The organism is Nitrobacter sp. CN101, assembly GCF_055390255.1.
On the sequence record NZ_AP038833.1, the window covers coordinates 2,306,116 to 2,525,552 of the forward strand.

Consider the following 219,437-nt stretch of genomic DNA (forward strand, 5'->3'; position numbering starts at 1 on the left):
CCAAGCGGCAGGCGCAGGACGGCGTCGCCGAGTCGGCGAAGCGCTCGGCGCAGTATTTCGTCAATTCGCGATGGCTGGGCGGCACGCTGACCAATTGGAAAACGATCTCCGGTTCGATCAAGCGGTTGCGCCATCTCGACGAGGTGCTCAATTCCGGCGATGCCAATGCCTACACCAAGAAGGAACGGTTGACGCTGCAGCGCGAGCGCGACAAGCTCGATCGTTCGCTCGGCGGTATCAAGGACATGGGCGGTCTCCCCGATTTGATCTTCGTGATCGATACCAACAAGGAAGACATTGCGATCCAGGAAGCCCAGCGGCTGAACATCCCGGTCGCGGCGATCGTGGACACCAACTGCGATCCGAAAGGCATCACGTATATCGTGCCCGGTAACGACGATGCGGGCCGCGCCATCAGCCTGTATTGCGACCTCATTGCCCGTGCGGCAATCGACGGCATTTCGCGGGCTCAGGGTGATTCCGGCATCGACGTCGGCGCCTCGGTTGCGCCGGTGCAGGAACAGCTTGCGGATGCCGCGCAGCCTGCGGGCTTCCAGGGGCTTGCTGGGCCGCGAGGCGTCGCCGACGATCTTAAGAAGCTCACGGGCGTCTCAGGGGCGATCGAGAAAAAATTCAACGATCTCGGCATCTTTCATTATTGGCAGCTTGCCGAGCTCGATCACGATACCGCGCACAGGATTGGCGAAGAAGTTGGCCTTCCAAGCCGGGCCGACGGCTGGGTTGCCCAGGCCAAGGCAATGACCGCCGAGGCCGAATAACGTGACGCGCGGGCGGTGTTGCGGCCGCCGCTTCACACCTGATTTTCTGACTTGATCCCTGAATAGAGGTGGCGGGGGCAGTAAGCCGTACCGCAATCTCCCGACAGGCAAAGGATATTACAGCAATGGCGACAATCACCGCGGCGATGGTCAAGGAGCTGCGCGAAACCACTGGCGTCGGCATGATGGATTGCAAGCAGGCGTTGACCGAAAACAACGGTGACATGCAGGCTGCGATTGACTGGCTGCGCAAGAAGGGACTTTCCAAGGCTGCCAAGAAGGCGGGGCGTGTGGCAGCCGAGGGCCTGATCGGCGTCGTCACCAGCGGCAACAAGGGTGTCGTCGTTGAAGTCAATTCGGAAACCGACTTCGTTGCGCGCAATGAGCAGTTTCAAGGATTGGTCAAGATGGTGGCGCAGGTCGCTCTTAGCGTCGGCGCCAATGTCGAGGTGATCAAGGCCGCCAAGGTTGGTAGCGCCACCGTGGAGACGGCGATCTCGGATGCCATCGCTACCATCGGCGAGAACATGACGTTGCGTCGCGCGGATTCGCTGGAGGTCGCCAAGGGGGTCGTCGCGAGCTATGTCCACAATGCTGTGATCGACGGTGCAGGCAAATTGGGGGTGATCGTCGCGCTTGAGTCCGCCGGCAATGCCGACGAGCTCGCAGCGCTTGGCCGCCAGATTGCGATGCATGTCGCGTCCACGAATCCGCTGGCCATCGATCCCTCGGGAGTCGACCCGGATGTCGTCAAGCGCGAGAAGGACGTCCTCGCTGACAAGTTTCGGCAACAAGGCAAGCCGGAAGCGATGATCGAGAAGATCACCGAGTCCGGCCTGAAGACCTTTTTCAAGGAACAGACGTTGCTGGAACAGCCGTTTATCTTTGACGACAAGAAGAGTGTTGGCCAGGCGCTCAAGGAAGCCGAGGGCAGGGTTGGGGCGCCCGTGAAGATTACAGGCTTTGTGCGCTATGCTCTCGGCGAGGGAATCGAGAAGGCCGATTCCGATTTTGCGGCCGAGGTTGCTGCGGCGGCCGGACAGGGCTGACGCCGAATCTGAGGCGGGACAGTCTGACTCGCGACGGAGCTAACGCATCATGGATCAGCCGGCCTACCGTCGTGTTGTCGTGAAGCTGTCGGGGGAATATCTGGCGGGTTCGCAATCTTTCGGCATCGATCAGCCCACCATCGATCGTATTGCCGGCGATCTGGCCGCGGCCCGCGCGCTGGGAGCTGAAATCGCGGTCGTTGTGGGCGGAGGAAACATATTCCGGGGCGTCGAGGTATCGTCCCGCGGCGTCTCGCGTCCGACCGGCGATACGATGGGAATGCTTGCAACCGTCATGAATTGCCTTGCGCTCGAGGCCGCCCTCGAACGCCGCGGGCAGTCGGCGCGCGCCCTCTCTTCGTTTGTAATGCCCGAAGTCTGTGAGCTCTTCACCCGCCGTGCGGCGCACAAATATCTTGCAGAGAACCGAATTGTTTTGCTCGCTGGTGGAACCGGCAATCCTTATTTCACGACCGATACGACGGCGGTGCTTCGTGCCGCCGAGATCGGCGCGCAAGCCGTGCTCAAGGCAACCAACGTGGATGGCGTGTATAGTGCCGATCCGAAGAAGGACCCGTCGGCGAAACGGTTCGAACGGTTAACTCACTCGCAGGCGCTCGAAGGCGGCTATAAGGTCATGGATGCGACGGCTTTCGCGCTTGCTCGCGAGACGTCGCTGCCTATCATTGTGTTCTCGATCGCCGAACCGGATTCGATCGGCGCTATTCTGAGGGGGACCGGCCGCGGGACGATCGTCGCAAGTTGATCCGTGGCGCCGGATCGGATGTAGTTCAGGCAAGTTCCAGATGGAGGGCACATGGCGTCGGAAAACTTCGATATCGGCGACTTGAAGCGGCGAATGCAGGGAGCGATACAGTCCCTCAAGCATGAACTGGGAGGCTTGCGGACCGGTCGGGCGTCGCCGTCAATGCTCGACCCGGTGCAAGTCGATGCCTATGGCAGCCACATGCCGTTGAATCAGGTTGCAACGATCAGTGTCCCCGAGCCGCGCCTGCTGTCGGTGCAGGTATGGGACAGATCGATGGTGAAGGCTGTCGAGAAGGCGATCGTCGATTCTAATCTCGGGCTGAGCCCGGCTACCGAGGGACAGGTATTGCGACTGCGTATCCCCGAGCTTAACGAAGAGCGGCGCAAGGAATTGGTAAAGGTCGCGCACAAGTATGCGGAGGCGGCCAAGGTGGCGGCTCGCCATGTGCGCCGCGATGGCTTGGATACGCTTAAGAAGCTCGAGAAGAATCACGAGATTTCCGAGGACGACGAGAAGCGCCTGGCGAACGATGTTCAGAAGGCAACGGACGGCGTAATCTCCGAAATCGATCAGTTGCTGGCGGGCAAGGAAAAGGAAATCCTTACCGTTTAGCAGGATTGGATTGGCCTGATGTCGAATGCTGTTGCGCCTGCAATCGAGGGATCGGACCAATCCGATACACCGTTGCACGTTGCGATCATCATGGATGGCAACGGCCGATGGGCGGCCGCTCGAGGATTGCCGCGCGCGGAGGGTCATCGCCGCGGCGTCGAGGCGTTGAGGCGCGTGGTCCGTGCTGCAGGCGAATTGAACATCCTTTATCTGACCATTTTTTCATTCAGCTCCGAGAACTGGTCGCGGCCTCCGAGCGAGATCGGCGATCTCTTCGGCTTGCTGCGAAGGTTCGTCCGTAATGATCTGGCAACGCTGCACCGCGACGGGGTGCGCGTGCGAGTTATCGGCGAGCGTGCCGGCTTGGAGCCGGATATCTGCGCGCTGCTGACAGAGGCCGAGGACCTGACGAAGAACAACAACCGGCTTAATCTTGTCGTTGCATTCAACTATGGCTCGCGACAGGAAATCGCGAAGGCCGCCCAGCGCCTTGCTCGTGAAGTCGCTGACGGCAAGCGCGACCCGGCCACGGTCGACGCCGATACGCTGGGGCGATATCTCGACGCGCCGGACATTCCCGATCCTGACTTGATCATTCGCACAAGCGGCGAGCAGCGGCTGTCGAATTTTCTGATGTGGCAAGCGGCTTACAGTGAGTTTGTATTCGTCCCGATTCACTGGCCGGATTTCGACAGAACGGCGCTCGAAGGCGCGATCGCCGAATATGCCAGACGCGAACGAAGATTCGGCGGTCTGGCTGCGAAAGCCGGATCGTGATCATAGCTTTTCGAGCGAAGTGGTTATCGGTCGCGTGAAGAAGCGCGCCAATCAAAATCATAGAGTCCGCATGATCCATCAGAAGCGGAAAGATTCTAGACTATAAGATGATAGTTTGCCTTTGATCCCGAAGTCCGTATCAAAGGTTGCTAGCTACGGACATTCGAACTTGGACCCGGGACATTAGCGTGAATCAGGATCAACTCGCGCCGGTTGCCGCAAGCGGATCGCAAAATCTCCGGATGCGTATCATTGCGGCCTTGGTGCTTGCGCCGGCCGCGATTGCGATCGCATGGGCTGGCGGATCGCTATGGATAGGTCTTGTGACCCTCGCGGCCATCGGCATGTACGTCGAATGGCTGACGATCGTCGGCACCGCGCAGGAAAGGCGGACGGTTGCCGCGGGGATCGCAGCCCTCGTTGTTTCCAGCCTGTGCCTGGCGCTCGGATACGGCGCATTTTCGCTGGTTGTTCTCCTGATCGGCGCCGCGGCGGTCGCAGCGATGTCGCAACAGTTGCGGCTCTGGTCAGTCGGTGGATTCTGTTATGCGGCGGCTGCCGCATTTGCGGCGGTTCAGGTTCGCCTCGACGGCGAATACGGATTTGTCGCGTTGATGTTTGTGCTCCTGGTGGTGTGGGTGACGGACATCGGGGGATATTTCGCCGGCCGCGGAATCGGCGGACCCAAATTGTGGCCTCGCGTCAGTCCGAAGAAGACGTGGGCGGGTGCGGCAGGCGGTTTCGTCGCGAGCCTTGCAGTTGCCGCCGGATTTTCGGCTTTTGGTTTTGGAAATCTGACGTCTTTGCTTTTCCTTGGGGCGGTTCTGTCAGTCGTGTCGCAATCGGGCGATTTGTTTGAATCTGCGGTTAAAAGGCGATTCGGGGTCAAGGATTCCAGTCAGATCATTCCCGGTCACGGCGGCTTGCTCGATCGTCTCGACGGCTTTGTCGCGGCGATCGTGTTCGCCATGTTTTTTGGATTTCTGCTCGGCGATGCCAATGGCATCGGTCAAGCTCTTATGGGTTGGTGAGGTATGAGTGCTGTTCCGTTGAAAAACGACAAGCCGGTTGAGGCTGGCGTCAGGACCGTGACGGTTCTGGGAGCGACCGGATCGATCGGCGACAGCACGATGGATTTGTTGCGCGGCGCGCCCGGCCGCTATCGGGTCGAGGCTCTAACCGCGAACTCCAATGTTGAAGGCCTTGCCAAGCTGGCGCGCGAATTCGACGCGCGGTTTGTGGCGGTCGCGGATACCGCTCGCTTTGGCGAATTAAAGGATGCGCTTGCTGGTAGCGGCATCGAGTGCGGTGTCGGCGAAAGCGCGATCATCGAGGCCGCTTCGCGTCCAGCCGACTGGCTGATGGCCGCGGTGAGCGGCGCGGCTGGACTGAAGCCCGCGCTTGCAGCCGTCGATCGAGGGACAACGATTGCGCTTGCGAACAAGGAATGCCTGGTCTGCGCCGGCGATTTCTTCATGCAGCGCGCCGCGAAGGCGGGAGCTTGCATCCTGCCAGCGGACTCCGAACACAATGCCCTGTTTCAGGCTCTGAGTTCGGGAAATCGCGATGAACTCACGCGCGTCATCATTACCGCGTCAGGAGGACCGTTTCGCACCTGGGCGGCGGCTGACATCGAGAAGGCGACGTTGGCGCAGGCGTTGAAGCACCCGAACTGGAGCATGGGACAGAAGATCACCATCGATTCAGCGTCGATGATGAACAAGGGGCTCGAAGTCATCGAGGCCGCCTGTCTGTTTGCGCTGACGCCGGACGAGATCGACGTCCTGGTTCACCCGCAATCGATCGTCCACGGCATGGTCGAGTTTTCCGACCGATCTGTTGTCGCTCAACTCGGAACCCCCGATATGCGCACGCCGATCGCGCATTGCCTCGGCTGGCCAGAACGCATTGCTGGACCGGCGGCGAAGCTCGATCTCGCAAAAATCGGACAACTGACTTTCGAGGCGCCGGATTTCGCCCGTTTCCCTGCTTTGCGGCTTGCTTATGATGCGCTGCGGACCGGAAATGGCGCAACCACGGTCTACAACGCTGCAAACGAGATTGCCGTTGCGGCGTTCATCGCGGAGAAGATCAGGTTCGGCGCCATCGCACGCCTGGTCGAAGCCACCATGAATGGTTGGGTCCGGGCAGGAAATCTCGCGCCCTTGGCATCGGCTGATGACGCCATCGCCGTTGACCATAACGCGCGAAATATGGCTGCTTCGCTATTGCCTCAAATTGCCGCAAAGGCATCTTAGGCGTGGACGGAACAGGGCCACCGGTCCTGGACGAGGGAAACGGAATGGCTGATTTTTTTCTAAATAGCTTCAATATGTTAAGCTCAGGTTTGATTGGCTACATCGTTCCGTTCCTGTTTGTCCTCACCATCGTTGTTTTCTTTCACGAACTTGGCCACTTTCTCGTTGCGCGCTGGGCGGGCGTGAAGGTACTGACGTTTTCCGTAGGCTTCGGCCCCGAGCTGGCTGGCTTCAACGACAGGCACGGAACGCGCTGGAAGCTCTCCGCGATTCCCCTGGGCGGATACGTCAGGTTCTTTGGCGATGATTCCGAAGCCAGCAATCCCTCGAACGCGACCCTTGCCTCCATGACGGCGGAGGAGCGCGAGAGCAGCTTTCATCACAAGAACGTTGGTCCGCGCGCCGCGATCGTTGCTGCCGGCCCCATCGCCAACTTTATCCTCGCGATTGTTATTTTCGCTAGCCTGTTGATGTTTCTCGGTAAGCCCAGCACGACAGCTCGCGTAGACGGGATACAGCCCGGCAGCGCTGCTGAAGCCGCCGGTTTCAAGGCCGGCGATATCGTGGCCGCGATCAATGGCGGTAAGATCGACAGCTTTTCTGACATGCAGCGGATCGTCGGCACCAGTGCCGGCGAGACGCTGACATTCGCAGTGAAGCGAGGCGATTCCATCATTGATCTCAAAGGAGTGCCGGAGCTCAAGGAGATCAAGGACCGGTTCGGAAACATTTACCGGATCGGCGTTCTCGGAATTACGCGCGCGACGTCGCCAGGGGACGTCACCAGGGAATATGTGAACCCGGCGGTGGCACTATGGTTGGGAGTTAAGGAAACCTGGTTCGTGGTCGACCGCACGATGGCTTATATCGGCGGGATTTTCACCGGGCGCGAGGCCGCCGACCAGGTTGGAGGACCGCTGCGGATTGCTCAGATTTCCGGGCAGGTAGCCACGATCGGCTTCGCTGAGTTGATCCATCTTGCCGCCGTTCTTTCCGTATCGATTGGACTGCTGAACCTGTTTCCGGTTCCGTTGCTGGATGGCGGGCACCTTTTGTTTTACGCGGCGGAAGCCGTGCGAGGTCGGCCGATATCCGAGCGTGCGCAGGAAGTGGGTTTTCGAATCGGGCTGGGTCTGGTGTTGATGTTAATGGTTTTCGCTACCTACAACGATATTCTGCATCTGGCTGGATCGTGAGTCGTTCGCTCCAGGGCGGGATGAGGAAAATTCTTCCCTGTTTTCCGCCCGCACGCCGCTCTGAAATTTCTTGGAATCGATCACGTTCGATTCTGGCTGAGGCTTAATCCAGGATCGTCGTGATTCGGGCGTGACTTATGGGCAACGTCTTGGAATTAAATTAGAATTGCACTGCGAATGGCCGTTTGCCACTGAAGGAAAATTGGCTACAAACGGCGCGAATGGGAATCTGCCGCCTGAGGGGGAACTGGGCGGCATCAGAATTGATAAGGGCGCGTTGCGCATGAATGTTGGAATGCGAGTGTTAAGGGGGACATTGCTCGCCGCCCTGATTTCCATTGGCGTGCCGGTCGCCGCTGTGATGACCGTCCCACTCGTGTCGTCTCCCGCTGTCGCCCAGACGCTGTCGTCGATTTCCGTCCAGGGGAACCGCCGCGTCGAGTTGGATACGATCCGTTCCTATTTCAAGCCGGATGCCAGCGGGCGCCTTGACCAGGCCAGCATCGATGACGCCTTGAAAGCGCTGATCGAAACCGGCCTGTTTCAGGATGTCAGTATCAACCGGGTGGGGAACGGGCTGGTGGTCTCGGTCGTCGAGAATCCGGTCATCAACCGGGTTGCCTTCGAGGGCAACAAGAAGGTGAAGGACGATCAACTGAAGTCGGAAATCCAGTCCAAGCCGCGCGGTACGTTTTCCCGGCCGATGGTTCAGTCTGACGTCCGGCGAATCGTCGAAATCTATCGCCATTCCGGCCGCTACGATGTGCACGTCACCCCAGAGTTCATTGAGCAGCCCAACAACCGCGTCGATCTCATTTTCACGATCAACGAAGGGGACAAGACCGGCATCGCCTCGATTGAGTTTATCGGCAACCATGCCTTTTCGTCCTACCGGCTGAAGGACGTCATCAAGACGCACGAATCGAATTTCCTCAGCTTCCTCGGCGGAGGGGATACGTATGATCCCGACCGCGTCGAGGCCGACCGCGACTTGCTGCGCCGCTATTATCTGAAGCACGGTTATGCCGATGTTCAGATCATCGCCGCCCTGACCGAATACGATCCCGGTCGCCACGGATTCCTCGTGACCTTCAAGATTGACGAAGGCCAGCAGTACCGCGTCGGATCGGTGGCGTTCGAGTCGTCGATTCCGACATTCGACGGAAATTCGATGCGCAGTTTTTCTCGTGTCAACGTCGGATCGCTCTACAACGCCGAAGCACTGGAGAAGTCCGTCGAAGAGATGCAAGTCGAAGCGTCGCGGCGCGGGTATGCTTTCGCCGTCGTGCGTCCGCGAGGCGATCGTAACTTCGATGCCCATACCGTCTCAATCGTATTCGCGATCGACGAGGGTCCGCGAACCTATATCGAGCGCATCAACGTCAGGGGTAACACCCGGACGCGAGACTATGTGATCCGGCGTGAGTTCGATATTTCGGAGGGCGATGCCTACAATAGGTCGCTGGTGGATCGTGCGGAGCGCCGCCTAAAAAATCTCGACTTCTTCAAGACGGTCAAGATCACGACTGAGCCCGGCTCTTCAAGTGATCGCGTGATTCTCGACGTCGAGGTCGAAGACAAATCGACCGGCGATTTCTCGGTGTCCGGCGGCTTTTCCACGACCCAAGGCGCGCTTGCGGAAGTCAGCGTCTCCGAGCGCAATCTGCTCGGCCGCGGTCTGTATGCGAAGGCCTCGGTCCAATACGGGCAGTGGGCGAGGGGATACTCGCTGTCGTTTGTCGAGCCGTTCCTGCTGGATTATCGCGTCGCGCTCGGGCTCGACCTTTACCAGCGCGAACAGCTCGCCAACCAATGGATTTCATATAACATGAAGACGCTCGGATTCAGCCCGCGGCTAGGCTTCGGCCTGCGGGAGGATCTGACGCTGCAACTGCGTTATTCGATTTTCCAGCAGGAGATCGGCCTGCCGAGCGCTCTGCGGAACTGTAACAACAACTTCGGCGATCCGAACTACAATCCCTCGCCAGCGTTCATGAATGCCAATGGAGTGTGGGATGGTTCGAGCCTCGGCTGCTACTCCGATGGCGAGGCCTCTCTGCCGATCCGCCGGGAGCTGGAGCGTGGCCGGACGCTGACCTCGATGCTCGGCTACACGCTGACCTACAACACCCTCGATAACAACAAGAACCCGACCGCTGGTCTGCTGATCGATTTCAGGCAGGATTTCGCTGGCGTCGGCGGCGACGTCAAATACCTGAAGACGGCGCTCGACGCGAAGTACTATCAACCGCTGGTCTCCGACATTGTCGGGCTGATCCATCTGCAAGGCGGTGTTCTGAACAATGTCGGCGCCTATGCCGGACAGAACGGAATTCGCATGCTGGATAACTTCCAGATGGGACCAAATCTGGTGCGAGGCTTCGCGCCGTACGGCATCGGTCCGCGCGATATCAATTTCCTGAGCACGAGGGATGCTTTGGGCGGCACCAAGTACTGGGGCGCGTCGGTCGAGTTGCAGATGCCGTTCTGGTTCATGCCGAAGGAAGTGGGCTTGAAGGGCGCCGTTTACGCGGATGCCGGCTCGCTCTGGGGCTACCAGGGACCGACGTCGTACGCACTGACCAATGAATTCAATGCGCCCGGCTGCGTGCGAAGCACGTCGAGCACCAGTCCGGGTACCTGCGCGGGTCTTCAATTTGACGACACCAATGTGATCCGAAGCTCGGTGGGCGTCGGCTTGATCTGGCAGTCTCCGTTTGGCCCGCTTCGCTTCGACTACGCCGTGCCGATCACGAAGGGCCAGTACGACCGCGTGCAGGAGTTCAGGTTTGGCGGCGGAACCACGTTCTGAGCGTGACCACTGCGCGAACCGCGACGGATGGAATGACGCAACCGGCATTCTTTAAGCGGCCGCCGCCGCTGACTTTGGCGGAGATAGCCTCATCGACGGGAGCGCAGTTGGTCGATGCGTCCCGGAGCGACCTTCGGATTGTCGGCTTGGCCTCGCTCGATCAGGCCGGCCCCATGCATCTCGCGTTTTTTGACAACCACAAGTATTCCGCGCAACTTGCGGCGACGAAGGCGGGGGCCTGTCTGGTCGGTCCGCGTTTCGAAGCCGATGTTCCGGCTCATGTGGCGGTTCTGCGCTCGAAAGCTCCGTTTCGTGCGTTCGTAAGCATCGCTCGTGATTTTCATGACGATGTGTTGCGACCGCAGTCCTGGTTTGATAACGCGGCTATCGCTGAATCCGCCGTCATACATCCGTCTGCGCATCTCGAAGACGAAGTCGTGATCGATCCGTTGGCGGTGATCGGTCCGGAAGTGCAGATCGGGACTGGTTCGGTTATCGGTTCTGGTGCTGTGATTGGCCCAGGCGTCCGGATAGGCAGAAACTGCAACGTCGGTGCAGGAACGACGATTCAGGCCGCCTTTATCGGCAACAATGTTCTCATCCATCCGGGCTGCCATATCGGGCAGGATGGTTACGGTTTCATTTTCTTTGGCTCGGAAGGTCATGTGAAAGTTCCGCAGACCGGACGCGTGCTGATCCAGAACGATGTCGAAATCGGCGCGGGTACAACCATTGACCGCGGCAGCCTGCGCGACACCGTTATCGGAGAAGGAACAAAAATCGATAACCAGGTTCAGGTCGGGCACAACGTGACGATCGGCCGGCGCTGCCTGCTAGCGGCGCAGATCGGCCTGGCGGGCAGCCTGACGATCGGCGACAACGTGGCGCTGGGCGCCAAGGTCGGAATCAACAACCACCTTCACATCGGTGACGGCGCGCAGGTCACTGCCATGAGCGGGGTCAAGGACGATATCCCCCCGAACGGTCGCTGGGGCGGATTTTTCGCGAAACCGACCAAGCAATGGTACCGCGAACTTTTTGCAGTGGAGCGCCTGGCGCGCAATAGTGCTCCTAATGCCGGATCGGCCAAAGCCGCTCCGAAGGATTGAATTACCGAATGAAGGATCGAGGTGCTGAGTAATGGAGTCGCCGGTCAGGTTCGAGCATGTGGACATTGCCACCATTCTCAAGACCCTTCCTCATCGTTATCCGTTTTTGCTGATCGACCGGGTTCTCAATATTCGGGCCGACCATAGCGGGATCGGCGTGAAGAACGTCACGGTCAATGAGCCTGCGTTCCAGGGGCATTTTCCGGAACGACCGGTTTATCCGGGAGTGCTTATGATCGAGGGGATGGCGCAGACGGCTGGCGTCATCGGCATCATGTCGGTGGAGGGCACGGAAAAGCCGCGCGCGGTTTATTTTCTGACGATCGATAAATGCAAGTTTCGCAAACCAGTCATGCCCGGCGATATTGTCGAGTATCACATGCGCAGCATCGGGCGCCGCAAGACGATGTGGTGGTTTCACGGCGATGCCAAAGTGAACGGCGTGGTCGTCGCCGAGGCGGACGTCGGCGCGATGCTGACCGACTGATGAGCAGGATCGATCCTACCGCCCGGATTGAAGCTGGCGCCGTGATCGGAGAATCGACCGAGATCGGGCCGTTCTGCATGGTTGGTCCCCATGTCGTCCTCGGTCCGAACTGCCGCCTGATCTCGCATGTGTCCATCACGGGACACACAACTATCGGGGCCAATTGCACGATCTATCCGTTCGCGGCGCTTGGTGGCGCGCCGCAGGATATGGGTTATGGGAATGAGCCGACGCGCCTTGAGATTGGCGATGGCTGCACGATCCGTGAAAGTGTGACGATGAACGTCGGCACACCCAAGGATGTCGGCGTTACACGCATCGGCGCGCGTGGGTTCTTCATGAGTTACAGCCATGTCGGCCACGACTGCCAGGTCGGCGATGACGTGATTTTTGCCAATTCGGCAACGTTGGGCGGACACTGCAAAGTCGGGGATTTCGTCTATATCGGCGGTCTTTCTGCCGTGCATCAATTCGCACGTATCGGCAGGCAGGCTATGATCGGCGGCCTCACGGGCATCCGTGGCGATGTCATTCCCTACGGCTTCGTCAATGGCCAGCATGGGCATCTTGAGGGCCTTAACGTTGTCGGCATGAGACGCCGCAAGTTTACCCGCGAGCGTCTCGTCAAGGTCAGGTCGTTCTATCAGGAACTGTTTTACGGGCCGGGTCTCTTTGCAGACCGTCTCCAGCGCGTCCAATCACATGCGTCAGACGATCCTGCTATTGCGGAGATACTGACGTTTATTGGCGAGGATAAGCATCGTCCTCTCTGTTTGCCGGAGGGCGGCGCAAGCAAATCCGCATAGCGGAGTCGGCGTGTTAGTCATGACTGATCGTGTTTCGGGCATTTCCTCGCCGATCGGCTTGATCGCCGGCGGCGGAGTGTTGCCGTTCGCGGTTGCCGATTCGCTGACCGCGCGAGGTCTCAAACCCATCTTCTTCGCGTTGAAGGGCGTATGCGACCCGGAAAAGGTGTCGCATTTCACACATCACTGGATCGCGGTCGGCCAGATCGGAAAGGTTGTGCGGCTGTTACGCGCGGAAAACTGCCGAGATCTGATTTTCATCGGGACGCTGGTTCGCCCGGCGCTGTCGGAGATTCGCCTGGACTGGGGAACCGTTCGGGTAATGGGACACGTTTTGGCGGCGTTTCGGGGTGGCGATGACCACTTGCTGTCGGGGATCGGTCGCATTCTGGAACGCGACGGGTTTCGAATGGTGGGGATCAAGGACATCGCGCCGGATCTGCTGATGCCTGCCGGATGCCTCACCCGGAAAACGCCGGATCAATCCGCGGCCAGTGACATAGCCAAGGGGCTGGACATGCTGCGCGCCCTTAGTCCCTTCGATGTCGGGCAGGCTGTCGTTGTAATCGACGGTCATGTGGTCGGCGTGGAGGGAATCGAAGGAACGGACGCGCTTTTGGCTCGTATCGCCCAACTGCGTGCCGACGGACGAATCCGTGCCAAGACCCAGCGGGGTGTGCTCGTAAAGGCACCAAAGCAGGGACAGGACTTGCGTTACGACCTGCCGACGCTAGGTCCGCAAACCATCGAAAATGCGGCCGCCGCCGGGCTAGCCGGACTGGCCGTTGTCGCCGGGAATACGCTCGTCGCAGAACCACAGGCGCTGGTCGGCGAGGCCGACGCATCGAACCTGTTCGTTGTCGGGCTGTCTGCATAATGCCGGACAAGGCGTCAGCAGATCACTCCCGAAAAATATTCCTCATTGCAACGGAAGAGTCCGGCGACCGCCTCGGGTCCAGCCTGATGAAAGCTTTGCGGCGGCGGCTCGGCGATACTGTGCGGTTCGAAGGCGTTGGCGGTCAGTCAATGGCGCGCGAAGGTCTCGTGTCGTTGTTCCCGATCGAAGATCTGTCGATCATGGGATTCGCGGCCGTGGTGAAGCAGCTTCCCATGATCCTGCGGCGGATACGCGAGACAGCGGATGCCGTTATCGCGGCTGCGCCGGACATGCTCGTCATTATCGACAGTCCCGACTTCACCCACCGCGTGGCGCGACGCGTGCGCGCCCGGCGGCGCGTCTTGCCGATCGTGGATTACGTCTCTCCCTCGGTGTGGGCCTGGCGGCCCGGCCGGGCGCGGGCCATGCGTAGCTATGTCGATCACGTATTGGCGCTGCTGCCATTCGAACCGGAAGCGTATCGCAGGCTTGAAGGCCCGCCCTGCACCTATGTCGGCCATCCGCTACTTGAGCAGGTTGGAGTGCTGCGGCCGGACACCCAGGAACGTCAGCGGCGCGATGCGGTAGCTCCGACGCTTCTGGTATTGCCCGGGAGCCGGCGTAGTGAAATCCGCCATCACCTCTCCGCCTTCGGCGAGACCATTGAGGTGTTGCGACAGAGCGCCCCCAAGATCGACGTAATTTTGCCCACGATGCCGCATCTCGTCGACGAGATCACAATAGCCGTCGCGAACTGGCCGCGTCGGCCAAGGATCGTGGTCGGCGACGATGACAAGCGCGCCGCGTTTCGCGCGGCGCGCGCGGCACTCGCCAAGTCAGGCACCGTGACGCTCGAGCTTGCCTTGGCGGGCGTGCCAATGGTTGCTGCCTACAAAGGGGGGGCGGTGGAGGCGTGGATCGCGCAGCGCGTCGTTCGCGTATCATCGGTCATCTTGGCCAATCTCGTGATCGGTGAGAATGTCATCCCGGAATTCCTCCAGGAAAATTGTACAGCCCGAAATCTTGCACCGGCGCTGCGGGAGGTTCTGACGGATTCACCGATGCGGCAGTTTCAGCTCAAGGCTTTTGCAAAGCTCGATACGATCATGTCCACAGGGCAGCGCTCGCCGAGTGAGTGCGCGGCCGATATCGTGCTCGAGGTCATGCGGGAGTCGCGCGGACGGACATAGACGAGAAAGATAAGAGAGCGTTACGCGTGATTGGGGCCGACTCAACGAGAGCCTTTTCGCTTCTGATGGAATCAGGAGAGGACCCTATGATTTTAATTTGTCGCGTTTTCCTCTTCACGCGAAGCGGTATCTTCCGCTCGAAAACGCTATAGTTCCGCGACATTACCTGCGGTTGGCCATGTCGATGTAATCGCGCCGGGTCGCGCCGGTATACAGCTGCCGTGGGCGACCGATCTTCTGCTGCGGATCCTCGATCATCTCGCTCCACTGGCTGATCCAGCCGACGGTGCGCGCGACCGCGAACAGCACCGTGAACATCGAGGTCGGAAAGCCCATCGCTTTCAGGGTGAGGCCCGAATAGAAGTCGACGTTGGGATACAGTTTGCGGTCGATAAAATATTCATCGTTCAAAGCGATCTTTTCGAGCTCCAGCGCGACCTTGAGCATGGGATCATCGCCGTGGCCGGTCTCGTTGAGCACCGCGTGACACATTTTTTGCATGATCTTCGCGCGGGGATCGTAGTTCTTGTAGACCCGATGTCCAAATCCCATCAGCCGGACATCGCTGTTCTTGTCCTTCACCCTGTCGATGAATTCCGGAATCCTGTCCACGGTTCCGATTTCAGAAAGCATGGTTAGCGCCGCCTCGTTGGCGCCGCCGTGTGCGGGTCCCCACAGGCAGGCGATGCCGGCGGCAATGCACGCGAATGGATTCGAACCTGAGGAGCCTGCGATGCGCACGGTCGATGTCGATGCGTTCTGCTCGTGGTCAGCATGCAGAATGAAGATCTTGTCGAGCGCGTTCGCCAGAACAGGGTTGATGTTGTAGTCCTCGCACGGCACGGCGAAGCACATATAGAGGAAGTTTTCGGCAAAGCTCAGGGAGTTCTTCGGATATATGAACGGCTGGCCGATCGTATATTTGTAGGCCATCGCAGCCAGCGTCGGCATTTTTGCGATCATGCGCATGGACGCGACCATGCGCTGCTTGGGATCGTTGATGTCAGTGGAGTCGTGATAAAAGGCGGCAAGCGCACCGACCGCAGCCACCATGACCGCCATGGGATGAGCATCGCGGCGGAAGCTTTGGAAGAACCGCGTCATCTGCTCATGGACCATGGTGTGGTGGATGACACGCTTGTTGAAATCGCTCTTCTGCGACGTCGTCGGCAGCTCGCCGTAGAGCAGCAGATAGCAGGTCTCGAGGAAATCACCTCTTTCCGCGAGTTGCTCGATCGGATAACCGCGATATTCGAGTACGCCTTCGTCACCGTCGATATAGGTGATCTTGGATTGGCAGCTGCCGGTCGACGTGAATCCCGGGTCGTAAGTAAACAGGCCGGCCTGCGCGTAAAGCTTGGCGATGTCGATGACATCCGGTCCGACCGTGCCGCTCAGTACGGGGAACTCATAACTTTTATTCTCGACCGTCAACGTTGCGGTTTTTGTGCTCGTTGCGTTCATCGTGAAGCCCCCCCGATGAGATCGTTGCGGATCGCCTGGTCTCTCGATGAGGAGACTAGTCGGCCGTTACAAAGCGCCGCGCAAAGGGGTATCGTATTGCTATGTGCACCGCAAGATCGCCAAAAACCGGATGGTGGGCGTTACGGTGAACTTTGATCGCCAAGCCGGGCCAAACACGTCTCTTTTCCGAGCGTAGCGAGGACGTCGAATATGCCGGGCGATGTCGTTCGACCGGTCAACGCAATTCGAAGCGGCTGCGCGATAGCGCCGAGTTTGAGATTGTTTTGTTCAGCAAAAGTCCGCATCGCGGCCTCGGTCGTTTCCGCGCTCCACGAAGTAACCGATTCAAGGACCGCGCGAAGCCTTCCGATCAGTGTGCGTATCTCCGGTGTCAGCATAGCGGCGGCTTTGGATTCCATCGTCAAAGGTCGATCTGCGAAGATAAATCGAGCGCTCTCGATCAATTCGATCAAGGTTTTGGCCCGCTCTTTGAGTCCCGGCATCGCGCGCAGGAGTTGCACTCGTGTAACCTCGTTGAGTTTCGGCTTGATGTCCGCACCGCGCGGAACGTAATCAAGCGCATTCTCGAACAGGGTCACCAGAGCACGATCGTCACAACTGCGAATATAATGGCCGTTGAGGTTTTCGAGTTTGGCAAAGTCGAAGCGTGCAGCGGAGCGTCCAATAGCAGACAGATCGAACGCGTCGATCATTTCCTGTGTGGAGAAGATCTCCTGATCGCCATGGCTCCAGCCGAGCCGAACCAGATAGTTGCGAAGTGCCACCGGTAAATATCCCATCGCGCGATAGGCATCGACTCCCAGAGCGCCGTGACGCTTGGAAAGCTTCGAGCCGTCGGGGCCATGGATAAGCGGAATGTGGGCCATCGTCGGGAGAGGCCATCCAAGGGTGTCGTATATCTGCTTCTGGCGGGCTGCATTGATGAGGTGGTCGTCGCCGCGAATGATGTGTGTCACTCCCATGTCGCGGTCATCGACAACGACGGCGAGCATGTAGGTCGGCGTGCCATCGCCGCGCAGCAGCACGAGGTCATCGAGGTTCTCGTTCTGCCAAACAATACGCCCCTGAACTTGATCCTCGATCACGGTTTCACCCGTTAGAGGCGCCTTGAGGCGAATGGTTGGCTTGACGCCTGGCGGTGCTTCGGACTCGTCGCGATCGCGCCAACGGCCGTCGTAAAGCTTGGCACGACCCTCGGCCCGCGCCTTCTCGCGCATCTCGGACAGCTCTTCCGGCGTTGCATAACATCGGTAAGCCTTGCCTTCGGCGAGCAACTGCTCAGCGATCTCACGATGGCGCGCAACGCGGGAAAACTGGTACACGACTTCGTCGTCCCACTCGATACCCAGCCACTTCAGCCCGTCAAGGATCGCATCGATGGCCGCCGGCGTGGAACGTGCGCGATCGGTATCCTCGATCCGGAGCAGCATCTTGCCACCGTGCTTGCGCGCATAGAGCCAATTAAAGAGCGCGGTCCGGCCGCCGCCGATGTGAAGAAAACCGGTCGGGGATGGCGCAAAGCGTGTAACGACGGGTGCTGTCATTTTTGGTGGATCTGACACTTCGGAAGAGGGTATCGGGATTTGCATGAACGGCTAACTGGCCTGCTTCGCGGCGTCAATGTAGTGAAGGGATATTTTGTCCGTTTCTATCTCTACGCGGAACGCCGGGACGGCGCCGTTTCCCAGTTTGCCGGTATCTCAGCCCTTGGCGGCTGCGCGTGGATTTGGCACATAGGCCCGGAGTGAAAGGCACACAATGACCGACGAATCGACTGCGGAAGCGGGCCGGGATTTCATACGCGATATCGTGGCCGCTGACCTTGCGTCCGGAAAGCACAAGAGCATAGTCACCCGGTTTCCGCCGGAGCCGAATGGCTATTTACATCTTGGGCACGCCAAATCGATCTGCCTGAATTTCGGCATTGCCGAGGATTTCGGCGGACTTTGCCATCTCCGCTTCGACGACACCAATCCGACCAAGGAGGAGCAGGAATACATCGACGCGATCCAGCGCGACGTCCGCTGGTTGGGCTTCAATTGGGGAACACACCTTTATTATACCTCGGACTATTTCGAACAGCTCTACGCCTGGGCGCAGCACCTCATTCGCGCAGGAAAGGCCTATGTCGACGATCAGACACAGGAGGAGATCCGCCAGGCTCGCGGTACGCTGACCGAACCTGGCAGACACAGCCCGTTCCGCGACCGGCCGATTGATGAGAATCTTGACCTGTTTGCGCGGATGCGGGCCGGAGAATTTCCCAATGGCGCGCGGGTACTGCGTGCGAAAATCGACATGGCGTCCGGCAACATCAACCTGCGCGATCCCGTGCTCTACCGGATTCTACACGCCCATCATCCGCGCACGGGAAACGCGTGGAACATCTATCCGAGCTACGATTTCGCCCATGGGCAGTCCGACTCGATCGAACACATCACGCATTCCGTCTGCACGCTGGAGTTCGAAGATCACCGGCCACTCTATGACTGGTTTCTCGACAATCTTCCGGTGCCGTCGCGACCGCATCAGTACGAATTCGCACGGCTCAACGTCACGTATACGCTTTTGTCGAAGCGGGTGCTGACCGAACTGGTTCGCGGCGGTCACATTGCGGGCTGGGACGATCCTCGCATGCCCACCCTTGCGGGCCTTCAGCGGCGCGGTGTGCCGGCTGAGGCGCTGCGAGAGTTCATCAAGAGGATTGGCGTTGCGAAAGCGAACAGTACCGTCGATGTCGGAATGTTCGATTTCGCCGTTCGAGAGGCTCTCAACAGGAACGCGCCGCGTCGCATGGCCGTCTTGCGTCCACTCAAGGTCGTTATCGAGAATTATCCGGAAGGCCAGAGTGAGGAGCTTGAGGCCGTGAACCATCCCGATGATCCCTCGCAGGGCACCCGATGGATGCGGTTTGGGCGCGAGATTTATATCGAGCAGGAAGACTTCATGGAAAACCCGCCGAAGAAGTTCTTTCGCTTGTCGCCGGGCAAGGAAGTGCGGCTGCGATATGCGTATTTCATCACATGCCGCGATGTGGTGAAGAACTCCGCGGGTGAAGTGCTCGAACTCCGCTGTACCTACGATCCTGCGACCAAAGGTGGCAATGCGCCTGACGGACGAAAGGTGAAGGCCACAATGCATTGGGTGAACGCGGCGGACGCCGTGCCGGCCGAGGTCAGACTTTACGGTCATCTGTTCGATACCGAGCAGCCCGACGCGGCGAACTTCGTATCCCAACTCAATCCGCAATCGCTTCAAACTCTGTCCGGCTGCATGGTTGAGCCCGCTCTCGCCCGAGAGGATGACGGAGGTTCAGTGCAGTTTGAACGACAGGGCTATTTCTGCCGAGATAAGGATTCGTCTCCCGGCAACCTTGTGTTCAACCGGACGGTCGGCCTGCGCGACACCTGGGCCAAGGTCGCGGCGACCGGCTCCTGATTTCGCCGGTATTCCGTATCCGTTCCACTGTTCGCCGTGCAGTCTCTTCCGCTAGCATCGCCGCGAGGGCGTGAAGGGGCAGCCGGATGGCGGAGCGGGGCAGGGCCCGCGATCGAAGGGGAGGGTACGCAGGAACGTGGCCGACGCGGCAAGCCGTCGCTGCTCCTTCGCAAACGCCTTCGGGCACCTTACTGGCAATGGTGGCGCGGCTGCGAGCCTGGGTTGGCGCGGAATTGGCAGCCGGCCAACTCTTGCCGTGGGTACCGGTGGCATTTGGCACAGGTATTGCGATCTATTTTTCGGCCGATCACGAGCCCGTTGTCTGGGTTGTCTCCGCGACCGCCGTAGCTCTGTTTGTGGTGGCGCTGCTCTTGCGCCGGCATCGGATGTTTGCCGCCGCTGTCATGGTTGCGGCGGTCGCTGCAGGATTTGCCGTCGCCACGATCAAGACGGCACAGGTTTCCCACGTCGTCCTGATGCGGCCGATATACGCGCCCTTGCTCCAGGGCTTCGTCGAAACCAGCGAGGTGCGGGAGCGGACCGATAGATTTGTTCTACGCGTCGTTCGGATGGACAATCGGCGGTCGCACGTCAAGCTCGATCGCGTACGGCTGTCGGTCAGGAAGGGCGCCGCGCCCGCCGTTGGGAGCTTCGTGGAGTTGAAAGCGCGGTTGCAGCCGCCGCTTACGCCTGTACGGCCAGGAAGCTACGACTTCGCCCGCGATATGTATTTTCATGGCATTGGCGCGTCCGGCTTCGTCATGGGCGCCATCAAGACCGTGAGCTCTCCGCATGGTGGTGGGCTCGCGTTGCGCTATGCCGCGCTGATGCAGGAGTTGCGCGACGCCATCGACGCCCGCATCCGTCTTGTTCTCAGCGACGACTCGCGGGCCATTGCCACCGCGCTCCTGACCGGACGGCGCGACGCCATCACGACGCCGGTTAATGAGGCGATGTTCATTTCGGGATTGGGCCATGTCCTTTCGATTTCCGGCTATCACATGGCCGTCGTCGCTGGCGTGGTCTTCTTCGCGGTGCGTGCGCTGTTGGCGCTGGTTCCAGCGTTGACGGCGACGTTCCCGATTAAGAAGTGGTCGGCGGCGGCGGCGTTCGTGGCAGCCGCTTTTTATCTTCTGCTGTCGGGCGCCGAGGTCGCGACCCAACGCTCGTTCTTTATGACGGCGGTGGTACTGATTGCGATCACGGTGGACAGGCGCGCCATCACGTTTCGCACACTCGCGGTCGCGGCGATGATCGTGCTTGCGATTGCGCCGGAGTCGTTGATTCACCCGAGCTTTCAAATGTCGTTCGCGGCGACGCTCGGGCTGGTGGCGCTGGTTCAGGTCGGCATGCCGAAGATGCTTGCAACCCCCGATCACTCGCCGACGGCGAGGGCCGCTCTGTGGGGTGGACGCGAAATCGCTATGCTGGCGCTGGCGTCACTCGTGGCCGGACTCGCGACCACGCCGTATGTCGCGTTCCATTTCCATCGGGTGACGCCATACGGCATGGTTGCGAACCTGCTGGCGATGCCGGTGATCTCGGCGCTGGTGATGCCGGCCGGGCTTCTCGGACTTGCGGCCATGCCGTTTGGCTTCGACGGCGTGTTCTGGCGGCTGATGGACTTTGGCATCGAATGGATGGTCGCTGTGGCTCAATGGGTAGCGGCGCTTCCGGGCGCCGTCGGTCATACGGCTGCATTTGGAACGGGACCGCTGCTCGCGGCGACCGCGGGCATCATTCTGCTCGGATTGTTGAGAACGCCGCTGCGCTGGAGCGGCGCAGCTGTGGTCGGGTTGGCGATCGTGTGGTCACTTGCGGTGACGCCGCCGGATATCCTGATCTCCGCCGAAGGTCGCAATGTCGCCGTGAGGGGCGGGGACGGCAGGCTGCGTCTCATCAGCACGAGTAAGGACTCTTTCACCGTCAAGGAATGGCTTGCCGCCGACGGGGATGGGCGTGGGTCTGCCGACCCTACACTGGCGGAGGGCGCCTCATGTGACGATGAGGGCTGCGTGGTCAAGGTGAGTGGAGGTGGACTTGTCGCGCTGACGCGGCGTCCGGAGGCGATACAGGATGATTGCGCTCGGGCGGAGCTCATGGTGACGCCGTGGCAGGCTCCGGAGGGGTGCCTTGCGCAGGTGATCGATCAAAACAGGCTACGGCGTGAAGGCGCTCTTGCCCTGTGGCGAACCCCAAGTGCTTCAAGATCTGGTGCTTCAAGATCTGGCTTTGCTGTTGATGCCGCACGTCCTGTCGGCGTCGATCGTCCCTGGTCATCCGCTGCCGTCGATGAACAGTCAGCACAGCTGCAATCAAAACCGGAGCCCCCGGCCGACGCCACGCCGGCGCCCGAGGATCTCCAGCCGGACGATTGAACGGCTCGTCCACGGTCGGAGCCTTTCGCTCCTGATGAAATCAGTACTTGCGGTAAATGCCGATCAGTCTGCCCTGGATCTGGACCCGGTTGGGCGGAAGTATGCGAACTTCGTAAGCCGTGTTCGCCGGCTCCAGCGCGATCGAAGCGCCGCGACGGCGGAAGCGTTTCAACGTCGCTTCCTCGTCGTCGATCAGGGCAACGACGATGTCGCCGGTATCAGCGGTCTGGTTCCGCTGGATCAACGCAAGATCGCCATCGAGAATTCCGGCATCGACCATGGAATCGCCGCGCACCTCAAGCGCGTAGTGTTCGCCGGTACCAAGCATGTCGGGCGGCACGCTGACGGTGTGGCTGCAGGTCTGCAACGCTTCGATCGGCGTGCCGGCTGCAATCCGTCCCATCACCGGAACGGCGACCGGACGTTCCGCATCGTCGACGACAGCGCCGCCGCTGCTGCGGCGGACTTTGCCCAGATTGCCTTCGATGACGCTCGGTGTGAAACCGCGACGGCCGCCGCCGCCGCTGGCGGCGAGTTCGGGCAGTTTGATGACTTCGATGGCGCGGGCGCGGTTGGGTAGACGGCGGATGAATCCTCGTTCTTCCAGCGCGGTAATCAGGCGATGGATGCCGGACTTCGAGCGCAGGTCGAGCGCGTCCTTCATTTCATCGAACGAGGGCGGCACGCCGGATTCTTTCAGCCGTTCGTTGATAAAACGCAGGAGTTCATACTGTTTGCGCGTGAGCATCCCGACCCAGTCCCTGGTTGATGGGGTTCTTGCCAACTAGGGGACATCGGGGCTGCAGCCCTTATAACCCCGCGGCACGAACCTCGAAACAAATCATGAACATACACTATATGTTCGATATGTGTTCCGCAACCCTTTAATTTAAGGTCAACAAAGCGACGTTTTATGACAGCGAAAGCTTAATGATGGCACAGGGCTCGCCTTTGCTTGCGGCCGGCGCAAATGGCGTGCGGATTACGAGAGCCTCTGCCGCAGCGAGTTTTCCCATCAGCGAGCTGTCCTGATGCCCGATCGGCGTCGCCACCGGCAAGCCGTCCGTCGAGGGCGTGAGCCGGGCGCGCAGATAATCCTGCCTGGCTTGATTGGCGCTAACATCGCTTCCGAGCAGCGCCGGTTCAATGCAGTGGTGCACATCTTCACGCCCCGATAGCGCACGAATCAGCGGCACCATGAACAGAAACGCGCAGATGTAGGACGAGACGGGATTGCCGGGGAGGCCGATCACCCGCATCGGGCCTAGACGTCCGTGCATCATCGGCTTGCCCGGCCGCAGTGCGATCCGCCAGAACGCCATCTCCACGCCTTCCGCCTCCAGCGCACGCTTGACGAAGTCATGGTCGCCGACCGACGCGCCGCCGGTCGTAACCAGAATGTCGGCGCCGCTCTCGCGGGCGCGGCGGATCGCGGCGGTTGTGGCGTCCATGGTGTCGGCGGCGATACCCAGGTCGATCGCCTCGGCGCCTTCGCCTCGGGCGAGTGCGCGAAGCGCGTAGCCGTTGGACAGGATGATCTGGCCCGGACCGGGCGTCGCGCCCGGCAAAACCAGTTCGTCGCCCGTGGCGAGCATCGCTATTGTGGGACGGCGATGCACCGGCAGGTCTGGATAGTTCATGCCGGCAGCAAGGGAAAGATGGCGATCGGTGAGATGGCTGCTGGCCCGGATCAGGACGTCGCCCTCACGAAAGTCCACGCCGGCAGGACGAATGTTCTTTCCGGGAGCAGTGGCCTCCTTGACGATAACGTGGTTGCCGTCGCGTTCGGTGTCTTCCTGGATCACGACTGTATCGGCGCTGTCCGGCACTACGCCGCCGGTGAAAATCCGTAAGGCCTCGCCGGTTTGCAGCGCGCGCTCGAGCGGTCGTCCCGCGGCGATCTCACCGATCACCTGTAGCCGCGCTGGAATTGTCGCAATGTCCGCTGCGCGCACCGCATAGCCGTCCATCGCCGACATTGCGACCGGCGGCTGAGTCCGGCGCGAGGGGAGGTCGCGCGCCAACACCCGGCGATGCGCGGCTTCGAGAGCCACGGGTTCCTCCGGGAGCGGTTCGACTCCGGCAAGAACAGCCGCAAGGGCGTCGGCGACCGTCATCAGGGGCATGACCATTCTCCTAGAGCATTTTCCGGCCGTGCGATCAGCCGTAAGAAAATCCCCTCAATCAATAACTTGCGTGTATTCCGATCGCAAAACCGGTATCCATTTGCGGAATACGCGCTAGGCGTAATGCGCCTAGCGGGCGCGTCAAACATCTACCGAACTCGCGGCTCGCATACAACGGTACCAAGAGCCAAAATGCCGCTTACCGACCCGTTCGCGCGGCGGCTATGGTTCTGAGGGGGTATCCGTCACGAGATAATGGCCGGACTTGCCGCCCTTTTTCTCGACGAGGTGAATGCCCTCGATCCGGACGCCGCGTTCCACGGCCTTGATCATGTCGTAGATCGTCAGGCAGGCGACGGAGACCGCCGTGAGGGCTTCCATCTCCACTCCGGTCGGGCCGGAGACTTTGACGCTTGCGCGGACGCGGCAGCCCGGAATTTTCTTGTCGGCCTCGATATCGAGCGTGACCTTCGACAGCGCCAGTGGATGGCAGAGTGGGATCAAATCCGAAGTGCGCTTGGCCGCCATGATGCCGGCAATGCGCGCGGTGCCAAGCACGTCGCCCTTCTTGGCATTGCCGCTTTCAATCAAGTCGAGCGTCGCCTTGGTCATGACGACCTGACCCTCGGCGACGGCGACACGCTCGGTTGCGGGCTTTGCCGAGACATCGACCATCCGCGCTTCGCCTTTGACGTCGATGTGGGTGAGGGCGGGTTTGTGTTTCCCGGCGGTCTTGTTTTTCTTGTCTGCCATATCAATCAAATCCTGAGCTGGTATCGTCCCCCTCTCACAAGGGGAGAGGCTAGACGCCTGCGTGAGTTTCGCGATGCCTAGAACGGCAATATGTAGTTCATAATCGCCGTTTGTCGCAGCAGAACTTTGCGAATGATATGGGCTGGCTTTACGCGATCAGTGAAGATGGCGGCTGTGCCGGTGGTGCCGGCGGGAAGGCTCGCTGCAAGCCTAGCGTCATCAAGCTTAACGCGCACGACGAAGGGAGCCGCTTCAATCTGCTTTGGCTGGACGGCGAGGCCCGATGTTTGTACCTGGCCGGTGGCGATCGCCTGAAGGACGCTTTCGACCCTTGCGGGGAAAATTTGGCCCGGCAGAAACTTGAACGTAACTTCGACCTCCTGTCCGGGCGCTACATATCGCGCGTCATTTTGTGCCAGTTCGACACCGACTAGAGTGTCGGATGTGTCTATGAATGCCATTACCGGAGCCAGCGGTAGATTCGCCACGCGCGCGCCTTTCCGCAGCGCAACATTGGTTACATAACCATCGGTCGGCGCGCGAATGGTCGTTTTGTCGAGATTCCACTGGGCTCCCTCTAGTTGTCCTCTCAGTTGATCAACCTCGGATTGCCGTTGCTCAACGTCGAAGTGGCGTCCCGCGGCACGCTCATACAACTGCGTCATCTGTGACAGTCGCAGTTGAGCGAATTTTAGCTGCGCCGTCAGCGCGTCAACGGTCGCGCGGTAGGGCGTCGGATCAATTTTGAAAAGTATGTCGCCAGCCTTTAGCGCCGTGTTGGCTTGAACCGGCACCTCGGACACTTCACCCGCTACATTGGAGACGATTTGAACAGAATTGCGCACGACTAGGGCCGGGCCCTGCGGTGCGCCCCATCCCATTGGGATAAAGAGCCCGACCAGGAGCAGCAACAACACGATGACAGGTGAAACTTTCCAAAAAAGATTGAAGGAAACGATCTTTAGCTTCACCAGGATGAAGAGGATGACGAGATAGACGTTGAGCAGAACAACGATCACGACACCACCTCTGTCCTGCGCGGCGCGGGGACATCGACATAGGCCCAGATCAGGGCGACCGGCCACAGGGCGAAGCCAAGGAAGAGCGTAATCCAGCCAGCCACCGTCACGGCCTGGACCCAGGGATGATTGCGACGCTTGGCGATCATGCCCGGCAGCATCGCCATGAAGATGACGACGAATGCGGTGCTGGCGACGAGGACAATGAGGACGATCCAGGCGAAATAATCGAGAGCGCTCATCGGTCGGCTACCTCGCAACTAGCCAGGCGGTGCAATTTGCTGCCCGCCCTTTTACGTGGCGAGGACGACTATACGCACGTTCTGCCTTGTCTCCAACTATGCGCGTAGCCGTCGCTAATAAGGTTTGATGTTCGTCGGCCGGACAAACGAAAATCCATACCAGCCGCAGCATTGTTTGCGAGAGGTATGGACGGCTGGCGGTTCTGAGGATTTAATGTTGTTCCGGATACTGAAGGTTCTAATTTTAGACGCCCGTTACAAAAATGCGCTGATGCCCCGTTAATGTCAGTGGGTGTGGTCCGTGCTGAATGTGAGCAATATCGCGCTTCGCAATGTGGTTCCTGACAACCGCATGATCCTAATTTCCGGCGGCACCTTCCGCATGGGATCGGACAGGCATTATCCGAAAGAGGCCGCGCACCGGGTTACCGTCGGCACTTTTTGGATGGACCGTGCTCTGGTCACCAATCAGCACTTCAGAGAGCTTGTGAGGGCGACCGGTCACAAAGGGCGGTTGGGAGGTGTCTGCTGATTATCGTTTAGTTAGCAAGATGGTGAGTGTGGAAGTAGCGCGTCAATCGATTGGTCGGCCGTATTGCCGGCTGGTTGAAAAGTTCATCCGAAGGTACTCAAGAGAGGACAAGATGAGCAAGGACCATCAGAACACGTCGAAGATTGGCACTCTGGATCGTCGCAAACTCTTGCTCGCCAGCACGTCGCTCGCAGCGGCGGCGCTCGGCGCTACTGCGTCCACGCACCTCGCTCAGGCGCAGGCGCAGCGGCATCCCGCGGCGCCGGTGGCCGGCCGCAAGCCGAACATCCTCGTGATCTTCGGCGACGACATCGGCGTTCCACAGATCAGCGCCTATACCATGGGCATGATGGGCTATCGCACACCGAACATCGACCGCATTGCGAATGAAGGCGCGATCTTTACCGATGCTTATGGACAGCAAAGCTGCACCGCAGGACGAGCCTCGTTCATTCTCGGACAGGAGCCGTTCCGCACCGGCCTTTTGACTATCGGCATGCCGGGCGACCCGCACGGCATTCAGGACTGGATGCCGACCATTGCCGACGTTATGAAGACGCAAGGTTATGCGACCGGCCAGTTCGGCAAGAACCATCTCGGCGACCGTGACGAGCACTTGCCGACCAAGCACGGATTCGACGAGTTCTTCGGAAATCTCTACCACCTCAACGCCGAAGAGGAGCCGGAGGGCTACTTCTATCCGAAGGATGCTGAATTCCGGAAAAAGTACGGTCCCCGTGGCGTCATTAAATCTTCGGCGGACGGCAAGATCGAGGACACTGGCCCGCTGAACGTCGCGCGCATGCCGACGGTGGACGAGGAGTTCCTGGGCGCTGCCAAGGATTTCATCGGCCGTCAGGCGCGCGCCAACCGGCCGTTCTTCGTGTGGTTCAATTCAACGCGCATGCACGTCTTCACCCATCTTAAAAAGGAGTCTCTGGGCAAGACCGGCAAAGGCATTCATGCCGACGGCATGGTCGAGCATGACGGGATGGTGGGAGAACTGCTCAAGCAACTCGACGACCTCGGCATCGCCGACAACACCATCGTGCTCTACACGACCGACAACGGCGCCGAAATTGCGCTGTGGCCGGATGGCGCGATGACGCCGTTCAAGAGCGAGAAAGGCACGACATGGGAAGGCGGCATGCGCATTCCGATGATGGTTCGCTGGCCTGGCGTTGTGAAGCCAGGCACGCAAATCAACGAGCCCATTTCGTTGATCGACTGGATGCCGACGCTCGCTGCAGCAGCGGGTATTCCCGATCTCAAGGAGCGTATGAAGACCGGCTTCCAATCCGGCAACAAGACCTTCAAGGTTCATCTCGACGGCTACAATTTCCTGCCGTTCCTCAAAGGAGAAACGAAGGCGCCGCCACGCGACACGATCTACTACTTCGACCAAGGCGGCAACCTGAATGCGATCCGTTGGAATGATTGGAAGCTGAGCTTCGCGACAGCGAAAGGTAACATCGCGACAGGCGTTCGCGAGACATCAGCATGGGCGTTAATCACCAACCTGCGAATGGATCCCTACGAGAGAGGGCTTGAAGAGGGAGGTGGCGCCATCGAATTCCTCGCGCGCAACATCTGGCTGCTCGTACCTATTCAGGGGAAGGTCAAGGAGTTCTTCAGCGACTTCGATCAGTATCCGTACCAGACAGGCAACTCACTCAATGCAGGTGGCATCAACTATGCGTTGCTACGCCAGCAGGACGCGATGAAGCGGCTCAAAGATCTGGAGAGTATTAAGACACGCTGAGGGCCGAAATGTCACATGCTGGCCGGGCAGTGATGCCGGCCAGCATGCACGTTACTTATCGAAGGGAACAAACCGATGGCTGATGCGAGCGTAGCGAGCCCTCCCAGCGGGGCGGCGCCCGTAAAAGTGGGCTCATCCGCTGCCCGTGACGCCATCCTCGATCTGAAGGTGCGCATCGGCAAATCCGTCCTCGGCCAAGATCACCTGATCGAGAGCATGTTGATCGGGTTACTCGGCAACGGCAATCTTTTGATAGAGAGCCTGCCGGGCCTCGCAAAGACGCGCGGGGTGAAGTCCCTGGCCAAGAATCTCGCTGCGGATCTGTCGCGTGTGCAGTTCACGCCGGACCTGCTCCCGTCCGATATCACCGGCGCGGAGATTTACGCGCAGACCGACAAGGGCGGGCAGTTCCAGTTTCAGAAGGGACCGATCTTCGCCAACCTCGTGCTGGCCGACGAGATCAACCGAGCGCCTGCCAAGGTGCAGTCGGCGCTTCTCGAAGCGATGGAGGAGCGGCAGGTCACCGTCGCCGGCAAGACCTACAAGATGCCTGAGCTGTTCATGGTACTCGCGACCGAGAACCCGATTGAGCAGGAAGGCACCTATCCGCTGCCGGAAGCGCAGCTCGACCGGTTCTTGATGCACGTCGTCATCACCTATCCCGACGAGGACGTCGAGGGCGCGATCATCAAGCTCAATCGCGAGGAAGTCGCCCAAGCGTCAAAGGAAAAAGCGGCGGAGCCTGCCGCGGTGCCGCAGCAGGCAGTCTTCGACGCGCGGCGCGAGATCGACGGTGTTTTCGTGTCGGATGCTGCGCAGCGCTACATGGTCGACATCATCTTCGCCACGCGGTTTCCGTCGCGCTACAAGGAGCCGCTCAGCAAATGGATTCAGGTCGGCGCGAGTCCGCGGGGGAGCCTTGCGCTCGACCGCTGCGCACGGGTGCGCGCGTGGCTCGACGGCCAATCGTTTGTGACTCCCGATCATATCCGAGCGGTGATGCACGACTGCCTGCGGCACCGGCTGATCCTCACCTACGAGGCTTTATCCGAAGGCGTCACCGCCGATCAGGCCATCGACAAAATCGCGTCGCTGGTGGCGCCGGTGTGAGGAGCATGCGATGCCGGAAGCGAGCGCAGCGGCGGTTCCCGGCGTCTATGTCGATCTCGGCGAGTTGATCGCGCTGGAGCAACGAGGCCGCCGGGTCTCGTTTCTTCCTCGTCAACCGGTCCACAGCCTGTTGTCGGGCCGATACGCCTCGCGAATGCGTGGGCGAGGGCTCAACTTCGAGGAGATCAGAGACTATCGTCCCGGCGACGACGTGCGCTCGATCGACTGGAAGGTGACGGCGCGTTTACAGCAGCCCCACGTTCGCGTGTTTAACGAAGAGCGCGACCGCCAAGGCTTGCTCGTGGTCGACCAGCGGCTATCAATGTTCTTCGGTAGCCGCTTCGCCATGAAGTCAGTAACGGCCGCACAGGCTGCGGCGTTGGCCGCCTGGCGAATTCTCGCGGCGGGTGACCGCATTGGCGGCATCATTTTCAATGACTCGGACATTGCCGAGGTGCGGCCGCAGCGAAGCCGCCGGAACGTACTCGAACTGCTAGGGCATATCGTTGGGCAGAACCAGGCGCTCGGCGTCGGGCGCGGCCTTTCGGGCGCACCGACAATGATCAACCGTGCGCTCGACCGAGCGCGGCGGCTCGCGATGCATGACTCGACCGTCATTGTCATCAGTGACTTCGATGGTGCCGACGACGCGACCAAGCGTTTGGTCGGCGGCATGGCGCAGCACAACAGCGTGGTCGCGTTGCTGGTCCACGATCCGCTGCAAAGCGATCTGCCCTCATCGGCGCGCATGACTGTCACCGACGGCGAATTGCAAATCATGCTGGAGGTCGGCCGTGAAAGTGTACGCAAAGGCATTCAGGAGGCGACTGATGCACGGTTACGTAACGTGTTCGCGTGGACGCGCGAGATCGGCGTGCCGGTGTTGCCTCTGAGCGCCGCAGAGAAAACCGCCCCTCAACTGCGCCGCCTGATGGGCCGTTTGCCGGGCGGCGGCGGGCGAGGCGGAAATCCACCATCTCCGGAGGCGAGCCTTGGCTAGTTCTCCACAACCCGATCCAGTCGCCGGTTTGATCGACATTCCGTTGCCGCCGGCGATCAGTCTTTTGCCTCAGACATGGCCGTTGCGGATTGCGCTGGCGGTTGCCGCGGCCGGTTTTCTCTTTGGTCTGTGGCGGTTGACCTACTGGTGGTATCGCAACCGCTATCGTCGAGCGGCGCTGACCGAACTTGCGGCTATCGAACGCAAGTGGAATCCGGAGAATCCCGCTGGCACGTCCATCGCTTTGGCGTCGCTGATCCGCCGCACTGCGCTGGCTGCTTTTCCGCGGGGACAGGTCGCATCGCTGGCTGGCCAGGCATGGCTGACGTTTCTCGACCGAACCGCTAACACGCGAGACTTTTCCGAGGGTGTGGGGCGAGTGCTGGCGCGCGAAGCCTATCAGCCGATCGCCGACGATCCCCGCGCGCTTTTCGGTATTATCCGGCACTGGATCAAGGCGCACCATGCTTGAATTTGCCTGGCCTTGGGCCTTCGCCCTTTTGCCGCTGCCGTTGTTGGTCTGGTGGCTGTTGCCGCCTTATCGGGAGCGCCGCGCATCGGTCCAGATTCCGTTTTTCGCCCGTGTCGCCGAGGCGACCGGGCAGAAGCCGCAGCCAGGCGCGGTGATCTTGCGGCGCTTACCCCTGCAGATGATCGTTGCCGTCATCATTTGGCTGTTGATGATTTCCGCACTGGCGCGCCCTCAATGGGTCGGCGATCCGATCACGCATAAAATCGCGGCGCGTGACATGATGTTGGCGATCGATATCTCCGGCTCGATGAGCCAGCCCGACTTCAAGGCGCCCGACCAGAAGATGCTGCAGCGGCTCGATGGCGTGAAGCAGGTCGTTCACGACTTTATCGCCCGCCGTAAAGGCGATCGCATTGGCTTGATCTTGTTCGGCACGCGCGCCTTTTTGCAGGCGCCATTCACGCAGGATCTGCAGACTGTCCAGATGCTGTTAGATCAGACCGCAGTCGCCATGGCGGGCGAGCAGACGGCCATCGGCGACGCCATCGGCTTGGCGATCAAGACATTCGATACGAACAAAACGAAGCAGCGCATGCTGATCCTGCTCACCGACGGCAACGATACGGCAAGCCGGGTGCCGCCTGTGCATGCCGCTGAGATCGCCCAGCAGCGCGGGCTCACGATCTACACGATCGGCGTCGGAGATACTGAAGCCTCCGGCGAAAACCGCGTCGACCTCCCGGCGCTCCGCGAAGTGGCGAGCACGACGGGCGGACAGTTTTTCCGCGCCGAGAACGGCGAGCAGCTCGAAGCGATCTATGCCGACATCGACAAGCTTGCGCCGGTAAAGGTGCAAACCGAGAGCTGGAGGCCGAAGCTGCCGCTGTTCCAGTGGCCGCTCGGTGCAGCCGTGGTGCTTGGTCTCGGACTTTGGACGATATTGCTGCTGCGCGGCCTGACTTTCGGAGCGCCTAGCGATGTTTGAGCAGGCCATCGAGGCATTTCATTTCCTTCGGCCGTGGTGGCTGCTCGCGCTCGTGCCAACCGGGCTAATCCTAGCGCTTATCTCACGGCGAGACAGTGTCGATTTGCAATGGCGAGGCGTCATTGCACCCAGCCTGCTGAAGCACATGATCGTTACGCCGCAGCGGCGGTGGCATATCAAACCCTCCTATCTTGTCGCGCTGGCGCTGGGACTAGGCGCCGTCGCGCTTGCCGGGCCGACGTGGCGGCGCGAGTTGCCGCTCTTTGTCGAGGACAAAGCGCCATTGATGATCGCGCTGGATGTCTCTGCATCGATGGGGCAGTCCGACGTAGCTCCGATGCGGCTGGAGCGTGCCAAGCAGAAGATCCTCGACATGCTTGCCGCGCGAGGCAGCGCCCGCACGGGCCTCATCGCCTACGCCGGCAGCGCGCATCTCGTCATGCCCCTGACCGATGATCGCCGCGTCATCGAGCCGTTTCTGGCGGCGCTGACGCCCGGCTTGATGCCGGTGCAGGGTAAAAACCCAGTCGCGGCTCTCGCACTTGCCGCAACGTCTCTTCAAGGCGAACCGGTCGCGGGGACTGTTCTCTTGGTGGCCGATGGCGTCGGAACCACGGATGCAAGCGAACTGCGAAAGGGCGCAGGTCGTAACGGCGTGGTGATGCTTAGCGTCAGGCCGCCGCAGGACACCGCCAGTATCCCAGTCGACAACGTTGATGTCACCGTCGACAAGTCGGACATCCAAGCTTTGGAACGCCGTATCGACACTCAATTCGAGAGCGCCCAGGCGGAAGAAAGTGGAACGCGCTGGCGTGACGAGGGATTCTGGCTGCTCTGGCCGATAGCGCTGCTCGGTGCGCTCTGGTTTCGCCGGGGCATGACGGTGCAATGGGTCTTGGTGTTGTTCCTGCTATATGGGCACCCAGCCAAGGCGCAACCCGCCGAAGCGCCGTCAGGCTTCGCGAGCCTTTGGCTGACACCGGATCAGCAAGGACGCATGGCCTTCGACCGCGGCGACTATGCGAGCGCGGCAAAACTATTCACCGATCCGATGTGGCGTGGAATCGCCGCCTATCGCGCCTATGATTTCCTGGCTGCCGCGGAGGCCTTCCGGAAGGTCGAGACGGTCGAAGGCCGTTTCGCACTCGGCAATGCCGAGGCGCAAAACCATGCTTACGAGAAGGCGATCAAAGCCTACGACGACGTATTGGCGCAGCAGCCAGACAACATCGCGGCAAAGACTAACCTCGCCATCGTCAGGAAGGCTTTTGAAGATGCCGAGGAAAAACGGCGCAAGGATGAGCAACAAGACGCCGCGCCGCCTGATCTCAAGCCCGATGAAACCAAGGTCGACGAAAAGCAGAAGGGTGGCAAACGCATAAAAGTTGCACCGAACGACATGACGACGGCTGGCGCTGCCGACGCCTGGATGCGTCAGGTGCAGACGACGCCGGCGGATTTCCTCAAGCTGAAGTTCGCCATACAGGCGAACAGCGGCTCAACGCCGGGCGGGAGTTCGCCGCAATGAGAACACTGGCCGCATTCGCGCTGTTTGCACTGTCTGTCGCGGGCGCAGATGCGCAACAAACTGTGGCTACTGAGCCGTTCGTGCGCGCCAAGCTCGATCCCGCGACGGTCGTCGTCGGCCAGAGCGCGACGCTGACCCTCGATGTTCTGGTGCCCAACTACATGACAAAGCCGCCGGTGCTGCCGGCATTCCAGATCCGCAATGTCGTCACGCATGACGGGTCGACGGTCAACATATCGGAACAGGTAGACGGTGTGAGCTTTGCCGGAGTGCGGTACGAATTCCTGCTCTATCCGCAAGAGCCGGGCGCTTACGTCATTTCGGAGCGGTCGATAACAGTTACTTACGCGGCCGGCCCGCCAGAGTCGCGCGAGGCGGTTGTGCGCATTCCGTCTTTGTCGTTCCAGGCAGTCATTCCCGATGCGGCGCAGGCGCTCGATCCATTCGTCTCCGCCCAACGGCTTGTTGTTCACCAAGAGATCAAGCCGTCGTCAGATCATCTCAAGGTCGGCGACTCCGTTGTCCGCACCGTCACGATCGAAGCCGACAGCACGCCGGCGATGCTGTTGCCGCCTCTGCCTCTTGTCCGCTCGCCGGGAGCCGAAGCTTATCCGGCACAACCAGAGTTCCAGGATAAGTACGATTCCCGAACCGGGGTGCTTGTCTCGCGCCGTATCGATCAGGTCACGCATATGCTGCAACAAGCGGGTCAATTCAGTTTGCCGGCAATCGACATTGGATGGTGGAATGTCGGCGCAGGCAAAGTGGAGACGGCGCACCTAGACGCGATGTCATACGACGTCGTTGCTAATCCGGCCACGCAAGGGACAATTTCCGACGGAGCCCGCGCGCGATGGAATTGGTCCGCCGTTCGCAACGGTATTGCCGAGCACTGGCTGCTGGCAGCGCTGATTGCAATCGCATTTGCCGTGATCGCCTGGTTCGCGCCGGTCGCGGCAAGATCGATCACGGCAGCGTATCGGCAGCGGCGGAAGATCTATCTGCAATCTGAAGCCTGGTCGTTCCGTCGCCTTCGCCGCGTAGCAGGCAGCGGCGATGCTCGTACGGTGTACTTTGCAATGCTTGACTGGCTGCAACGGTTCGAACCCGTTGCGTCAGATCGCACGATCAAGGCTTTTAAGGCCGCAGCGGCCGATCCCGTGCTCGACTCCGAAATCGGATCGATCGAACAGCAATTGTTCGCGTCGCACCGCAACGCCGGTGAATGGTCGTCATGCCGCTTGCTGTGGCGGGTTGGGGCCGCGCGCCGCAAATTACGCAGGCAAGCGGCCAGTCACGGCGCGAAACGGCAGTTACCTCAACACATCAATCCGATGGGTATTCCGGAATCGTCAACCGAGAGTTGGCGCAAGCCGGCCAGATAATAGGAGCACTCACAACCTCACAAACTCGAACGCCGAGCTTTTCTCATCCGATCACCATTCCATTTCACACGTTAGGGAGTGTCAAATGAGCGAGGAAGAAAAGAATAAGGGTCATGTTGCTGGCCCTAACACGTCAACCTTCAATCGCCGCGCCGTGCTGCTTGGCTCGTCCTCGCTGGTCGCCGCCGCGGCACTGACATCGGAAGCCATGGCGCAGGCACACAGGACGAAGCCGACGTCTCCGTCAAACGGGGCTGCCGGTGGCAAGAAACCAAACATCCTGTTCATCATGGGCGACGACATCGGCTGGTTCAATGTCAGCGCCTACAACATGGGCATTATGGGCTATCGCACGCCCAACATCGACCGGATCGGCAAGGAAGGCGCCATTTTCACCGATTGGTATGGCCAGCAGAGCTGCACCGCCGGGCGCGCTGCCTTCATTACGGGACAGACGCCGGTTCGTACCGGTCTCACCAAGGTTGGCCTGCCCGGCGCCACGCTCGGTCTCGGGCCGCTCGATCCCAGCGTCGCCGACGTTCTCAAAACATACGGTTATGCCACCGGCCAATTCGGCAAGAACCACGTCGGCGACCGCGACGAGCATCTGCCGACCGCGCACGGCTTCGATGAGTTTTTCGGCAACCTCTATCACCTCAATGCGGAGGAAGAGCCGGAGAACCCCGACTACCCCAAGAGTCCGGAGTTTCGGAAAAAATTCGCCCCGCGCGGCGTCATCAAGTCGACCGCCGATGGAAAGATCGAGAATACCGGCCCGCTCAACACCAAGCGCATGGAGACGATCGACCAGGAGTTTCTTGACGCCGCCAAGGACTTCATCAACCGGCAGCACAAGGCCGACAAACCGTGGTTCTGCTATTTCAACTCGACGCGGATGCACATCTTCACGCATCTGAAGGCGGCGTCGCAGGGCAAGACCGGCCTCGGCATCTATCCAGACGGGATGGTCGAGCACGACGGCATGGTTGGCGAATTGCTGAAGCTCGTCGACGACCTCGGCATCGCGAACGACACCATCATCGTCTACACCACCGACAATGGCGCGGAGGTCTTTACTTGGCCCGATGGCGGCACCACGCCGTTCAAAGGCGAGAAGGCGACGAACTGGGAAGGTGGCTTCCGTGTACCATGCCTGATCAAGTGGCCTGGCGTGATCCAGCCGGGCAGGGTTATCAACGACGTCTGCGCGCACGAGGATTTCATCCCGACTTTCGCGGCGGCCAACGGCGACACCGACCTGGTCGAGCGGACGAAGAAGGGCACCACGCTCAACGGCAAGCAGTTCAAGGTCCATTTCGACGGCTTCAACCTGCTGCCATTCCTCAAAGGCGAGGTGAAAGAATCGCCGCGGACCGAGTTCCTGTACTGGAGCGACGACGGAGACTTGATGGCGCTCCGAGTCAAGGAATGGAAAATCGCCTTCCTGGAGCAACACACTGAGGTGAGCCCCGAGAATCCGGTTGGCGTTTGGCAGGGTCAATTCACTAAATTGCGCGCGCCCATGCTCTACAACCTGCGTTCCGATCCGTTCGAGCGTGGACCCACCAGCATGTACTACGGCGATTGGCTGGCGCGGCATGTTTTTATTCAGGTGCCGGCGCAGGGCATCGTCGCAAGATATATCGAGAGCTTCAAGGAGTTTCCGCCACGCGCCAAAGCGGCAAGTTTCACCGTCGGCGACGTGATGGAGAAGCTGACAACAGGTAGTCCGGGCAAGAACTGATCGGCGTAACGGTTGGCGACGGACCGCGATACCGCGGTCCGCCGCGGGTATGCATGCCCCGCCTACGGCCGCGCTGATCTGTCATGCTTGAGCAGCGTGCGGGTTGCGGCGGTGACGTCGGCTTGCCGCATCAGACTTTCACCGACGAGGAAGGTTGAGATACCAACCCGTTCGAGCCGCGCGAGGTCGTCCGGCGTGAAGATACCGCTTTCTCCCACCATCAGCCGATCTTTCGGAATGTGAGGCGCCAACGCTTCGCTGGTTTCGAGCATCGTCTCAAACGTGCGCAGATTGCGATTGTTGACGCCGATCATCGGCGAACGCAGCTTGAGCGCACGATCCAACTCCTCGCGGTTATGAATTTCGAGCAGCACATCCATGCCGAGATCGATCGCGGCCGCCTCGATGTCTTTCGCTGCAGCATCGTCAAGCGCGGCCATGATGATCAGGATGCAGTCCGCTCCATGCGCTCGCGCCTCGACAACCTGATAGGTGTCGAACATGAAATCCTTGCGCAGCACCGGCAGCGACGTTGCGGCGCGGGCGGCGACCATGAAGTCGAGATGGCCCTGAAATGATGGCGCATCGGTGAGAACGGAGAGGCAAGCGGCACCGCCGGACTCATAGGCGCGGGCGAGGGAAGGCGGATCGAAGTCGGCGCGGATCAAGCCCTTCGAGGGCGAGGCCTTCTTGACCTCGGCGATCAGGGCATATTCTCCCTTGGAGAGCTTGCTGCGGATGGCTTGGACGAAGCCGCGCGGCGGCGAAGCGGCTTTTGCGGCGGCCGTGACGTCACTGAGAGGACGTGCGCGCTTTGCGCTCGCAATCTCCTCGCGCTTGTAGGTTTCGATTCTGATCAGGATATCGGCCACGCCACCGTCCTCACCCGTTGGAAACCGCAATCAGCTGCTTCAGCTTGTTCATGGCGCCTCCGCCGTCGAGCGATTTCGTGCCGAGCGCGACGCCCTCCTTCAAGGTCTTCGCCTTGCCCGCCACGATCAGGGCCGCCGCCGCGTTGAGCAGGGCGACATCGCGGAAGGCGCCGGGCTTGCCTTCAAGCACGTTGCGCAAGGCTGCCGCGTTCGCCTCGGCGTCGCCGCCTTTCAGCGCATCGCCACCCGCGCGGGGCAATCCCGCGTCCTCCGGCGTCACCTCGAACGAGCGGATATTGCCGTTTTCGAGCGCGGCGACAAATGTCGGGCCGGTGAGGGTGATCTCATCCAAGCCGTCCGAGCCGTGAACGACCCATACCGATTCGGAACCGAGGTTCTTCAGCACCTGCGCCAGCGGTTGCACCCATTGCCGCGAGAACACGCCAACCATCTGCCGCCTGACGCCGGCGGGATTGGACAGTGGCCCCAGCAGATTGAAGATGGTGCGGGTTGCGAGTTCGACGCGTGTCGGGCCGACATTCTTCATCGCGGGATGGTGCGATGGCGCGAACATGAAGCCGATGCCGGCCTCGTTGACGCAGCGGCCCACTTGTTCAGGGGTGAGGTCGATCTTGATACCGAGCGCAGCGAGGCAGTCGGCAGCTCCGGATTTAGAGGATAGCGCGCGGTTGCCGTGCTTGGCGACGGGCACGCCCGCACCTGCGACGATGAACGATGCGCAGGTTGAGACATTTACTGAGCCTGAGCCGTCGCCACCGGTGCCGACCACATCGACCGCGTTCGCGGGCGCTTTGACGCGCAGCATCTTCGATCGCATCGCCGAGACCGCCCCGGTGATTTCGTCGACGGTTTCGCCGCGCACGCGCAGCGCCATCAAAATCCCGCCCATTTGCGAGGGCGTTGCTTCGCCGGACATCATACGGTCGAACGCGGACGCAGCTTCCTCACGCGTCAGAGTCGCGCCGGTAGCGACTTTTCCAATGAGAGCCTTGAGATCGTCCATCGGATGCTTTCGGAATACGGGAGCGCGTCGGTCCCCGTCAGAAGTTGCTGGCGCCGATGATTTGCGCCACTGCTGCCTGGTTGATCGTGGTGCCGATCTCGCCTTCGAGCTTGACGATGTACTGGCCCACATACTCATCCGATAGGCTGCGCTGGATGCCCTCACGCAGCTTCTTCATCTCATCGGAGGCAAGATCGAGCGGTGGCACTGTCACGTCGGTAACGCGGAAAACGATCCATTCCTCGTGACCCGCGCCCGGAGCCTGGCCGGCTCCGCCTTTGACGACGCGGAATGCTGCGGCGACCACGGCGGCGGGCAATTCGGCCGTTGTGGCGTCCCGTTTGATAGCACTCGCGCTTTCGACCTTGAGACCGAGGCCGGCTGCCTCGTCCGCGAGCTTGCCGCCCTGGCCGAGCTTGCTGACCATGTCCGTGGCCTTGGTCAGCAGACGGCCGCTGATCTGTTCGGCGCGCCACCCCGCCTCGACCTTGTCCCGGACCTCGTCGAGGGTGCGGTCGCGTGAGGGTGTGACGCCGAGAACGTCAAACCAGACGAAGCCGTTATTACCGAGTTGCAGCGTTTCGTTGTCGACGCCGACATCGCTGGCGAAGGCTTGCGCGATCAGGTCGGCTCCCTGCGGAAGTCCTGTAACGGGTTTGCCGTCCGGTGCGCGTCCGGAGCGGTCGACGGCCTCGATGGTGACCGCGGTCAGCCCAAGCTTCTTGGCGGCCTCGATGACGGTCGCGCCGCCGCCGCGCTCGTCCTCCATCTTATTGTGGAGGTTGTTGATCTCGGAGCGCCCGCGTTCAACCGCGACATCGTGCTTCAGTTTTTCGGCAACGCTTTCGTACGTCGGCTGATTTCCTGGCTCGATGCGGCCGACCTTGATCAGTGCGACGCCGAATTTGCCCTGGATCGGCTGACTGATCTCGTCGGTCTTCATCGCAAACCCTGCGTTGGCGATGGCGGGATCAACGACCTCGGATCTCGGGATCGTACCAAGATCGATGTCGGACGCTGCAAGGCCGCGCGCTTTGGCGATATCGTCGAATGACGCGCCGCTGGTGATCTTCTCCCGTGCGGCCTGAGCGTCTGTAATGTTGGGGAACATGATCTGCCGGAGTTGCCGCCGTTCGGGCGTGGACAGCTTGTTCTTGCGCTCCTCATAAACCTTTCTGGCGTCGTCGTCGGACACCGCCGTCCATTTGGCGACCTCCTCGGGCGTCAACGTCACCAACGCGATCTTGCGATATTCCGGCGCGCGGAACTGCACCTTGTGGGCGTTGAAATAACCGGACAATTGGTCCGCCGTGGGAGGATCGATGCTTCCAGCCTGCGCCGCGCCGAGCTTGACGTAATCGATGGTCCGTTGCTCGTTCTGGAAGCGGTTCAGCGCCTCCAGCAACTTCGTTGAAGGTTCGACTCCCGCCGTCACCGTTCCGGCGATCTGGCGGCGCAGCGTCGTATGCCGCTGCTCGGCGACATAGCGTTGCTCGGTGTACCCCAGCTGTCGGATCAGGCCGGCGAAGCGCGCCGGATCGAAGGCGTCATGAGCCCCCTTGAAGTTGGGATCGGTCATGATCTGGCGGCTGATTTCCTTATCCGAAACTGCGAGGCCCTTGCGCCGGGCGTCCTCATCGAGCGCAGCTTCCGCGATCACTTGCTGCAAAATCTGACGGTCGAGGCCGAGGGCCCTGACCTGATCGGGAGGCAGCGCGCGGCCGAACTGGCGTGCGATCTGTTGCAGACGGTCGGTGTAGATTTGCCGAAACTGCTCGGTCGAAATCTCGGTGTTGCCGACCGTAGCCAGCGACGACTGGCCGAAGCCGTGAAAGATATCCGCGATGCCCCAGATGCCGAAGGCGACGATCAACAAGCCCATCACGATCGTCATGATGGCCTTGCCGAGCCAGTTTGATGAGGCGTTGCGTATTCCTCGAAGCATGAGTCCGTCTTTTGTAGGAGGGAAGCGGGTCGCACCTGAGCGGAAGCCGCGCGAGGGCGTCACCGAGTTGATAACGCATCATAAAGTGGCAAGCGCGCCGTCGCAACCTCAGTGGAACGCCTCGACCATAAGCCGCACCGGGTACCGGAGACTGGCCCCGGCCGATAACCTCTGCTAGCAAGGTCCGCCAACTTCGGCGTCGGATCGCCGGTATACCGAGGTGGCGCAACGTCAAAATCATCCATGAGAGATCCATGACCGGGCTGCGACCGCTGATTGCTGGAAACTGGAAGATGAACGGCCTCAAGGCTTCGGCCAGCGAGCTCGGCCAGATGATCGCAGGCGCGGACGGCCCCGCGCAAAAAGCCGATCTGCTGATCTGTCCGCCGGCGACGCTGGTATTGGCGTTTGTGGGTGCGGTCCAGGGCTCACCGGTGCGGATCGGCGGGCAGGATTGTCATCCCAAACCCTCCGGTGCTCATACGGGCGATATTTCCGCCGAGATGCTGGCGGATGCGGGTGCCACCGCCGTCATCGTCGGCCATTCCGAGCGTCGCGCCGATCATGCAGAGACCGACGCTCTCGTGAGGCAAAAAACCGAAGCCGCCTGGCGGGCGGGGCTGATCGCCATCGTCTGCGTCGGCGAAACCCAGGACCAACGTGATGCCGGTCAGACCCTTGAGGTGGTCGGACAACAGCTTGCGGGTTCGCTGCCGGACGGCGCGACTGCCGCCAATCTCGTCGTGGCCTACGAGCCGGTATGGGCGATCGGCACCGGACGCACGCCGACATCGGAAGATGTTCAAGAGGTCCATAGATTTATCCGCGAACAGCTCGCGGAACGGTTTAGCGTGGAGGGGGCGAAAGCTCGTATCCTCTATGGCGGATCGGTGAAGCCGTCGAACGCTGCGGAGTTGTTGGCGGTTCCGAATGTAAACGGGGCCTTGATCGGCGGCGCCAGCCTCAAGGCGGCAGATTTCCTTGGGATCGCCCAAGCCGTTGCCTGACCGTTCATCTCGCGGGGCCCAGTGACCCTGCGGGGGTGACAACGTCGCGCCTGATCGTGTAGATACCGCCGAGTGTGGCGGTTCAGAAGTTCGCTTTGAGTGTCAGCGAGTCCGTCAGGCGAACTTCTCAAGCCCCGCAAGCAAGCCCCGCAAGATCGTGACTCCGGCTGGCGGGTGCGCGCTGTGATGGAAGGCCAAGATGCAGACCGTAGTTATCGTAATCCACCTGATCATCGTTTCGGTACTGACCATCATCGTGCTGCTGCAAAAGTCCGAAGGCGGCGGCCTCGGCATGGGCGGCGGCGCCGGATTTATGTCAAGCCGGGGCACCGCGAATCTGCTGACGCGCACTACGGCCTTCCTTGCGGCTGGCTTTTTCGTGACCAGCCTGTTCCTGTCATGGCTTGCGGGCGTCCATCAAAATCCGGGTTCGATCCTGGATGGAGCCCCAGCGTCGCAGTCCCAGCCGGCAGGAGGCGCGACCCCGGTAACTCCGCCCTCCGGCGGCGGTCTCCTCGATTCGCTGAAACAATCGGACCAGCCGGCCCCGCCGGCACCCGCCGGTCCGCAAGCGCCGCGTTCGCAATAAAGCGGGGTATTGATGCAGAACCGGGATTGCCGCTCTGCATCAAAAGCCTTAGCCAAGAGACTGCAATCATTTGAGTTTTTAAGTCATCCATAGCCGATCCGATTTCGGCTGACGGCTGGGATTGGTTTTGGCGAATCGTCTCGGGAGCCTTAAAGGTTGAGACCCATGGCGCGGTATATTTTCATCACCGGCGGCGTGGTTTCCTCGCTCGGAAAAGGTCTGGCTTCGGCAGCGCTCGGCGCGCTGTTGCAGGCGCGTGGCTACAAGGTTCGCCTTCGCAAACTCGACCCCTACCTCAACCTCGATCCGGGAACGATGTCGCCCTACCAGCACGGCGAAGTGTTCGTGACTGATGACGGTGCTGAGACCGATCTCGATCTCGGTCATTACGAGCGCTTTACCGGGCGCCCCGCGACCAAGCAGGACAACATCACCACCGGCCGCATCTATCAGGACATCCTGACCAAGGAGCGCCGCGGCGACTATCTTGGGGCTACGATCCAAGTGGTTCCCCACGTCACCAACGCCATCAAGCATTTCATCCTCGACGGCAATGATGGCTATGACTTCGTGCTGTGTGAGATTGGCGGCACGGTGGGTGACATTGAGGGGCTACCGTTCTTCGAGGCGATCCGGCAGATCAAGAACGATCTCCCGCGCGGTGCTGCGATTTACGTTCACCTGACGCTGTTGCCGTTCATCCCGAGCGCCGGCGAGTTGAAGACCAAGCCTACGCAGCATTCGGTGAAGGAATTGCGGTCTATCGGCATCCAGCCCGATATCCTGCTGTGCCGCACCGACCGGGAAATCCCCAAGGAGGAGCGCCGGAAGCTCGGATTGTTCTGCAATGTCCGGGAAAGCGCCGTGATCGAGGCGCGCGATGCAGATAACATCTATGCCGTGCCGGAAGTCTATCACGCCGCAGGCCTCGACGACGAGGTTCTGGCGGCGTTTGGAATCGAGCCGGCCGCGCCTCCGGCGCTGCAAGGCTGGCATGAGATCAACGAGCGCATCCGCAATCCGGAAGGAGCAGTGACGATTGCGATTGTCGGCAAGTACACTGGTATGAAGGACGCCTACAAATCGCTGATCGAGGCGCTGTCCCATGGCGGTATCGCCAACAAGGTGAAAGTCAATCTCGACTGGATCGAGAGCGAAGTGTTCGAAAACGAAGATGCCGCACCATTCCTCGGACATGTCGATGGCATTCTGGTGCCGGGCGGTTTCGGCCAGCGCGGCGCCGAGGGCAAGATCAAGGCGGCGCGGTTCGCTCGCGAAAGGCGTGTACCGTATTTCGGCATCTGCTTTGGGATGCAGATGGCCGTGATCGAGGCGGCCCGCAACCTGGTTGGAATTGCAGACGCTAACTCGACCGAATTCGGCCCGACCAGCGAGCCGCTGGTCGGGCTGATGACCGAATGGCTCCGTGGCAACGAACTGGAGAAGCGCGCGAAGGCTGGAGATCTCGGCGGCACCATGCGGCTTGGCGCCTATCCGGCGGCGCTTAGGCGCGGCAGTCGCGTTTCAGGAATCTACGGCGGGGCGCTGGAGGTTTCCGAGCGGCACCGCCATCGCTACGAAGTCAACACTGCCTACAAGGACCGCCTGGAGCACCACGGACTGCGGTTCTCGGGCCTCTCGCCTGACGGTGTGCTGCCGGAGATCGTCGAGTACGAAGATCATCCCTGGTTCATCGGTGTGCAATACCATCCCGAACTGAAATCGCGGCCGTTCGAGCCGCACCCGCTATTCGCCTCGTTCATCCAGGCAGCGGTGGTGCAGAGCCGGCTGGTGTAGCTAGAACATTTCCGCTTCCGACCAAATTAGAAGCGACGCTCTAGATTGTTGTTTTGACGCGTTTTCTTCACGCGAACCGGTGCCCACTTCGCTCGAAAACGCTATGGCTATTTCGCACACCCGGACGTTTGGTCGCCCTGACGCGCCATCGGCTTGCCGTTGATGAATACGCCATGGCCGCTAGAAGTGACCGAGCCGCCGCATCCGGTTCGGTCGCCGGTCACCGTTGCGGGTTTGCCGTTGATGAAGACGTTAGGCGATCCCTCGATCAACGCGCCGCCGGTCGTAGAGTCGCCCTGACGTGCGGCGGGTTTGCCGTTGACCATCACGTCCTGACTTCCGCCGGTCACGACGCCCGGCGATTGCGATGCCGGGCTTGGCGTCTGGCTCCGCGCCGGTCCCAGTTGAGCCGCACCGATAAAAGCATATGCAGAGGCGGTAAAAACAATAAGGGGCAGTCGCATTAGGCCTCCGGGGCAATGCCGCAAAGCTTATCAAACCGGTCCCGAGGAGGCTATGCTTCGCGCGCACGCTCGCATTCCGCGCATGCGGGTTGATCCCGCCGCTGCGGCCCGGCATGGTCCGCCGACAAAGGAATTCACCTTGAACCAGTCCGTCTCCGCAGCGCCCGTCGTCTCCGTCGGCTCCGTAACTTTCGGCCAGGACCTGCCCCTGTCGATCATCGCCGGTCCGTGCCAGATGGAAAGCCGGGCTCACGCAGTCGAGGTGGCCGGCGCGCTGAAGGAAATCGCCGCGCGGCTGAACATCGGCCTTGTCTTTAAGTCCTCGTTCGATAAGGCCAACCGCACCAGCGCTTCGGGCGCGCGCGGGATCGGGTTGAAGCAGGCGCTGCCGGTTTTCGCAGAGATTCGATCGTCGCTCGGATTGCCTGTGCTGACCGATGTCCATGAGGCAGCCCAATGCGCCGAGGTCGCGCAGGCGGTCGATGTGTTGCAGATACCCGCATTCCTGTGCCGGCAGACTGACCTTTTGCTGGCGGTGGCGGCGACCGGCAAGGTCGTCAATGTCAAGAAGGGGCAATTTCTGGCGCCATGGGATATGGGAAACGTGGTGGCCAAGATCACCGGAGGCGGCAACCGCAATGTGCTGGTGACCGAGCGCGGCGCATCGTTCGGCTACAATACGCTGGTGTCCGATATGCGCGCGCTGCCAATCCTTGCGCGCACCACCGGCGCGCCCATCATCTTCGATGCGACTCATTCCGTGCAGCAGCCGGGCGGCAAGGGCACCTCGTCCGGTGGTGAGCGCGAATTCGTGCCGGTGCTGGCGCGTGCGGCGGTCGCGGTCGGCGTCGCCGGCGTGTTCATCGAGACCCATCCAGATCCCGATCATGCGCCGTCGGATGGCCCCAACATGGTGCCGCTGCGTGAGTTCGAGGCGTTGGTGCGAAGGCTGATGGCGTTTGATGCGCTGGCGAAGGCGACCGATCCGGCCCGCCCGAAATGACATCGGTGCCCCCGGCAGCGGCCGAAAAGCACAGACTGCCGCCGCTGCTCAATATCATTGCTCTGGCCACCTTCGCGGCGAGCCTGTCGACGCGTGCGATGGATCCGGTGTTGCCGCATGTCGCCGACGATTTGTCGGTGACGGTCGCCACCGCCGCCGGCCTCTCGGCGGTCACCGCATTTTCGTTTGCAGTCGTGCAGCCGCTGATCGGCGCTGCAGCCGATATCTTCGGCAAGGGGCGGCTGATGCTGATGTGCCTGGTGCTGCTCGGCATTTCGAACGTCGCCGGCGCATTGTGCTCGTCCTACAGCGCGCTGTTCGCGACGCGCGTCTTTGCGGGGATAGCATCGGGCGGTGTTTTCCCGGTCGCGCTCGGCATGGCGAGCGACCTGGTGCCGGTGCCACAGCGCCAGGTGGCGATCGGCCGGACCATCGCGGGTACGATGGGAGGCAACCTGCTGGGCGCCTCGTTTTCCGGCGTGATTGGCGATCTCGTCGGCTGGCGCGGCGTGCTTGTCGTGCTCGGAGCGCTGGTTCTTGCGGCCTCGATTGCTGTTGGGCTTGGATTTCACCGCGGCGACGCGATCGCAACCTCGCGGCGGATGAAGTTTGCCGATCTGCGGCAGGGTTATCGGCAGATCTTCAGCAATTCCAACGCCAAGGTCTGCTACTCTGCTGTTTTCATCGAAGGCTGCTGCGTACTTGGACTGTTTCCCTACGTCGCGGCGTTTCTGTTCGAACTCGGTGAAACCCGGCTTTCGATCGCGGGCATCGTTATCGCCGGATTTGCCGTCGGCGGCCTGTTCTACACCATGACGATATCGCAGTTCCTGTCGCTGCTCGGCGTACGCGGCCTGATGATATCAGGCGCAATGATGGTGGCGGCGCAACTTGTCGCGGTGGCCTTCGGTCCGGACTGGCGTATCCAGATGCTCAGCTTCATCCTGATGGGTTGGGGCTTCTACATGCTGCACGGCTGCCTGCAGGTGTTCGCCAGCGAATTATCCGAGCAGGCGCGGGCGACGGCGTTATCGCTGCATTCGTTCTTCTTTTACATGGGGCAGACTGCCGGTCCGATCGCCTATGGCGTGAGCCTTTCCTGGACCGGAAAATTTCCCACGCTTGCCGCGAACGCCGTCGTCATCGCAATTCTCGGGTTGGCTTGTGCGGGGCTACTGACCGGCAGGGTCGCCTCACGCGCGCGCTAAAGAATCTCGGTCCGCGCTCAACCTCGGCCTCGGTAGGACCGGACGGCCTGATCGGGAATCCAGACGCCCTTCGGCGCCGTGCCTGTCTGCCAGAATACGTCGATGGGAATGCCGCCGCGCGGAAACCAGTAGCCGCCGATACGCAGCCATTTCGGCCTGACCGCGCCGACGATGCGCTTGCCGATTGCCACCGTGCAGTCCTCGTGGAAGGCCCCGTGATTGCGAAAACTGGCGAGATAGAGCTTGAGCGATTTCGACTCCAGCAGCCAGGACCCCGGCACATAATCGATTACCAAATGCGCAAAATCCGGCTGACCGGTGACCGGGCACAGCGCGGTAAACTCCGGCACCGTGAACCGCGCGACATAGTTGGTGCCCTTCTGTGGATTAGGCACGCGGTCGAGTTTTGCCTTCTCCGGAGAATCAGGCCACGCCACGGCGCGGCCGAGTTGCAAAGGAGACGATTTTGGCGAAGAGAGGAGCTTTCCTGGCATGATCATCTCTGTCAAAGCGGGAGCAGCGGAAGTGGAGCCGGTTTTGCATCGATTACGCTGCAAATAGATTTATTCGCGCAAATCTTTTCGCGAATCTCTGCTGATAGCCAATCCTGACGGGCTCGTCACGAGGGCGTCACGATTCACGGCCTTTCCCGCCCCCAAGCATTGCTGTAGAAGCAGCGCAAAATCTAGTGATTCAAGAGGTTCTTATGACTGCCATCGTCGACATCATCGGCCGCGAAATTCTCGACAGCCGCGGCAATCCGACCGTTGAGGTCGATGTGGTGCTCGAAGATGGAGCGATGGGACGGGCCGCGGTGCCCTCCGGTGCCTCTACTGGCGCTTATGAGGCGGTCGAACTGCGTGACGACGACAAGAGCCGCTATCAGGGCAAGGGCGTACGGAAAGCGGTCGACGCTGTGAACGGCGAGATTTTCGATGCGATCGGGGGCATGGATGCCGAGCAGCAGGTGCAGATCGACGAGATCCTGATCGAGCTTGATGGGACCGCGAACAAGGGCCGGCTCGGCGCCAACGCGATTCTCGGCGTGTCGCTGGCGCTCGCCAGGGCAGCGGCGGACTCTTTGGACATACCTCTGTACCGCTATGTCGGCGGCGTCACGGCGCGAACGCTTCCGGTGCCGATGATGAATATCGTCAACGGCGGTGTGCATGCCGATAATCCGATCGACTTTCAGGAATTCATGATCATGCCGGTCGGCGCCAAAACGTTCTCGGACGCGCTGCGCTGCGGTGCCGAAATCTTTCACACATTGAGAGCCGAGCTGAAGAAGGCCGGTCACAACACCAACGTCGGCGACGAGGGTGGTTTTGCACCGGACCTGCCATCGGCCGGTGCTGCGCTCGATTTCATCATGGGTGCGATCGTCAAGGCTGGGTACAGGCCGGGCGATGACGTGGCGCTGGCGCTCGATCCGGCTTCGACTGAATTCTTCAAGGACGGCAAATATGTTTACGGAGGCGAGGGCAAGACCCGTTCGATCGAGGAACAGGCAAAATATCTCGCCAAGCTGGCCTCTGACTATCCAATCGTCTCAATCGAGGACGGTATGGCCGAGGACGATTTCGAGGGCTGGAAGATCATCACCGACATGATCGGCAAGACGTGCCAACTTGTCGGCGACGACCTGTTCGTTACCAACGTGACCCGGCTCGCCGACGGCATTCGAAATGGGCGTGCCAATTCCATTCTCATTAAGGTCAACCAGATAGGCACGTTGACCGAGACGCTTGCCGCTGTCGAGATGGCGTACAAGGCCGGCTACACTGCCGTGATGTCGCACCGCTCGGGGGAGACCGAAGACTCCACCATCGCTGACCTCGCGGTCGCCACCAATTGCGGACAGATCAAGACCGGATCGCTGTCGCGTTCGGATCGTGCCGCCAAGTACAATCAGCTACTTCGCATCGAGCAGCAACTTGGCTCGCAGGCGAGGTACGCGGGCCGTGCGACGCTGAAGGCGTTGGCATAGAGCGACTACCAGACGGAAGCGGCGGCGGACGCAGGATTTCCTTCAGAGCGAGGACTCGCGCAGCATCTCGCCGCTTGAAACGGCGAAGAGGCTGCTCCGTTTACTGCACTGGGGCTTCGGAGACATGATCGCGCTTGGCAGGTCGCTTGGCGCGATACGTACCCCGGCCGCCGACGGCCTGAAGCACGGCAGCGATCGCCTTGCGGTGGAGGGCTTCAGCCTTGTCGACGTCAAAATGGCTGTATTGCCCGCCTTCGTTGAGGTTAGACAGGCTGCCATGGAATTGCTTGCTTGCCTCGACCGGGCGTCCCCAGGCGGTGGGTACGTAGAAATTAATGATTCGTCGGACATTAGGTGGAACCCGGTCCGGCGCTGTCGGATCGAAGTTCACGATCAGCGCCACTGGAATTCTGCGCTCGTTGAGCTTGCGTGCCAGTGAGATCGTCGTATCCGCGCCGTAGGAATGGCCCATCAGGATGACGGGTTCACGGTTGCCGGCCCGAAAATTAGCGGTAATGCTGTCGGCAAGCGAGGACCAGGACGTGTAGGACACGGCGTCGGCCTTCACGCCCGCTCTCTGGAGCTTTGCGGCCAGGTCGTCCATGCCTAGCGAAAATACGTTGAACAGGCCCCGCATAAGATAAACATGACCTGGCCTGTGTGGCGCCACAGTCTGCGCGATGGCCGAATTCGCCATGAATCCGCCTAGCGCAAACAGGATAAGACCTCCGATCCCGGCACGCAGGCCGCGGCGAGCAGGCGGGCAATCAGTAGGCATCAATAAGTTCCATTTTGAATCGCTTGAAGACTCTATATTTCGCCTTCGCATTCTCCCGTCAATTGTGTGTTGCTAGAAATCCTGTGTGTTGTGATTGAAACGCCACAGATGGAGTGTTTCCAGGGAAGTATTCGAGGCCGAAGTTGGGTATCGTATTCGCAGCCTGAAAATTTGCGTCTCTCTGCTTGGCTTGAAAAGACAACGACTACGGAAGTGGCGGGATGATCGCACGGCGGCATGTCTTTCATATTGGCGGATACGATCCAATTTCGCCGGAGCAGCAGCATCGTCGCTGTGAGCGATCACTGTCGGTGTTTCAACGCACGTGGGGCGTGAGGGCCGAAATCGTGAGCGCGATCGAGGCGACGCCGGTTAGCGCGTCCTGGGACATCGAGGCGTCCGGACCCAACTGGAACACGCGCACGTCCTATGAAATGTTGCGATGGGACGACTTGATCCTTGAGGATCACACGCGAGGCATGTGGTCGCGCCTCGTGCAGAGCCTCGTCACGCTGGCTGACTTTATCCTAACCGGCACACTGTTTCGTTTCATGTATGCAAGCTGGAAATATGCCGGCTTCTTTCTGTTTCCGTATCTGTATGTTGCAGGGTTCGCCGCGTGCGGCGCGGGCATCGGATACGGCCTGGTTCGACTAGCGGGTGTGACCGGGTTTGCAGCAGTCCTGCTGACGGCAGCGGTGACCGTGGGCGTGACGGCAGGTTTGCTGCACCTATTAGGCTGGCGATGGCCGATCAATCATGTGTTCGACGATTGGATCTTCTCGCGAGAGTTCGTCTACGGCCGGCGGCCGCGCATGGATGCCCGGATCGATCAGTTTGCGGGGCGAATCCTCGACCGGGTCCGCAACTCCAATGTCAACGAGATCGTCATCGTCGGCCATTGCCTCGGTGCCGCGCTGGTCATGGATTCGGTCGCGCGAGCGCTCAAGCGCGATCCTGAACTTGCCCGGTGCGGTCCTTCGCTGTGCATCTTGACCGTCGGCGCCACGATTCCGAAATTCTCACTGCATTCGCACGGTGGGCGCATTCGTGAGGCCACGCAAACCGTCGCCGACGAGCGCCGAATCCGCTGGACCGAATATCATGCTCGCGATGACGCCATCAGTTTCTATCGCTTCGATCCGGTGACATTGAAGCGCGTCAGCCGCGAGCGCTCCGACGGACGTCCGAACATCCGGCGCGTGCAGTTGCACGACATGATGGACAAGGCTAGCTTCCGGCGTCACCGGTTCAACTTCATGGTGTTGCACTACAAGTTCTTGATGGGAAACAGCGTGCGCGCCCACTACGACCATTGCCTCATCGTCTGCGGTCCGCTGTCGTTCGACGAGATCACGGCGCCGCGCGGCGGTGTCGACCGTTTCGGAGAGGACGGCGCGCTTCTGATGCGCGCGTCATCCGAGGTGACCGTGGCCACGACCAGGCTGGCGGGCGCCGCCGTCGGCGCTGCGTAAGCGCGGCGGCGGCTGATGTCTTCGATCTCTCCAGGGCAGACGATATGGCTTATCGGCCTCGTCGCCTGGTTTATCATCCGCTATCCCTACGCCAGGCGGGCGCGGGGCACTGCGACGTTGCGGCGCGATGGTACTTGGCGAGAGCGCGTGCTTCTGGCGGCGTCTTTTGTCGGACTGTTTGCCATTCCGATGGTCAATCTCGCGACGGGATGGCCGCGCGCTTGCGCCTACGATCCGGGTTATGGTCTCGTTGTGCTCGGCAGCGTATTGTTTGCCTTCTCGCTCTGGCTGTTCCGCCGGTCACACAAGGATCTCGGTCGGCAATGGTCGGCCTCGCTCGAGGTGCGTGAGGGGCATCGGGTCGTTCGCACCGGTGTGTACCGGACGATCCGTCATCCGATGTATGCGTCGTTCTGGCTGTGGGCGATCGCGCAGGCCTGCTTGCTGCCGAACGTCGTCGCCGCCTTCAGCGGCATCGTCGCTGTGGCGGTGCTGTTTTTCGCGCGTGTGCGCTTCGAGGAGCGGATGATGATCGAGATGTTCGGGGAAGACTATCGCCGCTATATGCAGCAAACACACCGTATCATTCCCGGCGTGTATTGACCGGAGGTCGAAGGCCCGGCCAAGTTCCTTGATGATTAAGTCTCTCGCAAGAGACTGAGCTTTTCAGCTTCTCCGCATCGCCAGGTTGTAATCGAGCCGGTGTGAGTGCTGCACAACTATAGGATTTTCGATGGCATCCCAATCCAGCACCGCCGTCATCGTCGGCAGCCTTCGCAAAGAGTCGTTTTCGCTGAAAATAGCCAAGGCTTTGACGACGCTCGCGCCGCCTTCGCTCCAGCTTGACGTCATCACGCTGAATGGATTGTCATTCTACAATCAGGATCTGGAAGCGACGCCGCCGGCTGACTGGGTGAGCTTTCGTGATCGCGTCAGGAAAACTGACGCTGTCCTGTTCGTGACGCCCGAATACAATCGATCCGTTCCCGGCGTGTTGAAAAATGCCATCGACGTCGGATCTCGTCCCTACGGGCAGGGCGTTTTCAACGGCAAGCCGGGCGGGGTTATTAGCAATTCGCCGGGTGCCATTGGTGGTTTCGGCGCCAATCATCATCTGCGCCAGTCGCTGGTTTTTCTCAACGTTTCGGTTTTGCAGCAGCCGGAAGCCTATATTGGCGGTATCGGTGATGCGTTCGATGAGAAGGGAGATCTCGTCAAGGCATCACTGCGCGAGTTCCTCGCAGCCTATGTCAACGCTTTCGCCGCCTGGGTAGCCCAGCATAAAAAATAGCAACTTGGGCGACCCCTGGTTGTTAGCGAAGCATTAACCGGACGACCGCATCGTCGATGCCATGGTTTCACGCTCACGACTCATATCGCTGCTCACCGGCCTTGCTCTCTATGCGATGGCCGCAATGATCGTCGGCTATTTCGGCGTTAACGCCTATATCGGCAAGTACGGGCTGAATGCGCGGCAGGAGCTCGATCAGGAGATCGTTGCGCTGACGTCCGAACTGGAGCGGCTGAAGGCGGAGCGCGCAGAGGGCGAGAAGCGGGTTGCGCTTTTAAGGTCCAGCGGAATCGACCCCGACATGCTCGATGAGCGCGTCCGTTATCAGCTCGACTACGCCAATCCGCGCGATCTGATTCAGATCATCCGCCAGAAATAGGAACGCCGTTGGGAGCGCATTGCTCGCGGTATTCTATCCTTTTCGCAAAGGGCTTTTGTCTAATTTCAAAAACCGCTGATTTTCGGTCACGGAATTTCGCGACGTATTGAACATCGGCAAGATCACGCGCTTTCAAGGTTGCCTGACTTGGGCTAGAGAGGGTGATCCTTTCTCGCATCCGGAATTGCCATGGTCGCATCCAAGAAGAGCGTCACGCAGGTGGTAGGCAACGGCTCGACGAGCCAGCCGCCCCCCTCGTTCACGCGCGAGCAAGACCTTCACGCGTTACGCGAAATGCTGCTGATCCGCCGTTTCGAGGAAAAAGCCGGCCAGCTCTACGGAATGGGCGCGATCGGCGGCTTTTGTCACCTTTACATCGGCCAGGAGGCGATCGTCGTCGGAATGCAGATGTCGCTCGAGGAGGGCGATCAGGTCATAACGGGCTATCGCGATCATGGGCACATGCTGGCCTGCGGCATGGACGCCAAGGGTGTGATGGCCGAACTGACCGGGCGGCGCGGCGGCTATTCCAAGGGCAAGGGCGGCTCCATGCACATGTTCAGCAAGGAGAAGCGTTTCTACGGCGGCCACGGCATCGTCGGCGCGCAGGTGTCGCTCGGAACTGGCCTCGCCTTCGCCAACCGTTATCGCGGCAACGATCGCGTCAGTCTCACCTATTTTGGGGATGGGGCGGCCAATCAGGGCCAGGTCTACGAGAGCTTCAATATGGCGCAGCTCTGGAAACTTCCGGTGGTCTACATCATCGAAAACAACCGGTACGCAATGGGCACGTCCGTGACGCGCTCGTCGGCGCAGACAGATTTTTCCAGGCGCGGCGTGTCCTTTAACATTCCCGGCGAGCAGGTGGACGGCATGGATGTCCGCGCCGTAAAAGCGGCAGGCGACAAGGCTGTGAAATGGTGCCGCGAGGGTAACGGTCCCTACATCCTGGAAATGCAGACCTACCGTTATCGCGGTCACTCGATGTCAGATCCGGCGAAGTATCGTACGCGCGAGGAGGTCGATAAGGTTCGGCACGATCAGGATCCGATCGAACAGGTCCGCAACCGGCTGCTGGCGGCCAAGCTACCCGAGGACGATCTGAAGAAGATCGACGCGGAAGCGCGCGAGATAGTCAATACGGCCGCGGACTTCGCGCAAAACGATCCAGAGCCCGACGCGTCCGAGCTTTACACCGATATTTATCGCTGAGCGCGCAAGCCTTTTTCGGAGCGATCATGCCAATCCAAGTTCTGATGCCCGCGCTTTCTCCGACCATGGAGAAAGGCAACCTCGCCAAGTGGCTGAAGAGGGAAGGCGAGACGATCAAGTCTGGCGACGTCATCGCGGAGATCGAGACCGACAAGGCGACCATGGAAGTCGAGGCGACCGACGAGGGCACGCTTGGCAAGATACTCGTTCCCGAAGGAACCGCGGACGTGGCGGTAAACACGCCGATCGCCACCATTCTTGCCGATGGCGAGAGCGCGGCCGATCTGGGCAAGATCGAAGCGAAGGCTTCAAAAAAATCGGCCACTTCCGTCCAGAACGTTTCGAACGAAGTTGCGGAATCCCGTTCGCCGGTTGGCGAGGGCAAGCCGATGATCTCGGACCCGCAACGGACTGCCGGACCGGCGATGGAGATTCCAGAGGATCCCGACATTCCTGCCGGCACCGAGATGGTGACCATGACCATCCGCGAGGCGCTACGCGACGCCATGGCCGAGGAGATGCGCCGCGATGACAACGTCTTTTTGTTGGGGGAAGAGGTCGCCGAATATCAAGGCGCCTACAAGGTGTCGCAGGGTCTCTTGCAGGAATTCGGCGCGCGGCGGGTGATCGACGCGCCGATCACCGAGCACGGTTTTGCCGGCGTCGGCGTCGGCGCTGCGATGGCGGGATTGAGACCGATCGTCGAGTTCATGACCTTCAACTTCGCGATGCAGGCGATCGACCAGATCATCAATTCGGCTGCCAAGACGCTTTACATGTCCGGCGGACAGATGGGCTGCGGAATTGTGTTCCGTGGCCCCAACGGTGCCGCGTCGCGCGTCGCGGCCCAGCATAGTCAGGACTATTCGGCGTGGTACTCGCAAATCCCGGGCCTCAAGGTGGTCGCGCCGTATTCCGCCGCCGACTACAAAGGACTTTTGAAAGCCGCGATCCGCGATCCCAATCCGGTGATCTTCCTCGAGAACGAAATCTTATATGGACACACCGGTCCGGTGCCGAAACTCGACGACTATGTGCTGCCGATCGGCAAGGCGCGGATCGCGCGTGCCGGCCAGCACGTCACGCTGGTCTCGTGGTCGAACGGTATGACCTACGCATTGAAGGCCGCGGATGAACTCGCCAAGGAGGGCATCGAGGCCGAAGTCGTCGACTTGCGTACGCTGCGCCCGATGGACACCGAAACAATCGTGGCATCGGTGCGGAAGACCGGCCGCGCGGTGACCGTGGAGGAGGGCTGGCAGCAATCTGGCGTTGGCGCCGAGATTGTCGCGCGCATCATGGAGCACGCATTCGATTATCTCGATGCGCCGGTGACGCGCGTTTCGGGCAGGGACGTGCCAATGCCATATGCGGCCAACCTCGAAAAGCTGGCGCTGCCGTCGGTGGCTGAAGTCGTCGCGGCGGCCAAGGCCGTTTGTTATCGGTGAGCGGGGTCAGTCATGCCGATTAACATCCTGATGCCCGCGCTGTCGCCGACGATGGAAAAGGGTAATCTCGCCAAGTGGCTCAAGAAGGAGGGCGACAAGGTCAGGTCCGGTGACGTCATTGCCGAGATCGAGACCGACAAGGCGACCATGGAAGTCGAGGCGGTGGACGAGGGCACCATCGCAAAAATCCTGGTGCCGGAAGGCACGCAGGACGTGCCAGTCAACAACGTGATCGCGGTGCTCGCCAGTGACGGCGAGGACGTGAAGGCCGCCGCCAGCGGTGCGTCTTCGAAAGGTGAGCCGAAGGCCGAAGCAAAAGCAGAATCCAAAGCAGACACGAAAGCTGTTAGCGAAGGTGCGACTCGAATCGCCGACCTTTCCTCCGGTGCGCCCGCGCCTAAGCCTGCATCGTCAGGAGTGCAAGCAGCGCCTGCGTCTGCCGCGAACGGTCACGCCCGCATCTTCTCCTCGCCGTTGGCGCGGCGGCTCGCAAGCGAAGCCGGCATCGACCTGGCGCGCATCGAAGGCAGCGGCCCGCATGGACGTGTCGTCGCGCGCGACGTGGAGCAGGCGAAAGCCGGCAAGGGCCTGAAGGCGTCGGCGACCGCACCAGCAGGTGCGCCTTCAATCGCGCCTTCGATGTCGGACAAGCAAATTCTGTCGCTGTTCGAGGACGGCTCCTACGAACTCGTCCCGCATGACAACATGCGCCGCACGATCGCGCAGCGCCTGACCGCTTCGATCCAGAACGTTCCGCACTTCTATCTGACGATGGACTGCGACATCGGACGGCTGCTGTCCGCGCGCGAGGACATCAACGCGTCGGCGCCGAAGGACAAGGAGAAGAAGCCGCTCTACAAGCTCTCGGTCAACGACTTCGTCATCAAGGCGATGGCGGTGGCGCTGCAACGCGTGCCGAACGCCAATGTCAGCTGGACCGAAGGCGGTATGCTGAAACACAAGCATTCCGATGTCGGCGTCGCCGTTGCGATGCCGGGTGGGTTGATCACGCCGATCATCCGCAAGGCGGAAACAAAGTCGCTTTCTGCGATCTCGTCCGAAATGAAGGACTTCGCCGCGCGGGCGCGGGCGCGAAAGCTCAAGCCCGAGGAATATCAGGGCGGCACGACGGCGGTCTCGAACCTCGGCATGTACGGCATCAAGGATTTCACCGCCGTCATCAACCCGCCGCACGCCACCATCCTCGCGGTCGGCGCCAGCGAGGAGCGCGCAGTCGTGCGGGGCGGCAAGATCGAAGCCGCGCACATCATGAGCGTGACGCTGTCCTGCGATCACCGCGCGGTCGACGGCGCGCTCGGCGCGGAACTGATCGGTGCGTTCAGGACGCTGATCGAGAACCCCGTGATGATGATGGTGTGAGCGCGCCGGCAAACTTTCGATGACCATCGGAAAATCCCTCGCAGTTGCAGTGCTGATGGCATGTTTTTGCATCGGTGCGACGGGTTTGGTGCGCGCTGAATTGCCACCGCAGTTCACAGTGTGGCAGAACTTTGCGGCGATCGTTGCGATGCGTGATATTCCCGAGCGCCTCGGCACGGTCGATCGTATCGAGCGGATTGGCGTGGGTCGTTTCAATATTCACGGCGGCAATTGCGCGATCCTCGCCACGGTGGTGCGTGAGCCCGCGAAGAGTCCCGACGGGAGACCGATACCAGGACCATCGCGGATCGTTCGGGTCGATCTCGGCGAGAAGCAGTGCAAGTCGTAAACTTGACAGAGCGTGTGAAGGAAAAAAGATGCGGACCTTCCTGATGTCTCTTGGTGTGGTTCTGGTCGCGGCGTCCGCGCAAGCAGCGGACATCAAGGACGGCAAGGATCATCCGTTGCTGCCGCGATATGACGGCTCGGAGATCATCCGTTACAAGCAGGAGGCGTTCACCGACTACAAGCTCGCGATCGCGCCGATAAAAAGTCCCGGCGGCAAGGACAAGAACGCGAATTCCGTGACTCCGCTGGAGGGTAAGTTCACGCAGATCTCCTACAAGATGCCGGAAGGCCGCGCGGCAACGGAGGTGTTCCGCAACTACGAGCAGGCGATCAAGAAAGCCGGCTTCGAGACGCTCTTCACTTGCGAGCGCGAGGCATGCGGTGGCCGAAACTTCAGCCTCGCCATCGCCGGCGACCCGCTCTACATGCTGTTCGGGGACCAGCAGGCCGACCAGCGCTACATCGCCGCGCGGCTCAAACGGGCCGAAGGCGACGTCTACGCCTCGCTCTATGTCATCATGCACCGCTCGGGCGGTGGACCGCTCAAGGACCGTGCACTGGCGCTTCTCGAAATCACCGAAGTCAAGCCAATGGAGGAGCGGATGGTGGTGGTGGATTCGTCCGCCATGCAGCGTGATATCATCGCACAGGGACGTGTCGCGGTTCATGGCATCCTGTTCGACTTCGACAAAGACACCATGCGCTCCGATTCGAAGCCGCAGATCGAAGAGATCGCCAAGCTCTTAAATGAACAGCCCAATATGAAGGTGCTGATTGTCGGGCATACCGATTCCAAGGGAGCGCTCGACTACAACCGCGACCTGTCGTATCGCCGCGCACGATCCATTGTTGAGACTCTTAGCCGCGACTATGGCGTCGTCGCGGCGCGTCTGACCCCACTTGGAGTCGGGATGGCTGCCCCGATGGCGACCAACCGCACCGAAGAAGGTCGTGCGCTGAACCGGCGGGTCGAGCTGGTAGATGCCACGAATTGAGGACAGAAAGCAGAAGCCATGCCTGATACCTCCTTCGACATCGTCATCATTGGCTCCGGTCCGGGCGGTTACGTCACCGCGATCCGTGCCGCCCAGCTTGGATTCAAGACTGCAATTGTCGAGAAGCAACATCTCGGCGGCATCTGCCTGAACTGGGGCTGCATTCCGACCAAGGCGCTGCTGCGCTCGGCGGAAATCTATCACTACATGCAGCACGCCAAGGATTACGGCTTGTCGGCGGAGAAGGTCAGCTACGATCCGAAGGCTGTAGTGCAGCGCTCGCGCGGCGTATCCAAGCGCCTCAACGAGGGCGTCGGCTTCCTGATGAAGAAGAACAAAATCACCGTGATCTGGGGCGATGCATCCATCGATGCACCCGGAAAGATCACGGTGAAGGCCGGCAGCGCCGATGCCCCGAAGGGCGTGCTGGGTGCGGGCAGCTATCAGGCCAAGCACATCATCGTCGCGACCGGGGCGCGGCCGCGCGTGCTGCCGGGGCTGGAAGGCGACAAGAAGCTGGTCTGGACCTATTTCGAGGCGATGGTGCCCGATCGCGTGCCGAAGTCGCTGCTCGTCGTCGGCTCCGGCGCGATCGGCATCGAGTTCGCCTCATTCTTCCGCACCATGGGGGCCGAGGTCACAGTTGTGGAGGTGCTGCCGCAGATCCTCCCCGTGGAGGATGCCGAGATCGCCGGCCTTGCCCGCAAGCAGTTCGAGAAGCAGGGCATCAAGATCATGACCGGCGCCAAGGTGACCAAGCTCGACAGGAAGGCGGACAGCGTCGTCGCCACCATTGACGCAGGCGATGGCAAGCCGGTTACCGCCGAGTTCGAGCGGGTGATTTCGGCGGTCGGCGTGGTCGGCAATATCGAAAATCTCGGATTGGAAAAGCTCGGCGTGAAAACTGATCGTGGCTGCATCGTGATCGACGGCTATGGCAGGACCAACGTACCTGGCATTTATGCGATCGGCGATGTCGCGGGACCGCCGATGCTGGCGCACAAGGCCGAGCACGAGGGGGTTATCTGCATCGAAACCATTAAGGGGCTGAAAACGCACCCAATGGATAAGCTGCTAATCCCGGGTTGCACATATTGTCACCCGCAAATCGCGTCCGTCGGCCTGACCGAAGCCAAGGCCAAGGAGGCGGGCAAGGATATCCGTGTCGGCCGCTTCCCGTTCGCAGGCAACGGCAAGGCCATCGCGCTGGGCGAGGATCAGGGGCTGGTGAAGGTCATTTTCGACAAGACGACTGGGCAATTGCTCGGCGCGCACATGGTCGGCGCGGAAGTCACCGAACTGATCCAGGGTTACGTGGTTGCGATGAACCTGGAGACGACCGAGCAGGAATTGATGCACACCATCTTCCCGCATCCGACGCTCTCGGAAATGATGAAGGAAGCGGTCCTCGACGCCTACGGGCGCGTGCTGAACATGTAAGAGCAATAGCGGGGTTTGGACCCCGCGCATGCTCGACTTAGCCTGCCCGGACTACCGGAAAACTGGATATTGCTCGGTCAGAATCCACGCGTGAGGGCACATGCCGCGGAGCAGCAGAGCCATGTTGCCCCGCGATAAGCGTTGTTGCCAGGTCGCAACACCAGCCGGTCATTTAACCCTACAAACAGGTGGCTCTTGCAGACGCCGCTATTTAGCCACACCCCTTGGTGAAGAATTTACTCGTCGGCTAAAGGCTGGCGCTTTTGGTGCTTTCCCGGAAGCGTCTTCAGAAAAAAGGCCGCTGGGAGGAATGGGTTCGCGATGGATGTCGAGGCGGGCATCAAGGGCAGGCTGTCGGACCGTCACGTCACGGAAGGTCATACGCGCGCGCTCGGCCGTTCGGGTTCGTATGGCGCGCGATGGATCGATTCGCTTAACTCTGCCGGGCTCGCGATCGTTGTTGGCCACGCCCGAATCTTAACGACGGTCGGCCAGCCTTCTGACGTAAATTTGATTTATGCCCGATGCTCTGACCGCAAGACCGAATGGCGGATCGGCGCGACTAATCCTACATCCGGCGAGCGCACAAAATCCGCTCGGCAGTTTGGACAAACGTTTAGCGATGCCCTGACCTGTTCGGGTGGGATGTTCGAGAAGTTGCGTTATGCGGATGGCTAGGAGTACAGCTTTAGCGTTGGCGTGGAGCGTGGCGTGCGTGAGCGCGTCGGCCTTTGCCTTCGATGGAACCGTGGCCGGACAGCAGGATGCCGCCGCGGCGCTTCCCGTGGCCGCTGCGCCGCTCGCTGCTGGTGAGACGCTGAAAAAGGCGGTGGCCCCAAGCACGTCGTTGACAGCCCTGCAGTATGCGGCCGAGGGTGGGCACCCGATTGCCCAGTGGCGGCTGGGGCGTATGTACGCCAATGGCGACGGCGTCACCCAGGACGATCTACGCGCTTTCCAGTACTTCAGCCGTATTGCCAATGCGCATGCCGAGGACAGCCCCTCGGCGCCGCAGGCCCCCGTTGTGGCCAATGCGTTTGTTGCGCTTGGACGCTATTACCTACAGGGGATTCCTAACTCGACCATCAAACGCGACGCCGAGCGCGCGCGCGAGATGTTTTCCTATGCGGCCTCCTACTTCGGCAATGCCGATGCGCAATACGATCTAGCGCGGCTTTATCTGAAAGGGGTCGGAGCTCCTCACGATGTCAAGTACGGCGCCCGTTGGCTAGGCCTTGCGGCGCAAAAGGGCCAGCATCAGGCGCAGGCGATGCTCGGCAAGATGCTGTTTGTCGGCGATCAGTTACCCCGGCAGGCTGCGCGCGGGCTGATGTGGCTGACGCTGGCACGCGATGCCGCTCAGCCGGACGAGACCTGGATCACCGAGAGTTACAATAAGGCGATTGCGAAGGCTTCGGAAGACGATCGCGCGATGGCGCTGCAGATGCTGGAGCACTGGGTGCAGGGGCGACGGGATTAGCGCGGAAGTGCGTTAGCAGTCCGCCGTACAGCTTTGAAATCTCTAAAATAAGAAGACTGCGTCGCTAAGGCTGTCCGGCGGGGTCCAGCTCCAGATCGATCCACACCGGAACATGGTCGGACGCCTTCTCCCAGCCGCGGACATGACGATCAATTCCTACTCCGCTGAGCCGGTCGCTGGCCTGCGGCGACAGCAGCAGGTGATCAATCCGCAATCCGTTGTTCTTCTGCCAGGCGCCGGCCTGATAATCCCAGAAGGTATATTCCCCCGCGGCGTCCGACACCGCTCGTAACGCGTCGGTTAGGCCCAGCCCCAGCAACGTCTGAAACGCCTGCCGTGTTTGCGGGCGAAACAAGGCATCATCGACCCATGCGGATGGATTGTACACGTCGCCCGCTGTAGGGATGACGTTGAAATCGCCAGCAAGTACGAAGGATTCTTCGCTTTTCAGCCGCTCTTTTGAATACTCAATAAGCCGCGATATCCATCTGAGTTTGTAAGGATATTTCTCGGTGTTCGGCGGATTTCCATTGGGTAAATAGAGACAGGCAATCCGGACGACCCCTTGCTTGAGTGAGACAACGCCTTCAAGGAATCGCGACTGCAGGTCGTCGTCATCGCCAGCCAGCCGAGGGCGGGTTTCATCGAACGGGAATTTCGATAGCAGCGCCACGCCATTAAAGGTCTTCTGACCGTGCGTCACCACATTGTAGCCGAGCGCCTCAATGGCTTCGCGCGGGAATTGTTCATCTACGCATTTGATTTCCTGGAGACAGACGACATCGGGCGCGGTCTCCCGCAGCCAAGCGAGAAGGTGATCCAAGCGCTGCCGGACCGAATTGACGTTCCAGGTGGCTATGCGCATGAGACGGTCCCGCGTGCGATGACCGACCTGATCGGGCAATCCCGCGCAAAGGTCTTCTTTCGGCGGAGGAGCGGGTCAAACCCGCGCATGACATGAAGGCCTAGATCGAAAAGCTGGTGCCGCAGCCGCAGGAGGCGGTAGCGTTCGGATTAACGACCCGGAACGACGCTCCGATAAGATCGTCAACGAAATCGACTTCGGACCCGCTCAGGAACGGGACGGAGGCTGGATCGACGAGCACCACTGCGGAATCTCGCGCGATCACCAGATCATCGTCGGCCTTGGCCCGTTCGATGTCGAATTTGTATTGAAAGCCCGAGCAACCGCCGCCTTCGACGCTGATGCGCAACATGGCGCCGTCACCCTCGGATTTCAGGATTTCCCCGATCCGCCGCGCCGCGCGCTCGCTGACGGTGATGTTGGTTTCTGTCATCCTGCGACTCCGTATGAGATGGCGGACATTGTCCAATATTTTGAATTACCCGCAAGCCATAGTTAAGTGCCCGGGCGACAGAATCAAACGATCGGAAGGGGGCAAGTGCCGTGGCAGTCGGAATGGCAGCTCCCCGCGCGCCTTTTGCCAGCGAGCCCGACCGCAGCCGCGGTCGGTTGTGTGACGAGTCGCCGAGCCTGACCCGCAGCGCGTTTCGGCGCGATTGCGACCGGGTGATCCATTCGACGGCGTTCCGGCGGCTGAAACACAAGACCCAGGTGTTCGTCTATCATGAGGGCGATCACTTCCGGACCCGGCTCACCCATACCCTCGAAGTGGCGCAGATCGCCCGTGCGCTGGCTCGGCAGCTCGGGCTCGATGAGGATCTGACGGAAGCGCTGGCGCTGGCGCATGATCTCGGCCATCCGCCGTTCGGTCACGCTGGCGAACGGGCGCTGGACCTTTGTCTCGGTCCGTATGGCGGCTTCGACCACAACGCGCAGACGCTGCGGATCGTAACCCTTTTGGAGCGCCGCTACCCGGATTTCGATGGCCTCAACCTGAGCTGGGAAACGCTAGAGGGGATCGTCAAGCACAACGGTCCACTGACCGATACCACGGGGCACGCCATTGGACGTTATCAGTGTCGCGGTGTTCCATTGGGCATCGTCGATTTTAACCGGACCTGCGATCTGGAGTTATGGAGCTTCGCCTCGCTCGAGGCGCAGGTTGCGGCCATTGCCGACGACATCGCCTATAACACCCATGACATCGACGATGGCCTGCGCGCCGGTTTGTTCGCTGTCGATGATCTCAAGGAAATGCCGTTAACTGCTGGAATAATCGCCGATATCACGCGCCGTCATCCGACGCTGGATCACGGCCGGCGCGGCGCCGAATTGGTGCGTGAGCTGATCTCCTATCTGATCATGGCCGTTCTGTCCGAGGCAAGCAGGCGGCTTGCCGCTACGCAGCCGCAATCGGTCGATGACGTGCGGCGGCACTCTGCGCCGCTGCTTGCCTTTCCGACGGAGGCAGCAGAGGCCGAGGCTCGGATCAAGGCGTTCCTTAAACACAGGATGTATCGCCATCCCCGCGTCGTGCGGGTGATGGAGCAGGCCGAGACCATCGTTCAGGACCTGTTTGTGCGCTACCGCAACGATCCGGCGGCGCTGCCTGCCGAATGGCTGCCGGAGAATGGCGACAACCGCGAATGCGATGCTGAAAAAGCGCGCAGGGTTGGCAATTTCATCGCCGGGATGACCGACCGGTTCGCTATCAACGAGCACAGGCGCCTTTTTGACTCGACTCCGGAATTGCGTTAGGCGGCGCGTATTCCAGGTCCACTCAAATCGCAGAAATCATGACCAATTCCAGTCCATCGCAGCATCTTTTCGCGGATGTGCTTGCGCGAGTGCTTAAGGCGTGCGCCGCGCTTGTGGAAGACGGCGCGCTGCCGGCCGGGCTTGATCTGTCGCGGATCGTGGTTGAGCCGCCGAAAGATGCCGCCCATGGTGATATGGCGACCAACGCTGCCATGGTGCTGGCGAAGGACGCCAAGGCCAAGCCGCGCGATCTCGCCGAACGGATCGTGACGAAACTGCGCGCCGATGACTTGATCGAAAACGCCGAGATCGCCGGTCCAGGTTTCATCAATCTGACCTTAAAGTTGCAAGTCTGGTCTAATGTACTGCGCGACCTGATTCGCGAAGGCGAGGGCTATGGCCGCAGCGCGGCCGGCGCGGGCGAAAAGGTCAACGTTGAATATGTCTCCGCCAACCCGACCGGCCCCATGCATGTCGGACATTGCCGCGGTGCAGTGTTCGGCGACGCGCTGGCGAGCCTTTTGTCGTTCGCCGGCTATGACGTTACGCGCGAATACTACATCAACGATGCGGGCGCGCAGGTAGACGTGCTCGCGCGCTCGGCATTCCTGCGCTATCGCGAGGCACTCGGCGAAAACATCGGCGAAATTCCGGAAGGGCTTTACCCCGGTGACTATCTGAAACCGGTCGGGCAGGCGCTTGCCGACGAGCACGGCGACAGGCTGCTCAACGCGCCCGAAGCCGAATGGCTGCCGGTCGCGCGCGCCAAAGCCATCGCCATGATGATGGATATGATCAAGGGAGACCTCGCCGCGCTCAATATCCAGCACGAGGTGTTCTTCTCGGAGCGCTCGCTGATCGAGGGCGGTATGGACCGCGTCGCCGCTACCATCGATTTTCTGCGACAGAAGGGCGACGTCTACGAGGGCCGATTGCCGCCGCCGAAGGGTGCTCCGGTAGAGGACTACGAGGATCGCGAGCAGACTCTGTTCCGCGCCACAGCCTACGGCGACGATGTCGATCGTCCGCTGAAAAAATCGGATGGCGGTTACACTTACTTCGCCTCCGATATCGCCTATCACAAGACGAAATTCGACCGCGGCTTCCTCAACATGGTCGATGTCTGGGGCGCCGATCACGGTGGTTACATCAAGCGCGTTCAGGCCGCGATCAAGGCGGTCACGTCGAGCCAAGCAACGCTCGATGTCAAGATCGTGCAGCTTGTGAAGCTGTTGCGCAACGGCGAGCCGGTGAAAATGTCAAAGCGCTCCGGGGATTTCGTGACGTTGCGCGAAGTGGTCGATGAAGTCGGCTCCGATGCCGTGCGCTTCATGATGCTGTTCCGCAAGAACGATGCAGTGCTGGATTTCGACCTCGCCAAGGTGATCGAGCAGTCGAAGGACAACCCGGTGTTCTACGTGCAGTACGGTCACGCCCGCGGGTTCTCGATCTTCCGCAACGCGCGGGAGGTGTTTCCGGACCTTCCCGAAGCGGATGCGGCGCGGAGGGATTTCCTCGGGACGGCGGACATGGAACGGCTGTCAGATCCGGTGGAAATCAGCCTGCTACGGAAGCTGGCGCTCTACCCGCGAACCGTCGAAGCGGCCGCCGTGGCACACGAACCGCACCGGATCGCATTCTACCTGTATGATCTTGCAAGTGAATTTCACGCGCTTTGGACGAAAGGGCGCGATTTGCCTCATTTACGCTTCATTATCAATAATGATGCACAAATAACCAGGGCACGGTTGGCGCTGGTTCAGGGTGTTGTCGCTGTTCTGGCATCCGGACTTGCCGTTCTCGGCGTTCACGCGCCGACCGAGATGCGATAGTGGTTTAGCCATCATGAAGGGGATCGTGATGGGCTTGATTGGCAGCTGTTTCGTTTAGAACGAGCGAGTTGGCGCCTTTCCGAAAGGGACGCGACATCACAATGGCTCATCGATATCAGGACAGACCTTTCCCGGAGGACGATGATTACGGGCGCGACGATCGGGGCGCGACAGCTCCCCCGGAGCCGGATCCGCTTGCGGAACTTGCGCGTCTGATTGGTCAGACCGATCCCTTCGGCGATGTCAAACGAGGAGCGCCGGTGGCTCCGGTGGATGATCCCGTGGATCACTTCGAGCCGCAGCCAGCCGTAGAGGAAGAGGTTCCAGCCGGTCCGCCTCAGTGGATTCAGAGGCGGATGACCCAACCTGATCCTTCGCCGGAGCAGTTCGAATCCCCGCCGCATCCGGTTCTGCGGCGCGCGGCGGTTTATCCTGACAACCAGCATCAGCCGCCTGAGCCAGAGTCATATTATCAGGCCGACCGTTATGACGACGTGCTGTACGGGAAGCGCCCGGACGAGCAGCCGGCGTACGCGTATGGGGATCACGTTCCGCGCGACGCGTATGAAGGCCAGTTTCCGCGTGAGACCTATACGGAAGCGCCATTCGGCTACGAGAATGGTTATGAGGAAGATGAACCGGCACCCGGGCGTCGCGGCAAAATGGCAACCGTGGTCGCGGTTTTAGTGCTCGCTGTGGTCGGTACCGGTGCGGCGTATGCTTATCGCACCTTTGTTGGAACTGCCCCGAAAGGTGAGCCTCCGGTCATAAGGGCCAACACCGAACCGAACAAGATCGTGCCTCAGCAGGCCGCTTCGGGGGATGCCGTTGGCAAGTTGCTTCAGGACCGAATGTCCTCGGAGAACGGTACCGAGCAGATGGTGTCCCGTGAGGAGCAGCCAGTTAACGTCAAAGATGCCGTCAACGCCGGTCCGCGTGTCGTATTCCCGCCGTTGAACCAGAACGGCCATCCGCCGTCCGCAGCAAGCGTGGCTCCGAACATCAAGCCTCCCGCGACGGCGGCAAACGGAACAGTTGCTGGCGATGAACCACACAGGGTCAGGACCCTGACGGTCCGTGGTGATCCGGCCGATCTAACGGCCGCGGCTGTTGCGCGGCCTGAGTCCTCCGAATCTCGGCATGCGACTCCCACGGGTCCTGCATCCGGGGCAAATGCACCTCAGTCGGTGTCGCCACAGGCTGCCGAACCGCGCACCCGAATAGCTTCGACCAATCCGACGCAGCAGGCGCCGGTCGTCGCCAGTACGGGAGGTTATTTGGTGCAGGTTTCCTCTCAGCGTAACGAAGCGGACGCGCGGGCGTCGTTCCGGCACCTGCAGGGAAAATTCCCGGTGCTGGGATCGCGCGCTCCTTTAATCAAACGCGCAGACCTTGGCGCCAAGGGTGTCTACTATCGTGCGATGGTCGGTCCGTTCGGTTCTTCCGAGGAGGCCTCGCGTTTCTGCGGAAGCCTCAAATCGGCCGGCGGACAGTGCGTCGTCCAAAGGAATTAACGGCCGATTCCTTGACCGTCGCGGCCGATGAAGGCTAATCGGCCGCCATGAGTTCGCGCGCATTCATCACGGGAGCGTCAGGCCTAAGTCTGACAACGGAGGAGCGCGAATTCCTGCGCGAACAGCGCCCGTGGGGGTTCATTCTGTTCAGAAGGAATGTGGACAATCCCCTGCAAGTCGCGCGTTTGGTTCAGGAGTTTCGAGAAGCGGTCGAGGATAGCGATGCTCCCGTCCTGATAGACCAGGAAGGTGGCCGCGTGCAGCGGTTGGGGCCGCCCCACTGGCCCATCTATCCGGCGGGCGCCACGTTCGGCGTCCTCTATGACCGCGACCGTGATATGGGGCTGAAGGCCGCACGGCTCAGCGCACAACTGATCGCGACCGATCTCGCCGATCTTGGCATCACAGTCGACTGCCTGCCGCTGGCGGATGTTCCGGTGCCGGGCGCGGATGCAGTCATCGGTGATCGCGCCTATGGCACCGATCCTCACAAGGTGGCGACGATCGCGCGGGCCGTTACTGAGGGACTAGAGCAGGGTGGTGTTCTGCCGGTTCTCAAGCACATTCCGGGTCACGGGCGGGCGACCGCTGACACCCATCACCGACTCCCGATTGTAGAAACCTTGAAGGACGATCTGGAGACCTTTGATTTCGCTGCATTTCGTCCCCTTGCGGACCTGCCGATGGCGATGACCGCACATGTTGTGTTCAGTGCAATTGATGCCACCCAACCGGCCACGACATCTGCGACAATCATCGAACAGGTGATTCGCGGCACCATCGGGTTTCAGGGATTGTTGATGAGTGATGATGTGTCCATGAACGCGTTGGCGGGATCGATCGCCCAGCGGACGAGGGCGATCGTTGCTGCTGGCTGCGACATGGTCCTGCACTGCAATGGCAGTCTGGATGAGATGCGGCAGGTCGCTAGCGAAGCTCCGGAGCTGTCGGGTTCGGCGCTAGACCGCGCCCGGCGAGCGCTGGCGGCGCGCAAACCGCCGCAACCATTCGATCGCGAAGCGGCGCGGGCGGAACTCGACGCGTTAACGGCAGCGGGGACGGCGAGCGCATGAGTGCGGAAATTCTGTCGTTTGAAACAGGCCGGCCCACCGAGCCCGTCGTCATCGACGAGGTTGCGCTCGTGGTCGATGTCGAGGGTTATGAAGGCCCGCTGGACCTTTTGCTTGCGCTTGCCCGCCAGCAAAAGGTCGACCTGGCGAAAATTTCCATTCTGGCGCTTGCCGATCAGTATCTCGTTTTCATAGAGGCGGCCCGCAAGATTCGTCTCGAACTGGCTGCCGACTATCTGGTCATGGCGGCATGGCTGGCATTTCTGAAATCGCGCTTGCTGCTGCCGGAGCCGCCGACGCCGGATGGGCCCAGCGCCGGTGAGATGGCGACGGCGCTTGCCAATCGGCTGCGGCGCCTTGAGGCCATCCGCGAGGCGTCGAACCGCCTGATGAATCGTCAGCAGTTGGGGCGTGACCTCTTTCCGCGAGGCAACCCGGAATCGATCGCTGAAATTCGCCATCCGAGATTCACCGCGACGTTGTTCGACCTGCTCTCCGCTTATGCCGTGCAGCGGCAGCAGCGTGTCTTGACGACCGTTCATATGGCCAAGCGAACGGTCTGGTCGTTGAGCGAAGCACGAGCCTCGCTTGAGCGTCTGGTCGGTCTCTCTGGCGAGGATTGGGGATGCCTCGACCAGTATCTGATGACCTTTGTTGTCGATCCGTCGCAGCGGGCTACCGTGCTCGCGTCGAGTTTTGCGTCTGCACTCGAATTGGTGCGCGAGGGCGTCATGGATCTGAATCAAAAAGAGGCATTCGCACCGCTTTATTTTCGCAAGCGTGCGCGGCAGCCGTCACCCGATCCGATGGCGGGGCCGGACACCTCGGCGCAGTAAGTGAAGAAGGAGAGCGAGCATGGCAAGCCTGGCGGAAATGCGCGTGGAGCAGCTCGAGGAGTTTGAGTCGGAACGACCCGCAGCGCGTCCCGAGGAATTGCGGTTGCTGGAGGCGTTGCTGTTCGCTTCATCCGAGCCGCTGGATCAGGCCGCGCTGGCCAAGCGGATGCCCGACGGCGTCGACATCAAAATGGCCCTTGCCCAGTTGCAGGCGGACTACGCCTCGCGGGGCGTCAACCTGGTGCGCATCGCCAATAAGTGGACATTCCGTACAGCGGGAGATCTGGCGTGGCTGATGACGCGGGAAAGCACGGAAACCCGGCGTCTGTCGCGCGCAGCGATCGAGGTGTTAGCGATCATTGCCTATCATCAGCCTGTGACCCGGGCGGAGATTGAGGAAATTCGCGGCGTCGTCACCTCCAAGGGGACGCTCGACGTGTTGCTGGAGACCGGGTGGATTAAGCCGCGCGGCCGCCGCAAGACACCGGGCCGCCCGCTCACCTTCGGAACGACGGAGACGTTCCTGTCCCAATTCAGTCTCGAAAATCTCGGCGACCTGCCGGGCCTGGAAGAACTGAAGGGAACGGGGCTGCTGGATTCTCGTCTACCGGGAGGGTTCAGTGTTCCCACACCTTCCGACGATCCGACTTTGCGGGACGATGAGGAGCCGCTTGAGGCGGGCGATCTCGAATTGGCGTTAGTCCCGCCCCTGGATCCTGAAAGCGATAGTTCGAGCAGCGGCGGCGCTGCGCAGTAGGTTCTAAGCCTTGGGCTAGAGGCTCTCCGCTTCTGACGGGATCGGTCGCGGGCTCGATGTTTTTTGTCTGACGCGTTTAGCCGCAATTTTTTGCGTGTGCTCCGCCGCCGCTTGCGTTGCCTGCTGGACCTCCCGCGCCGGCCGAACCCCCACCACCATAAGCGCCACGAAGGTCGTCAGCGCGTAGTCCAGGACCACCATTCGACCATCAGATTCTGGTTGCCGTTATAGCCTATAAGTGTCTGAAAAAACGACGGGAAAAAACCGCCTTGCGGGGCTGCCGAAGGTGGTCTTCCGAGCCTCAGTAAGCTATATGAATCCAAGTAGAAACCGACCGGAATCCTTCTTTGTCAGACACCGACGACACCAAGCCTGGGGAGCCGCCGGCGCCTTCGGGCATTCGGCCCGTTTCGATCCTCGATGAGATGAAACGCAGCTATCTCGATTACGCCATGAGCGTAATCGTGGCGCGGGCGCTGCCGGATGCGCGCGACGGTCTCAAGCCGGTTCACCGGCGAATTCTCTACGCGATGTACGAGAACGGTTTCGAGTGGAATAAGCCCTATCGCAAGTCGGCGCGCACCGTCGGCGACGTGATCGGTAAGTACCATCCCCACGGCGACCAGTCGGTCTACGACGCGCTGGTGCGCATGGCGCAGGGTTTCTCGATGCGCGTGCCGCTGATCGACGGGCAGGGCAATTTCGGCTCGGTGGACGGCGATATGGCGGCGGCCATGCGCTACACCGAATCCCGCCTTACCAAGATCGCGCAATCGCTGCTCGACGATATCGACAAGGACACCGTCGATTTCCAGCCTAACTACGATAACAGCGAGAAGGAGCCCTCGGTCCTTCCGGCGAAGTTTCCAAACCTTTTGGTCAACGGCGCCGGCGGCATTGCCGTCGGCATGGCCACAAACATTCCGCCGCACAATCTCGGCGAAGTCATCGACGCCTGCGTGGCGCTGATCGACAATCCCGCGCTGGGGATCGACGACCTCATCAACATCATTCCGGGCCCGGATTTTCCAACCGGCGGCATTATCCTCGGGCGGCAGGGCATCCGCTCGGCTTATCACCTCGGCCGCGGCTCGATCGTGATGCGCGGCAAGGTGTCGATCGATACGATCCGCAAGGACCGCGAAGCGATCGTGATTTCGGAGATCCCGTATCAGGTCAACAAGGCCAGTATGGTCGAACGTATCGCCGAGCTGGTGCGCGAGAAGAGGATCGACGGTATTTCGGATTTGCGTGACGAATCCGATCGAGAGGGTTTCCGCGTCGTCGTCGAGTTGAAGCGAGACGCCGTTCCGGAGGTCGTGCTCAACCAGCTCTACAGGTTCACGCCGCTGCAAACCAACTTCGGCGCCAACATGGTGGCGCTGGATGCAGGTCGTCCGCAGCTCATGAATCTGAAAGACCTGCTGACGCTGTTCATCGCATTCCGCGAACAGGTCGTCACCCGCCGAACCAAATTCCTGCTCAACAAGGCCCGCGACCGCGCCCATATCCTGGTTGGCTTGGCAATCGCCGTCGCCAATATCGACGAGATCATTCGTGTGATCCGGGAGTCTCCCGATCCAACCACAGCACGTGATACCCTGATGTCGCGCGACTGGCCGGCGAAGGACGTGGCGGCGATGATCACGCTGATCGACGATCCGCGCCACCGCATGTCGCCGGACGGCACCGCGCGGCTGTCGATGGAGCAGGCCAAGGCTATTCTCGATTTGCGCCTGCAACGCCTGACCGCGCTTGGCCGCGAGGAAATTTCTGACGAGCTCGACAAGCTCGCGGTCGAGATCGCCGATTATCTGGATATCCTGCGGTCGCGCGCCCGCGTACAGGCCATCATCAAGAGTGAGCTTGGCGCGGTTAAGTCCGAATTCGCCACCCCGCGCAGGACGATTATCGTCGAACAGGAAGGCGAGGTCGAGGACGAGGACCTGATCCAGCGCGAGGACATGGTCGTAACCGTCTCGCACGCGGGTTATGTCAAGCGGGTGCCGCTATCGGCCTATCGCGCTCAAAAGCGGGGCGGCAAGGGCCGCTCCGGAATGCAGACGAGGGATGAGGATTTCGTCAGCCGGTTGTTCGTGGCATCGACCCATACACCGGTGCTGTTCTTTTCATCTCGCGGACAGGTCTACAAGGAAAAGGTCTGGCGGCTGCCGATGGCGGCCCCGAATGCGCGCGGCAAGGCGATGATCAACATTCTGCCGCTCGAACAGGGCGAGCGCATCACCACCATTATGCCGCTTCCTGAAGATGAATCGTCGTGGGCCGACCTTGATGTGATGTTCGCGACCACCAGCGGAACGGTCCGCCGCAACAAGCTCTCCGATTTCGTCGATGTCCGACGCTCCGGCATCATCGCGATGAAGCTTGGTGAGGGCGAGTCGATCGTCGACGTCCAGATCTGCACCGAGCGCGATGATGTGCTGCTGACCGCCGCAGACGGTCAGTGCATTCGGTTTCCTGTCACCGACGTGCGTGTGTTCTCGGGCCGGACATCGATGGGCGTGCGCGGCATCGCGCTGGCTAAGGGCGACCGGGTTATCTCACTGTCGATACTGCATCACTTCGACGCCACGCCGGCCGAACGAGCCGCGTACCTCAAACAGTCCGGCGCGATCCGCCGCGCTGCAACCGGCGAGGATATCGAGCCCGAGGAGGCGACACCCGAGGCTGACGAGGCCGCACATACCGATCTCTCGCTGCCCGAAGGGCGCTATGTGGAGATGGGCGCCGCCGAGCAGTTTGTGCTCACTGTCACCGCGCAGGGTTATGGCAAGCGATCGTCGTCGTTTGAATTCAGGGTTTCAGGACGTGGCGGCAAGGGCATCCGCGCGACCGATCCGACCAAGCTCGGCGAGATCGGCCATCTCGTGGCTGGATTTCCGGTCGAAATGTCGGATCAGATCATGCTGGTGAGCGATGGCGGGCAGTTGATCCGAGTGCCGGTGGAAGGCATCCGCATCACCAGCCGCGCTTCCAAAGGCGTTCGCGTGTTCAATACGGCGGATGATGAGCATGTGGTGTCGGTCGAACATATCCGCGAGGATGGCGAAAACGGCAACGGCGGATAGCGGGATTCGCCCTTTACGGCCAACATAGAGGCCGCTCGCGTCATGCGGGCGGCCCCTTTTTAAGCGATCAAGGAACGGAATTAAATCCAGATCAGCGATGCTCTGGCGTGACGAGCCGAGCTTCACGAACTACCGTTTTGGAGCCGGCGGCGCGAAGGCAGGACGTTTCGAAATTCGGCCAGGCTCGCTGTGAACAGGTCGTTCCAACCGGGTGGATGTCCAGCCGATCCGCTTTGGCGAGCGGAACAGGCGTGCTGGCGGAAACCTGGGGAGCAAAACCGGGAAGAACGGTGAGGGCGGCTGCGATGAACGCCGCGACCGCGACTGCGGAAAGAGCTTTGATCATGACGGTCCCCTGTGATTTGAGCCTGTCCGTTTGTTTTGGCGGCCCGTTTTGTTGGGCGGATTGATAACCGGCCCTGGTTTCGCGGTATCTTCGCCAGCCATGAAAAGCGGTTTCATCATGCGAAGAATTGTTTCACCTGGTCTTTCGGACGAAACAGAATCCTGAAATCTGTAATGATTTCAGCTGCCCCCTGACGTACGGTAAGACGCGGATACCCCCGCAGCGGTTCGATCGGCGCCAAGAAATAAATCGACGGAAGCCTCGAATATTGTGGAACCCGGCCTGCTTGCGGCCCCTGAACAGGCGCGCTAGAGGGGGTGATGCCACGCGTCGCGCTTTATCCGGGATCGTTCGACCCCGTCACCAACGGCCATCTCGATGTCGTCAGAAGCGCCGTCGTCCTATGTGACCGGCTGATCGTGGCTGTCGGCGTTCACCCCGGCAAGACGCCGCTGTTTTCGGCAGAAGAGCGTCTTTCGATGGCGCGCTCGGTGTTCGAACCGATCGCGGTCGAAGCTGGCTGCGCCTTCGATTGCGCGACTTACGACGAGCTCACAGTCGTGGCCGCGCATAAGGCCGGTGCCACGATTCTGGTTCGGGGCCTGCGCGATGGCACCGATCTCGACTATGAAATGCAGATCGCCGGCATGAACGAGGCTATGGCCCCCGACGTGCATACGGTGTTCGTTCCGGCTTCGCCCGGCGTCCGCCCGATCACCGCCACACTGGTGCGCCAGATCGCAACGATGGGCGGCGATGTCTCAGCTTTCGTTCCGCAACTGGTCGCCTCGAAGCTCAAGACCAAATTCGCCGGTTGAATGAACCGATCTTCCTCTGATCCGGAGTTATCATGATTAGAATCCTTGGCCTCGTCGCCGCGCTGATGTTCGTGGTCCCCGCTCTTGCGCAGCCATTGCCGGCCGGTCTCGACAAGCAGAACGCCATCGTGATCGACACCACGAAGGGCCAGATTATCATCAAGCTGCGGACCGACATCGCGCCCAAACATGCCGAGCGCATCAAGCAGCTTGCTCGTGATGGATTCTACAATAACGTTCCATTCCATCGCGTTATGGACGGCTTCATGGCGCAGACCGGCGACGGCAAAAATTTCAACGGTACCGGCGGCTCGAAGTATCCGAACCTCCAGGCCGAGTTCTCTACCGTTCCGTTCAAGCGCGGCGTGGTCGGCATGGCGCGCGCGGGAAGTAATGACTCGGCAAATTCGCAGTTCTTCATCTGCTTTGACGACGCGTCCTTCCTCAACAACAAATATACCGTGGTCGGCGATGTCGTCTCCGGCATGGATGTGGTGGACAAGTTGAAGAAGGCGCCCGCCGGGTCGCGAAGTGGCACCGTCACCGATCCGGACAAGATGCTGAAGGTTCAAGTTGCCTCCGACATCAAGTGAGCGCAGCCCGTGCGCTGGCTGACCGTAATGGTTGCGATCTGCATCGTCGGCGTATCACCAGATACGATGGCGCAGGACGGCGGCGTGGCGAACCTAGCCGCCATGTCCGCGCGCTTGAAGGGATGCTGGCAGCCGCCCGCTTTGCCGCGCGACAGTGCCGGCATGGAGATCACCGTGCAGTTCACATTCAGGCGAGACGGTAGCTTGTTGGGTCGGCCGCGGATTACTTACGAGAGGCACGACGCAACGGACGGAGAGCGCATCCTCTACCGGACGGCCGTGATGGAAGCATTACAACGCTGCGCACCGATGCCATTTACCTCAGGCATGGGCGAAGCGATCGCGGGCCGTCCCCTGACCATCCGATTTGACGATCGACGAACCCCTTCCAAAGCAAGAGAAGAGAAGAGAGCATGGCTGAAAACGAAAACACTTTGATCCTCGAAACCACGCAGGGACCTGTGACCATCGAAATGCGCCCCGATCTCGCTCCCGGTCATGTTGCGCGGATCAAGGAGCTGGTTCGTGAGGGGTTCTACGATGGTATCGTATTCCATCGCGTTATCGATGGCTTCATGGCGCAGACCGGATGCCCGCAAGGCACCGGTATGGGCGGCTCAGGCCAAAAACTGAAGGCTGAGTTCAACAGGGAGCCCCATGTACGTGGCACCGCATCCATGGCGCGAGCGCAAAGTCCGGATTCGGGTGACAGTCAGTTCTTCATCTGCTTCGACGATGCGTCTTTCCTGGACGGGCAATATACCGTCTGGGGCAAAGTGATCGAAGGTATGGAGAACGTCGACAAGATCAAGCGCGGTGAGCCAGTGCAAAATCCCGACAAGATCGTGAAGGCCAGGATAGCGGCCGACGCTTGAGGCGATATTCCGACTCTTCAGACCGACGTGAAATGGCCGGATGCGTTCCGGCCATTGACGTTTCGGGCTAACGGGTTCAGTGACGAGTTACATCCGTCAGCTTGATAATTTCATGCGAACCGATCTCTTCGATTTCGAATTGCCGGCCGAGAGCATTGCGCTGCGTCCGGCGAGCCCGCGCGATTCCGCACGGATGCTCGTGGTACAGCCCGGGGCCGGTTTACGCGACCAACGGGTAAGAGATCTTCCAGAATGGCTGCGGCCCGGTGACCAACTCGTCGTGAACGATACGCGTGTCATCGCCGCTCAGTTGCATGGCCGCCGCATCGGTCGCGAGACTGAGCCGAGGATCGACGCCACGCTGATCAAGCGCCTCGACGGTTCTCGCTGGAGCGCATTGGTCAGGCCGGCCAAGAAGCTCATGACGGGAGACATCGTTCGCTTTGGCAACGAGGGACGGGTGTGCTTCCTCGGGCACCTCGATGCGCAGGTCGAAAGCAAAGGCGAGGAGGGCGAAGTGACGTTCGCCTTTTCGTTTCACGGACCGACGCTGGATCAGGCCATTGCCGATCTGGGCTCAACGCCGCTACCGCCATACATTGCATCAAAGCGCGCGCCCGACGATCGCGATGCAGCAGACTATCAGACGATGTTCGCAGCTCATGAGGGAGCCGTCGCTGCACCGACCGCGGGGCTGCATTTCACGCCGGCGATCGAAGCGGCGCTGCGCGAACGCGACGTGGGCCTTCATCGGATCACCCTGCATGTCGGTGCCGGTACGTTTCTTCCGGTCAAAGCCGAAGACAGCGCTGGGCACCGTATGCATTCGGAATGGGGTACGATATCCGCCGAAACCGCGGCCGCGCTGAACGCGACGCGAGCGAGCGGGGGGCGGATCGTTGCCGTCGGAACGACATCGCTTCGGCTTTTGGAAAGCGCGGCAGGCGACGACGGTCAAATCGCGCCGTTCACCGGGGAGACCGCGATATTCATCACGCCGGGCTATCGCTTTCGCGCGGTCGATATCCTGATGACAAATTTTCATCTGCCGCGGTCGACGCTGTTTATGCTGGTCTCGGCCTTTAGCGGTCTTGAAACCATGAAACATGCCTATGCTCATGCGATCGCGGGGGGGTACCGGTTCTATTCCTATGGCGACGCTTGCTTGCTGTTTCCGAACAGGTCGGACGCATGAGCCTCGCCAATCATTTCGAAATTCTTGGACGCGACGGCAGCGCTCGCACTGGACTTCTCACCACAGCTCACGGCGCGGTGCGGACACCGGCGTTCATGGCGGTCGGGACACAAGGCGCCATGAAGGGCCTCCAATGGCAAGAGGTGCGCGACGCCGGGACCGATATCGTGCTCGGCAATACCTATCACCTGATGCTGCGGCCCGGAGCTGAGCGGATCGACGAACTCGGCGGCTTGCAAAAATTCACGACCTGGGGCGGGCCGATGTTGACGGATTCCGGCGGGTTCCAGGTGATGTCGCTGGCCCAGTTGCGAAAGGTGAAAGAGCAGGGCGTGACGTTTCGCTCTCATATCGACGGTACCGCGATCGAACTGACGCCTGAACGCGCCGTCGAGGTTCAGCGGCTGCTCGGCTCCGACATCGCGATGCAGCTCGACGAATGCGTGCGGCTCCCCGCCGAGCGTACCGACATTGAGCGCGCTATGCAGCTCTCGCTGCGCTGGGCCGAGCGTAGCAGGCGCGCTTTCGAGGGCGCCCCCGCCGCCAACATGCTGTTCGGCATCGTTCAAGGTGGGGACAGCTCCGATCTGCGGCGCACGAGCGCATGCAGGCTGACCGAGATCGGCTTCCACGGCTACGCCATCGGCGGTCTCGCGGTCGGAGAACCGCAGGCCATCATGCTCGCGATGATCGAGGAAACCGCGCCGTGGCTGCCGGTGGAACGGCCGCGCTATCTGATGGGTGTGGGGACGCCGGAGGATTTGCTGGAAGCAGTCGCGCGTGGCATCGATATGTTCGATTGTGTCCTGCCGACGCGGAACGGACGCCACGGCATGGCCTTCACCCGCTTCGGCCAGATCAATCTTCGCAACGCCCGTCACGCCGACGACCCGCGTCCACTCGACGAAGAGAGTTCGTGGCCGGCATCGCGAAATTATTCGCGCGCCTATCTGCATCATCTAGTGCGATCCGGTGAAACGCTCGGCGCGATGCTACTCTCCGGGATCAACATCGCATATTATCAGAGTCTGATGCAGGCCATGCGCACGGCGATTACAGGAGGAACCTTTCGGCAGTTTCGCGAGCTGACACGCGAAGGCTGGGCGCGCGGCGATATCGCCATGCGCTGATGTCTGACCGCATCGGAAAAGATCGTATCAATTGCAGGCGATGCGTCGGACAACATGCTTGGTTACGAAGCCATAACCGCACGTGTCGCAGCTCCACAAGTGGCCGATGACGTTGTCGGGCAGGTATGCGGATGCTTCCGCTGCAATCATCGAGTCGGCGCAAACCGGGCATGTCGGAAGATCGCTTCCGCGAGGCGCGGAGTGCGGCAGGGCGGTCGGCCGGATTTCAGCAATCGCTGGCATTCGTGACCTCCTTATAAAAATTAATCAGTCTGGACTTTCGGGCACGGTACACGCATCGTTTGACGATGTCGCAACACAAATACGTTTCTTTTACGAATTCCAGTCCGGCAAGAATCGGGTTTGGCGCAACGTATTGCTGCCAGACTTTAGCCCCCGATACGCTGGCTGATCGTGATGAGCATTGTTCAACTATTCGAGGACGCTGACATGGATACAAAATCAAAGGTTGATGCACCGCACCATGCCGGCCGTGGCCGTGTGTTCGACAGCATTGTCGATACGGTTGGAGACACCCCGATCGTCCGGCTTCGCAGGCTGCCACAGCAGCATGGTGTGAATGCAATCATTCTGGCCAAACTGGAATACTTCAACCCAGCCACGAGCGTGAAGGATCGTATCGGCGCGGCAATGATCGTGGCAATGGAGAAAGCTGGCAAGATCGAAGCCGACACGGTTCTGATCGAGCCGACCTCGGGAAACACTGGCATAGCGCTGGCGTTCGTTGCGGCCTCGCGTGGCTACCGCCTGAAGCTGGTGATGCCAGAGTCGGTCTCGACGGAGCGCTGCAAGATGCTGGCCTTTCTGGGAGCGGAAATCGTTCTGACGCCGGCGGCAGAGGGTATGAAAGGGTCAATCGCCATGGCCGAGGAACTGGTGCGCACGACCCCGCACGCCGTCATGCCGCAACAGTTCAAGAACCTCGCCAATCCGGAGATTCACCGGCTCACCACGGCCGAAGAGATATGGAACGATACCGGTGGGAACATTGATTGGGTCGTGGCTGGGGTCGGTACTGGCGGGACCATAACGGGGATTGGTCAGGCCCTGAAGCCCCGCAAGCCGTCCTTGCGCATCGTTGCAGTCGAACCCGAGGAGAGCGCCGTACTGTCGGGCGGACGGCATTCGCCGCACAAGATCCAGGGGATCGGCGCGGGTTTTGTCCCCCAAATCCTGGATCGTTCCGTCATCGATGAGGTCGTGAAAGTCGATAGCGCCACGGCATTGGAAACCGCCCGTGCCTTGGCGCGTAGCGAAGGCATTCCAGGGGGGATTTCGTCCGGTGCAGCTGTTGCAGCGGCGCTTGCCATCGGCCGGAGGCCCGGCAGCGAGGGCAAAACCATTCTTGCCGTCGTCCCCTCGTTCTCGGAGCGGTATCTCTCGACGGCGTTGTTTGAGGGAATCTGACCAGAGTCTTTCACCGCTTCACGGAACGGTGAAAGACTCGATCTTTTTTCCGACGCGCTTTCTTCACGCAACCGAATTGCACTTCGCTCGGAGGCGCTATGCCGAAGACTGCGCTTGAAATCAGGAACGGGACAGCGAGATACTGGCCCCCTTGAACTGGCCGTCCGAACTGATGACCACGTCCTGCCGGTTGCCGTTCGTCTTCATCTTGAGCTTTGCCGTAAATGCGGGAGCGCTGACGTCGACGTTAAACTGGCCGTTACCGGCCCGTCCTTCGAGGGTTCCGCTAACATTGCGGCTGGTCTCGCGCCACTCTCCCGACAGAACGCCGTTTCGAGCGAGCACATTGCTTCTGAGTTCGAATTTGTAACTGTCGCTGGCGCATAGCAGCGTCTGATTGAGGCCCTGGGAATCGCCACTCACGGCATAGGTGGCCTTGCAGCGGATCTTTTCGGTCGAGCCATCCTCCAGCTGTATAGTGCCACGTCCGGTCCAGACGCCCGCCAGGCCGTCAAACGGCCCCGCTCCCGCGGAACTAGCGGATATCGACAGCATCACCACAGCGCCGAGCGCGCACGCGGCGGATAATCCTCGTGACATGGTCCCCCCAAATCCCATTTGCATCATCCCAATATTACTGACGCGAAGCTTCCCAGCGCCCGCTACAAGGAACTCCTCCGGACGCTCCGTTCCACTTACCCGATCCGACGTTACCGTTGAGCTGTCCGTTGGCGTAAGCGCCACGGATCGATACCTTCACGTAGCCTTGGTTTCCGACGCTGCCGGTGATGTCAGCGCCTGCCGCCGAAACCTTACCGTCGGTAACGGTCAGAGGATATTGCGCCACCGGGTCGCAGGTGCCCGTCTTGGTGACGATCCTGACGTTCCAAAGCCCGTCATAAGTTTTTCCGGCAAGCGCCGGAGAAGCCAAGCCCGCAATCAGGCCACATGAAAAAAGAACAGCATGAATGCGAACATGACGCATGAACTAATTCCTCGATTTTCGTGATCGCCGCGTTATTCCGGCAGATTGTGTCCAAAATAGCGGCAAGGCGAATCGCGGCCGATGGCTTGAGTCCATCGTCACGTTAGCGTGCACGAAATAGTGTCTCGGTCGATATTGGCCAATCACTAATCAATTCAATATATTACCTCCGCACATCAATTGCGCACTTAAAGAAAATTCCTGACCCGCCACTGTTGCTGTCCAGCAAAACCGTAACGAATCGGGCAAGTTTATTGATCTTGAAACGCTCATACTCAGTTTCGGCGAGGAAGAACAGAGATCTTCAAATACGGCTGCCGGCAAGCCAGAATTTCAGATGCTGTTCGTTGAGGATAGCGACATGCGGGCCCTATGCCTTCGACGATTGGCAACTAGAGGTTACCCACCGTGTTGCTTCAAAGGAGTTCAAAGGAGAGAATATATTCAATCCGACCGAAGCCTAAAGTCGGGACGTTTCTGGTCGGGAATGCTCAAGGCCTCGCATGAAGGATGACGCACAGAAGAGCCTGCTGCAGTGGCTGGCTCCCGAATTCGCAGCTAACGGTCTGCTGCGGGATGAACCTTGGGTTCAGGCCTGTGCACGCGAAGCTGAGAACATGTTCGCGGTCAGGCCATTGGCGATCGCGGCTGTGACCATGGTCGTGGCCGAACCTTTCGCGATCGATTATCTGCGGCAAGCTCCGGTCCTTGTCGTCGCGGCGGCGCAGGGCATGGAGTGTTTTCGCCCAAGCGAACGAGAATTTATCCAGCAGGACTGGCAAGCGATTGTTCATGATCGCCCAAAATTGCGCGATCTCTTGAGGTATTATGGACTTATCCGGCCCTTACGCGCGCTCAAAGGGCAAGCGTTTCGTGCTGGTCCCACCGAATATCAGACCATTCAGAGTTTGTGCGATATCCCGCCCTCACCATTGGCGCAGGCAATTCCATCCGCGATCCGCAAGCAGCACAACTGGTTGCGCGCGCTCGGGGAATGGTCGGAGGCAATGTGTCGTCGTGAGCAGAGCGCGAAGGCCCTCTTTGACTGGGCAGTGTGCGCGATGGGTGATCATACGGCGAACACGGCGGGTGGTCCCCTGGATCAGGCGTCCGCTGTTGCGGATTATGCGGCATTTCATATCGGCCAGTTCAATCGGCGCTGGAGTTATGAACGCGCTTACCGAGCGGCGCTCGAATGGCACGATGAGCTCGCGCAAGCCAGCAGCGAGAAGGCGTACCTTCTGACCCACAAGATCGGGTGGAACGAGGTTATCGACTATGGAGACCTGCCGCGCAGGAGGATCATTGATGGGTACGAAATTGTAGCGCTCCAGTCAGGCGCGGCGCTTCACGCTGAGGGCGCGGAAATGCATCATTGCGTTGCGAGCTACGCGGGAAATGTCATACGCGGCTTCAGCCGAATTTTCTCGGTGCGCGGAGACGGCCAGCGGCTTGCGACGTTCGAGGTCAGTAAATCAGGCTTCCTGCTTGCGTCGGGCGAATTTCTTCAATTGCCTGCCAGAAAACGCTCGCCTTACAAGCTTATTCAGATCAAGGGACCGTACAATGCCGAGGTCTCCCAGGAGGTTGAGAAGGCGATTCAGGCGTTTATCTCCAGCCTAAACCAAGCCGCCCCAACGGTCGGTTGAGCAGTTTTTGTCCCAGGTTCAAAAATCCCAGGTCCAAGAGTGACGACAAAAGGCCCGCCATCCACGCGTGAGGGAGGCGGGCCAGGTCGAGTGAAGTCGGACGGTACCCGGCCAAGGGAGACCGCCCGGATCTGGCAATGCGCTAAGAGGCAGATGGTTCCCTGAGACCGTGTAGATCTACTGCTGTCCCATCATCGACCAGATCGTCAGCATGACTAAGACGATCGCGATGAATTGCAGTACAACTCGGGTTTGCATCAGGTATTGCGAGCGCCACGGATTGCCGCCGCGCATCATGTTTACGAGGCCTAGCACCAGTACGGCCGCGACGGAAGCCAGCGCGATCGGGATCATAATTTGACTTAGGAATTCTGTCATGCTGGTAAAGTCTCACGCTGCTTGATCGATCTAATAGACTGTACGAGAGGGAAGGGGTTCCGCAACCGGAAACCTTCTCGCCCCGTCAAAACGAAGTCCGAGTTTGGCGACGATTTATACGACGCGGAGCCCTGAATTGCGACAAGACTGGCGCGGATTATCGCCGTCCTTCAATCGTAACGGCGGCGCTGGCGCGTCGAACATCTCGCCAAGCGCGAAGCCTCGGAACTATCGCGCTCGCGCTCGGTTGATGCTTCAAATGGAGCGATCAAAGGGAGCGATTGATGGCGAATATTAGCGGCGGCGCGGAAAATGAAGGCGCACTCCGAAATGCATCCGATCAGGTCAAGCGCGCCACGCGAGACTTGGCTGCTAACTTAACGAAATCGGGCTCAGCCGCTTACGATCACGGCTCCGATCTCGTCGCCAGAAGCCCGGGGAGCGCTCTCTTAACGGCAGGAATTATCGGTTTCGCGCTGGGCGTGATCTTGACCAAAGGCTCGCAGCCGCCCCGGAACAGTCTTCAACGATATTACGATCGCTATACCCATTAGATGGTCCCGAGGCTCGTACCTCAAGTAGGGACGATTAGGCGACTTTGGCGCGAGATCGTATGCGAGGTCCCCCTGGGACGTCTATAGCCCCAATTGCTGGTGCTGTAGCGGATGAGGGCGATTGGCGAGCCGAGGGACGAAGCGCTCAAAAACCACCCAGCGGTCCCCTAGCGAATAACGGTTTCGAAAACTTCGGATATCCCACCAGGACGAACGTTTTTCACCTACTGCGAGAGGTGGTCTAGCCGGATGGCTAACGAGTTGATTTTGTGGTGAGCGCGGAGGGACTCGAACCCTCGACCCCATGATTAAAAGTCGAAAAATCGCCGTTTTAGGGTGTTTTAGGCAGTATGCCGTTGTCTGAAATTACAATGACTTACGCGCTAATATGTACGTATTTGTATAAGAGCGTTTGAGGAATTTGTTTCCCCTGTGTTTCCCGAGGCGCGTTTACAGCCGCTGACATCATGTGCTCTATTGGGAATTTAGAGCACATGACCGGGGGTATCCAATGGCGGAGAAAATCACGTCGGACTGGTTACAAACGGCCACCGCTGGAAGCGGCCAGCGGATAGAACGCATGGACTCGGCCTGCCGGGGACTACAGGTCCGGATCAGCGAAGGCGCGAAGAGCTTCTGTTTCGTGCATCGTCCGAAAGGCGGGAAGCCGATCAAGCTCACCCTGGGCCACTTTCCAGACCTGACGCTGGCCGCTGCCCGGAAGCTGGCGGATAAGCACCGCGTGGCCGCCGCGTCCGACCGGGACGTGAGAGCTGAAGATCAGGCGAAGCGTCGAGCGCAGGCAATCTCGCAAACCACATTCCGAGAATTGGCGGACGATTTTGTCCGGCTGCACGGCAAAGCAAAAAAGCGATCCTGGGAAGCGGACGAACGCCAGCTTGCGCACTTCGCAGAAGGCTGGCCGGACAAGACGGGCGCGAAGCGGCTTCCGGCGTGGGGGCGTCGCGCCGTCTCGACGCTCGGCCGAGACGAGATCGCTACCGCGCTGTCGAAGATCGCGGAACATGCTCCCGTTTCCGCGAACCGCCACCAATCGAGCCTGCACAAAATGTTCCGATGGGCCGTAAGCGAGGGCAGGCTGAAAGGAAACCCGATGGCCGGGCTGGCGAAGCGAGCCGATGAAAATAAGCGTGAGCGCACCCTGTCGACCACCGAATTGAAAGCCTTCCTACGCGAACTAACAAACCCGAAAAGTGCCATCGGCAGCACGACCCGCGCGGCGTTGCGCTTCATCCTTCTGACCGGCCAACGCCCTGGCGAGGTGGTCGGAATGACGGTTGACGAACTCGACTTGACGGAAGGCGAGGGGACTTGGACCATTCCGGCCGCGCGTTCGAAGAACAAGCGAGCGCACGTTGTCCCGCTAACCCCGGCCGCGCTCGCAGTCATCAAGGCCGAGCTTGAAGGCCGGGAGAATGCCGTCGCGGTATTTCGGTCACGAACCTTCGGCGACCGGCCGATGAATCGGCATAGCTTGCCGCACGCTTGCGCCGACATTGCTGTGAGGCTCGGCATTCCGCATTTCGTGGCGCACGACCTTCGACGGACAGCGGCGACAATCATGCGAGGGGCGGGCGTTGCGCCCTATGCCGTGGAAAGCGTTCTGAACCATCTGCCGCCAATGCTGGTCCGAACGTATCAAAATCACGACCCGGTGCCCGAGCGTCGCGGGGCGCTTGAAGCGCTGGCGCAAGCAATCGGAAACCTGTCCAAGCCCTGAAAATTATTTTTTTGTCGGAAGTGGCGCAAAACGGCCGGAAGATCGTTTTCACTACGGAAGCGGGCCGCAGGTCTTTTAAATTGACGAAATTCGATTTGAGGCCATACGCTGCCAAATAGGCCAAGCGGTCACCGCTTTGGTCCTGTCATTCGACCGGAACGAAACCCTGCGCACCTTTACGGCGGGCAGGAAAAGAGGCCGGTTCGTCTCCGACGTGCGAAACCCCGCGTCGGCTGGTTCAGACAACCATTAAACCCTCGAACGTTCTTTGACGGCGTGGCGGCCGAATGACGGCGTGCGCCCGCATGGTGGGAGATTCTACAGTGACCGATCATAATGACTTGCCGCAGTATCTCGAAGTCGCCAACATTTGCAAACGCTACGGCAGTCCGACGCGGCCCCGGTCTAGGAGTTGGGTTTACACGAGCATATCGAACGGCGAGCTTCCCGCGCCGATAAAAATCGGCGGCAAGATTCTGTTCTCCCGCGCGATGCTTGAAGCACGCGATGCTAAGCGGCTTGCGCAGGCCGAACGCGAGACGCAAGAGCGGCTTGCTAGTCGCGCGACGGCCTAAGCCGCGTCGCTTAAAATTCCCACATCATCTGCGGTCCCGCGCCGTCTTTGCGCGCGGCAAGCCGAAGCACCTATCGGACTTAGCCCTATGACTTCTTTCGACGCCCCGCATCAAGCCGGGCAGCACGATCCCGATTGCAATCCCAACGAACTACCGTTCAGCCCCGCATCCCTAACGCTGATCTCAGACGCTCGCCAGAGCCGCGGCGGCGAGTTGCTTGCCCAGGGCAATCGTGACTTGGATGACGACATTGACGCAAAGACCTTTCGCTTGCGCGAGCAAATTAAGCGCCGCGAGTTTTTCCAGCGCGGCTTATTGCGGGACTGCCGCTCCGACGATGAACGACGTGCCCGTGTCGAGCGCTGCATCAGCCAGCTTGAGCATACCAGGGCCGAAGATATCCGCGCCGCCATTGTCGCCGCTTTGGACGACGCTCTTGCGGGCCTGCACTACACGTTCAAGCAGCGTCGAGACTATATCGCGTCTCGCCTTGGCGTATCGGTTGCAACGGCAAATGCTCGCGTAAAGCGGGGGCAACATATCCTAGCGCTTGCGGCGCGAATGGCAGCCGAGAAATCGGACGACCTTGTCGACGCTGAGCCTACCGACGCGACACCCAAGTGCATCAAGCCAAACCTCCGGAGCGCAACGCGCAATACCCAATTCGACAGCGACGCGCGCCGCAGCGCAATCGCTTCTCTGTCACCGGAGGAACAAGTTGCCTTTGTGCGTTTGCTGGAACGTCAGTCCGTCGAAGGCGAGATTGACGCAGTCGACAAGGCCGACCGGGCGAGCCGAATCAAGATGTTACCGCACGCGTACAATTGTGTCTTGGACGACGTAGGTCGCAGCGACGATCAGTCTCGCAGACTTCTCGCCCGCATGTCCCCCGAGGATCGAACGGCGCTTATTGCGGATTGGGTCAGCGAGAACATTGACGCTGCGATTGGCGGTAATGCCGATCAGCGGCAAGCTGCACGCGACAAATATAGCTCCCGCGAGTATGAGCGAATGGTTCGCCAGTATATTGAACAGAACAAAACGCAAGGCATCGCGGCATGAGCGTCGATACTACCGGCGAACGCCGCAACACGAACAAGGTCAACGCCATTAGCTTTAGCCAAGATCGGCGTAGCTGTATTCCCCTCAAGCGGCAAAGTTCCGCTAGTCCCCCGATTCAATAAGCTCGACACTGATATCACGCCCGAAGACCGCGAAGCCGCGATAGAGGAATTTTGCGAGAAGAACGAGGGCAAAGACCCGATTCACGTCGGCGCGACCAAAGACCCCGAGGTCGTCAAGCGCATGTGGCGCGCACATCGGGACGCTGTACCGTCTGTCGCCTGCGGCCCAAGTCACCTCGTGGTGCTCGACGCCGACCAAAAGGACAACGGCCCCGAGCTTATGGACGCGCTGTTCAAAGAGAACGGCGGCGTACCGGCTGGCGTACCTGTGCTGCCGACCAAATCAGGCGGCAAGCACTATATCTTTTCAGATGCAGACGGCGCGTTCACCAACAAAGCGGGCCTGCTCAAAAAGAACTACGGCACCGATGTCCGAGGCACGGGCGGTCAGTTCGTGGCCCCAGGCTCGATCCGCGAAGACGGCAAAGCCTACGGCACCCGCGCCGATCTGGCCGCATTCTGCCGCGCGGTCACATCAAAGCAGTTACCCCCACTTCCCACTTTCATCACCGAGTTGATCGGCGCGTCGTCGGGCGACCACAACGAAACATCGCTAGGCGAAACCGATAGCGATTACCGTGCCGCACTTGATGACATCGAAAGCGGGAAGCGCGACGACTATGCGTCGCTCTTCGACGCGACAGGGGGAACATATCCGCTCGATTTCATCTTTGAGAATCGACCGGACTTCAAGTTCTTTTGCGACCATCCCGGCGAAGATCGGTCGGCAAACCGCCTAAAGGCCGCGACGTTCCTGATCGGAGCATATCCGAATCTGAGCGCAGCCGATTATGCGGTGTTTTGCGAGGAACATAGTGACTGGACCGGCGAGCCGAGCAATCGCGAACTGGCGCGGGAATACACGCGGGCGAAGCGCAACCCGGCGAACGTCTCGAAGCCTAGCGATGGCGAAGCGTTCGGCGCTGTCGTCGAGAACGAGAACGGTAAGAAGCTGCCATTTGAGTTCGAGTCTGATGTTGCCGCGAATGCGACTCTGCCGGATTGGCTTATCGGAGAAATCATCGAGGCCGAGACTCTTTGCGTGATCTATGGTGCCCCAAATTCGGGGAAGTCTCTTGCCGTGCTCGACATGCTTTACCACGTTGCGACCGGAAAGCCGTGGCGGGGCCGGGACGTTAAGCGGGGCAGCGTCTTGTATATCAGTGTTGAGGGGCCGAACGGCACGGCGCGCCGCGCAAAGGCTTGGCGCGAACACCACGGCATTGCGAACAGCGAGAGCTTGCCGTTAGCGTTCATTCGCGTCGACGTTGACCTGTTCAAAGACAGGAAGGCTGCGAAAGCCATTGTCGACGCCGTAGCTCTGTTAGAGTCGATGACCGGGCTACCGTGTCGTGCTGTCGCAATTGATACCGTCAACGCTGTGACGCCTGGAATGGACGAAAATTCGAGCGCGGACGTTGGGGTGTTTCTGCGCAATTTACGAACCATCCTTGCGGAAACGAACGCAACCGTTATGCCGGTTCATCATACGGGAAAGGACGAGAGCCGTGGAATGCGGGGCTCAAACGCGTTGCTCGCAAAAGCGGAAACGACGTTGTTTGTGAGCGACGGCGTCTTATCGACCGTGAAGATGCGAGACGGACAACGTGGTCAGCGCCTCCCGTTCGCTATCAAAATTCTGAACTTATGGACTGACGACAAGGGCAGGCCAGTAGGTGCTCCGGTTGTTATCGAGCCGGAAATTGGCACGTCGCTAGGGGCCGTGACCGAAGATGATGACGAAGCGGTCCCATTACCGTCCGACACACCTGCGGACAAACTTGCGGCCACGCTGCGAGCCTTGGAGTCTTGCGTCGTGGAGCAAGCCGAAGTAACGGGCGACGCGATCACGGAGGTCGGGGTGACCAGGGGTAACGTATTCGCGAGGCTGAACCGGGATCGTAAGTCCGCAGGGCTGCCCGAGCTTAAAGAGCCGACGTATGTGACGCGGTTGCTCGACAAGCTCGTAAAGAGCCATCAGGCGGTTTGCGTGGGGGCTAACAGACGGACAGAGTATCGCCTGACCGGATGAAAGTGCAAACATGGTGATTGTCATACCCAGTCAACCGATAGTTCATCGTCATAGCGCATGCCTTCGAGATAACCGGTCATACTGTGATTAGGCAGAATCCGGGTTATGCGCTTTTTGTGTACTTCGTAGCCGGGATAGGGATCAGAGATAACTTGTTCAAAAAACCTCTGATGCCTAGGAGAGAGGTAAGTCGTGATTTCGTGCAGGAAGGCGTGCACGGCTTCATAATCACGTACCACGGACGTTGGCTTATTTATCGCTTCAAGGTGCTCGAACAACTTTAGGATATTGTCGCCACCTGTCGCAAATAGCGGTCGTCGCCCCTCAAAATAGACAGTTTCAATCTGCTCCATTTCCGGATCCATGTTCCCATGAATCGCGAAGTTTCTGCGGTTCATCACGCGCATGAAATCCGCGTAGGCCTTTGTATCTTTGCGGATGACTGCAACGAATCCATCGCAGTTTTCAGCAATCAATTCTATACGGCGGGGAATTTTCGCCCTAACGAATGCTCTATAAGCTGCCTTATCATCCAATATGGACTTCTTGCAGAACGCTAGAATCAGCATGTTGAAGTAGGCTTCAGCCATTATCGGTGTTAGCAGCCGTAGAGTGAGACAGTTGCCGTATAGCGCGGTCGCACGCTTGCCCAACACATCTAATACCTTATGGTATTTACGTATCGTGCGTTTAGAGCTTGTGGAGCGTGGTAGCGTAAGGTTCGGGGGGTCCGCGTCGACAATTATTGCATGCCTCTCCGCACAAAGTCCGGAAATTCTGACAAACTTGTTTTGGAAAGACAGATATTTTTCGAACGTCTTCGTTATGGCGGATTTTTCATTACCGAGTCTTCCGAATTCATCCTTGAGGGTAAGGATTAACTGCTTCCAGTCTGGATCGGACAGGTCTTCCGAGACGAGAATATGCACGTTGCGCGACGTGCCAGCGATGTGAATGTCTTCGTCATCAGCCTTGAGATTGAAGTCCCAGTGTATCCAGTTGTCGCTATCATCATTGCGGAGGAAATTCTGAAAGCCGTTAGGTTTTCCGAAGCGCGCGCGGAGATAAGCGTAAGTGTCCACAGGCCTAAGGTGGGTTCGGATTATCAAACCGTTTTTGCTCGGCGGCGCCGGTCGTTTGCTACGGCTAGGCGAGCGTCGATCCCGGGTGAAAAACTTGACTACTTCCTCGCGGGTGGCAGCCCGCCACACACTAACGTCGATGCATCTCGGCATAAACAGCGAGCTTTCGGTCGGATGGCCTCACCGTGCATCAACCGTGCACTGATTTTCCCACTGACCGTGCACCATTCTCTCCCCCTATAGGGGGAGAGATGCACGAGGGCGACCGTTTGGACAGTCCGCACGGTCGTCAAAGCAGGAGAGGCGGGGGAGAAAACCGGGCAGTCGGGATAGGTACCCGCGCCAGTGCCGCCCGGTCGGGGCCGGACTCTAAGATTTTGCCAATTAAGGAATTGGGGGCTGCCCATAGGTGAGGGGTCGCGGTCGACGGGACAGCGCGTGCCCTCATGTCGCGCCGGGACGTGTAGTCCGATCACGCCCGGCGCGTTCGCCCGTCAATTTTAGGAAACGCCGCCATGGGCAAGAGCAATCGGGGCCGAAGAGCTATCTCTATCTCGTACGCCTCCGTAGGGAACAACCGCGCACATGGGAACACGTGGCTTGGCGGGAAGGGCGCGCCGCCACGGGTAGCCCCGCAGATGCGCCACGGTGCTAAGGCCCCGGCCATTAAGAACGACCGTGCGACCCCGCTCACGACGGTCACGACACAGGAATACGCCCGATGAATCTTGTTGCCGACGCCTTGGCCGCAGGCTTGCGACCGGCCGATCTTGACGATGATGATGCAGTTCCCGCCGACACCATATTGGCCGCTGACCTTGCGATGATTGGCGTCACCGCCAAACTGGCGCGGATCGAAAAACTGGCAGAGCGGCAGACGGCCGCCGCAGAGCGCGCCGCTGATGCCAACGAGCGGCAGGCCGCCGCGTTCGAAACGCTGACCTCGCTATTGGCCGGATGTATTGGCATCGGTACTTCCGCGTGCTCCGGCGAGACAACTTCGGACCCATGGAAAATGCGTGACGTTCTCTATCTGCGCACGGGCGAGGGTCGCCGCAATTTCGGATGCGATCAAACCGGAGACGATAGCGATGCAGATTGAGAACGACACGACGCCAGCATGGTTGAAGATTCACGTCGACGGGTTGAAGCCGACTAGCTTGACGATGAAGGCCGTCGAGATCGCCACGCGCGTAACGCAAGCACAACGGGACCGCGACATTCGCGCCGACATGGATTTGCAAAGATGGCTACAAACTTGAGGCTTCGAAACTCGATACTGGCCGTGAGCGGTGCGCTCGACGACGCGTCCGCCGAACTAGATCGCATCGCTCTAATCACCGATGATCCGGAAGCCGTTGAACTGGCCGCGAGCGCCGTCTTCAGGTCGCTATCAGATATGATCGCACGGGAGGCTAGTCGTGTCCGGCGCGCTGCGAGTTGATATAGACACTGCGGCATTGGAACGATGGGCGTCCGAGCTTTCACAGCGGGGATTACGGAATGCCATTCGTCGCGCCGTCGACCAGAGCGCGACCGCCGCGCGCAAGATCGCACTTGATACGATGGCTAAGGACATCGGCGTTCCGAAGGCGCGGCTTACAGCCGTCGTCAGCCGGGTCAAGCGAACCACGCAAACGAATTTGTCCGCCAGTTTCACCGCCAACAAGTCCGGGATCAATCTTGCCGCGACTGGCGCAAAGGTCTCGCGCATTGGCGGTGCAAGCGGATCAACGTACCGGATCACCGGAGGCCCGTCGACGCACTTGCACGCGCGACATGCGTTCGTCATGTCGAAGGGCGGCGCGAAGTTTATCGTGCAGCGGAAGGGCAAGGAACGGCTGCCGGTCAAAGGCATCTTTGCGGAAACCGCGTCATACGCTCTAGGTGAAGGCAACGCTAACGAGGTTTGGTCAAAGGCCGCAAGCGCTGAGGTACAAGCCCGACTTGGTAGAGAAGTCCAACGGCAGCTAATTAGGGAAACGCTCAGCGCTGCAACACCCGCCGACTCTGGCGATTAGGTCCACCGATCACCAACACCGTCATGCGCGCGCTCGTCACGCTGCGCGGACGGATCAGCGCGCCGCGTGCCCTAGGTACGTTCCGACCAGTCGCGTCCCACGGGCGCGCGGCGCGCGTCTATTCACCGTCCGCAGCCGGGCTTTGCTCGCGAGGTGGATGGATACAGCGCCCCAATGCGCGGATGCACCGCATTGGGGCGCGAGCAATGCAGCCCGCGCCACAGGCCCCGAGGCGAACGCGCCCGTGCGGTGAGCGCGGGTCCTTGGCAGCGCAGGGTCAAGGCCCTAGCGGGCCGCTGCCGAAGTATTTCCGCAAACGATGTCGCGTTTTTAGATAGCCGAGAATGAAACATGGGACGACCACGCGGCGTCATTCGCCGCATAGCCGACGAAACCGGCCTCGATCCAAAAACGGTCCAGCGGGCGCTTGAGACTTCAACGCTAACCGAACAGGATTGCTTGGCGAATTTCAATCACGCGTGCGAATCGGTGCGAGCGATTGCCGATAATGACCGCGTGCTCGGTCATGCCACAATGGGGCGAGGCGAGGGGGGGGAACAGCGAACTAACGAACACCTTGGCGAAGGCCAAAGCGCAGGCCGAGCTTCACCGCGCCCGCAAGCTTGAACTGCTCAACGCAAAACTTGAAGGCTCGTTGATCGACCGTGCCAACGTTACAGAGACGGGCGCTCGCATCATAGCGGAAGTTCGCACCGCGCTCCTTTCGCTAGGGCCTCGCATCGCCCCAAAAGTCGCGGACAAGAACGACACGCGGGAGATAGCACGCATCGTTGAGACTGAGGTCCGCGACGTGCTCGGAAATCTTGCCGACGAAGAGCGATTTTTTGCAGCGCTCGAATCCGAGTCGCTCAACTAGGAACAGACACACCGCCAATGATTGACGCCACGCTGGCGCGCGGCTGGCTACGCGCACTTGCGCCGCCGCCGATTGTCGCGCCGACCGTTTTTGCCGAAAGCGAGATAATCCTTCCGGCCTCGGCGAACGCGAGACCGGGGCCGCTAAGGCTTTACGCCTATCAGCGCGAACCCATTGAAGCCATCGCGGACGATGAAGCAGAAATCATCGTCCTTATGCTGGCATCACAAACCGGCAAGAGTACCGTCATAAATGCAATTATGGGGCACTGCATCGCAGCCGCACCCGGCCCGATGCTGCACGTCTCTCCGACCGGACCTAACGCCGAAAAGTTCGTGCGAGAACGGCTGGACCCGCTGATTGCGAGTTCGCCTGCGCTGAGAGCGCTTATCGGAAAAGGCGACGCAACGCGAAGAGGATCAAGCGGGGGCGTGAATTCTGTTTCGCTGAAAACATTTCCTGGCGGTTCGCTCGCCTTCGCTTCCAGCTTCAAGCCCGACGAACTGGCCGCGCGGGCGATTAAATACCTGTTCCTAGACGAGGTCGACAGATATGCGTCATCCGCCGGTGTCGAAGGTGACCCGGTAGAGCTTGCGATAAAGAGGACCAAAACCTACGAAGGTCTCGGCCGCAAGATCATAATTGTCTCGACTCCGACCACACGGATGGGGTCGCGCATTGGCGCATGGTACGCGCGGGGAGATCAGCGGCGCTTTCATGTGAAGTGTCCGGACTGCGATCATTCGGGCCCACTGGCGTTTGAATGTCTGAAGTGGACAGAGGGTAAACCCGATACGGCACATCTGGCGTGCGAAGAATGTGGCGTCGTCATTGACGAACCGAAGCGCCGGGCCATGATCGCGGACGGCAAGTGGGTCGCGACCGCGACAGGCGAACGCGGCATTAGGTCATATCATCTTGACGAGCTATCGTCCTTGTTCTCGACGATGGCAGCCGTTGCACAACAATTCGACGCTGCGAAGACACCGGAAAAAAAGCAGTCATTCTATAACACGACGCTCGCCCGCGTTTATGACGCCGGGACCGAAGTCGAGTTGTCAGCATCCGAGCTTGAGCAACGTGCCGAGCGGATTGTGCCGCCTTACAATTCAAATATCCAGTATGTCACATGTGGCATCGATGTGCAGTCTGATCGGCTAGAGTGTACCTTCCTCGCAAAACATAGTGACGAAACGTTCTCGGTCTTAAACCACTTGAAGCTGCCGGGAGATACGACCGGCGACGCCGTATGGTCCGAATTGGACCATGCGTTAGGCACGGTGTTTCCGCTGGCGGACGGTCGCTCGTTAAGCTTGGAAGTGATCGCTATCGATAAAAACTTTAGCGCAGATCAGGCTTTGAAGTTCGTTCACGCGCAACGCCGTAAGTCGCGACGAATTGTTCCGGTCATTGGCAGGGCGGATTTTGGTAGGCCGTCACTAACCCCCAGCAGAACAAGCCGAGGTCACACACGTCATTTTATTGTTGGCGTCGATATGGTGAAGCACGCTTTGCAGAAGCGCCTAACGATGGAAGAGATGGGGCCGGGGTACATACGGTTGCCGGATCATTTGCCGCCCGAGTATTTCGAGGGCCTCGCATCGGAAGAACTGAGAGTCAAAACGATAAAAGGCACTCCGATCTACTACCATCATCGTGTCGTCCGCAAAAATGAACCGTTCGACTGCTTAGTGTACGCCACCGCCATTGCGGGTGTCGTTAACGTACAGGCGACCACGGCACCGGCCACGCCGGGACCATCTATCCGAGAGTTGGCCGCAAAACTGAATGCGGCGCACAACACATAACGAGGCTTTCTACATGACTAAAACACCCGCCGCGACGAGCGGCAGATCGAACGCGTCTGTTCTTCTGAGCGAGCGACTCAGGGTTTCCGCCATAATCGAGTCTTCAGAGGGTCGCTTGAACCCCAGCTTGGCGGCGGAATTGGCTTTGAGGTCTTCACTAGACGCTGACTCGGCTCGCGCCATTCTCGGCAAAGCCCCAGCTGCGAATCCATACTTACAAGCGATGGACGCTCAGGGGCCGATTGGGCTCAGTGCTGCGACGGCGGATTTCAGCCCGGCTGATCCGAAAGAGGCACGGCGCAAAGAACTGGCTGAAAGCATGAAGGCGTTTAACGCCGCTCGGAACGGCCAGCCGAAGACGGGCATCGGGTACTAACCAATGGGATTCCTAGATAGGTTTAGATGGCGCGGATCGAGCGCGCCCGCACCGGATGCAGTAGTCTCGAAAGTACAGAACGCGCTATTGTCGTCCCCCGCCGTGCCGGAAATTCTGCCGCCGATTAGCGGCGGCGTGTCGTCAGCCCGAATGGGGTTTATGGACGGTACGGACGGCAAGCCGAGCCTAACCTGGGCACGATATTCGGCTCCCGTATTTCGTGCGGGCTATGGGCCTTATGTCGGCACGCCGGGGGCCGAAGTGTCCCGCGAACGGTCATTAGCGGCCGCAGTGACGGCCGATTTGCTCACGTCGAATAGTGTCGTCGCAACGCTCGTTGAAAACTTGGCGGTCTATGGCGTGGGGAACGGGCTAACTCTGTCGTCGCGCCCCGATCATGTCGCTTTGGGAATCAGCCCGGAAGCGGCGCGCGACCTTTCAAACCGGATAGAGAGGGCATGGCAGGCATGGGCAAGTAACCCGGTTGAGTGTGACGCGTCCGGCCGTCATACGCTGAGCCAATTAGCCACAGCAAGCTATAAGAGCTTCATTGTCACCGGCGAGTCAGTGGTCTTGCTTGACTGGCAGCGCGGGAACGGTGCGCAGACAGCGACCAAAGTGAAGTTGTTGGACTCCCGACAACTCGATTCGACCATCAATCGCACCGAACGTGACGGCAGTATCCTACAGGGCGTGCAGTTCGACGCCCGAGGCCGTGTCGTCGGATACTGGATTCGCCCTTTCGTGCTGGGCAGCATTAACGCCGCGCCGCAGGCGATCTTTGTGCGGTCCAGGACAACTTGGGGACGCGTACGAGCCCTTCACCTGTACGATTTGGTCCTGCCTGGGCAAGTGCGCGGATTGTCGCCGCTCACGGCTGCGCTTTCGGCCGCACATTCGAAGGGCACGCTTCGCGAGTTCTCTTTAGACGCCGCGCTTGTTCAGACCATGACGGCCACGACCATCGAGTCTGAGCTACCTACGGCGCAGGCGGTCAGCGCCTTCGCCGTCAACGATGGATTGCAACAACCGGGAGCGTTTGCGTCGCTGGACCAACGGCTGAAAGAATCCGGAGATTTCTACACTGGAAACAAAGTCTCATTGCAGCCCGGCACTATCACCCATCTGCTTCCCGGCGACAAAATCAAGATGCATCGCTCGGAGCATCCTAATGCTGTGTACGACGCCTTCGATAAGAGTCTCGGCCGTGAAGCCGCGAAGGCTGCCGGTTCAGCTTACGAAGATGTGACCGGCGACTATAGCGCGACATCGTTCTCAGCCTCCCGGCTTGCGCTTGAATTGCCGTGGCGCATCAACAAGCGCCGTCGTGCGGCTATCGTCGAACCCTTCTATCGAAACGTGTTTGCGGCCTTCCTTGAGGAATCCATAGAGACGGGAAAAATCGAGCTTTCGCCCGGTATGCCCGCCTTTTGGGAAGCACCGGGCGCTTATACACAAAGCATGTGGCACGGGGACGGCAAGCCCGTAGCGGACTCATACAAACAAAGTCTCGCGGAAGCCTTGGACCTCGAAAATGGGACGACCACGCTCGGACAGCTACTAGCTGAAAAGGGGATGGACTTCGAGGAATCTCTTGCGCAGCGCGCAAGCGAGAAGGCCCAATGTGAAGCGGCAGGATTCATCTACCCGTCGTCGTTGAGTCGCGCCGGGCTTCCCGACCCTGACGACGATACGGCGGACAATCGTCCGCCGAAATAACCTCAAAGGTTTCACACCATGAACTGTACACCGGGCGGGACACCGCCCGCTATCGACAACCCATGCGCTTGGCTGCCGCAACTCCGAGCCGCGCTCTATGAGCTTATGGCCGGTCAGGCGCGTTCGCAGACTCGCCACGGCGATCAATGGTGCACTTGGCACCGAGGCAACGTCAAAGAACTGCGAATGGAAATTCGCCGTCTCGAATTGCTTTGCGGCCAAAACGCTAACCGAGGCCGCGCGGTTCGCGTCGGGCCTTACGTTCCAACCCATGCGCCGTATCGGCGCTTTAGATATTGAGGTTTCACTATGACGCATCAGGCAGCGTGGAAACACCCTAATCGCCTTTTAGATACAGTCATTTTGCCGGACGGCTACCAGATGCGCCGATCCGAGGCGGAATCGCGCGGCTTTGACGTTGTGCCGTGGCCGGAAGGCGAGAAGGCTGCGAGTGTACATCCCCACGAAAAGGGCAACGTCGTGTTAGCGCGGGGCGTTGTAGTCGCGGCGGACACCGCTCGTGGGGCTGGTTTCAGCATTGGGGAGCGTATCCCGCAGGCCGCAGCGTTGTCGCCGCATCGGGCGTGGCGTTCGTCCATCATCACTTCACCGGAAGCGAAAGACCGCCCGGACGCGACTGCCGAATTAGTGCTGGCGCAAAATGAAACAAACATGTCCGTCGACGCGGCTCGCGCATTTCTGCGGGGCCTGCCGGTCGAAACCGAACAAGCCGACACCCGAGAGGTTGAAACAGTGACTATCGATCCGCGCACCGAACGTCTTGCTCAAATCAGCGGCGGTACGGCCGCTTTCAACAAGAGCCGTGGTTACGCGGCGAAGGTCAAAACGGCGATCACGCCCGCAGCCGTCAGCACGGAAAGCCCTGATAAGCTAAAGCGCCTCGCTGAAATTCGCCAAACGATGCTTATCAAGAACGGGCAGGACCACTCGCAAGAGGCGAAAGCCCTGCGACTGGCCTTCGATGCACATCATCGGATGGGTACACCGTTCGCGCAAGCGCTAGCACAGAGCGGATTTGATGCCGCCACGTTGACCAAGAACGCACGGTAAGGGAGATCGAATATGTCTGAGACCTTTAAGCTTTCCGAGCCGCTGAAGACCCACGACGGCGAAGTAAACGAACTGAAACTCAAGGCCCCGCGCGCTGGCCTGCTCGTGAAATACGATGACCCGTTCAAGATTCAGCCGATCAAGGACGGCGACGGTTACGAGTACGTATTTAACAACAAGGCCGTCATGCAGTTTGCGTCTGAGATGACCGGCATTGACGACTTGATCCTGCAAGACCTGTCCGTCTCGGACTTTATGAAGCTGCGCAGCGAGATCGCCAGAATCATCGTGGGAGCCGTACCCGACCGAAACCCTTCGTAGCCACTCGCCGTTTGATTGCTGCGCTAGTTAGCGAACGTGGGCTTGACTGGCGCAGCGCCAAACGAATGAGGCTGCGAGAACTTATGAAATATGCCGACATGCTTGCGGAGCTAGATGCTTACCGCGAACGGAATAAGAAGGGATAGGCATATGTCGTCACCTAGCGTGACCGCAAATATTAGCGTCAATGACTTGGCGAGTCCAAAGTTCAAAGAACTGATAGCGACCATGGAGCGCGCGAAGCGCGTCGGTCATGAGATTGCCAGCGGCGAAGGCTTAGGCGGCCGCTATACCCGCTCAATCGATAGCGCGACGGCCGCTGCGCAACGTCATGTTGGCGTGCTGCATCAGATGCATTCTGCGCATAAGGCCATTGCCGCGACCGTCGTCGGTTATGCGGGCCTGCGCATGGTGCATGGTGGGGTTGAGGCCATCAAGCACGCCTTGCCGTATCTTCGCGAAGATCGGGCAATCCAAGCCCGCACCGGGTACAGCGACGCGGACATGCAAGCGTTGCGTAAACAGCAACGCGACCTTGCCGCCGTATATGGCTCAACGGTCGAAGCGACCCAAAAGGCGCACGAAACGTTCGGCCGGTTGAAGTATGACGCCGCGACGAACGTGGCGATCACCGGCCCGACGGCTATCGGCGCTCGCGCGATGGGGGTCACGAGCGAACAAAATGCAGAACTCATGGAAACCTTGCTGAGCCAGTACGGTGTCAAAATTGATAGCCCGGCAGACGCTCAGCGCAAAGCAATGCACTTAAACGACGTGGCAGCCGTTGCGACCAAAAAGTCGAATATGCGGTTTAGCGACGTGCTCGATTTTATGCGTTACAGCGCGGCGGCGTCGAATGCGGTCAACGTGACGCCCGAGCAAAACCTCGCAATGGGCATGGCATTGCGCAGGGGCGGAATTGTGGGAAGTGAAGGTGGCGTGTTCGCGCGCCAGTTCTACGCAAGGATGATGGCCCCAACGCGCAAGGGCCGGGAAATCACTGCGCAATACGGACTCAACCTTGATGAGTATGCAGGCCATGGGACGATTAGCGGTCAAGGGCTGAGCGATAAACTGTCCCGTTCGTTCGGAAAGGGCCTCAGCAAGCAAGCAATCGCGGTGTTCGATAAGGAAATCGAGGAACACGGCGACGAACTGTTGTCGGATCGGGGTAAGTTCGCGGAGGCCGTCGTCAAAGCGCGACGGTCGGATGGCGACAAGCTGTCTGAGACTGATCGCAAGAATTTGGTCCGCTCGTCTAATGAATACTTCGATTGGACGAAGACGGGCATTCGAGGCGGGGAGTTGCTTGACCGGTTTATGGCGGTCAACAGTCCGATGCTGATGCAAGGTTTCTTGGGCGATAAACAAGGCGCTCGCGGAACAGCGTTGCTCGCAGAGCGCGACAAGTATTGCGAAGCTAAGTCCGATCAGTCGAAGGCGGATGGCTTTGCGCAGCATGTCTCAGACGACATGAACAAGGGCCTTGCCGCCGCGACGGATCGTTTAGCCGCATCGTTTGAAGCCTTGCAGAACACCGTCGTTCAAGCCAACGAAGGATGGCTGACATCGGCAGCCGATAAGGCTTCAGCGCTTATCGTTTCGTTCAATAACCTTGATCCGAAAGTTCAGCAGGCCGCAGGCATCTTTGCCGGGTTGACATCCGTTACAGCGGCTGGTGGTCTCGTTTATTCGTTTGCATCGCTCGTCATATCCGCCCGCAGAGCGGCGGCTTCGACCTTCTAGCGGCCGGAGGCACCGCCGCGCCGGGCGGGGCTGCGGGTAAGGCCGCCGGATCAGGCAAGGCCGCTTCAGCCTTGGGCGCGCTCGGCCTCATCTCCCGTGCGGCGGGATGGGCGGGCATCGCCTATGCCGGTTACGAATTTCTTTGGCCGGAGATAATGGCAGAAGCTGCGGGAACTGATAGCGGGGCCTCGCATTACCGCCGAAGGCGCGCGGCCCTGAATAGTCAAAGGGTTTGGGGTGACATGCCGTTGCCCGGCCGGTTCGATGCATATCAGCCGCCTGTGCTTGATGACGTGTCGAGCCGATACCTCCGAAACAGCGGGACCGAAGGTGTAACGTCGAGGGGCTGGCAGGATTCAGTAATTCTTGGCACTGGCGCTCCCGCTTCGCGTGGTTTCGGCGATCCGGGCAAAACCCAAGTCGAAGGTACCGTGAACGGCGAAGCCGAACTGCATGTCAACATAAGCGGGGATGTGCGGCCGACGCCCTATCTTGAGGGCATTATTCGTCGGGCCGAGAGCGCCGCGAGCATTTCGCTAAACGGGCATCTTGGCACAAGTATGCAAGGCCCCGGCGATAACGGCACTAAGCCGCAAGCGTCGAACGCGCTCACGGCTGCACCATAAGAGGGCAAGACATTATGCTGTTTGACACTCATTGGCGGGAATCCATGGTGAATGAAGTTTCCGCAGCCATCGACGAATGTTTTGCTGAGCGCGTGACTGTGTGTCCCGTAATGCCGGGTAAGCCCAATTTTCAGGGAACACCGATTCCTGACAAAGCCGTCACTGTGGCGGCCGTGTTCTTGTCACCGGCCACGTTAATCAGACTAGGTGCTGACCGAGCACGTGAGCACGGGTTGAGCGTTCCAATCTCAACGCGCAAACCATCGTTTAGCTTCGGCTACGGCGTGTTGCCGTTCGTCACGCTGCAAGGCTATCAGATCAAGAGGCTTTGCAGCGGCGAGATATTTGAGATCACGGACATACAGGACGACGGCGTGTCGCGCATCGTCTGTCTTGTGAACCAAATGGGCCGCGAGGGGGGAGGGCATGCAAGGTTTTCATAGTGCGCGCACGGGCGCGCTTGAAGTTGATATGCCAGATGTGCTTGCCGTGGCTTTGGCCCGGCTTCGCCGTTGTCGTGTGGATTCGCTCGACGTGTTCGTGCTCTGCGAAGACCTTCCGGAGCTAGTGTTGCCAGCGCTCGCTTATGCGGCGTCGCGCCGGGCATATCCGCGCGAGTTAGTGAAGGTGCTTATCAAATATAGCGGGCCCCTATTCTTAGAACGGTGCCTCGGGCGACGACGCGCTCGCGAGTTGATCGCGCGCTATCAGGAAGACAAAACGCTGTCCGGTTTGTAATGCGTTGTAGTATCACATCGTATTACATAACTATTTGATATTTCTACATAATAAAGAAAAATCAATTTCAGTCAAGGTCTCGACAAGGAGGTGAAGCGCATGCAGGGTCAACCTCACGGTTGAATTAATGGCCGCAACCCATGGGGCAAGAATCCATGTTGACGATCAGCATCACGGATGGGGCTAACGAGAGCACCGACAAGGTCGACGTATACGGCGTTCTCAACGCACTTGAGAACACGCTTGCAGCCGCGCCTTTCGAGGCGCGGAAAGCGTTGCACGACACGTTGACGCAATATGCCGAAGATTGCCCCTCTGAATACTCTTTGGCGACGGGGCCGCTCGCCCCGACACTACTGCACCAACTGCTATCCGTGATCGAACGTGATCCCGGCGTGGGAACTGGCGAAGAGCCGGTATTCGGCGGGCTGACATCGAAGTTTGAAGTTGCGGACGGATTCGTAATGGCGGATGGCAGGTGCGGGCGCATCATTGCTATTCGACATTACGACGACAATCACCCCGACACCGGGGAACGCTTCAAACTGCGAGACTACCTGGTTGTATGGGATGATAAAACCCATTCTCTTTTCGTTGCGGGCGATCTTCCCGGTGATATGCCATTCGAAGAGCCTATGACACTCGCGAAGGTGTTCGAATGGTACCAGGATTTCCCGGAGGGGATAGAGCGCGCTGTCGTGCGAGGCGCATGAATGGATACATCGAAAAAACACTTAGTGCTTTCCGCTTATCATGAAGCGGGACACGCGGTGGCCCGCGTTGTCGGGGCGCGGGCGAGAGGGTTTAAGCCCAAGTGCTTCGAAGCGATTGAAATCTATGCCAGTGGCGGCAAAAATGTTGCCGGAGAAGTTTCAGGTTTTGTGGAAGGCATTGGGCCGGTAACATTCGAAACGGAACGTCATCACCAAGAATGGTTGCGCTGGGACATCATTGATTCGATTGCCGGTCCCGCTTCTGAAGGTCTTTTCACGTTAATCGAGAAATTTGATCTTGAGCAGGGCGAAGAGGCAGCGGACATTCTTTTCGCACTCCGCGTGAATCTAGCTGAATGGTTAGAGAGTAGCACCAATGCGGGCAACTGCGATTCTTATCAAGCCCTTAAGCAACTAGCGGAGTTGCAACGGTTTAGCTGTGACGTTCCCTCTAGAGAATCGTTGATCGAAGAAGCGTTATCGACGGTTGCAAATAATTGGGGCGCTGTAAGCAATCTCGCCGAAGCCCTTTTGGAATATCGACGGTTGGATTATGAGGCTGCGTTGCCAATCATACTGTCCGGTCTAGGTCACGGTTTGGCAGAGCGTGCAGCGAATCCTGCAAGCATCTTCACTAAGATGCGGGAATGAAAGTCCACTCGCTAATATCTTCCGGGATACCAAGGTCGCTTGGGTCGCCCGCTGAAGGCCAAAAGCATGTGCCGTTAGCTAGAGCTTCTGCGGCTGATGCAGGAGACGTATGAGACTCAAGAGTTTCACCATCGAATACCAGATCATAGCCGCGTGACACCCGTATTACCTGAGCCAAGCCCGCACGAGTTTTAAAAATCCATCTCATGTTTGCCCCTTACAAAGCGCTCAAATCGCTAGGCACGTCGCCAAACGCTTTCAGCAAAACCGCATCAGAAAACTCGCCGCTGCCCGGATCGCCTGTACGGCTGAACGCCACAGCGCCGATATTTCCCTCAGTGTGCGCCATTCGCTCAGCGCTTCTAATCGCAGCGTTCGCGCTGGTACACTCCATAGCTTCGCGAGGCTCGGGGCCATCGTCGCCAATGCCGAAGGGCAGGGCCACGTAGTATGTAACATCGGTCATGATTGCGTCACCCGGAGTTCGTGCAGACAAAAAGCGCGAATAGAAGGGCGAGCAAAGCCGCCCAATACGCTCCGCCCGCTAGATGCTTGAAGGGGTCACGCCGGTGCCTGCGCTTGAATTCGCGCCCATTTTTTAGGTCGCGTTGTTCTTCGCCATGCCAGTCCATAGTGCTATCCATTATAGCACCTAAACCGCCCTTACGCCGCGCAAATATCCGGCGGATACTTTCGTCGCTAATTCCCATTCCAGAAACTCGTTTGCCAGGATCAGCGCGCGAACGGCGCTCTTCATGTCGCCACCGCAGGCCGCAATAGCTGCGTCCGCCGCAGCTTCCAGCCTTTCGCTTTCAGACTGCGGATTCTCTTCAGGCTGAGCGAGCATTGGCAATTTTCCATCTTGACGACGTAGGATAATGTTCTCAGTTTGTTCTCATGGTGTCAAGTGGTCCAAAACGACGTTTTCCGCCGCCTTGGCATGTCCACAGGGACGGCGCAGGACCGTTCATCGTCAGTGACGCCAAGGGCATCCCACTCGCGTTCGTGCCGTGCCGCGACGATCTTCAAGGCGTTCGCTTCGCGCATAACCATCTCACGTCCGACGAAGCGCGCCGCATTGCTAACGGCATTGCACGGCTGCCCGAGTTCATGATGCAGCGAAAAGACTTTCACCAACGCGGCAGTGGACAATATCGATGGCGCGGCGCGCGGCCCTATCACGTCGCGTTTGAAGACAGCTACATTCGCGCGCATTGGGGATTCATCGAAGCGGTTTGCAAAATGAATAGTATCCCGTTCGACGGGACAGGCGAGCGCATCGAACGCGACGGCTCATGGTGCGTCTACGAGTTCGCCGTGCAGCTAGACGCGATTCAGTTTTGGGACCGCTTATGAATCGGTTTGGGAGAAGGCCGGCGGGCCATTGATGGGCGCGCCGCTGAGCTTCCGATACTCGGATTTGCTTACGGCGTTTATCGAATGGCCCGACGCCGCCGCAAAGTTGACTGAGTATCTTCAGCGATCTCTCGCCAGCTTCCGTTTTCCGCAGTGACGGCCCTTCTTGCCTGCTGGCACAGTCAAGCTCGCTCCGGCGGTCATCTAATTACGAGGTGGCGATAGACCGTCTAGCCAGTCCTGCTCCTCGGCAAGGGCAAGCCAAGCGTCCTGCATTCGCCTGTAGCGGTTCTTCGAAGGCAAATCCTTCGCCTCATCGGCGAGTTCACCGCAGTTGCGGGCGTTCTCTCTGTACTCTTCCGATTTGGTCAACATGATGCGCGTTCTGTCCGCTTGCTACCATCCTTCACCGATTCCGAGCCGAGCTTCCGCTTAATCGAGCAAAAGAAAAAGGCCGGCACAATTGCCGGCCTTTCCCAATCAGTTCAGAAGTGATCAGTATCCCGGAGCAAGCGGAGCGCCCACCGGAGCACCCCAGTTGAAACGATAGTTCAGGCCGACCTTGATGGTGTGCTGGTCGTTGCGGAAGCTGCCGGCGACCAAACCCGGAGCCGGACCGACGAAGTTCACAGTGCCGAAATCGTAGTACTGGTACTCGACCTTGCCCGACCAGTTCTGGGTGAACAGGTATTCGAGACCGCCGCCGACGGTGTAACCGTCACGGCCGCCGTTGCCAGCGAAGCCGTTGGTGAAGCGCGAATCAGCCCAGCCATAGCCGCCCTTGACGTACAGCAGCGCCGGACCCCAGGTGTAGCCGAGCCGGCCGGTGACCGATCCGAGGCCACGGTTGGCGAAATTGCTGCCGGTGTCGAGGAAGCTATAGTTGGCTTCGATACCGAACACCCAGTTCGGCGAGAACTGCGTGTCGTAGCCGATCTGACCACCACCCATGAACCGGCCATCGTTGTTGTTGGTGATAAAGCCCGGTGCCAGGACGTTATTGCTGCCGCCGAAAGCGCCGCCGATATGGCCACCGATATAGAATCCGGTCCAGTTGTAGATCGGCGCTTGTGGAACGTAGGGCGGCGCCTTGGTGTAGGGACGAGCTGCGAGATCGGCGGCGGAGGCAGCTGACGCGCTGATGAGCACGGCTGCGGTTGCTAGAAGAATTTTCTTCATGAGGGAACCCCAAAGTTGGAATCGATCGATAGCGCCTATCCTAAAGGTAAGAACTCGGGTGGGGCTGTAGCGGGAGGGGCACACTGGGCAGAAATGATCGCGCCGCGCATACGCAAAAAAAGCCCCGCCATTCGTGGGCGGGGCTAAGGATGATTCGATTCCTGGACCGGACAATTGCCGGCTCGGCCAAATAGACACAGATCGATCTGAAATCCAAGCAATACATTGCCTCCCATATGGCCTGATCCACGATCCATCAAGCGCTCGTATGCGCGATTGCGGTCGTGCGAGAGTGCAGGGCACAAGGTGCGCGGCTGCCTGACCAGCTTTGAAGTTGTCGTAGAAGATACAAGCTCGTTTGAAAATTCTGTTTCCCTTGTGTTTCCCGAGTACAGAATGGGGATTTAAGCACATGACGATTTACGAGAAATATTTCTTTTAAATCATGTATTTAGATGGTGAGCGCGGAGGGACTCGAACCATCGACCCCATGATTAAAAGTTTTAATTGGCCTGTTTTATAGCCATTCCTGCCGTTGGATGAATCCCAATAAAAGCCGATAAATCCAACATTATCCAACCAATGACCACTTGATTTTTCAAGGCCGATAGCCAGATTGCTGGCTATATAGTGGCTATAAATTTGGTGGGGCATGGCGAAGATCAAGGTTACGACCGACAGCGTGGCTGCGCTCATGAAGTCGGCGGTTCCAAATAAGACCACGTACTATTTCGACGATGACCTTGCTGGTTTCGGCCTGTATCGGACCACCACGGGTACCGGTACCTACTTCGCTGAATTTCGTCCCGTAGCAGGCGGATCGAAGAAGCGCCTCAAGTTGGGCCGCGTCGGAACCCTCAAGGCCAACGAAGCGCGAGAGGCAGCCCGGCGGGCAATTGCGAACGCGACCCTCGGGACTGATCTGGCGAAATCGCGCGCCGACGAACGGGCTGGCGTGACGGTCGCGGAGCTGATGAAACTGTATATCGCGCGCACCCGCATCCATCGGAAAGCGTCGACGGCTGACGGCTACGAGGGAATAGTCAAGGTCAACATCATCCCGCACATCGGCACCGGTAAGGCCGCTGCGGTGACCTTGAGCGACGTGCAGCGGATGCACGGCAAGGTCAGTGGGACCCGCGGCAAATATGCCGCGAACCGCGCTGTGGCTGTTCTTAAGGCCGCTTATGCGTGGGGTAGCAAGCATGGCCCGCCTAAATCTAAGGGCGTGACGTATGTTCCCAAGGGCACAAACCCGGCATCCGGTATCGATCGTCATGAAGAGCATGAACGCGATCGGCCGCTGACCGCGGCAGAACTACTCGCCATCGGCAAAGCGATGATCGAGGCCGAGACGGTCGGCCTGCCGGTAGACGCTGGGGACGCCAAGCACGCCCCCAAAGGTCAACGGGTAGTCATGTCGCCCTACGCCACCGCCGCGATCCGTATCATTATGCTGACCGGCGCGCGGTTGCGGGAGATACTCAATCTCCGGTGGACAGAAGTTGACTTTGAGCGAGGCGTGCTGCGGCTGCCGGACTCGAAGACTGGAAGGAAAGTCATCTATCTTCCGACTGCTGGTATCGACATTATAAAGGGCCTGACGCGGCTCGGCGCCTATGTGTTCGCGGGGGAGTCAGCGGGTACGAAGAAAGAGAAACCCCGCGCCGACCTGAAGCGACCTTGGACATCCATCCTCAAGCGGGCCGGTGTAAGTGGCGTTAGAATTCACGATCTGAGACATGCGTTCGGTACGACCGGAGTCGGTGAGCAGATGGGGTTACCCGTCATCGGCGCCCTCCTTGGGCACAGTAACGCCGCAACAACGAAACGTTATGCCCATGCGGCCGATGAGGTTCGCCGCCGCGCCGTTGAGGCCATCGGCGAGAAGATCGCCCCTGCCATCGTGGGGACGAAGTAATGGCGCCATTGCCAAGGCCGTTTGATATCGAAGCGTAATCCCAGAAAAAATCCGCCGCTTTTTGTTTACTTAAAACGCGCGCAAATCCCTAGTTACTTGTGTCAAACGCAGGCAACTAGGAGGTGCTAGTGGCAAACATCAGGGTAGTGGAGGCGGCCCAGTACTTGGGCGTTTCAAAAAGCTTTCTCGACAAGGCCAGAATTTACGGCGGCGGGCCGCAGTTCATGCGGTTCGGGCGCGTAATTGTGTATTCCACCGCAGCGTTGGACGAGTGGGCGAAATCCTGCACTGTAGCCAACGACAACCAGCCGGCCAAAGCGGTGGAGGCAGCGTGATGCTTCCGCCAGTCGTCCGCTATGCCGCGCGTTCGCGAAATGTAGCCTCCGCCTCAGCGTCCAAATCCTCAAGGACGGCCTCGAAGGCGGCGATGGCACTTTGGACGGCCGCGATTTCCGCGATCTCCTGTTCCGACACCGGGCCATGTCGTCCCATAAGCGCAACGATCAAATCGCGGCGCCGCTCTTTTAACTGAATGAGCGGCAATCCGTGGTCTTCAAGCAAGACGGACATCCGGAGATTCTCTCCCACCGACGTTGGCAATTTATCTCGTAATCGCTGAGACAATTTTTCGCAGATATCTAAAATTGTCGATACGCGCTGCCTTTAGCTCCGACCCAGCACGACCGGCGTTCACGCATCGGGTGCACGTTAAACCCAACCACGAGACCTCTATGAAAATCTTACAGACCTATCCGCCAGGCCCGGGCGGTCGCGATGTTGCGCGCGCCGATATCGAAGTAGCCGATGGCATTCGACTGTTCGACGTGAAGATTCAACGGGCGGTCGATGGCTCCAGCCGCGTCTATGCGCGCTCGGCGAGTTTTTCGCCGGAAGCCGTCAAGCAGATTTCCAATTTAGTTCTCTCACAGGTGGGGCGATTGCCAGATGCCAATCTCCGCTAACATCCGTTCTATCGCTCACGCCCTCGGCGGAGATCTAATCAGTGGCGAGTATGTGCTCTGCCCTGGTCCCGGTCATTCCCGGGCCGACCGCAGCCTAAGGGTCAAATTCAAATCCGATGGCTCCTTCAGCGTCACAAGCTTTGCGAGCGACGACTGGCGCGAGTGTAAAGATTATGTGCGCCAACGCCTCGGACTATCCAATGACTGGCACCGCGAACACGCCAACGACAACACGCCAGTTATCCGCCTTCGCGAACGTGATGACGACGAACCCGCGCGGATTCGCTCCGCACTCGGGCGTTGGAATGTGTCAGTCTCGATAGCGGGCACGCTGGCGGAGCGCTATCTGGCATCTCGCGGCCTATCATACAGCGGCGACGCAATCCGCTTCCGGGTGAATGACCGCAGCATGGTCGCGTTGATGACGGATGCCGTCACCGCGGAGCCGTGCGGCGTTCACTGCACCTTCCTCGACCGCGATGGCCGCAAGCTCGATCGAAAGATGTACGGCAAGGCCAAGGGCGCCGTGGTGCGTCTCTCTGCCGATGAAGATGTCGAGTATGGACTCGGTATAGGTGAGGGGCTGGAGACCTGTATCGCAACCGGCTTCACTCCTATCTGGGCTTGCCTGTCGGCCGGCACGATGACTGCGTTTCCGGTGTTGGCCGGCATTCAATGCCTTAGCATCTTCGCAGATAACGACCATGCAGGCATGAATGCCGCGAACGTCTGCGCCCAACGGTGGCACAAAGCAGATAGAGAAGTTGAGATCGTTGCGCCTTCTGAGACCGGTGCTGATTTCGCAGATATGCGAGGTGCAGCGTGATGGCACCCCTTAGCTGGAAATCGCAGCCTGGCACTACGTTCAATGAGGCTGAGGTACCCCCGAAGCCGGCAAATGACAATGCGGCACCCTCGAAGCCAGCTATCATTGCAACAGAGTGGAAGTGGGTCGATCCCAAGATGATTCCGCCGCGACGCTGGATCTATGGCTACCATTATATTCGGAAGTACATCTCCACGACTGTGAGTCCCGGTGGCCTTGGCAAAACTTCCAACAGCATTGTAGAGGCGTTATCGATGGCGGCAGACCGCCCGCTGCTCGGCGAACGAGTCCATGAGCGTTGCCGCGTCTGGCTGTTCAACGAAGACCCTCGGGACGAGCTTGATCGTCGTATCGCGGCTGCCTGTATTCATTACGGCATTAACCCACAGGAGATTGCGGGGCATCTGTTCGTCGATAGCTTCCGCGAGCAGAACTTCGTGGCTGCCGTGCAGGCAAAGAACGAGGTGAGGATCGCTGTGCCATTTGCCGAGGTGTTAGAGACCGAGATCAAGCGAAGAAAGATTGACGTCCTGATTATGGACCCGTTCGTATCGACACATCAGGTTAGCGAGAACGACAACATGATGATCGACGCCGTTATCAAGAAGTTTTGGCAGCCCATCCTTGAACGCACCAACTGCGCGGTCGAGCTTGTCCACCATTCAAAGAAGCTGGGTGGTGCGGAGGTCACCGCGGAGTCCGCCCGCGGAGCGGTAGCCTTGATCGGTGCAGCGCGCTCTGCTCGTGCCCTAAATGGTATGACGCAGGACGAGGCGGACAAGGCACACGTTGATAATCGACGACTGTACTTCCGAATAACGGACGCCAAGGCGAACATGTCGCCACCGTCAGCAAAATCAACGTGGCGCAAGCTGGAAAGCATCCCGTTAGGAAATGACACTCCAGATCGTCCAGCCGACCTTGTCGGTGTCGCCACAGAGTGGAGGTGGCCAGACACTATGGCTGGAGTGACGGTTGGCAATCTACGGGCAGTGCAGTCGGAGATTGCTTCTGGCGAATGGATGGAAGCAATCCAGGCCGGAGACAAATGGGCCGGATGTGCTGTCGCAAAGGTAATGGGGCTGGACCTCGACAATAAGGCCGATAGGGCGCTGGTGCGAGAGTGCCTTAAGGCATGGAAGGCAAGTGGCATGTTCCGAGTCGAAATTCGGAATAATGAGAAGCGCGAGCCGCGAAACTATCTCGTCGTTGGAGAGTGGGCGGAAGACTCTGACCCCGGCATGGATAGATCATAACGTTAGTAACTGTCGCCGCCGTTGCCGTAGTAGTTCCCCCTAAAGGGGGAACACTACCACGGCAGAACCGGTGCGACTCCTATGCCGTAGTTGAAAAATCGATCACGGCAGACCGCGGCACCACGGCAAACTGGCGGGGTACCTCACAACTCTCCCGCCATCCGTAGGTGACCCGCGGCACCAGGGAAACATTTCCGCGTGCAAAACCGAAAGGTAAACATGGTCCGGGAGGGAGGGTTAGATCCTGCCGGCGACGCGCCTAGATACCGGCGTTCCCCAAGCGCAGCACTAAACCATAAGAAAAAAAGCATTCAGAGGGGTGGTCTCACTCTCTTAGGACTTTGCGCCTAACTACCGGCGTTCCAGTCAAACGCGTTAGCCCGCAAGTTTTCAAATTGTAGCAAAGGCCGCAAAGACGGCCCGAACAGAATTAGAGCCCAAAAGGGCCAGGCACAGCAATCACGTCGAGAGCCCAAAAATGCTTCACGCAAACGACAATACCCGCAAAACCACCGCGGCCATTCCGCTCGCCATCCGTCTCGCCCGCGCTAGCAGAAAAGAAGATCTAAGGCGCCTCATCAGGTACGGAACTGTGCCCGTTGTTCCGACCTGGCTATCCGCGGAAAGTAACTTGCCCGAGGCCGGCAAGCCACTTGCGGACCGCGTGATCGAGATCCGGCCGTCGCCCGACGAGATGGTCCGACTCGCGACGCAAGACGCAATCGCTGCGCGTGACGGTTACGGCCCGATTACACCGCAGGAGCTGAATACGCCAATGCGCGCTCGCCTGCGGTTCGATTCCAACGGCGTTATTTCCGAATGGCGCGGGTCTGACGAGCGCTGGCACGCTACGGCAGAGTTGTTTCGGCAACCGAAAGGGAAGCGCCGCAAATCCGAACACGAACGGCAAGACGACAATGCGCGTCATCTATCCATTCGCGGAAGCGGCCGCCTACCGGAGCGATGCCGCCGCAGCACCACGCCGAGCGAGGGCGAGGACTATCGTCGGCTCCGCGCTGCGCATTGGGTCCAAGCCATGGGCGCTGCCAATAATAACCGACGCGTTATCGATCGCATCGGCGTCGGTGGTCGGCATTCATTTGATGATGCCTGGAATAATTCCGGACTCTATCCTGCCTGTAGGATTCCACGGCACGTTACCGCGATTGCCAAAGGTGCCGAATTCATGGCGTTCCGCGTTCACAGTAACCCGCGCGCGATGCAGAGCGGTCCAGAAGGCGGCCACGATCTGGTGGAACGGCAGCTTATAGAGACACTCGACGCGCCGCGGATAGATGCGGCCCTTGGCGAACACGCTAAGATTCTGGACCAGAGCATTATTGGCATGACAGCACGCGAGATCGCAGCGACAATGGGTTTGGGCGATACCAAGCAATCGGAGCGGAAGGCTGTGGCTGCACAAGATGCAGCACTAGCTGCGTTGACAGACGTGGAGAAGTTGGCGGCTTGAGTTGATAACTAGCCCAATCCCGCTTGCCATATTTGCAGCACGAATCTTATCATATAATGTTTATATGTGATGCGACGCTGTTGATCCGCAAGTTGTGCGATCAATCTGGGGGGCGGGGTATGACAAATTATCGGCCCGGCGCCCAGCAGGGAAGAATCCTGCTGGATGGAGCGTCAATGCGCTGCAAGGTTCGGCATTTGACGGCCACGTCAGCGACAATACAGACATGGGACGCTCCATTAGTGCCTACAGCGTTTGCCTTGCGCGTACCAAACGCAGACCTTGATGCTCGCTGTCAGGTTGTGTGGCGTGACGAGCGCCGCCTCGGCGTAACTTTCATTCAGTAAAAAAACGTTCTTGCCACGTCCCTCGTCCGAGGGGTTGGACCGTATTATTATGAAGGCCACATCACTGTGGCCTGACGTGACGTGCAAAAACCTCGGCGCGGGTCCAATCCCTGCGTCTCCTTTTGCCTCACTGCTCGCAAAATCTAAATTTTAAATAGGAGATCGGCCAAGATGGCCACACTGAACAATGCGCTCGACGCAATCGAGCGCCGCATTGGATTCCCGCGGTCCCGAAGTTCTGGGATTGCGCGCCGCCTTCAGGAAGCCAGGCTTCTGCCATCCGGCACCCCCAGCGCCCCTCCGAATCTAGACGAAGACGAAGTTATCGACTTGATTGTTACTCTGTCGGCTGACACGGAGTTGCACACCGCAGCTGACGCACTCCGGTCCTATCATGGCATGACTCCAAACGGAGCTAGCCTTGTCGGTGCACCAGATTCAATCCCTACCGCGCCGATCGCAATCTCGATCTTGATCGAGGACGCTCGTTCCAACCTTTCTGAGGCTCGTTCAAGCAAGATCGAAATTTCTTGCAACTGGCGATCTGTCTCAATTCAAAAGCCGGACGGCACGGTCAATCGGTTCGTCGAAGTCGGTACCGATCCTTCACGTTGGCAGTCGAACGGTCATCACAAGTCAATCGAACTCAACGTTGCCGCTGTAGCGGACACGCTTGATGATATTTTTGGAAAGGCAGCCGCCTGATGGCAAAGAAGCCAACCAATACCTTTGAAGTAATGGGCCTCGCTGAGGCCAGCACAGAATACAACGGCCTAATTGAAAAACGCCAAGAGCTAGAAAAGAACTACCGCGAACTGAACGCGGAGCGCTCCAAGCTTCGGAAAGAAATCGAAGCCGCCAAAGCCGCAGGGGGCCAGCGTCTCACGGCCGGGGTCGCTCGGTTGCTGGGCGAGTCTGCCGAGGACAGCGTAACCGCGTTATCGCTGCGGCTGCGTGAGGTCGTTGTCGAAATGAGCGACTCAGAAGCAGCCACGGAGGTGATCCGTCGCCGCCTTAGCGATGCTCGCGACAGAGCCAGCAAGGTTATTTGCGATGGCGTGCGCCAAGAGTATCAACGGCGCTTGGGTGCGATGTGCGACGCGGCCCGCGCTTTGGAAGCGGCGCGACAGGACCACGATGAATTGCTCGATGGGCTTGATCGCGAGGATGTTCGCAAGGACTACTTGCAGCCGGTTCGCGCACACTTCGTGGGTGATGGAAAGGTTGGATACTTTTTGAAGGAAGTGCGGGAGCATGGATACAATGTTTGAACGTGCGGATAGAAAAAACGCCAAGCCGCCGCGGAAAGTGACGCTTAGAGGCAAGGTACTCAAGGTCGATAACCCTGATCCGGTCGCAATTGCCAGGGCGTTGCGGAAAAATAGGCTCAAGCAGCGCGAGGCGAAGATTGCAGTCCGCTGACACGGAGATTCGTGACGCGTCTGCGCAGCAGGCCGGACCAGTTATCAAAGGCTATGCTGCGCTCTACAATACGCCAACCACCATCGGTGGAGAATTTATTGAGCAGATCGCACCTGGTAGTTTCAAGACAATCGCGAATGGCGATTGTCTTGCGTTGATCGCTCATGATTGGGGGAGGGTACTCGGGCGCCAGTCTGCAGGAACTTTGCGTCTAAAGGATACGCCGCTTGGTCTGTACTTCGAACTAGATGCGGACACCAGCACACCCAGCGGCTTGGAAATTCTTGGCAATGTTCGTCGCAGGGATGTCCGCGGATGCAGCTTTGGCTTCCGAGTTCTCTGGGATGACTGGACCGACGACGGTCCACTTCCGCTGCGTACTATTCGCGAGATCGAATTATACGAAATCAGCATACTCGCAAATCCTGCCTATACGGCGACAAGTGCGTGGGTCAGTTCGCGAGCTTCCGACAACGCTGCAGCCGCAGCACGTCGGCGATGCGAGGCCAAGATGAGGGCAAGAGGAATCAAACATTGAGCTACGCAACTAAAGTTCACCGCGATATTGGCGGTGATAGCATTACACTTGATCCGAACGGCAAAATCGTTTTCGGAAACGTTACGTTCTCGATCAGTGCTTCAGGCAAGCTCGTCATTACCGGCCTTCCTACAGCAGACCCACTTGCCGCGGGTCAACTTTGGTCCGATAGCGGCGCGTTGACTGTTAGTTCTGGCGCATGATCCCGGCCGAGGTCGCGCTCAGGCTTCGAGCTGAGTTGCTGAAGAGAGCCGTCACCAAAACTCCTTCTCTTCTTCGAGGTCGACCGGGCACTGGTCCACATGTCGCGGATGAGGCGGGTTAAGAATTTGTAGTCGCTCGCTGTCTGCTGCGGCTTCGGTCGCAACGATCCGAAATGTTTCCTGCGAGCGGGTGCCATTCGCGGCTGACTGTAAAATCCGTTCGGCCATCACCGCTTGAGTTGATGGATCCGGGCGGACGTCGAGTGTGGCTTGTGCAAGCGCGCCTCGCATAACCGCAATTAGCTCTGCATCAAACATGTTGAATCTCCGTTTTGGCAACGCTGTACCATGCATCGGTGACGGCTGTACTGCGGAACTCTGACGACGATGAGTCAATATAATTAAACTTCGGACAGGTTGAGTCACATCGTCACACGACGATGTGATTGCTCATTCACATTACCACCACAACCGCGAAGCCACGGACGTACTGGTGCGCGGCAATCAAACGAAGGAGTTTCTTACTATGCCTTTCTGGCAACTCAATACTGTCGACGCCAACCCGACTGTCGCCGATCGCACGGCGCTGAAGGCGCTGGACACGACTAAATATCAGTCAGTGCTCCTCACCGAGTCCGGCCGCGCCGGCACGTTTGTGTTCACCAGCGGTAACTATTCCGCCCGCGTCACTGCCGACACGCTGGAAGGTATCTACATCAAGGCAACCGATACCGCTTCGTCGGCCGGCGCTTGGGTTCGAGTTTACAGCGGACCCGCGAATGTCAAATGGTTCGGTGCGATGGGCGACAACTCTGCCGCAGACCTGACTTCTCTCCAAGCCGCTACCGACCTCTGCGATGATGTTTATATCCCAGATGGAACTTATAAAATCAGCGGTCCGTGGCTGCTCGACGACAACGCGACGCTCATATTCCAAAGTCGTTCGGCTCTTATCAAGAGTTCGGAGATGAGTTCATCGTCGGCGATCCTGCGCGCGCGTGGGACTTCGAGTACGCGAAATTTCTACATCACAATTAAGAGCGGAATGCTACAAGGCCCGGTATCTAGTGGTGTGGTTGGGATCGACTTCCTGTCCACTTCATACGGGTTAGTTGAAGGTACATTCATCAGTCAATGTGGTGAAGGTATCAAGATTGGCGGCTCTGGATCGCTGGGCGCTTTTTACAACAGATACACGGACGGCATTTTGACGGACGTTACGGTTGGGGTTCGTTGCGGTACGTTAGGCAACGAGAACGTTTTTCGTGGTCTTCGCATCGGCAGTTGTGTCGTCGGGACTGACGATGACGACAACACGTGCAATACGTATGATGAAGTCGCCATTGAGGTTTTCAGCAGCACGGGACATCGGGTCTGTAATACCGGCGCTGCCTCGCAACGCATTCGCTATATCAACTCTCGCCTTGAGAATGTTGGCGGCGTTGGCATCGGTATCGACGTAAAGGCCGCGGCTCAGGGTACCGTTGTTAGCGGCGAATTCTACACGGGAGTCGCAACGGGCGTACAGGACGGCGGCACCGGAACCGATCGCGTTGCATCTTATTGATGAAAGGCGCGACGCTCGTAATGGGGACGACGCTGAATGGCTGACGATACCGAACAACTTGTAATTTCGATATCTGCGGATACCACGCAGATCAATCGGGCCATTAGCCGTCTGCTCGGGACGGTCAATAGCTCGACGCGTGGTATTGAAACAGCATTCACCAGAACCGGCGCCGGGGCGGTACTGCTTCGGGTCGATATCCATCTAGAAGGCGGGCGGCAACGAAGGGGAGCCAAGTTCTTGAGCGCCTCGTCGGACTAACGAAATACCGAGGCACGCAAAAGCCGCCTGACAGGGGCGGCTTCTCGCTATGCGCAATTCAGCGTGTGAAGGTGCGCCGCTTTCAACGGAGGACTAGCCTCGTAGCGGATGCTGCTTATCTTAGAGTGGACTGCTGTCGGGAGCGTGAAGATGGAAGACCGGGAAACGCGGCTGAAAAGGGCTTTAGGGCGTTTCGGCGACGTTCCCGCGAGCAACCAGCCGTCGGTGCAGCAGCTCGGGATGATGCTTGACGACTTCCTCGAGAACGGCCCCGGCACTCTCGAAGAGCGGCATCGTGCGCTGATCGACAGGCTTCTCGAGATGGACGCTTCTTATGCGGAGTTCCTGAGCAAGCGGAACTAGCCATGCGGGCGCGGGGTCGCCATATGAGCATGACAGCCGAGAGGATCATGAAGATGGACGACATAGAGAAGCGCGTACAGGAAATCATCGCGCAGTACGGCGACCTGACGAAGGAATCGGAGCCGCGGGCCCAGGAATTCAAGAAGACGGTGCAGGCCTTCATAGAGCATGGCCCCGGCATGCCCTCACAGCGGCGCCAAGCCTTGCTCAGGCATATGAAGGGCAGGGACCGCCAGTACAGGGACTTCCTGATGAGCCCGAACTGACAGCGGGGATGGCGCTGTGCTGTCGGCATGGCCTAGCCTGCGCTGAAACGGCTACATTTTACGTCAGGGCCGTTATGCCCCCTTGGACACACTTCGGCCCGCAACAGCATTACCTGTACGCGGGCTCTAGTGTGTATATGATCGCCGAGAAGGCGCGGAAAAGCTCGATGATTTTAGCGTCTTCGCGCCAGTACGATTATGTACCTTCTCGCTCAGCATATACCCCTTAACTGTAGCATGGCTGAAAACGCGGCAAGCTCGCTATCAACAGGTGCCCGTACTCACTGGATAAAGTAGCGATGCTTCCAGAAGGGCGCTTAGGCGGCTCGTATCTGACGGCATGCTGTCGTTGCATGCGCACGGCGCCCCGTAGCCGCACGCGCAGCCTGCTTCATCATCGTACGGCCTGTCGGGATGCCGCTCACACACCCATCCGATGCCCCGGCAGATATGGCAGCTATCTTTCATGGACACGCCCGCTTCTTGGACGGCCTGGCTGCAGTCCGGCGCTCGCCCATACGTCTATGTTCGCGGCAGTCTCGGCTTGCTTGAGTTTCTTGAGGAGTTCGTACTTATCCATGCTTTCCGGCATCATGCTGTCCGCCTTCGCGCGCTCGCCGCTGGCGAACTCCGAGAGGCGCTTTTCAAATGATGTTGTCTGCTTGAAACGCCGCCGCTTCTGCATGGCGCGCTCCTTTCCGTGAGAGGAAGGCGGGAGCGCAGTCAGCGTTCTCATCACCGATGTAAGCCACGATTTGCTCGGTGGTATGGGCCAACAGCAGGCGGCACTGTTGGTTCCTAGCGGATCAGCAAAGGTTGCGAGGGGAACTCTTGTTGCGGGATCGCGAATTGAGAGCCCACCGACGCGGTCTACTCGCTTGAAGGTCGCTTTAAAGAAGAGGGAGAAGCGGGTTGACGATCTGAGGCTGATCCGAGCCGAAGGCCACAATCTTCCGGTTGCCTTCCCAAAGCTCCAGCTCCGAGCCGTCAGTAAACTCTCTGGCTGCCTTCATTGCGTCGATATCGTTAGCCGCGAGGATAGGTTCGGCCTTCCGAAATTGGCCGTCCAGTCCCAGGAAATAAAGTCGATAATCCGCCATGTGCTGCTCCCTTGAATCAGGCGGGAGCGCAACACTCTCAGTCACCGATGAATGCCAGGGGCCGGGCGGTGATAAATCATTGTGCCCCTATAGACGCGGCATAAGCGACTCAATTCGTGCTGCGGTGCCGGTATAGTGAAGAGCAGGTGCGGTTTCGGTCCGGAATTTGCGCCCCGTCCTCAAGAGACGAGGCGCAGAAGAACATTGATGAACCGGGTATCAATAGCGGTCGCGGTGATCGGCCACGCCGACGCGGTGGCGGAACACCATTTCGCCGCCCTTCCAGCCGGCAAACATCAGCACGAGGACGACTATCCCCGAGAGGACCATGCCGGTCGGCACTACGGCGGAGCTGCCGTGCTCGAATCTCGAGTACCAGTTATAAAGCGTGATCAGCAGCGCAATGCCGTTGCTCACCGCGTGCACCCGCGTGTCCGACAGGTCGCGGACGCGGTTGTCGCCGAACACCTCGACAAGGCCCGTCGCGGCGGCGACCGCGGCCGTGATGAGGCCGACGCTGAGGAGCCAGAACGAGGCCGTTGCCCAGAACTGGTTCGACGTTGCGTAGAAGGCGATATCGGAAACGAAGGCCAGAACGAAGCATGCGATGGGGAACGCGATCACCATCGGGTGGATGGGGTGCCCGGCTACTTGCGCCGTAGAACGTGGATTTCTCATTAGGAAAGCTCCTTTTCTAATGCAGCCAACAGTCCGCGCGTGCGCCCGTTCCTCCTGAAACGCAGAAACCCCCGTATTTGGGGGGTTTGTTCAAACGAAAGCCGCCAGCCCCTTGCGGACGATGGCTTCGCGGCGAGGAGTTCATCTATCCGGATCGACCGAAGGGGTTGCCGCAGCTTCGCGAACCGGTTGATATGAATCGGTTTGGAAGAAGGCCGGCAGTGAGATAACGGCGCAATAAGTCCCAACAGTCCCGTGACGGTCATTTCGGCGGTTGAAGCTCCGGCGAGTTGATCCAGTTGTAAAGTTTTGTGGCTTTGTCGGCCTGTACGATTTTCTTGAGCAACGCGTCTTGTTCCGGCCCGGGCGCCATCGTTGCTGCCTCCTTCCGAACCTCGTCGGCCCATGCCGCAAGGCGATCTTGCAGGCTCGCGAGTTGCTTGGACATGGGGCTGCTCCTCCCGCTTTTAGACGAAAGAGGGGATGTATTTTAGTGTCCCTGACTTACTCTGTGCGAGTCAAAATTTGATGACAGCTACGCGAGGCGACACCGTTGAGCGAAGCCCGCGAAAAGGCCCGCCGGAGTTGGAGCCACAGCGGGCCAATCCGAGTTCGGGGATCACACGGGGCGGCGAGTGATCGACCGTTCCGGCGGTTCAATACGAGGGGATGAAAGTTGTTCCGACCGCTTCACTTTTCAGTCCACTCTTGAACTGAGATCGCGTCTGCACATTCAAAAGCTGACTTTCTTCGAACGGTGCTCCGAAGAGGCCGAACGCCTGCGGAAAGAAGCCGAAAAGCTTCCTCACGGCCCAGAGAGGGATGAGCTCGAGAGTAAGGCGCACCAAGCCGAAACGGCCGCTGATATGGAACTTTGGCTGCGGTCGCGTGAGCTAAAGTCGCCGAAATAAGTGCTACGGTTCAATCGAACCAATGCGTGACTGTCTCGTTGTCGCGCATGGCACGCTATTTCCTCATTACCACAGTCATCGGCATGTTCCTGCTGGTCTCGCTCCTTCTGGCCGCGCTTTTTCATCTGCCAGCGGGTGAAGTGTCCGCGCTGAACGGCGACCAAGCCGTTTGCCGTTCGCCCACGTAGGCCGCAATCACTTCGGCGAAAAGAACGAAGCTAACGGGCTACGATTGCTGCGCAGCTGTAGTTCATCAGGCCCATGACCCAAACACAGCCGCCTAGAAGAGCGGGAGAAACCGATTAGGCCCGCTGCCCGCGAGGGTTCGGGATCGCCGGCCAGCGGTCGCGTGTATGACCCCGGTTGAAACCTGGCGCGAGCTTCCCGGCGGCGAGATCGAGTTCACGATGAAGCTTAGCTATGGGGCGTTCAGGGACGACGCCTCTCGGCGAGACGGGCGCCCCGGCATTTGCTGAGCCGGTTATCCCAGTCGTTTGTGACAAAAAGCCGCCCATTGGGCGGCCTTTCTGTAAGGGGCGACAACACTCCATCAGGTGCCGCCGCTGTACCCCACTTTTTCCTGGCCCTGAGATTTGTTGTCCGGATTATCTTCCTCCGCCGCCTTCTTTATTTCGGCCTTTCTAACTTTTTCGTCCTGCTCAAACTCCAAGTGCGGCCTCTCGCCTCGGTTCTGTCGCTGGTCAGGATTATTCTGGTTCATGGCCGCCTGGCCGGGATATCCAGGGTCTGGATTCGACGTATCGGACGGACCCGAGTTGGTGGAGGGACGCATATTAGCGGGAGCCGGCGGCGGATCTTTACCCACGCTGGGTCGAGTTTTGGGATCGGTCATAATGGCGCTCCTTTGCACATGTGAGAGACCAATTCGCCGACCAGCCCGTCGTTCCTTTGCGCGGCGCGGTATGATGCTTCCGTCGAGGGTTTCTATAGCGGCCGGTCCGCGGGAAGACCATCGTCAGACGAGACGCATGACGGATCAGGCGAAGATCGCTCTCAGAAGATTCGTAATCACCCATGCGAAGGCGGCGGCGCTAAATGCCAGCACTGGGTCTGGCAATCCATCCGGCGCGATCTCGGCTCTCAGCCACTGCCAGAATTGGTGCATGGCACCCCTCATTTGTGGGCACGCAGACATATCATATTGCAGCTTGCAGGCATGACGAGGGGGGCCGACGATTTAATCAGGCGCTTCGTTCTAGGTCCTTAGTCACCATGGCCATATCGTTATGAAGAAGCTTTTGCTGTTCGCGGTTGTCCCACTTGATGACGACGCCGGTCCAATCTCTGTCGATGACAGTACCGGCGTCCTTATGGTCCGCATTCCAGATCACTCGGGCGTTGATGGGTAGCAATCTCGATTCGCTTCCGGTCATCTTGCCGACCACTCCGTGTGGGTCATTTTAGGGCTCGAAGGAGTGCCTCGCCGCAGAAGTTGGAATCTTTGCCTTCATCGCTGCTAAGCCAGCCACTGTAATGCGAAACGTAAAGGCCGCGGGGATTTCTATCCAGCCTTTTGCGATCATTCTGTTGATTGTTACCGCCGCGGGTTGGAACTGCCTTGTATGTAGCTCGCCCCCGCGCTCGTGAAGAATCTGCAAGATGCTCCGCTCTCGATAAGTGGGTATGTGACTAGCTCTGGCCGGCATTAGCTGCCCTTCGTCTTCAGTCTCGCCTTTTCTTCTTCGGTGGCGGGGGTGGCTCGGCTGCCTCACGAGCCAGCCGCTCCGCCTTTAAACGCTCGCGATTTTTGTCGAATGCCTCTGCTGCGTTCGCGTGCTCAATCAATGCCGATTGTGCGTCAGCGTCGCGAAGCACTTTGCCAGCGTCACGCTCTTCTTTCGAGATGGGCTTACGTGGTTCGGACTGTCCGGACGCCTTACTCATTCGTTTTCCCCTTCAGCCCGAGCTCGCCCAAGCGGTGGATGCGGCAGATTTAATTCTCTCGACGCTTCTCTTCCCACGACTGTAACGCTTGAGATTGGAGCGATGCCACCGCTTGCTGAAGCTCATCCATCCACATATCCGCTTGCGCGGGGTCTGCGCCAGGTAGGGTCTCTTTCGAAAGTCCTTCGAATGTCGCCTGGTGTCCCTCGACGATCTGCTCTCTGGTAAAGCCGCATAGTAGATAAAGAATGGCCATGGTGTTGGTGAGAACGTGCTCCATTGCATAGAGCCGCGTTCGAAGCTTCATTTCTTGCTCGGTCATGTTTTTTTCCTGCCGAACGAGTCGAGAGCCTGTTCCACCAGGCGGCGGATCGCTTCCGGGCGGGAAAGGCCGGGCTCCTTCTGTTTTTTAATCCATGCATCCAACGCCGCGATGCGATTATCCAGCATTCGGACGCCGATAGTTGTTCCCGTGCCCGTGGTCACCGGGCGACCTCTGGTTTTAGCGCTAGCGCTAATTCACAACATACCACAAAACCCGCCTCAGCGCCTCAGAGAGGCCTGCCCGACCAGGTCATCCGCACAGCATCATCAAGCCGGTCCGCCGGCGGGTTTTTCCTTGCGGCAGTCTAAGCGAGCCCTCATGATGCTTCATCGTTTCAACACGGAGTGCGGACGCGGCTACAGGCACAGTGAAGTGGTTCAACGGGCAGAACTGCTTCGGATTTATTCAGCCCGACAGCGGCGGCAAGGATGTCTTCGTGCACATCTCAGCAGTGGAGAAGGCCGGTCTTAGCTCACTCAACGAGGGCGCCAAGGTGAGCTATGAGATCGTAGCGAACCGCGGCAAAGAGAGCGCGGAGAACCTACGGATAGGCTAGTGAGCTGAGCCGGATGTACGCTCGCTCGCGATGTGGATGGCCCGGAGTAAGCTTCGGGTCATTTGCTTTTCCACGTTGCCTACCCCTTGATGACCTCGAAATAGCAATAGCCTTTGACAGCTATGTCTAACCTTGCGTCGGAATGCACCGTGGAGCTCTCACGCTCGCTAATTAAGACCCATTCTTTTGCCGAAAACTGGGGAGGCAGCTTAGCGCCAGGTCTGATTGCCAAGCGTACCGAGGGGCGGCTCTTCTTGCGGTAAACGTCAAAAGACTTTTTGGGCGTCGGATCCATCTGCCGTAAATATGGCTAGGCCCAGTGCCCTCCAATTGGCATCCGCTCTTAACGTTACCCGGCTGCAAATGACGAGAGTGACAGTGTGGCCTTTGACCGCGCGAGCCCGCGGGCGAGGGGTGCGCCGACGGTCTCTGGGATCCCGTGCAAAGACTGGTAACTCGGGGCTGAATCCGTCCGAGCTGCCGCCCGGCACGGCAGCTCGAGACTGACGGCGATCATCGATGCGTCCCGTATCCGCCGTGCGGTCCGTGGTAGGTCCCGCCGCGATGCGATGATCCTCCGGACGCGCCAGAGTAATGCCCGCCATGGCTGCTAGTATGATGGCCGCCGCCATAGCTGTGACCGCGGGCGTGGGCCAATGACGAGAACGAAAGAACGGCCAGAATCGCAATTATGAGCCTCATTTGGATGCTCCTCCAAGTTTGGCAATGATTACGTATCGTCGGGAAAGTCTCCGGCGACGATGAGGCGGGTCATTTGTTGTCCTTCTTCGTCTTCAGCCCGATCTCTACAAGGCGGCGGATGGCTTCGGAACGACTGGGCTGATCTTCTTGGGTTAAGGCCCAAGTATCTAACCGAGCCATAAACTCATCGGTCAAACGAAATGTGCGAGAAGGGGCGTTGCCTGTAGCGGGGCGACCTGCGCCGGGGCGCTTTCCTCCGACTGATTTACGTATTGCGTTTTTCACAATTTAGTATTACGTTTTTCAGGCTTGCGACGCAAGCGGCCCGCCATGGTGTTACGAGCACCACGACGAGCCTGACCCAAAAACGTGAGGTAAGTCATGTCTCGGGCTAATGCCGAGAATAGCACAGTGCCGCTGGCAACTAGGCAGCAAGTCGAAGCCCAAATCTCCCTATTGATAGACCTGCTGGATCAACTCGACCCTGACCCGGACCTAGAGCCATCCTTGGGATTCTCGACGGACGGCCACCGGCCGGAGGATCAGGTCCAGGAAGGCGACGCCTATGACGTCTATTGGGACGCTGGAGACGATCACGAGGGGGAGCATACGGGCGAGGAGCCCGATGTCGATGGCGAGCCTTCACTGGGTTGGACCGATAATCCAAACCAAGCTTCACCGCATTGGAGTCAGGTGGCGCCGCTGTGCAGCGGTCCAGACTTGGAGGAGGGCGTCGGCGCCGTGCGGAAGAAGCGGCCGGAATCGAGGACGGGTGGAAAGGTACTGCGCGGGTGCGAGGTGCTAGCGTAGTGCAGCGGCCCGCCTCAGTAATGGGGCGGGCTACTTCCGCGGCCCAACTAACAAATACGAGGCACGCTGGCTACAATGTGGCTATAAATTTTATAGCCACTAAGCGGATATCGACGCAAGTGTTTGATTTTCCTGGTGAGCGCGGAGGGACTCGAACCCTCGACCCCATGATTAAAAGTCGGTTTTGGCGCCTTTCGTCTAGTACTTGAAATTGCTGTAGAAAATGAGTGTTTGCGACTAAGTCATTGTTTCATTTCGCCATCATTTGACAAATCAGGACCTTGGTCTGACAGTCCCTGCCACGTCCCGCGCCATGCCGGACGGACACAGTGCGGACACGGATCATGGGAAAGAAGCTCACCGACACCATCGTGAAGGCCCTGCCGGTGCCGAAAACCGGCAACCGGATCACGTACGACGACGGCGAGAATGCCGTCAAAGGGTTCGGCATCCGTCTGACGTCCGGCGGTTCGCGGTCGTTCATTTTGAACTATCGCACCAGGACCGGCCGCGAGCGGCGCTTCACCATCGGCCAGTTCCCGGACTGGAAAACGGCCGCGGCCCGGGAAGAGGCAGCGAACCTGAAACAGCGCATCCGGCTTCAGGGGGAGGACCCCCTTGCGGCCCTCGAGGCCGACCGCGGCGCAAAGACGGTCGCCGATCTGGTTGAGCGATTCCTCCGCGAGCACTCGGAACGAAAAAACCGCGCCAGTACCACAGCTCTCTATCGCGGAATGCTGGATCGCTGGGTGCTGCCGAAGATGAAGCACCTGAAGGTCGGCGAGGTCACATTCAGCGACGTCGACAGCCTGCACGCCGTTGTCACGAAGGACGGTGGTCCCTATGCCGCGAATCGGATGCTCGCCGCCCTGTCCAAGATGTTCAACTTGGCGATCAAGTGGCAGTTGCGCACCGATAACCCGGTCCGCGGCGTCGAACGGAACCAAGAGGTGAAGCGGCATCGCTATCTGTCAGGCGACGAAATCACGGGCCTGCTGGCGGCGCTGAACGCCCATGAGGACAAGCAGGCCGCAAACATCGTCCGGCTCCTCTTGCTCACCGGCGCCCGCCGTGGCGAGGTTCTGAATGCGACATGGGATCAATTCGACCTCGATGCCGGACTCTGGATCAAGCCCGGCGCTACAACGAAACAGAAGACCGAACATCGCATTCCCTTGTCGGCTCCGGCCCGGCAGCTGCTTTCCGAAATACTGGCGGACGAAAGAGCCAAGGCTGCTAAAGCGGGTAGGGATCTCGCGCAGTGGGTTTTTCCCGGCCGGGTGAACAGCGGCCCCCGTGAGGGAATAAAACGCCCATGGGCCGAAGTCTGCGAAACCGCTGGCATCAAGTCCAACGTTCGCGTGCACGATCTGCGACACACCTATGCTTCGATACTGGCGAGTGCCGGCATGTCGCTGCCGATTATTGGGCAGTTGCTAGGCCACACGCAGGCGTCGACCACCCATCGCTACGCGCATTTGCTCGACGATCCTCTGCGCGCCGCCACAGAGCGGGTCGGCGCAATAGTCGACGCCGGTAAGAAGCCAACCGCTGAAGTTGTAGACATCACGCGGGGGCGGGGATGACTGCGCGACGAGCAAACTGCAGGTTCGCTCTGTCCGCGGAGCAGTGGGATTCGCTGTGCGCGGATCTACCAGATCTGCGAAAGATTCTGAGAGCCAGAACGCTCTTTGATGAGCGAATTAATACGTTTCGGGCTCTCTCAAGGGCAGATGACGAAACGAACGCTCCGCACGCGACGAAAGACAAGCTCCTGAAGATCGAGGCTGCGGCGAAAAAACTTAGGAGTGAGTTGCGGTCGCTGGATATTCGAGAGAAAATCAATCTAGCGAGATTGGCAGCCCCGGCGCAATCGCCTCTTTTGCTCGACAACATGCGCGAATTTTGGGGAGAGAGATCTTCGCTTTTCGATGGTCTCGATAGGGTTGAGAAGACTGCGCGCCGCGCCATAGAAGAGATGAAACCCAAAAAACGCGGGGTTGATGCAGGCAACAGGATGTGGCTCGTGGAGCAACTGGATAAGGATCTTGAATACTTCGGCGCCACACTGACCGGCCAAGGTGCCGCTTTTAATTTCGTCTGCACTGTTCTCACTTTCGCCGACCCAAAGATCAAAGATGGAGGTCGCATTGTCCGAGACTACATCGAACTGCCGAAGCGGCAGCGCAGCGCGGAACTAACCGCGAAGGATGAGCGCGATGAAGCGGAGGCCACGCTCTGGGGCTTCATCTTGCCGGATAAGTGACCCGCGTCTCACGTCGGATGTTGGAATGACAGATTGCGGGAAATTTCACCCCGAACCTGTCGGTCCGAAGTGAGCGGTCTAAAAATACGTTCCCGCTGTCATCAACTGGCTTAGGCCATCACAAAGGCAGCACAAAATGACCACCACCGACGATCAGACGGCATCGCCGTCTTCCGACGCAGGCATCCTGGCCGGCTACCTCGAACAGACCGAATTTGCCCGCACGCACCGCATCGCGACGCGCACGGTCGCGCGTTACCGCAACCGTGCAAACGGTCTGCCCTGGGTCGCCTTCGGCGGCAAGGTCTTCATTCCAATTCAGGAAGCAGGCGAGTGGCTCAAGGGCCAGGTGAAGCGCCCGAACCAGAAGCGCCGTGCTGGTTGATGTCTTCCGAAAGAGCGGCGAAGCCGGCCACCGCGCGACACGGTGAACCGACTTTAGAGAATGAGCAGCGTGACAAGCGCGTCCTCGATGTGGTCCGCCGATCACCATCCGGTGCCAGCGCAGTCGATATCGCCAAGGCATCCCTCGGCCACAGGGCTCGCCGGCATTCGAAGACAAGCCTGAATATGATCGGCCTCGGTATCGCGGCCCGCCTGTGCGGAGCCGGCTTGATCGAGCCGACGCGCACGAACCTGTTTAGGACCAAGCGGGAGGAGGCGGCGTGAGCATTGCGCAGGAGATCGCAGACGCCGAGGCATACCGGCGCCTGCTCCTCGGACAGCCCGCCGCATGACCAAAAAGCAGCCCGACAAGGTTCAGCAACGGTCATTCACCGGCGATAAGCTGGATTGGATGAGCGGCGTGATGGCCGATCCGCGTCTGGATGCCCGAGCGTTCGAGGTGGCGTTCTGCATCGCCCAGCACGTCAACCAGTATTCCGGGCTGGCTATCCTGTCGGACGAAACCATCGCGGACAAAACGGCCATCCCGAAGCGCTGGATCGCCCGTGCTCGGGCCGAGCTGCGCGCCACTGGCTGGATCGACTGGAAGCGGACCAAAACTGCCAACGTGTATTGGACCAAGGGAGAGCCCTTAAACGCTGTCATCGATCACCAAGTCATGCTCAAGGACCGCAGGGACGAGAGGCGAATAAAGCGGAAAACCATCGTCCAAGATCAGCCACCCGTGGCGTATCTAAAATACCAAGATCAGCCACCCGTGGCGTATCTAAAATACCAAGATCTGCCACCCGTGGCGTATCCAGATGTGCCACCGGTGGCCAATCGGGATTAGCCACCCGTGGCGCACATACACCTTCAAATTTACACCTTCACCTATACACCTTCAAAAATAGACAGCTCTCCAAGAAGGAAACTCTAGTTATGGAAGGGAGGGAAGAGAGCTGTCGAGCGAAGTGGCAGGAAAAGCTTCTGGAAACGATCGCCGAGGTGAAGAGGTTGCTCGCAGACGGCGAGACCAAGGAGTTCACGCTCACGATCTCACGAAAGCAGGCAATCCTTTGGCTGGACTTTCTCGAGTCCATGGATCCGGACATGCCACGGCGGCCAGTCATGAAGGCGCTCGGACCATTGGTCGGCGAGTACATGATGAACGACAAGCTGCAACGCTTGAACGATCTGGCTGACAAGCTTGGACCAGCAGTCGTCCAATTGAGCATGATCGCGGAGCGCTTGGAGAGCCGGCGCTGACTAGCTGACACGCTCGAGGGGGATATCTCGGCCCCGGTTTAGGTCGCTAAGCCGCCAAGCATTATTCGCACGATGTCTTCCTGCTCCATTGTGCGGTCCCCGAAGGACACAAGGCCAAGGGAATTATATTGGACGTGCTCGGGGCCTGCTTGCGCGCTTCAAATTAGTGTCCGTCGCTGCGTCAAAGAGCCGGTGACATTTGCGCCACACGACAGACCCGGACATGGCTTGTCACAAGATATGTTATCATAGGACATGGTCTGACAAATATCTGAGAAATTTGACTTTCGTGTTTTTGCTGGCACCCATGTCCGCATGATGTCCGACAGAGCCGCGAAAAACACGATGCAATCCGCTCGCTCCGCGACCGCGAAGTCGTCGACCACCAACCGCGCCAAGATCAGCAATGATCCGCGGTATCTCGCCGGCCATACGGGACGCTCGCCCGCCGGTCGTCGCCGGCGCGATCTAGTCAACTTCTATGTCGACGCACTTGGCGGCGCAGATAATGTGACGCCGGTGCAGGTGACCGACATCCGCCGCGCTGCCGAGTTAACCGCTCTTGCCGAAGAAACCCGCGCCAAGGCCCTCTGCGAAGGCACAGGCGCGGTTGACCTCGCGGCCCTCGTGCGCCTGGAGGGTGCCGCAAGCCGAGCTGTGCGGGCACTAGGCATCAAATCAGGACCATCGGCACAAAGGACCCCAACGATCTCGGAATGGATGGCTGCGCAGACTCCGCGGCGTGCAAAGGCGACTGCTGAATGAGCACAACAGCCAGCCATTCAGCGCAACCCATCGTGACCATCCTGGACGCGATGCGCCATCATGACCTGTTTGCCCGCTGGTTCAGGGATCCTGTTAGCTTCGCCTGTTGGTGCGTTCTCTTGTCGGCGCTGTTCGGCCTTCCCCTTGACCCCGCTCAGCTGGAGATATTCAAGACGTGCACCGGCCGCACCGCGCCGTTAGCCTCGGGCTACATCGAGGCCTGGCTGATCGTCGGGCGCCGCGGTGGCAAGTCTCTCATTCTCGCGTTGATCGCGGTTTATCTCGCCGTGTTCAAGGTATGGTCGGACCGCTTGGTTCCCGGTGAACGTGGCACCGTGCTCGTCATCGCCGCCGATCGTCGGCAGGCTCGCGTCATCTTCCGCTACATCACCGCGTTGATCACCGAGACGCCGATGATCGCCGCCATGGTCGTCGGCGAGATCACGCAAGATCGAATTGATCTCTGCAACGGCATCTCGATCGAGATCAGCACCGCGAATTTCCGCAGCGTCCGCGGTTACACGTTGGTCGCGGCCCTCTGTGACGAGATTGCGTTCTGGCAGGGCGATGACAGTGCCAGCCCTGATGTGGAGATCCTTGCCGCCCTCCGGCCCAGCATGACAACTATGTTGCCGGATGCCATGTTGTTGTGCGCGAGCAGCCCTTACGCCAAGCGCGGCGCGCTGTATGACGCATTCCGGAAATACTTCGGTCAGAATGATGTGCCGGTGCTGGTCTGGCGCGCCAGCACCACGACGATGAACCCTAGTGTGCCGGCGTCGGTCATCAGCGATGCCTATGACCGCGACCCGGCGAATGCCGCGGCGGAATTTGGCGCGGAATTCAGATCGGACATCGAGGCGTTTGTTTCGCGCGAAGCCGTCGAGGCCTGCGTCATCAAGCACCGCTACGAGCTACCCCCGACAAAGGAGCAAAGCTACGTCGCCTTCGTCGACCCGAGCGGCGGCAGTGCCGATTCCATGACCCTGGCGATCGCGCACCGCGAAGGTGACCGCGCCGTTCTGGACGCTGTCCGCGAAGCTAAGCCACCATTTTCACCCGAACAGGTCACGTCCGAGTTTGCGAAGCTGCTTAAGACCTACGGCATCAAAAAGGTTCAAGGCGACAAATATGCCGGGCTCTGGCCGCGGGAGCGCTTTGAAATTCACGGCATCACCTACGAGCCCAGCGCAAAGCCGAAATCCGACCTCTATTGCGAGATGCTCCCGCTGATCAACGGTGTTCGCGTCGATCTCCTGGATCATCCTAAGCTGATCTCTCAGATCTGCAGCCTTGAGCGTCGCACCGCGCGCAGCGGTAAGGATTCGATCGATGCCCTTGGTCATGAAGATATCGCCAACGCCGTAAGTGGCGCGGTGACGGGATTGATCCTGCATGACTGGTCTGGCGGCCGAGCCATGCTCGAGATCGCCCGCCAGGAGACGGCTGCGATGAAAGCCAATGGAACGTGGCCGCTGCCCCCCGACAACGACAAGCCGATGCCTATTGAACGCGAATGGGCTCGAGGATCCGTCGAGTGGCAACTTCAGCAAGAGGGCAAGCAAGGGCCTCCAGAGCAGAAGCAAATCCCCGCGCACCACATAGGTCGGACAGCATCTTTCGACGACGAAATGAACGAAAAATTCCGGTCGATGGGGATGATCGGGTGAAAGGACGCACAAAATGGCTCTGAATATCCGCATGTTGCCCCCGCCGGCGGTGATTAGTCAGACGATAGTCGTCAATGGCCGCAGCTATTCCGGTGCGCCCGGCGCGGTGATGGACATTCTCGATGCCGACGCCGTGATGTTGAGCGCAAACGGATGGGTTAAGGTCGCACTGTCGGGCCCGACCAGCGCACGGCCGTTGACCAGCCAAGCCACCGGGAGCCTCTACTTCGCAGCTCCGGGCTTGCAATTTTACGACACGAGCCTCGGCAAGATCGTCGTTTTTGATGGCGCCACCTGGCGCGATCCGGTCACGGGCGCGGCGGTCTAACCAGAGGAAACCCAAATGGCAACAGTCCACAAACTCGAAACGAAAGCTGCCGCGTCTCCGGCGCGCCAGCGCCTGCAAGACATTCTCGATCAACGCGCTCAGCACCAACGAAAGATCCAGGAAGCGAAGGCTGCCTATGATCGACTCACGAGCGTTATTGAGATCGCAGTCGAAACCCGCACGGCCCTGACGGAATTTGATGACAGATCAGCGGAAGATACCGCGGCGTGGGCCCGGTCACCTCTGAGAGGGGAAATGCCGAGCGTAGATTCCAACGCCCGCCAAAAGCTTCTCACTGATCATACTATTGCGCAAGAGAATGCGGACGCGGCACTCGCGGCCAGAAAGCAGTTCGAGCAGGCCATGCACGCCGAGAGCTTGGCGATTGAGGCCTTGAAGATCCCGGAGCAGCACGCCGTCGCCGACATCCTGATTGAGGAAGCCACGGGACCCGCTCTCGACGAACTTCGACGGGCGGTCATCTTCGCGGTCGAAAAACAAACTCGGGTGAAGGCGTGCTTTGACGCCCTGGTGACGATCGCCCATAGCGGCGATGCCGAGGCGATGAAGCCGGTATTTGCTAAGCTGCAACCGTTTTCCGAGGCCCTGCAACTTGCAGCCGCTCCGCCGGCACCCGACCATACTCCGCATCGTTCCGCCTGGCTCAAACTGGCCGCGGACCTGCCAAACAATCCTAACGCAACGCTCACGATATCGGCCGGCTAACATAGAAGGAATCTCGCCGTGCATTTTTATGGCTCAATCCAAAAGGTCGACACCGAGCAGCGCATGGTCTGGGGCTATGCCTCCACGGAAGCCACCGACGCGCACGGCGAGACCGTGACCAAGGCCGCGGTCGAAGCCGCGCTCAATGATTATCTCGAGTTCGCCAATATTCGGGAAATGCACCAGCTCTCTGCTGTCGGCACCACCGAAGAGGCCAGCGTTGACGACAAGGGCCTCTACATCGGCGCGAAGATCGTCGACGACGTCGCCTGGGAGAAGGTGACCAGCGGCGTCTACAAGGGGTTCTCGATCGGCGGCAAGACGCTGGCCCGCGACCCCGACAACAAGAAAATCATAACGAAAATTCTGTTGACCGAGATCAGTCTGGTCGACAGGCCGTCAAATCCGGAGGCGAGATTTGACGTTTACAAAGCCGCCATAGCCAAAGCAAACGCTGCGCTTGACAACATTGATCGATCCCTTGATCGAGTCCTTCAGCCGAAAGGCGCCGACATCATCGCGAAAGCTCTTCAGGAGAGAGACAACAGAATAGAGCAGTTAGAAAAACGGATTGTCGAGCTGCTCGCCGAGCCCATGCCGCCGAAGACTGCTGGTGCCTTTGGCTTTGTTGCGGTGTCCAAGGAAGCCGACGTCAGCGGGACGCTCGAAAAGAAGGGGCCGACGCAGGACGACATCACCAAGGCGCTGTCCGAAATGCCAAACGAAGACCGCGCATTGCTGCTGATCAAGGCCGCACAGGCCCTGCCGCGGCCGGTGACCATGTCGAGACCCGCAGAATGACGCCGATCGCTCGCATAGAGCACGCCATCGATCGGATCGAAACCGCGCTTGCCGTTACTGGATCGTACTGGGACGAAAACACGATGCCCGACGACGGCTATTGCTTGGATCCTGAGTTCATCGATCGGAGCGTCGCCTTGGCCGCCGACTTAGCTCTGATTTTCGTCGGTGCGTCTCACGACCAAATGCTGCAGCACCTCGTCACCGTTCGCGAACGAATGAAGATGCGACTCGCGGGCTCGCTCGGTGTCGAGGTCGCCGCGTTTGTCGCGGAGTCGTTCGTCGCGACCGTCGCCCGGTGCAAAAACGAAATTGAAAAGGCCACTGTCGCAAACTCGGGGACGATTCAATGATCACGTCATTCGAAGTCGGCGCGGTTTTCAAAATCGTCAACCAGGCCTCGCCGGCGCTCGCCCAGATCCTTCGGCAGATCCGCGAGCTCAACCTCGCGGTCGACAAGGCGCGCAAGAACCTCGCCCTAATCACGAGGCCCATCGGCATGGGAGCAGCGATCGGCGAGACCAACCGCCTGGCCGGTGCCTGGGGTGACGTTGCGGCAAACGCAACCGCGGCTCGGACCGCAATCCGTAACGCATCGGCCGCGAATGCCAGGGCGGCGTTAGCTCTGCCCGCCGGCTTCCCGGGCGGTGGCGGTCGTGGCGGACGAGGTCAGCCGGGATGGTTGCGTGGTGGCGGCGGCGCCCACATTTCTGGCCCTGGCATGTCCATCCCTGGCGGCAGCCATGTTCGCTTCGGCGGGGCGGCGATGCAGGTGCCGGCCTGCTCGGATATGGCGCCTATCAGGCGGCGGAGATGGAAGACGCGGTCCTCCAGTTGATCTACCACTCCGGCGTGGCGTCCAACGACGCCAACCGCTCCAAGTTTCGCAAGATCTTGCAGGACTCGATGTCGGAGAGCGGCTATTCGCTGCACGATATTTCGGAGTCGGCCAAGCAAGAAATCCGGATGTTCCAAGGCACCCAAGGCGGGGGCATTGATGTCCTGCCGGAGATGCTGCGCGCGGCGACGATCGAAGCCCGCTTGAAGGGCGAAAGCCCCGAAAGCTCGATGAAGGCGCTGATCGGCTTGGCACATATGCTGCCAAAGTACGGTCCGTCCGACATCAAGAAACTGGCGCCAGCGTTCGCGTTCCTGTCGACCGCCAATCCTGGCTCGCTGTCCTCGATTGAGCGCGCCGCCGGCTATGCGGTGCCGCTGCTGCGGGCTGGCCTCGAGATCGACCCGATGCAGTCCTTGCTGCTTGGCACCGCACTGACGCGCGCCGGTGCCACGTCGACAAAGTCCGGCACCTGGCTGCGCGAGATGGCGCTGCGGGCGATGCCGGGCACGTCGATGATGTCGAAGATGGCCTTCAAAAAGCACGAAGAGGCTTTGGCGGCGTTCGGCCTGGTCGACAAAAATCACCAGCCGACCTGGTTCACAGACGGCAAGCCTGACATCTTCAAGATGCTGGAGATTGCTGGCGGTCGCGCGAAAGAGATTCCGGTTGAGAAGCGCGCCGCCTATGAGCGGCAATTGTTCGGTGCGCAAGGCGGCGGCGGGTTCGCGCTGTTGGCCGATCCGGCGGTGCGAGAGCAGGTGCAGACGCTGATGAAGGAAATGAACTCGCCAGAGTTCAAGAATCGCTACGCCGGGTTCGCCGAGAATTATAAGGCCGGCTCGACCGTGCAGCAGGCGCGGACCGCAATGGCCGACTTCAACATCACCGCGATGGAGCTGGGCAAGGATACGTTGCCATCCGTGAATGTTGCGCTCCACGGTTTCAAGCGTGTCATGGATGGCATCCGCGACGTTTTGCCCGGGGTCAAAAATGACGGCAAGGTCGGCGGCTCCGCGATTCTAGGTGCGGTGGCAGGTGCGGGTACTGGGTTCACCATCGGGAAATTCGGCGGGCCGGCCGGGGCACTCAGCGGCGCGGTTGCCGGCGGCGTGCTCGGAGGCGCGTACGGCGTTGCCGAGCAATACATCGACAGCCACAAGAAACCCGCGAACGGGCCGCTCGCAACGGGCTTGATGGGCAGCGTCGCTTTGCTCGCGCAATACGCCCAGACCACAAACCAGGTCTGGACTGCGGCGCTGCAGTTGCTCAAAAGCCAGGCCGGCGAAAAGCACGAGACGTTTGGCGAACGCTATGAGCGGCGGGTCGGCAAGCACGCCGCCAACGAAGCTCCGCAAGCCAAGCTGGCACCGCTCGCGCTGACGATCAATCTCGACGGCCGTACGCTGGCCCAGGCGATGAGTAATTCCTGGTATTCCTTCCCGACGCAGGCGCCGGCCGCCGATGGATCCAGCCAGTTCTTCTCAGGCGATCACAACACCACGGACAAGTGATTCTACCTTTCCGGTCACCGCCGCGACGCGGGGACCGTTCGGGTTGATACCCGAGGGCGGCGGGGATTGGGATGCGAGCCTATCCCTGTCGCTGAATTTAAGGGGGCCGACGTCGCGGGCCTGGACGGCGGAGGTAACCGCCGGGCTCTGCGATGGCGGGATTCATGGGGGGCACATGAGCGCAGCGTTGAAGCTGTTCGAGGCTCTCGACGTCAGGTGCATTCCTCTTAAACAAGCGCGCCGACGCGGGCCCATGGAAACTCACGCGGTCAACATCGTCGACCGCATGATCCGGCAACATGGACTTCCACACGCGACACTGACCGTGCGAACGATTACCGAGTCTGAAGGCAACCAAGGCGCGCTTATCGCAGACGTCATTGAAGCGATTTCAGACGTGATCCGGCTCCATCCTCGCTGGGCGAATCTGGGCCTGCAATGGCTGGCCGCCTTCGACAAGATCGCGCTGATTGAACTCAGGCGCAAAGTGAAAGCTGCGAAAGTGGAGCTGCTGAGGGTCGGAATCGCAACGCTGATTTGCGTCGAGCTGGAAAAGATTCTCGGACCGTCCGTGTTACCGAAACCGCCGAAACCGGTGAGGGTCAAGGCCGAGCCGAAGCCATCGCGGGCGATCACGCGGATCCCAGAAATCGAAAGAAATATCGCGCTGGGCCTGCAGCTACTCGAGCTCAGAGCCAAGATCAAATCACACCGCGAGTTCGGTCGAGCACGCCGCCGGCTGGCTGGCATCGATACTCAGCGCGCCGGTCACCTCATGGCAGTGGTCAGAGCTTTTGGTACCAAGCCTGAAGTCTATCGGCGATTGAGCTGGAAGGCGCTTTGCGACATGTCGTCACCGTCATTCCCAGTTGCCGCGCGTGAGGCGTTGGAGAGCAGGATCGTCGCCGGCGAGCGCATCCGCGCGCCCGAGATCCGGGCAGCCCGCGGAGCGCTAAAGGCCGGCAAGAGGGGGCGCCAGGCCGATCAGCAGGCGCAGCGGATGGCGGCATGACATGCGCAACCGGCCGCGGCGTACATGTCGAAGGTTGGCGAGAGCTGTCGCCGCTGAGATCGAGTTCACGATGAAGCGGCTGCGAATCTTGAACCAGGAATTTTTGGAAGGCTAAGATGGGGCTAGGGAGACTACCGATGGGTCCGGACTGGCTGGCGCGTGGGCGGGGGCTCTTGCGAGCTTATCTGGTCCAACCCCCTGCAAAGCTCGAACGCAAGTCGCGACAAGGTTGAGAAATTCCGCGTGGTCGGCGCACCTCTTATCTTTGTAATTGCTTTGAATGTATTGCGCGAGACTCACTGCTGCCTTTGCGAATTCGCCGTCGGGGTACTGTTGGCCGCTCAATTCGCCCTCCTTAAGAAAACCAGCCGCACCGCGTGACCCCGCAGAGGTCCCTAAAAAGGCCCGCCGGAAGCAAATCAACAGCGGGCCTAATCAGGGTCGGGGATCATGTGGATTGTGGGTCCACCCGTTCCGGTTGAGTCAATGCATATAGATGAAAAGTAGTTCCCGTCACAAGACGCTCGTTATGGGCGAAGCATCTCGAAAATGGCGTAGCGACTAGGAGACCGTCAGGGTGTGATAGGGCGGGACTGACCGTTTAGAATTACGCTCCGAAGATCGCTTCGGAAGGGTTTTCTGACCCGCTCGGCAAAGCCTTATCCACGAGTACCAGGATCATCTCCATGTGCTTCCGTAGTAAAACCGCGTCGTCGCTGTCCTGCGCAGCCCGAGCCAGTGTTCGGATGTGCAGCAGAGCTTTCTTGGGATCGAGGAAAGGCTCTTTATCCCCCTGTCGGGAGAGGACTTCCTGCCCACGCGCCTTTATCAGTGTTCGGATGTGAGACAAGTCCTTACGCTTGTTCATCAAACCCTCCTTTGTCGCGGCGATGTCTAGGGCGAAGACTTCGTCTGACCCCGATGCAAACGGCCGCTATGATGACTGTCCCTAAAAACAAAAACGGTAGAATGGTCACAAGCGTTAGCATCGGTCTCAGACATTCTTGAGGAGGGATCATTAACGCTTCGGCGCCCGCATGGCCCCGCTCCGGCGGGGTTTTCTTTCGGGCCGTTCCAGCAACTTTATGCCCGTGGGGTGCTTAGCTATGGGGGCGTTCAGGGACGACGCCTCTCGGCGAAGGGCGCCCCGGCATTTGCAGGCTGCCGGGACCGTCCTGAGCCGGTTATCCCAGTCTTTGTAACAAAAAGCCGCCCATTGGGCGGCCTTTCTGTAAGGGGCGACAACACTCCATCAGGTACCGCCGCTGTACCCAACTTTTTCCTGGCCCTCTTCGTGGGCGGGTTTGTTGTCCGGATTATCTTCCTCTACGGCCTTCCTAATTTCGGCCTTTCTAGCTTTTTCGTCCTGCTCAAACTCCACGTGCGGCCTCTCGCCTCGGTTCTGGTGCTGGTCAGGATTATTCTGGTTCATGGCCGCTTGGCCGGGATATCCAGGGTCCGGATTCGGCGTATCGCCCGGATCACGGTTGCTGTAGGAACGCATACTATCGGGAGCCGGCGGCGGATCTTTACCCACGCTGGGTCGAGTTTTGGGATCGGTCATAATGGCGCTCCTTTGCACATGTGAGAGACCAATTCGCCGAGCAGCCCGCCGTTCCTTTATCAATGTGGTATGCTTGGCCCGTCGCTCCGGCGGGGTGTTCTATTTCAGGGACGGCGTCGTTTGCAGCGCCTCTTCCGTGATCGTCAGGATCAACTCTAAGTCATGCCGCATGACGGCAGGGTCTGCACTCTCCAGAGCAACGCGGACCAGCGCTTGGATATCAGCCAAGGCTTTCGCAGGGTCCAGGGCCTGCTGGTTGTCACTCATCAAATCCCCCTGTGCCGTAGCGGTCAGTTCGCTCTGGCACTACCAAAAGCTTAAAAAATGCGAACGCGACCAGGCCGATGACTAAACCGAGAACCTGGCGCTCACCAAAGTACTCGCCGATCAGCGCACCAACAAAACCGCAGACAACTAGACCGCCGAGCCAGATGAAAAACGTTTTCAATTCAATACCGTTCGCAGGGATCAAAATCCTCTAGGGCTTCGGCGAATTCAATCCGCGGCTTCAGTTTCCCTCTCGGTCCGCGTTTAGCTTGGGCTTTATTTGAATGGTGTCGCCACGTCCGGCAAATAGGCTATCAGTCCGATTAGAACAATAAATCCGACAGCGATCATGAGAAGCATGACCTTCTGAGGTCCACCAATCTTTCCCAACTCCGGGTTTGGTTCGCCCTGGCACGGGCGATAGGCGCTCTCGTTCGGTCATACGACTCCCCCTGAAATTGGCGGGAGCACAACACTCTCAGTCACCGATAAAGGCCGGGATCCGGTCGGTGATAAATCACTATGCGCCTATCGACACAGCTCGAGCGACTCAATTAGTGGCGATGCCGGTATCGTGAAGGTAAGGTGCTAAGCGGGCTATCTGTCTCTCGCCAGCTTCTCTCCCGGATTGCCGATTGGCGGCATCGTGTCGCCCTAAGCGGTATGTCCGGGATCAACATTCTTGGGCGTCTTCTTCTCCCGCTGGGGCGTCATTTTGGCGGGGTCAGGTTTTCCGAGCACTCCGCGAGGCCCGAGTTGATTCCTTTGGATATCATCTTCGGACAAGCGCGGTTCGCCGTCGTCGAGCTGTCTTCCAGGACCGTATTTCAAATCTGATGTCATGAACTAATCCTTCGATCATTAGGTCAATGACCGGCCGATGTATCGGTTCCTGGCGGGCGGGACCAATTCGTGTTCGTCCATATCTCAGCCGTGGAGAAGGCAGGATTCACCGGCCTGGCAGAGTTGAGGTCGTGGCGAACCGCGGCAAAGAGAGCGCGGAGAATCTGCGGATAGGTTAGTGAGCTGAGCCGGATGTACGCTTGCTCTCGATGTGAATGGCCCGGGCAATGCTTCGGGCCATTTGCCTTTCCGCTCTACTCAGCAACGCGTATTCGCGACCGCGCTAGGGTACTCGCTGGCCTTCGATTGCCAAACAAGCCAAAGGGCCGGCATCAGCTGCCGGCCCTTTTCGATTTCAGAACCAAGAGGTTCACGATTGATCAGTATCCCGGGGCCATCGCGCCCATCGGAGCACCCCAGTTGAAGCGGTAGTTCAGACCGACCTTGATGGTGTGCTGGTCGTTGTGGAGGTTGCCCCGAACCAAGCCCGGAGCCGGGCCAACGAAATTCACAGTGCCGAGATCGTAGTACTGGTACTCAAGCTTGCCCGACCAGTTCTGGGTAAACAGGTATTCGAGACCGCCGCCTACGGTGTAGCCGTCACGCCCGCCGTTGCCGGCGAAGCCGTTGGTGAAGCGCGAATCAGCCCAGCCGTAGCCGCCCTTGACGTACAGCAGCGCCGGACCAAAGCTGTAGCCGAGCCGGCCGGTGACCGAGCCGAGGCCACGGTTGGCGAAGGAGCTGCTGGTGTCGAGGAAGCTGTAGTTTGCTTCGATACCGAACACCCAATTCGGCGCGAATTGCGTGTCATAGCCGATCTGACCACCGCCCATGAACCTGCCGTCGTTATTGTTGCCGACGAAACCGGGAGCCAGAATGTTGTTCTCACCACCGAAGGCACCACCGATGTGGCCACCGATATAGAAGCCGGTCCAGTTATAGATCGGCGCGGGTGGTAAGGGCGGTGCCTTTGTGTAGGGGCGAGCCGCGAGATCGGCGGCGGAGGCAGCCGACGCGCTGATCAGCACGGCTGCGGTCGCTAGAAGAAACTTCTTCATGAGGAAAACCTCTAATTGGAAACGATCGATCGATAGCACTCAATATAACGGTAGGAGCTCGGGTGCGGCTGTAGCGTGTCTGCCACACTCGGTTGAATTGTTGGCGACCCGCTGCCAAAAAAAAGCCGCCATTTCTGGCGGGGCTAAGGATGATTCGATTCCTGGACCGGACAGTCGCCGGCTTAGACAAATTTCCCCTTCGCCTTCAGCCCGATCTCGATGAGGCGGCGGATGGCTTCGGAGCGGCCGGGCTCATCGTTTTGACGAGCGGCCCAAGCGTCGATCCGAGTCATAAACTCATCTGATAGTCGGATGGTCCGCACTGGATCCTGGCCGGTGGATGGTCTGCCCGGACGTTTTCGTATTACGTTTACAGTTGACTTGCGCATAAATGCGTAATACACAAACGCCTGCGCAAAAACAAGCGGCCCGCCGAGGTGTCTCACCACCTGCGACGGGCCTAACCCCAGCGAGAAAAGGTCTTCTTCGCCATGGCTGATTCACAACATACCACGAAACCGTCCGCAGCGCCTCAGGAAGGCCACTCACAGTCGACCGCTGGTGATCCGGTGGTGGAGCTGTCTCGTGAGTTGCTCCGCCTGTGGGACGCAGATGAAGCCGCTCAGCGGGAATTCTCGCTGCATCGTAAGGCCTCCGGGCACGCCAGAGTTAACACCCAAGGGGAGTTTGGCGAATGGCGCGACGCGGTCGAAACGATCATCGGCTTTTCCCAAGCGACGAGCCTCGAAGGTGCTTTAGTTCAACTGGCTCTCGCGCTGGACACCATCCGCGATATCTTTCGCGATAACGAAGGCGAGCTTGATCGTCGGCTTCGATCGGCAATACGCGGGATCAGGCAATCCCTTCATACCGAGCTAGATCCCACGGTCCGATCGCTTCTGAAGATCTACGGCGCCAGCGATGAAACTCACCCGCTCTGGATCGACCGGGTTGATGCCTGGGCCGAGAAGGGGCGCACGCAACGACACCAGGAAGGCGGCTAACAGATCCGCAGACGGTGTTTCATCACCAGTAGCCCGCCGGTCCATCGGCGGGTTTTTCTTGCATCGGATTATCGCTTGGTCTTTGGTCCGCTTTCCTAACAATCGGAGAAAGTTTCGTGGCTACAGGCACAGTGAAGTGGTTCAACGGGCAGAAGGGGTTTGGTTTCATCCAGCCCGACGACGGTGGCAAGGACGTGTTTGTTCATATCTCGGCCGTCGAGAAGGCAGGATTCACCGGCCTGGCAGAGGGCGCCAAGGTGTCCTACGAGGTCGTAGCGAACCGCGGCAAAGAGAGCGCGGAAAACCTTCGGCTAGGTTAGCGAGCTGAGCCGGATTTAAGCTCGCTCGCGATGTGGATGGCCCGCAGCAATGCTTCGGGCCATTTGCGTTTCTGGTTAGTCAGCGACCGTTTATTCGGCTGTTAAAGACGTGCCCAGCTTAACCAAATATATCTATTTCCGCCATTAGCCGGATAAAGGATGCTCCGCTGCTGATCAAATGTACGGCGACGGGAGTAGGGGGCTGCGCAACCTTCTCTTCCGCCTGTTCGTGGCGGTAGAAGTGGCAGGCGTCGATCCAATCTTTGAAGCTGGCGATGATTTTTGGTGCGGCGAGATTGGTCGCCTGGTCATCTTCCTTGAAGAAATGCCTTAACTGAGGGGTAAGACGTTCAGTTTCCTTAGCCCCGAGCCTAGGTTCGCTAGGCGACATCAACTTGAACAGATTTTCAGCGGCACCGAAAACCCGCCGAATGGCCAACTTGTTGTCTTTGCCAAGTAGGGTCAGGCCGCCTTCAAATTCGTGGCGAACGTTGGCGTAGCGGGGGTTTGCTAGCGCGGCAATCGTCGACGCGCGGTTGTGCGCGAACTCGTCATCGACGTGATGATGAACTCCCCCTTCGGGATCCATGCGGTAGGAAATATTTTCTTCCTCAAAGACGCGGTTCGTCCTCGCCACCCAGGTCCTCGCATAGGAGTCTCCCGATTCTTGAAGGCGCCTATAAGCAAGTGTCAGAAGACTAAGAATATCGACAACATCCCATTTCGAGAGGACGCGTTGCCAAGTGAGTCCGGTCGAGTATGGAGTTGGCAAGCCCATCTCGCCCTCAGCATATTGAGGGAAACTCTTCCCGACGTTTGTCAAATGGTGGGCGAATCGATGCCTCATGCGCTCACTGTCGCCGACAGCGTTTCCGCGCTCGACGTAGACTAAATCGAATCTCTTACCTAGAGGAACGCCGACAGGAGGAGTAAATCCGGACATTGTGCGGACACGCAAATGAGAAGAGTATGGAAGTAACTCACTATGCCAACAAGCTATTGTTTTTGTTTTACATTTGGTGAGCGCGGAGGGACTCGAACCCTCGACCCCATGATTAAAAGTCACGTGCTCTACCACCTGAGCTACGCGCTCACATGTCGCGCTGTGTAGGGGGCCAGTCCGCGCTGGTCAATAGCGCCCGTGCCTGCGCGGGATAATGCACAACACAATTAACCCATCCAAATCCGGGTCTTAGAGACAAAACTTTTTCAGCAGCCTGCAAACGGGGATGCCGGCCGGGATCAGGTTGTTTCGCGCTGAATCTCGGAGCCGACGGGCGCCGACCCGCCTGTCGGCATTGGCGCCGGCCGCAGCCCGATCAGTTCGGCGCTACGGATACGGGCATTGCGCCAGAATGAAAACTGGTTGATGCGCGATGTCTCAAGGATAGCAATGGCGACGGCCGACAGGAACGGCAGGCTCTGGAGCATCAGCACGCCTGCAAAAATGTAGATTTCGGTGACTTCCTTGTACTGGTTGGATGCGATCAACACCGCGGCCCCGACCAACAGGAGAACGCCGATCACCGCCTCCCAGAATGCTTGAAACTCAATCGACATCCGCGACAGCCCGCCCTTCGAGGTCCGGGCGAAGGCAAGGTGCTCCGTGATAAGTCCCTGTGCGACCGCTCGCGATACGGTCCACTGCACTGACATGGCCGCTACCATCGCTCCCAACATCTGCGCAGTTTTTATCGGCACGCGAAGGCGGTACAGCGCCAGAAAATGGAGCAGAGACACAACGAACGCAGCGATGATTGGTAATGTCAGGATCTTGTCGGGGATGGCGATGTCGGCGAAGGCGACGATCGGCACCCAGATCAGGTTCAGGATCGCAACCACGACGCCGAGGCTTTCAGCGCCCAGCCAGTTGAGCCAGCCCAGGGTAAATTCGCGCTTCTGTTCTTGCGACAGGCGGCTCGCGCCCGGCAGAAAGCGACGCCAGTGCTTCTTGACGATCTGGAAGCCGCCATAGGCCCAACGATGCCGCTGCTTCTTGAAGGCTTCGTAAGTGTCCGGGAGCAGGCCGTAGCCGTAACGGGTGTTGGTGTAGTGCGTGACCCAGCCATGCTGGGCAATCGCGAGCCCGAGGTCAGTATCCTCGCAAATCGTGTCTCCGGCCCAGCCGCCGGCCATGTCCATCGCGGCACGGCGGATCAGACACATCGTGCCATGGACGATGATCGCGTTGGCTTCGTTGCGCTGGACCATGCCGATGTCGAAGAAGCCGGCATATTCTCCGTTCATGACGTAGTGCATCAACGAGCGGTCACCGTCGCGGTGATCCTGCGGCGCCTGAACGAGACCGACGCTGGGATCGTTGAAGGCTGGCACCAGATCCTTCAACCAGTCGGACTGCACCACATAGTCGGCATCGATGACGCCGATGATCTCGGCGTCAGCGGCGGTGCGCTCCATGGCGATGCGCAGCGCTCCCGCCTTGAAGCCCTCAACCTTTTCGGCGTTGATGAACTTGAATCGTTCACCAAGCGCGCGGCAGTGATCCTGGATGGGTTGCCAGAAGGCTGGGTCGGGTGTGTTGTTGATGATGACGACGCATTCGAAATTCGGATAGTCGAGGCGCGCGACCGCGTCGAGCGTCTGCTTAAGCATCTCGGGCGGCTCGAAATATGCGGGCACGTGAATGGAGACCTTGGGCAGCGATGCGTCGGTGGCCGCCTGAACGGCCACCGCCTCCTTGGTAATCAACCGCCGCGGGCGCTCACCGAATGCCACAGTCGCGATTTCCTCGATGCGGGCCATCGCGATCAGGATCAGCGGTACAAGCAGAATCAACCCGAGCATTAGCGCGAAAGCCGAGCCCAAAACGAAGTAATGGCCGGTCCAGTAGGCGAAAACCGTCGCAACCCAGGCGCCGACGCCGTTGGCGGCAGCCGACAGCAGCACGGCTTGCATCACGGTGGGACGGACGAGTCGCAGAATGGGCAAGGACAACAGGACGCCGATCAAAAGTGCGATGCCGGCAAGTTTCCAGTAGGCTTCATTGACGACAGGGCCGCTCCAGGAAAATTTCGGTTCGCGATCCGCGTTGAGGATGCCCCAATACGGGCCGACGCCACCTTCGAAAAACTTCCAGGGCTGGTCGATGGCTTCGACAATGTTGTATTCCATGCCGATCGACTGGGCCTTGGCCACGAAATTGCGAAGCGTGGCCGCCTGCTGGAACGGGCCAGGATCGGCGCTCTTGAGATTATATCCGGCGCTCGGCCAGCCGAACTCGGCGATCACGATCCGTTTGCCGGGAAAGGCGTCGCGCAGCTTTTGATAAATGATGAGAGCCTGATCAACGGCCTGCTTGCTCGAAAAGCCTTCCCAATAGGGCAGGATGTGTGCGGCGATGAAGTCGACCGACGATGCAAGTTCAGGATGCTCGAGCCAGATGTTCCAGATTTCGCCTGTCGTAACCGGTATATTTACGGAACCTTTTACGCGCTGAATGAGCTTGATGAGATCTGAAACCTTTTGGTCGCCTCGATAGATCGTCTCGTTGCCGACGACGATGCCATTGACGTTACCGTTGTGTTTGGCGAGATCGATGGCGGCGAGCATCTCGCGCTCGTTACGCTCGACAAACTTATCGATCCACGCGCCGACCATGACCTTGAGGCCGAATTCATTGGCAATGGGAGGCACAAGCTCCACGCCGCCGGTCGACGAATACAGGCGGATCGCGCGGGTCAGGGGCGCCAGCGCCTTCATGTCGGACCGGATTTTCTCGCCGGTAGGGATATTATCGACGTCCGGATGAGCGGTGCCTTCGAAGGGCGCGTAGGAGACGCTGCTCAGAGCACCCTTGAAGTCGGGAGCCTGCTGTCTGTCCTGAAGAACTCCCCAGAGTGCAGCATGTGCAGCGGTCACAAGTACTAGAACGGCGACGACGGCGCGCATCGCGACTAAACCATGAGGGGGCGTGCCTGCCAGAAATGCGGACCTGCCCCTAGGTCCGACCGACACATCAGCAGACATAACTCTGCGACATGATTTTACAACTGGTATGACGCCGTGGCGTTTTGAGGGCGGTTCCGCGCTTTAGCCTCGAAAATCCTGAATCGTTCTTGGCGGTCGCGGCGGCAATTATTTTTTCGGCGCGGCGGGAGCTGGAGCGGGCTTCGACGGGGGGGGAGTCACGGGTGCGGGATTAGCTGGCGGCGAAGAAGCCTCAGCGCCAGACTCGGACGGTTGTGCATCCGGATTGATCCAGCAGGTATGAACGCGGCCGCTCAGCGCATCGGGGGCCTTCGGGTCAATAGGTCCGAACCGGACCAGACAACGGAATGCCGCCTGGACATGTCCACCCGGGCATCCAAAGCGATCGTAGAGATCGAGATGACGGAAGGCCGTATCCAGGTCATCGCGCCACATCAAATGAACTACGCGGCGGCCGAGCCAGACGCATTCCGGATTTCCCGCCGGACCATCAATGACGCGCGCGGCTTCGACGAATTCGTCGGTTTTGCGCTGACTGTCTTTGGCGCCGTCGGCTCCATTTGTCGCACTCCCCGCAGCTGGCTTGTTTTGATCCTGGGCTCGAAGATCGCCGCTTTGCGCGATCGCTCCGCCGATACTGAACAGCAAGGCAAAGCCGGGAACGGCAAGACCACGCAACAACGCTTTCTCAAACCCAAACAGCACTCGACGCATGAAAGTCCCCCGACTCTTGCCCGCCGCAACCGCGCAATCAGATGACGGGCAAATTGGTCCCCAATGCGGCGAGGTGCCCCGGTCGCTTCTCAGGATTCCCAAATGACGGAGATTTTGGATTTTGTCCAGCAGACGAGCGGCTTGACTGCATCGGGGTAACACGTGGCCTGAATGATTGTGGTCGGAAGGCGGCTCCTCTTGGCAGAAAGGCCCCGACAAGCTAATCGGACGACTCTTGCGGAGGATAGGGCCGATTTCATTTCGTACGCCACTGGCGCTTCTCATCATTTCGCTAGGCCTGATCGCGGCAGTGTGGTGGTGGCTCGCCGCGCCGATCCAGCTTGCGCGAGCTCCGATCGACCCGGCAGCGAAACTGGAATGCGTGTCCTATGCACCGTTCCGGGGTCAGCAGACCCCACTGGTCGCCACAACCGAGATTGCGCCTGAGCAGATTGCTGAAGATCTTGCCCAATTGGCCAAGATCTCGAAGTGCGTCAGGACCTACTCGATCGAAAACGGCCTCGACCGGCTGCCTGCTCTTGCCAAGAAGGTTGACCTGAAGGTCATCCAGGGCATCTGGCTCGGCAATAACCGGCTGAAGAATCTCGCCCAAATCAACATCGCGATCCGTCTTGCGAAGGAATATCCCGACGTCATCACCGCGATCGTGGTCGGCAACGAGGTTTTGCTGCGCGGGGAAATGACGGCCTCCGATCTGACCGCGAACATCCGGCTGGTGAAGTCACAGGTGACGGTGCCGGTGACCTATGCGGATGTCTGGGAATACTGGCTGCGCAACCGCGAGGTCTATGACGCTGTCGATTTCGTTACCATCCATATCCTGCCCTACTGGGAGGATTTTCCGATTCGCGCGCGTAACGCAGCCGCGCATATCGGCGCCATCCGAAAGCAAGTCGCAGCGGCCTTTCCCGCCAAGGAAATCCTGATCGGCGAAACCGGCTGGCCGAGCGCCGGCCGGATGCGGGAGGGCGCGCTGCCCTCGCGGGCCAATCAGGCGCGTGTGGTGTCCGAAATTCTCGACATGGCGCAGCGCGAAAAATTTCGCGTCAACCTGATCGAGGCCTACGACCAGCCATGGAAGCGCCAGCTTGAGGGCACGGTCGGCGGCAACTGGGGCTTGATCGAGGCCACCCGGCGTATGCTGAAATATCCAGCCGGCGAACCCGTCCGCAATTTCCCACTCTGGAAGATCCAGATGGCCACGGGTATGGCATTGTGTGTCCTTGTTTTCGCGGTCGCTATGCTGACGTTGCGGCGGAAGCCTTGGAAACCGCGGTGGATGTCCTGGATCGCGGTCGCGGTCTCGGCGACCTCGGCGGGAATCCTGCTCGGAGTTGCCGCAGACAAGCTGTGTCAAGAGAGTTACGGACTAGGCAACTCGCTGCGCTGGGGTCTGCTGCTGGCGGCGGGAGTGGTCTCTCCGTTGCTGGGTGCGAACGCCCTGATGTCGGGACGTGCGCTGCCGACGTTCGTCGAATTGATCGGCCCCCGCCCGGGCCGCACCCGCTCGGTGCTGACGGTGATGCTGGGAATCACACTGCTCGTAACCACCTTGATCGCGGCGGAGGCGGCGCTTGGCTTCGTCTTCGATCCACGGTACCGGGATTTTCCCTTCGCTGCGCTGGCAATGGCCGTGGTGCCGCTCTGGGCGTTGGCATGGCTCAATCGTCCGCTCGTCGGGGTTCGACCCGTCGCGGAATCGGTTTTTGCCGGTCTGCTGATGATTGCTGCGGTTTATGTCGGATTTAACGAAGGTCCGAAGAACTGGCAGTCGCTTTCGACCTGTCTGATCTACGCCGTGCTCGGGATTACGCTGTGGCGGGCGCGGGCCGCGCAAACCCCAGAATAAGCAGGCCGATTGCAAGACCCGAAAGGCCGACATTATAGAGTACGATTCCGACGCCGGCGGCGACGAGCCCCGCGGTCAACAGCACGATCGATGGCCGGATCACGTGCAGCACTGCGACGACCAGCGCCGTAATGCCGAAGACATGGTTGCGAAACAGATACGTTGCGACGCTCCGGCCCCTGCACAGCATGGTTTGCAGGCCAGCGTCGCAAGCCAGTGATACCGTAGACAGCTCGATCGCAAGGTAACGAAGATAGAGCGCGTAACCGACGCTCAAGAAGCCCACGATCAGCAGCCATTGCACCTGATAAGGCGTCAGTCGGAACGGATCTTTTTTCATCGCGTGAATATGATCCGGATCTGTGGACCCCACAACCCGAAATCCAGCCCTTGCCGGATGCATCAGTGTGAAACGGCAGAACCGAATGTCGACGGCTTTGGCGGCAGGGGCAAGGGCGGGGGTGGAGCCGGTGCTTCGACGTTTGTCGACTTCCGGCTATGCCGATGTCGCGACGCGTGTGCTGCCTTCGGCCTTTTTGTTGCGAGGGCAATATCGTTGTCTTTGCTGTCTTCGAGCAGGCGCTGGCCGTCGAAAACGGCAGTATCGCAGTTTCTGCCGTTCTCGGATAGCACAGCGCATATCCTCGCCGCGGCTGCCGCGTCGGCCAGCGGCCCGGCGACCAGACGCATCTGCGTGCCGCTCCCGTTGTTGGTTTCCTTCAGCACGATGATCGGATGCAGCGGAGTCAGTTCTTTTGCCTCTAATTTCAGAAGGCCCTGCCAAAGCGCTCGCAAACCTTTGATTGAACTCGCGCTTCCGAGATCGACCCCGAAATCGGTGCGCGGCGCCGGAACGGGGCTAGGGTATGAATGTGGCTGCACGGCATCTGCGATCGTAGAAATGGAGGCAGCTACGATTTGCGCTTTCTTATGATCAAGGTTTCGCTCGGGTTCGGATTCGGTCCCACGGGTTGCCGTTTGATCTTGTCCGCGAGGTAGTGTTGCGGGCGGATCATGTGCGGCCGGCGCGGGTTGTGCTGCGGCTTCAGGCGCGATGGGTGTCGCAACCACCGTGGATAACTCCTTTCCATGCGTGGTCGGCGTGAACGACGAATCTGCGGTGGGAGAGGGTGTTGGCTGAATGTTTGCGGACCTCGATGAAGCATCCGCGGGGGAGGAGGTGGCGACCAGGGGCTTCACCGCCGCTGCGGTGGTGGAAGCAACCGGTGCAGAGAGAGGCGCATCCGTAGAAGCATTTCTGGTTGTCGATGCGTCTAAGCCCGATGAGTCCGGTTTTCTGGCTGGATCGGGCTCGATGATCGGCGGCATGGAGGCCGTAGTCGTTACGGCATCGGATCCTCGCGCCGCGTTCCGGCTAATGGAGCCGGTGACGGACTCGAATCCCTGTTCGAGCGCGGCGATACGGGCAAACAGCCGGTCGCGATCACCGTTCAATGTGTCGATAGCGGACGAAAGTCGTCTTATTTCCTTCTTGGCCGCTTCCGCAATCTCCAAATGCGACGATTGCTTTACGAGATCGGTGGCGACGACTTGGTGTGGCCGGATACCGGCACCGGAATTGTAAGCCAGGAGAGCGACGATTACGGCCCCGACTGACCCGACGCCCCAGAATCCGAGCCGCCATAAAGCGCGGCGGTCGAATCCTTCCTCTTCGGCAAGAAAGCCGCCCGGCCAGCCACCGCTTTCGTTGGCCTGCACGCCTTCGGCTAAACCATTCTGATTCTTCGCCATAACGATGACGCCGGGCCCCCGCTCCGAATCATGTCTGGATGTTAACAGGAAACCTGCTCGATCTCAGGGAGGTTGGCGGTTTTCACTTTCGACAAAAAAAGCTTAATGACGGCGACGCTTGATGCGCTAACCACGAGAACGAACACTCAAAGCCTTCTGCAACAGCTTAGGCTGGCTCACCCACCTAAAAACGTCTGTTGTTTGGAAACGGTATTTTCCAGCGGTGGCTCACCGCGCCGGGAGTGTCCTTCCCTTGTTAGGACTGCCGGGCGGCGGGCAGGGCGTCGTTGCTCCAAAAATCGAGACACCGCCACAACGCGCGTCAGGCCGCCCCCCGCGCGTTAGGCGCGCGCTCAGGACGATGGCGGACGCCATCTCTCGGATTCCCGTTCTTGGGGAGATCACCGACCGACCAATCGAAAGGAGGAAAGCTGACTGACGGCCGGCCTCGCCGCCCGGCATTGCGGCGTTATTTCACATCATGAAATAGAGGAAGACTGAGAATGACTAAGAAAATTGACCTCACCGATATCATTACAAATCTCGAACCTGGCGAAACGATCGCCGATTACGTCGAAGAACTCGCCGACAGCATGGAGGCGCACGCCGAAAACGCTCTAGGCGTAACCGATTCCAAGCTTGCAATTTTGGCCCTCCGCCGACTCGCAGCGAGTGTCTGATGTTCGGCGTGAGCGACCCTCAAAACCCCGCTCCGGCGGGGTTTTTGTAACATCTCTGTAGCAAATGCGAGAAGTCGCTGCGGCGCAGTGGTTTTTGATGGGTGAATTTGGGGATATCGGAACAGACTCCCGAAGCCCATCGCAACCCGTCAAAATTGCTCGCGTCAGGTCATTCCAATTCGGAGTTACACCATGAACGACATTCTTCTCACTGAATCCGAGGTCGCGGACTTTCTCGGCAAGTCTACCATCACGTTGGGCCGCTGGCGTCGTCAGGGTTACGGACCGAAGGCTGTCCGTGTGGGGCGCTCGCCGCGTTACACGCGCCAGAGCCTGGCGGAATTTATGAACGCCAACGGCATCGCACCGGGCGGTAAGTCCGCTGCATAATGCAAAAACCCGCACGCTGGCGCGGCGGGCTCTTTGCATCAACGAGTAGATAGGAACACGCAACATGTATATCGAAAATAAGAAAACTGCAACGCAATCCGATAGCCCGTTTCCCGCGCAGCTTCCGTTCCGGCTCACTCTGCACTACTCGCGCCACCATGCTCCGGACTATTTTGAGTTCGAGATCTCGACGGCTGACCCGGAAATTTCCGCGGCCGGAGACAAGTATGACGCGTTCTCCAGTCTGCGTTTTGAACCTGGCACGCCTCGTGAGCGTGTAATCCGCGCGTGTTTGCACATGCTCTGTGACCCGAACCGGCTTAGCCGAAAGGGGCATCGCCGATTGACGGACAATCCGGAATGGCGGCGATGCCACAAGATGAGCGACGCCGAACTTTGGCGGCTGGCGATGAGGGTGATTGAGCCGGAAACGACCGGGCAGCGAGTGCATTGTGATGCATAAGCACCTTTTTTCCGACCTTCCCGACGATCCGCGCGCCGCTGCTGTAACTCTGGCGCGGCGCGGGTTTTCAGTGTTCCCATGCAACCCCGCCAACAAGGCTCCGCTCACTCCGAACGGATTTCACGACGCTTCGAGCGATGTGAGCGACGTCGCTCGAATGTTCAACAAGGCTGGGTCCGGGGTGATGATCGGTTTCCCCACCGGTCTCGTCAATGGCGTGATCGCGCTCGACGTCGAAACCATTGAAGGGCACGACGCCGATGGCGAGTCCGACCTTGCAGCTCTTTCAGCGGAAGGCTTTCACGTAACGGATAGCGTCTGCCAGGTTCGCACGCGGAGCGGCGGAAGGCACATCTATTTCCGCTGCCCACCTGGAGGACGGTCAGGTTTCAAGTTCAAGCGCAATGGAATCGAGGTGCGCGGCGATGGCAACTACACCATCGCGCCACCTTCGGTCTATTTCACCGGCCAATTTTGGGAGGTGATCCAGTGACTCGCGAAGACTACTTGAAGAACATTCCGTTCGCGCCCGACTGGATCGCGAATCCGCCGCCCGAGATCAAAAAGGGAAGCGCCAAGCGTGGAAATCTTGAAGTGGCGCTCACGCACCGGGATGATGAGTCATCATCCCATGCCCGGGCAGTGCTGGACAAACTAGCTGGCGAACTTGCGCGCGAAACTCGCGGTGGACGGAACGACTTGCTCAATAGGATCGCCTTCACTTTGGGCGGATTCATTGGTGCGGGTGCGATCGAGCGCGCCGAGGTCGAGGCGGCGCTGACAAACGCCTGCCACCGCAACGGCTTGGTGAAGGACGACGGAATCTCCTCCGTCGAGAAGACGATTGCCAGCGGCATCGGTAGCGGCATGTCGCGTCCGATCGTTACGGAAGATGCGGCAATCTCCGATGAAGACATCGACCCGCCCATTGGTACCGCCCCGGCTACCCTCAAGCGCGAAAAGTTCCGCGTGACGATGTTCGATGACATCGAGGACAACGCGAAAAAGGAATGGGTTGTGGAAGGCTTCATTGCCGCCGGGGAGTTTTCCTATGCGGTCGGAAAGCCCGGATCGGGAAAGAGCGCCATTTTCACGGATGCGGCCTGTCACGTCGGCGCTGGCATGGAATGGCACGGCCGCCCGGTCAAGAAAGGCCTGGTTGTTTATCTCGCGGCAGAGCGCGGCCCGACCACGCGCCGTCGCATGATGGCGTTCCGTAAGCACCATGGAGTGTCCGGGGTTGCGGTGGCCATTATCGAGGGGGCGGCCGATCTCACGAACGGACTGGCGGACGCAAATCACATGGCAGAGATCATTACCGATCTCGGAAAGCATCACGGACTGCCCCCGGTCTGGATCATTGTGGACACCCTGTCCCGCACCTTCGGCGGTGCAGATCAGAACAAGGCCCAAGACATGGGCAAGTTCGTCCGTGCCGTCGATACGATCATTGAGAAGACCGGAGCCCATGTCACCGTCATTCATCATACCCCTTGGGAGCAGGAACGGGCCAAGGGCGCAATCGACCTGGACGGCGCTGTGGATGCCTCCTTCCTGGTGAGGAACAACAACGGTCGCTACACGCTGCGCTGCGATGGCGGGAACGATCAGGAAGAGGGTCTGATTGCGGCCTACACCATGAAGTCAGTCGTGGTCGGAACCGACGAGAACGGGAAGGTTACGGATGCGCCGGTTGTCGTTCGGGATGAGGCGGCAACTGATTTCGACGATGGCGATATCAAGTTGAGCAGCAAAAAGCAGCCGCTCGCTGTCCGGTTGTTTGAAACCGCGATCAGGGAGAAGGGAGAGGCTAATCCCGTCGATGGGCGGACTGCGGTTCACAAGTCCGACTTGAAGGAAATCATCCTCCGGGAGCAAAGGAGGGGTTCAAACGCCACGGATGCTTCGAGAGAGTCTATGGTTCGCAGGATCATTGGCGATATTCAAAAAAAGGCTGCGGACAAAATCGGTGAGTATTTCTACCCGAAGGCCGCGAACGACAACATTAAAGATGAGCGAACCGGTACCGCGTAACAGCGAACAGCGTACACCCCCCTAAGGGGGGTGTATTGTACTGTTCGCATGTTACACTTTGAGGATACCCCGAACAAAAATACAGCGAACATGTTCGCGAACATGTTCGCCAAAGGTGTTCGCTATCGTAGGCGCGGCGATGTTTGCCGCTGGCATGACGTTCGCGAAGCTGGTCGGGGGGGGTGAGACCGGCCCGTATAAGCGGTGAATGTCCTCTTAGGCCCCCATAGCAGACCTTTGCCGCCGCCGGTTCGACTTCAGCTTTTGACCCGGAGGAGAAATTCGCGCATGCCAAAGCAACGAGCCCTTCATGCGGCTTGCAGCTGTCATTAGCCATTCCGGTGCCACACGAAGATTTGTGCAGCACCGTGGCGATATCGCTTTAGCCATACACGAACGTCATCACGCATTCATACCGCTAAGTTTCATGCTGCTGGTTGGCTTCAGCTTTGTCTTTGTTACGCAGGAGGTTGTCATGAACCGCGATCCGAGGGCATCCAGGGTCTTGTTACTCTCTTGGCTCTCAACACATGCGCTTGCACGCACGTGCTCTCCGCAACAGGAGAGACGAGGAGACAGTCTCAAGATCAAAAAAGGAATCACCGGATTACTGCTTGGGACGGTATTTGGAGCATCCCAAATCGCGATTGTCCCGGCTCACGCCGATGAAGCACAATTGCAGCGACAGATCGACGACATGAAGCGGCAAATGGAAGCAATGCAGCGGGAGCTGGCGCAGAACAGGAAGCAGTTGGCTCAGCAGCGTGTAGGCACGGCGCATCCCCAGGCAGGCGCAGCGCATACGAACGCAGGCGCGGCGCCATCGCAGATCGTTACGGCGCGCAATGGCAATGAAATCATTATCCCGCCGCCGCAACCTGGGGCATCGATGCCGGTCAAGGGTCTACCTTACTGGTTCGATGGCATTCACGTCTCAATGGCCGGGTCCTTTATCTCGCTCGACGGAGCGTGGCGCCAACATAACGAAATATCGAATGGCGCGAGCGATCCGCCGTTCGCAAATCCGGGAATCCCGCTGCAAAATTCGGCGCTCTGGAACCAAAGGGAGTTTCGGATGAGCGCACAGCAGAGTCGGATTGCCCTGAACGTGAATGGCGACATCGATCCGAAGCAGCACTTGAAAGCCTACTACGAAATGGATTTTCTCGGCGCCTCAACGGATGCAAACAACCGCGAGAGTAACAGTTTTACTCCCCGCATACGTCAGTTATATGCCCAGTACGACAACGACATTTACCACATTCACGCTGTTGCGGGACAAGCATGGAGTCTCCTGACTCAAAATAAGGTCGGTATGCTTCCGGGCACCGAAAACGCGCCGGTGACCATCAACGCTCAGTACGTCCCGGGCTTCGATTGGTTGCGCACCCCTCAGGTCCGGTTGGTCTACGATTGGGACAATCTTGCCTGGTTCGGTTTGTCGATCGAGGAGCCGGCAATCACGTTCCCGGGTGGCGTCAGCGCCGGGACCGTTGCGCCGCCCGCGCCGATTGTCACAAGCATCAACAACAATTGCAACGGTGCGTCGCATCTCAACGGTACGGCGACCTGCTCGAACGATATCGCGCCTGATGTCATCGAGAAGTTTGCGCTCGATCCGGGCTTCGGTCACTACGAAGTCTTCGGCTTGCAACGGTGGTTCAGCGATCAGGTCGCAATTTCGACCATTCCAAACAGCTGGTCGCAGAAGACCACGTTCGCATGGGGAGTTGGCGGTAGCGTGTTGTTGCCCGTGATTTCGAAGGTTCTCGATCTGCAAGGCAGTGTCATGTACGGTCAGGGCGTCGGCCGTTACATGTCGAGCCAGTTGCCCGACGCCGTTATTGGACCGAACGGGTCGCTGACGCCAGTCACCGGTCTGTCATTCCTCGTGGGGGCGGTAGCCCATCCGATCAAAGGCAATGACATTTATGTCTATTATGGCCAGGACCGGAGCTACGCCAATTCGTGGACCGTCGCGGCCACACAGGGCGGTTGGGGAAATCCGAATTTCATCAACAACGGGTGCTCCAGTCAGAATCTGACTGGCGGCACGCTTGGTACCTTCAACACGCCCATCGCCGGTTTCACCTGTACCTTCGACGTTCAGAAGGCACAGGAGTTCACAATTGGATTCTGGCAGGACCTTTACAAAGGCGCGATTTGGGGCGCGTCAGGACCGGGCTGCAGTACGAATACGTGAAGTTGACCGCATTCCCGGGGCTCCCTACTGGGACAGGCACGCCAAACGTGGGGCTTACTCCCAGCAACAACATCGCCTTCTTCTCGCTTCGTTATTATCCGTTCAACTGAGCTTGGGCATCTTCAAGGGCACTACCGTCACCGTCGCGACCGTAACCGAGCGCGCGTGTCAGCCCCCGATGTGGCGTGGTCGATCATCTGCGAACTCGCGCAACATCCTCCATTTCTCAGCTATTGACCAACAAGCGGACATCGCAAGGTCCAAACGCGATGCACAAAGGTAAAAAGGTACTTCCAGACGGTACCCGGGTAGCGGGTGACGCGCAACTGCCAGATAGCGGTAGGTACAAAAAAATAAAAGTAGGTTGTTGTTCTTACGATCGAGGCCGACAGCGGTGGTGCGAGCGATTTAAAGACAACTGAAATGGGCTCCATTTTGATGGCGCCATGGGCGATCCTGCGTACAGATTCATCAGCGCAGTTTCTGAAAATGCCTCGCTATCATCCTTACGATAGAACCCAAGGTCCTCTCTACCTTCGGCCGCTCAACCCTCGCGCGCAGCGCGCATTGACGGTTCCGACGAACGCAGTGTCGGTGGCCAGATTGCTGTTCTCTCTGCTGAAGGCGAATGGCCGATCTTATGACGAAGTTGCCGAAGCGTCAGGAATTTTGAGAAGCACTCTGAAGTCTTGGCGGCACCGCACGGCACCAACTTACTCCTCAATCGAAGCGTGCTTCAATGCAATCGGCTGGCACTTTTTTCCGTGCCCGAAGGTAGAGACTCTGCCCAGTGAAATCGCGGCAGACCTCGCGCGACTCGCCGCGAAGATGAAAGCCGACCTCCCTGAGGTGTGGTCAGTACTGGGAGAACTTGCGGCTGATCAAGCATTCCTTCGTGAACGCGCGAAGGAGCGCATTGAAGCGCGCGAGGCTGAGCGCGTCGCATTACGAAGCGCCCGCATCGCCAGCCGCGCCGCGAATGACAATGTGAAGCGCCACCGTCGTAAGAGCGTCGCTTAAGGGTATCTCGAATAGACTCGTCGAAACGATCCAATCGAGCACAATGCGCGAGTTGCTTTTCTCCACTCGAAAGCAACTTTCCTCGTTTGAACCTAACCCGGCCGGTGGTCTTGATTTCCCCACCGACCGGGGGTGGTTCGAAAGGCTCGAACTTCCCATGTTGAAAAAACTCAGTCAGCGGAAGAGCGCTGCATATCTCGACCTCCCGGCCAGTACGTTCGCCGGCCACGTCCGAGCAGGTCGTGGTCCGCGCCACGTTGCACTTCGTGGCATCAAACTTTTTGAGATCGGCGATCTCGACGAGTGGCGCAACGCCCGCACGGTGGAGGGTGCACAATGATGGCCTATCCCGACGAACGTCCCCTCAGCGATTTTTGGACCGATCATCAGCGCCGGACCCATGCCCGCGAAGTTGACCTCATCATTGCCAAACATCGCGTCGTTTTCGAGCAAGCCCGGCTTGCCAAAGAAGCCGAACGGCTGAACCCTATTAAGGAGTACCTCTCATGACCCGGAAAGAATCCATCCTCCGTGACCTGAAAAGCGCCTCAGTGCGGCTCGCGACAGCGAAGCAATCTCTTGACGATGCGAAGCACCTGTACCGCGCCGGAATGGCCAGCGATCCCGTCTTTGCAGCACACGTAGTGGCTGGAGCCGAAAGCGAGTGGAACTGCGCGTGCGCAGCGTACCTGAGCTTCAAGGGCTGACAGGCATGCCCCGCAAGAATGCGATCCGCGCTGCCAGGGATGCATCTCAGGCATATGCCGCGACCCTGCGTCGCTTGACCACCGCCCAGGCGCTTCACTCGCCTGACACGCTGGAACTATCGGCCGCCGAATACATGGCCCGCAACAACCATCATCGCGCAAAGCGCGAACTCTAAGAGGCAACCAATGTCTATCATCACTAAGCTTTTCTCGAAGTCTTCGGTTATTACTTCCGACATGATCCGAAAAGAGATCAGCGAGGCCGAAAGCAAGCTCGCTGACCACCGCGCCAAGATTCAAGCTGCAAACGTCAATGTGGCCCTGCTTTCTGACGAAGCCCACGTGCAGATCGAGAACGAAATCGCCGTAGACCGCCGCGCCATCACGCGGCTTGAGGCACGCGTATCGCATCTGAATGACGAGCTGCCCAGGGTGGAAGCGGCCGAAGCAGCGGCTGAGGCCGCAGCTAAGGACGAAGCTCTGCGAAAGCGCGCTGAGGTATCTCGGAATGCGAATATCGTCGAGAGTAAGAAGCTCTTGACCGAGTTTGACAAGCTGGCATCCCAGATGGGCGACGTTCTCGCGCGCCTTAACGAGGTCGCCGACGAAACGAATATTGTGAACCAGGCGCTACGGCTGAGTCCCATCGCCGAGAGCATCACCTGCTACGAGACTCTGTACCGCAAGCACCCGGCCGGACATTACGAGTTCCCGTTTTCCGCGATGGTGATCCCCGCCGCCTTCACGGGTGGCAAGCAGCACTGGCCTCGGGCATAAGCGAACCTGCGCATCCCGTCGAAAATCGGCGGGGTGATGCGTGACAAGCGGGTGGTGTCGTCGGCAATGCCGACACCATCGCGTATTTTGCCCGAAGCAGCCGTTCTGGCTTCCAGCGTCTCAGCGAGCCTCGACGACCTCGCCGTCTTCCTTGACGAAGCGGCCTATGTGCGGGTTCGGCAGAAGATCGAGGACGACTTCGGAAGGACGACAGAGCGCCACCCCTTTGTCAGTCACGACGATTGGCCGATTGATGAGGATGGGGTGCGCCAGCATTTGGTCGATCAGTTCGTCGTCGCTCCACGTAGAGCGGTCCAACCCCAAATCGCGGTATGGCGTTCCCTTCTCCCGGAGCAGATTCCTCGGCGACATCGACATGGCCGCGAGCAGTTCTATGAGCTTGGACCGCGACGGGGGGTTCTTCAGGTAGTCTATGATCTCCGGCTCTTCGCCGCTCTGTCGGATCATCGCCAATGTGTTGCGGGACGTGCCGCAGTCAGGGTTGTGGTAGATCGTGATTGTCATAGGTTCACCTTCAACACATTGGCAGCGGGTTGATTGACTCCCGCCTCATACCAGCCACGAGACGCCTTCACGATCTTGACCACCGAAAGCATCACCGGCACCTCGACAAGGACGCCTACCACCGTCGCTAGCGCAGCCCCTGAGTTTAGGCCAAAGAGGCTTATGGCTGCAGCAACCGCCAACTCGAAGAAGTTGCTCGCACCAATGAGAGCAGCCGGGCCTGCGACACACCAAGCCACACCAAGGTGGCGGCTCAGCACATAGGCCAGACCGGCATTCAGGTAGACCTGAATGAGGATTGGAACAGCAAGGATCGCAATCACAATGGGCTGCGCCAGAAGTTGCTCGCCTTGGAAGCCGAAGAGCAGCACGAGTGTCGCTAGCAGAGCCATCAAGGAGAGCGGCTGGAGGTGGCCGAGAGTGCGACCGAGCGCATCACCACCACGAGCTATGAGCGCCCGACGCCAGACCTGCGCAAGGACTACGGGCACCACGATGTAGAGCAGCACAGACAGTGCCAACGTCGCCCATGGCACCGAGATGGACGCAACCCCGAGCAGCAAGCCGACCAGCGGAGCGAATAGGACCACCATCAGCAGATCATTCAATGCGACTTGGCCCAGCGTGTAGTGGGGTTCGCCGTCCACAAGATTGGACCAGACGAACACCATTGCGGTGCATGGCGCGGCAGCAAGTAGGATCAGCCCTGCGATGTAGGATGAGACCTGTTCCGCTGGCAGCATGGGCGCGAAGACATGCCCGATGAAGATCGTGCCCAGCAACGCCATAGAGAACGGCTTCACGGCCCAGTTCACGAAGAGCGTCACGCCGACGCCTCGCGCATGCTCGACCACCCGCCCGAGCGCACTGAAGTCAATCTTTAGCAGCATGGGAATGATCATCAGCCAGATCAGCACTGCCACCGGCAGGTTAACCTTCGCCACCTCCCAACCTGAGATCGCGGCGAATGTGCCCGGCATTAGGTGCCCGAGGACAACGCCGACCAAGATACAGAGCGCGACCCAGACCGTCAGGAACCGCTCGAAAATAGACATCAGCAGAAGCCTCTCTGGCTCAGCAACAAGGTGTCGCTGCCGGAGCAGAGCAGCAGGCCGACTGCTTCTCGTGTGCAACGCGGGCGTCGCGTTCCCCCGTGCCATCACCGTAGTCGGTGTTCTCACCAGTGGTCAGGAAGGCTTCCCATGAGATGCCCGCCGGGTCATCGATCCACGACTTCTCCGACTTGGCATAGCAACACGCTGTCTCTCCCTGTGCGATGATCTCCCCGCCCGCGTTGCGGAGCCTCGCATACACTTCCTGCAGCTCGTTCTGGTCCTCGACCTGAATGCCGAGATGATCCAGCCCCGCTTGCTTGCTGCGCGTTGAGATCGCGAAGTTGACCCTCGGGTCATCAAGCATCCATTTCGCGTAGTCGGATTTGAGGACGGTGGGCTGAGTTGCGAAGAGGGCAGAATAAAACCCAACCGAACGTTGGAGGTCGCTGACGGCCACATGAACGTGAAGGCGCTTCATAGCTTTTCCTCTCAGGCTGACATTTTCGTGCGACGGCGAGATGGTTTGCATTGGGCAGCAGGGGCGCAAGATGCTCCTCCACAGCAGTTCTCCGTAAGGAAACCCAAGAGCGCGTTCATTTTGTCGAACTGCGCCGCATAGATCACAGAACGCCCGTCGCGCCGCGAGGTGACAAGGCCCGCCATGCGGAGTCGATCAAAATGAAACGTGAGGGTGTTTGGCGGGAGATCGAGCGCGGTCGCAACCGCCCCCGCAGTCAAACCCTCCGGTCCCGCCTGTACGAGCAAACGAAACACGTCGAGTCGATTATCTTGAGCGAGCGCTGCCAGAGCAGTTACGGCATCAATCTTTTCTATATTTCAACGAATATAGAAATATATGTCATACGTCAACGCCGTTTTTCCAGTTTCGGCGTCGAGACCTACGGCTTGGCTAAACGGCCATGAACATGGCCGCTATCGGCTAAGGTCTCGATGACCCGACATTCCGCTACCCGGCCACAAGCGCATTCCTCGATCATTCGCTTCAATTCTTGACGCAGCGCCGTGAGGCTCGCGATCCGTGCCTCTACTTCGGCGAGGCGAGCCTTCGCGATCTTATCGGCAGCGGCACAAGGCTGGTCAGGATTGTCTTGAAGCGAGAGAAGCGCTCGGATGGCGTCCACGTCAAAGCCAAGTTCCCGGGAATGCCTGATGAAGGCAAGGCGCGCCATTGCGCTCTGGCCATAACGTCGTTGCTGCCCCTCGCTACGCGGCGGGGCGGGCAGCAAGCCGATCTGCTCATAATAGCGGATCGTTGGCACTTTTACGCCGGTACGCCGCGAGAGTTCGCCGATCGGCAAATCCATAAAAAGCTCCTTGAACCTCTAGCCACTATAGGAAGTAGCGTGCCTTCGTTAAAGGAGGCCCACGCATGGCTGATGGCTGCTGCAATAATGAACAAGGCGCTTGCTGCGGGCCGCCCCCGCCGCTGGAGCTCTCGACAAAGATAACCACCGTTGGCATTTGCGCCGGAGACGCTTGCGGATGCTCCGGTGGTGTCCCCGTCTTCGACGGCATGGACCCTCGCTACAAGGTGGCGCTCTGGACAGTCATCGGCATCAACGGGACGATGTTCCTGACGGAAATGACGGCTGGTCGGCTTGCCGGGTCGCATGCATTGCAGGCCGATGCGCTGGATTTCCTCGGAGACACGATCACATATGGCCTCAGCCTTGCAGTGATCGGAGCTTCGCTGCGAACAAGGGCGACTGCCGCCTTATTCAAGGGCCTGTCGTTAAGCGCTATGGCACTGTGGGTCTTCGGCTCTACCGCCTATCACACACTCATTCTCGGCGTGCCTAGGGCAGAGGTCATGGGCATCATCGGCTTCATGGCTCTCGTTGCAAACCTTACGTCCGTGGCACTGCTTATGCGCTACAAGGACGGGGACGCGAACGTTCGATCGGTATGGTTATGTTCGCGCAATGACGCCATTAGCAACGTCGTAGTGATGGTCGCAGCGCTGGGTGTGTGGGGCACGGCGACCGCGTGGCCTGATCTAATCGTTGCCAGCCTGATGGCCGGCGTCTTCCTGACATCTTCGGTGCAAATTCTCCGGCAGGCATGGGGCGAGTATCGAGAAGGCGACGTCTTTGCTTAGGGGCAACAGCCAAGTGCGCCAAGGGAATCCGCCGGAGTTTCAGCGAAGGAGTGCAGGGGAACACCGGCAACGCTTCTGTATTGGAAACCTGTTTTCCCGGCAGTCCTGACATTCGGACGCGCGGTAATCACGAAGCAAAAGGATTTGCGCATGAACAGGGAAGAGAAGCTTGAGGTCTTCAAGGAGGCGGTGAAGCTCGCGGATTCTGGCAAGTACAAGGACTGGGAACAAATTCAGTCGCGGCTTGTGAGTTCGGAAAAAGACGAGCGCCGGAGTTGCTCGACGGGAGAAAGATACGGATGATTCTGGACGCCCAGTGTAAGCTAGCCATTTCTCGAAAGTAGGCATCGGGAGCGGCTCTTGAATAGACCGTTCTCAGACGCGCGGTCAGCCGTCAGCCCATCAGCTTGCAGGGTATTCTCGTCGAATGCCGCGTCGTATTGAAGAATGAAGGACCCCCGGGGGGGCGCGCGTTGACTTAGGGCGAGTTCGCGCTTCATTCGTTGCACAGTTACCATTTCATGCAAGAGTTCGCTCCGCTGCACGGCGAGTTGAAAAAGCGAACGAGATAAAAAGGCTGTCCTGTCCTGGTCTATCGACATCATGAGGCCACCTTTTCCCACCCTAGACCAGCCGACCCCTGCAGGTTTGCCGTGGCGTCCGGTTCAAGTTCCTTCAGGGTGTGCTCAACTAGACGGTTAGTATGCGGGACGTCAGTGTGATCGCTGATCACACCCAAGCCGTTACTGCCGTTGACGTAGGCCAGAGTGACGATACCGACACGCCGTTTTTCGACATTAAGCGTAAGCGTGTCCACATCGGTGCTGAACATCGCCTTGGTTATCTCGGCGAAGTTCCGTGATCGATTGACAATCATTGTCTGCCCGGTGACGGAAATTAAAAAGCCATCGCTGATCGCATTCAGAACGAGCGCGTTTGCAACTTTTTCGCTGCACAAATTTTTTCGCTTGGAACTCTCCTGCGACATCGATTCGCTTTTAGCGATGAGGCAAGTCAAGGAGATGACGCCTACATGGCCGCGGACTCCGCTCGCGGCTTTGTGAGCAGCGGAACAGAACTCGCTCTCGTCTCGGCAGTGTATCTGGGGAACTGCTTACGTGTCAGTCATCGCTCGGCCAGAGCATCAAACTAGCGGCTTGACAGTGAGCAAGATCCAATCGGTCCGTGGAACCTCCGGTTTGCCCCATGTGGAGCGGCTTTGCTCAATGCCGATATCGATCAGCGCCTCAACGGCATGAATTGTGGCCTTCTCAAAAGCGTCAACGAAGGTCGTTATTGAATCCAGCGCCATTGCGTTTGACGAAGATCAATGTTCGAGGGGCGGCATCGCCTTATGAGCGGTCAAAAAGTTGGAGCTCAAACCCGGCTTGAAGGAGTACCTTACTATGTCTTCAAAATCGGTTCCGACATTCCAAGACTTCTTCAGCTACTCAATTGACGCCTGGCAACGCTCAGTCTTGTTTCTCGATGTCATGCGGCAACGGGCAGAGCAATATGAGAAGCACATCGCCAGTGCGGCGCCACATGTTCTGCACTACGAAGTGGAACTTCTTGTCGATGGTCGGAAACTCACCCGGCCGGTGAATTATCTGCTGGCGCGAATTGTTGCGCCCACAGGCGTTACGGTTGATCAATCGAAGCGGCCCTTCGTCGTCGTCGATCCACGCGCGGGCCACGGACCGGGAATCGGCGGGTTCAAGGCGGACAGTGAGATCGGCGTCGCCTTGAAGGCCGGCCACCCTTGCTATTTTATCGGGTTTCTTTTCGATCCAGTTCCCGGCCAGACAATCGAGGACATTGCCCTTGCAGAAGCGGTATTTCTCGAAACGGTCATTGCGCGGCATCCCAACACCGACGGCAAGCCATGCGTGATCGGCAATTGCCAGGCCGGTTGGGCTGTGATGATCCTTGCCGCGCTTCGTCCGGAGCTTTTCGGCCCAATCATCATCGCCGGTACGCCTCTGTCCTATTGGGCCGGCGTGAAGGGCCAGTATCCCATGCGCTATTCCGGCGGCCTGCTCGGCGGCAGCTGGCTTACCGCCCTAACCGGAGATCTTGGCGCAGGCAAATTTGACGGCGCCTGGCTGGTCCAGAATTTCGAGAACCAGAACCCGGCCAACACGCTGTGGACGAAGCAATATGATCTTTATTCAAAGGTGGACACCGAGGCCGATCGCTATCTCGGTTTCGAACGCTGGTGGGGCGGGCATGTGACGCTCAATACCCATGAGATGCAGTTCATCGTCGATGAACTCTTCGTCGGCAATAAGCTTGCCGCTGGAGAGATCCGAACATCCGACGGGACCGCCGTCGATCTGCGCAATATCCGCTCCCCCATCGTCGTCTTCTGCTCGAAGGGCGACAACATTACGCCACCGCAACAGGCCCTGGACTGGGTGCTCGACCTCTATGAAAGCGTTGATGAGATTCGTGCGCACGGCCAGACCATTATCTATTCCATCCACGAGACGGTGGGGCATCTAGGCATTTTTGTTTCCGCCGGCGTCGCCAGGAAGGAACATGACGAGTTTGCATCCAACATCGATCTGATCGATGTGTTGCCGCCCGGCCTCTATGAAGCGGTGCTGACGCCCGTTGGCGAGGTCGCGGACGGTGCAGATCTGATCACTGGCGAGTGGGTCATGCGCTGCGAAACTCGCACGCTAGACGATATTCGCGCGCTCGGCTGCAATGATCTGGAGGATGATCGCCGCTTCGCCGCTGCCGCGAAAGTCTCCGAGATCAATCTGGCGCTCTATCGGACTTACCTGCAGCCCGCAGTCAAGGCGATGACGACGCCGGCGGTTGTGGAGGCTATGCGCCAGATGCACCCGTTGCGCCTCCAATACCAACTTTTCGGCCCGAACAATCCCTTCATGTCCTGGGTTCAGGCTGTAGCCGTGCAGGCACGCGAAAACCGCAAATCGGTTTCCCTGGAGAACCCGTTCCTGGCCACGCAGGAAAAGATGTCGCAACAGATTGTTGATGCACTGGATGCCTGGCGTCAAACCGCCGAGCGTGCTTCCGAGGCCGCATTTCACGCCATTTATGGCTCACCCGTCCTGCAGACGGCACTCGGAATCGATAGAAATTCCGACCGCCAGCCACGCAAGTCGGCGAAAAACCAGCTTCACGAAACATTCGTGGAAACACAGATCGCCGCTCTGAAAGCCGAAATCGACAAGGGCGGGCTGCCTGAAGGGCTTGCGCGAGCCCTTCTGTTCGTTGGCAAGGCGCGTGAGGGCGCCGATGAGCGAGGTTTCGAGGCGATTCGCCGGCTGCGCAGCGCTCATCCGAGCGCGCGCCAGATGACGTTCCTGCAATTCAAGGAACTGTTGCGCAAACAGTTTTTCATGCTGTTGATCGATGAGGAAGCGGCCGTCGCCGCCATTCCGAAACTGTTGCCGAAGGAACTCGACGGTCGCCGCGCCGCCTTCAAAGCGCTGCGCGAAATACTCCAGGCTTCCGGAGCTGTGACCGGCGCTGCGGCCGAGCGCCTCGATCGCGTCGAACGGCTCTTCGATCTTGGCGGCGCGCCGGTGTCGCTGGCGGCAAGCCGAGCCTCGCGCAAGCCCAAAGCGTCTTGAGCCGACTATCAGGAGATTCCGGGTGTCCGAGGCGATCGAATTGAAGCATGAGCCATCGAAATACGACAAGTTGATCGCGGCCGCTCAGGCCGAAGCTACTCCGATCACCATAGTCGCCCATCCTTGCGACGAGACGTCTTTGCGTGGCGCGCTCGAAGCAGCCAAGGCAGGACTGATCAAGCCGGTACTCGTGGGACCTGAAGCGAAGATCAGGGCTGTAGCGAGCGAGTATCGGCTCGATGTCGGCGCGTGGGAAATTGTCGACGCGCCGCACAGCCACGCTGCGGCAGCCAAGGCTGTGGCGCTCGTTCGCGAAGGCAAGGGCGAGCTTCTGATGAAGGGGAGCTTGCACACCGACGAGCTGATGAGAGAGGTCGCTGCCTCCGCCACCGGTCTGCGGACCGACCGGCGGATCAGTCACGTCTTCATCATGGATGTCCCCGGTCATGCAGATACGCTCTTCATCACGGACGCTGCGATCAACATTTTCCCTGATCTCGAGGCCAAGCGCGACATTGTACAGAATGCGATCGACCTTTGGGTGACGATCGGATTAGGTGAGCCGCGGATTGCGATCGTTTCGGCGGTCGAAACGGTCACGACCAAAATTCCGTCGACAATCGAAGCGGCTGCGCTCTGCAAGATGGCCGACCGTGGTCAGATAACTGGTGGCCTTCTCGACGGGCCGCTCGCCTTCGACAACGCCATCAATCCGGAGGCCGCGCGCATCAAGGGTATCAAATCGCCGGTCGCGGGGCGCGCGCAGATTATCGTCGTGCCGGATCTCGAAGCGGGCAACATGCTTGCGAAGAACCTCACATTTCTTACCCATGCGACCGCTGCCGGCATCGTGCTCGGAGCATGGGTGCCGATCGTTCTGACATCGCGGGCGGATTCGGTGCGTACTCGCCTGGCTTCTTGTGCAGTAGCCGCGCTTTTCGCCGTTCGTCGGCGCGCGGCTCGAGGAGTCTAGCGCTATGGACGCTATCCTTGTGATTAATGCCGGTTCGTCGAGCCTGAAATTCCAGGTCTTCGGCGTTGCTGGGGGTGATCTGTCGCGCGTTGTGCGCGGGCAAATCAGCGGTATCGGCACGAGGCCGGCTCTGCAGGTTAAGGGCAGCAAAGGAGAAGTCCTTGTCGACAACAGCTACGCCGCCGGCGCGGTGGGCGATCTCCCGACCGCTATCGTGGTAGTGCGCGAGTGGCTGCTGACACTGGAGGGACTTGAACTGTTGGCGATCGGCCACCGCGTCGTCCATGGCGGGCCCGATTATGCGCAGCCGGTGCTGATCGATGCGAACGTGCTTGAGCAGCTTGCCAGCTATCAGGATCTGGCGCCGCTCCACCAGCCGAACAATCTGGCGCCGATCCGGCTGGCAATGGCGATCAATCCCAATGTGCCTCAAGTCGCTTGTTTCGATACGGCCTTCCATCGGGGACATCCCGAATACGCCGATTGCTACGCCCTGCCATCAGCGCTCTATGACCAGGGCGTAAGACGGTATGGATTCCACGGCCTGTCCTATGAATATGTCGCCGAGCGAATGGCCGAAACGGCGCCGGAGATCGCGCAGGGCAGGATCATCGTTGCGCATCTCGGTAGCGGCGCATCAATGTGCGCGCTGCGCGATGGAATGAGCGTCGAGAGCACTATGGGCTTCACGGCGCTTGACGGACTGCCGATGGGAACCCGGCCGGGTCAGCTCGATCCTGGCATCGTGCTGTATCTGATCGGTCAGAAAGGCATGAGCGCCGAGGCTGTTTCGACCCTGCTCTATCACGGAGCCGGCCTCAAGGGCCTCTCTGGCATCTCGAACGACATGCGCGACCTGCTGGCCAGCGACGACCCGCGGGCCTCCTTCGCCATCGATCACTTCATCTATCGATGCAGTCTCAACGTAGGCATGCTCGCGGCCGCACTCAGGGGCGTTGATGCGTTCGTGTTCACGGCAGGTGTGGGGGAAAACTCAGCGCCGATCCGCGCGAGGATTGTCGAAGGCCTCGGCTGGCTTGGCGCGGAACTGGACCCGGCCGCGAACGACGCCGGAGCCTGTCTGATCTCGGCTGCCGACAGCCGCATCGCCCTATATGTCGTCGCGACTGACGAGGAACTGATGATCGCGCGTCATACCTTGGCGCACATCATGCACAGAAGAGCTGCATAATCACTGGAGAATAATGCTGATGTCGATTCCTCTCGCCAAGGTCAAACTTCTCGACGGCCGAAAGGGTCTGATCGTTGGCATTGCGAACGACCGATCGATTGCCTGGGGCTGCGCCCGGGCTTTCCGGGCCTTCGGGGCGGAGCTTGCCGTCACCTATCTCAACGAAAAGGCAAAGCCCCATGTGGAGCCGCTGGCACGCGAACTTGAAGCGCCGATCTTTCTGCCGTTGGATGTTGCGGTTCCTGGCCAGATCGAGGCCGTCTTCGAGCAGATCGCAGCTACCTGGGGAGAGCTAGACTTCCTCGTCCACTCGATCGCGTTCTCGCCAAAAACCGCGCTCGGCGGTCGCGTGACCGACGTCGATCGTGAGGGATTCCTGATCACCATGGACATATCCTGCTGGTCCTTCATCCGCATGGCGCATTTGGCCGAGCCGCTGATGAAGAAGGGCGGAACGCTCTTCACCATGACTTATTATGGTTCACAGGTGGTGGTGGAGAACTACAACATTATGGGCGTCGCCAAGGCCGCGCTCGAAAGCGCCGTGCGCTACATTGCTGCAGAACTCGGACCGAAAGGCATTCGGGTTCATGCCATTTCCCCGGGCGCTCTCGCGACGCGGGCGGCGTCGGGCATTCCCGAGTTCGATACGCTTCTGGAAAAGACGAAGGTCAAATCGCCGACGCGCGAATTGGTCGACATCGACGATGTGGGCGTCGCCACGGCCTTCCTCGCACATGACGCTGCCCGGCTCATTACCGGCCAGGTGCTCTATGTCGACGGTGGCTACCACATCATCGACTGACCTACCGTTTTCGATTTGAAATTCGGACCGGACGGCGGCTCCTTTTTCAATATCGCAGACTCATTTTCGCGAAAGTGAGGAAATTACCTTATCTGCGGCCGGCATTACGATACCCGACACTTCAAATCCTGTAGGATGAGTTTCCCCCGGAAGTAAGCGCCGTGGAATTGATGGGCAACGGCTCCCTTCAGGGTGATCGAACTGCTTGTGGGCCTCAAAGGCAATATCACGATCGACTGGTCACCACGCGAAAGTGCAGAGCGAAGATGCGCGTGCTTGTGAAGAGAGTTCTGCGCGAGCACGGTTACTGGCGGGCCACGAATGCTTGATCAGTCTTGAAAGACTTGGCGAGGTGACAAGGGCAAGAGCTGTCGCCAGATCGCAGCTTCGCACAGATCGTTGGCCGACCTCAGCCCAATGTCGCAACTGTCGGTCAACCCAGAGCATATAGACGTCGACATGACAGATCATCTCAGAACCACGGCGGCGACGATCGAACTCGAACCTTCCGATGCAACTGCGTTGCACTTGGCCGACCAGACCGGCTTCCTCCATGGCCTCGCGCGCGGCGACCTTATGGGGGGCAACGCCGTCAATGGGATTCCCTTTGGGAATAATCCATCGGCCGCTACCTCGCGATGTGACGAGATAGATGTGGGGAGTGCCGTTGGAACCAAAATGAAGCGGCAGCGCTCCGAACTGACGAAATTCCTGTTTTCGTAAGGCCATGGCGTATTTTATCTCGAATGAGTGACGTCTCCGTGACTTTATTCCCCTCTTGGAGGCAGTTTCGGCAGAAACTAGTAGTGTCCGATAACAGTACGCTGACCAATCGAACAATGACTTATACTCAATCAATTTGACGGTAACGAAATAGTTGCCGCAACCCGAAATTGAGTGCAGAAGCGTTTCGCACATGAATGAGCGACCAGACCAAAGGGTTGGCGATGGAAGCGGCACTGGCCACGAGATTGAGATCAAGTTCAGGACCGATCCTGAGGGCCTGAAGCGGGTTTTGAACTCGCCGGCTTTCACTCTTCCTGCCGTCGTTCACGACCAAATTTTGCGTTCCAACTATTTCGACACCAGCCTCGGCGACTTGCGCAAACAGAACATTGCGTTACGCATTCGCAAGCGCGGCCGGGGCGGCCCCATTCTCGGCGTCAAGGCAAAATGCTCGACGTCGGAAGGGCCGTTTTCTCGCATAGAGATCGAGGTGCGCTCACGTAGCTTGCAACCTGAGCTCTCGCTCTTTGACGCGGAGACCGCCGCTGAACTCGGTCGCCTCATCGGAGAGCGGCCACTTGAACTTCAGTTTGAAACCAAAGTCAGGCGACGCGCTGTCTTGGTGGAGCGGGGCCGCTCTCACATCGAACTTACTTGCGATGACGGAAAGATCGTTTCTGGAGATCAGACCGCTCCGCTTGCGGAAGTGGAACTAGAACTGAAATCTGGTGATGAAAGCGATCTCTGCGATTTCGCGATAACTCTTGTCGATCAATTCCCGCTCAAGCTCGACTTCACCAGCAAGGCAGAACGCGGGTTTTGCCTGTCGACGGGCGAGAGTTTGCCTACAGTCAGGGCAACGGCCATCGAATACGGGGTGGATGCGACGCTTGACGATGCTGTGGTAGCGGTCGTCTCGAACGCCCTGGCGCATTTCATTGGAAACTGGGCTGCTCTTCGCACGGCGGATCGGGCGGATGCCGTTCATCAGGCGAGGGTGGCGTTGCGACGGCTGCGCACAGCAATGAAAATGTTTCAGCACGTGCTATCGTGTCCGGAAATCGATGCGTTGCGCAATGAGGCCCGGAGGATCGCATCCGCTTTTGGCTCAACACGAGAGTGCGACGCTTTTCTCGGCTCTGTGACCAAGGGACCGCTTGCCCATCCCGATCGACCGACCGGGTTCGAGGTGTTGCTGGCCGCGGTCGGGGATCGTCGCGCCGCGGCCTTTCGCGACGTTCGTGCTCTGCTGGAAGAGGTGGAAACGACCCGTTTCGTTCTGGAGGTTCGGGGCCTTCTGGCGCGCCGCGCGTGGCGCAATGGGCTCATCGGTTCGCAATTCGTTCAGCTAACCAGTCCGGCCGAAACTTTCGCGCGGGATGCCCTCGATAGATTGCATGCTCGCGCCCTGAAGCGCGGGAAAAACCTTGCCAAGCTGTCCAATGAAGCGCGCCACAAACTCAGGATCTCGCTTAAGAACCTGCGCTACGGCGCCGAATTTTTCGGAGGGTTCTTCGGCGGTCGGCGCAAGTTCAGACGCTACGTCGCGATCGTATCCACCCTGCAGGACTTATTGGGCGCACACAACGATGTTGTCAGCGCTCGCCGGCTTCTCGACGACTCGCCACCAGAAATGGGACGGACATCGGGCTTCATTCTCGGATGGTATGCACATCAGATGTCGTTCGCTGATGCAAAACTGATCGATGCCTGGAAGAAGTTCGAGGAGGCCGACGTCTTCTGGTGGTGAGGACATTCGTTGTTTGCCTACCTGTCGCTTGCGCCTTATGTGCCTTTTTCAACATCTCGTCGTTCTTCTCAGGGCCAGCTGGGAGCGCTTCGGCCGCCTGCAACGCCTACGGCAAAGGCGGTGACTCAGCCTCGAAGGAAGGCAGCTCTTTAAATCGTCGTCGCCTGCGCGCTCCTTTTCATTTCAGTTGAAGGCGGGAGCGCATTGATGCTCCTGTCACGATGAATGCCAAGCCGTGCGGGTGACGACCCCGACCAAAATGTCCAAGACGGATTTTGGTTCCGCAGCAGAACAGCTATTTTTATGGGTCGACCGGAACGGGAATCGAGAAAGGCTGCACGGGGCTTGCGAGGAACACCGCCGGCGCTCATGATGGTGCATCGTTCCAAAAGGAGTGCGTCAGTGGCGGTTGGTACTGTGAAGTGGTTCAATGGACAAAAGGGCTATGGCTTCATTCAGCCCGACAACGGCGGCAACGACGTGTTCGTCCATATCTCGGCGGTCGAGCGAGCAGGTCTTGGTTCGCTCAACGAAGGCGATAAGGTGAGCTACGAAGTTGTCGCGAACCACGGCAAAGAGAGCGCGGAGAACCTACGCGTCGGTTGATGATTTGATTTAGGTGAGCTGAGCCGGATGTACGCTTGCTCGCGATGTGGATGGCCCGGGCAATGCTGCTTCGGGCCATTTGCGTTTCGGGGTCCGTCACGGTGCGCTATTCTGTTGGCAAGGAACTGGCTGCGGTTCCGGCGCGTTGCTTGTTCCGTCTCAACCGACGCGAGACGAAACGGGAGCGCCGTTTGCCACGACATCCGAGCGACAAAGTAACGACCGGCGCGGAACGTCAGCGCCAGTGGCGAGAGCGGCTACGACAAGAGCGTGGTCCCGCGACAGCGGAGGGCGACGGCTCGTCTCAGGAACTGATCAAGGCGCGGTATGAGATCGAGCGGCTGCGCGCGCAACTGGCAGCCGCTACCAGGGCCGCGCCACCAGCTACGGCCGCGCTGCTCAGGATAAAAATCGAAAACGATGAGCTGCGGAAACTCTTGGCTGCTTCCCGCATGGCTGAGCCTGAACAGATCGCCGACCTGCGCCGAGATATCGAACGTCTGCAGGCAGACTACGCTCGCCGTGACGCTGCATCCAGGGTGACGGAGGCGGCAAGGGATAGAGGGGCCAATGACCCTCGCGTTGCTCGGCTTCAAAAGGAGAACAGCGAACTTCGCAAAGAAATCGCTGCCATGCGTAAGCACTTCGACAAGCAAAGCCAGACACAGGGCGTGATGAGCTTCAAGACAGTATCAATGATATCAAAGGCGCTGCATCCCGACAGCAAGCCGAGTGATCACGACAGGGCGGAAGCTTTCAAAGCGTTCTCGGGATGGAAGGCCGACAGGAACGCGGTGAAGCGCTAAGGGAGGGCGTTCCTGAATCGCTGGCCGGCGGCGGCTTACATGAGCGCGGTAGAATCTTGGCGCGAACTCCCCGGCGGTGAGATCGAGTTCACGATGAAGCGGCTATGCAGCGCCGATTAATGTGCGAAGCCCGCCGACGTGGGGGCATCGACGGGCTGCAGGGGCAGGACGAAGGAACGTGGGGGGCGTTTCCTCCGTCTCCTGGAGAATGCACGGACGGGAAGAGCGTTCCTTGCGAATCTTTGTCGGCTACAAAAATGCACACTTCAAAGAAAAGCCCGCCTCGTAGGCGGGCCAAGTTTCCGGGAAGAAAGAACGGGTTTCCCAATGGGATGGCTATCTCCGTTCCAGCTAATCAACTCACTCAATTAAAAGTTGTTCCACCAAAAAAAACCCGCGAAGGGCGAGGGCGGATTTTTGGTGAGATCGAGCTCACGCTTAATGCGCGCTCTTGAGCCGATCATCGGTAAGACCATCAGGGTCAAAGCCACCGACTCCTACAAGGAGCACGGCGCGACCGAACGGTACCACTACTCTAACAACACCGACTGTATCTACGAGGTCATGTTCGGAGGAACAGCGGCGCAGCTTCGAAGGACGTGGGGCTTGCCTCCAAAGGCAAATATCCGCGACCATCTAACAACCGACCGCCTAGACACGATTATCCAGATTGAAAGCGCCATCACGATCCAGCTAGAAGCGCGCAGAATTACCAATTCTGTGGACCAGCTAAGGGCCGTCAGGCATGTGGCTCTTGGATATCGGGCGATGATTGATGCGCCGCTTAACCTAAAAAACTCAAGCTTTGGCATCTCGGCTAGTTAAAGGTAAAGGGCGTTGCGACAACCCCGCTTCGGCGGGGTTTTCTATTTCGGGAGCTGCACCTCTTTCGACCTTGCTCATCGATCGATGTCGGTCGTGTCTTTAGCCTGACTTGGGCACCTGCGACCGACGTCATCTATCGACGTTTACGATCGCGCCGGTGCGCGCATCCACATCAACTTCCATATAGCTTCCGGCAGTGTCATAGCCCTCGACCTGCCACTCGTTGCCCCATTTGTTCGTGTTTGACACGAAAACCAGCCCGATACCGTTGGCGATATCGACAGCCGCCTGAAGCGGCAGCGGTCCAGCCTGGGTGTAGATCTCGGTCACCGGTTCCTGAACGTAGCCAATGTCGGCTGCCGACGCGGGAAAAGTGAATCCGATCATGGCCAAAGCTGCGGCGGGAAACAGATTATTTCGCATGATCGTTCTCCAAAGCGCGTTCAGACATCGTTGACACACCTCAGCAAAACGCATGTGGCGGAAGACCGTTCCGCATTCATCGCTTCAACCGGGTCGAGGGGCGGTTCCGGATAGCTGATGAGATTGATCTGGGTTTTGCCGCGCGGACCGTTAAGAGAGCGGGATCGAGGGCGCTGTCGTTTTTAGCCCTTGTCTTGCTTAGTCGGAACATTGCTGAACAGATACCCTTGCTCTGCCAGATAGGTACGCACTATCAGGCGAATTGCTTCTGATTGTGTGAGATTCAAGCCTTTCTCACGCTGATCTGCGATGAAGGAGTGCAAATCCAATTCGTCAGAGGCGAGAAGAGATCGCAGCAAGTCAGCGGTATCCGCAAGGTCTTTTGAGACGGAGAGCAACACCTTGTTGGTTAAGGCGTTCTCAAAGGAAAAATCCAGCCGGCCTATCAACTCAGCATTCATGGAGCGATTCGATCGGGCAGCCTCCTGAGCGATCGCAGCCCGCATCCCGGGCGGTAGGCGCAAGACAAATTGATCCGACCCGCGACCGGCTTTTGTGGTTTTGATAGCTTTCTTTGCCATGATAGCACCGTGCGATTTTTTCTTGGCTACATAGTATGACCGTGCTATATCACAAGCCGACTTAAAGAATCCATGAGTGCTAGCTATGGCCAGAACCGACCCCCAAATTCCGATTCGTCTCCCGCGCGATGCCAAGGACTGGATCAAGGCGGAATCCGAGAGGAACGGCAGTTCGCAGAATAGTGAGATCGTTCGCGCGGTTCGTGAGCGGATGGACCGTGTGACATCTAACCGCAAGGCGAGGGGCTAATGTCACGCGGGGTGCAGGCATTCCGCCAGGCGGACGTTGCCAAGGCCATCAAGGCCACGGTAAGCGCCGGGCTGTCCGTGCAGCGCGTTGAAATCGACCGTGACGGAAAGATCGTTGTGGTGATCGGCACACCAGTTCTAGACGCGGCCAACGATAACGAATGGGATTCCGTTCAGTGAAGTGGAAACTCCCGCCGAACGTTCATGGCTACATCAACCGCCACGGCAAGGCGGTGTTCTACTATCGCGTACCGGGTTCGCCGAAGGTCCGGCTGAGAGGCCATCCTGGCTCCGATGAGTTCATGCTCGCCTATGACCTCGCCAGGGCCGGCGATCGGCCAAAGGTTGAATTAGGGTCGGGGAGAACCAAGCCCGGCACCGTCAATGCTGCGCTTGTGAGCTACTATCAATCGAGCGCGTTCAGAGATGGCCTTACTGAAAGTTCGCAGAAGATGCGCCGCGCCATCCTAGAAAGATTCCGCGAGGCTCACGGTGACAAACGCGTGGCCCTGATGACACAGGCAGCCCTACAGAACATCATCAACAAAAAGACGCCGGCAGGGGCTTTGAATTTTCGGAAGGCCATGCGGGGATTTTTGGATCATTGCCTAAGTCTCAATTTTATCAAGGCGGACCCGCTAGCAAGTGTGAAACTGGTTGAGGTAAAATCTGCCGGTCATCACACATGGACCGCCGAGGAATGTCAGCAGTTTGAGGCGCACCATAAAATCGGGACGCGCGAGCGCCTTGCCTACGAATTATTGCTGCAAGCAAGTCAGTCCCGCTGCGACGTGGTTCGCATGGGCCGTCAGCACGTTCGCAACGGCATGATGACGATGGGTCGCCAGAAGACGGGTGTTCTCTTTAACGTGCAGGTGACGCCGTCGCTGCGTCAGGCCATCGATGCCATGCCCGCCGGCCCCCACATGACCTACCTTCTCACGTCCTTCGGGAAACCATTCACAGCGGCCGGTTTCGGAAACTGGTTTCGGAAAGCCTGCAATGACGCCAAGCTGCCGAATCGGTGTACGTCGCATGGACTGCGGAAGGCGGCAGCGACATACTTCGCAGAGCAGGGCGCGACCGACCATCAACTTATGGCATGGTTCGGGTGGACTACAATCTCGCAGGCGCAGGTTTACACCAAGGCGGCAAATCGGAAGCGTATGGCGGAAGCTGCTGCGAGGCTCATTACCGGAACAGGCATTGGCTCACCCGCTAACCCGGTGAGCCAAATTGAGCCGCAAGTCGTTGAAAACAAAGGACTCGGAAATTAACGTGCCAATCCCACGAGGATTCGAATGAACGGCCGGAGTTGTCTGACCATCGTGCTTGCAGCGGGTGAGGGGACACGGATGCGCTCCTCGCTGCCTAAAGTGCTGCATTCGGTCGGGGGGCAGACGCTATTGTCGCATGTGTTGGCGGCCGCGCCAAGCGGACCGGAAACGTTGCTGGCGGTTGTCGTTGGTCCTGGCCATGAGGCTGTAGCCGATGAAGCGAGGCGGGTGCGGCCCGATGTCATGGCGTTCGTCCAGGACCAGCGCCTGGGAACAGCACACGCTGTCCTTGCGGCGAAGGAGGCTATCATCCGCGGCGCCGACGATCTGCTGATCGCGTTCGGCGACACGCCACTGATCTCGGCCGATACGTTCACGCGCATGCGAGCGCCATTGCAGGCCGGTGCATCTCTGGCCGTGCTTGGCTTTCATGCCCGCAATCCTGCGGGGTACGGTCGGCTGATCGTGACCGATGGCCGGCTTACGGCGATCCGCGAGGAAGCGGATGCCAGCGATGACGAACGCCGGGTTACGCTTTGCAACGCTGGTGTCATGGCGTTCGACGGCAAGACAGCGCTGCAAATCATTGAAAAGATCGGCAACACCAACAGCAAGGGCGAATACTATCTCACCGACGCCGTCGGCATCGTCGGCGAGCTCGGTCTGACGGCGGCGGTGATCGAAACCAGCGAGAACGAAGTGCGCGGCATCAATACCAAGGCTCAATTGGCCGAGGCCGAACAGGTCATGCAGACACGATTGCGCGCGGCGGCGCTCGAAGCCGGAGTGACGATGGTGGCTCCCGAGACGGTCTTTCTTTCCGCTGACACCACATTCGGCAAGGATGTGACCATCGAACCTTACGTAGTCATCGGGCAAGGCGTGACTATCGCCGACGGCGCGGCTATTCACGCATTCTCTCACTTGGTGCAGGCGTCAATCGGCAGGAACGCTTCTGTCGGTCCCTACGCCCGGCTGCGGCCGGGAACGTCGCTGGGCGAGGGCGCGCGGATCGGGAATTTCGTCGAGACCAAGGCCGCCGTTCTCGAAGCCGGAGCCAAGGTCAATCACCTGACTTATATCGGCGATGCCTGTGTCGGGGCCAACGCGAACATCGGTGCGGGAACCATTACCTGCAACTATGACGGCTTTAACAAGCATCGCACCGAGATCGGCGAGGGCGCCTTCGTCGGCTCCAATTCGTCCCTGGTCGCGCCGCTTAAGATCGGCGCCGGAGCTTATGTGGGATCGGGTTCGGTCATCACCAAAAACGTGCCTGACAACGCGCTTGCGGTCGGCCGCGGCCAGCAAAGTCTGCGCGAGGGCTGGGCAAAGAGATTTCGCGAGATGAAGCTGCTCGCCAAAAAGCCGAAGAGCGGTTGAAGAAGGAGCCACGGCGAGCAGGCCCCGGAGAACCGAAGACTCACTCTTCTTCGAATTCGGAGAATATAGCCCGCGTGAGGCGCCAGCCGCGCGGCTTCGCCCGCTGCGGCTTCTCATCCGGGGTATGCCTGACGATCTTCGGCTTTGCGGCCGTGCTGCGGAAAGGCGGCGGCCAATGGGCAAGGCGGGATGACGTTTGCGCAAGCGAGCGGGTGGATGCTCGGGAAAAGCGATGCAGTCCGGTGCTCTTGAAATCGCGTGTATCGCTCACGTTCCATGGCTCCCCTATCATGGAATCTTTCTGCATAAACGTTGCGCGTTCGTTAAAGAAGGCCGCAAAGTCGAATGGTGGCCGACTCGCGATGGGAGGGGAGCAGGGCGGAATGCTCAAAGCCTGGACGATTGGCGTGAGGCGATAAAATCCGTCGCGAAGTGTCGGAAAACAGCATAGTGTCTGGAATGCCTGCTCCGGTGCCCCGCTTATCGACAGCGATCCCAAAATCAGCCTACCTCACCGCACATTCAACGCATGTGCGCTCGTTTCCATTTGGCGCACGGTTTCCGGTTGTTAGAGAGGAAAAGACGACATGAACAGCGAAATGAAGATTAAAATTGTCTTGGCAGTCATTCTCATCGTCGCGACATTGCTGGGCCTCAACGCGCTGATCGCGGCTGTTCAGAAAAACGATCATGGGGCGACCCATACAAGCAGTGTCTGGCAGCAGGAACTGCCGCTGCAAGCCAAAAGGATCCGGAAGGCCTGATATTTGTTAGGTGAGGATCCGGGAATTGATGAACCGTATGCTCCGCGAGGGGTAACAGCCTCGGGTGGTTGAATCAGGCCCTTCCGGGCCTCCGTTTCATTTCCGTCTCGATTTCACCTATAGCCTGACGCAAGGCGAAAAGTGCTTGTTCATCTACCTCGAACGCGATGGAGCCAAGTTCGGTCGTCGCCAGCTCTATCGCGTAGCGACCGTCAGGCCGGATCAAAGGGCGTGAAGCCTTTACCGTCACGATGCTCAGTTGTTCGGGGTAATTCAATACGTCCATCGGGAGACCCTCGGATAGGACGAAGGGAAAAGGCGCCCAGATCTCGATCATGCCCTTTTCTTGCGTGAGAAGTCGAGAGGGGTGGAAGCGAGATTTTATCGGATCTCATGCTTCGCAGCCAGTCGCTCGCGGTATGCTTCCAGTCCGCGTCGCCAATCCTGCCCGGGTTGCCATTCGCCCCTTTCGTCCATGGCGCCGGACTCCAGCATTGCGGCTGCGATCTCCCAGTGGCGGTCCACCCACCCCTGAATTTCCGATTCATTCATCTGATGAGACCGGCAGATTCGTTCTGCCATCGCTCGGGCAAGCGGTTCGATGTTTGATGACATGACATCTTGATAAATGTTGTTAGGTGCTGCGCGACAAACGGTGCTCTATCTAGATCCTGATCCCAATGGAAACCGGCTTTTTTGGGCAGGATCATGTTCGATCAAAGAGACGCTCACTCAATGTAGTCGGAACCAGAGTTTCGACCCATTGCGAAGAATGTGCGCATCCGCTTGACGCGGGGGTGACCTAGTTTACCGGTGACCTTTTATCTCGCTGCACCATGTCGAGGATGGTTTGCAGCATTTGCGCCGCCTTCCGGTTGGTCAAATCTCCCTTGGAATGCGCTGCTATTCCTTGTTCCAGCATATCCGACGCCTTCTCAGTTGAGATAATTCCGCTCTCGATAAGACCCCAGAACGCGAACTGAGCCAGCGTGAATGCTGCGATTGCGGAACTTTCAGCTTCGATCTCAAGGTTTTCTTCTGCCATTTAAATCTCCTATGCTATGCGCTGAAGACGAAGGTTGAAATCTCATGCCCACCAACGGAAGCGGACTGAAGTTTTTCGTGCATGAGACGACGGCGTTGTAAGACGTGAGTTATGCGACGAAAGCTCCGACGGGTCACGCCTATCGAACAGCACATCATAACTTTCCCGAGGTCTCGTGTACTGGCAGAGTTTCATGGCAGTGTTGGTGTTCGGTGCCGGAACGCCAAAGCCGATGATAAGTGGGCTCACGAAACCACTCACCAGTGAAACACGGCATGGCGGCTGGATCGGGTTGCGGCATGGCTGTTCGTGCCCAGTGCCGCATGGGTCGCCTTCGCCTCGTTCCTCAACGCTTCTTCTTGCGCTGAACTGACCGAATGGGCCGAGTCATCACCGTCAACGATCGGATGCAGAGCGGCTATCGCTATCGGTTGATGGCACCATCCGGCCGTAATTTCGATCCTGCCTTCCGGCCCGAACTCACGCCGAAGCAGATGCTCGAACTCGGCGTGTTTTGCGGCAAATATCTGACCGATTGCCGGGACGAGTTTCCCGCGAACTGGTTCGCGCGGGCCAAGCTTTCACCCTCGGGCCGCGATTGTTCGCTCAATTATTTCGGCGTCGATGCCAGTCAGCCGCTTTCGGTCTGGCGAAGGAAAGGCTGGATTCATCCCGACGACCCGCGTGGTTGGTTCCAGTGGTATTGCCGCTATTACATCGGACGGCGCATGCCGGACGAGGACGCGCGCCAGATCGGCCGCTGGAAGGCGATGCGGCGGCATGTCTCTCAAGTCAGGAAGCATTGCGAGCCGGGCGATCCCATGTGCCGGCCGCGCCAACGGCAGGCGCTCTTGCATTGGGCCTATGACAGCCGGAAAATCTAGAAGGCATCCACACGGTTCTGCGCAACCGGCTTTATACCGGCTGGTTCGAATGGAACGTGCCGGTCTGAAAAATGGCTCCTGGGCTGGATTTTATTCCTTGTCCATCTCGGCAACGCCACGCCGAACTTGGTTCAGGCGACGGACGCTATCGACAAGAATGGATGTCGAGGAACGTTACTGAGCAGCTTCGGCTCGTACACAGGAAGGGCGCAGGGCCTTTCGTCGTCAGTGATGCGAAAGGTGCGCCGGTCGCTTCCGTGCCTTGCCGAGACGATCTTCAAGGCGTTTGTTTCGCCCATAATCACCTGACCTCGGATGAAGCCCGGCGCATTGCGAATGGCGGATCGGTTGATATGAATCAATTTGGACGGCGACCAACAGGCAAATAATCAGTCCCTCGAAGTCGTGAATGGCGTTCAAGTATGTATCTAAAGGGTGCGATCCTAATCTTAGGAGGCCCAAAGTCATGTTACTTAATCGGGTTCTCGTTGCTGGAGGTCTAGTCGCGGTCTTTCTGGTTTTCACCCTAAGTATGGCTTACCGATGAAAGCCCCGCGGCTATTGATCTAAAAGCATCGTCGAGCGACGGATCCGTCCGCTGCTGACGGCCGTCATCTAACAATCGCTGTCCGACGTCCTTCCATTTAGGGCACGGGCCATATCGGCGCCGGCGTGGCTGGCGGAACGTTTCTGGGCCGCGTGGTTTATCCAGCCGATGCAATTCGAGGAATGGTATCATGAAAAAGCGGGAACCATTTCCGGACGACGTGTTGGAGCGCGAAACGCGAGCTATCCAGGCCATTGATGCAGCCCACAAACTGCCTAGCGGTCCGGCGCGGATCGAGGCTCTTAAGGCGGCGGCAAAACTTCGTCCCGGTGATGCGGGATCTCCGGCGACCGGAACAAGCTGAATCTGTTTGGCCAGCTAATGGATCGACCGGGCGATATGGTTTTCCGGTTGCTTATTTGTGCGTTGCCGCGGTCATCCACGCCGCTCGTTTTTGCACGCACGAGCCTCGCCTGTCTATGCGGCTGGCTAAGGGCAGCCAATACAAAACCCCGTCAGACGACGACAGCCACGCGCTGGCCGGTGCAGCTCATGCGGCGCTGAGGATCTAAGCGGGAACGCTGAGACTGAGATGGGCCCGCGAAAAGGCCCGCCGGAGTTGTAGGGTGACAGCGGGCCAATTCGGGTTCGGGGATCATGAAGCTGTGGGTCAACCCGTTCCAGTGATTTAATACAGCCGAAGGAAAGTTGTTCCCCGGGTTTGATCCTGGATGTGGGGTTGACGACGATGTGACTGCCGCATTGCGCTGGATCAAATAATGCGCCTGAAAGTGATGATTGAATAATGCTTACGCTACGGGCCCGCCTGGGCCCTGTTTCTCCTCTGGACTGACCCGGCTGCCTTAACCAGCGGCCGGGTCTTTTTGCTTTTACCGATCCCTCGCCAGTTTCCGCTTTCCCAATTGCGCCCCTTCTTACCTTCCGGGTTTACAGATCGGCGGCGGCTTCTCGCCAGAGTGACGATTCTCAATCTCGCGATCTTCGTTGATCATGCTTCGAGGCGCCTGCGCCATCTAAGGACGAGAAGGTCTAGTATCTAGCGCAACATCGAATCTAAGCCGATCCAGCATTTGCCGAATGTTAGGGCAGATAGCGCCGCTGCTGTGTTTGCATTTTAGCGCCATCTCCTCTTGTGAAAACGAGAAGGATTTTTCCGATCCGCTGCCCTCAACGTGGGCTTCGATGCCGCATTCGGGACATTTGATTGTGTCGGTGTCGCTTTGCATTTTTACATCCGAGAACAAAGAGTCGAGCCACAACTAGAAATCAATTCCTTCGCGGTCGGCAACTGCAAGCCATGCCGTTTTGCCTTCAGGGCGATTTTACAGACAGGCATTGGGGCCTTGGATACTGATCCACACTGACCACGTAGCCTCTGGCTAAGAGCCGTTTAAGTGTATCATAGCCGGCTCCCTTCACGGTCAGGCTGATGCCGCTCTTGCTTCGGTAACAATCGGCTAGAAGACGAGCACTGTGGCCGCGAACCCGACGCCGAACCTGACGTCGACGATGAACACAGTCTCGGCTGGCGCATGGGTAACGTCCAAGAGGGCGGTAGTTGGAGCGTCGTCACCGACCTTGAGGAAGGCATCGGCGCTGTCCGAAAGAGGCGGGCTGCGTCGCTGACGGGTGGGAAGGTACTGCGCTGGTGCGAGGTGCTGGCGTAGTACGAGTCACGCGCGAAGGCTCGCTGCGGAAACGTGGCGGGCTGCTTCCAAAAGTGGGGAGAGATGGCGCGGAAGGCTGTTTTGATCTTATGAAAAGAACAACAAAATCAGCCACTTTTCGCTGAAATAATGGCTCCCCGGGCTGGATTCGAACCAGCGACCATTCGATTAACAGTCACTACATATTCCATTTCGCCGCTTTGCATTCCGTTTCATGGATGCCGATAAGCACCTTACTTCATTGACTTTTCGACGCTCGCTTCTAGCGTCGCATTTCAGTGGGCCATCAAAGCATTTCAAATTCATGGGGCCCCCAAGGGGCCCCGACATGCCAAAGACCGACCATCGGAAGAACCTCACCCCGACGCTCATTAAGGGTTTGAAGCCGGCATCCGAGGGCGATCGGTACCAGGTCATGGACGCTGTTGTGCCCAGCTTTGGCGTGCGTGTGACCGATCGTGGCACCAAGACCTTCATCATGAAAACGAGATTCCCAGGCTATGCCAACCCGGCCCGGCGTGAGATCGGCAGTTGCTCCACCATGACGCTCGCCGACGCCCGGCAGAAGGCTCGCAAGTGGCGCGAGCTGATCGACCAAGGCCTCGATCCCGCCGTCGAGGAGGAGAGGGCGCGACAGGAGGCCACCAGGCAGAGAGCCATCACGTTTGGTGCCGTCGCCAAGGATTTTATCACCCAGAAACTTCCCGGCGAGCGCAAGGGCAAAGATGTAGAGCGCGAGATTAAGCGCGATCTGCTGCCCCGATGGGAAAACCGGCCGATTTCATCGATCACCGATCTCGACGTCCTCGCGGTAATAAAGGCCAAGATACCGGACGGCAAAGTCGGGGCGCGCAACCTGCTTGCGCTGGTGAAGCGATTCTTTTTGTGGGTGGTCGCTCAACGCGAATACGGCGTGGCTATATCGCCATGCGTGATGCTGCGGACTTCGGCCATCTTCGGCGACGACCTGCCGGGACCGCGGGACCGGATTCTGACCGATGACGAGATATTTGCTTACTGGCGTGCCACCACCCATATGCCGAACCCGTATCAGGCGGTCTACCAGATGCTGATGCTGACTGCGCTTCGCCTGAACGAAGTCGCCGAGGCCTCATGGTCGGAGTTCGATATCCGCAACAGGCTGTGGGTGGTGCCGGCCGCGCGGATGAAAGGCAAGAATGCCGGTAAGAAGCAGGCGCGGCCGCACGCCGTGCCGTTGACGGACGGGGCGCTCTCGATCTTGGAGGGTCTTCCGCGATTCAGGGGCGGTGCCTACGTCTTCTCGACAACCCATGGGGCCACCGCAGTCTGGATGGGCACTAAGCCAAAAGAGCGGCTTGAGCGCCGTATGCTGCGCACGTTACGCGCACTGGCGAGGGTTCGGGGTGAAGACTATCGCTCCGTCGAGTTGCCGCACTTCGTGAATCACGATGTTAGGAGGACAGTCCGAAGCCAACTATCGCGCCTGCGAGTCGCTCAAGAGGTAGCCGAGGCCGTCCTTGCTCACGCGAGGCCGGGCATTAAGAAAGTCTACGACCAGCACGACTATGTCGATGAAAAGCGGGAGGCGCTTGAGATGTGGGCGGCACGCCTTCGTGAGATCGTGGTGCCGCCACCAGACAATGTAATAAAATTCGTTGCAGTGGCTTGACGAAGCAGGCTCCAACCATCATCCTTTGCGCACTGTAGCGACCTTGTTTTCGGCACGTTCGGTTAGAACGTGAAGTGCAGCACTCACCCGATTGTAAGTCCCGTGCGGCTGAATGCGGTGAGACTTCTACGCCAGGCGCGTAGGCTTGGGTACACCAACTCTTTAGCCCTTCGGGGTAAGCGCACACCGTCCGATTGTGGGGAGCGAACCGTCTCACTTGTTGAGGCCGGGCAGATTTCATGTGGAAACATGGATTCGCCTGGCTATTCGATACCAGCCACGGTGAACCCAAAATTGGAGTTCTGCCGATGGTCCAGCGCCTCATCCCCTACGAAGCCCTAAAAGCCAAGTGCATCAGCTATTCGAAGCCCCATCTTTGGCGTCTAGAAAAGGCGAATAAATTTCCAAAGCGAGTTTCGATCGGCGCTGGCCGCTACGGCTACGTCGAGGACGAAATAGACGCTTACATTGCGGAAAAAATTGCCGAACGCGACGCGCGGGGTGTTGCCGCGTGACGCGCTCCGTTGGCAGGGTGAAATTTTTCAAAGAAAAGTCTGGCTACGGCTTCATCGCCCCGGATGACGGCAGCGAGGATGTTTTCGTCCATCGCACCGCCTTGGCGTCCCGCTGTGCGGATAATGAGGCCCCGACGCTTGTCGAAGGCCAGCGCGTCTCGTTCGACGTGGTCGAAAGTGAGAAGGGCCTGAAGGCCATCAGCGTCGACATTGAACACGCATAACTGCCGGCGCGCGCTCAACCGCGAGGCTGCACCTATGTCAGCGATAATCGAAGGAGCCCACCCACCGAAATGAGAACGGGCCCGACCTCGGAAGGGTCAGGCCCGTGATTTGAAACGGCGCTGAACGGTTACGACGGCAGCGGCGCCCCACTTGAGCAATGAAGTGGACAGTCTACTGCGGGGTGCGATCACAGACAATAGCCCGGTCCGAAAGGTGCGAGGGCGATCGCCGGAGCGATGCAGAGCTTCGAGAAGTTGGCACCAAGGTGATCAGCAGCATCGCGAGGTCACTGCCCTAAGCGGCGGCAGGCTCCGGCAGGCAAGATCGCGACGGGCATAGGGACCATCCTGGCTATATGCCGGGGTGGTCGTCCTATGCCCGTCACAACGACATCACCAACAGGCAAGGACTGAAGAGAGGTAAAGAAGAGATGAGGCCGGCCAAGAATTCGGAGCGGGGCTGATCAAGTCGACGCAGACAACCAAACAGAGAGCGAGTTCACAATGAGCCTGATCGATGTTGCCAATCAACTCCCGACCGGTCGCGAAATCGCACAAGCGCGGCTGCCACAAACTTACATTAAGGCCAGAGCAGTCCTTCGAACCTGCGCCAGACAATTCACCCCCGAACGGTATGCCAAAGCCGTAATAGCTCTTGGAGACGCACTGTCCTTTGAAGGGGAGATCAGCACATGGCCTGAACGCGACCAGCTGGCCACCTATACCAAACTGGCAGATGATGATGAGCTGAGACGACTTGCAAATCGCATCGAACGGAAACGAGCGGCGTGGAAAGCGGGGGCCTAACGCAGACGCCTCCCCGAATAAAAATCCGAGCAGCTGAGCCCGCCGACGGACCGCGCCCGCCATTTCCCCCACGAAGGCTCCCTAAGCGCCTGCCACCCGCCAGCGCGACCCGCATCTGCGGTAGCCCTGTGGCGTGACAAGGCACTCTCTGTCCTACCGCAGCGTGCATAAATCAAGAATTGTGCACAAAATCATTGATATTGAATTTGCTGGGGTTATTCTGTGCAGAAATCAGGTGCGAAAGTGGAGGCACGCAATGGCGCTTCTTGGCTACGGAAGAGTATCGTCTGACGGCCAGTCCCTGACGGCGCAAGTTGCTGAACTCAAGGCCGCCGGCTGCAACGAGATTTTCCAGGAGAAGATCAGCGGCGCGAGGGCGGACCGAAAGCAACTGGCGCGCTTGCTCGGCCGGCTCGGCAAGGGCGATGTCCTGGTCGTCACTCGCCTAGATCGACTCGCGCGATCGACCAGGGATCTTCTCAATCTGCTGGGCGCCGTTGCCGACAAGGGCGCCGGGTTCAAATCACTGCGGGATACCTGGGCCGATACCACCACGCCGCATGGCAGGTTGATGCTGACGGTCCTGGGCGGGCTCGCCGAATTCGAGAAAGAGCTGATCCGCAGTCGCACCAGCGAGGGCCGTGAGCGTGCCGTTGCCAAAGGGGTAGTGATGGGGCGCAAGCCGAAACTGACGCACCACCAGCGCCAGGAAGCCATTGCGCGACGGGAGGCAGGCGAATCCCTGGTCGACATCGGCCGCAGTTACAACGTCAGCCACAGCACCATCAGCCGTCTATAGGGTAGCTTCGGTCGGCAGGACGCAGGTTTATGAGCACTAAGGTCCGTTGCCCGTTTTGCGGGAAGGATTGGAAGCACCCAGACGCTCCACTAGGCACCGAGTTTGTGCTGTGCTCGGAATGCCAGATGTTTTGGTTGCGGCACTACCTAAGGCGAATCAAATAGCGCCTTGCATCGTGGTTTCTTCCTCGCCGCTAGCCCCGAAGGCGTCTGGTCTTGCTTCCGGCGAGGACGGCTTGAGCGGTTGGCGGTGAATGCGCGAGAACGGCGCGGGCTTGTGATAGGCGCGCCGACGAAAAGCTTTTAGTTTCTAAAACCTTTGCCTGATCCGACTTCTTGCCACGGTGCGCTTTTTCAGCTTGCGGATAAATCATCGCGGTTGCCATTGCCCGCTGCGCGGCGGTCATGTGGCGGCGATTGACGTTGACCGAGAGAATGTAGGCCTTCTGATCCTGCCCGTTGATCCTCTGAAATTTCGGGTTCAACGCCGGCTTCGATCTCAAGCCGTCCCCATGCACGACTGATTATTGAAATGTTAGCCCGTTGCATGTACTGATTCTCACCAGATGTGCGCCCGATGTAGTGCGCACCCCGTCCCCGACACGCGCCGCTCGGGGGAGGCAGTGCCAGGCTCCAGTCCATTTTCAGGACGAAGATGCCTACCGCTGCCCGACGATCAACCCGCAAGACCGCTTCCGGAATCAGCCTGCCGCGATTTGATGCGCGTACGCGCTCGTCCCGGCGATACCGCGCGCTGCTCGAGGAGCTGGCGGCGGAAGTCGGCGGACCTCTTTCGGCGATCGACAAGGAGTTAGTGGCGCAAGCTGCCGCCCTGGCGCTTCGCAGCGAACAAATTCGCGAGGCCATCGTGGCCGGCGGACCCGTCGATGCCGACGAAGCAATCAGACTGACCAGCGAGTCCAGGCGCATTCTCCTTCGATTGAAGGCGAAAGCCACGAAGAACAAGCCGGCGGTTCCGTCTATTACAGAATGGCTCGCTTCGCAGGCTCCGCGGCCCGCAGAGGCTGCTGAATGAGCACCGCAGCCGGCCATTCAGCCCAGCCCATCGTGACCATCCTGGACGCGATGCGCCATCATGACCTGTTTGCCCGCTGGTTCAGGGATCCTGTTAGCTTCGCCTGTTGGTGCGTTCTCTTGTCGGCGCTGTTCGGCCTTCCCCTTGACCCCGCTCAGCTGGAGATATTCAAGACGTGCACCGGCCGCACCGCGCCGTTAGCCTCGGGCTACATCGAGGCCTGGCTGATCGTCGGGCGCCGCGGTGGCAAGTCTCTCATTCTCGCGTTGATCGCGGTTTATCTCGCCGTGTTCAAGGTATGGTCGGACCGCTTGGTTCCCGGTGAACGTGGCACCGTGCTCGTCATCGCCGCCGATCGTCGGCAGGCTCGCGTCATCTTCCGCTACATCACCGCGTTGATCACCGAGACGCCGATGATCGCCGCCATGGTCGTCGGCGAGATCACGCAAGATCGAATTGATCTCTGCAACGGCATCTCGATCGAGATCAGCACCGCGAATTTCCGCAGCGTCCGCGGTTACACGTTGGTCGCGGCCCTCTGTGACGAGATTGCGTTCTGGCAGGGCGATGACAGTGCCAGCCCTGATGTGGAGATCCTTGCCGCCCTCCGGCCCAGCATGACAACTATGTTGCCGGATGCCATGTTGTTGTGCGCGAGCAGCCCTTACGCCAAGCGCGGCGCGCTGTATGACGCATTCCGGAAATACTTCGGTCAGAATGATGTGCCGGTGCTGGTCTGGCGCGCCAGCACCACGACGATGAACCCTAGTGTGCCGGCGTCGGTCATCAGCGATGCCTATGACCGCGACCCGGCGAATGCCGCGGCGGAATTTGGCGCGGAATTCAGATCGGACATCGAGGCGTTTGTTTCGCGCGAAGCCGTCGAGGCCTGCGTCATCAAGCACCGCTACGAGCTACCCCCGACAAAGGAGCAAAGCTACGTCGCCTTCGTCGACCCGAGCGGCGGCAGTGCCGATTCCATGACCCTGGCGATCGCGCACCGCGAAGGTGACCGCGCCGTTCTGGACGCTGTCCGCGAAGCTAAGCCACCATTTTCACCCGAACAGGTCACGTCCGAGTTTGCGAAGCTGCTTAAGACCTACGGCATCAAAAAGGTTCAAGGCGACAAATATGCCGGGCTCTGGCCGCGGGAGCGCTTTGAAATTCACGGCATCACCTACGAGCCCAGCGCAAAGCCGAAATCCGACCTCTATTGCGAGATGCTCCCGCTGATCAACGGTGTTCGCGTCGATCTCCTGGATCATCCTAAGCTGATCTCTCAGATCTGCAGCCTTGAGCGTCGCACCGCGCGCAGCGGTAAGGATTCGATCGATGCCCTTGGTCATGAAGATATCGCCAACGCCGTAAGTGGCGCGGTGACGGGATTGATCCTGCATGACTGGTCTGGCGGCCGAGCCATGCTCGAGATCGCCCGCCAGGAGACGGCTGCGATGAAAGCCAATGGAACGTGGCCGCTGCCCCCCGACAACGACAAGCCGATGCCTATTGAACGCGAATGGGCTCGAGGATCCGTCGAGTGGCAACTTCAGCAAGAGGGCAAGCAAGGGCCTCCAGAGCAGAAGCAAATCCCCGCGCACCACATAGGTCGGACAGCATCTTTCGACGACGAAATGAACGAAAAATTCCGGTCGATGGGGATGATCGGGTGAAAGGACGCACAAAATGGCTCTGAATATCCGCATGTTGCCCCCGCCGGCGGTGATTAGTCAGACGATAGTCGTCAATGGCCGCAGCTATTCCGGTGCGCCCGGCGCGGTGATGGACATTCTCGATGCCGACGCCGTGATGTTGAGCGCAAACGGATGGGTTAAGGTCGCACTGTCGGGCCCGACCAGCGCACGGCCGTTGACCAGCCAAGCCACCGGGAGCCTCTACTTCGCAGCTCCGGGCTTGCAATTTTACGACACGAGCCTCGGCAAGATCGTCGTTTTTGATGGCGCCACCTGGCGCGATCCGGTCACGGGCGCGGCGGTCTAACCAGAGGAAACCCAAATGGCAACAGTCCACAAACTCGAAACGAAAGCTGCCGCGTCTCCGGCGCGCCAGCGCCTGCAAGACATTCTCGATCAACGCGCTCAGCACCAACGAAAGATCCAGGAAGCGAAGGCTGCCTATGATCGACTCACGAGCGTTATTGAGATCGCAGTCGAAACCCGCACGGCCCTGACGGAATTTGATGACAGATCAGCGGAAGATACCGCGGCGTGGGCCCGGTCACCTCTGAGAGGGGAAATGCCGAGCGTAGATTCCAACGCCCGCCAAAAGCTTCTCACTGATCATACTATTGCGCAAGAGAATGCGGACGCGGCACTCGCGGCCAGAAAGCAGTTCGAGCAGGCCATGCACGCCGAGAGCTTGGCGATTGAGGCCTTGAAGATCCCGGAGCAGCACGCCGTCGCCGACATCCTGATTGAGGAAGCCACGGGACCCGCTCTCGACGAACTTCGACGGGCGGTCATCTTCGCGGTCGAAAAACAAACTCGGGTGAAGGCGTGCTTTGACGCCCTGGTGACGATCGCCCATAGCGGCGATGCCGAGGCGATGAAGCCGGTATTTGCTAAGCTGCAACCGTTTTCCGAGGCCCTGCAACTTGCAGCCGCTCCGCCGGCACCCGACCATACTCCGCATCGTTCCGCCTGGCTCAAACTGGCCGCGGACCTGCCAAACAATCCTAACGCAACGCTCACGATATCGGCCGGCTAACATAGAAGGAATCTCGCCGTGCATTTTTATGGCTCAATCCAAAAGGTCGACACCGAGCAGCGCATGGTCTGGGGCTATGCCTCCACGGAAGCCACCGACGCGCACGGCGAGACCGTGACCAAGGCCGCGGTCGAAGCCGCGCTCAATGATTATCTCGAGTTCGCCAATATTCGGGAAATGCACCAGCTCTCTGCTGTCGGCACCACCGAAGAGGCCAGCGTTGACGACAAGGGCCTCTACATCGGCGCGAAGATCGTCGACGACGTCGCCTGGGAGAAGGTGACCAGCGGCGTCTACAAGGGGTTCTCGATCGGCGGCAAGACGCTGGCCCGCGACCCCGACAACAAGAAAATCATAACGAAAATTCTGTTGACCGAGATCAGTCTGGTCGACAGGCCGTCAAATCCGGAGGCGAGATTTGACGTTTACAAAGCCGCCATAGCCAAAGCAAACGCTGCGCTTGACAACATTGATCGATCCCTTGATCGAGTCCTTCAGCCGAAAGGCGCCGACATCATCGCGAAAGCTCTTCAGGAGAGAGACAACAGAATAGAGCAGTTAGAAAAACGGATTGTCGAGCTGCTCGCCGAGCCCATGCCGCCGAAGACTGCTGGTGCCTTTGGCTTTGTTGCGGTGTCCAAGGAAGCCGACGTCAGCGGGACGCTCGAAAAGAAGGGGCCGACGCAGGACGACATCACCAAGGCGCTGTCCGAAATGCCAAACGAAGACCGCGCATTGCTGCTGATCAAGGCCGCACAGGCCCTGCCGCGGCCGGTGACCATGTCGAGACCCGCAGAATGACGCCGATCGCTCGCATAGAGCACGCCATCGATCGGATCGAAACCGCGCTTGCCGTTACTGGATCGTACTGGGACGAAAACACGATGCCCGACGACGGCTATTGCTTGGATCCTGAGTTCATCGATCGGAGCGTCGCCTTGGCCGCCGACTTAGCTCTGATTTTCGTCGGTGCGTCTCACGACCAAATGCTGCAGCACCTCGTCACCGTTCGCGAACGAATGAAGATGCGACTCGCGGGCTCGCTCGGTGTCGAGGTCGCCGCGTTTGTCGCGGAGTCGTTCGTCGCGACCGTCGCCCGGTGCAAAAACGAAATTGAAAAGGCCACTGTCGCAAACTCGGGGACGATTCAATGATCACGTCATTCGAAGTCGGCGCGGTTTTCAAAATCGTCAACCAGGCCTCGCCGGCGCTCGCCCAGATCCTTCGGCAGATCCGCGAGCTCAACCTCGCGGTCGACAAGGCGCGCAAGAACCTCGCCCTAATCACGAGGCCCATCGGCATGGGAGCAGCGATCGGCGAGACCAACCGCCTGGCCGGTGCCTGGGGTGACGTTGCGGCAAACGCAACCGCGGCTCGGACCGCAATCCGTAACGCATCGGCCGCGAATGCCAGGGCGGCGTTAGCTCTGCCCGCCGGCTTCCCGGGCGGTGGCGGTCGTGGCGGACGAGGTCAGCCGGGATGGTTGCGTGGTGGCGGCGGCGCCCACATTTCTGGCCCTGGCATGTCCATCCCTGGCGGCAGCCATGTTCGCTTCGGCGGGGCGGCGATGCAGGTGCCGGCCTGCTCGGATATGGCGCCTATCAGGCGGCGGAGATGGAAGACGCGGTCCTCCAGTTGATCTACCACTCCGGCGTGGCGTCCAACGACGCCAACCGCTCCAAGTTTCGCAAGATCTTGCAGGACTCGATGTCGGAGAGCGGCTATTCGCTGCACGATATTTCGGAGTCGGCCAAGCAAGAAATCCGGATGTTCCAAGGCACCCAAGGCGGGGGCATTGATGTCCTGCCGGAGATGCTGCGCGCGGCGACGATCGAAGCCCGCTTGAAGGGCGAAAGCCCCGAAAGCTCGATGAAGGCGCTGATCGGCTTGGCACATATGCTGCCAAAGTACGGTCCGTCCGACATCAAGAAACTGGCGCCAGCGTTCGCGTTCCTGTCGACCGCCAATCCTGGCTCGCTGTCCTCGATTGAGCGCGCCGCCGGCTATGCGGTGCCGCTGCTGCGGGCTGGCCTCGAGATCGACCCGATGCAGTCCTTGCTGCTTGGCACCGCACTGACGCGCGCCGGTGCCACGTCGACAAAGTCCGGCACCTGGCTGCGCGAGATGGCGCTGCGGGCGATGCCGGGCACGTCGATGATGTCGAAGATGGCCTTCAAAAAGCACGAAGAGGCTTTGGCGGCGTTCGGCCTGGTCGACAAAAATCACCAGCCGACCTGGTTCACAGACGGCAAGCCTGACATCTTCAAGATGCTGGAGATTGCTGGCGGTCGCGCGAAAGAGATTCCGGTTGAGAAGCGCGCCGCCTATGAGCGGCAATTGTTCGGTGCGCAAGGCGGCGGCGGGTTCGCGCTGTTGGCCGATCCGGCGGTGCGAGAGCAGGTGCAGACGCTGATGAAGGAAATGAACTCGCCAGAGTTCAAGAATCGCTACGCCGGGTTCGCCGAGAATTATAAGGCCGGCTCGACCGTGCAGCAGGCGCGGACCGCAATGGCCGACTTCAACATCACCGCGATGGAGCTGGGCAAGGATACGTTGCCATCCGTGAATGTTGCGCTCCACGGTTTCAAGCGTGTCATGGATGGCATCCGCGACGTTTTGCCCGGGGTCAAAAATGACGGCAAGGTCGGCGGCTCCGCGATTCTAGGTGCGGTGGCAGGTGCGGGTACTGGGTTCACCATCGGGAAATTCGGCGGGCCGGCCGGGGCACTCAGCGGCGCGGTTGCCGGCGGCGTGCTCGGAGGCGCGTACGGCGTTGCCGAGCAATACATCGACAGCCACAAGAAACCCGCGAACGGGCCGCTCGCAACGGGCTTGATGGGCAGCGTCGCTTTGCTCGCGCAATACGCCCAGACCACAAACCAGGTCTGGACTGCGGCGCTGCAGTTGCTTAAAAGCCAGGTCGGCGAAAAGCACGAGACGTTTGGCGAACGCTATGAGCGGCGGGTCGGCAAGCACGCCGCCAACGAAGCTCCGCAAGCCAAGCTGGCACCGCTCGCGCTGACGATCAATCTCGACGGCCGTACGCTGGCCCAGGCGATGAGTAATTCCTGGTATTCCTTCCCGACGCAGGCGCCGGCCGCCGATGGGTCGACGAGATTCTTCTCAGGCGATCACAACACCACGGACAAGTAAGCATGGCCGACGTTCTGACGCTGGGTGGCATCACCTTCGATGATTTCTCGACGCCCGGCGACATGATGGGCGGCGGAGATAAAGAAGCGAGCTTTTCCCTGCCGCTGACAAAGTTTTAACGGGGGCCGATGTCGCGGGCCCGAGCGGCGGAGGTACCCGCCGGGCTCGCGACCGACTTTGGGGATCGTGATGGGCAAAAGGAAAATCGTCGACGATGACGACGATGACAGGGCTGTCCCGCGCGGCCGTCCGCGCGCCCCGGAGGAGTTCGGTCCGCCGAAGCCGGAGCCCCATCAGCGCAAAGAATTTGTGACGCGGTTACAATCTATTCTGGACGCTCTGGAGATTCCCGATCTCGGCCGAGACGAGCGCATATACCTTCAGCGCATACTTTGGCGCGCGGACCTGCTTTGCAGCTTTGATCCGGGGCGCTTTTCCATCCGCGGCGTGGATCGAGTCATACTGCTCTTGCGCTCGATCGCCGAGACGACGAACGGTCCGGAAGCGTTGACGCTGCCGATCATGAGGGCGGTCTCATTTTGCCTTCATGATGGATGGACCAATCGCGGCTTGGCCTGGCTCGAGGCGTTGGATCGCGTGCCGCTCTTGGAAATCTTGCGGACGCTGAACGATCTTGGCCTGCAGGATCATCTCGAAGACGCGCTCCGGTGGAGGCTAACCCAAATCCTCGGATCGCCGTTTGCCCCACAACCGGTCAAACTGAAAAAACGCGCGCCCAAGATGGTGAAGCCGCCGACAGTGTCACAGGCCACGTGGGACGAGGTTATGGAAATGAAAAAGGCCGATCGGCGGCGCCGAGAGAAAATCCGCGCGCAGCGGATGGCCGCGTAGCTCCGCCAAAACCATGGAAGCAACTGCTCGTGAAGACGCTGGAGCGCCGCATCCTCGCCGGCGAGCGCATTACGGCGCCCGAGATCCGGGCAGCCCGCGGGGCGCTCAAGGCCGGCAGGCCACATCACCTAATCAGCGGGCGCCGCGGATGGCGGGACCATTCGTACAGGCAATGCCTTGGGTGAGTTAGGTTCTTGGCGCGAGGAAGCCAACAGTGGACTAGAGAGAAGCCGCCGCCACAATAAATCCGGACCCGACGAGTAATGCTAAAAACCCGAAACTACCTAAGAAAAACAATAAGTTGTCGCTCTGTTCCTGAGGCATTGGGCCATCTTCATTCATGATGATCATCCTATTTCTAGGGTTTAGTTGAAGCCGGCAAAATTCCTTGCGGCAGTTTAGTGTGACTCGATTGGACGCCGTTCTAGCAGCCGGGCTGGGTGAGCCCGCCGAGAGATCACCAAGGGGAGCGGGATGTCCCCGTTCGAGCGGCTTAACTCTCTCAATCGAAAGTTGTTCCTTCATAGAAAAGCCCGCGCCGAGCGAAAACGGGCTGAGCAGATGTCAAGGGGCCCGGAAGCGCTCCGGGTCTATATGAAAATGGCCTCGATCGGCTCTGATGGACTGAGGGTCAAATCCCCTGTGTCGCCGAGGTTAATTACACACCGTCTGCAATTTGCAGTCTCCGCTTGCGTCGCACACCCTGGCTTGCCGGCACAAGCTTGAACCAAAAGGCGGGATCCTGGGCGTTGCGAATGGTGCAATGGACGGTGGCCCGAGCGGGCAAAAAGTCTCCGGGCAAACAGGCGCAACATCGAGATTAGGGCAGTGTGGCTGCATGCGGCCATTTATACACTCGCATGAACAGTCCGCGTGAGCCGCTTGGCAAGCAAAAAGAGTGGCAAACACCAAAGCGGCCCTAATAGTCATAGTGGTTCCTCAGTGACCTTGCTGTCCGGGCAGCAGCTACGGCGGCTTTCTATTTATGATCTGGCAAACGACCATCTAGCCAATCTTGCTCCTCGGCAAGTGCGAGCCAGGCATCCTGCATGCGTCTGTAGCGGTTCTTCGACGGCAAATCCTTCGCCTCATCGGCGAGTTCACCGCAATTGCGAGCCTTCGCACAACGCCGAGATGTGGAACACGTCCTAACCGCCGCTGTCGGGCTGAAGGATAGAAAGCGGGCTTGGCTCGCTCGATGAAGGCGCCAAAGCGTCTTACGAAGTGGTGGCGTACCGCGGCAAGGAAAGCGCTGGGAACCTTCGGGTCGGCTGATCGTTGACCCAGTGAGCCGAGCCGGATGTACGCTTGCTCTCGATGTGGATGGCCCGCAGCAATGCTCCGGGCCATTTGCGTTTGCGGACTGCCGCCACACCTAGGGCTGGAGAGCCCTTGTGGGCTGCCATAGGCGAACTAGGTTTTGCGGGCCATGAGCATCTTTTACGTGCGGAATTCCGACGACAATCAGCGGCTTCGTCTCTATCTGGTTCTGTTCGCGGAATATGACGGCGAGGCCGAGGACGGTTGGACGCGCTACCGGTGCGAACCTGAACATGAGAAGGCGTTCGAGGAGTACACGAGGCGCAAGCAGGTGCGTTGGGGTTGATCGCTCCGGCTTACGCGGCGATATCGGTCCAGAACCATTTTTTAATGGTTGCGCCGGGTCTATTTGCAAGACCGGATTCGTTCTTTGAGAACGGAATAAAATCAAACTAGGAACGGGCATCCCGCAGTTTGAATCTTCGGCTAGCAAAAAGGCCCGCCAATCGAGCCTGGCGGGCCTGATCGGGTTCGGGAGCCAGGTGCGGTAATAATCCCGTCCCGGCCATCCAATGCGGAGCGCGGGAGAGCGTTCCTAACCGCTCCGGCGGGATTTTCTATTATGGGCATGGAGAGCGGATTCCATGGCTCGAACATCGGTCTACGGCTTGGAAGCCGCCGCTCTACCACTGAGCTAGATTCGCGTATCTGACCTGTACATGAGCGTCCTGGCCCGGGCCGGATGCAGAATTAAGGTTACATTGAACGGCCGCTGGACCCACCGGGAATACCTCGGAATATGTGTGCGGCCCGGTGGCGGAATGGCTACGCGGGGGCGTCGCAAGCGCTTCACATCCTGGTTCGAGTCCAGGCTGGGCCTCTATTCCGGGCGGCCAATCGCCGAATATCCTGATTCCGTCAGGATAAGCTTATCGTCATCCACAGTGACCAAACCGAGCTCTGCAAGCGACCTCAAATCATCGCTCGAAGACGCGAGCAGCTTTAAGCGACCCGCTCGAATGTCTCGCAACACCCAGCGAAGCCTAATCGCGATATCTATGGGGAGATCGTGAAGAGATTTCGGCTCCGCTGGTTGGCCTTTGCCTTCATCATCACTCATCGCTTCCTCTTGCGCCTCCCCGGCAGCGCCTTGTCTACGAGCGTTGAGATCATCTCGAAGTTCTTCCGCAGCGCTTCTACATCTTCGCTGTCCCTTGCGGCCTGCGCCAGCGTCTTGATGTTCTTCATAGCTGCGACCAGATTGATCACCTGCTTCTGCATGGCGGGGTCGCCGACGTCGCCTCCATCGCTTTGGCCCATTGCGTCCGGCTGCCTCGGTTCCAAACGCAGCGCTGGCGGGGTTTCCATGTTCTGTGCGGAAACGCTGCTTTGATGAGGAGCGCATATTCCGCGCATAACACGCTGTTTTACGTATGGAGGAACGAGGCTGGTGTCGCCGTTCGTCTTGAGCCACTGATTGAAAACATCGGCATACTCAGCAGCGATCTTTTCTTCAGCGGCATAGCAGGCCTGTAAGTCATCATAGACCAGATTTGTTTGAATTGGCGTCGTCCCCATCGCCATCATGACCAATGCCCATTTCATCGCTGGGCTTCCTCCCTATCAACGCTTCAGCGCCCTGCATCCGGCGGCTTCAGCTTCTTGCTCAGAGCAGAACCAACGCCCGGGCTATTTAGGCGCCAAGGTATCAAAACCCGCCGCGAAGCGGGATTGAAATTAACCATTCACCTTCAGCCCGAGCTCGACGAGGCGGCTGATGGCCCTACCGGCTGACCTCTCTTGTATTCGTCACGGCTTGGGGCTGTAATCGCGTCTCAATGTATTTGGGGAAGACTAACGTGGCAATTGGTACTGTGAAGTGGTTCAACGAACAAAAGGGCTATGGCTTCATTCAGCCCGACGGCGGCGGCAAGGACGTATTCGTCCATATCTCGACAGTGGAGAAGGCAGGATTCACCGGCCGGGCAGAGGGCGCTAAGGTGTCCTACGAGGTCGTGGCGAACCGCGGCAAAGAGAGCGCGGAGAACCTGCGGATAGGTTAGTGAGCTGAGCCGGATGTACGCTCGCTCGTGATGTGGATGGCCCGGGCAATGCTTCGGGCCATTTGCTTTTCCGCGTTGCCTACTCTTTGATGACTTCGAAATAGCAATAGCCTTTAACGGCTATGTCTAACCTTGCGTCGGAATGCACCGTGGAGCTCTCGCGCTCGCTGATCAAGACCCAATCTTTTGCCGGAAACTGGGGAGGCAGCTTAGCGCCAGGTCTGATTGCCAAGCGTACCGAGGGGCGGCTCTTCTTGCGGTAAACGTCAAAAGACTTTTTAGGCGTCGGATCCATCCACCAAAAATATGGGCGGGAGAGGTAACGTCCAACTCGCGTCCGTCCTTAACGTTACCCGCTACGCGGCGGCTATTTACTCGCTTCATAGGGCAGAAAGTACACACCCTCGCGAGTGCCCAGGCGCTCCTGTTCCCAAGCCTTACGCTCCTCGTCGGTAGCCGGGATGAATGCAAAGCAACTCTCAGCGCCAACTGTTTCGCCCGCTGCCGTTAGCGCCTCTTGGACCAGGCCATACACTTTTGGGGTCCCGATCAATTCCTGCATACGCTCGTCTTCCGACGACAAGTTTACGGTGCCTACGCGCACACCATGCTCATCCGGGCTGCCCTCGTTCAGAACGAGGAAGATCGTGGTTAGCTCAGAATCCGTAGGTTCGCTCATCTATCCCTCTTCCCCTTCAGCCCGATCTCCACAAGGCGACGGATTGCCGTCGCTAGCGCGGGTTTGTCATCCTGGCGGGTGCCCCACGCACGAACTGAATCCTGTAGCTCCAGGGACATGCGAACCCCGACGAGAGGGTCTTTCCCCGTGGCGGGGCGACCGCGCGCCTTTTTGGGATTATCCTTAATTGACTTCGCCATAGAAATAGGATAATCCTAAATGCAAGCCGGGGCAAGGCGGACACCTCGCTCCCGGCTCTGACCTCAGCGAGAAAAGGACTTCTTCGCCATGGCTACTCAAGCACATACCACAAAACACATTCCCGCACCGCAACCGGTGCGCGCCCTGACCGAGTTCACGACGCTGCCGCCGGGCCACATGACGTTTCGGATTGAGGAGGACGGTGCCGAGCCGCACCTGAAAGAGGGCGAATATGCGGTCATCGACATGACGGATCACAGCGTTCAGAACGGCGAACTTTTCCTGATCCAGTACCAGAGCGGCAACCGGGCGCGGCGTGTCGTTCAGCTGAAATCGACCCTGTCGCAGATTACTCCGCCACCTTCGCCGAAGCAGCAGGTTTGGTGGTGTTGTAGGCTGCGAGGCTTCCGACCCATAGCCTCACCTCCGGGAGCTGATGGCATCGCTACATTCACGGGCCTGTCTGACGGTCCATATGCGGCCGAAGGTTTGGAGAAACGGTTGCTGGGCCGTGTCGTCGGATATTCCGTGAGGTCGCTGGGCAAGGCGCTATCGCAAGCGGCGGGTTATGAAAATGAGGACATCCGAAACGCCGAGTTCGATGCCGCCGAATACATAGACACCATGACGCGGTGTGGTCACCGGCTGGTTATTTCCCGCGGTAAATATTCGGAGTTCATGCCCGAGCGGCAGTTGACCGACAAAGAACACGAGGAAGTTTTGGCGGTCCGCTGGAAATTCGTCCGCGCCTCCCAGGCGCGCGCTCGCGTCAAGGCTGAATGCGAGCGGCGAGGGCTGGTAGAGTGAATCGTTCCGGCGCGTGAGCTCTAAAAATAACCCCGCCGGTTCGCCGGCGGGTTTTTCTTGCATTCATCGCCTGGGCGGGGAACCGGGAACCAGATCGAGCAATTGGGGTTATGGTTGCCGGACGGGTCCGTCTCCCAGCGCCGTCCAACGCAAGCTAGCTGTGATCTGGGTTTCTAAATCGTTGTGGAGATACTTACGTGGCTACAGGCACTGTGAAATGGTTCAACGGGCAGAAGGGGTTTGGTTTCATTCAGCCCGACAGCGGCGGCAAGGATGTCTTCGTGCACATCTCGGCCGTGGAGAAGGCTGGACTTTCGAGCCTGAACGAGGGGCAGAAGGTCAGCTATGAAGTCGTCGCGAACCGCGGCAAGGAATCTGCAGAAAACCTGCGCGTTTGATGAAAGGCCGCCGGTCATGCCGGCGGCCCTTGTTGCCCTCAGGCTTGCCGGTAAGGAAAGATCGATGTCGCTGTCTTCAGCCAAAAACTACGCGCTTCGTGCGGCGCGATCGCAGGATCAAAAAGAGGCGGCAGAGCTTTTGTCGAAGGCAATCTTGGAACTCGCCGCGTCGATCGAAGCCACCGACGCGAAGATCAAGAAGCTGAACAAATCAGGTTGATGTCGTTTGCCTACGTCGTCAGGTCCGCCGGCGGGTTTTACTCAGCGGATGCGCTCGCAAACCCCGGCAAGGAATCTGCGGGTGTGCACGGCTGCTGCCGCAGGTCACACCTGATTTTTTCTCAAGGGGCCCGAGGAGGGGCCCCAATACTAATAGGCACCCTTATTGGTTTCTGGAAACTTCAGTTAAGTGTTTGATTTTCAATGGCTCCCCGGGCAGGATTCGAACCTGCGACCATTCGATTAACAGTCGAATGCTCTACCACTGAGCTACCAGGGAACACGCGAAGCATCCTTCGCAAGACGGCAGCCTATAACAAAGCCCCCAACGCTTGCAAAGCAGAAAAGGGCACCGCGGCGCCTCTGGACAAAGGTAAGGTGAATCCGCCGAGGATCGTGCATTTCCTGCGACCGATGGAAAACGCTGCGACAAAATGCGACGGCAAATCAGGCATGCTTAGCAAGGGCTTGCATCGACCATGGGGGTGCCTTAGTCCTCCGAGAACTTTGGCACGGGTTAAGGATCGCTGATGTCTGATTTCTCGACCGCTCGCGGGAAAATGGTTGACGGTCAGGTGCGGACCAGCGACGTCACCGATCCGCGGATTATCGACGCGATGATGGCGCTTCCGCGGGAGATTTTCGTTCCCGAGGATCGCCGCGCGCTGGCTTACCTGGATCTCGATCTGGACGTCAGCGAAAGGGGGGCGCCGAAGCGGTATCTGATCAAGCCCATGGTCGTCGCCAAAACGATCCAGGCAGCTGAGATCAAAAGCACCGACAACGTCCTCGTGGTGGGCTGTGCTACCGGCTATACCGCCGCGTTGGCGGCGAAGCTCGCGGATCGAGTGACGGCGACCGAGAGCGATTCGGCGCTGGCGGCGAAGGCCTCGGACATTCTCGCAAGCCTCGGACTCGGTCACGTGACCGTCGTTACGGCGGCGGCGTGCAAAGGAGCGCCCGCCCACGCACCTTACGACGTCATCATCTTGGAGGGTGCGACCGAGATTGCTCCAGATACGCTTTACGGGCAGCTCGCTGCCGAGGGTCGCCTGGTCGGCGTGTTTGCCATGAGTGGCGCGCCTCGGGCGGTCATCGTTACCCACTCGCATTCCGATTTCGGACACAGGGCTCTCTTCGATGCGTCGGTTCCGGTCCTGCCGGGCCTCGAACAACCACCAGCCTTCGTATTTTAACGAAGCAGTTCCGACGTCGCGCGCGGTCCGGTCAAAAGCCATAGGGTTACCGGGTTCTTATTGATGCCCGCCGGACCTGGAATCCTTGTTTTTGCCAACCCTCGGGCATACGTTCCGCATAGCTTCGGCCAAACGCCGGCCGCCGACTTGGAGGGTTGCAGATGGGTTCACTGAGCATCTGGCACTGGATCGTGGTGGTCGCGGTGATCCTGCTGCTGTTCGGCCGCGGCAAGATTTCCGACCTGATGGGTGACGTTGCGCAGGGCATCAAGGCCTTCAAAAAGGGCATGAAGGATGATGAGAATACTGCGGAAAAGCCCGAACCCGTGAAGACGATCGATCATAATGCGGATGGGTCCGGTGCGGCGCGGTCTAACACCGGCAGCAAGGTCATCTAACGCAGGCTCCGCGCGAGGCCGTTTATCCGCAGTGATACATAGTCGAGGCGCGACAACCAGGGATGCGGTACTATCGAAACACGTCGATCCCTGTGCCGGCTTAAAGCAAGATCTGACAAGACGGGACGTCGGCTGCGGTGCGGAAACCGACGCAAGCCTCGCGTGAGCGGAAAGTTTCATGTTCGACATCGGGTGGAGTGAACTGCTCGTCATTGCGGTCGTCGCGCTGATTGCCATCGGCCCCAAGGAGCTGCCTGGCGTGCTGCGCACGATCGGCCAGTGGATGGGCAAGGCACGCAGGATGGCGGCTGAATTTCAGGGTCAATTCAACGAGGCCATGCGTGAGGCCGAAATGGCCGACCTGAAAAAATCCTTCGACGAGGTGCGCGACGCGACCAGCGGTCTGACCCGTGGCAACCTGATGACCCGGCTGACCGACTCGCTCGGCGAGCCGCCCAGACTCGAGGACCTCGACAAGCCATCCACAACCGCCAACTCCGCTTCCGTGAGCGGGTCGGCGTCGCCGGAAGCCGGGGTCCCTGAGACTTTGACGCAAGCCGACGTCGAGGCGAGCGCATCCGGGCCGCTGGTGATCACGCCGGAGGTTCAGGACGCGGCTCCTGTTGAACCGCCTGCGGCTGCGCCAGAAACGCCGCATGAGGCGAGCAGGGACGAGACGATCAGGGACGCCAAAGCGTCATGAGCGACGAAGACATCGAGGCCAGCAAGGCCCCCCTGATGGATCACCTGATCGAACTGCGCTCGCGGTTGATCAAGGCGCTGGTCGGCTTCGGCGTGGCATTTATCGTCTGCTTCTTCTTCGCCAGGCAGATTTACAACATCCTGATATGGCCGTTCGTCTGGGTCGCGGGGCCGGAGAATTCGAAATTCATCTACACCGCGCTGCTCGAATACTTCATCACCCAGCTCAAGCTCGCGCTGTTCGGCGCCGCCTTCATCTCGTTTCCGGTCGTGGCGACACAGATCTACAAGTTCGTGGCGCCCGGCCTCTACAAACATGAGCGCAACGCTTTCCTGCCTTACCTGATTGCGACCCCGGCCTTCTTCGTGTTGGGCGCGACGGTGGTGTATTTCGCGGTGCTGCCGATGCTGGTGCGGTTCTCGCTAGGGATGCAGCAGATGGCTGGTCCCGAAACCGCGGAAATCCAGTTGCTACCCAAGGTCGGCGAGTTCCTGTCGCTGACGATGTCGTTGATCTTCGCCTTCGGCATCGCCTTCCAGTTGCCGGTGATCCTGACGCTCCTGGGGCGGATCGGCGTCGTCACAGCGAAAATGCTGCGCGCCAAGCGTCGCTATTTCGTGGTCGGCGCGTTTGTCATCGCGGCGGTGCTGACACCGCCGGACGTGCTGAGCCAGATGTCCTTGGCGCTGCCGCTGCTCCTGCTTTACGAAGGCTCGATTCTCGCCGTGGCTGTCGTGGAGAAGAAAGCGGCCAAGCCGTCTGCCTCCGCCGCCACCTCGCCGCCAGCGGAAAACCCGGCGGAGTAGAGCGCCACTGTTTCCAATCGCAGCCGTTCAGGCTACTGAATGCCCGTTTTCGCGGGCAAAGACCTTCGTGGACTTCAACCGCTTTCTTTCCGGGGCCGATCTTCCATGCACGACATCAAAGCGATCCGCGACAACCCGCAAGCGTTCGACGCCGCACTGAAGCGGCGGGGAGTTGAATCGCTGTCGTCGTCGCTGCTCGCGATCGATGAGAAACGCCGCGCGGCTATTCTGGAGTCGGAGCAGGCGCAGGCGCGCCGTAACGCGGCCTCGAAGGAAATCGGCGAGGCCAAGAAGGCCAAGGACGATGCGCGCGCGAACGTGTTGATGGCTGAGGTCGCCGAACTCAAGACCACCATGCCGCAAATGGAAGCGGCGGCGAAGGCAGCGGATGAGGAGCTCCGCAAGGAGCTTGCGCAAATTCCGAATCTTCCGCTCGAGGAGGTGCCGTCCGGCGCGGACGAGCACGGCAATGTGCGGCGTCATGTGTTCGGACAAAAGCGCGACTATGCGTTTACGCCGAAGCCGCACGACGACCTCGGCGGCGCGCTCGGCGACATGGATTTCGAGGCAGCGGCGAAACTGTCGGGCGCGCGCTTCGTGGTACTGAAACGCGGACTGGCGCGGCTTGAACGCGCTATCGGGCAATTCTTTCTCGATGTCCACACCGGTGAGCACGGCTACACCGAGGTCAATCCGCCGCTTCTGGTGCGCGACGACGCGATGTTCGGTACGGCGCAATTGCCGAAGTTTCGGGATGATCAGTTCGCGGCATCGAGATCTCCCGACCAATATGAAGCGCTCGCTGCTCAAATTGGATTTCTTAGAACGGCATTTCCCCAATGGGTCGTCGATGGGGCAATCCATGTTACGCAAGAAAGATTAGAAGAGGCAACGAAGGCGATAGAGCAACACGACTTTGCGGAGAAGCTTTGGCTCATTCCCACCGCCGAAGTCTCGCTGACCAACCTCGTTCGCGAATCCATTCTCGATGAAAAAGAACTGCCGCTGCGCTTCACCGCGCTGACGCCGTGTTTCCGCGCCGAAGCGGGCGCGGCGGGGCGCGACACACGCGGCATGATCCGACAGCACCAGTTCACCAAGGTCGAACTGGTGTCGATCACCACGCCGGAGACATCGAAAGACGAGCACGAACGGATGTTGTCATGCGCGGAAGAAGTTCTGCGCCGGCTCGACCTGCATTACCGCGTGATGACGCTGTGCACCGGCGACATGGGCTTCGCCTCGCAAAAGACTTACGACATCGAGGTCTGGATGCCGGGGCAAGGCGAGGGCGGCGCTTACCGCGAGATTTCGTCCTGTTCGGTGTGCGGCGATTTTCAGGCTCGGCGCATGGACGCGCGCTATCGCGCAAGCGACGGGAAGCCGCGCTTCGTGCATACACTCAACGGCTCCGGCACCGCCGTCGGCCGCGCGCTGATCGCGGTGATGGAGACCTACCAGCAGGCCGATGGCTCCATCGCCGTGCCCGATGTCTTGCAGCCCTATATGGGCGGCCTGAAGGTGATCGCGAAAGGCATGTAGTTGCGCGAGGACTTTGGCCTTCGGAATTTGCCGGGACAGCGAGTTTGCCAGCCTCGGCCGGGCCGGATATGAAATGTCCCCGAACGGGCTAGAGCCTTTCCGCTTCTGATAGAACAGAAGCGGGGCTCTATGGTTTTGATTTGACGCGTTTTCTTCACGCAAATCGCTATCCACTTCGCTCGAAAACGCTCTCGCAGCGGCCGAAAGAGGCACTCTCAGGAATGCGGATTCTCTGTACCAACGATGACGGCATCCACGCACCGGGCCTCGAGATCGTCGAGCAAATCGCAAAGGAGCTGTCCGACGATGTCTGGGTGGTCGCACCCGAGCACGATCAGTCCGGCGTCTCGCACTCGCTGACGCTCAACGATCCGCTGCGGCTGCGCGAACTCGGACCTCGCCATTTCGCGGTGAAGGGCACGCCGACCGATTGCGTGATCATGGGATCGCGGCACATTCTCGGCGACAAAGGACCGGATCTCGTGCTTTCCGGCGTCAATCGCGGCCGTAACCTCGCCGAGGACGTGGTGTATTCCGGCACCATCGCGGGAGCGCTCGAGGGCACGATGCTCGGGCTGCCGTCTTTCGCGCTGTCGCAGGAGTTCAGCCTGGAGACCGGCGACAGGCCGGTGTGGGAAACCGCGCTTACGTTCGCGCCGCAGATCCTCCGCAAGGTGATCGATATCGGCATCCCGAAGAACACGGTGGTCAACGTCAATTTTCCGGCCTGCGCGCCGGAGGAGGTGGCCGGGGTGTTGGTGACGCGGATGGGGAAGCGCAATCTCGGTTTTCTCAAGATCCATGAACGGCGCGACGGCCGCGGCAATCCGTACTTCTGGATCGGATTCGAGAAGGCCGACGCCGTGGATACGCCCGCGTCGGGCACCGATCTCGCGGCGATCGCGGCGCAATGCGTTTCGGTGACGCCGCTGCGGCTGGACCGCACCGACGATGCATTCGGCGAGATCTTGAAGGCGCGCTTCAAGTAGATTTTGCTTGGTGTCTTGTCGCTTGCAGAAAATAACGGCCGACTTTAAAGCAGCCGTTCGCTGTCTTGTTCGGCTGACTCAGGCCGCGGCGCTGCCCTTGAGCGTGCGCTGGATCACGGCGGCAAGACCATCCATCTGGAAGGGTTTCTGCACTGACGGACGGTTGCGATATTCGGGCGGAAGCCCTTGCGTGCCATAGCCCGTTACGAAGATGAAGGGCCGGTTGCGGCCCGCGATAACCTCTGCCACAGGAGAAATCAGCTTTCCGTTAACGTTGACGTCGAGAATCGCGACGTCAAAGTCAGTGGTATGCGCGAGCTCCAGAGCTTGCTCGATGTCGCCCGCTTCGGCGGCGATGCTATAGCCGAGCTCCTCCAGCATATCCGCAACCATCATGCGGATCATCACCTCGTCTTCGACGAGGAATACCGAGCCGCCGGGCGGCCTTGTTGGTACCATGGTAGAAATCTCGATCTTTCGGCCAACGCAGGGTCGCAAATTATGCGGACGAACGCAATCCGTGCCGTTGTCGCGCCCGGGCAGGACGGCCTGAGCCGTCGCGCCGGCTGTTTCCGCCGGAACAAATACTTGTCCCGCCGGATTGACCCAGCGGGTGATCTGCGCAGATTGCGTCAACTTATCGTGGTAATCGTTCGGCGAAGCGCCAGCGCTTGAGAGTTCGCCCATGCCCCCCGCGGATCGTTTGCCGCCCGAAAAGATGATGTTTCAGCTAAACCTGCGGCGACGCGGTATTAGCGATCAGCGCGTGCTTCGCGCGATGGATAACGTCCCGCGCGATGTTTTCGTCGAACGGGATGATCGCGAGGATGCCTGGTGCGATACCGCGCTCGGCATCGCCTGCGGGCAAACCATCAGCCAGCCTTTCGTCGTGGCCTACATGACCGAGCGGCTGGAATTACGTGACGATAACCGGGTGCTCGAGATCGGCACCGGCTCAGGCTATCAGACCGCTATTCTGTCGCGCCTCTGTCGCGAGGTCGTGACTATCGAACGATATCGGGTGCTCGCGGATCGCGCCCGTGCCCGGCTGGAGCAGCTCGGTTACGATAATATAGAAGTTCTGCTGGGGGATGGCTTCGACATTCCTGCCGGAGCAGGGCAATTCGATCGCATCATGGTCACTGCGGCAATGGAGCAAATCCCAGAGGCCTTGACGACCCGGCTTGAGCCGGACGGGCTTTTGATCGCGCCTGTCGGTCCGCAGAATGGACGGCAGACACTGATCCTCCTGCGACGTGCCGCCGCCGGGATTATCCGCAAGGAGCTGATCGACGTCCGCTTCGTGCCGGCGCTGCCAGGCATCGCCCGCGAACTCTAACCCGGTCCTCCGCCCGGCGGCTGCCGCAACACATTGTTCCAGCGATGTTAATTTTGAAGGCGGCGGCGTGTCAGGGTTAAAGGCTTGTTTACTGCCGGGGGTGTTTACTCAATTTGTATCAAGTTGCGTATGAGTGAGTAACATGTCCCGTGTCGTCGAGTTGCTTTACTCGCGTCGCGTACCGCAAGTAGCGGTGCTGGCGCTGGTGTCTATCGGTTTTGCCGGATGCAGCGCGGACATGTCCTCGCGCCTCGCTCAAATCGATCCTCAGCAATCAAATTTCGGATGGCAGCGCGACACGACCGGCGCGGTGCCTGCGGCGCCCGCCGCTCCCGTGGCTCCAATTCAACGCAGCGAGTTGCCGCAGTATGCGCGCCCGCAATATCAATCCCAACCGCTGCCTCCGATATCGACGCCAAAATCCTATCCGGTTGCATCGGGCAATGAACGTAGCGTCTTTTCGCATGCGGCTCCCGTGCATCCGATCGAGCCCGCCAGTGCTGTCACAGCGCGGGATGGCTGGAATCATAGCGGCGGCACCCCGATCATTGTCGGCACCAGCGATACGCTGGAAGGATTGTCGCACCGATATGGCGTATCCACTGCTGAAATCCTGAAGGCTAACGGCTACCACGGTCCTCGCCGGTTGCAACCTGGCCAGCGGTTGATCATTCCGAAGCGCGCGTCGGTGGCGGATACCCAAATCGCTCCGGCCGCGAAGCCTGCGGGCGCTATGGCTGCGTCCGGTACCCACTACGTCAATCACGGCGACACGCTGATGAGCATCGCGCGCCGCAATCACGTTTCCGTCGGAGAGCTTGCCCGCGCGAACGGATTACAATCGGGCGCGAAACTGACGACCGGCATGAAGATCACGGTGCCGACGAAGGTCGCTGTGGCGTCCACGCAGCCTGTTGCCGTTCCGACCGCGCCCCTTGCTACACCTGCGCCTATGCCGGCGGTTCACGCGGCTGCTGCGCCCGCAGGTCCGGTGCAGAAGGTCAACCTCGCGGTTGCGACGGCGACACCCGAGGCAGCCGTGGTCAAACATGCGGTGAAAGACGCAGAAGCAACCGGCGCCTTGCCGACATTCCGCTGGCCGGTGCGTGGCCGAGTGATCACGGCCTATGGCGCCCGGACCAACGGCAAATCCAATGACGGCATTAACGTCGCCGTGCCCGAGGGCACACCGGTAAAGGCTGCCGAGGATGGCGTCGTTGCTTATGCCGGCAACGAACTTAAGGGCTATGGCAACCTGGTCCTGGTTCGGCACTCCAACGGATACGTGACCGCATATGCCCATGCGAGTGATGTGCTGGTGAAGCGCGGCGATTCCATCAAGCGCGGACAGGTCATTGCCAAATCGGGTCAGTCGGGCGAAGCGGGGTCGCCGCAGCTTCACTTTGAGATCCGAAAGGGATCGACACCGGTTGACCCACTGAACTTCCTTAATGGGGCATGAGATTTTCAGCGGTTCCGTTAGTCTAGAGTAGTATACACCTGAGTTGGCCGCGAAGTCCGCTTCGCGGCCAACTCCGTTTTGATTTGGCGCACGAAGGGTGTCGGGCCGGGGACCATTGAACTTGTGGGAATCAATGCTCATGGCAGATGCTATCGCATGACGTCCCATGTGCGTGAGAAGGGGCGCGCGGTCGAGGTATTTGCGGCATTTTTGAAGCTCGGCCTGACAGCATTCGGCGGTCCCGTTGCTCATCTCGGCTACTTCCGCGACGAATTCGTGATCAAGCGGAAATGGCTTGAAGGAAAGGACTTCGCCGACCTTGTCGCGCTGTGCCAGTTCCTGCCGGGCCCTGCATCCAGCCAGGTCGGCATAGCCATCGGTCTGGCGCGCGCCGGTTATGCCGGAGCGGTCGCGGCGTGGATGGCGTTCACGCTGCCGTCGGCGCTGGCGCTGGTTGCATTCGCCTACGGCATATCCTTGTTCGGGAGCGCGTTGGGCAGCGGGTGGCTGCACGGCCTGAAGGTGGCCGCCGTCGCAGTGGTGGCGCTCGCGATTCTCGGCATGGCGCGAACGCTGACGCCCGATCGCGAGCGCGCCAGCGTCGCGGCGTTGGCAGCCGTCACGGCGCTGGTGATCGATTCAGTCTGGGGACAGATCGGCGCGATCGTTGTCGGTGCGATCGCCGGCATGACCGTGTTGAAGCGCGAGGCCGTACCGGCGGATCACTTCGGTGCAACACCGCGGACGAACAGGGCGATTGCGATTTTCGCGCTGGCGGTATTCGCCATTTTGCTCGTGGGATTGCCTGTCGTGTCGGCCGTCTCAGGCAATGCGGATTTGCGGCTCTTCGATACCTTCTTCCGCACCGGTTCGCTTGTGTTCGGTGGCGGACATGTGGTGCTGCCACTGCTCCAGGCGCAGGTGGTGCCGCCGGGATGGGTGAGTAACGATGCGTTCCTGGCAGGCTATGGCGCTGCGCAAGCTGTGCCGGGGCCGCTTTTCACGTTTTCCGCCTATCTCGGCGCGGCGATCGGCGGCTGGAAAACGGCTGCGCTGTGTCTTGTTGCGATCTTCCTGCCGTCCTTCCTGCTCGTCATCGGCGTGATGCCGTTCTGGGACGGATTGCGGCGGCGGGCCGCGACGAGAGCGATGCTGCGCGGCATCAACGCCGCGGTCGTCGGCCTTTTGCTGGCCGCCTTTTACAATCCAGTCTGGACCTCGGGCATCCTGTCCAAGGGAGACTTCGGGCTGGCTGTCGTTGCCTTTGTGTTGTTGCTCGTGTGGCGAACACCGCCCTGGCTGGTCGTTGTCGGTTGCGCCGTCTGCGCGGAGCTGCTGGCGGCGCTGTGAATTTGCGGCAGGTCGATTATGTCGCGATCCGCACGCCAAGCCGGCCTGCGAGCTCCTGCGTAAATTGCCAGGCAACGCGGCCGGAGCGCGAGCCGCGCGTGGCCGACCAGTCCAGCGCCTCCTGTTTCAGTTCAGCATCGTCGAGCCTGATGCCGAAGTGAGAGCAATACCCGCGCACCATCGCAAGATAGTCATCCTGGCTGCATTGATGAAAGCCGAGCCAAAGGCCGAAGCGGTCAGATAGTGAGACCTTTTCCTCGACGGCCTCGCCGGGATTGATCGCGGTCGATCGCTCGTTCTCGATCATGTCGCGCGACAGCAGGTGACGACGGTTTGATGTCGCGTACAGGATGACGTTGCCGGGGCGTCCTTCGATGCCGCCCTCGAGCGCGGCCTTCAGCGACTTGTACGAAGCGTCATTGCCGTCGAACGACAGGTCGTCGCAAAATACGATGAAACGAAACTCAGATGAGCGAAGTAGTTCCATCAGGCCGGGCAGGCTTTCGATGTCCTCACGGTGAATTTCGATCAGCTTGAGCAGGCCGCCGACTTCGGCATTGACACTGGCATGTGCCGCCTTCACCAGCGACGACTTGCCCATGCCGCGCGCTCCCCAGAGCAGGGCGTTGTTCGCTGGCAGGCCCTTGGCAAAGCGAACAGTGTTCTCCATCAGAATATCGCGCACTCGGTCGATGCTCTTGAGCAGGCCAAGATCGACGCGGCTGACTCGCGAAACCGGCATCAATCGTCCGTCAGGATGCCAGACGAATGCGTCGGCGCGCGTCATTGCAGCACGATTGTCGATCCGTTCAGCGGCGGCAGTCGTGGCGGCGGCGATTACTTCGAGAGCACAGGCGATCCGGTCCGCGGCATCGGACGCAACGGCCGCTTTCCGACCTTTTGTCGCGCCCCCCCGACGACCGGAGTGATCTCCTGGTGCCTTAAGAGGGGTCTTTCGAAGGCTTGTTTTCCGAGACTTTTTTGCCATCTTTGCCTTTCCTGAGCGCGCACCCTTAGCGAGGTGACCTGGCTCCTGCAAGCAGCGGAATAATGAGGCCCGATCAAGGGTCTGGTGGCGTTGCAATTGGGACCGTGGCCGTTATAGTCCGCGCGAATTTGCCCTTGATCGGCCTGACTCTGTGCTCGTGCCGGTTTGCTCCCAAGGAATAGCCCGAATGTTTATTACCCCTGCCTTTGCCCAGGCCGCCGGCGCCACCGACACCAACAACTTGTTGATGTCGCTGCTGCCCTTCGCGCTGATCTTCATCATTATGTATTTTCTGATCATCCGGCCCCAGCAAAAGAAGGCGAAAGAGCACAACGAATTGGTGAAAAATATCCGTCGAGGTGACACCGTCATCACGTCAAGCGGTCTCGTCGGAAAGGTCACCAAAGTGGTGGATGACGACCAGATCGAGTTCGAGATCGCGGACGGCGTCCGGGTGCGGCAGATGCGGCAGATGATTTCGATTGTCCGTGCCAAGGGCGAGCCGGCCAAGGGCGAGCCGACAAAAGGTGAATCGGCAAAGGGCGCCGCTAAAGGAGATGGCTCCAAGGACGACGCCGCGGCGAGCTAGGTGGTCCAGGCGATCATTCCTCGAATCTGACGAGTTATCTCGATGTTGTATTTTACACGGTGGAAGGCGCTGGCGATCATCATGACCGCTCTCGCGATCTGCCTGTGCGCCGTGCCTAACTTCTTTCCCGAGGCACAGGTCAAGACATGGCCGAAATGGGCGCAACGCCACATCGTGCTCGGACTTGATCTTCAGGGCGGTTCATATCTGCTGCTTGAGGTCGATTCCAACTACGTCAAAAAAGAGAAACTTGATCAGGTTCGCGATGACGCCCGCAAGGCGCTACGCGACGCGCGGATCGCTTATACCGGCCTTGCCGTCAAGAATGGCGCCGTCGAGGTCCGTATCAGCAAAGAGGAGGAATTCCAGACTGCGCTCGGCAAGTTGCGTGAGTTATCGCAGCCGCTTGGAGGTCTGCTCGGCTCGAACGGCCAGCGTAGCCTCGAAGTCAGCAGCGCGGACGGCGGGCTGATCCGCCTGACGGTGCCGCAGGCTGCTATCACTGACCGCATCCGCCAGTCGGTCGAACAGTCGATTCAAATCATCGAGAAGCGCGTCAACGAACTCGGCACCGTCGAACCCCTCATCCAGCGTCAGGGCGCCGACCGCATTCTGGTACAGGTGCCGGGATTGCAGGATCCGACGCGGCTGAAGGAAATCCTCGGCAAGACCGCCAAGATGGACTTCCGCATGGTCGATTCGAGCGTTTCTCCTGATCAGGCCGTGCAGGGCCGGGTGCCTGCCGATTCCGACGTGTTGATGAGTTCGCAGGCGCCCAAGACGCCTTACGTCGTCAAGAAGCAGGTGCTCGTCTCCGGCGGCGATTTGACCGATGCTCAGCCAGGATTCGATTCGCGTACCAGCGAGCCGATCGTGACTTTCCGCTTCAACAGCAACGGCGCGCGAAAATTTGCCCAGGCAACAACCGAAAACGTCGGACAGCCGTTCGCCATCATCCTCGACAATGAGGTGATTTCGGCGCCGGTCATCCGCGAACCTATCACCGGCGGCTCCGGTCAGATTTCCGGGAATTTTACGGTGCAGGAGGCCAACGATCTTGCGATCCTGCTGCGTGCCGGTGCGTTGCCGGCGCCGCTGACAATCATCGAGGAGCGCACCGTCGGACCCGGCCTCGGACAGGATTCGATCGAAAAGGGCGAACTCGCCGCCTATGTCGGATCGATCATGGTGATCCTGTTTATGCTGCTGACTTATCGGCTGTTCGGGGTGTTTGCCAACATCGCCGTCGCCATCAACGTCGCCATGATCTTCGGCGTGCTATCGTTGCTGAACGCGACACTGACGCTGCCCGGCATTGCCGGCATCGTGCTGACTGTGGGCATCGCGGTCGATTCCAACGTGTTGATCTATGAACGCATCCGTGAAGAAATTCGGGGCGGTCGTACTGCTATTTCGGCCATCGACGCCGGCTTCAAGCGGGCGCTGGCAACGATTCTGGATTCCAACATCACGACGTTCATCGCTGCCGCCGTGTTGTTTTATATCGGCACCGGCCCGGTGCGCGGGTTCGCCGTAACGCTCGGCATTGGCATCATTACAACGGTGTTCACTGCATTCGAGGTGACCCGGCTGATCGTCGCGACCTGGGTGCGCTGGAAGCGACCGCAAACCGTGCCGATCTGATGACCCGGAGCCGGCTGTGACCCAATGGATCTTACTCGGGCTCGGTGCCCTTATCGTCGTACTGACCATCGTCAGTTGCTTCGGCCTGCTGCCTTCGCTGCGGATCGTTCCCGACGACACGCGTTTCGATTTCACGCGCTTCCGCCGCATCAGCTTTCCGATTTCCGCCGTGCTTTCGATCGTCGCGATCACGTTGTTCTTCACGCATGGCTTGAATTTCGGCATCGACTTCAAGGGTGGCACGCTGCTCGAGGTGCAAGCCAAGTCGGGCGAGGTTGACATCGCGGCGATGCGCTCGACGCTGAACGGTCTCGGCCTCGGCGATGTCCAGCTTCAACAGTTCGGCGGCCCGACGGAAGTTCTGATTCGCGTCGCTGAGCAGCCGGGCGGAGACGCCGCACAGCAGGCTGCGGTGCAGAAGGTGCGCGGCGCGCTGGGCGACAGCGTCAACTATCGCAGGGTCGAGGTGGTCGGGCCGCGCGTGTCCGGCGAGCTCCTTGCCTACGGCATGGTCGGCCTGATGTTGGCGATCCTCGGCATCCTGATGTATCTCTGGTTCCGGTTTGAGTGGCAGTTTGCGCTCGGAGCCATGGTCGCGAACGTCCATGACATCGTGCTGACCATCGGCTTTATGTCGATTTCGCAGGTCGACTTCGACCTCACAAGCATCGCGGCGCTTTTGACAATCCTCGGCTACTCGCTCAACGACACCGTCGTTATTTACGACCGGATCCGCGAAATGCTGCGGCGTTACAAGAAAATGCCGATGCCCGAACTGCTCAACGCGTCGATCAACTCGACGCTTTCGCGCTCGATCATCACTCACGTCACGGTGACCCTGGCGCTGGTCGCTTTGCTGGTGTTCGGCGGACCGGCCATCCACAGCTTCACCGCGGTGATGACCTTCGGCGTGGTGCTGGTCGGCACCTACACCTCGATCTTTATCGCGGCTCCGATTTTGATCTACCTTGGCGTCGGCGAGAGCCGTGCCGATGTCGAGGAGAAGCCGGCCAAACCCGAAAAGCCGACTAAATCGCAGAAGCCAGCAAAGTCGTGAGTGCCGGCCCGCCGGGCGTGCCGCATCTTCCGCGGCCGGCCGTCATCGAGGCTTATGGCAACGGCGGCTTTCGCTTCGACACCATGTCGCATCGCGGTTCGCTGCTTTGCCTGCCGGACGGCGTCTGGGCGTGGTCCGTAACGCGAGCGGATGACATCGACCGTCATGCGCTGGCGCGTGTGTTTGCGGGCTCGGCTCTAATCGATACGTTGTTAATCGGTACCGGGACAGAGGTCTGGCTTGTTCCCACCGAGCTGCGCACAGCCCTGCGCCGCGTTAACATCGGAGTGGACACCATGCTCACGGGACCGGCGATCCGGACTTACAACATCATGCTTGGCGAACGGCGTAGGGTCGCGGCGGCGCTGATAGCCGTTCCATGACAAACGCGAGATCAAGGCAGAGCCTGAGGACGCTGAGAGCCATTCCATGATTGTCTCACGCCATCGGCAGAGCCTGACGGTGCTGATCGCATATAGTGGCAAGCGTCATGTCGATGAGCTCCCTATAGGTGAAAAACTCTAGCGCGCATGATTGTGGTGTCATGAACGGTACAACGGAGAACACGTCCGCGGCGTTTTGCGCGGAACTCGTGCGGACTCATGACTTCGACAACTATGCGACGACTTTGTTCGCACCGCTCCGGTGCCGTCGTGCGCTGCTGGCGCTCTATGCTTTCAACGTGGAGATCGTCAGGGTACGAGAGCAGATCACCCAGCCGTTGCCGGGCGAAATCCGCCTGCAATGGTGGATCGATATGGTCGGCGGCACCGGACACGGGGGCGTTGAAGGTAATCCGGTTGCGGCAGAACTTTTGCTAGCGATCCGGGATCATGGTCTGCCGGTCGAGCTGTTGTCGCGACTGATCGAAGCGCATCAGTTCGATCTCTACAACGATCCGATGCCGGACATAACAGCGTTAGAACGATACCTCGGCGATACATCGTGCGCGCTGTTTTCGCTCGCCTCGCGCGTCGTCGGACACCGATCGGACGAGACGGACCATCTGGCGCGGCACGCTGGTCTCGCGAGCGGTAGGGCGCGGGTTATCGCGAAATTCGGTTTTGACGCTTCGCGGCGGCAGTCGTATGTGCCGCTGCCGCTGCTGGAGCAGCACGGCGTCGATCTGGAACAGATGTTCGCTGGCCGGGACACGCCTACACTTCGCGCGGCCATTGGCGAACTGGCCGATGAAGCACGATCGCATCTGGAGGTGGCGCTGGGTCTACTGCCCAACCTTCCGCCGCAGTCCCGCAGTGTCTATCTTCCATTGGTGATTGTGCGTCGCGCACTGAATGATGTCATCGGCCCTGACATCAATCCCTTTGTGGCGCGGCCCGTGTCGCGGCTGCGTATCCTGTGGACCATGTGGCGGGCATCGCGCACTCGGCCGTTTCGCGGTTGAACGAGGTCAGGACGGCAGCGCCCGGTCGGTCGATTCGAAGTTGAAGCGGTCTCGAAGGTTTTTCCGGCTACCTAGGATGTCGCGGAAGAACTCACGATCTTCCGGACTAGTGATCAACGGCTCAATCAGATCGATCTGGTTCATTGCGATGAGTTGCAGGATTTCGGTGCGCACTTTACCGCCGGCGCCGCGTGGGAGGCGCGAAACGACCTGGATGTGCTCGGGAGGTTTCGGCTCGTTTGCAGCGGCGAGCGTGGAACGCAACCGCGCTTCGAGTTCGGGCAGGTCTGCCTCGACAAAGGCGTAAAGTCCGACACCGCTGCGGCGGTCCGCGAAGGCAACGATGGCGGCATCACGCACCGCAGGATTCTCCCTGATGCGAGCGACCAGCACAGGAGCATCGTTGACGAGACGTCGGCCCCCGCCTTCGCGGTCGGTGAAACTGAACAGGCCGCGCGTGATGGCTTGGTAGACCTTTTTGCCGGTCATCAGCCAAATGAGCGCAATGACCGACTTTCGCTCAAGTAACTTACGCTCGCGTGGCGTCAGGGCGTCGGGCGCATAAGTGCGTTTGTGTTTGAGAAGGTGCCGCAGGTCTTCGTAGGCAGCGATGCGAAACAGGCGTGATCGTCGTTTGAAGCACGCGGCGAGCTGGAAGTCCGTCAGATAGGCGTTGCCTTCGTTGCCGCGCAGCCAGTTCTGTTCCTTGGCAAGATCATTGTGGCATATGCCGGCGCGATGCAACTTGCGCAGCGCTACCTTGGCCGATCGGAAGTAGGATAAGTCGCCGTGGGGTTTGGCGAGATGCAGCGCTACGCCATCGATGAAGTCTCGCACCAATGCGCTGCGGCCGCTCCACAGAAGTTTTGGACCGACGCCGAGATCGCGAGCGAGCGTCAGCGCCTTACGTTCCCGCTCGAACAAATGCCGCGCCACAAGGTGCGACCACCAGGGCACTTGATCGAGGCGCCGCAGCACCGCGTTGATCTCGCCGGAGGCTGTCCGAAGCCGCCCGCGCTCCACGGTTGAAAACACGTCGCGCTTCAGCAGGACTCCTTCAATCCAGCTCGCGGACAGGAATGCTGCGTCCTGCTTTGGAAGTGACATGAATGATCCTGGAGATGGCGCGTTGAACCTATGCCGCGGCTGCCGGACGAAGTGCATTCGCGATCCAACAATCGAGGTCCGACAGCGCGCGCGCGCAGATCGCCTGTTTTTTTGCGATTGCCTTTTCGTTGCCGCGCAGGCGCGTGCCGTCCGGTTTTTTGTTTGGTGGATTAGCGAGCGGCGGAAACAATCCGAAATTGATGTTCATCGGCTGGAAAGAGCGTGGTCCCGCGTCAATGGTCTCGATGTGGCCGCCCGTGATGTGGCCGAGCAGCGCGCCCAACGCCGTGGTCTGCGGCGGGGCCTCAAACGTGTGTGTCCGCGCATCCGCCGCGGCATAGAGTCCGGCTATCAGTCCGATAGCGGCGGATTCCACATAACCCTCGCACCCGGTCATTTGTCCCGCAAAGCGCAGCCGCGGCTCGGCACGCAGTCGTAGCTGGGTGTCAAGGAGCTTCGGCGAGTTCAGAAATGTGTTGCGATGCAAACCGCCGAGGCGGGCAAACTCCGCGCCTTCAAGACCGGGAATGGTGCGGAAGATGCGAGTCTGCGCGCCATGTTTCAGTTTGGTCTGAAAGCCAACGATATTGTAAAGCGTGCCCAGTCTGTTGTCCTGTCGCAACTGGACGACGGCGTAGGGCTTGGTGATGGGGTCGTGCGGATTGGTAAGGCCTACCGGCTTCATCGGACCGTAGCGCAGAGTCTCGCGGCCGCGTTCTGCCATGACCTCGATCGGCAGGCAGCCGTCGAAGTAGGGGGTATCGGTTTCCCAGTCTTTGAAGTCGACCTTCTCGCCCTCAAGCAGCGCGTCCACAAAGGCGTGATACTGCGCTTCGGTCAGCGGACAATTGATGTAATCGGCGCCGCTGCCGCCCGGACCAGCCTTGTCATAACGAGACTGGTACCAGGCTTTCGACATATCGATGGAGTCGCGATGGACGATTGGCGCGATTGCGTCGAAAAAGGCGAGCGCGGATTCGTCGGTCAATGCGCGAATCGCAGCGGCGAGAGGGGCCGAGGTGAGGGGACCCGTGGCGACGATGACGTTGCTCCAGTCCGCGGGCGGCAAGCCATCGATTTCGGCACGGTCGATCTCGATCAGCGGATGGGCGTCAAGAGCTTCGGTGACCGCAGCGGAAAAGCCATCGCGATCCACTGCGAGCGCGCCGCCTGCCGGAACCTGATTAGCATCGGCGCAGCGCATGATCAGCGACCCTAGCCGGCGCATCTCGGCATGTAAGAGTCCGACCGCATTGTTGGAAGCATCATCGGATCGGAAAGAATTTGAACAGACCAGCTCCGCCAGCCCGTCGGTCCGGTGCGCCGCAGTCATCCGGTGCGGTCGCATCTCGTGCAACATCACTCGAACGCCCTGACTCGCGACCTGCCAAGCGGCTTCCGAACCGGCCAGGCCGGCGCCGACGATATGGACGGTAGCGCGGGAGGATTCAAACTGGGTCATGGGACGAGGGGTAGCGCGTTTTCAAGCCAAAAGGAACGCGTTAGCGCGAGTAACGGCGACGGCACTCTCGTTTCCTTGTACGATCCACCTTGGACCCTGAATGGCAAGGATGTTCGTTATTCTCGCTGATCCGGCACTTGCAACGCGTAGCAACGGTATTCGCGTCCGGATTTGGTCTGCCAGGAATGCTGACTGTGAACGCAGCGGCTGCCTCGGTTGGCCAGAGAGCGAGTTCAAGGCTCCTGACACCGAGACAGCCTGCGAGCGAGCGTCTTTCCGTCAATCCGAACTATCGAAGAACCGGTGCTTGCGCCCGTAAGGAGGGAATAAGACGGACGGGAAATCGGCCGCGTAACGCTTTTCTTTCTCCGTTTCCGGAGGCTCATGCGCTGACGACGTTAAAGGACTCTCGATCGCCTTGCGATAGAGATGCCACGTCGCATGACCCAGCAACGGCATGACGATCGTGAGGCCAAGGAAGAAGGGAATCGACCCGAGCGTCAGCAGGACAGCAACGATCAGACCCCATTCCACGGCCGCGATTGGATTCTTCGCGACCACGCGCATTGACGTCAGCATGGCATCGGTCATGTCGGCGTGTTGATGAAGCATCAGCGGGAACGACACAATGCTGATGCACAGCGCGACGGCTGCGAACAGGAACCCGACCCCGACGCCCATCATGATCATGCGCCAGCCCTCGGACGTGGTGAAGACCTGCGTGAAGAAATCGGGAATTGCCGCTGCCGGAGTGTTACCGAAGGTGGACACGTAGATCGCGTGAGCCACTGCCACCCACACGAAGAAAATAACCAGGAGCAGGCCGCCCAGTCCAAGCATCGATCCAAACGACGGCGCCCGTAGCACGCCGAACGCATGCCAGGCGGAGGCTTCTTGGCCGAGTTCGCGCCGATAGCTCAGTTCATAAAGTCCTAGCGCCGCAAATGGCCCGATCAGGGCAAAACCGGCGGCGACCGGAAACAGGAGCGGCAGGACCGAGTAGCCAAGCGCTATTCGCGCTAAAATAATTCCAATTATGGGATAGATAACGCAAAGGACGATGGCGTGGCTGGGAACCGCCTTGAAGTCTTCCCAGCCCAGCCGCAACGCATCAAGCAGGTCGGGTAAGCCGATGTGACGGACCACAGGTCTGTCTGCACCGGCCATTCCCGAGTGTGACGTAATGTCAACAGGATAAGTGGCCATGTTCGTTGTCTCCCTTTCGCGGGTCGATCTCTGGCCGCCGGAAGGCGCGAGTTCGCCCCTTCGGAAACGATCACGATCAAGACCAGACGCAAGGGCAAGCAACCTGGTCTTGCCGCGACCTGTAAGACCATTCTAATTCCGATCTGCGATTTTAGTTGCTCACGGTTGAGTGAATTTTGATGTCACTCTGCGCCCGGGTGACCGGCATGCCGTGCACATGTCGGTTCGACTGCTTACCTGCCGTATTGTTGTTGCAGCGGACTGGCGCCGAATGCGCTGCCAGCTTGTCCGCATTGGCAAGCCACAGTGAGCCGGTTAGTCTTTTGGCGATCCGGCGGAAACAGACGCGAGGTTCCGCCGCGAATTTGGTTCAAAGACTCAAGCAATTGGGAGCGGCACAATGAGCATATTTGGAAAGATCATGAGCGCCATCTTCGGCACGCACGCCGAAGCGGCAACACCGACAGGTGAAGCTGGTAGCGGTGCTGCACCCTCGACGGAGGGCCCGGCATCGAAGGGCGTCGACGTCGCGACCATCCTCGACAAAGCCGTCGCCGCCAAGAAGGAAAAGCTGGCGTGGCGGACCTCGATCGTTGATCTGATGAAGGCGCTTGATGTCGACTCCAGCCTGAGTGCTCGCAAGGAACTGGCAAAGGACCTGAAATACCCGGGCGACACCAACGATTCCGCGGCGATGAACATCTGGCTGCACAAGCAGATGATGGCTCAACTGGCAGCTAACGGTGGCAAGTTGCCGCCCGACATGAAGCACTGATGGGATAGAGCGCGCGCATTCTGGACGGTCCGCTGATGGACACGTCGTCTCGATGAAAGAAAAACGTGCGTGGAGGCCGTAAACGCATGCGTTAGATGCGGCCTCATTCCACTCGGTCGGCTTCTTCCGGATGCTTGTCGAGATAAGCGGCCACGAACCCGCAGCTGGCTGCGACCTTGAGGCCCTCGGCTCGGATCAGCGTCAGCGCGCCCTTCACCAATGTCGAGGCGATGCCACGGCCGCGCAGTTCGCGTGGCACTTCTGTGTGAGTGATGACGACCGTACCGGGCGCAAGGCGGTACTTTGCAAAAGCAACGCCGCCTTCGGCTTCAAGTTCAAACCGGCTCAGGGCTTTGTTGTCGTAGACGGCGGTCATGCCTGAGACGAGACCTCGCGCCGTCTCACAAATTCGGCCTCAGCAGATCGGCATAGTCCGGATGTTGCTCGAGCCACGCCTTCACGAAGGGACATTGAGCGCTAGCCCTGAATTTATCCGCGCGTACCTGATCCAGCGCGCCCTTCACCAGCTCTGAGCCGATGCCCTTGCCTTCGAGTTCGGGCGGCACCCTGGTGTGCGTGAAGACAAGAACCCCGTCCAGAAATCGATAGTAGGTTGCAGCGATATGCCCATCCACTTCGAGTTCGTAGCGATGCTTTTCCATGTTGTTGACGACTTCGGACATTTCACAGCCTTTGTTTCTTTATGCCTGAGAGGCAACATTCAAAGTTTTATTGGGCCAGTCAACAGCCGCAGAACACCTGCGGCCTGTCATTTCTGCGCCATTGCTCGCCTTGGATGACGCCAGACCACGCTGGGATGGGTAGGGTTGGGTAAAGGCGTGTCAGCCGAAGTGCAACCCGCAAATTTGGACCCTTTGGTGCTGCCGGCGAACGCCGGGTCGCGCTATTTGGCCGCGTTTGGCTGGACAAGACCTCGGCGGGATGGCATCAAACCTGTCGGAATGCGAACCCTTGCGGAGGGTCCGTGAAACTCCCGCGACGGATTTGCGGCAATGAAGCAGTTTTTCCTCAAACTCTTTACCTGGTGGAATAGCCAGACCTTCGGTACGCAGCTTTGGACCGCGCGATTTGGCGAGCTGGTCGGCAAGGACAGCCAAGGTAACTGCTATTACCGGACGCGCGGCGGGAAGATCGACCCGACGCTTGGCTTCGAGCGGCGCTGGGTGATCTACAATGGCCTTGCGGAAGCCAGCCGCATTCCGCCTGAATGGCATGGCTGGATCCATCACGTTGTGGATGTTCCACCTACCAAAGAGAACTATCAGCCGCGCGAATGGCAGAAGCCGCATGTGCCGAACATGACCGGGACGCCGGCAGCCTATCGGCCGTCCGGCTCGACGTTGGCGAGCGGCCGCCGTCCGAAGGCGACCGGCGATTACCAGCCCTGGACACCGGGGCACTAGGAAGACCGGCATCAACGCGGTGATGCCGGTCATGCGAGCAAGCGCTGTCAGCGCTTGGTGCCCGCGAAAATGCCGCTGCCGAGATAATTGTTGTCTCCCGAAATCCCAACGCGCCCGCCCATTTCGCCGACCGGGCTGCTCGGACCCTGGAAGAAGCTGCCTTGCAGGGTCATGCTACGATTGTTGTTGTTACCGGCGATCGTACCGCCGAAATTGCGTGGGTCGTTGTCAAAATTAACGGTGCCGGAATAGTTGGTGTTGTCGAGATTGGTCACGTTCACCGTACCGTTGCGTAAGCCGAAATCGACGGTGTTGGAGAAACCGCCGGCGACGAAGCTCCCATTATTTACGTTGGCGATGACGTGTCCGGTATAGGTTGCCTGGCCTATCGTTGGGACGTCGCTAATGCTGCCCACTGGCCGGCCGGCGACCCAGGTGCCGACGAGGACTTCGCGCGGGGTTTGGGTGTTCGGATTGGTACTCGTCGATTCAACCGACCAGAAACCCCAGCGCGTATACTCGCACTGACAGGGCGTCAGGTTCGGAATTGCGCCGTTGACGATCTGGCTGGCGGCTGCGCCGTTGGCTGACACCATCACACCGTTAACCGGTACGCCGTTGACAACACTGTTGTTGGGCGTATTCGCGTAGAAATTGTTGTAGTCTACGTATGCGCTGTTGGCTGGACCGCTCGATCCTTTCGATCCGAACTCGAACAGCGCGTGAATCGTGCCGGCAAGCTGCGTGAACGGATTTCTCGAGTCGAATGCGTAGATATCCAGATTTCCCTGAACGCGATTATTGGCGGCGTCGAGGGTGATTTCGGATGTACCGGTTACCGGTTTGACCGGGATCTGGTTGCCAGTGATGACGTCCAGTCCGCCGACATATCCGCGCAGCGTCACCG

The 219,437-nt window shown here is 59.4% G+C and carries 253 protein-coding genes, 3 tRNA genes and 2 pseudogenes (2 of these 258 only partly in view); 182 read left to right on the forward strand and 76 right to left on the reverse strand.

Annotation, left to right across the window (positions count from 1 at the left end):
• The 14 genes from ACZ5IL_RS11465 to lpxB form a co-directional block, all read left to right on the forward strand.
• Window positions 1–779 carry the 3' portion of a 30S ribosomal protein S2 gene (locus tag ACZ5IL_RS11465; protein WP_464591490.1) on the forward strand. The gene continues 220 nt to the left of window position 1, outside the view, so only the last 779 of its 999 coding nucleotides appear in the window; its start codon lies off the left edge, out of view; its stop codon occupies window positions 777–779.
• Window positions 780–904: 125 nt separating this feature from the next.
• Window positions 905–1,828: a translation elongation factor Ts gene (gene tsf, locus ACZ5IL_RS11470; RefSeq protein WP_464591492.1), complete on the forward strand. Its 924-nt coding sequence runs from the start codon at window positions 905–907 to the stop codon at window positions 1,826–1,828.
• 49 nt (window positions 1,829–1,877) lie between these two features.
• Window positions 1,878–2,594: a UMP kinase gene (gene pyrH, locus ACZ5IL_RS11475; RefSeq protein WP_464591494.1), complete on the forward strand. Its 717-nt coding sequence runs from the start codon at window positions 1,878–1,880 to the stop codon at window positions 2,592–2,594.
• Between the two features lie 51 nt (window positions 2,595–2,645).
• Window positions 2,646–3,209 carry a ribosome recycling factor gene (gene frr, locus ACZ5IL_RS11480; protein WP_079446654.1) on the forward strand — a complete coding sequence of 188 codons (564 nt, stop codon included), beginning with the start codon at window positions 2,646–2,648 and terminating at the stop codon, window positions 3,207–3,209.
• 18 nt (window positions 3,210–3,227) lie between these two features.
• Entirely contained in the window at window positions 3,228–3,986 is a 759-nt protein-coding gene (locus tag ACZ5IL_RS11485) for an isoprenyl transferase (RefSeq protein WP_464591497.1), read from the forward strand.
• A 188-nt stretch (window positions 3,987–4,174) separates the two neighbouring features.
• Window positions 4,175–5,017 (forward strand): phosphatidate cytidylyltransferase, encoded by an 843-nt coding sequence (locus tag ACZ5IL_RS11490; protein ID WP_464591499.1) that lies wholly within the window; start codon window positions 4,175–4,177, stop codon window positions 5,015–5,017.
• 3 nt (window positions 5,018–5,020) lie between these two features.
• Complete coding sequence (gene dxr, locus ACZ5IL_RS11495) at window positions 5,021–6,244, forward strand: 1-deoxy-D-xylulose-5-phosphate reductoisomerase (RefSeq protein ID WP_464591501.1); 1,224 nt, start codon at window positions 5,021–5,023, stop codon at window positions 6,242–6,244.
• Window positions 6,245–6,288: 44 nt separating this feature from the next.
• Complete coding sequence (gene rseP, locus ACZ5IL_RS11500) at window positions 6,289–7,440, forward strand: RIP metalloprotease RseP (protein WP_464591503.1); 1,152 nt, start codon at window positions 6,289–6,291, stop codon at window positions 7,438–7,440.
• A gap of 283 nt (window positions 7,441–7,723) precedes the next feature.
• Window positions 7,724–10,252, forward strand: coding sequence for an outer membrane protein assembly factor BamA (gene bamA / locus ACZ5IL_RS11505; RefSeq protein WP_464591505.1), 2,529 nt, complete (start codon window positions 7,724–7,726; stop codon window positions 10,250–10,252).
• 32 nt (window positions 10,253–10,284) lie between these two features.
• A complete protein-coding gene (gene lpxD / locus ACZ5IL_RS11510; protein WP_464591507.1) occupies window positions 10,285–11,361 on the forward strand; it encodes a UDP-3-O-(3-hydroxymyristoyl)glucosamine N-acyltransferase in 1,077 nt (358 codons plus the stop codon).
• A 31-nt stretch (window positions 11,362–11,392) separates the two neighbouring features.
• Window positions 11,393–11,848, forward strand: coding sequence for a 3-hydroxyacyl-ACP dehydratase FabZ (gene fabZ / locus ACZ5IL_RS11515; RefSeq protein ID WP_464591509.1), 456 nt, complete (start codon window positions 11,393–11,395; stop codon window positions 11,846–11,848).
• A complete protein-coding gene (gene lpxA / locus ACZ5IL_RS11520) occupies window positions 11,848–12,654 on the forward strand; it encodes an acyl-ACP--UDP-N-acetylglucosamine O-acyltransferase (protein ID WP_464591510.1) in 807 nt (268 codons plus the stop codon). Before fabZ ends, lpxA begins: the two co-directional genes overlap by 1 nt.
• Before the next feature lie 19 nt (window positions 12,655–12,673).
• Complete coding sequence (locus ACZ5IL_RS11525) at window positions 12,674–13,531, forward strand: LpxI family protein (RefSeq protein WP_464591512.1); 858 nt, start codon at window positions 12,674–12,676, stop codon at window positions 13,529–13,531.
• The gene (gene lpxB, locus ACZ5IL_RS11530; protein ID WP_464591514.1) at window positions 13,531–14,721 is read left to right on the forward strand and encodes a lipid-A-disaccharide synthase; all 1,191 of its coding nucleotides are present in this window, start codon (window positions 13,531–13,533) and stop codon (window positions 14,719–14,721) included. Before ACZ5IL_RS11525 ends, lpxB begins: the two co-directional genes overlap by 1 nt.
• A gap of 162 nt (window positions 14,722–14,883) precedes the next feature.
• Here the strand turns inward: lpxB and gltA are convergent, their stop codons facing one another.
• Window positions 14,884–16,185 carry a citrate synthase gene (gene gltA, locus ACZ5IL_RS11535; RefSeq protein WP_464591516.1) on the reverse strand — a complete coding sequence of 434 codons (1,302 nt, stop codon included), beginning with the start codon at window positions 16,183–16,185 and terminating at the stop codon, window positions 14,884–14,886.
• A 140-nt stretch (window positions 16,186–16,325) separates the two neighbouring features.
• Window positions 16,326–17,750, reverse strand: a complete 1,425-nt coding sequence (gltX, locus tag ACZ5IL_RS11540) for a glutamate--tRNA ligase (protein WP_464591518.1) — start codon at window positions 17,748–17,750, stop codon at window positions 16,326–16,328.
• A gap of 214 nt (window positions 17,751–17,964) precedes the next feature.
• Here gltX and ACZ5IL_RS11545 point away from each other — a divergent pair, with 214 nt between their 5' ends.
• Together ACZ5IL_RS11545 and ACZ5IL_RS11550 are read left to right on the forward strand one after the other, a co-directional pair.
• On the forward strand, window positions 17,965–19,644 hold the full coding sequence (locus ACZ5IL_RS11545) for a glutamine--tRNA ligase/YqeY domain fusion protein (protein ID WP_464591520.1): 1,680 nt from the start codon (window positions 17,965–17,967) through the stop codon (window positions 19,642–19,644).
• Between the two features lie 86 nt (window positions 19,645–19,730).
• Entirely contained in the window at window positions 19,731–22,022 is a 2,292-nt protein-coding gene (locus ACZ5IL_RS11550; RefSeq protein WP_464591524.1) for a ComEC/Rec2 family competence protein, read from the forward strand.
• A gap of 40 nt (window positions 22,023–22,062) precedes the next feature.
• Here ACZ5IL_RS11550 and lexA read toward each other — a convergent pair whose 3' ends face one another.
• The 5 genes from lexA to ACZ5IL_RS11575 form a co-directional block, all read right to left on the reverse strand.
• Window positions 22,063–22,770 carry a transcriptional repressor LexA gene (gene lexA, locus ACZ5IL_RS11555; protein ID WP_309772712.1) on the reverse strand — a complete coding sequence of 236 codons (708 nt, stop codon included), beginning with the start codon at window positions 22,768–22,770 and terminating at the stop codon, window positions 22,063–22,065.
• 163 nt (window positions 22,771–22,933) lie between these two features.
• Entirely contained in the window at window positions 22,934–24,148 is a 1,215-nt protein-coding gene (locus tag ACZ5IL_RS11560; protein ID WP_464591526.1) for a molybdopterin molybdotransferase MoeA, read from the reverse strand.
• A 222-nt stretch (window positions 24,149–24,370) separates the two neighbouring features.
• On the reverse strand, window positions 24,371–24,901 hold the full coding sequence (gene moaC / locus ACZ5IL_RS11565; protein ID WP_464591528.1) for a cyclic pyranopterin monophosphate synthase MoaC: 531 nt from the start codon (window positions 24,899–24,901) through the stop codon (window positions 24,371–24,373).
• A 77-nt stretch (window positions 24,902–24,978) separates the two neighbouring features.
• Complete coding sequence (locus tag ACZ5IL_RS11570) at window positions 24,979–25,920, reverse strand: HlyD family secretion protein (protein WP_464591530.1); 942 nt, start codon at window positions 25,918–25,920, stop codon at window positions 24,979–24,981.
• Window positions 25,917–26,162 carry a DUF3302 domain-containing protein gene (locus ACZ5IL_RS11575; RefSeq protein WP_464591532.1) on the reverse strand — a complete coding sequence of 82 codons (246 nt, stop codon included), beginning with the start codon at window positions 26,160–26,162 and terminating at the stop codon, window positions 25,917–25,919. Before ACZ5IL_RS11575 ends, ACZ5IL_RS11570 begins: the two co-directional genes overlap by 4 nt.
• Window positions 26,163–26,514: 352 nt before the next feature.
• On the opposite strand from ACZ5IL_RS11575, the pseudogene ACZ5IL_RS11580 reads away from it, so the two are divergent.
• The 9 genes and pseudogenes from ACZ5IL_RS11580 to ACZ5IL_RS11620 form a co-directional block, all read left to right on the forward strand.
• A pseudogene (locus tag ACZ5IL_RS11580) lies at window positions 26,515–26,667 on the forward strand (SUMF1/EgtB/PvdO family nonheme iron enzyme); the annotation flags it as partial.
• Between the two features lie 139 nt (window positions 26,668–26,806).
• Window positions 26,807–28,456: an arylsulfatase gene (locus ACZ5IL_RS11585; RefSeq protein ID WP_464591534.1), complete on the forward strand. Its 1,650-nt coding sequence runs from the start codon at window positions 26,807–26,809 to the stop codon at window positions 28,454–28,456.
• A gap of 75 nt (window positions 28,457–28,531) precedes the next feature.
• The gene (locus ACZ5IL_RS11590; RefSeq protein WP_464591536.1) at window positions 28,532–29,566 is read left to right on the forward strand and encodes an AAA family ATPase; all 1,035 of its coding nucleotides are present in this window, start codon (window positions 28,532–28,534) and stop codon (window positions 29,564–29,566) included.
• 10 nt (window positions 29,567–29,576) lie between these two features.
• Window positions 29,577–30,566 (forward strand): DUF58 domain-containing protein, encoded by a 990-nt coding sequence (locus ACZ5IL_RS11595; RefSeq protein ID WP_464591538.1) that lies wholly within the window; start codon window positions 29,577–29,579, stop codon window positions 30,564–30,566.
• On the forward strand, window positions 30,559–31,038 hold the full coding sequence (locus ACZ5IL_RS11600) for a DUF4381 domain-containing protein (RefSeq protein ID WP_464591540.1): 480 nt from the start codon (window positions 30,559–30,561) through the stop codon (window positions 31,036–31,038). Before ACZ5IL_RS11595 ends, ACZ5IL_RS11600 begins: the two co-directional genes overlap by 8 nt.
• On the forward strand, window positions 31,031–32,023 hold the full coding sequence (locus ACZ5IL_RS11605; protein ID WP_464591542.1) for a vWA domain-containing protein: 993 nt from the start codon (window positions 31,031–31,033) through the stop codon (window positions 32,021–32,023). Before ACZ5IL_RS11600 ends, ACZ5IL_RS11605 begins: the two co-directional genes overlap by 8 nt.
• Window positions 32,016–33,551 carry a VWA domain-containing protein gene (locus ACZ5IL_RS11610; RefSeq protein ID WP_464591544.1) on the forward strand — a complete coding sequence of 512 codons (1,536 nt, stop codon included), beginning with the start codon at window positions 32,016–32,018 and terminating at the stop codon, window positions 33,549–33,551. The genes ACZ5IL_RS11605 and ACZ5IL_RS11610 overlap by 8 nt, the downstream gene beginning before the upstream one ends.
• A complete protein-coding gene (locus tag ACZ5IL_RS11615) occupies window positions 33,548–34,936 on the forward strand; it encodes a BatD family protein (protein ID WP_464591546.1) in 1,389 nt (462 codons plus the stop codon). The genes ACZ5IL_RS11610 and ACZ5IL_RS11615 overlap by 4 nt, the downstream gene beginning before the upstream one ends.
• 85 nt (window positions 34,937–35,021) lie before the next feature.
• Complete coding sequence (locus tag ACZ5IL_RS11620) at window positions 35,022–36,680, forward strand: arylsulfatase (protein ID WP_464591548.1); 1,659 nt, start codon at window positions 35,022–35,024, stop codon at window positions 36,678–36,680.
• Between the two features lie 62 nt (window positions 36,681–36,742).
• On the opposite strand, the gene trpC is transcribed toward ACZ5IL_RS11620, so the two are convergent.
• From trpC to ACZ5IL_RS11635, 3 genes are read right to left on the reverse strand one after another with little or no spacing between them, the layout of a single operon-like run.
• Window positions 36,743–37,552, reverse strand: coding sequence for an indole-3-glycerol phosphate synthase TrpC (trpC, locus tag ACZ5IL_RS11625; protein ID WP_464591550.1), 810 nt, complete (start codon window positions 37,550–37,552; stop codon window positions 36,743–36,745).
• Between the two features lie 10 nt (window positions 37,553–37,562).
• Entirely contained in the window at window positions 37,563–38,576 is a 1,014-nt protein-coding gene (trpD, locus tag ACZ5IL_RS11630; RefSeq protein WP_464591552.1) for an anthranilate phosphoribosyltransferase, read from the reverse strand.
• A gap of 37 nt (window positions 38,577–38,613) precedes the next feature.
• Window positions 38,614–40,521 (reverse strand): peptidylprolyl isomerase, encoded by a 1,908-nt coding sequence (locus ACZ5IL_RS11635; RefSeq protein WP_464591554.1) that lies wholly within the window; start codon window positions 40,519–40,521, stop codon window positions 38,614–38,616.
• A 254-nt stretch (window positions 40,522–40,775) separates the two neighbouring features.
• Here ACZ5IL_RS11635 and tpiA point away from each other — a divergent pair, with 254 nt between their 5' ends.
• The 3 genes from tpiA (at window position 40,776) to ACZ5IL_RS11650 (ending at window position 43,914) form a co-directional block, all read left to right on the forward strand.
• Complete coding sequence (gene tpiA, locus ACZ5IL_RS11640; protein WP_464591556.1) at window positions 40,776–41,528, forward strand: triose-phosphate isomerase; 753 nt, start codon at window positions 40,776–40,778, stop codon at window positions 41,526–41,528.
• 199 nt (window positions 41,529–41,727) lie between these two features.
• Entirely contained in the window at window positions 41,728–42,117 is a 390-nt protein-coding gene (secG, locus tag ACZ5IL_RS11645) for a preprotein translocase subunit SecG (RefSeq protein WP_079446991.1), read from the forward strand.
• A gap of 165 nt (window positions 42,118–42,282) precedes the next feature.
• Window positions 42,283–43,914: a CTP synthase gene (locus tag ACZ5IL_RS11650; protein ID WP_425904695.1), complete on the forward strand. Its 1,632-nt coding sequence runs from the start codon at window positions 42,283–42,285 to the stop codon at window positions 43,912–43,914.
• A 107-nt stretch (window positions 43,915–44,021) separates the two neighbouring features.
• Here ACZ5IL_RS11650 and ACZ5IL_RS11655 read toward each other — a convergent pair whose 3' ends face one another.
• Window positions 44,022–44,378: a PAAR domain-containing protein gene (locus ACZ5IL_RS11655; RefSeq protein ID WP_464591559.1), complete on the reverse strand. Its 357-nt coding sequence runs from the start codon at window positions 44,376–44,378 to the stop codon at window positions 44,022–44,024.
• A gap of 139 nt (window positions 44,379–44,517) precedes the next feature.
• On the opposite strand from ACZ5IL_RS11655, the gene kdsA reads away from it, so the two are divergent.
• Both kdsA and ACZ5IL_RS11665 read left to right on the forward strand, forming a co-directional pair.
• A complete protein-coding gene (gene kdsA, locus ACZ5IL_RS11660) occupies window positions 44,518–45,381 on the forward strand; it encodes a 3-deoxy-8-phosphooctulonate synthase (protein ID WP_464591561.1) in 864 nt (287 codons plus the stop codon).
• Window positions 45,378–46,589, forward strand: coding sequence for an MFS transporter (locus ACZ5IL_RS11665; protein WP_464591563.1), 1,212 nt, complete (start codon window positions 45,378–45,380; stop codon window positions 46,587–46,589). Before kdsA ends, ACZ5IL_RS11665 begins: the two co-directional genes overlap by 4 nt.
• Before the next feature lie 17 nt (window positions 46,590–46,606).
• Here ACZ5IL_RS11665 and queF read toward each other — a convergent pair whose 3' ends face one another.
• Entirely contained in the window at window positions 46,607–47,083 is a 477-nt protein-coding gene (gene queF / locus ACZ5IL_RS11670) for a preQ(1) synthase (protein WP_464591565.1), read from the reverse strand.
• 212 nt (window positions 47,084–47,295) lie between these two features.
• Between queF and eno the strand changes: the two genes are divergently transcribed.
• Window positions 47,296–48,579, forward strand: coding sequence for a phosphopyruvate hydratase (gene eno, locus ACZ5IL_RS11675; protein WP_464591567.1), 1,284 nt, complete (start codon window positions 47,296–47,298; stop codon window positions 48,577–48,579).
• Window positions 48,580–48,679: 100 nt separating this feature from the next.
• Here eno and ACZ5IL_RS11680 read toward each other — a convergent pair whose 3' ends face one another.
• Window positions 48,680–49,357: a thioesterase domain-containing protein gene (locus tag ACZ5IL_RS11680; protein ID WP_464591569.1), complete on the reverse strand. Its 678-nt coding sequence runs from the start codon at window positions 49,355–49,357 to the stop codon at window positions 48,680–48,682.
• 221 nt (window positions 49,358–49,578) lie between these two features.
• Here ACZ5IL_RS11680 and ACZ5IL_RS11685 point away from each other — a divergent pair, with 221 nt between their 5' ends.
• The 12 genes from ACZ5IL_RS11685 (at window position 49,579) to ACZ5IL_RS11740 (ending at window position 60,805) form a co-directional block, all read left to right on the forward strand.
• On the forward strand, window positions 49,579–50,832 hold the full coding sequence (locus ACZ5IL_RS11685; RefSeq protein ID WP_464591571.1) for a hypothetical protein: 1,254 nt from the start codon (window positions 49,579–49,581) through the stop codon (window positions 50,830–50,832).
• Between the two features lie 15 nt (window positions 50,833–50,847).
• A complete protein-coding gene (locus ACZ5IL_RS11690) occupies window positions 50,848–51,435 on the forward strand; it encodes a protein-S-isoprenylcysteine O-methyltransferase (RefSeq protein WP_464591573.1) in 588 nt (195 codons plus the stop codon).
• A gap of 130 nt (window positions 51,436–51,565) precedes the next feature.
• Window positions 51,566–52,123, forward strand: a complete 558-nt coding sequence (locus ACZ5IL_RS11695) for an NADPH-dependent FMN reductase (RefSeq protein WP_464591575.1) — start codon at window positions 51,566–51,568, stop codon at window positions 52,121–52,123.
• A gap of 61 nt (window positions 52,124–52,184) precedes the next feature.
• A complete protein-coding gene (locus tag ACZ5IL_RS11700) occupies window positions 52,185–52,502 on the forward strand; it encodes an FtsB family cell division protein (RefSeq protein WP_079446982.1) in 318 nt (105 codons plus the stop codon).
• A 189-nt stretch (window positions 52,503–52,691) separates the two neighbouring features.
• Window positions 52,692–53,714: a pyruvate dehydrogenase (acetyl-transferring) E1 component subunit alpha gene (gene pdhA, locus ACZ5IL_RS11705; RefSeq protein WP_464591578.1), complete on the forward strand. Its 1,023-nt coding sequence runs from the start codon at window positions 52,692–52,694 to the stop codon at window positions 53,712–53,714.
• A gap of 26 nt (window positions 53,715–53,740) precedes the next feature.
• On the forward strand, window positions 53,741–55,162 hold the full coding sequence (locus tag ACZ5IL_RS11710; protein WP_464591580.1) for a pyruvate dehydrogenase complex E1 component subunit beta: 1,422 nt from the start codon (window positions 53,741–53,743) through the stop codon (window positions 55,160–55,162).
• A 12-nt stretch (window positions 55,163–55,174) separates the two neighbouring features.
• Complete coding sequence (locus tag ACZ5IL_RS11715; RefSeq protein ID WP_464591582.1) at window positions 55,175–56,542, forward strand: pyruvate dehydrogenase complex dihydrolipoamide acetyltransferase; 1,368 nt, start codon at window positions 55,175–55,177, stop codon at window positions 56,540–56,542.
• A gap of 19 nt (window positions 56,543–56,561) precedes the next feature.
• Window positions 56,562–56,891 carry a hypothetical protein gene (locus ACZ5IL_RS11720; protein WP_464591584.1) on the forward strand — a complete coding sequence of 110 codons (330 nt, stop codon included), beginning with the start codon at window positions 56,562–56,564 and terminating at the stop codon, window positions 56,889–56,891.
• 28 nt (window positions 56,892–56,919) lie between these two features.
• A complete protein-coding gene (locus ACZ5IL_RS11725) occupies window positions 56,920–57,885 on the forward strand; it encodes an OmpA family protein (protein WP_464591586.1) in 966 nt (321 codons plus the stop codon).
• An 18-nt stretch (window positions 57,886–57,903) separates the two neighbouring features.
• Window positions 57,904–59,325 (forward strand): dihydrolipoyl dehydrogenase, encoded by a 1,422-nt coding sequence (lpdA, locus tag ACZ5IL_RS11730; protein ID WP_464591588.1) that lies wholly within the window; start codon window positions 57,904–57,906, stop codon window positions 59,323–59,325.
• A gap of 321 nt (window positions 59,326–59,646) precedes the next feature.
• Complete coding sequence (locus ACZ5IL_RS11735; RefSeq protein ID WP_464591590.1) at window positions 59,647–60,003, forward strand: hypothetical protein; 357 nt, start codon at window positions 59,647–59,649, stop codon at window positions 60,001–60,003.
• Window positions 59,990–60,805 carry a tetratricopeptide repeat protein gene (locus tag ACZ5IL_RS11740; RefSeq protein WP_464591592.1) on the forward strand — a complete coding sequence of 272 codons (816 nt, stop codon included), beginning with the start codon at window positions 59,990–59,992 and terminating at the stop codon, window positions 60,803–60,805. The genes ACZ5IL_RS11735 and ACZ5IL_RS11740 overlap by 14 nt, the downstream gene beginning before the upstream one ends.
• A gap of 64 nt (window positions 60,806–60,869) precedes the next feature.
• Here the strand turns inward: ACZ5IL_RS11740 and xth are convergent, their stop codons facing one another.
• Both xth and erpA read right to left on the reverse strand, forming a co-directional pair.
• The gene (gene xth / locus ACZ5IL_RS11745) at window positions 60,870–61,670 is read right to left on the reverse strand and encodes an exodeoxyribonuclease III (RefSeq protein WP_464591594.1); all 801 of its coding nucleotides are present in this window, start codon (window positions 61,668–61,670) and stop codon (window positions 60,870–60,872) included.
• 100 nt (window positions 61,671–61,770) lie between these two features.
• Entirely contained in the window at window positions 61,771–62,103 is a 333-nt protein-coding gene (gene erpA / locus ACZ5IL_RS11750; protein ID WP_309772763.1) for an iron-sulfur cluster insertion protein ErpA, read from the reverse strand.
• A 110-nt stretch (window positions 62,104–62,213) separates the two neighbouring features.
• Between erpA and ACZ5IL_RS11755 the strand changes: the two genes are divergently transcribed.
• From ACZ5IL_RS11755 to gyrA, 7 genes are all read left to right on the forward strand, one after another.
• Complete coding sequence (locus ACZ5IL_RS11755) at window positions 62,214–63,428, forward strand: deoxyguanosinetriphosphate triphosphohydrolase (RefSeq protein ID WP_464591597.1); 1,215 nt, start codon at window positions 62,214–62,216, stop codon at window positions 63,426–63,428.
• A gap of 38 nt (window positions 63,429–63,466) precedes the next feature.
• On the forward strand, window positions 63,467–65,260 hold the full coding sequence (gene argS / locus ACZ5IL_RS11760; RefSeq protein ID WP_464591599.1) for an arginine--tRNA ligase: 1,794 nt from the start codon (window positions 63,467–63,469) through the stop codon (window positions 65,258–65,260).
• Window positions 65,261–65,361: 101 nt separating this feature from the next.
• Entirely contained in the window at window positions 65,362–66,774 is a 1,413-nt protein-coding gene (locus tag ACZ5IL_RS11765; protein WP_464591601.1) for an SPOR domain-containing protein, read from the forward strand.
• A 47-nt stretch (window positions 66,775–66,821) separates the two neighbouring features.
• Entirely contained in the window at window positions 66,822–67,847 is a 1,026-nt protein-coding gene (gene nagZ / locus ACZ5IL_RS11770; protein ID WP_464591603.1) for a beta-N-acetylhexosaminidase, read from the forward strand.
• On the forward strand, window positions 67,844–68,680 hold the full coding sequence (locus ACZ5IL_RS11775; protein WP_464591605.1) for a segregation and condensation protein A: 837 nt from the start codon (window positions 67,844–67,846) through the stop codon (window positions 68,678–68,680). The genes nagZ and ACZ5IL_RS11775 overlap by 4 nt, the downstream gene beginning before the upstream one ends.
• A 19-nt stretch (window positions 68,681–68,699) precedes the next feature.
• Entirely contained in the window at window positions 68,700–69,437 is a 738-nt protein-coding gene (gene scpB, locus ACZ5IL_RS11780) for an SMC-Scp complex subunit ScpB (protein ID WP_464591607.1), read from the forward strand.
• A 347-nt stretch (window positions 69,438–69,784) separates the two neighbouring features.
• Window positions 69,785–72,526, forward strand: a complete 2,742-nt coding sequence (gene gyrA / locus ACZ5IL_RS11785; RefSeq protein WP_464591609.1) for a DNA gyrase subunit A — start codon at window positions 69,785–69,787, stop codon at window positions 72,524–72,526.
• A 91-nt stretch (window positions 72,527–72,617) separates the two neighbouring features.
• Here gyrA and ACZ5IL_RS11790 read toward each other — a convergent pair whose 3' ends face one another.
• Window positions 72,618–72,872, reverse strand: a complete 255-nt coding sequence (locus ACZ5IL_RS11790) for a hypothetical protein (RefSeq protein WP_079446965.1) — start codon at window positions 72,870–72,872, stop codon at window positions 72,618–72,620.
• A gap of 320 nt (window positions 72,873–73,192) precedes the next feature.
• Here ACZ5IL_RS11790 and coaD point away from each other — a divergent pair, with 320 nt between their 5' ends.
• The 6 genes from coaD to tgt all read left to right on the forward strand — a co-directional run bounded on the left by coaD (window position 73,193) and on the right by tgt (window position 77,483).
• Complete coding sequence (gene coaD / locus ACZ5IL_RS11795; protein WP_464591611.1) at window positions 73,193–73,690, forward strand: pantetheine-phosphate adenylyltransferase; 498 nt, start codon at window positions 73,193–73,195, stop codon at window positions 73,688–73,690.
• A 32-nt stretch (window positions 73,691–73,722) separates the two neighbouring features.
• Window positions 73,723–74,283, forward strand: a complete 561-nt coding sequence (locus tag ACZ5IL_RS11800; RefSeq protein ID WP_464591613.1) for a peptidylprolyl isomerase — start codon at window positions 73,723–73,725, stop codon at window positions 74,281–74,283.
• A 9-nt stretch (window positions 74,284–74,292) separates the two neighbouring features.
• A complete protein-coding gene (locus tag ACZ5IL_RS11805) occupies window positions 74,293–74,721 on the forward strand; it encodes a hypothetical protein (protein ID WP_464591615.1) in 429 nt (142 codons plus the stop codon).
• Entirely contained in the window at window positions 74,697–75,158 is a 462-nt protein-coding gene (locus ACZ5IL_RS11810; protein ID WP_464591617.1) for a peptidylprolyl isomerase, read from the forward strand. Before ACZ5IL_RS11805 ends, ACZ5IL_RS11810 begins: the two co-directional genes overlap by 25 nt.
• A 112-nt stretch (window positions 75,159–75,270) precedes the next feature.
• Window positions 75,271–76,353: a tRNA preQ1(34) S-adenosylmethionine ribosyltransferase-isomerase QueA gene (queA, locus tag ACZ5IL_RS11815; protein WP_464596898.1), complete on the forward strand. Its 1,083-nt coding sequence runs from the start codon at window positions 75,271–75,273 to the stop codon at window positions 76,351–76,353.
• Complete coding sequence (tgt, locus tag ACZ5IL_RS11820; RefSeq protein ID WP_464591619.1) at window positions 76,350–77,483, forward strand: tRNA guanosine(34) transglycosylase Tgt; 1,134 nt, start codon at window positions 76,350–76,352, stop codon at window positions 77,481–77,483. The genes queA and tgt overlap by 4 nt, the downstream gene beginning before the upstream one ends.
• A 27-nt stretch (window positions 77,484–77,510) precedes the next feature.
• Here tgt and ACZ5IL_RS11825 read toward each other — a convergent pair whose 3' ends face one another.
• The gene (locus tag ACZ5IL_RS11825) at window positions 77,511–77,726 is read right to left on the reverse strand and encodes a hypothetical protein (RefSeq protein ID WP_464591621.1); all 216 of its coding nucleotides are present in this window, start codon (window positions 77,724–77,726) and stop codon (window positions 77,511–77,513) included.
• 207 nt (window positions 77,727–77,933) lie between these two features.
• On the opposite strand from ACZ5IL_RS11825, the gene cysK reads away from it, so the two are divergent.
• Window positions 77,934–78,911, forward strand: a complete 978-nt coding sequence (cysK, locus tag ACZ5IL_RS11830) for a cysteine synthase A (RefSeq protein WP_464591623.1) — start codon at window positions 77,934–77,936, stop codon at window positions 78,909–78,911.
• A 120-nt stretch (window positions 78,912–79,031) separates the two neighbouring features.
• Here the strand turns inward: cysK and ACZ5IL_RS11835 are convergent, their stop codons facing one another.
• Window positions 79,032–79,529 (reverse strand): hypothetical protein, encoded by a 498-nt coding sequence (locus tag ACZ5IL_RS11835; protein ID WP_464591625.1) that lies wholly within the window; start codon window positions 79,527–79,529, stop codon window positions 79,032–79,034.
• A gap of 16 nt (window positions 79,530–79,545) precedes the next feature.
• Window positions 79,546–79,896, reverse strand: coding sequence for a hypothetical protein (locus ACZ5IL_RS11840; protein ID WP_464591627.1), 351 nt, complete (start codon window positions 79,894–79,896; stop codon window positions 79,546–79,548).
• Between the two features lie 503 nt (window positions 79,897–80,399).
• On the opposite strand from ACZ5IL_RS11840, the gene ACZ5IL_RS11845 reads away from it, so the two are divergent.
• Entirely contained in the window at window positions 80,400–81,545 is a 1,146-nt protein-coding gene (locus ACZ5IL_RS11845) for a PcfJ domain-containing protein (protein WP_464591628.1), read from the forward strand.
• Between the two features lie 177 nt (window positions 81,546–81,722).
• Here the strand turns inward: ACZ5IL_RS11845 and ACZ5IL_RS11850 are convergent, their stop codons facing one another.
• Window positions 81,723–81,923, reverse strand: coding sequence for a twin transmembrane helix small protein (locus ACZ5IL_RS11850; RefSeq protein ID WP_079446955.1), 201 nt, complete (start codon window positions 81,921–81,923; stop codon window positions 81,723–81,725).
• Window positions 81,924–82,988: 1,065 nt separating this feature from the next.
• Between ACZ5IL_RS11850 and ACZ5IL_RS11855 the strand changes: the two genes are divergently transcribed.
• The 4 genes from ACZ5IL_RS11855 (at window position 82,989) to ACZ5IL_RS11870 (ending at window position 88,009) form a co-directional block, all read left to right on the forward strand.
• Window positions 82,989–84,218: a tyrosine-type recombinase/integrase gene (locus tag ACZ5IL_RS11855; protein WP_464591630.1), complete on the forward strand. Its 1,230-nt coding sequence runs from the start codon at window positions 82,989–82,991 to the stop codon at window positions 84,216–84,218.
• 323 nt (window positions 84,219–84,541) lie between these two features.
• Complete coding sequence (locus tag ACZ5IL_RS11860; protein ID WP_464591632.1) at window positions 84,542–84,793, forward strand: helix-turn-helix transcriptional regulator; 252 nt, start codon at window positions 84,542–84,544, stop codon at window positions 84,791–84,793.
• Window positions 84,794–84,880: 87 nt separating this feature from the next.
• Window positions 84,881–85,855, forward strand: a complete 975-nt coding sequence (locus tag ACZ5IL_RS11865) for a hypothetical protein (protein WP_464591634.1) — start codon at window positions 84,881–84,883, stop codon at window positions 85,853–85,855.
• A 63-nt stretch (window positions 85,856–85,918) separates the two neighbouring features.
• A complete protein-coding gene (locus ACZ5IL_RS11870) occupies window positions 85,919–88,009 on the forward strand; it encodes an AAA family ATPase (protein WP_464596899.1) in 2,091 nt (696 codons plus the stop codon).
• Window positions 88,010–88,029: 20 nt separating this feature from the next.
• Here ACZ5IL_RS11870 and ACZ5IL_RS11875 read toward each other — a convergent pair whose 3' ends face one another.
• Complete coding sequence (locus ACZ5IL_RS11875; RefSeq protein WP_464591636.1) at window positions 88,030–89,091, reverse strand: hypothetical protein; 1,062 nt, start codon at window positions 89,089–89,091, stop codon at window positions 88,030–88,032.
• Between the two features lie 721 nt (window positions 89,092–89,812).
• Here ACZ5IL_RS11875 and ACZ5IL_RS11880 point away from each other — a divergent pair.
• From ACZ5IL_RS11880 to ACZ5IL_RS11945, 14 genes are all read left to right on the forward strand, one after another.
• Window positions 89,813–90,193, forward strand: coding sequence for a hypothetical protein (locus tag ACZ5IL_RS11880; protein WP_464591638.1), 381 nt, complete (start codon window positions 89,813–89,815; stop codon window positions 90,191–90,193).
• On the forward strand, window positions 90,183–90,353 hold the full coding sequence (locus tag ACZ5IL_RS11885) for a hypothetical protein (RefSeq protein WP_464591640.1): 171 nt from the start codon (window positions 90,183–90,185) through the stop codon (window positions 90,351–90,353). The genes ACZ5IL_RS11880 and ACZ5IL_RS11885 overlap by 11 nt, the downstream gene beginning before the upstream one ends.
• A 159-nt stretch (window positions 90,354–90,512) precedes the next feature.
• A complete protein-coding gene (locus tag ACZ5IL_RS11890) occupies window positions 90,513–91,112 on the forward strand; it encodes a hypothetical protein (RefSeq protein WP_464591642.1) in 600 nt (199 codons plus the stop codon).
• Window positions 91,113–91,689: 577 nt separating this feature from the next.
• A complete protein-coding gene (locus tag ACZ5IL_RS11895; protein ID WP_464591644.1) occupies window positions 91,690–91,989 on the forward strand; it encodes a hypothetical protein in 300 nt (99 codons plus the stop codon).
• Between the two features lie 17 nt (window positions 91,990–92,006).
• Window positions 92,007–93,797 (forward strand): phage terminase large subunit family protein, encoded by a 1,791-nt coding sequence (locus tag ACZ5IL_RS11900; protein ID WP_464591646.1) that lies wholly within the window; start codon window positions 92,007–92,009, stop codon window positions 93,795–93,797.
• Window positions 93,798–94,260: 463 nt separating this feature from the next.
• Window positions 94,261–95,892, forward strand: coding sequence for a phage portal protein (locus ACZ5IL_RS11905; RefSeq protein ID WP_464591648.1), 1,632 nt, complete (start codon window positions 94,261–94,263; stop codon window positions 95,890–95,892).
• A gap of 309 nt (window positions 95,893–96,201) precedes the next feature.
• Window positions 96,202–96,963 (forward strand): hypothetical protein, encoded by a 762-nt coding sequence (locus ACZ5IL_RS11910; protein ID WP_464591650.1) that lies wholly within the window; start codon window positions 96,202–96,204, stop codon window positions 96,961–96,963.
• A gap of 12 nt (window positions 96,964–96,975) precedes the next feature.
• Window positions 96,976–97,284 (forward strand): hypothetical protein, encoded by a 309-nt coding sequence (locus tag ACZ5IL_RS11915; protein ID WP_464591652.1) that lies wholly within the window; start codon window positions 96,976–96,978, stop codon window positions 97,282–97,284.
• Window positions 97,285–97,512: 228 nt separating this feature from the next.
• Window positions 97,513–99,030 (forward strand): phage tail tape measure protein, encoded by a 1,518-nt coding sequence (locus ACZ5IL_RS11920; RefSeq protein ID WP_464591654.1) that lies wholly within the window; start codon window positions 97,513–97,515, stop codon window positions 99,028–99,030.
• A gap of 71 nt (window positions 99,031–99,101) precedes the next feature.
• The gene (locus tag ACZ5IL_RS11925) at window positions 99,102–99,656 is read left to right on the forward strand and encodes a hypothetical protein (protein WP_464591656.1); all 555 of its coding nucleotides are present in this window, start codon (window positions 99,102–99,104) and stop codon (window positions 99,654–99,656) included.
• Window positions 99,657–99,700: 44 nt separating this feature from the next.
• On the forward strand, window positions 99,701–100,099 hold the full coding sequence (locus ACZ5IL_RS11930) for a hypothetical protein (RefSeq protein WP_464591658.1): 399 nt from the start codon (window positions 99,701–99,703) through the stop codon (window positions 100,097–100,099).
• Entirely contained in the window at window positions 100,083–100,394 is a 312-nt protein-coding gene (locus ACZ5IL_RS11935; RefSeq protein WP_464591660.1) for a hypothetical protein, read from the forward strand. Before ACZ5IL_RS11930 ends, ACZ5IL_RS11935 begins: the two co-directional genes overlap by 17 nt.
• A 140-nt stretch (window positions 100,395–100,534) precedes the next feature.
• Entirely contained in the window at window positions 100,535–101,107 is a 573-nt protein-coding gene (locus tag ACZ5IL_RS11940; RefSeq protein ID WP_464591662.1) for a hypothetical protein, read from the forward strand.
• Window positions 101,108–101,758 (forward strand): hypothetical protein, encoded by a 651-nt coding sequence (locus ACZ5IL_RS11945; RefSeq protein ID WP_464591664.1) that lies wholly within the window; start codon window positions 101,108–101,110, stop codon window positions 101,756–101,758.
• 217 nt (window positions 101,759–101,975) lie between these two features.
• Here ACZ5IL_RS11945 and ACZ5IL_RS11950 read toward each other — a convergent pair whose 3' ends face one another.
• Together ACZ5IL_RS11950 and ACZ5IL_RS11955 are read right to left on the reverse strand one after the other, a co-directional pair.
• Window positions 101,976–102,224, reverse strand: coding sequence for a hypothetical protein (locus ACZ5IL_RS11950; protein ID WP_464591666.1), 249 nt, complete (start codon window positions 102,222–102,224; stop codon window positions 101,976–101,978).
• Between the two features lie 186 nt (window positions 102,225–102,410).
• Entirely contained in the window at window positions 102,411–102,605 is a 195-nt protein-coding gene (locus ACZ5IL_RS11955; protein ID WP_464591667.1) for a hypothetical protein, read from the reverse strand.
• A gap of 50 nt (window positions 102,606–102,655) precedes the next feature.
• On the opposite strand from ACZ5IL_RS11955, the gene ACZ5IL_RS11960 reads away from it, so the two are divergent.
• The gene (locus ACZ5IL_RS11960) at window positions 102,656–103,114 is read left to right on the forward strand and encodes a hypothetical protein (protein ID WP_464591669.1); all 459 of its coding nucleotides are present in this window, start codon (window positions 102,656–102,658) and stop codon (window positions 103,112–103,114) included.
• 204 nt (window positions 103,115–103,318) lie between these two features.
• Here the strand turns inward: ACZ5IL_RS11960 and ACZ5IL_RS11965 are convergent, their stop codons facing one another.
• From ACZ5IL_RS11965 to ACZ5IL_RS11975, 3 genes are all read right to left on the reverse strand, one after another.
• Complete coding sequence (locus tag ACZ5IL_RS11965; protein WP_464591671.1) at window positions 103,319–103,489, reverse strand: hypothetical protein; 171 nt, start codon at window positions 103,487–103,489, stop codon at window positions 103,319–103,321.
• Between the two features lie 120 nt (window positions 103,490–103,609).
• On the reverse strand, window positions 103,610–104,293 hold the full coding sequence (locus ACZ5IL_RS11970) for an outer membrane protein (RefSeq protein WP_464591673.1): 684 nt from the start codon (window positions 104,291–104,293) through the stop codon (window positions 103,610–103,612).
• Between the two features lie 438 nt (window positions 104,294–104,731).
• A complete protein-coding gene (locus tag ACZ5IL_RS11975; protein ID WP_464591675.1) occupies window positions 104,732–104,947 on the reverse strand; it encodes a hypothetical protein in 216 nt (71 codons plus the stop codon).
• Here ACZ5IL_RS11975 and ACZ5IL_RS11980 point away from each other — a divergent pair.
• A complete protein-coding gene (locus ACZ5IL_RS11980) occupies window positions 104,946–106,214 on the forward strand; it encodes a tyrosine-type recombinase/integrase (protein WP_464591677.1) in 1,269 nt (422 codons plus the stop codon). The two genes, ACZ5IL_RS11975 and ACZ5IL_RS11980, sit on opposite strands and share 2 nt — an antisense overlap.
• 128 nt (window positions 106,215–106,342) lie before the next feature.
• Window positions 106,343–106,549 carry a helix-turn-helix transcriptional regulator gene (locus ACZ5IL_RS11985; protein WP_464591679.1) on the forward strand — a complete coding sequence of 69 codons (207 nt, stop codon included), beginning with the start codon at window positions 106,343–106,345 and terminating at the stop codon, window positions 106,547–106,549.
• A 19-nt stretch (window positions 106,550–106,568) separates the two neighbouring features.
• Here ACZ5IL_RS11985 and ACZ5IL_RS11990 read toward each other — a convergent pair whose 3' ends face one another.
• Window positions 106,569–106,784 carry a hypothetical protein gene (locus ACZ5IL_RS11990; RefSeq protein WP_464591681.1) on the reverse strand — a complete coding sequence of 72 codons (216 nt, stop codon included), beginning with the start codon at window positions 106,782–106,784 and terminating at the stop codon, window positions 106,569–106,571.
• A 161-nt stretch (window positions 106,785–106,945) separates the two neighbouring features.
• On the opposite strand from ACZ5IL_RS11990, the gene ACZ5IL_RS11995 reads away from it, so the two are divergent.
• The 8 genes from ACZ5IL_RS11995 to ACZ5IL_RS12030 all read left to right on the forward strand — a co-directional run bounded on the left by ACZ5IL_RS11995 (window position 106,946) and on the right by ACZ5IL_RS12030 (window position 113,239).
• Window positions 106,946–107,176 carry a hypothetical protein gene (locus tag ACZ5IL_RS11995; protein ID WP_464591683.1) on the forward strand — a complete coding sequence of 77 codons (231 nt, stop codon included), beginning with the start codon at window positions 106,946–106,948 and terminating at the stop codon, window positions 107,174–107,176.
• The gene (locus ACZ5IL_RS12000; RefSeq protein ID WP_464591685.1) at window positions 107,160–108,002 is read left to right on the forward strand and encodes a DUF7146 domain-containing protein; all 843 of its coding nucleotides are present in this window, start codon (window positions 107,160–107,162) and stop codon (window positions 108,000–108,002) included. The genes ACZ5IL_RS11995 and ACZ5IL_RS12000 overlap by 17 nt, the downstream gene beginning before the upstream one ends.
• Window positions 108,002–109,258: an AAA family ATPase gene (locus ACZ5IL_RS12005; RefSeq protein WP_464596900.1), complete on the forward strand. Its 1,257-nt coding sequence runs from the start codon at window positions 108,002–108,004 to the stop codon at window positions 109,256–109,258. Before ACZ5IL_RS12000 ends, ACZ5IL_RS12005 begins: the two co-directional genes overlap by 1 nt.
• Window positions 109,259–109,736: 478 nt before the next feature.
• Window positions 109,737–110,729: a hypothetical protein gene (locus ACZ5IL_RS12010; protein ID WP_464591686.1), complete on the forward strand. Its 993-nt coding sequence runs from the start codon at window positions 109,737–109,739 to the stop codon at window positions 110,727–110,729.
• Window positions 110,730–111,547: 818 nt separating this feature from the next.
• A complete protein-coding gene (locus ACZ5IL_RS12015; protein WP_464591688.1) occupies window positions 111,548–111,781 on the forward strand; it encodes a hypothetical protein in 234 nt (77 codons plus the stop codon).
• The gene (locus ACZ5IL_RS12020; RefSeq protein ID WP_464591690.1) at window positions 111,781–112,347 is read left to right on the forward strand and encodes a hypothetical protein; all 567 of its coding nucleotides are present in this window, start codon (window positions 111,781–111,783) and stop codon (window positions 112,345–112,347) included. The genes ACZ5IL_RS12015 and ACZ5IL_RS12020 overlap by 1 nt, the downstream gene beginning before the upstream one ends.
• Before the next feature lie 137 nt (window positions 112,348–112,484).
• Window positions 112,485–113,036, forward strand: coding sequence for an HK97 family phage prohead protease (locus tag ACZ5IL_RS12025; RefSeq protein WP_464591692.1), 552 nt, complete (start codon window positions 112,485–112,487; stop codon window positions 113,034–113,036).
• Window positions 113,033–113,239 carry a hypothetical protein gene (locus ACZ5IL_RS12030; RefSeq protein ID WP_464591694.1) on the forward strand — a complete coding sequence of 69 codons (207 nt, stop codon included), beginning with the start codon at window positions 113,033–113,035 and terminating at the stop codon, window positions 113,237–113,239. Before ACZ5IL_RS12025 ends, ACZ5IL_RS12030 begins: the two co-directional genes overlap by 4 nt.
• Window positions 113,240–113,290: 51 nt before the next feature.
• Here ACZ5IL_RS12030 and ACZ5IL_RS12035 read toward each other — a convergent pair whose 3' ends face one another.
• Window positions 113,291–113,557, reverse strand: coding sequence for a hypothetical protein (locus ACZ5IL_RS12035; protein ID WP_464591696.1), 267 nt, complete (start codon window positions 113,555–113,557; stop codon window positions 113,291–113,293).
• Window positions 113,558–113,681: 124 nt separating this feature from the next.
• Between ACZ5IL_RS12035 and ACZ5IL_RS12040 the strand changes: the two genes are divergently transcribed.
• The 4 genes from ACZ5IL_RS12040 (at window position 113,682) to ACZ5IL_RS12055 (ending at window position 115,696) form a co-directional block, all read left to right on the forward strand.
• The gene (locus ACZ5IL_RS12040; RefSeq protein WP_464591698.1) at window positions 113,682–114,806 is read left to right on the forward strand and encodes a hypothetical protein; all 1,125 of its coding nucleotides are present in this window, start codon (window positions 113,682–113,684) and stop codon (window positions 114,804–114,806) included.
• A gap of 36 nt (window positions 114,807–114,842) precedes the next feature.
• A complete protein-coding gene (locus ACZ5IL_RS12045) occupies window positions 114,843–115,067 on the forward strand; it encodes a hypothetical protein (protein WP_464591700.1) in 225 nt (74 codons plus the stop codon).
• A 150-nt stretch (window positions 115,068–115,217) separates the two neighbouring features.
• Window positions 115,218–115,430, forward strand: coding sequence for a hypothetical protein (locus ACZ5IL_RS12050; RefSeq protein ID WP_464591702.1), 213 nt, complete (start codon window positions 115,218–115,220; stop codon window positions 115,428–115,430).
• 23 nt (window positions 115,431–115,453) lie between these two features.
• On the forward strand, window positions 115,454–115,696 hold the full coding sequence (locus ACZ5IL_RS12055; RefSeq protein ID WP_464591704.1) for a hypothetical protein: 243 nt from the start codon (window positions 115,454–115,456) through the stop codon (window positions 115,694–115,696).
• A 457-nt stretch (window positions 115,697–116,153) separates the two neighbouring features.
• Here the strand turns inward: ACZ5IL_RS12055 and ACZ5IL_RS12060 are convergent, their stop codons facing one another.
• The 4 genes from ACZ5IL_RS12060 to ACZ5IL_RS12075 form a co-directional block, all read right to left on the reverse strand.
• Entirely contained in the window at window positions 116,154–116,381 is a 228-nt protein-coding gene (locus ACZ5IL_RS12060) for a hypothetical protein (RefSeq protein WP_464591706.1), read from the reverse strand.
• 205 nt (window positions 116,382–116,586) lie between these two features.
• On the reverse strand, window positions 116,587–116,796 hold the full coding sequence (locus ACZ5IL_RS12065) for a hypothetical protein (RefSeq protein WP_464591707.1): 210 nt from the start codon (window positions 116,794–116,796) through the stop codon (window positions 116,587–116,589).
• Between the two features lie 219 nt (window positions 116,797–117,015).
• Window positions 117,016–117,423: a DUF2231 domain-containing protein gene (locus ACZ5IL_RS12070; protein ID WP_464591709.1), complete on the reverse strand. Its 408-nt coding sequence runs from the start codon at window positions 117,421–117,423 to the stop codon at window positions 117,016–117,018.
• A 313-nt stretch (window positions 117,424–117,736) separates the two neighbouring features.
• Window positions 117,737–117,922 (reverse strand): hypothetical protein, encoded by a 186-nt coding sequence (locus tag ACZ5IL_RS12075; protein WP_464591711.1) that lies wholly within the window; start codon window positions 117,920–117,922, stop codon window positions 117,737–117,739.
• 187 nt (window positions 117,923–118,109) lie between these two features.
• On the opposite strand from ACZ5IL_RS12075, the gene ACZ5IL_RS12080 reads away from it, so the two are divergent.
• Both ACZ5IL_RS12080 and ACZ5IL_RS12085 read left to right on the forward strand, forming a co-directional pair.
• Window positions 118,110–118,385: a hypothetical protein gene (locus ACZ5IL_RS12080; RefSeq protein WP_464591713.1), complete on the forward strand. Its 276-nt coding sequence runs from the start codon at window positions 118,110–118,112 to the stop codon at window positions 118,383–118,385.
• 47 nt (window positions 118,386–118,432) lie between these two features.
• A complete protein-coding gene (locus tag ACZ5IL_RS12085; protein ID WP_464591715.1) occupies window positions 118,433–118,573 on the forward strand; it encodes a hypothetical protein in 141 nt (46 codons plus the stop codon).
• A 362-nt stretch (window positions 118,574–118,935) separates the two neighbouring features.
• On the opposite strand, the gene ACZ5IL_RS12090 is transcribed toward ACZ5IL_RS12085, so the two are convergent.
• From ACZ5IL_RS12090 to ACZ5IL_RS12115, 6 genes are all read right to left on the reverse strand, one after another.
• The gene (locus ACZ5IL_RS12090; RefSeq protein ID WP_464591717.1) at window positions 118,936–119,238 is read right to left on the reverse strand and encodes a hypothetical protein; all 303 of its coding nucleotides are present in this window, start codon (window positions 119,236–119,238) and stop codon (window positions 118,936–118,938) included.
• A gap of 144 nt (window positions 119,239–119,382) precedes the next feature.
• Window positions 119,383–119,511: a hypothetical protein gene (locus ACZ5IL_RS12095; RefSeq protein ID WP_464591719.1), complete on the reverse strand. Its 129-nt coding sequence runs from the start codon at window positions 119,509–119,511 to the stop codon at window positions 119,383–119,385.
• Window positions 119,512–119,587: 76 nt separating this feature from the next.
• On the reverse strand, window positions 119,588–119,779 hold the full coding sequence (locus ACZ5IL_RS12100) for a hypothetical protein (RefSeq protein WP_464591721.1): 192 nt from the start codon (window positions 119,777–119,779) through the stop codon (window positions 119,588–119,590).
• Window positions 119,780–120,068: 289 nt separating this feature from the next.
• Window positions 120,069–120,290, reverse strand: coding sequence for a hypothetical protein (locus ACZ5IL_RS12105; protein WP_464591723.1), 222 nt, complete (start codon window positions 120,288–120,290; stop codon window positions 120,069–120,071).
• Window positions 120,291–120,339: 49 nt separating this feature from the next.
• A complete protein-coding gene (locus ACZ5IL_RS12110) occupies window positions 120,340–120,612 on the reverse strand; it encodes a hypothetical protein (protein WP_464591725.1) in 273 nt (90 codons plus the stop codon).
• Window positions 120,609–120,776: a hypothetical protein gene (locus ACZ5IL_RS12115; protein ID WP_464591727.1), complete on the reverse strand. Its 168-nt coding sequence runs from the start codon at window positions 120,774–120,776 to the stop codon at window positions 120,609–120,611. Before ACZ5IL_RS12115 ends, ACZ5IL_RS12110 begins: the two co-directional genes overlap by 4 nt.
• Before the next feature lie 206 nt (window positions 120,777–120,982).
• Here ACZ5IL_RS12115 and ACZ5IL_RS12120 point away from each other — a divergent pair, with 206 nt between their 5' ends.
• A complete protein-coding gene (locus ACZ5IL_RS12120) occupies window positions 120,983–121,171 on the forward strand; it encodes a cold-shock protein (RefSeq protein WP_464591729.1) in 189 nt (62 codons plus the stop codon).
• Window positions 121,172–121,684: 513 nt separating this feature from the next.
• Here ACZ5IL_RS12120 and ACZ5IL_RS12125 read toward each other — a convergent pair.
• Window positions 121,685–121,873 carry a hypothetical protein gene (locus ACZ5IL_RS12125; RefSeq protein WP_464591731.1) on the reverse strand — a complete coding sequence of 63 codons (189 nt, stop codon included), beginning with the start codon at window positions 121,871–121,873 and terminating at the stop codon, window positions 121,685–121,687.
• Window positions 121,874–122,254: 381 nt separating this feature from the next.
• Between ACZ5IL_RS12125 and ACZ5IL_RS12130 the strand changes: the two genes are divergently transcribed.
• From ACZ5IL_RS12130 to ACZ5IL_RS12205, 16 genes are all read left to right on the forward strand, one after another.
• Entirely contained in the window at window positions 122,255–122,683 is a 429-nt protein-coding gene (locus ACZ5IL_RS12130; protein WP_464591733.1) for a hypothetical protein, read from the forward strand.
• A 344-nt stretch (window positions 122,684–123,027) separates the two neighbouring features.
• Window positions 123,028–124,269 carry a tyrosine-type recombinase/integrase gene (locus ACZ5IL_RS12135; protein ID WP_464591735.1) on the forward strand — a complete coding sequence of 414 codons (1,242 nt, stop codon included), beginning with the start codon at window positions 123,028–123,030 and terminating at the stop codon, window positions 124,267–124,269.
• Window positions 124,270–124,496: 227 nt separating this feature from the next.
• Window positions 124,497–124,949 (forward strand): hypothetical protein, encoded by a 453-nt coding sequence (locus tag ACZ5IL_RS12140; protein ID WP_464591737.1) that lies wholly within the window; start codon window positions 124,497–124,499, stop codon window positions 124,947–124,949.
• Window positions 124,950–125,085: 136 nt separating this feature from the next.
• Window positions 125,086–125,334 (forward strand): hypothetical protein, encoded by a 249-nt coding sequence (locus tag ACZ5IL_RS12145; RefSeq protein ID WP_464591739.1) that lies wholly within the window; start codon window positions 125,086–125,088, stop codon window positions 125,332–125,334.
• Window positions 125,334–125,618: a hypothetical protein gene (locus ACZ5IL_RS12150; RefSeq protein WP_464591741.1), complete on the forward strand. Its 285-nt coding sequence runs from the start codon at window positions 125,334–125,336 to the stop codon at window positions 125,616–125,618. The genes ACZ5IL_RS12145 and ACZ5IL_RS12150 overlap by 1 nt, the downstream gene beginning before the upstream one ends.
• Window positions 125,619–125,682: 64 nt before the next feature.
• Window positions 125,683–126,186: a hypothetical protein gene (locus ACZ5IL_RS12155; RefSeq protein WP_464591743.1), complete on the forward strand. Its 504-nt coding sequence runs from the start codon at window positions 125,683–125,685 to the stop codon at window positions 126,184–126,186.
• A gap of 89 nt (window positions 126,187–126,275) precedes the next feature.
• Window positions 126,276–126,602 carry a hypothetical protein gene (locus ACZ5IL_RS12160; RefSeq protein ID WP_464591745.1) on the forward strand — a complete coding sequence of 109 codons (327 nt, stop codon included), beginning with the start codon at window positions 126,276–126,278 and terminating at the stop codon, window positions 126,600–126,602.
• 318 nt (window positions 126,603–126,920) lie between these two features.
• Window positions 126,921–127,367, forward strand: a complete 447-nt coding sequence (locus tag ACZ5IL_RS12165; protein WP_464591747.1) for a hypothetical protein — start codon at window positions 126,921–126,923, stop codon at window positions 127,365–127,367.
• 32 nt (window positions 127,368–127,399) lie between these two features.
• Window positions 127,400–129,037, forward strand: a complete 1,638-nt coding sequence (locus tag ACZ5IL_RS12170) for a hypothetical protein (RefSeq protein ID WP_464591749.1) — start codon at window positions 127,400–127,402, stop codon at window positions 129,035–129,037.
• Window positions 129,038–129,050: 13 nt separating this feature from the next.
• The gene (locus ACZ5IL_RS12175; RefSeq protein ID WP_464591751.1) at window positions 129,051–129,365 is read left to right on the forward strand and encodes a hypothetical protein; all 315 of its coding nucleotides are present in this window, start codon (window positions 129,051–129,053) and stop codon (window positions 129,363–129,365) included.
• A 15-nt stretch (window positions 129,366–129,380) separates the two neighbouring features.
• Window positions 129,381–130,091, forward strand: a complete 711-nt coding sequence (locus tag ACZ5IL_RS12180; protein ID WP_464591753.1) for a hypothetical protein — start codon at window positions 129,381–129,383, stop codon at window positions 130,089–130,091.
• Window positions 130,092–130,109: 18 nt separating this feature from the next.
• On the forward strand, window positions 130,110–130,892 hold the full coding sequence (locus ACZ5IL_RS12185; RefSeq protein WP_464591754.1) for an HK97 family phage prohead protease: 783 nt from the start codon (window positions 130,110–130,112) through the stop codon (window positions 130,890–130,892).
• Window positions 130,889–131,245, forward strand: a complete 357-nt coding sequence (locus tag ACZ5IL_RS12190; protein ID WP_464591756.1) for a hypothetical protein — start codon at window positions 130,889–130,891, stop codon at window positions 131,243–131,245. Before ACZ5IL_RS12185 ends, ACZ5IL_RS12190 begins: the two co-directional genes overlap by 4 nt.
• The gene (locus tag ACZ5IL_RS12195) at window positions 131,242–131,730 is read left to right on the forward strand and encodes a hypothetical protein (RefSeq protein WP_464591758.1); all 489 of its coding nucleotides are present in this window, start codon (window positions 131,242–131,244) and stop codon (window positions 131,728–131,730) included. The genes ACZ5IL_RS12190 and ACZ5IL_RS12195 overlap by 4 nt, the downstream gene beginning before the upstream one ends.
• A complete protein-coding gene (locus ACZ5IL_RS12200; RefSeq protein WP_464591760.1) occupies window positions 131,706–133,244 on the forward strand; it encodes a hypothetical protein in 1,539 nt (512 codons plus the stop codon). The genes ACZ5IL_RS12195 and ACZ5IL_RS12200 overlap by 25 nt, the downstream gene beginning before the upstream one ends.
• Before the next feature lie 175 nt (window positions 133,245–133,419).
• Window positions 133,420–134,256, forward strand: coding sequence for a hypothetical protein (locus ACZ5IL_RS12205; RefSeq protein WP_464591762.1), 837 nt, complete (start codon window positions 133,420–133,422; stop codon window positions 134,254–134,256).
• A gap of 607 nt (window positions 134,257–134,863) precedes the next feature.
• Here the strand turns inward: ACZ5IL_RS12205 and ACZ5IL_RS12210 are convergent.
• From ACZ5IL_RS12210 to ACZ5IL_RS12230, 5 genes are all read right to left on the reverse strand, one after another.
• Entirely contained in the window at window positions 134,864–135,124 is a 261-nt protein-coding gene (locus ACZ5IL_RS12210; protein ID WP_464591764.1) for a hypothetical protein, read from the reverse strand.
• A 384-nt stretch (window positions 135,125–135,508) separates the two neighbouring features.
• The gene (locus ACZ5IL_RS12215) at window positions 135,509–135,820 is read right to left on the reverse strand and encodes a hypothetical protein (RefSeq protein WP_464591766.1); all 312 of its coding nucleotides are present in this window, start codon (window positions 135,818–135,820) and stop codon (window positions 135,509–135,511) included.
• A gap of 99 nt (window positions 135,821–135,919) precedes the next feature.
• A complete protein-coding gene (locus ACZ5IL_RS12220; protein ID WP_464591768.1) occupies window positions 135,920–136,087 on the reverse strand; it encodes a hypothetical protein in 168 nt (55 codons plus the stop codon).
• Complete coding sequence (locus tag ACZ5IL_RS12225; RefSeq protein WP_464591770.1) at window positions 136,080–136,268, reverse strand: hypothetical protein; 189 nt, start codon at window positions 136,266–136,268, stop codon at window positions 136,080–136,082. Before ACZ5IL_RS12225 ends, ACZ5IL_RS12220 begins: the two co-directional genes overlap by 8 nt.
• 473 nt (window positions 136,269–136,741) lie before the next feature.
• Entirely contained in the window at window positions 136,742–136,930 is a 189-nt protein-coding gene (locus ACZ5IL_RS12230; protein ID WP_464591772.1) for a hypothetical protein, read from the reverse strand.
• Window positions 136,931–136,981: 51 nt separating this feature from the next.
• On the opposite strand from ACZ5IL_RS12230, the pseudogene ACZ5IL_RS12235 reads away from it, so the two are divergent.
• Window positions 136,982–137,109, forward strand: a pseudogene (locus ACZ5IL_RS12235) (cold-shock protein); the annotation flags it as partial.
• A gap of 201 nt (window positions 137,110–137,310) precedes the next feature.
• Here ACZ5IL_RS12235 and ACZ5IL_RS12240 read toward each other — a convergent pair.
• Window positions 137,311–137,988: an outer membrane protein gene (locus tag ACZ5IL_RS12240; protein WP_464591774.1), complete on the reverse strand. Its 678-nt coding sequence runs from the start codon at window positions 137,986–137,988 to the stop codon at window positions 137,311–137,313.
• 491 nt (window positions 137,989–138,479) lie between these two features.
• On the opposite strand from ACZ5IL_RS12240, the gene ACZ5IL_RS12245 reads away from it, so the two are divergent.
• The gene (locus ACZ5IL_RS12245) at window positions 138,480–138,992 is read left to right on the forward strand and encodes a hypothetical protein (RefSeq protein ID WP_464591776.1); all 513 of its coding nucleotides are present in this window, start codon (window positions 138,480–138,482) and stop codon (window positions 138,990–138,992) included.
• A gap of 116 nt (window positions 138,993–139,108) precedes the next feature.
• Window positions 139,109–139,312, forward strand: a complete 204-nt coding sequence (locus ACZ5IL_RS12250; RefSeq protein WP_464591778.1) for a cold-shock protein — start codon at window positions 139,109–139,111, stop codon at window positions 139,310–139,312.
• A 118-nt stretch (window positions 139,313–139,430) separates the two neighbouring features.
• On the opposite strand, the gene ACZ5IL_RS12255 is transcribed toward ACZ5IL_RS12250, so the two are convergent.
• From ACZ5IL_RS12255 to ACZ5IL_RS12270, 4 genes are all read right to left on the reverse strand, one after another.
• The gene (locus ACZ5IL_RS12255) at window positions 139,431–140,255 is read right to left on the reverse strand and encodes a hypothetical protein (protein ID WP_464591780.1); all 825 of its coding nucleotides are present in this window, start codon (window positions 140,253–140,255) and stop codon (window positions 139,431–139,433) included.
• 74 nt (window positions 140,256–140,329) lie between these two features.
• A tRNA-Lys gene (locus tag ACZ5IL_RS12260) sits at window positions 140,330–140,405 on the reverse strand.
• 149 nt (window positions 140,406–140,554) lie between these two features.
• Complete coding sequence (locus ACZ5IL_RS12265) at window positions 140,555–143,221, reverse strand: glycosyltransferase (RefSeq protein WP_464591782.1); 2,667 nt, start codon at window positions 143,219–143,221, stop codon at window positions 140,555–140,557.
• 186 nt (window positions 143,222–143,407) lie between these two features.
• Window positions 143,408–143,974: a beta-1-3, beta-1-6-glucan biosynthesis protein gene (locus ACZ5IL_RS12270; protein ID WP_464591784.1), complete on the reverse strand. Its 567-nt coding sequence runs from the start codon at window positions 143,972–143,974 to the stop codon at window positions 143,408–143,410.
• 235 nt (window positions 143,975–144,209) lie between these two features.
• Between ACZ5IL_RS12270 and ACZ5IL_RS12275 the strand changes: the two genes are divergently transcribed.
• Window positions 144,210–145,844: a glycoside hydrolase family 17 protein gene (locus ACZ5IL_RS12275; protein ID WP_464591786.1), complete on the forward strand. Its 1,635-nt coding sequence runs from the start codon at window positions 144,210–144,212 to the stop codon at window positions 145,842–145,844.
• Here the strand turns inward: ACZ5IL_RS12275 and ACZ5IL_RS12280 are convergent.
• Window positions 145,804–146,184, reverse strand: a complete 381-nt coding sequence (locus ACZ5IL_RS12280) for a hypothetical protein (RefSeq protein WP_079447045.1) — start codon at window positions 146,182–146,184, stop codon at window positions 145,804–145,806. The two genes, ACZ5IL_RS12275 and ACZ5IL_RS12280, sit on opposite strands and share 41 nt — an antisense overlap.
• Before the next feature lie 62 nt (window positions 146,185–146,246).
• A complete protein-coding gene (locus ACZ5IL_RS12285; protein ID WP_464591788.1) occupies window positions 146,247–147,596 on the reverse strand; it encodes a hypothetical protein in 1,350 nt (449 codons plus the stop codon).
• Between the two features lie 503 nt (window positions 147,597–148,099).
• Here ACZ5IL_RS12285 and ACZ5IL_RS12290 point away from each other — a divergent pair.
• The 12 genes from ACZ5IL_RS12290 (at window position 148,100) to ACZ5IL_RS12345 (ending at window position 155,870) form a co-directional block, all read left to right on the forward strand.
• Window positions 148,100–148,276, forward strand: coding sequence for a hypothetical protein (locus ACZ5IL_RS12290; protein WP_464591790.1), 177 nt, complete (start codon window positions 148,100–148,102; stop codon window positions 148,274–148,276).
• Window positions 148,277–148,468: 192 nt separating this feature from the next.
• On the forward strand, window positions 148,469–148,666 hold the full coding sequence (locus tag ACZ5IL_RS12295) for a helix-turn-helix transcriptional regulator (RefSeq protein ID WP_464591792.1): 198 nt from the start codon (window positions 148,469–148,471) through the stop codon (window positions 148,664–148,666).
• Between the two features lie 64 nt (window positions 148,667–148,730).
• On the forward strand, window positions 148,731–149,129 hold the full coding sequence (locus tag ACZ5IL_RS12300; RefSeq protein WP_464591793.1) for a hypothetical protein: 399 nt from the start codon (window positions 148,731–148,733) through the stop codon (window positions 149,127–149,129).
• Window positions 149,122–149,622, forward strand: coding sequence for a bifunctional DNA primase/polymerase (locus ACZ5IL_RS12305; RefSeq protein ID WP_464591795.1), 501 nt, complete (start codon window positions 149,122–149,124; stop codon window positions 149,620–149,622). Before ACZ5IL_RS12300 ends, ACZ5IL_RS12305 begins: the two co-directional genes overlap by 8 nt.
• Window positions 149,619–151,163, forward strand: a complete 1,545-nt coding sequence (locus ACZ5IL_RS12310) for an AAA family ATPase (RefSeq protein WP_464591797.1) — start codon at window positions 149,619–149,621, stop codon at window positions 151,161–151,163. Before ACZ5IL_RS12305 ends, ACZ5IL_RS12310 begins: the two co-directional genes overlap by 4 nt.
• A gap of 697 nt (window positions 151,164–151,860) precedes the next feature.
• A complete protein-coding gene (locus tag ACZ5IL_RS12315) occupies window positions 151,861–153,366 on the forward strand; it encodes a hypothetical protein (protein ID WP_464591799.1) in 1,506 nt (501 codons plus the stop codon).
• Window positions 153,367–153,789: 423 nt separating this feature from the next.
• Window positions 153,790–154,386: a hypothetical protein gene (locus tag ACZ5IL_RS12320; RefSeq protein WP_464591801.1), complete on the forward strand. Its 597-nt coding sequence runs from the start codon at window positions 153,790–153,792 to the stop codon at window positions 154,384–154,386.
• A gap of 43 nt (window positions 154,387–154,429) precedes the next feature.
• Window positions 154,430–154,726 (forward strand): hypothetical protein, encoded by a 297-nt coding sequence (locus tag ACZ5IL_RS12325; RefSeq protein ID WP_464591802.1) that lies wholly within the window; start codon window positions 154,430–154,432, stop codon window positions 154,724–154,726.
• Window positions 154,723–154,896 (forward strand): hypothetical protein, encoded by a 174-nt coding sequence (locus tag ACZ5IL_RS12330; RefSeq protein ID WP_464591804.1) that lies wholly within the window; start codon window positions 154,723–154,725, stop codon window positions 154,894–154,896. The genes ACZ5IL_RS12325 and ACZ5IL_RS12330 overlap by 4 nt, the downstream gene beginning before the upstream one ends.
• A complete protein-coding gene (locus ACZ5IL_RS12335) occupies window positions 154,893–155,093 on the forward strand; it encodes a hypothetical protein (protein ID WP_464591806.1) in 201 nt (66 codons plus the stop codon). The genes ACZ5IL_RS12330 and ACZ5IL_RS12335 overlap by 4 nt, the downstream gene beginning before the upstream one ends.
• Before the next feature lie 5 nt (window positions 155,094–155,098).
• Window positions 155,099–155,269: a hypothetical protein gene (locus ACZ5IL_RS12340; protein ID WP_464591807.1), complete on the forward strand. Its 171-nt coding sequence runs from the start codon at window positions 155,099–155,101 to the stop codon at window positions 155,267–155,269.
• A gap of 10 nt (window positions 155,270–155,279) precedes the next feature.
• Window positions 155,280–155,870, forward strand: coding sequence for a hypothetical protein (locus tag ACZ5IL_RS12345; protein WP_464591809.1), 591 nt, complete (start codon window positions 155,280–155,282; stop codon window positions 155,868–155,870).
• A gap of 120 nt (window positions 155,871–155,990) precedes the next feature.
• Here the strand turns inward: ACZ5IL_RS12345 and arsC are convergent, their stop codons facing one another.
• The 5 genes from arsC to ACZ5IL_RS12370 form a co-directional block, all read right to left on the reverse strand.
• Complete coding sequence (gene arsC / locus ACZ5IL_RS12350) at window positions 155,991–156,395, reverse strand: arsenate reductase (glutaredoxin) (RefSeq protein WP_464591811.1); 405 nt, start codon at window positions 156,393–156,395, stop codon at window positions 155,991–155,993.
• Entirely contained in the window at window positions 156,392–157,450 is a 1,059-nt protein-coding gene (arsB, locus tag ACZ5IL_RS12355) for an ACR3 family arsenite efflux transporter (RefSeq protein WP_464591813.1), read from the reverse strand. Before arsB ends, arsC begins: the two co-directional genes overlap by 4 nt.
• A 19-nt stretch (window positions 157,451–157,469) precedes the next feature.
• Window positions 157,470–157,928, reverse strand: a complete 459-nt coding sequence (locus ACZ5IL_RS12360) for an ArsI/CadI family heavy metal resistance metalloenzyme (protein WP_464591815.1) — start codon at window positions 157,926–157,928, stop codon at window positions 157,470–157,472.
• Window positions 157,929–157,939: 11 nt separating this feature from the next.
• Window positions 157,940–158,284 carry an ArsR/SmtB family transcription factor gene (locus ACZ5IL_RS12365; protein ID WP_464596901.1) on the reverse strand — a complete coding sequence of 115 codons (345 nt, stop codon included), beginning with the start codon at window positions 158,282–158,284 and terminating at the stop codon, window positions 157,940–157,942.
• A gap of 65 nt (window positions 158,285–158,349) precedes the next feature.
• The gene (locus ACZ5IL_RS12370; protein ID WP_464591817.1) at window positions 158,350–158,775 is read right to left on the reverse strand and encodes a MerR family transcriptional regulator; all 426 of its coding nucleotides are present in this window, start codon (window positions 158,773–158,775) and stop codon (window positions 158,350–158,352) included.
• Window positions 158,776–158,840: 65 nt separating this feature from the next.
• Between ACZ5IL_RS12370 and ACZ5IL_RS12375 the strand changes: the two genes are divergently transcribed.
• Window positions 158,841–159,569: a cation efflux transmembrane domain-containing protein gene (locus ACZ5IL_RS12375; protein ID WP_464591819.1), complete on the forward strand. Its 729-nt coding sequence runs from the start codon at window positions 158,841–158,843 to the stop codon at window positions 159,567–159,569.
• 150 nt (window positions 159,570–159,719) lie between these two features.
• Window positions 159,720–159,872 (forward strand): hypothetical protein, encoded by a 153-nt coding sequence (locus ACZ5IL_RS12380; protein ID WP_464591821.1) that lies wholly within the window; start codon window positions 159,720–159,722, stop codon window positions 159,870–159,872.
• A 298-nt stretch (window positions 159,873–160,170) separates the two neighbouring features.
• Here ACZ5IL_RS12380 and ACZ5IL_RS12385 read toward each other — a convergent pair whose 3' ends face one another.
• Window positions 160,171–160,557 (reverse strand): hypothetical protein, encoded by a 387-nt coding sequence (locus ACZ5IL_RS12385; RefSeq protein WP_464591823.1) that lies wholly within the window; start codon window positions 160,555–160,557, stop codon window positions 160,171–160,173.
• Window positions 160,558–160,975: 418 nt separating this feature from the next.
• Between ACZ5IL_RS12385 and ACZ5IL_RS12390 the strand changes: the two genes are divergently transcribed.
• The 9 genes from ACZ5IL_RS12390 to ACZ5IL_RS12430 all read left to right on the forward strand — a co-directional run bounded on the left by ACZ5IL_RS12390 (window position 160,976) and on the right by ACZ5IL_RS12430 (window position 170,860).
• Window positions 160,976–163,177 (forward strand): DUF3141 domain-containing protein, encoded by a 2,202-nt coding sequence (locus ACZ5IL_RS12390; RefSeq protein ID WP_464591825.1) that lies wholly within the window; start codon window positions 160,976–160,978, stop codon window positions 163,175–163,177.
• Between the two features lie 22 nt (window positions 163,178–163,199).
• The gene (locus tag ACZ5IL_RS12395) at window positions 163,200–164,150 is read left to right on the forward strand and encodes a phosphate acetyltransferase (protein WP_464591827.1); all 951 of its coding nucleotides are present in this window, start codon (window positions 163,200–163,202) and stop codon (window positions 164,148–164,150) included.
• Window positions 164,151–164,154: 4 nt separating this feature from the next.
• On the forward strand, window positions 164,155–165,342 hold the full coding sequence (locus tag ACZ5IL_RS12400) for an acetate/propionate family kinase (RefSeq protein ID WP_464591829.1): 1,188 nt from the start codon (window positions 164,155–164,157) through the stop codon (window positions 165,340–165,342).
• A 19-nt stretch (window positions 165,343–165,361) separates the two neighbouring features.
• Complete coding sequence (gene fabI / locus ACZ5IL_RS12405) at window positions 165,362–166,147, forward strand: enoyl-ACP reductase FabI (protein WP_464591830.1); 786 nt, start codon at window positions 165,362–165,364, stop codon at window positions 166,145–166,147.
• A 399-nt stretch (window positions 166,148–166,546) separates the two neighbouring features.
• Window positions 166,547–166,870, forward strand: coding sequence for a hypothetical protein (locus ACZ5IL_RS12410; RefSeq protein WP_464591832.1), 324 nt, complete (start codon window positions 166,547–166,549; stop codon window positions 166,868–166,870).
• 193 nt (window positions 166,871–167,063) lie between these two features.
• Window positions 167,064–168,623 (forward strand): CYTH and CHAD domain-containing protein, encoded by a 1,560-nt coding sequence (locus ACZ5IL_RS12415; protein WP_464591834.1) that lies wholly within the window; start codon window positions 167,064–167,066, stop codon window positions 168,621–168,623.
• 402 nt (window positions 168,624–169,025) lie between these two features.
• A complete protein-coding gene (locus tag ACZ5IL_RS12420) occupies window positions 169,026–169,229 on the forward strand; it encodes a cold-shock protein (RefSeq protein ID WP_464591836.1) in 204 nt (67 codons plus the stop codon).
• A 50-nt stretch (window positions 169,230–169,279) separates the two neighbouring features.
• Window positions 169,280–170,035: a hypothetical protein gene (locus ACZ5IL_RS12425; protein ID WP_464591837.1), complete on the forward strand. Its 756-nt coding sequence runs from the start codon at window positions 169,280–169,282 to the stop codon at window positions 170,033–170,035.
• A 441-nt stretch (window positions 170,036–170,476) separates the two neighbouring features.
• On the forward strand, window positions 170,477–170,860 hold the full coding sequence (locus ACZ5IL_RS12430; RefSeq protein ID WP_464591839.1) for a hypothetical protein: 384 nt from the start codon (window positions 170,477–170,479) through the stop codon (window positions 170,858–170,860).
• A 129-nt stretch (window positions 170,861–170,989) separates the two neighbouring features.
• Here the strand turns inward: ACZ5IL_RS12430 and ACZ5IL_RS12435 are convergent, their stop codons facing one another.
• Together ACZ5IL_RS12435 and ACZ5IL_RS12440 are read right to left on the reverse strand one after the other, a co-directional pair.
• Window positions 170,990–171,283: a hypothetical protein gene (locus ACZ5IL_RS12435; RefSeq protein ID WP_464591841.1), complete on the reverse strand. Its 294-nt coding sequence runs from the start codon at window positions 171,281–171,283 to the stop codon at window positions 170,990–170,992.
• A gap of 182 nt (window positions 171,284–171,465) precedes the next feature.
• Window positions 171,466–171,864 (reverse strand): Arc family DNA-binding protein, encoded by a 399-nt coding sequence (locus tag ACZ5IL_RS12440; protein ID WP_464591843.1) that lies wholly within the window; start codon window positions 171,862–171,864, stop codon window positions 171,466–171,468.
• An 85-nt stretch (window positions 171,865–171,949) separates the two neighbouring features.
• Between ACZ5IL_RS12440 and ACZ5IL_RS12445 the strand changes: the two genes are divergently transcribed.
• From ACZ5IL_RS12445 to glmU, 4 genes are read left to right on the forward strand one after another with little or no spacing between them, the layout of a single operon-like run.
• On the forward strand, window positions 171,950–172,114 hold the full coding sequence (locus ACZ5IL_RS12445) for an Arc family DNA-binding protein (RefSeq protein ID WP_464591845.1): 165 nt from the start codon (window positions 171,950–171,952) through the stop codon (window positions 172,112–172,114).
• Window positions 172,114–172,293 carry a hypothetical protein gene (locus ACZ5IL_RS12450; RefSeq protein WP_464591847.1) on the forward strand — a complete coding sequence of 60 codons (180 nt, stop codon included), beginning with the start codon at window positions 172,114–172,116 and terminating at the stop codon, window positions 172,291–172,293. The genes ACZ5IL_RS12445 and ACZ5IL_RS12450 overlap by 1 nt, the downstream gene beginning before the upstream one ends.
• Window positions 172,290–173,390, forward strand: a complete 1,101-nt coding sequence (locus tag ACZ5IL_RS12455) for a tyrosine-type recombinase/integrase (protein WP_464591849.1) — start codon at window positions 172,290–172,292, stop codon at window positions 173,388–173,390. The genes ACZ5IL_RS12450 and ACZ5IL_RS12455 overlap by 4 nt, the downstream gene beginning before the upstream one ends.
• A gap of 24 nt (window positions 173,391–173,414) precedes the next feature.
• Window positions 173,415–174,773 carry a bifunctional UDP-N-acetylglucosamine diphosphorylase/glucosamine-1-phosphate N-acetyltransferase GlmU gene (gene glmU, locus ACZ5IL_RS12460; RefSeq protein WP_464591851.1) on the forward strand — a complete coding sequence of 453 codons (1,359 nt, stop codon included), beginning with the start codon at window positions 173,415–173,417 and terminating at the stop codon, window positions 174,771–174,773.
• Window positions 174,774–174,813: 40 nt separating this feature from the next.
• Here glmU and ACZ5IL_RS12465 read toward each other — a convergent pair whose 3' ends face one another.
• The gene (locus ACZ5IL_RS12465) at window positions 174,814–175,044 is read right to left on the reverse strand and encodes a hypothetical protein (RefSeq protein WP_464591853.1); all 231 of its coding nucleotides are present in this window, start codon (window positions 175,042–175,044) and stop codon (window positions 174,814–174,816) included.
• Between the two features lie 316 nt (window positions 175,045–175,360).
• Between ACZ5IL_RS12465 and ACZ5IL_RS12470 the strand changes: the two genes are divergently transcribed.
• Complete coding sequence (locus ACZ5IL_RS12470) at window positions 175,361–175,537, forward strand: hypothetical protein (protein ID WP_464591855.1); 177 nt, start codon at window positions 175,361–175,363, stop codon at window positions 175,535–175,537.
• A gap of 73 nt (window positions 175,538–175,610) precedes the next feature.
• Here ACZ5IL_RS12470 and ACZ5IL_RS12475 read toward each other — a convergent pair whose 3' ends face one another.
• The 3 genes from ACZ5IL_RS12475 to ACZ5IL_RS12485 form a co-directional block, all read right to left on the reverse strand.
• Entirely contained in the window at window positions 175,611–175,874 is a 264-nt protein-coding gene (locus ACZ5IL_RS12475; protein WP_464591857.1) for a hypothetical protein, read from the reverse strand.
• A gap of 44 nt (window positions 175,875–175,918) precedes the next feature.
• Entirely contained in the window at window positions 175,919–176,089 is a 171-nt protein-coding gene (locus ACZ5IL_RS12480) for a hypothetical protein (RefSeq protein WP_464591859.1), read from the reverse strand.
• A gap of 250 nt (window positions 176,090–176,339) precedes the next feature.
• Window positions 176,340–176,582: a hypothetical protein gene (locus tag ACZ5IL_RS12485; RefSeq protein ID WP_425904612.1), complete on the reverse strand. Its 243-nt coding sequence runs from the start codon at window positions 176,580–176,582 to the stop codon at window positions 176,340–176,342.
• A gap of 309 nt (window positions 176,583–176,891) precedes the next feature.
• Between ACZ5IL_RS12485 and ACZ5IL_RS12490 the strand changes: the two genes are divergently transcribed.
• The 9 genes from ACZ5IL_RS12490 to ACZ5IL_RS12530 all read left to right on the forward strand — a co-directional run bounded on the left by ACZ5IL_RS12490 (window position 176,892) and on the right by ACZ5IL_RS12530 (window position 183,697).
• Complete coding sequence (locus tag ACZ5IL_RS12490) at window positions 176,892–177,017, forward strand: hypothetical protein (RefSeq protein WP_464591861.1); 126 nt, start codon at window positions 176,892–176,894, stop codon at window positions 177,015–177,017.
• Window positions 176,960–177,466, forward strand: coding sequence for a hypothetical protein (locus ACZ5IL_RS12495; RefSeq protein ID WP_309775845.1), 507 nt, complete (start codon window positions 176,960–176,962; stop codon window positions 177,464–177,466). The genes ACZ5IL_RS12490 and ACZ5IL_RS12495 overlap by 58 nt, the downstream gene beginning before the upstream one ends.
• Window positions 177,467–178,203: 737 nt before the next feature.
• Complete coding sequence (locus ACZ5IL_RS12500; RefSeq protein WP_464591864.1) at window positions 178,204–178,377, forward strand: hypothetical protein; 174 nt, start codon at window positions 178,204–178,206, stop codon at window positions 178,375–178,377.
• Window positions 178,378–179,566: 1,189 nt separating this feature from the next.
• A complete protein-coding gene (locus ACZ5IL_RS12505; protein ID WP_464591866.1) occupies window positions 179,567–179,701 on the forward strand; it encodes a hypothetical protein in 135 nt (44 codons plus the stop codon).
• 328 nt (window positions 179,702–180,029) lie between these two features.
• Entirely contained in the window at window positions 180,030–181,352 is a 1,323-nt protein-coding gene (locus ACZ5IL_RS12510) for a tyrosine-type recombinase/integrase (RefSeq protein WP_464591868.1), read from the forward strand.
• 308 nt (window positions 181,353–181,660) lie between these two features.
• Window positions 181,661–181,867 (forward strand): helix-turn-helix transcriptional regulator, encoded by a 207-nt coding sequence (locus tag ACZ5IL_RS12515; protein ID WP_464591870.1) that lies wholly within the window; start codon window positions 181,661–181,663, stop codon window positions 181,865–181,867.
• A 17-nt stretch (window positions 181,868–181,884) separates the two neighbouring features.
• Window positions 181,885–182,091: a cold-shock protein gene (locus ACZ5IL_RS12520; protein ID WP_464591872.1), complete on the forward strand. Its 207-nt coding sequence runs from the start codon at window positions 181,885–181,887 to the stop codon at window positions 182,089–182,091.
• A 504-nt stretch (window positions 182,092–182,595) separates the two neighbouring features.
• A complete protein-coding gene (locus ACZ5IL_RS12525) occupies window positions 182,596–182,898 on the forward strand; it encodes a hypothetical protein (RefSeq protein WP_464591874.1) in 303 nt (100 codons plus the stop codon).
• A 256-nt stretch (window positions 182,899–183,154) separates the two neighbouring features.
• Window positions 183,155–183,697: a recombinase family protein gene (locus tag ACZ5IL_RS12530; protein ID WP_464591876.1), complete on the forward strand. Its 543-nt coding sequence runs from the start codon at window positions 183,155–183,157 to the stop codon at window positions 183,695–183,697.
• Window positions 183,698–183,890: 193 nt separating this feature from the next.
• Here ACZ5IL_RS12530 and ACZ5IL_RS12535 read toward each other — a convergent pair whose 3' ends face one another.
• On the reverse strand, window positions 183,891–184,199 hold the full coding sequence (locus tag ACZ5IL_RS12535) for a hypothetical protein (protein WP_464591878.1): 309 nt from the start codon (window positions 184,197–184,199) through the stop codon (window positions 183,891–183,893).
• 152 nt (window positions 184,200–184,351) lie between these two features.
• On the opposite strand from ACZ5IL_RS12535, the gene ACZ5IL_RS12540 reads away from it, so the two are divergent.
• From ACZ5IL_RS12540 to ACZ5IL_RS12590, 11 genes are all read left to right on the forward strand, one after another.
• Entirely contained in the window at window positions 184,352–184,732 is a 381-nt protein-coding gene (locus tag ACZ5IL_RS12540; protein WP_464591880.1) for a hypothetical protein, read from the forward strand.
• On the forward strand, window positions 184,729–186,402 hold the full coding sequence (locus ACZ5IL_RS12545; RefSeq protein WP_464591882.1) for a hypothetical protein: 1,674 nt from the start codon (window positions 184,729–184,731) through the stop codon (window positions 186,400–186,402). Before ACZ5IL_RS12540 ends, ACZ5IL_RS12545 begins: the two co-directional genes overlap by 4 nt.
• Window positions 186,403–186,415: 13 nt before the next feature.
• On the forward strand, window positions 186,416–186,730 hold the full coding sequence (locus ACZ5IL_RS12550; RefSeq protein WP_464591751.1) for a hypothetical protein: 315 nt from the start codon (window positions 186,416–186,418) through the stop codon (window positions 186,728–186,730).
• A 15-nt stretch (window positions 186,731–186,745) separates the two neighbouring features.
• Window positions 186,746–187,456 (forward strand): hypothetical protein, encoded by a 711-nt coding sequence (locus ACZ5IL_RS12555; protein WP_464591753.1) that lies wholly within the window; start codon window positions 186,746–186,748, stop codon window positions 187,454–187,456.
• An 18-nt stretch (window positions 187,457–187,474) separates the two neighbouring features.
• A complete protein-coding gene (locus ACZ5IL_RS12560) occupies window positions 187,475–188,257 on the forward strand; it encodes an HK97 family phage prohead protease (RefSeq protein WP_464591754.1) in 783 nt (260 codons plus the stop codon).
• Window positions 188,254–188,610 carry a hypothetical protein gene (locus ACZ5IL_RS12565; RefSeq protein ID WP_464591756.1) on the forward strand — a complete coding sequence of 119 codons (357 nt, stop codon included), beginning with the start codon at window positions 188,254–188,256 and terminating at the stop codon, window positions 188,608–188,610. Before ACZ5IL_RS12560 ends, ACZ5IL_RS12565 begins: the two co-directional genes overlap by 4 nt.
• Window positions 188,607–189,095: a hypothetical protein gene (locus ACZ5IL_RS12570; protein ID WP_464591758.1), complete on the forward strand. Its 489-nt coding sequence runs from the start codon at window positions 188,607–188,609 to the stop codon at window positions 189,093–189,095. Before ACZ5IL_RS12565 ends, ACZ5IL_RS12570 begins: the two co-directional genes overlap by 4 nt.
• Window positions 189,071–190,609, forward strand: a complete 1,539-nt coding sequence (locus ACZ5IL_RS12575; RefSeq protein WP_464591884.1) for a hypothetical protein — start codon at window positions 189,071–189,073, stop codon at window positions 190,607–190,609. The genes ACZ5IL_RS12570 and ACZ5IL_RS12575 overlap by 25 nt, the downstream gene beginning before the upstream one ends.
• A gap of 189 nt (window positions 190,610–190,798) precedes the next feature.
• A complete protein-coding gene (locus ACZ5IL_RS12580; RefSeq protein WP_464591886.1) occupies window positions 190,799–191,461 on the forward strand; it encodes a hypothetical protein in 663 nt (220 codons plus the stop codon).
• 1,429 nt (window positions 191,462–192,890) lie between these two features.
• Complete coding sequence (locus ACZ5IL_RS12585; protein ID WP_464591888.1) at window positions 192,891–193,067, forward strand: hypothetical protein; 177 nt, start codon at window positions 192,891–192,893, stop codon at window positions 193,065–193,067.
• Between the two features lie 461 nt (window positions 193,068–193,528).
• A tRNA-Ala gene (locus tag ACZ5IL_RS12590) sits at window positions 193,529–193,601 on the forward strand.
• Here ACZ5IL_RS12590 and ACZ5IL_RS12595 read toward each other — a convergent pair.
• Complete coding sequence (locus ACZ5IL_RS12595; protein ID WP_464591890.1) at window positions 193,602–193,841, reverse strand: hypothetical protein; 240 nt, start codon at window positions 193,839–193,841, stop codon at window positions 193,602–193,604.
• A complete protein-coding gene (locus ACZ5IL_RS12600; protein WP_464591892.1) occupies window positions 193,838–194,314 on the reverse strand; it encodes a hypothetical protein in 477 nt (158 codons plus the stop codon). Before ACZ5IL_RS12600 ends, ACZ5IL_RS12595 begins: the two co-directional genes overlap by 4 nt.
• A 266-nt stretch (window positions 194,315–194,580) precedes the next feature.
• On the opposite strand from ACZ5IL_RS12600, the gene ACZ5IL_RS12605 reads away from it, so the two are divergent.
• On the forward strand, window positions 194,581–194,784 hold the full coding sequence (locus tag ACZ5IL_RS12605; protein ID WP_464591894.1) for a cold-shock protein: 204 nt from the start codon (window positions 194,581–194,583) through the stop codon (window positions 194,782–194,784).
• A gap of 367 nt (window positions 194,785–195,151) precedes the next feature.
• On the opposite strand, the gene ACZ5IL_RS12610 is transcribed toward ACZ5IL_RS12605, so the two are convergent.
• Entirely contained in the window at window positions 195,152–195,463 is a 312-nt protein-coding gene (locus tag ACZ5IL_RS12610; RefSeq protein ID WP_464591896.1) for a hypothetical protein, read from the reverse strand.
• A gap of 288 nt (window positions 195,464–195,751) precedes the next feature.
• On the opposite strand from ACZ5IL_RS12610, the gene ACZ5IL_RS12615 reads away from it, so the two are divergent.
• The 3 genes from ACZ5IL_RS12615 to ACZ5IL_RS12625 all read left to right on the forward strand — a co-directional run bounded on the left by ACZ5IL_RS12615 (window position 195,752) and on the right by ACZ5IL_RS12625 (window position 197,089).
• The gene (locus ACZ5IL_RS12615) at window positions 195,752–196,471 is read left to right on the forward strand and encodes a hypothetical protein (protein ID WP_464591898.1); all 720 of its coding nucleotides are present in this window, start codon (window positions 195,752–195,754) and stop codon (window positions 196,469–196,471) included.
• A 197-nt stretch (window positions 196,472–196,668) separates the two neighbouring features.
• Complete coding sequence (locus ACZ5IL_RS12620) at window positions 196,669–196,869, forward strand: cold-shock protein (RefSeq protein WP_464591900.1); 201 nt, start codon at window positions 196,669–196,671, stop codon at window positions 196,867–196,869.
• A 64-nt stretch (window positions 196,870–196,933) separates the two neighbouring features.
• Window positions 196,934–197,089 carry a hypothetical protein gene (locus ACZ5IL_RS12625; protein WP_464591902.1) on the forward strand — a complete coding sequence of 52 codons (156 nt, stop codon included), beginning with the start codon at window positions 196,934–196,936 and terminating at the stop codon, window positions 197,087–197,089.
• Window positions 197,090–197,293: 204 nt separating this feature from the next.
• On the opposite strand, the gene ACZ5IL_RS12630 is transcribed toward ACZ5IL_RS12625, so the two are convergent.
• Window positions 197,294–197,368, reverse strand: a tRNA-Asn gene (locus tag ACZ5IL_RS12630).
• Window positions 197,369–197,618: 250 nt separating this feature from the next.
• On the opposite strand from ACZ5IL_RS12630, the gene ACZ5IL_RS12635 reads away from it, so the two are divergent.
• The 6 genes from ACZ5IL_RS12635 (at window position 197,619) to surE (ending at window position 202,722) form a co-directional block, all read left to right on the forward strand.
• Window positions 197,619–198,284, forward strand: a complete 666-nt coding sequence (locus ACZ5IL_RS12635; protein ID WP_464591904.1) for a protein-L-isoaspartate O-methyltransferase family protein — start codon at window positions 197,619–197,621, stop codon at window positions 198,282–198,284.
• A gap of 161 nt (window positions 198,285–198,445) precedes the next feature.
• Window positions 198,446–198,682, forward strand: coding sequence for a twin-arginine translocase TatA/TatE family subunit (locus ACZ5IL_RS12640; protein ID WP_309774558.1), 237 nt, complete (start codon window positions 198,446–198,448; stop codon window positions 198,680–198,682).
• A 178-nt stretch (window positions 198,683–198,860) separates the two neighbouring features.
• Entirely contained in the window at window positions 198,861–199,385 is a 525-nt protein-coding gene (gene tatB, locus ACZ5IL_RS12645) for a Sec-independent protein translocase protein TatB (protein WP_464591906.1), read from the forward strand.
• Window positions 199,382–200,191, forward strand: coding sequence for a twin-arginine translocase subunit TatC (gene tatC, locus ACZ5IL_RS12650; RefSeq protein ID WP_464591908.1), 810 nt, complete (start codon window positions 199,382–199,384; stop codon window positions 200,189–200,191). Before tatB ends, tatC begins: the two co-directional genes overlap by 4 nt.
• A gap of 105 nt (window positions 200,192–200,296) precedes the next feature.
• The gene (gene serS / locus ACZ5IL_RS12655) at window positions 200,297–201,733 is read left to right on the forward strand and encodes a serine--tRNA ligase (RefSeq protein WP_464591910.1); all 1,437 of its coding nucleotides are present in this window, start codon (window positions 200,297–200,299) and stop codon (window positions 201,731–201,733) included.
• 221 nt (window positions 201,734–201,954) lie between these two features.
• Complete coding sequence (gene surE, locus ACZ5IL_RS12660; RefSeq protein WP_464591912.1) at window positions 201,955–202,722, forward strand: 5'/3'-nucleotidase SurE; 768 nt, start codon at window positions 201,955–201,957, stop codon at window positions 202,720–202,722.
• Window positions 202,723–202,800: 78 nt separating this feature from the next.
• Here the strand turns inward: surE and ACZ5IL_RS12665 are convergent, their stop codons facing one another.
• Window positions 202,801–203,181 (reverse strand): response regulator, encoded by a 381-nt coding sequence (locus ACZ5IL_RS12665; protein WP_464596902.1) that lies wholly within the window; start codon window positions 203,179–203,181, stop codon window positions 202,801–202,803.
• 226 nt (window positions 203,182–203,407) lie between these two features.
• On the opposite strand from ACZ5IL_RS12665, the gene ACZ5IL_RS12670 reads away from it, so the two are divergent.
• The 3 genes from ACZ5IL_RS12670 to chrA all read left to right on the forward strand — a co-directional run bounded on the left by ACZ5IL_RS12670 (window position 203,408) and on the right by chrA (window position 206,873).
• On the forward strand, window positions 203,408–204,061 hold the full coding sequence (locus ACZ5IL_RS12670) for a protein-L-isoaspartate(D-aspartate) O-methyltransferase (protein ID WP_464591914.1): 654 nt from the start codon (window positions 203,408–203,410) through the stop codon (window positions 204,059–204,061).
• 142 nt (window positions 204,062–204,203) lie between these two features.
• Window positions 204,204–205,523 (forward strand): peptidoglycan DD-metalloendopeptidase family protein, encoded by a 1,320-nt coding sequence (locus tag ACZ5IL_RS12675; protein ID WP_464591916.1) that lies wholly within the window; start codon window positions 204,204–204,206, stop codon window positions 205,521–205,523.
• 156 nt (window positions 205,524–205,679) lie between these two features.
• On the forward strand, window positions 205,680–206,873 hold the full coding sequence (gene chrA / locus ACZ5IL_RS12680; RefSeq protein ID WP_464591918.1) for a chromate efflux transporter: 1,194 nt from the start codon (window positions 205,680–205,682) through the stop codon (window positions 206,871–206,873).
• 16 nt (window positions 206,874–206,889) lie between these two features.
• Here the strand turns inward: chrA and ACZ5IL_RS12685 are convergent, their stop codons facing one another.
• The gene (locus tag ACZ5IL_RS12685) at window positions 206,890–207,861 is read right to left on the reverse strand and encodes an ATP-binding protein (RefSeq protein ID WP_464591920.1); all 972 of its coding nucleotides are present in this window, start codon (window positions 207,859–207,861) and stop codon (window positions 206,890–206,892) included.
• 187 nt (window positions 207,862–208,048) lie between these two features.
• Between ACZ5IL_RS12685 and yajC the strand changes: the two genes are divergently transcribed.
• The 5 genes from yajC (at window position 208,049) to ACZ5IL_RS12710 (ending at window position 212,556) form a co-directional block, all read left to right on the forward strand.
• The gene (gene yajC / locus ACZ5IL_RS12690; RefSeq protein WP_079446897.1) at window positions 208,049–208,450 is read left to right on the forward strand and encodes a preprotein translocase subunit YajC; all 402 of its coding nucleotides are present in this window, start codon (window positions 208,049–208,051) and stop codon (window positions 208,448–208,450) included.
• 42 nt (window positions 208,451–208,492) lie between these two features.
• Entirely contained in the window at window positions 208,493–210,094 is a 1,602-nt protein-coding gene (gene secD, locus ACZ5IL_RS12695) for a protein translocase subunit SecD (RefSeq protein ID WP_464591922.1), read from the forward strand.
• Between the two features lie 16 nt (window positions 210,095–210,110).
• Window positions 210,111–211,151: a protein translocase subunit SecF gene (gene secF, locus ACZ5IL_RS12700; protein ID WP_464591924.1), complete on the forward strand. Its 1,041-nt coding sequence runs from the start codon at window positions 210,111–210,113 to the stop codon at window positions 211,149–211,151.
• Entirely contained in the window at window positions 211,148–211,534 is a 387-nt protein-coding gene (locus ACZ5IL_RS12705) for an Mth938-like domain-containing protein (RefSeq protein ID WP_464591926.1), read from the forward strand. The genes secF and ACZ5IL_RS12705 overlap by 4 nt, the downstream gene beginning before the upstream one ends.
• A 161-nt stretch (window positions 211,535–211,695) precedes the next feature.
• Window positions 211,696–212,556, forward strand: coding sequence for a phytoene/squalene synthase family protein (locus tag ACZ5IL_RS12710; RefSeq protein ID WP_464591928.1), 861 nt, complete (start codon window positions 211,696–211,698; stop codon window positions 212,554–212,556).
• A 6-nt stretch (window positions 212,557–212,562) separates the two neighbouring features.
• Here the strand turns inward: ACZ5IL_RS12710 and ACZ5IL_RS12715 are convergent, their stop codons facing one another.
• The 3 genes from ACZ5IL_RS12715 to ACZ5IL_RS12725 form a co-directional block, all read right to left on the reverse strand.
• Complete coding sequence (locus ACZ5IL_RS12715; RefSeq protein ID WP_464591930.1) at window positions 212,563–213,663, reverse strand: serine/threonine protein kinase; 1,101 nt, start codon at window positions 213,661–213,663, stop codon at window positions 212,563–212,565.
• Between the two features lie 28 nt (window positions 213,664–213,691).
• Window positions 213,692–215,125: a methylenetetrahydrofolate--tRNA-(uracil(54)-C(5))-methyltransferase (FADH(2)-oxidizing) TrmFO gene (gene trmFO / locus ACZ5IL_RS12720; RefSeq protein WP_464591932.1), complete on the reverse strand. Its 1,434-nt coding sequence runs from the start codon at window positions 215,123–215,125 to the stop codon at window positions 213,692–213,694.
• Between the two features lie 279 nt (window positions 215,126–215,404).
• Window positions 215,405–216,331 (reverse strand): DUF2189 domain-containing protein, encoded by a 927-nt coding sequence (locus ACZ5IL_RS12725; RefSeq protein WP_464591934.1) that lies wholly within the window; start codon window positions 216,329–216,331, stop codon window positions 215,405–215,407.
• A gap of 400 nt (window positions 216,332–216,731) precedes the next feature.
• Here ACZ5IL_RS12725 and ACZ5IL_RS12730 point away from each other — a divergent pair, with 400 nt between their 5' ends.
• Window positions 216,732–217,106: a DUF3597 domain-containing protein gene (locus ACZ5IL_RS12730; protein ID WP_464591936.1), complete on the forward strand. Its 375-nt coding sequence runs from the start codon at window positions 216,732–216,734 to the stop codon at window positions 217,104–217,106.
• 103 nt (window positions 217,107–217,209) lie between these two features.
• On the opposite strand, the gene ACZ5IL_RS12735 is transcribed toward ACZ5IL_RS12730, so the two are convergent.
• Both ACZ5IL_RS12735 and ACZ5IL_RS12740 read right to left on the reverse strand, forming a co-directional pair.
• Entirely contained in the window at window positions 217,210–217,482 is a 273-nt protein-coding gene (locus ACZ5IL_RS12735; protein WP_464591937.1) for a GNAT family N-acetyltransferase, read from the reverse strand.
• 25 nt (window positions 217,483–217,507) lie between these two features.
• Window positions 217,508–217,789 carry a GNAT family N-acetyltransferase gene (locus tag ACZ5IL_RS12740; RefSeq protein WP_464591939.1) on the reverse strand — a complete coding sequence of 94 codons (282 nt, stop codon included), beginning with the start codon at window positions 217,787–217,789 and terminating at the stop codon, window positions 217,508–217,510.
• A 330-nt stretch (window positions 217,790–218,119) separates the two neighbouring features.
• Between ACZ5IL_RS12740 and ACZ5IL_RS12745 the strand changes: the two genes are divergently transcribed.
• On the forward strand, window positions 218,120–218,530 hold the full coding sequence (locus ACZ5IL_RS12745; RefSeq protein ID WP_464591941.1) for an NADH:ubiquinone oxidoreductase subunit NDUFA12: 411 nt from the start codon (window positions 218,120–218,122) through the stop codon (window positions 218,528–218,530).
• A 47-nt stretch (window positions 218,531–218,577) separates the two neighbouring features.
• On the opposite strand, the gene ACZ5IL_RS12750 is transcribed toward ACZ5IL_RS12745, so the two are convergent.
• Window positions 218,578–219,437, reverse strand: partial view of a FecR family protein gene (locus ACZ5IL_RS12750; RefSeq protein ID WP_464591943.1) — the final stretch only. The gene runs 904 nt beyond the window's last position; only the last 860 of its 1,764 coding nucleotides appear in the window; its start codon lies off the right edge, out of view; its stop codon occupies window positions 218,578–218,580.

Coding starts and splice junctions, on each gene's coding strand:
- ACZ5IL_RS12095 (WP_464591719.1), bottom strand. CDS start 119,511: ATGCACCAATTCTGGCAGTGGCTGAGAGCCGAGATCGCGCCGGATGGA.
- ACZ5IL_RS12200 (WP_464591760.1), top strand. CDS start 131,706: ATGGAAGACGCGGTCCTCCAGTTGATCTACCACTCCGGCGTGGCGTCC.
- ACZ5IL_RS12555 (WP_464591753.1), top strand. CDS start 186,746: ATGGCAACAGTCCACAAACTCGAAACGAAAGCTGCCGCGTCTCCGGCG.
- ACZ5IL_RS12070 (WP_464591709.1), bottom strand. CDS start 117,423: ATGGTGATCGCGTTCCCCATCGCATGCTTCGTTCTGGCCTTCGTTTCC.
- ACZ5IL_RS11920 (WP_464591654.1), top strand. CDS start 97,513: ATGGAGCGCGCGAAGCGCGTCGGTCATGAGATTGCCAGCGGCGAAGGC.
- ACZ5IL_RS12075 (WP_464591711.1), bottom strand. CDS start 117,922: ATGTCCAAGCAACTCGCGAGCCTGCAAGATCGCCTTGCGGCATGGGCC.
- ACZ5IL_RS12180 (WP_464591753.1), top strand. CDS start 129,381: ATGGCAACAGTCCACAAACTCGAAACGAAAGCTGCCGCGTCTCCGGCG.
- ACZ5IL_RS11945 (WP_464591664.1), top strand. CDS start 101,108: ATGGATACATCGAAAAAACACTTAGTGCTTTCCGCTTATCATGAAGCG.
- pdhA (WP_464591578.1), top strand. CDS start 52,692: ATGGTCGCATCCAAGAAGAGCGTCACGCAGGTGGTAGGCAACGGCTCG.
- ACZ5IL_RS12625 (WP_464591902.1), top strand. CDS start 196,934: ATGTCGCTGTCTTCAGCCAAAAACTACGCGCTTCGTGCGGCGCGATCG.
- bamA (WP_464591505.1), top strand. CDS start 7,724: ATGAATGTTGGAATGCGAGTGTTAAGGGGGACATTGCTCGCCGCCCTG.
- dxr (WP_464591501.1), top strand. CDS start 5,021: ATGAGTGCTGTTCCGTTGAAAAACGACAAGCCGGTTGAGGCTGGCGTC.
- ACZ5IL_RS11485 (WP_464591497.1), top strand. CDS start 3,228: ATGTCGAATGCTGTTGCGCCTGCAATCGAGGGATCGGACCAATCCGAT.
- ACZ5IL_RS12525 (WP_464591874.1), top strand. CDS start 182,596: ATGAGCCTGATCGATGTTGCCAATCAACTCCCGACCGGTCGCGAAATC.
- ACZ5IL_RS12685 (WP_464591920.1), bottom strand. CDS start 207,861: ATGGCAAAAAAGTCTCGGAAAACAAGCCTTCGAAAGACCCCTCTTAAG.
- ACZ5IL_RS12615 (WP_464591898.1), top strand. CDS start 195,752: ATGGCTACTCAAGCACATACCACAAAACACATTCCCGCACCGCAACCG.
- ACZ5IL_RS11700 (WP_079446982.1), top strand. CDS start 52,185: ATGGTTTCACGCTCACGACTCATATCGCTGCTCACCGGCCTTGCTCTC.
- ACZ5IL_RS12440 (WP_464591843.1), bottom strand. CDS start 171,864: ATGGCAAAGAAAGCTATCAAAACCACAAAAGCCGGTCGCGGGTCGGAT.
- ACZ5IL_RS12005 (WP_464596900.1), top strand. CDS start 108,002: ATGGCACCCCTTAGCTGGAAATCGCAGCCTGGCACTACGTTCAATGAG.
- ACZ5IL_RS12375 (WP_464591819.1), top strand. CDS start 158,841: ATGGCTGATGGCTGCTGCAATAATGAACAAGGCGCTTGCTGCGGGCCG.
- ACZ5IL_RS12445 (WP_464591845.1), top strand. CDS start 171,950: ATGGCCAGAACCGACCCCCAAATTCCGATTCGTCTCCCGCGCGATGCC.
- ACZ5IL_RS12055 (WP_464591704.1), top strand. CDS start 115,454: ATGAGCATGACAGCCGAGAGGATCATGAAGATGGACGACATAGAGAAG.
- glmU (WP_464591851.1), top strand. CDS start 173,415: ATGAACGGCCGGAGTTGTCTGACCATCGTGCTTGCAGCGGGTGAGGGG.
- ACZ5IL_RS12400 (WP_464591829.1), top strand. CDS start 164,155: ATGGACGCTATCCTTGTGATTAATGCCGGTTCGTCGAGCCTGAAATTC.
- ACZ5IL_RS12145 (WP_464591739.1), top strand. CDS start 125,086: ATGACCACCACCGACGATCAGACGGCATCGCCGTCTTCCGACGCAGGC.
- ACZ5IL_RS11990 (WP_464591681.1), bottom strand. CDS start 106,784: ATGTCCGTCTTGCTTGAAGACCACGGATTGCCGCTCATTCAGTTAAAA.
- ACZ5IL_RS12220 (WP_464591768.1), bottom strand. CDS start 136,087: ATGAGTGACAACCAGCAGGCCCTGGACCCTGCGAAAGCCTTGGCTGAT.
- ACZ5IL_RS11960 (WP_464591669.1), top strand. CDS start 102,656: ATGGTGTCAAGTGGTCCAAAACGACGTTTTCCGCCGCCTTGGCATGTC.
- yajC (WP_079446897.1), top strand. CDS start 208,049: ATGTTTATTACCCCTGCCTTTGCCCAGGCCGCCGGCGCCACCGACACC.
- ACZ5IL_RS11940 (WP_464591662.1), top strand. CDS start 100,535: ATGGGGCAAGAATCCATGTTGACGATCAGCATCACGGATGGGGCTAAC.
- serS (WP_464591910.1), top strand. CDS start 200,297: ATGCACGACATCAAAGCGATCCGCGACAACCCGCAAGCGTTCGACGCC.
- ACZ5IL_RS12385 (WP_464591823.1), bottom strand. CDS start 160,557: ATGTCGCAGGAGAGTTCCAAGCGAAAAAATTTGTGCAGCGAAAAAGTT.
- ACZ5IL_RS11800 (WP_464591613.1), top strand. CDS start 73,723: ATGATTAGAATCCTTGGCCTCGTCGCCGCGCTGATGTTCGTGGTCCCC.
- ACZ5IL_RS11950 (WP_464591666.1), bottom strand. CDS start 102,224: ATGACCGATGTTACATACTACGTGGCCCTGCCCTTCGGCATTGGCGAC.
- ACZ5IL_RS12240 (WP_464591774.1), bottom strand. CDS start 137,988: ATGAAGAAGTTTCTTCTAGCGACCGCAGCCGTGCTGATCAGCGCGTCG.
- ACZ5IL_RS11845 (WP_464591628.1), top strand. CDS start 80,400: ATGAAGGATGACGCACAGAAGAGCCTGCTGCAGTGGCTGGCTCCCGAA.
- erpA (WP_309772763.1), bottom strand. CDS start 62,103: ATGACAGAAACCAACATCACCGTCAGCGAGCGCGCGGCGCGGCGGATC.
- ACZ5IL_RS12280 (WP_079447045.1), bottom strand. CDS start 146,184: ATGAAAAAAGATCCGTTCCGACTGACGCCTTATCAGGTGCAATGGCTG.
- ACZ5IL_RS11910 (WP_464591650.1), top strand. CDS start 96,202: ATGACGCATCAGGCAGCGTGGAAACACCCTAATCGCCTTTTAGATACA.
- ACZ5IL_RS11635 (WP_464591554.1), bottom strand. CDS start 40,521: ATGCTTCGAGGAATACGCAACGCCTCATCAAACTGGCTCGGCAAGGCC.
- tsf (WP_464591492.1), top strand. CDS start 905: ATGGCGACAATCACCGCGGCGATGGTCAAGGAGCTGCGCGAAACCACT.
- nagZ (WP_464591603.1), top strand. CDS start 66,822: ATGAGTTCGCGCGCATTCATCACGGGAGCGTCAGGCCTAAGTCTGACA.
- ACZ5IL_RS12090 (WP_464591717.1), bottom strand. CDS start 119,238: ATGACCGATCCCAAAACTCGACCCAGCGTGGGTAAAGATCCGCCGCCG.
- lpxA (WP_464591510.1), top strand. CDS start 11,848: ATGAGCAGGATCGATCCTACCGCCCGGATTGAAGCTGGCGCCGTGATC.
- ACZ5IL_RS11620 (WP_464591548.1), top strand. CDS start 35,022: ATGAGCGAGGAAGAAAAGAATAAGGGTCATGTTGCTGGCCCTAACACG.
- ACZ5IL_RS12665 (WP_464596902.1), bottom strand. CDS start 203,181: ATGGTACCAACAAGGCCGCCCGGCGGCTCGGTATTCCTCGTCGAAGAC.
- fabI (WP_464591830.1), top strand. CDS start 165,362: ATGTCGATTCCTCTCGCCAAGGTCAAACTTCTCGACGGCCGAAAGGGT.
- tpiA (WP_464591556.1), top strand. CDS start 40,776: ATGACCGGGCTGCGACCGCTGATTGCTGGAAACTGGAAGATGAACGGC.
- ACZ5IL_RS12635 (WP_464591904.1), top strand. CDS start 197,619: ATGTCTGATTTCTCGACCGCTCGCGGGAAAATGGTTGACGGTCAGGTG.
- ACZ5IL_RS11885 (WP_464591640.1), top strand. CDS start 90,183: ATGCAGATTGAGAACGACACGACGCCAGCATGGTTGAAGATTCACGTC.
- trpD (WP_464591552.1), bottom strand. CDS start 38,576: ATGGACGATCTCAAGGCTCTCATTGGAAAAGTCGCTACCGGCGCGACT.
- ACZ5IL_RS11610 (WP_464591544.1), top strand. CDS start 32,016: ATGTTTGAGCAGGCCATCGAGGCATTTCATTTCCTTCGGCCGTGGTGG.
- ACZ5IL_RS12575 (WP_464591884.1), top strand. CDS start 189,071: ATGGAAGACGCGGTCCTCCAGTTGATCTACCACTCCGGCGTGGCGTCC.
- ACZ5IL_RS12570 (WP_464591758.1), top strand. CDS start 188,607: ATGATCACGTCATTCGAAGTCGGCGCGGTTTTCAAAATCGTCAACCAG.
- ACZ5IL_RS11775 (WP_464591605.1), top strand. CDS start 67,844: ATGAGTGCGGAAATTCTGTCGTTTGAAACAGGCCGGCCCACCGAGCCC.
- ACZ5IL_RS11655 (WP_464591559.1), bottom strand. CDS start 44,378: ATGCGACTGCCCCTTATTGTTTTTACCGCCTCTGCATATGCTTTTATC.
- ACZ5IL_RS11970 (WP_464591673.1), bottom strand. CDS start 104,293: ATGAAGAAAATTCTTCTAGCAACCGCAGCCGTGCTCATCAGCGCGTCA.
- ACZ5IL_RS12540 (WP_464591880.1), top strand. CDS start 184,352: ATGCCTACCGCTGCCCGACGATCAACCCGCAAGACCGCTTCCGGAATC.
- ACZ5IL_RS11765 (WP_464591601.1), top strand. CDS start 65,362: ATGGCTCATCGATATCAGGACAGACCTTTCCCGGAGGACGATGATTAC.
- ACZ5IL_RS12510 (WP_464591868.1), top strand. CDS start 180,030: ATGCCAAAGACCGACCATCGGAAGAACCTCACCCCGACGCTCATTAAG.
- ACZ5IL_RS12320 (WP_464591801.1), top strand. CDS start 153,790: ATGGGCTCCATTTTGATGGCGCCATGGGCGATCCTGCGTACAGATTCA.
- ACZ5IL_RS11850 (WP_079446955.1), bottom strand. CDS start 81,923: ATGACAGAATTCCTAAGTCAAATTATGATCCCGATCGCGCTGGCTTCC.
- ACZ5IL_RS11710 (WP_464591580.1), top strand. CDS start 53,741: ATGCCAATCCAAGTTCTGATGCCCGCGCTTTCTCCGACCATGGAGAAA.
- ACZ5IL_RS11880 (WP_464591638.1), top strand. CDS start 89,813: ATGAATCTTGTTGCCGACGCCTTGGCCGCAGGCTTGCGACCGGCCGAT.
- ACZ5IL_RS12390 (WP_464591825.1), top strand. CDS start 160,976: ATGTCTTCAAAATCGGTTCCGACATTCCAAGACTTCTTCAGCTACTCA.
- ACZ5IL_RS11545 (WP_464591520.1), top strand. CDS start 17,965: ATGACCGACGAATCGACTGCGGAAGCGGGCCGGGATTTCATACGCGAT.
- ACZ5IL_RS11680 (WP_464591569.1), bottom strand. CDS start 49,357: ATGCCTACTGATTGCCCGCCTGCTCGCCGCGGCCTGCGTGCCGGGATC.
- fabZ (WP_464591509.1), top strand. CDS start 11,393: ATGGAGTCGCCGGTCAGGTTCGAGCATGTGGACATTGCCACCATTCTC.
- ACZ5IL_RS12345 (WP_464591809.1), top strand. CDS start 155,280: ATGTCTATCATCACTAAGCTTTTCTCGAAGTCTTCGGTTATTACTTCC.
- ACZ5IL_RS12500 (WP_464591864.1), top strand. CDS start 178,204: ATGAAAAAGCGGGAACCATTTCCGGACGACGTGTTGGAGCGCGAAACG.
- tatC (WP_464591908.1), top strand. CDS start 199,382: ATGAGCGACGAAGACATCGAGGCCAGCAAGGCCCCCCTGATGGATCAC.
- ACZ5IL_RS12495 (WP_309775845.1), top strand. CDS start 176,960: ATGGGCCGAGTCATCACCGTCAACGATCGGATGCAGAGCGGCTATCGC.
- pyrH (WP_464591494.1), top strand. CDS start 1,878: ATGGATCAGCCGGCCTACCGTCGTGTTGTCGTGAAGCTGTCGGGGGAA.
- ACZ5IL_RS12480 (WP_464591859.1), bottom strand. CDS start 176,089: ATGAATGAATCGGAAATTCAGGGGTGGGTGGACCGCCACTGGGAGATC.
- ACZ5IL_RS11650 (WP_425904695.1), top strand. CDS start 42,283: ATGGCGCGGTATATTTTCATCACCGGCGGCGTGGTTTCCTCGCTCGGA.
- ACZ5IL_RS12175 (WP_464591751.1), top strand. CDS start 129,051: ATGGCTCTGAATATCCGCATGTTGCCCCCGCCGGCGGTGATTAGTCAG.
- ACZ5IL_RS12470 (WP_464591855.1), top strand. CDS start 175,361: ATGAACAGCGAAATGAAGATTAAAATTGTCTTGGCAGTCATTCTCATC.
- ACZ5IL_RS12050 (WP_464591702.1), top strand. CDS start 115,218: ATGGAAGACCGGGAAACGCGGCTGAAAAGGGCTTTAGGGCGTTTCGGC.
- ACZ5IL_RS12745 (WP_464591941.1), top strand. CDS start 218,120: ATGAAGCAGTTTTTCCTCAAACTCTTTACCTGGTGGAATAGCCAGACC.
- ACZ5IL_RS11735 (WP_464591590.1), top strand. CDS start 59,647: ATGGATGTCGAGGCGGGCATCAAGGGCAGGCTGTCGGACCGTCACGTC.
- ACZ5IL_RS12430 (WP_464591839.1), top strand. CDS start 170,477: ATGCGCGCTCTTGAGCCGATCATCGGTAAGACCATCAGGGTCAAAGCC.
- ACZ5IL_RS11615 (WP_464591546.1), top strand. CDS start 33,548: ATGAGAACACTGGCCGCATTCGCGCTGTTTGCACTGTCTGTCGCGGGC.
- ACZ5IL_RS12435 (WP_464591841.1), bottom strand. CDS start 171,283: ATGCGAAATAATCTGTTTCCCGCCGCAGCTTTGGCCATGATCGGATTC.
- ACZ5IL_RS12610 (WP_464591896.1), bottom strand. CDS start 195,463: ATGAGCGAACCTACGGATTCTGAGCTAACCACGATCTTCCTCGTTCTG.
- ACZ5IL_RS12100 (WP_464591721.1), bottom strand. CDS start 119,779: ATGACCGGAAGCGAATCGAGATTGCTACCCATCAACGCCCGAGTGATC.
- ACZ5IL_RS11560 (WP_464591526.1), bottom strand. CDS start 24,148: ATGCCCCTGATGACGGTCGCCGACGCCCTTGCGGCTGTTCTTGCCGGA.
- ACZ5IL_RS11720 (WP_464591584.1), top strand. CDS start 56,562: ATGACCATCGGAAAATCCCTCGCAGTTGCAGTGCTGATGGCATGTTTT.
- moaC (WP_464591528.1), bottom strand. CDS start 24,901: ATGGCAGACAAGAAAAACAAGACCGCCGGGAAACACAAACCCGCCCTC.
- ACZ5IL_RS11525 (WP_464591512.1), top strand. CDS start 12,674: ATGACTGATCGTGTTTCGGGCATTTCCTCGCCGATCGGCTTGATCGCC.
- ACZ5IL_RS12125 (WP_464591731.1), bottom strand. CDS start 121,873: ATGAGGCTCATAATTGCGATTCTGGCCGTTCTTTCGTTCTCGTCATTG.
- frr (WP_079446654.1), top strand. CDS start 2,646: ATGGCGTCGGAAAACTTCGATATCGGCGACTTGAAGCGGCGAATGCAG.
- ACZ5IL_RS11550 (WP_464591524.1), top strand. CDS start 19,731: ATGGCGGAGCGGGGCAGGGCCCGCGATCGAAGGGGAGGGTACGCAGGA.
- ACZ5IL_RS11740 (WP_464591592.1), top strand. CDS start 59,990: ATGCGGATGGCTAGGAGTACAGCTTTAGCGTTGGCGTGGAGCGTGGCG.
- rseP (WP_464591503.1), top strand. CDS start 6,289: ATGGCTGATTTTTTTCTAAATAGCTTCAATATGTTAAGCTCAGGTTTG.
- ACZ5IL_RS12340 (WP_464591807.1), top strand. CDS start 155,099: ATGCCCCGCAAGAATGCGATCCGCGCTGCCAGGGATGCATCTCAGGCA.
- ACZ5IL_RS11665 (WP_464591563.1), top strand. CDS start 45,378: ATGACATCGGTGCCCCCGGCAGCGGCCGAAAAGCACAGACTGCCGCCG.
- ACZ5IL_RS11715 (WP_464591582.1), top strand. CDS start 55,175: ATGCCGATTAACATCCTGATGCCCGCGCTGTCGCCGACGATGGAAAAG.
- ACZ5IL_RS12450 (WP_464591847.1), top strand. CDS start 172,114: ATGTCACGCGGGGTGCAGGCATTCCGCCAGGCGGACGTTGCCAAGGCC.
- surE (WP_464591912.1), top strand. CDS start 201,955: ATGCGGATTCTCTGTACCAACGATGACGGCATCCACGCACCGGGCCTC.
- ACZ5IL_RS12300 (WP_464591793.1), top strand. CDS start 148,731: ATGTATATCGAAAATAAGAAAACTGCAACGCAATCCGATAGCCCGTTT.
- secD (WP_464591922.1), top strand. CDS start 208,493: ATGTTGTATTTTACACGGTGGAAGGCGCTGGCGATCATCATGACCGCT.
- ACZ5IL_RS12230 (WP_464591772.1), bottom strand. CDS start 136,930: ATGACATCAGATTTGAAATACGGTCCTGGAAGACAGCTCGACGACGGC.
- ACZ5IL_RS11585 (WP_464591534.1), top strand. CDS start 26,807: ATGAGCAAGGACCATCAGAACACGTCGAAGATTGGCACTCTGGATCGT.
- ACZ5IL_RS11995 (WP_464591683.1), top strand. CDS start 106,946: ATGAAAATCTTACAGACCTATCCGCCAGGCCCGGGCGGTCGCGATGTT.
- ACZ5IL_RS11575 (WP_464591532.1), bottom strand. CDS start 26,162: ATGAGCGCTCTCGATTATTTCGCCTGGATCGTCCTCATTGTCCTCGTC.
- ACZ5IL_RS12165 (WP_464591747.1), top strand. CDS start 126,921: ATGTCCGACAGAGCCGCGAAAAACACGATGCAATCCGCTCGCTCCGCG.
- ACZ5IL_RS11975 (WP_464591675.1), bottom strand. CDS start 104,947: ATGCCCCACCAAATTTATAGCCACTATATAGCCAGCAATCTGGCTATC.
- queF (WP_464591565.1), bottom strand. CDS start 47,083: ATGCCAGGAAAGCTCCTCTCTTCGCCAAAATCGTCTCCTTTGCAACTC.
- ACZ5IL_RS12725 (WP_464591934.1), bottom strand. CDS start 216,331: ATGGCCACTTATCCTGTTGACATTACGTCACACTCGGGAATGGCCGGT.
- ACZ5IL_RS11685 (WP_464591571.1), top strand. CDS start 49,579: ATGATCGCACGGCGGCATGTCTTTCATATTGGCGGATACGATCCAATT.
- tatB (WP_464591906.1), top strand. CDS start 198,861: ATGTTCGACATCGGGTGGAGTGAACTGCTCGTCATTGCGGTCGTCGCG.
- ACZ5IL_RS11965 (WP_464591671.1), bottom strand. CDS start 103,489: ATGTTGACCAAATCGGAAGAGTACAGAGAGAACGCCCGCAACTGCGGT.
- ACZ5IL_RS11595 (WP_464591538.1), top strand. CDS start 29,577: ATGCCGGAAGCGAGCGCAGCGGCGGTTCCCGGCGTCTATGTCGATCTC.
- ACZ5IL_RS12730 (WP_464591936.1), top strand. CDS start 216,732: ATGAGCATATTTGGAAAGATCATGAGCGCCATCTTCGGCACGCACGCC.
- ACZ5IL_RS12675 (WP_464591916.1), top strand. CDS start 204,204: ATGTCCCGTGTCGTCGAGTTGCTTTACTCGCGTCGCGTACCGCAAGTA.
- ACZ5IL_RS11810 (WP_464591617.1), top strand. CDS start 74,697: ATGGCTGAAAACGAAAACACTTTGATCCTCGAAACCACGCAGGGACCT.
- ACZ5IL_RS12290 (WP_464591790.1), top strand. CDS start 148,100: ATGACTAAGAAAATTGACCTCACCGATATCATTACAAATCTCGAACCT.
- ACZ5IL_RS12515 (WP_464591870.1), top strand. CDS start 181,661: ATGGTCCAGCGCCTCATCCCCTACGAAGCCCTAAAAGCCAAGTGCATC.
- ACZ5IL_RS12565 (WP_464591756.1), top strand. CDS start 188,254: ATGACGCCGATCGCTCGCATAGAGCACGCCATCGATCGGATCGAAACC.
- ACZ5IL_RS11865 (WP_464591634.1), top strand. CDS start 84,881: ATGACTTCTTTCGACGCCCCGCATCAAGCCGGGCAGCACGATCCCGAT.
- ACZ5IL_RS12010 (WP_464591686.1), top strand. CDS start 109,737: ATGCTTCACGCAAACGACAATACCCGCAAAACCACCGCGGCCATTCCG.
- ACZ5IL_RS11855 (WP_464591630.1), top strand. CDS start 82,989: ATGGCGGAGAAAATCACGTCGGACTGGTTACAAACGGCCACCGCTGGA.
- trmFO (WP_464591932.1), bottom strand. CDS start 215,125: ATGACCCAGTTTGAATCCTCCCGCGCTACCGTCCATATCGTCGGCGCC.
- ACZ5IL_RS11980 (WP_464591677.1), top strand. CDS start 104,946: ATGGCGAAGATCAAGGTTACGACCGACAGCGTGGCTGCGCTCATGAAG.
- ACZ5IL_RS12330 (WP_464591804.1), top strand. CDS start 154,723: ATGATGGCCTATCCCGACGAACGTCCCCTCAGCGATTTTTGGACCGAT.
- ACZ5IL_RS12205 (WP_464591762.1), top strand. CDS start 133,420: ATGAGCGCAGCGTTGAAGCTGTTCGAGGCTCTCGACGTCAGGTGCATT.
- ACZ5IL_RS11825 (WP_464591621.1), bottom strand. CDS start 77,726: ATGCCAGCGATTGCTGAAATCCGGCCGACCGCCCTGCCGCACTCCGCG.
- ACZ5IL_RS11605 (WP_464591542.1), top strand. CDS start 31,031: ATGCTTGAATTTGCCTGGCCTTGGGCCTTCGCCCTTTTGCCGCTGCCG.
- ACZ5IL_RS11725 (WP_464591586.1), top strand. CDS start 56,920: ATGCGGACCTTCCTGATGTCTCTTGGTGTGGTTCTGGTCGCGGCGTCC.
- ACZ5IL_RS12035 (WP_464591696.1), bottom strand. CDS start 113,557: ATGTTTGATGCAGAGCTAATTGCGGTTATGCGAGGCGCGCTTGCACAA.
- ACZ5IL_RS12530 (WP_464591876.1), top strand. CDS start 183,155: ATGGCGCTTCTTGGCTACGGAAGAGTATCGTCTGACGGCCAGTCCCTG.
- queA (WP_464596898.1), top strand. CDS start 75,271: ATGCGAACCGATCTCTTCGATTTCGAATTGCCGGCCGAGAGCATTGCG.
- ACZ5IL_RS12245 (WP_464591776.1), top strand. CDS start 138,480: ATGGCTGATTCACAACATACCACGAAACCGTCCGCAGCGCCTCAGGAA.
- gltA (WP_464591516.1), bottom strand. CDS start 16,185: ATGAACGCAACGAGCACAAAAACCGCAACGTTGACGGTCGAGAATAAA.
- ACZ5IL_RS11590 (WP_464591536.1), top strand. CDS start 28,532: ATGGCTGATGCGAGCGTAGCGAGCCCTCCCAGCGGGGCGGCGCCCGTA.
- ACZ5IL_RS11930 (WP_464591658.1), top strand. CDS start 99,701: ATGGTGAATGAAGTTTCCGCAGCCATCGACGAATGTTTTGCTGAGCGC.
- ACZ5IL_RS12065 (WP_464591707.1), bottom strand. CDS start 116,796: ATGGCGGATTATCGACTTTATTTCCTGGGACTGGACGGCCAATTTCGG.
- ACZ5IL_RS12105 (WP_464591723.1), bottom strand. CDS start 120,290: ATGAGTAAGGCGTCCGGACAGTCCGAACCACGTAAGCCCATCTCGAAA.
- lexA (WP_309772712.1), bottom strand. CDS start 22,770: ATGCTCACGCGCAAACAGTATGAACTCCTGCGTTTTATCAACGAACGG.
- gltX (WP_464591518.1), bottom strand. CDS start 17,750: ATGACAGCACCCGTCGTTACACGCTTTGCGCCATCCCCGACCGGTTTT.
- ACZ5IL_RS12545 (WP_464591882.1), top strand. CDS start 184,729: ATGAGCACCGCAGCCGGCCATTCAGCCCAGCCCATCGTGACCATCCTG.
- ACZ5IL_RS12425 (WP_464591837.1), top strand. CDS start 169,280: ATGGCCCGGGCAATGCTGCTTCGGGCCATTTGCGTTTCGGGGTCCGTC.
- ACZ5IL_RS11840 (WP_464591627.1), bottom strand. CDS start 79,896: ATGCGTCATGTTCGCATTCATGCTGTTCTTTTTTCATGTGGCCTGATT.
- ACZ5IL_RS12160 (WP_464591745.1), top strand. CDS start 126,276: ATGGAAGGGAGGGAAGAGAGCTGTCGAGCGAAGTGGCAGGAAAAGCTT.
- ACZ5IL_RS11690 (WP_464591573.1), top strand. CDS start 50,848: ATGTCTTCGATCTCTCCAGGGCAGACGATATGGCTTATCGGCCTCGTC.
- ACZ5IL_RS12265 (WP_464591782.1), bottom strand. CDS start 143,221: ATGCGCGCCGTCGTCGCCGTTCTAGTACTTGTGACCGCTGCACATGCT.
- ACZ5IL_RS11935 (WP_464591660.1), top strand. CDS start 100,083: ATGCAAGGTTTTCATAGTGCGCGCACGGGCGCGCTTGAAGTTGATATG.
- ACZ5IL_RS12415 (WP_464591834.1), top strand. CDS start 167,064: ATGAATGAGCGACCAGACCAAAGGGTTGGCGATGGAAGCGGCACTGGC.
- ACZ5IL_RS12670 (WP_464591914.1), top strand. CDS start 203,408: ATGCCCCCCGCGGATCGTTTGCCGCCCGAAAAGATGATGTTTCAGCTA.
- ACZ5IL_RS12000 (WP_464591685.1), top strand. CDS start 107,160: ATGCCAATCTCCGCTAACATCCGTTCTATCGCTCACGCCCTCGGCGGA.
- ACZ5IL_RS12135 (WP_464591735.1), top strand. CDS start 123,028: ATGGGAAAGAAGCTCACCGACACCATCGTGAAGGCCCTGCCGGTGCCG.
- ACZ5IL_RS12255 (WP_464591780.1), bottom strand. CDS start 140,255: ATGTCCGGATTTACTCCTCCTGTCGGCGTTCCTCTAGGTAAGAGATTC.
- ACZ5IL_RS11835 (WP_464591625.1), bottom strand. CDS start 79,529: ATGGGATTTGGGGGGACCATGTCACGAGGATTATCCGCCGCGTGCGCG.
- ACZ5IL_RS12315 (WP_464591799.1), top strand. CDS start 151,861: ATGAAGCGGCAAATGGAAGCAATGCAGCGGGAGCTGGCGCAGAACAGG.
- ACZ5IL_RS12360 (WP_464591815.1), bottom strand. CDS start 157,928: ATGAAGCGCCTTCACGTTCATGTGGCCGTCAGCGACCTCCAACGTTCG.
- xth (WP_464591594.1), bottom strand. CDS start 61,670: ATGCGCATAGCCACCTGGAACGTCAATTCGGTCCGGCAGCGCTTGGAT.
- ACZ5IL_RS12595 (WP_464591890.1), bottom strand. CDS start 193,841: ATGAGTGATGATGAAGGCAAAGGCCAACCAGCGGAGCCGAAATCTCTT.
- ACZ5IL_RS12740 (WP_464591939.1), bottom strand. CDS start 217,789: ATGTCCGAAGTCGTCAACAACATGGAAAAGCATCGCTACGAACTCGAA.
- ACZ5IL_RS12045 (WP_464591700.1), top strand. CDS start 114,843: ATGGCTGACGATACCGAACAACTTGTAATTTCGATATCTGCGGATACC.
- ACZ5IL_RS12210 (WP_464591764.1), bottom strand. CDS start 135,124: ATGAACAAGCGTAAGGACTTGTCTCACATCCGAACACTGATAAAGGCG.
- chrA (WP_464591918.1), top strand. CDS start 205,680: ATGACGTCCCATGTGCGTGAGAAGGGGCGCGCGGTCGAGGTATTTGCG.
- ACZ5IL_RS12130 (WP_464591733.1), top strand. CDS start 122,255: ATGTCTCGGGCTAATGCCGAGAATAGCACAGTGCCGCTGGCAACTAGG.
- ACZ5IL_RS12190 (WP_464591756.1), top strand. CDS start 130,889: ATGACGCCGATCGCTCGCATAGAGCACGCCATCGATCGGATCGAAACC.
- ACZ5IL_RS12020 (WP_464591690.1), top strand. CDS start 111,781: ATGGCAAAGAAGCCAACCAATACCTTTGAAGTAATGGGCCTCGCTGAG.
- coaD (WP_464591611.1), top strand. CDS start 73,193: ATGCCACGCGTCGCGCTTTATCCGGGATCGTTCGACCCCGTCACCAAC.
- ACZ5IL_RS12155 (WP_464591743.1), top strand. CDS start 125,683: ATGACCAAAAAGCAGCCCGACAAGGTTCAGCAACGGTCATTCACCGGC.
- ACZ5IL_RS11915 (WP_464591652.1), top strand. CDS start 96,976: ATGTCTGAGACCTTTAAGCTTTCCGAGCCGCTGAAGACCCACGACGGC.
- argS (WP_464591599.1), top strand. CDS start 63,467: ATGACCAATTCCAGTCCATCGCAGCATCTTTTCGCGGATGTGCTTGCG.
- ACZ5IL_RS12335 (WP_464591806.1), top strand. CDS start 154,893: ATGACCCGGAAAGAATCCATCCTCCGTGACCTGAAAAGCGCCTCAGTG.
- eno (WP_464591567.1), top strand. CDS start 47,296: ATGACTGCCATCGTCGACATCATCGGCCGCGAAATTCTCGACAGCCGC.
- ACZ5IL_RS12270 (WP_464591784.1), bottom strand. CDS start 143,974: ATGCGTCGAGTGCTGTTTGGGTTTGAGAAAGCGTTGTTGCGTGGTCTT.
- ACZ5IL_RS12505 (WP_464591866.1), top strand. CDS start 179,567: ATGGGTAACGTCCAAGAGGGCGGTAGTTGGAGCGTCGTCACCGACCTT.
- lpdA (WP_464591588.1), top strand. CDS start 57,904: ATGCCTGATACCTCCTTCGACATCGTCATCATTGGCTCCGGTCCGGGC.
- ACZ5IL_RS12715 (WP_464591930.1), bottom strand. CDS start 213,663: ATGTCACTTCCAAAGCAGGACGCAGCATTCCTGTCCGCGAGCTGGATT.
- scpB (WP_464591607.1), top strand. CDS start 68,700: ATGGCAAGCCTGGCGGAAATGCGCGTGGAGCAGCTCGAGGAGTTTGAG.
- ACZ5IL_RS12580 (WP_464591886.1), top strand. CDS start 190,799: ATGGGCAAAAGGAAAATCGTCGACGATGACGACGATGACAGGGCTGTC.
- ACZ5IL_RS12110 (WP_464591725.1), bottom strand. CDS start 120,612: ATGACCGAGCAAGAAATGAAGCTTCGAACGCGGCTCTATGCAATGGAG.
- arsC (WP_464591811.1), bottom strand. CDS start 156,395: ATGACAATCACGATCTACCACAACCCTGACTGCGGCACGTCCCGCAAC.
- ACZ5IL_RS12215 (WP_464591766.1), bottom strand. CDS start 135,820: ATGACCGATCCCAAAACTCGACCCAGCGTGGGTAAAGATCCGCCGCCG.
- ACZ5IL_RS12325 (WP_464591802.1), top strand. CDS start 154,430: ATGCGCGAGTTGCTTTTCTCCACTCGAAAGCAACTTTCCTCGTTTGAA.
- ACZ5IL_RS12640 (WP_309774558.1), top strand. CDS start 198,446: ATGGGTTCACTGAGCATCTGGCACTGGATCGTGGTGGTCGCGGTGATC.
- ACZ5IL_RS12710 (WP_464591928.1), top strand. CDS start 211,696: ATGAACGGTACAACGGAGAACACGTCCGCGGCGTTTTGCGCGGAACTC.
- ACZ5IL_RS12370 (WP_464591817.1), bottom strand. CDS start 158,775: ATGGATTTGCCGATCGGCGAACTCTCGCGGCGTACCGGCGTAAAAGTG.
- ACZ5IL_RS12585 (WP_464591888.1), top strand. CDS start 192,891: ATGAGCATCTTTTACGTGCGGAATTCCGACGACAATCAGCGGCTTCGT.
- ACZ5IL_RS11695 (WP_464591575.1), top strand. CDS start 51,566: ATGGCATCCCAATCCAGCACCGCCGTCATCGTCGGCAGCCTTCGCAAA.
- ACZ5IL_RS11955 (WP_464591667.1), bottom strand. CDS start 102,605: ATGCTCGCTCAGCCTGAAGAGAATCCGCAGTCTGAAAGCGAAAGGCTG.
- ACZ5IL_RS12475 (WP_464591857.1), bottom strand. CDS start 175,874: ATGATCGAGATCTGGGCGCCTTTTCCCTTCGTCCTATCCGAGGGTCTC.
- lpxB (WP_464591514.1), top strand. CDS start 13,531: ATGCCGGACAAGGCGTCAGCAGATCACTCCCGAAAAATATTCCTCATT.
- ACZ5IL_RS12150 (WP_464591741.1), top strand. CDS start 125,334: ATGTCTTCCGAAAGAGCGGCGAAGCCGGCCACCGCGCGACACGGTGAA.
- ACZ5IL_RS12285 (WP_464591788.1), bottom strand. CDS start 147,596: ATGGCGAAGAATCAGAATGGTTTAGCCGAAGGCGTGCAGGCCAACGAA.
- ACZ5IL_RS12085 (WP_464591715.1), top strand. CDS start 118,433: ATGGCACGCTATTTCCTCATTACCACAGTCATCGGCATGTTCCTGCTG.
- ACZ5IL_RS12485 (WP_425904612.1), bottom strand. CDS start 176,582: ATGGCAGAAGAAAACCTTGAGATCGAAGCTGAAAGTTCCGCAATCGCA.
- ACZ5IL_RS12060 (WP_464591706.1), bottom strand. CDS start 116,381: ATGCAGAAGCGGCGGCGTTTCAAGCAGACAACATCATTTGAAAAGCGC.
- ACZ5IL_RS12295 (WP_464591792.1), top strand. CDS start 148,469: ATGAACGACATTCTTCTCACTGAATCCGAGGTCGCGGACTTTCTCGGC.
- ACZ5IL_RS12380 (WP_464591821.1), top strand. CDS start 159,720: ATGAACAGGGAAGAGAAGCTTGAGGTCTTCAAGGAGGCGGTGAAGCTC.
- arsB (WP_464591813.1), bottom strand. CDS start 157,450: ATGTCTATTTTCGAGCGGTTCCTGACGGTCTGGGTCGCGCTCTGTATC.
- ACZ5IL_RS11900 (WP_464591646.1), top strand. CDS start 92,007: ATGATTGACGCCACGCTGGCGCGCGGCTGGCTACGCGCACTTGCGCCG.
- secG (WP_079446991.1), top strand. CDS start 41,728: ATGCAGACCGTAGTTATCGTAATCCACCTGATCATCGTTTCGGTACTG.
- ACZ5IL_RS12735 (WP_464591937.1), bottom strand. CDS start 217,482: ATGACCGCCGTCTACGACAACAAAGCCCTGAGCCGGTTTGAACTTGAA.
- cysK (WP_464591623.1), top strand. CDS start 77,934: ATGGATACAAAATCAAAGGTTGATGCACCGCACCATGCCGGCCGTGGC.
- ACZ5IL_RS12305 (WP_464591795.1), top strand. CDS start 149,122: ATGCATAAGCACCTTTTTTCCGACCTTCCCGACGATCCGCGCGCCGCT.
- ACZ5IL_RS12195 (WP_464591758.1), top strand. CDS start 131,242: ATGATCACGTCATTCGAAGTCGGCGCGGTTTTCAAAATCGTCAACCAG.
- lpxD (WP_464591507.1), top strand. CDS start 10,285: ATGACGCAACCGGCATTCTTTAAGCGGCCGCCGCCGCTGACTTTGGCG.
- tgt (WP_464591619.1), top strand. CDS start 76,350: ATGAGCCTCGCCAATCATTTCGAAATTCTTGGACGCGACGGCAGCGCT.
- ACZ5IL_RS12550 (WP_464591751.1), top strand. CDS start 186,416: ATGGCTCTGAATATCCGCATGTTGCCCCCGCCGGCGGTGATTAGTCAG.
- ACZ5IL_RS11790 (WP_079446965.1), bottom strand. CDS start 72,872: ATGATCAAAGCTCTTTCCGCAGTCGCGGTCGCGGCGTTCATCGCAGCC.